General features: G+C 41.6%; 181 protein-coding genes, 1 riboswitch and 1 other annotated feature (1 of these 183 running past the window's edge). Of the genes, 57 read left to right on the top strand and 124 right to left on the bottom strand.

Translation table 11 applies throughout. From position 1 onward, the window contains the following. A partial coding sequence (locus L4C39_RS09365; protein ID WP_429745515.1) for a VCBS domain-containing protein occupies positions 1 to 1,403 on the bottom strand: 1,403 nt, incomplete at its 3' end. A gap of 315 nt (positions 1,404 to 1,718) precedes the next feature. Here L4C39_RS09365 and L4C39_RS09360 point away from each other — a divergent pair. Then, complete coding sequence (locus tag L4C39_RS09360; RefSeq protein ID WP_489686398.1) at positions 1,719 to 3,029, top strand: TolC family outer membrane protein; 1,311 nt, start codon at positions 1,719 to 1,721, stop codon at positions 3,027 to 3,029. A gap of 50 nt (positions 3,030 to 3,079) precedes the next feature. Further along, positions 3,080 to 3,640: an OmpA family protein gene (locus tag L4C39_RS09355; RefSeq protein WP_371711104.1), complete on the top strand. Its 561-nt coding sequence runs from the start codon at positions 3,080 to 3,082 to the stop codon at positions 3,638 to 3,640. An 89-nt stretch (positions 3,641 to 3,729) separates the two neighbouring features. Here the strand turns inward: L4C39_RS09355 and nhaA are convergent, their stop codons facing one another. From nhaA to L4C39_RS09330, 5 genes are all read right to left on the bottom strand, one after another. Next, entirely contained in the window at positions 3,730 to 4,875 is a 1,146-nt protein-coding gene (nhaA, locus tag L4C39_RS09350; protein ID WP_113796044.1) for a Na+/H+ antiporter NhaA, read from the bottom strand. A gap of 470 nt (positions 4,876 to 5,345) precedes the next feature. After that, complete coding sequence (locus tag L4C39_RS09345) at positions 5,346 to 6,425, bottom strand: lipocalin-like domain-containing protein (RefSeq protein WP_429745534.1); 1,080 nt, start codon at positions 6,423 to 6,425, stop codon at positions 5,346 to 5,348. A gap of 141 nt (positions 6,426 to 6,566) precedes the next feature. Then, a complete protein-coding gene (locus tag L4C39_RS09340) occupies positions 6,567 to 9,020 on the bottom strand; it encodes an ABC transporter permease (protein WP_017051781.1) in 2,454 nt (817 codons plus the stop codon). Continuing rightward, positions 9,001 to 9,672 (bottom strand): ABC transporter ATP-binding protein, encoded by a 672-nt coding sequence (locus L4C39_RS09335; RefSeq protein ID WP_017051782.1) that lies wholly within the window; start codon positions 9,670 to 9,672, stop codon positions 9,001 to 9,003. The genes L4C39_RS09340 and L4C39_RS09335 overlap by 20 nt, the downstream gene beginning before the upstream one ends. Before the next feature lie 122 nt (positions 9,673 to 9,794). Then, complete coding sequence (locus L4C39_RS09330; protein WP_429745532.1) at positions 9,795 to 11,177, bottom strand: MATE family efflux transporter; 1,383 nt, start codon at positions 11,175 to 11,177, stop codon at positions 9,795 to 9,797. Positions 11,178 to 11,302: 125 nt separating this feature from the next. Here L4C39_RS09330 and L4C39_RS09325 point away from each other — a divergent pair, with 125 nt between their 5' ends. Further along, on the top strand, positions 11,303 to 12,748 hold the full coding sequence (locus L4C39_RS09325; RefSeq protein ID WP_429745510.1) for a DUF2867 domain-containing protein: 1,446 nt from the start codon (positions 11,303 to 11,305) through the stop codon (positions 12,746 to 12,748). 214 nt (positions 12,749 to 12,962) lie between these two features. Here the strand turns inward: L4C39_RS09325 and L4C39_RS09320 are convergent, their stop codons facing one another. From L4C39_RS09320 to rsuA, 3 genes are all read right to left on the bottom strand, one after another. Continuing rightward, the gene (locus tag L4C39_RS09320) at positions 12,963 to 13,622 is read right to left on the bottom strand and encodes a DUF2913 family protein (protein ID WP_017051785.1); all 660 of its coding nucleotides are present in this window, start codon (positions 13,620 to 13,622) and stop codon (positions 12,963 to 12,965) included. After that, positions 13,622 to 14,866, bottom strand: coding sequence for a Bcr/CflA family multidrug efflux MFS transporter (locus tag L4C39_RS09315; RefSeq protein ID WP_429745508.1), 1,245 nt, complete (start codon positions 14,864 to 14,866; stop codon positions 13,622 to 13,624). Before L4C39_RS09315 ends, L4C39_RS09320 begins: the two co-directional genes overlap by 1 nt. A gap of 186 nt (positions 14,867 to 15,052) precedes the next feature. Further along, positions 15,053 to 15,748 carry a 16S rRNA pseudouridine(516) synthase RsuA gene (gene rsuA, locus L4C39_RS09310; protein ID WP_429745505.1) on the bottom strand — a complete coding sequence of 232 codons (696 nt, stop codon included), beginning with the start codon at positions 15,746 to 15,748 and terminating at the stop codon, positions 15,053 to 15,055. Between the two features lie 135 nt (positions 15,749 to 15,883). On the opposite strand from rsuA, the gene radD reads away from it, so the two are divergent. From radD to L4C39_RS09290, 4 genes are all read left to right on the top strand, one after another. Continuing rightward, entirely contained in the window at positions 15,884 to 17,626 is a 1,743-nt protein-coding gene (gene radD, locus L4C39_RS09305; RefSeq protein ID WP_371710979.1) for a DNA repair helicase RadD, read from the top strand. Positions 17,627 to 17,739: 113 nt separating this feature from the next. Then, complete coding sequence (locus tag L4C39_RS09300) at positions 17,740 to 18,135, top strand: PepSY domain-containing protein (RefSeq protein ID WP_017053732.1); 396 nt, start codon at positions 17,740 to 17,742, stop codon at positions 18,133 to 18,135. Positions 18,136 to 18,172: 37 nt separating this feature from the next. Next, entirely contained in the window at positions 18,173 to 18,832 is a 660-nt protein-coding gene (locus L4C39_RS09295; protein ID WP_017053731.1) for a response regulator transcription factor, read from the top strand. Positions 18,833 to 18,866: 34 nt separating this feature from the next. Beyond that, complete coding sequence (locus L4C39_RS09290) at positions 18,867 to 20,219, top strand: ATP-binding protein (RefSeq protein ID WP_429745502.1); 1,353 nt, start codon at positions 18,867 to 18,869, stop codon at positions 20,217 to 20,219. Positions 20,220 to 20,339: 120 nt separating this feature from the next. Here the strand turns inward: L4C39_RS09290 and L4C39_RS09285 are convergent, their stop codons facing one another. From L4C39_RS09285 to L4C39_RS09270, 4 genes are all read right to left on the bottom strand, one after another. After that, the gene (locus tag L4C39_RS09285) at positions 20,340 to 21,470 is read right to left on the bottom strand and encodes a hypothetical protein (RefSeq protein ID WP_429745500.1); all 1,131 of its coding nucleotides are present in this window, start codon (positions 21,468 to 21,470) and stop codon (positions 20,340 to 20,342) included. A gap of 46 nt (positions 21,471 to 21,516) precedes the next feature. After that, positions 21,517 to 23,079 carry a hypothetical protein gene (locus tag L4C39_RS09280; protein ID WP_429745498.1) on the bottom strand — a complete coding sequence of 521 codons (1,563 nt, stop codon included), beginning with the start codon at positions 23,077 to 23,079 and terminating at the stop codon, positions 21,517 to 21,519. Positions 23,080 to 23,179: 100 nt separating this feature from the next. After that, positions 23,180 to 23,788, bottom strand: a complete 609-nt coding sequence (lpoB, locus tag L4C39_RS09275) for a penicillin-binding protein activator LpoB (protein WP_429745496.1) — start codon at positions 23,786 to 23,788, stop codon at positions 23,180 to 23,182. Between the two features lie 19 nt (positions 23,789 to 23,807). Then, on the bottom strand, positions 23,808 to 25,217 hold the full coding sequence (locus L4C39_RS09270) for a COG3014 family protein (protein ID WP_171756034.1): 1,410 nt from the start codon (positions 25,215 to 25,217) through the stop codon (positions 23,808 to 23,810). A 244-nt stretch (positions 25,218 to 25,461) separates the two neighbouring features. Between L4C39_RS09270 and L4C39_RS09265 the strand changes: the two genes are divergently transcribed. After that, on the top strand, positions 25,462 to 25,734 hold the full coding sequence (locus L4C39_RS09265; protein ID WP_429745494.1) for a hypothetical protein: 273 nt from the start codon (positions 25,462 to 25,464) through the stop codon (positions 25,732 to 25,734). A gap of 271 nt (positions 25,735 to 26,005) precedes the next feature. On the opposite strand, the gene L4C39_RS09260 is transcribed toward L4C39_RS09265, so the two are convergent. Both L4C39_RS09260 and L4C39_RS09255 read right to left on the bottom strand, forming a co-directional pair. After that, positions 26,006 to 27,388 carry an LssY C-terminal domain-containing protein gene (locus L4C39_RS09260; RefSeq protein ID WP_429745492.1) on the bottom strand — a complete coding sequence of 461 codons (1,383 nt, stop codon included), beginning with the start codon at positions 27,386 to 27,388 and terminating at the stop codon, positions 26,006 to 26,008. A gap of 88 nt (positions 27,389 to 27,476) precedes the next feature. Next, positions 27,477 to 28,205: a glycosyltransferase family 2 protein gene (locus L4C39_RS09255; RefSeq protein ID WP_017053728.1), complete on the bottom strand. Its 729-nt coding sequence runs from the start codon at positions 28,203 to 28,205 to the stop codon at positions 27,477 to 27,479. A gap of 494 nt (positions 28,206 to 28,699) precedes the next feature. Here L4C39_RS09255 and rplY point away from each other — a divergent pair, with 494 nt between their 5' ends. Then, a complete protein-coding gene (rplY, locus tag L4C39_RS09250; protein ID WP_017053727.1) occupies positions 28,700 to 28,978 on the top strand; it encodes a 50S ribosomal protein L25 in 279 nt (92 codons plus the stop codon). A 199-nt stretch (positions 28,979 to 29,177) separates the two neighbouring features. Here the strand turns inward: rplY and L4C39_RS09245 are convergent, their stop codons facing one another. After that, a complete protein-coding gene (locus tag L4C39_RS09245) occupies positions 29,178 to 30,089 on the bottom strand; it encodes a LysR family transcriptional regulator (RefSeq protein WP_429745490.1) in 912 nt (303 codons plus the stop codon). Positions 30,090 to 30,251: 162 nt separating this feature from the next. Between L4C39_RS09245 and L4C39_RS09240 the strand changes: the two genes are divergently transcribed. The 3 genes from L4C39_RS09240 (at position 30,252) to L4C39_RS09230 (ending at position 33,505) form a co-directional block, all read left to right on the top strand. Continuing rightward, a complete protein-coding gene (locus L4C39_RS09240; RefSeq protein ID WP_136995857.1) occupies positions 30,252 to 31,439 on the top strand; it encodes an MFS transporter in 1,188 nt (395 codons plus the stop codon). 273 nt (positions 31,440 to 31,712) lie between these two features. Further along, complete coding sequence (locus tag L4C39_RS09235; RefSeq protein ID WP_261889170.1) at positions 31,713 to 32,381, top strand: SDR family oxidoreductase; 669 nt, start codon at positions 31,713 to 31,715, stop codon at positions 32,379 to 32,381. A gap of 20 nt (positions 32,382 to 32,401) precedes the next feature. Beyond that, a complete protein-coding gene (locus tag L4C39_RS09230) occupies positions 32,402 to 33,505 on the top strand; it encodes an alkene reductase (RefSeq protein WP_429745487.1) in 1,104 nt (367 codons plus the stop codon). A 70-nt stretch (positions 33,506 to 33,575) separates the two neighbouring features. Here the strand turns inward: L4C39_RS09230 and L4C39_RS09225 are convergent, their stop codons facing one another. The 3 genes from L4C39_RS09225 to L4C39_RS09215 all read right to left on the bottom strand — a co-directional run bounded on the left by L4C39_RS09225 (position 33,576) and on the right by L4C39_RS09215 (position 36,672). Further along, a complete protein-coding gene (locus tag L4C39_RS09225; RefSeq protein WP_171756038.1) occupies positions 33,576 to 34,421 on the bottom strand; it encodes a universal stress protein in 846 nt (281 codons plus the stop codon). A gap of 10 nt (positions 34,422 to 34,431) precedes the next feature. Further along, the gene (locus L4C39_RS09220) at positions 34,432 to 35,919 is read right to left on the bottom strand and encodes a SulP family inorganic anion transporter (protein ID WP_429745485.1); all 1,488 of its coding nucleotides are present in this window, start codon (positions 35,917 to 35,919) and stop codon (positions 34,432 to 34,434) included. 378 nt (positions 35,920 to 36,297) lie between these two features. Then, positions 36,298 to 36,672 (bottom strand): YybH family protein, encoded by a 375-nt coding sequence (locus tag L4C39_RS09215; protein ID WP_429745483.1) that lies wholly within the window; start codon positions 36,670 to 36,672, stop codon positions 36,298 to 36,300. Between the two features lie 113 nt (positions 36,673 to 36,785). Between L4C39_RS09215 and L4C39_RS09210 the strand changes: the two genes are divergently transcribed. Further along, a complete protein-coding gene (locus tag L4C39_RS09210) occupies positions 36,786 to 37,649 on the top strand; it encodes a LysR family transcriptional regulator (protein ID WP_113796018.1) in 864 nt (287 codons plus the stop codon). Positions 37,650 to 37,660: 11 nt separating this feature from the next. On the opposite strand, the gene L4C39_RS09205 is transcribed toward L4C39_RS09210, so the two are convergent. Continuing rightward, positions 37,661 to 38,383: a hypothetical protein gene (locus L4C39_RS09205; protein ID WP_113796016.1), complete on the bottom strand. Its 723-nt coding sequence runs from the start codon at positions 38,381 to 38,383 to the stop codon at positions 37,661 to 37,663. A gap of 387 nt (positions 38,384 to 38,770) precedes the next feature. Here L4C39_RS09205 and L4C39_RS09200 point away from each other — a divergent pair, with 387 nt between their 5' ends. The 7 genes from L4C39_RS09200 to amyS all read left to right on the top strand — a co-directional run bounded on the left by L4C39_RS09200 (position 38,771) and on the right by amyS (position 48,524). Continuing rightward, positions 38,771 to 40,351, top strand: a complete 1,581-nt coding sequence (locus L4C39_RS09200; RefSeq protein WP_017053718.1) for a BCCT family transporter — start codon at positions 38,771 to 38,773, stop codon at positions 40,349 to 40,351. A 108-nt stretch (positions 40,352 to 40,459) separates the two neighbouring features. After that, positions 40,460 to 40,735, top strand: a complete 276-nt coding sequence (locus tag L4C39_RS09195; RefSeq protein WP_017053717.1) for a nitrogenase-stabilizing/protective protein NifW — start codon at positions 40,460 to 40,462, stop codon at positions 40,733 to 40,735. Positions 40,736 to 41,177: 442 nt separating this feature from the next. After that, complete coding sequence (locus L4C39_RS09190; protein ID WP_429745480.1) at positions 41,178 to 42,866, top strand: SgrR family transcriptional regulator; 1,689 nt, start codon at positions 41,178 to 41,180, stop codon at positions 42,864 to 42,866. 250 nt (positions 42,867 to 43,116) lie between these two features. Next, a complete protein-coding gene (locus L4C39_RS09185; RefSeq protein ID WP_261889164.1) occupies positions 43,117 to 44,076 on the top strand; it encodes a LysR family transcriptional regulator in 960 nt (319 codons plus the stop codon). 186 nt (positions 44,077 to 44,262) lie between these two features. Continuing rightward, complete coding sequence (locus L4C39_RS09180; RefSeq protein WP_429745478.1) at positions 44,263 to 45,327, top strand: alanine/ornithine racemase family PLP-dependent enzyme; 1,065 nt, start codon at positions 44,263 to 44,265, stop codon at positions 45,325 to 45,327. A 47-nt stretch (positions 45,328 to 45,374) separates the two neighbouring features. After that, entirely contained in the window at positions 45,375 to 46,793 is a 1,419-nt protein-coding gene (locus L4C39_RS09175; RefSeq protein ID WP_017053714.1) for a YfcC family protein, read from the top strand. Positions 46,794 to 47,000: 207 nt separating this feature from the next. Then, positions 47,001 to 48,524 carry an alpha-amylase gene (gene amyS / locus L4C39_RS09170; protein ID WP_429745476.1) on the top strand — a complete coding sequence of 508 codons (1,524 nt, stop codon included), beginning with the start codon at positions 47,001 to 47,003 and terminating at the stop codon, positions 48,522 to 48,524. A gap of 191 nt (positions 48,525 to 48,715) precedes the next feature. Here amyS and L4C39_RS09165 read toward each other — a convergent pair whose 3' ends face one another. The 3 genes from L4C39_RS09165 to L4C39_RS09155 all read right to left on the bottom strand — a co-directional run bounded on the left by L4C39_RS09165 (position 48,716) and on the right by L4C39_RS09155 (position 51,270). Continuing rightward, positions 48,716 to 49,627 (bottom strand): sterol desaturase family protein, encoded by a 912-nt coding sequence (locus tag L4C39_RS09165; RefSeq protein WP_429745474.1) that lies wholly within the window; start codon positions 49,625 to 49,627, stop codon positions 48,716 to 48,718. A 15-nt stretch (positions 49,628 to 49,642) separates the two neighbouring features. Beyond that, positions 49,643 to 50,674, bottom strand: coding sequence for a DUF2804 domain-containing protein (locus L4C39_RS09160; RefSeq protein ID WP_017053711.1), 1,032 nt, complete (start codon positions 50,672 to 50,674; stop codon positions 49,643 to 49,645). Between the two features lie 233 nt (positions 50,675 to 50,907). Next, complete coding sequence (locus L4C39_RS09155) at positions 50,908 to 51,270, bottom strand: PilZ domain-containing protein (protein WP_113796004.1); 363 nt, start codon at positions 51,268 to 51,270, stop codon at positions 50,908 to 50,910. A gap of 323 nt (positions 51,271 to 51,593) precedes the next feature. On the opposite strand from L4C39_RS09155, the gene L4C39_RS09150 reads away from it, so the two are divergent. Beyond that, positions 51,594 to 52,133: a prepilin-type N-terminal cleavage/methylation domain-containing protein gene (locus L4C39_RS09150; protein ID WP_371710990.1), complete on the top strand. Its 540-nt coding sequence runs from the start codon at positions 51,594 to 51,596 to the stop codon at positions 52,131 to 52,133. 186 nt (positions 52,134 to 52,319) lie between these two features. Beyond that, entirely contained in the window at positions 52,320 to 53,969 is a 1,650-nt protein-coding gene (locus L4C39_RS09145; protein WP_371710991.1) for an RluA family pseudouridine synthase, read from the top strand. Between the two features lie 19 nt (positions 53,970 to 53,988). Here L4C39_RS09145 and L4C39_RS09140 read toward each other — a convergent pair whose 3' ends face one another. Then, a complete protein-coding gene (locus tag L4C39_RS09140) occupies positions 53,989 to 54,231 on the bottom strand; it encodes a DUF1289 domain-containing protein (protein WP_371710992.1) in 243 nt (80 codons plus the stop codon). Between the two features lie 228 nt (positions 54,232 to 54,459). On the opposite strand from L4C39_RS09140, the gene L4C39_RS09135 reads away from it, so the two are divergent. Both L4C39_RS09135 and L4C39_RS09130 read left to right on the top strand, forming a co-directional pair. Next, a complete protein-coding gene (locus L4C39_RS09135; protein WP_429745471.1) occupies positions 54,460 to 54,906 on the top strand; it encodes an META domain-containing protein in 447 nt (148 codons plus the stop codon). Positions 54,907 to 55,116: 210 nt separating this feature from the next. Next, positions 55,117 to 56,592 (top strand): diguanylate cyclase domain-containing protein, encoded by a 1,476-nt coding sequence (locus L4C39_RS09130; RefSeq protein WP_371710994.1) that lies wholly within the window; start codon positions 55,117 to 55,119, stop codon positions 56,590 to 56,592. A 36-nt stretch (positions 56,593 to 56,628) separates the two neighbouring features. Here the strand turns inward: L4C39_RS09130 and L4C39_RS09125 are convergent, their stop codons facing one another. The 18 genes from L4C39_RS09125 to L4C39_RS09040 form a co-directional block, all read right to left on the bottom strand. Continuing rightward, entirely contained in the window at positions 56,629 to 57,258 is a 630-nt protein-coding gene (locus tag L4C39_RS09125) for an OmpA family protein (protein ID WP_261889156.1), read from the bottom strand. Next, positions 57,251 to 57,649, bottom strand: coding sequence for a hypothetical protein (locus L4C39_RS09120; protein ID WP_371710995.1), 399 nt, complete (start codon positions 57,647 to 57,649; stop codon positions 57,251 to 57,253). Before L4C39_RS09120 ends, L4C39_RS09125 begins: the two co-directional genes overlap by 8 nt. Further along, positions 57,646 to 58,923, bottom strand: a complete 1,278-nt coding sequence (locus L4C39_RS09115) for a TadE/TadG family type IV pilus assembly protein (RefSeq protein WP_429745468.1) — start codon at positions 58,921 to 58,923, stop codon at positions 57,646 to 57,648. The genes L4C39_RS09120 and L4C39_RS09115 overlap by 4 nt, the downstream gene beginning before the upstream one ends. Further along, entirely contained in the window at positions 58,923 to 59,480 is a 558-nt protein-coding gene (gene tadF, locus L4C39_RS09110) for a tight adherence pilus pseudopilin TadF (protein WP_371710997.1), read from the bottom strand. The genes L4C39_RS09115 and tadF overlap by 1 nt, the downstream gene beginning before the upstream one ends. Then, positions 59,458 to 59,943, bottom strand: a complete 486-nt coding sequence (locus L4C39_RS09105) for a TadE/TadG family type IV pilus assembly protein (protein ID WP_113795988.1) — start codon at positions 59,941 to 59,943, stop codon at positions 59,458 to 59,460. Before L4C39_RS09105 ends, tadF begins: the two co-directional genes overlap by 23 nt. After that, positions 59,930 to 60,706: a tetratricopeptide repeat protein gene (locus tag L4C39_RS09100; protein ID WP_371710998.1), complete on the bottom strand. Its 777-nt coding sequence runs from the start codon at positions 60,704 to 60,706 to the stop codon at positions 59,930 to 59,932. Before L4C39_RS09100 ends, L4C39_RS09105 begins: the two co-directional genes overlap by 14 nt. Next, positions 60,699 to 61,589 carry a type II secretion system F family protein gene (locus tag L4C39_RS09095; protein WP_113795984.1) on the bottom strand — a complete coding sequence of 297 codons (891 nt, stop codon included), beginning with the start codon at positions 61,587 to 61,589 and terminating at the stop codon, positions 60,699 to 60,701. Before L4C39_RS09095 ends, L4C39_RS09100 begins: the two co-directional genes overlap by 8 nt. After that, positions 61,590 to 62,510 (bottom strand): type II secretion system F family protein, encoded by a 921-nt coding sequence (locus tag L4C39_RS09090; RefSeq protein ID WP_113795982.1) that lies wholly within the window; start codon positions 62,508 to 62,510, stop codon positions 61,590 to 61,592. Then, positions 62,507 to 63,790, bottom strand: a complete 1,284-nt coding sequence (locus L4C39_RS09085) for a TadA family conjugal transfer-associated ATPase (RefSeq protein WP_113795980.1) — start codon at positions 63,788 to 63,790, stop codon at positions 62,507 to 62,509. The genes L4C39_RS09090 and L4C39_RS09085 overlap by 4 nt, the downstream gene beginning before the upstream one ends. Before the next feature lie 2 nt (positions 63,791 to 63,792). Then, positions 63,793 to 65,022, bottom strand: coding sequence for a CpaE/TadZ family protein (locus L4C39_RS09080; protein WP_290271134.1), 1,230 nt, complete (start codon positions 65,020 to 65,022; stop codon positions 63,793 to 63,795). 7 nt (positions 65,023 to 65,029) lie between these two features. Then, entirely contained in the window at positions 65,030 to 65,551 is a 522-nt protein-coding gene (locus tag L4C39_RS09075) for a hypothetical protein (RefSeq protein ID WP_113795976.1), read from the bottom strand. Beyond that, on the bottom strand, positions 65,548 to 66,876 hold the full coding sequence (locus L4C39_RS09070) for a type II and III secretion system protein family protein (RefSeq protein ID WP_371710999.1): 1,329 nt from the start codon (positions 66,874 to 66,876) through the stop codon (positions 65,548 to 65,550). Before L4C39_RS09070 ends, L4C39_RS09075 begins: the two co-directional genes overlap by 4 nt. Before the next feature lie 9 nt (positions 66,877 to 66,885). Beyond that, positions 66,886 to 67,689: a Flp pilus assembly protein CpaB gene (gene cpaB / locus L4C39_RS09065; RefSeq protein ID WP_371711000.1), complete on the bottom strand. Its 804-nt coding sequence runs from the start codon at positions 67,687 to 67,689 to the stop codon at positions 66,886 to 66,888. A 10-nt stretch (positions 67,690 to 67,699) separates the two neighbouring features. Continuing rightward, positions 67,700 to 68,134, bottom strand: a complete 435-nt coding sequence (locus L4C39_RS09060; protein ID WP_371711107.1) for an A24 family peptidase — start codon at positions 68,132 to 68,134, stop codon at positions 67,700 to 67,702. A 4-nt stretch (positions 68,135 to 68,138) separates the two neighbouring features. Then, complete coding sequence (locus tag L4C39_RS09055; protein ID WP_371711001.1) at positions 68,139 to 68,342, bottom strand: Flp family type IVb pilin; 204 nt, start codon at positions 68,340 to 68,342, stop codon at positions 68,139 to 68,141. 420 nt (positions 68,343 to 68,762) lie between these two features. Further along, the gene (locus L4C39_RS09050) at positions 68,763 to 69,701 is read right to left on the bottom strand and encodes a class I SAM-dependent methyltransferase (RefSeq protein WP_371711002.1); all 939 of its coding nucleotides are present in this window, start codon (positions 69,699 to 69,701) and stop codon (positions 68,763 to 68,765) included. A 20-nt stretch (positions 69,702 to 69,721) separates the two neighbouring features. Then, positions 69,722 to 70,420 carry a TIGR01621 family pseudouridine synthase gene (locus L4C39_RS09045; RefSeq protein WP_429745463.1) on the bottom strand — a complete coding sequence of 233 codons (699 nt, stop codon included), beginning with the start codon at positions 70,418 to 70,420 and terminating at the stop codon, positions 69,722 to 69,724. A 114-nt stretch (positions 70,421 to 70,534) separates the two neighbouring features. After that, positions 70,535 to 71,869, bottom strand: coding sequence for a sodium-dependent transporter (locus tag L4C39_RS09040; RefSeq protein WP_113795968.1), 1,335 nt, complete (start codon positions 71,867 to 71,869; stop codon positions 70,535 to 70,537). Positions 71,870 to 72,220: 351 nt separating this feature from the next. Here L4C39_RS09040 and cls point away from each other — a divergent pair, with 351 nt between their 5' ends. Beyond that, positions 72,221 to 73,675 (top strand): cardiolipin synthase, encoded by a 1,455-nt coding sequence (gene cls / locus L4C39_RS09035; protein WP_371711004.1) that lies wholly within the window; start codon positions 72,221 to 72,223, stop codon positions 73,673 to 73,675. Positions 73,676 to 73,796: 121 nt separating this feature from the next. Beyond that, a complete protein-coding gene (locus L4C39_RS09030) occupies positions 73,797 to 74,984 on the top strand; it encodes a cystathionine beta-lyase (protein ID WP_429745460.1) in 1,188 nt (395 codons plus the stop codon). A 105-nt stretch (positions 74,985 to 75,089) separates the two neighbouring features. Here the strand turns inward: L4C39_RS09030 and L4C39_RS09025 are convergent, their stop codons facing one another. From L4C39_RS09025 to pspA, 7 genes are all read right to left on the bottom strand, one after another. Beyond that, entirely contained in the window at positions 75,090 to 75,668 is a 579-nt protein-coding gene (locus L4C39_RS09025) for a DNA-3-methyladenine glycosylase I (RefSeq protein WP_371711006.1), read from the bottom strand. Positions 75,669 to 75,788: 120 nt separating this feature from the next. Further along, positions 75,789 to 78,890 carry an efflux RND transporter permease subunit gene (locus L4C39_RS09020; protein ID WP_371711108.1) on the bottom strand — a complete coding sequence of 1,034 codons (3,102 nt, stop codon included), beginning with the start codon at positions 78,888 to 78,890 and terminating at the stop codon, positions 75,789 to 75,791. A gap of 20 nt (positions 78,891 to 78,910) precedes the next feature. Beyond that, a complete protein-coding gene (locus tag L4C39_RS09015; protein ID WP_371711007.1) occupies positions 78,911 to 79,987 on the bottom strand; it encodes an efflux RND transporter periplasmic adaptor subunit in 1,077 nt (358 codons plus the stop codon). A gap of 1 nt (position 79,988) precedes the next feature. Next, positions 79,989 to 81,023 (bottom strand): efflux RND transporter periplasmic adaptor subunit, encoded by a 1,035-nt coding sequence (locus L4C39_RS09010; RefSeq protein ID WP_017054738.1) that lies wholly within the window; start codon positions 81,021 to 81,023, stop codon positions 79,989 to 79,991. A 174-nt stretch (positions 81,024 to 81,197) separates the two neighbouring features. After that, a complete protein-coding gene (gene pspC / locus L4C39_RS09005; protein WP_371711008.1) occupies positions 81,198 to 81,587 on the bottom strand; it encodes an envelope stress response membrane protein PspC in 390 nt (129 codons plus the stop codon). Then, positions 81,580 to 81,813, bottom strand: coding sequence for an envelope stress response membrane protein PspB (gene pspB / locus L4C39_RS09000; protein ID WP_017054736.1), 234 nt, complete (start codon positions 81,811 to 81,813; stop codon positions 81,580 to 81,582). The genes pspC and pspB overlap by 8 nt, the downstream gene beginning before the upstream one ends. A gap of 81 nt (positions 81,814 to 81,894) precedes the next feature. Beyond that, entirely contained in the window at positions 81,895 to 82,566 is a 672-nt protein-coding gene (gene pspA / locus L4C39_RS08995; protein ID WP_017054735.1) for a phage shock protein PspA, read from the bottom strand. 192 nt (positions 82,567 to 82,758) lie between these two features. Between pspA and pspF the strand changes: the two genes are divergently transcribed. From pspF to L4C39_RS08965, 6 genes are all read left to right on the top strand, one after another. Continuing rightward, entirely contained in the window at positions 82,759 to 83,757 is a 999-nt protein-coding gene (pspF, locus tag L4C39_RS08990; RefSeq protein ID WP_371711009.1) for a phage shock protein operon transcriptional activator, read from the top strand. A 169-nt stretch (positions 83,758 to 83,926) separates the two neighbouring features. Then, positions 83,927 to 85,546, top strand: coding sequence for an ABC transporter substrate-binding protein SapA (gene sapA / locus L4C39_RS08985; protein ID WP_029203576.1), 1,620 nt, complete (start codon positions 83,927 to 83,929; stop codon positions 85,544 to 85,546). Further along, positions 85,547 to 86,509, top strand: coding sequence for an ABC transporter permease (locus L4C39_RS08980; RefSeq protein ID WP_371711010.1), 963 nt, complete (start codon positions 85,547 to 85,549; stop codon positions 86,507 to 86,509). After that, positions 86,496 to 87,383 (top strand): putrescine export ABC transporter permease SapC, encoded by an 888-nt coding sequence (sapC, locus tag L4C39_RS08975; RefSeq protein WP_017054731.1) that lies wholly within the window; start codon positions 86,496 to 86,498, stop codon positions 87,381 to 87,383. Before L4C39_RS08980 ends, sapC begins: the two co-directional genes overlap by 14 nt. Then, on the top strand, positions 87,383 to 88,378 hold the full coding sequence (locus L4C39_RS08970; protein WP_017054730.1) for a peptide ABC transporter ATP-binding protein: 996 nt from the start codon (positions 87,383 to 87,385) through the stop codon (positions 88,376 to 88,378). Before sapC ends, L4C39_RS08970 begins: the two co-directional genes overlap by 1 nt. Beyond that, a complete protein-coding gene (locus tag L4C39_RS08965) occupies positions 88,375 to 89,157 on the top strand; it encodes a peptide ABC transporter ATP-binding protein (RefSeq protein WP_017054729.1) in 783 nt (260 codons plus the stop codon). Before L4C39_RS08970 ends, L4C39_RS08965 begins: the two co-directional genes overlap by 4 nt. A 129-nt stretch (positions 89,158 to 89,286) precedes the next feature. Here the strand turns inward: L4C39_RS08965 and L4C39_RS08960 are convergent, their stop codons facing one another. From L4C39_RS08960 to L4C39_RS08950, 3 genes are all read right to left on the bottom strand, one after another. Continuing rightward, the gene (locus L4C39_RS08960; protein ID WP_371711011.1) at positions 89,287 to 91,239 is read right to left on the bottom strand and encodes a hypothetical protein; all 1,953 of its coding nucleotides are present in this window, start codon (positions 91,237 to 91,239) and stop codon (positions 89,287 to 89,289) included. Positions 91,240 to 91,518: 279 nt separating this feature from the next. Next, complete coding sequence (locus tag L4C39_RS08955; protein ID WP_371711012.1) at positions 91,519 to 91,908, bottom strand: DUF2750 domain-containing protein; 390 nt, start codon at positions 91,906 to 91,908, stop codon at positions 91,519 to 91,521. Between the two features lie 84 nt (positions 91,909 to 91,992). After that, positions 91,993 to 92,898 (bottom strand): manganese-dependent inorganic pyrophosphatase, encoded by a 906-nt coding sequence (locus L4C39_RS08950; protein WP_017054727.1) that lies wholly within the window; start codon positions 92,896 to 92,898, stop codon positions 91,993 to 91,995. 308 nt (positions 92,899 to 93,206) lie between these two features. On the opposite strand from L4C39_RS08950, the gene L4C39_RS08945 reads away from it, so the two are divergent. After that, a complete protein-coding gene (locus L4C39_RS08945) occupies positions 93,207 to 94,418 on the top strand; it encodes a putative manganese transporter (protein ID WP_371711013.1) in 1,212 nt (403 codons plus the stop codon). A gap of 180 nt (positions 94,419 to 94,598) precedes the next feature. Here L4C39_RS08945 and L4C39_RS08940 read toward each other — a convergent pair whose 3' ends face one another. The 5 genes from L4C39_RS08940 to torE all read right to left on the bottom strand — a co-directional run bounded on the left by L4C39_RS08940 (position 94,599) and on the right by torE (position 101,387). Then, positions 94,599 to 96,338 (bottom strand): glycoside hydrolase family 36 protein, encoded by a 1,740-nt coding sequence (locus tag L4C39_RS08940; RefSeq protein ID WP_429745451.1) that lies wholly within the window; start codon positions 96,336 to 96,338, stop codon positions 94,599 to 94,601. 335 nt (positions 96,339 to 96,673) lie between these two features. After that, positions 96,674 to 97,240: an elongation factor P-like protein EfpL gene (efpL, locus tag L4C39_RS08935; protein WP_017054724.1), complete on the bottom strand. Its 567-nt coding sequence runs from the start codon at positions 97,238 to 97,240 to the stop codon at positions 96,674 to 96,676. 258 nt (positions 97,241 to 97,498) lie between these two features. Then, positions 97,499 to 99,958, bottom strand: coding sequence for a trimethylamine-N-oxide reductase TorA (torA, locus tag L4C39_RS08930; protein ID WP_017054723.1), 2,460 nt, complete (start codon positions 99,956 to 99,958; stop codon positions 97,499 to 97,501). Positions 99,959 to 99,983: 25 nt separating this feature from the next. Continuing rightward, on the bottom strand, positions 99,984 to 101,165 hold the full coding sequence (gene torC / locus L4C39_RS08925; RefSeq protein ID WP_017054722.1) for a pentaheme c-type cytochrome TorC: 1,182 nt from the start codon (positions 101,163 to 101,165) through the stop codon (positions 99,984 to 99,986). A 45-nt stretch (positions 101,166 to 101,210) separates the two neighbouring features. Continuing rightward, entirely contained in the window at positions 101,211 to 101,387 is a 177-nt protein-coding gene (torE, locus tag L4C39_RS08920) for a trimethylamine N-oxide reductase system protein TorE (RefSeq protein ID WP_017054721.1), read from the bottom strand. A gap of 437 nt (positions 101,388 to 101,824) precedes the next feature. Here torE and L4C39_RS08915 point away from each other — a divergent pair, with 437 nt between their 5' ends. Further along, positions 101,825 to 102,628, top strand: a complete 804-nt coding sequence (locus tag L4C39_RS08915) for an ABC transporter permease (RefSeq protein WP_371711015.1) — start codon at positions 101,825 to 101,827, stop codon at positions 102,626 to 102,628. Between the two features lie 235 nt (positions 102,629 to 102,863). Here L4C39_RS08915 and focA read toward each other — a convergent pair whose 3' ends face one another. Both focA and L4C39_RS08905 read right to left on the bottom strand, forming a co-directional pair. Further along, a complete protein-coding gene (gene focA / locus L4C39_RS08910; RefSeq protein WP_017054719.1) occupies positions 102,864 to 103,700 on the bottom strand; it encodes a formate transporter FocA in 837 nt (278 codons plus the stop codon). A 204-nt stretch (positions 103,701 to 103,904) separates the two neighbouring features. Continuing rightward, positions 103,905 to 105,287 (bottom strand): hypothetical protein, encoded by a 1,383-nt coding sequence (locus L4C39_RS08905; RefSeq protein ID WP_371711016.1) that lies wholly within the window; start codon positions 105,285 to 105,287, stop codon positions 103,905 to 103,907. Between the two features lie 297 nt (positions 105,288 to 105,584). Here L4C39_RS08905 and L4C39_RS08900 point away from each other — a divergent pair, with 297 nt between their 5' ends. Next, entirely contained in the window at positions 105,585 to 105,821 is a 237-nt protein-coding gene (locus tag L4C39_RS08900) for a TIGR02647 family protein (RefSeq protein ID WP_017054717.1), read from the top strand. A 70-nt stretch (positions 105,822 to 105,891) separates the two neighbouring features. Here L4C39_RS08900 and L4C39_RS08895 read toward each other — a convergent pair whose 3' ends face one another. After that, positions 105,892 to 106,314 carry a PACE efflux transporter gene (locus L4C39_RS08895; protein WP_113795958.1) on the bottom strand — a complete coding sequence of 141 codons (423 nt, stop codon included), beginning with the start codon at positions 106,312 to 106,314 and terminating at the stop codon, positions 105,892 to 105,894. Positions 106,315 to 106,406: 92 nt separating this feature from the next. Here L4C39_RS08895 and L4C39_RS08890 point away from each other — a divergent pair, with 92 nt between their 5' ends. Together L4C39_RS08890 and L4C39_RS08885 are read left to right on the top strand one after the other, a co-directional pair. Further along, positions 106,407 to 107,297, top strand: a complete 891-nt coding sequence (locus L4C39_RS08890; RefSeq protein WP_371711017.1) for a LysR family transcriptional regulator — start codon at positions 106,407 to 106,409, stop codon at positions 107,295 to 107,297. Continuing rightward, positions 107,294 to 108,130 (top strand): NAD-dependent epimerase/dehydratase family protein, encoded by an 837-nt coding sequence (locus tag L4C39_RS08885; protein WP_371711018.1) that lies wholly within the window; start codon positions 107,294 to 107,296, stop codon positions 108,128 to 108,130. Before L4C39_RS08890 ends, L4C39_RS08885 begins: the two co-directional genes overlap by 4 nt. A 169-nt stretch (positions 108,131 to 108,299) precedes the next feature. Here L4C39_RS08885 and L4C39_RS08880 read toward each other — a convergent pair whose 3' ends face one another. Both L4C39_RS08880 and cysS read right to left on the bottom strand, forming a co-directional pair. Continuing rightward, a complete protein-coding gene (locus tag L4C39_RS08880; protein ID WP_017054713.1) occupies positions 108,300 to 108,878 on the bottom strand; it encodes a thymidine kinase in 579 nt (192 codons plus the stop codon). A 76-nt stretch (positions 108,879 to 108,954) separates the two neighbouring features. Next, the gene (gene cysS, locus L4C39_RS08875; protein WP_429745444.1) at positions 108,955 to 110,337 is read right to left on the bottom strand and encodes a cysteine--tRNA ligase; all 1,383 of its coding nucleotides are present in this window, start codon (positions 110,335 to 110,337) and stop codon (positions 108,955 to 108,957) included. 194 nt (positions 110,338 to 110,531) lie between these two features. Here cysS and L4C39_RS08870 point away from each other — a divergent pair, with 194 nt between their 5' ends. The 4 genes from L4C39_RS08870 (at position 110,532) to L4C39_RS08855 (ending at position 113,773) form a co-directional block, all read left to right on the top strand. Further along, entirely contained in the window at positions 110,532 to 111,026 is a 495-nt protein-coding gene (locus tag L4C39_RS08870) for a peptidylprolyl isomerase (protein ID WP_017054711.1), read from the top strand. A 69-nt stretch (positions 111,027 to 111,095) separates the two neighbouring features. Continuing rightward, positions 111,096 to 111,824 carry a UDP-2,3-diacylglucosamine diphosphatase gene (lpxH, locus tag L4C39_RS08865; protein ID WP_136995645.1) on the top strand — a complete coding sequence of 243 codons (729 nt, stop codon included), beginning with the start codon at positions 111,096 to 111,098 and terminating at the stop codon, positions 111,822 to 111,824. Between the two features lie 108 nt (positions 111,825 to 111,932). Next, a complete protein-coding gene (locus L4C39_RS08860; protein ID WP_017054709.1) occupies positions 111,933 to 113,156 on the top strand; it encodes an EAL and HDOD domain-containing protein in 1,224 nt (407 codons plus the stop codon). A 77-nt stretch (positions 113,157 to 113,233) separates the two neighbouring features. Beyond that, positions 113,234 to 113,773, top strand: coding sequence for a YchJ family protein (locus L4C39_RS08855; protein ID WP_429745529.1), 540 nt, complete (start codon positions 113,234 to 113,236; stop codon positions 113,771 to 113,773). 85 nt (positions 113,774 to 113,858) lie between these two features. Here L4C39_RS08855 and hisIE read toward each other — a convergent pair whose 3' ends face one another. The 9 genes from hisIE to L4C39_RS08810 all read right to left on the bottom strand — a co-directional run bounded on the left by hisIE (position 113,859) and on the right by L4C39_RS08810 (position 123,094). After that, positions 113,859 to 114,512 carry a bifunctional phosphoribosyl-AMP cyclohydrolase/phosphoribosyl-ATP diphosphatase HisIE gene (gene hisIE / locus L4C39_RS08850; RefSeq protein WP_429745441.1) on the bottom strand — a complete coding sequence of 218 codons (654 nt, stop codon included), beginning with the start codon at positions 114,510 to 114,512 and terminating at the stop codon, positions 113,859 to 113,861. Beyond that, complete coding sequence (gene hisF, locus L4C39_RS08845) at positions 114,509 to 115,282, bottom strand: imidazole glycerol phosphate synthase subunit HisF (protein WP_017054706.1); 774 nt, start codon at positions 115,280 to 115,282, stop codon at positions 114,509 to 114,511. The genes hisIE and hisF overlap by 4 nt, the downstream gene beginning before the upstream one ends. Beyond that, the gene (gene hisA, locus L4C39_RS08840; RefSeq protein WP_017054705.1) at positions 115,264 to 116,001 is read right to left on the bottom strand and encodes a 1-(5-phosphoribosyl)-5-[(5-phosphoribosylamino)methylideneamino]imidazole-4-carboxamide isomerase; all 738 of its coding nucleotides are present in this window, start codon (positions 115,999 to 116,001) and stop codon (positions 115,264 to 115,266) included. The genes hisF and hisA overlap by 19 nt, the downstream gene beginning before the upstream one ends. A gap of 43 nt (positions 116,002 to 116,044) precedes the next feature. Continuing rightward, positions 116,045 to 116,659, bottom strand: coding sequence for an imidazole glycerol phosphate synthase subunit HisH (hisH, locus tag L4C39_RS08835; RefSeq protein WP_429745438.1), 615 nt, complete (start codon positions 116,657 to 116,659; stop codon positions 116,045 to 116,047). Between the two features lie 14 nt (positions 116,660 to 116,673). Beyond that, the gene (gene hisB / locus L4C39_RS08830) at positions 116,674 to 117,747 is read right to left on the bottom strand and encodes a bifunctional histidinol-phosphatase/imidazoleglycerol-phosphate dehydratase HisB (protein WP_429745436.1); all 1,074 of its coding nucleotides are present in this window, start codon (positions 117,745 to 117,747) and stop codon (positions 116,674 to 116,676) included. A gap of 92 nt (positions 117,748 to 117,839) precedes the next feature. After that, positions 117,840 to 118,883: a histidinol-phosphate transaminase gene (gene hisC, locus L4C39_RS08825; RefSeq protein ID WP_429745434.1), complete on the bottom strand. Its 1,044-nt coding sequence runs from the start codon at positions 118,881 to 118,883 to the stop codon at positions 117,840 to 117,842. Positions 118,884 to 118,885: 2 nt separating this feature from the next. Next, complete coding sequence (gene hisD / locus L4C39_RS08820; protein ID WP_429745432.1) at positions 118,886 to 120,208, bottom strand: histidinol dehydrogenase; 1,323 nt, start codon at positions 120,206 to 120,208, stop codon at positions 118,886 to 118,888. Between the two features lie 5 nt (positions 120,209 to 120,213). Beyond that, complete coding sequence (gene hisG / locus L4C39_RS08815; RefSeq protein ID WP_371711023.1) at positions 120,214 to 121,110, bottom strand: ATP phosphoribosyltransferase; 897 nt, start codon at positions 121,108 to 121,110, stop codon at positions 120,214 to 120,216. Between the two features lie 67 nt (positions 121,111 to 121,177). Next, positions 121,178 to 121,310 (bottom strand) — a sequence feature (His leader region). A 188-nt stretch (positions 121,311 to 121,498) separates the two neighbouring features. Continuing rightward, positions 121,499 to 123,094, bottom strand: a complete 1,596-nt coding sequence (locus tag L4C39_RS08810; protein WP_429745429.1) for a Na+/H+ antiporter NhaC family protein — start codon at positions 123,092 to 123,094, stop codon at positions 121,499 to 121,501. A gap of 113 nt (positions 123,095 to 123,207) precedes the next feature. Then, a riboswitch (Lysine riboswitch) is annotated at positions 123,208 to 123,388 on the bottom strand. Positions 123,389 to 123,807: 419 nt separating this feature from the next. On the opposite strand from L4C39_RS08810, the gene L4C39_RS08805 reads away from it, so the two are divergent. Beyond that, positions 123,808 to 124,215 carry an H-NS family histone-like protein gene (locus tag L4C39_RS08805; protein WP_017052221.1) on the top strand — a complete coding sequence of 136 codons (408 nt, stop codon included), beginning with the start codon at positions 123,808 to 123,810 and terminating at the stop codon, positions 124,213 to 124,215. A gap of 68 nt (positions 124,216 to 124,283) precedes the next feature. Here L4C39_RS08805 and L4C39_RS08800 read toward each other — a convergent pair whose 3' ends face one another. Continuing rightward, entirely contained in the window at positions 124,284 to 125,588 is a 1,305-nt protein-coding gene (locus L4C39_RS08800) for an inosine/guanosine kinase (RefSeq protein ID WP_136993885.1), read from the bottom strand. A 105-nt stretch (positions 125,589 to 125,693) separates the two neighbouring features. Beyond that, positions 125,694 to 125,963: a hypothetical protein gene (locus L4C39_RS08795; RefSeq protein WP_171756071.1), complete on the bottom strand. Its 270-nt coding sequence runs from the start codon at positions 125,961 to 125,963 to the stop codon at positions 125,694 to 125,696. A gap of 200 nt (positions 125,964 to 126,163) precedes the next feature. On the opposite strand from L4C39_RS08795, the gene mnmA reads away from it, so the two are divergent. The 3 genes from mnmA to purB all read left to right on the top strand — a co-directional run bounded on the left by mnmA (position 126,164) and on the right by purB (position 129,376). Continuing rightward, complete coding sequence (gene mnmA / locus L4C39_RS08790) at positions 126,164 to 127,288, top strand: tRNA 2-thiouridine(34) synthase MnmA (RefSeq protein ID WP_429745426.1); 1,125 nt, start codon at positions 126,164 to 126,166, stop codon at positions 127,286 to 127,288. Positions 127,289 to 127,314: 26 nt separating this feature from the next. Continuing rightward, positions 127,315 to 127,932 carry a high frequency lysogenization protein HflD gene (hflD, locus tag L4C39_RS08785; protein ID WP_017052225.1) on the top strand — a complete coding sequence of 206 codons (618 nt, stop codon included), beginning with the start codon at positions 127,315 to 127,317 and terminating at the stop codon, positions 127,930 to 127,932. 73 nt (positions 127,933 to 128,005) lie between these two features. Beyond that, positions 128,006 to 129,376, top strand: a complete 1,371-nt coding sequence (purB, locus tag L4C39_RS08780) for an adenylosuccinate lyase (protein ID WP_171756073.1) — start codon at positions 128,006 to 128,008, stop codon at positions 129,374 to 129,376. A gap of 112 nt (positions 129,377 to 129,488) precedes the next feature. Here purB and L4C39_RS08775 read toward each other — a convergent pair whose 3' ends face one another. From L4C39_RS08775 to htpX, 9 genes are all read right to left on the bottom strand, one after another. Continuing rightward, entirely contained in the window at positions 129,489 to 130,028 is a 540-nt protein-coding gene (locus tag L4C39_RS08775) for a DUF3833 domain-containing protein (RefSeq protein WP_371711025.1), read from the bottom strand. Next, on the bottom strand, positions 130,025 to 130,762 hold the full coding sequence (locus L4C39_RS08770; RefSeq protein ID WP_429745423.1) for a chalcone isomerase family protein: 738 nt from the start codon (positions 130,760 to 130,762) through the stop codon (positions 130,025 to 130,027). The genes L4C39_RS08775 and L4C39_RS08770 overlap by 4 nt, the downstream gene beginning before the upstream one ends. Next, positions 130,731 to 131,234: a DUF2878 domain-containing protein gene (locus L4C39_RS08765; RefSeq protein WP_171756074.1), complete on the bottom strand. Its 504-nt coding sequence runs from the start codon at positions 131,232 to 131,234 to the stop codon at positions 130,731 to 130,733. The genes L4C39_RS08770 and L4C39_RS08765 overlap by 32 nt, the downstream gene beginning before the upstream one ends. Beyond that, positions 131,231 to 132,481, bottom strand: a complete 1,251-nt coding sequence (locus L4C39_RS08760) for a class I SAM-dependent methyltransferase (RefSeq protein WP_429745421.1) — start codon at positions 132,479 to 132,481, stop codon at positions 131,231 to 131,233. Before L4C39_RS08760 ends, L4C39_RS08765 begins: the two co-directional genes overlap by 4 nt. After that, a complete protein-coding gene (locus L4C39_RS08755) occupies positions 132,475 to 133,311 on the bottom strand; it encodes a DUF1365 domain-containing protein (RefSeq protein ID WP_429745419.1) in 837 nt (278 codons plus the stop codon). Before L4C39_RS08755 ends, L4C39_RS08760 begins: the two co-directional genes overlap by 7 nt. Position 133,312: 1 nt before the next feature. After that, complete coding sequence (locus tag L4C39_RS08750; protein ID WP_113795945.1) at positions 133,313 to 134,602, bottom strand: NAD(P)/FAD-dependent oxidoreductase; 1,290 nt, start codon at positions 134,600 to 134,602, stop codon at positions 133,313 to 133,315. Positions 134,603 to 134,613: 11 nt separating this feature from the next. Beyond that, entirely contained in the window at positions 134,614 to 135,351 is a 738-nt protein-coding gene (locus L4C39_RS08745; protein ID WP_429745417.1) for an SDR family NAD(P)-dependent oxidoreductase, read from the bottom strand. Next, positions 135,348 to 135,767 (bottom strand): nuclear transport factor 2 family protein, encoded by a 420-nt coding sequence (locus L4C39_RS08740; protein WP_429745415.1) that lies wholly within the window; start codon positions 135,765 to 135,767, stop codon positions 135,348 to 135,350. Before L4C39_RS08740 ends, L4C39_RS08745 begins: the two co-directional genes overlap by 4 nt. A gap of 171 nt (positions 135,768 to 135,938) precedes the next feature. After that, positions 135,939 to 136,805: a protease HtpX gene (gene htpX / locus L4C39_RS08735; RefSeq protein ID WP_017053878.1), complete on the bottom strand. Its 867-nt coding sequence runs from the start codon at positions 136,803 to 136,805 to the stop codon at positions 135,939 to 135,941. A gap of 256 nt (positions 136,806 to 137,061) precedes the next feature. Between htpX and L4C39_RS08730 the strand changes: the two genes are divergently transcribed. Continuing rightward, positions 137,062 to 137,229 carry a hypothetical protein gene (locus tag L4C39_RS08730; RefSeq protein WP_017053879.1) on the top strand — a complete coding sequence of 56 codons (168 nt, stop codon included), beginning with the start codon at positions 137,062 to 137,064 and terminating at the stop codon, positions 137,227 to 137,229. 97 nt (positions 137,230 to 137,326) lie between these two features. On the opposite strand, the gene bioD is transcribed toward L4C39_RS08730, so the two are convergent. Genes bioD through bioB form a run of 4 tightly spaced genes read right to left on the bottom strand, consistent with a single transcriptional unit; the run spans position 137,327 to position 141,021 of the window. Beyond that, positions 137,327 to 138,013 carry a dethiobiotin synthase gene (gene bioD, locus L4C39_RS08725; RefSeq protein WP_113795942.1) on the bottom strand — a complete coding sequence of 229 codons (687 nt, stop codon included), beginning with the start codon at positions 138,011 to 138,013 and terminating at the stop codon, positions 137,327 to 137,329. Then, positions 138,010 to 138,810, bottom strand: coding sequence for a malonyl-ACP O-methyltransferase BioC (gene bioC, locus L4C39_RS08720; RefSeq protein ID WP_371711030.1), 801 nt, complete (start codon positions 138,808 to 138,810; stop codon positions 138,010 to 138,012). The genes bioD and bioC overlap by 4 nt, the downstream gene beginning before the upstream one ends. Positions 138,811 to 138,824: 14 nt before the next feature. Then, positions 138,825 to 139,982 carry an 8-amino-7-oxononanoate synthase gene (bioF, locus tag L4C39_RS08715; RefSeq protein WP_371711111.1) on the bottom strand — a complete coding sequence of 386 codons (1,158 nt, stop codon included), beginning with the start codon at positions 139,980 to 139,982 and terminating at the stop codon, positions 138,825 to 138,827. Continuing rightward, positions 139,969 to 141,021, bottom strand: coding sequence for a biotin synthase BioB (bioB, locus tag L4C39_RS08710; RefSeq protein WP_017053883.1), 1,053 nt, complete (start codon positions 141,019 to 141,021; stop codon positions 139,969 to 139,971). Before bioB ends, bioF begins: the two co-directional genes overlap by 14 nt. A gap of 147 nt (positions 141,022 to 141,168) precedes the next feature. Between bioB and bioA the strand changes: the two genes are divergently transcribed. Beyond that, a complete protein-coding gene (gene bioA, locus L4C39_RS08705; RefSeq protein ID WP_371711031.1) occupies positions 141,169 to 142,452 on the top strand; it encodes an adenosylmethionine--8-amino-7-oxononanoate transaminase in 1,284 nt (427 codons plus the stop codon). A gap of 70 nt (positions 142,453 to 142,522) precedes the next feature. On the opposite strand, the gene L4C39_RS08700 is transcribed toward bioA, so the two are convergent. From L4C39_RS08700 to lrp, 8 genes are all read right to left on the bottom strand, one after another. Further along, on the bottom strand, positions 142,523 to 143,737 hold the full coding sequence (locus L4C39_RS08700) for an EAL domain-containing response regulator (RefSeq protein WP_113795939.1): 1,215 nt from the start codon (positions 143,735 to 143,737) through the stop codon (positions 142,523 to 142,525). A 50-nt stretch (positions 143,738 to 143,787) separates the two neighbouring features. Next, the gene (locus tag L4C39_RS08695) at positions 143,788 to 145,299 is read right to left on the bottom strand and encodes a response regulator (RefSeq protein ID WP_136993897.1); all 1,512 of its coding nucleotides are present in this window, start codon (positions 145,297 to 145,299) and stop codon (positions 143,788 to 143,790) included. A gap of 10 nt (positions 145,300 to 145,309) precedes the next feature. Continuing rightward, positions 145,310 to 149,908 (bottom strand): transporter substrate-binding domain-containing protein, encoded by a 4,599-nt coding sequence (locus L4C39_RS08690; protein WP_429745410.1) that lies wholly within the window; start codon positions 149,906 to 149,908, stop codon positions 145,310 to 145,312. Between the two features lie 325 nt (positions 149,909 to 150,233). Continuing rightward, positions 150,234 to 151,541 carry a serine--tRNA ligase gene (gene serS, locus L4C39_RS08685; protein WP_017053888.1) on the bottom strand — a complete coding sequence of 436 codons (1,308 nt, stop codon included), beginning with the start codon at positions 151,539 to 151,541 and terminating at the stop codon, positions 150,234 to 150,236. 92 nt (positions 151,542 to 151,633) lie between these two features. Then, the gene (locus L4C39_RS08680) at positions 151,634 to 152,983 is read right to left on the bottom strand and encodes a replication-associated recombination protein A (RefSeq protein ID WP_017053889.1); all 1,350 of its coding nucleotides are present in this window, start codon (positions 152,981 to 152,983) and stop codon (positions 151,634 to 151,636) included. A 38-nt stretch (positions 152,984 to 153,021) separates the two neighbouring features. Continuing rightward, on the bottom strand, positions 153,022 to 153,618 hold the full coding sequence (lolA, locus tag L4C39_RS08675; RefSeq protein WP_171756082.1) for an outer membrane lipoprotein periplasmic chaperone LolA: 597 nt from the start codon (positions 153,616 to 153,618) through the stop codon (positions 153,022 to 153,024). A 132-nt stretch (positions 153,619 to 153,750) separates the two neighbouring features. Then, positions 153,751 to 156,819: a DNA translocase FtsK 4TM domain-containing protein gene (locus L4C39_RS08670; RefSeq protein ID WP_429745408.1), complete on the bottom strand. Its 3,069-nt coding sequence runs from the start codon at positions 156,817 to 156,819 to the stop codon at positions 153,751 to 153,753. A gap of 159 nt (positions 156,820 to 156,978) precedes the next feature. Beyond that, positions 156,979 to 157,473: a leucine-responsive transcriptional regulator Lrp gene (lrp, locus tag L4C39_RS08665; RefSeq protein ID WP_017053892.1), complete on the bottom strand. Its 495-nt coding sequence runs from the start codon at positions 157,471 to 157,473 to the stop codon at positions 156,979 to 156,981. Positions 157,474 to 157,629: 156 nt separating this feature from the next. Between lrp and ald the strand changes: the two genes are divergently transcribed. Further along, positions 157,630 to 158,754, top strand: a complete 1,125-nt coding sequence (ald, locus tag L4C39_RS08660; protein WP_017053893.1) for an alanine dehydrogenase — start codon at positions 157,630 to 157,632, stop codon at positions 158,752 to 158,754. A gap of 118 nt (positions 158,755 to 158,872) precedes the next feature. Here ald and L4C39_RS08655 read toward each other — a convergent pair whose 3' ends face one another. Continuing rightward, the gene (locus L4C39_RS08655; RefSeq protein ID WP_429745405.1) at positions 158,873 to 160,066 is read right to left on the bottom strand and encodes a methyltransferase; all 1,194 of its coding nucleotides are present in this window, start codon (positions 160,064 to 160,066) and stop codon (positions 158,873 to 158,875) included. A gap of 65 nt (positions 160,067 to 160,131) precedes the next feature. Further along, a complete protein-coding gene (cysB, locus tag L4C39_RS08650; protein WP_017053895.1) occupies positions 160,132 to 161,106 on the bottom strand; it encodes an HTH-type transcriptional regulator CysB in 975 nt (324 codons plus the stop codon). Between the two features lie 277 nt (positions 161,107 to 161,383). On the opposite strand from cysB, the gene L4C39_RS08645 reads away from it, so the two are divergent. Together L4C39_RS08645 and miaE are read left to right on the top strand one after the other, a co-directional pair. Then, positions 161,384 to 162,148 carry a DNA repair protein gene (locus L4C39_RS08645; RefSeq protein WP_136993902.1) on the top strand — a complete coding sequence of 255 codons (765 nt, stop codon included), beginning with the start codon at positions 161,384 to 161,386 and terminating at the stop codon, positions 162,146 to 162,148. 100 nt (positions 162,149 to 162,248) lie between these two features. Continuing rightward, complete coding sequence (gene miaE, locus L4C39_RS08640) at positions 162,249 to 163,025, top strand: tRNA isopentenyl-2-thiomethyl-A-37 hydroxylase MiaE (protein WP_429745403.1); 777 nt, start codon at positions 162,249 to 162,251, stop codon at positions 163,023 to 163,025. Positions 163,026 to 163,051: 26 nt separating this feature from the next. On the opposite strand, the gene L4C39_RS08635 is transcribed toward miaE, so the two are convergent. The 9 genes from L4C39_RS08635 to sohB form a co-directional block, all read right to left on the bottom strand. Continuing rightward, positions 163,052 to 164,059: a GGDEF domain-containing protein gene (locus L4C39_RS08635; RefSeq protein WP_429745401.1), complete on the bottom strand. Its 1,008-nt coding sequence runs from the start codon at positions 164,057 to 164,059 to the stop codon at positions 163,052 to 163,054. Positions 164,060 to 164,135: 76 nt separating this feature from the next. Beyond that, positions 164,136 to 164,618 (bottom strand): putative pterin-binding protein, encoded by a 483-nt coding sequence (locus L4C39_RS08630; RefSeq protein WP_141707825.1) that lies wholly within the window; start codon positions 164,616 to 164,618, stop codon positions 164,136 to 164,138. A 151-nt stretch (positions 164,619 to 164,769) separates the two neighbouring features. Next, complete coding sequence (pyrF, locus tag L4C39_RS08625) at positions 164,770 to 165,465, bottom strand: orotidine-5'-phosphate decarboxylase (RefSeq protein ID WP_113795930.1); 696 nt, start codon at positions 165,463 to 165,465, stop codon at positions 164,770 to 164,772. Positions 165,466 to 165,545: 80 nt separating this feature from the next. Continuing rightward, positions 165,546 to 166,715, bottom strand: coding sequence for a lipopolysaccharide assembly protein LapB (gene lapB, locus L4C39_RS08620; protein WP_017053901.1), 1,170 nt, complete (start codon positions 166,713 to 166,715; stop codon positions 165,546 to 165,548). A 24-nt stretch (positions 166,716 to 166,739) separates the two neighbouring features. Then, the gene (locus L4C39_RS08615) at positions 166,740 to 167,015 is read right to left on the bottom strand and encodes a LapA family protein (protein ID WP_113795928.1); all 276 of its coding nucleotides are present in this window, start codon (positions 167,013 to 167,015) and stop codon (positions 166,740 to 166,742) included. Positions 167,016 to 167,155: 140 nt separating this feature from the next. Then, positions 167,156 to 167,440, bottom strand: a complete 285-nt coding sequence (ihfB, locus tag L4C39_RS08610) for an integration host factor subunit beta (RefSeq protein ID WP_017053903.1) — start codon at positions 167,438 to 167,440, stop codon at positions 167,156 to 167,158. A 118-nt stretch (positions 167,441 to 167,558) separates the two neighbouring features. Then, complete coding sequence (rpsA, locus tag L4C39_RS08605) at positions 167,559 to 169,229, bottom strand: 30S ribosomal protein S1 (RefSeq protein WP_017053904.1); 1,671 nt, start codon at positions 169,227 to 169,229, stop codon at positions 167,559 to 167,561. 108 nt (positions 169,230 to 169,337) lie between these two features. Continuing rightward, positions 169,338 to 170,018, bottom strand: coding sequence for a (d)CMP kinase (gene cmk / locus L4C39_RS08600; RefSeq protein ID WP_113795927.1), 681 nt, complete (start codon positions 170,016 to 170,018; stop codon positions 169,338 to 169,340). Between the two features lie 264 nt (positions 170,019 to 170,282). Next, positions 170,283 to 171,344, bottom strand: coding sequence for a protease SohB (gene sohB / locus L4C39_RS08595; RefSeq protein WP_429745527.1), 1,062 nt, complete (start codon positions 171,342 to 171,344; stop codon positions 170,283 to 170,285). Positions 171,345 to 171,484: 140 nt separating this feature from the next. Here sohB and L4C39_RS08590 point away from each other — a divergent pair, with 140 nt between their 5' ends. Then, a complete protein-coding gene (locus L4C39_RS08590) occupies positions 171,485 to 172,225 on the top strand; it encodes a YciK family oxidoreductase (RefSeq protein ID WP_171756088.1) in 741 nt (246 codons plus the stop codon). Positions 172,226 to 172,299: 74 nt separating this feature from the next. Here L4C39_RS08590 and L4C39_RS08585 read toward each other — a convergent pair whose 3' ends face one another. Both L4C39_RS08585 and mlc read right to left on the bottom strand, forming a co-directional pair. Further along, on the bottom strand, positions 172,300 to 173,241 hold the full coding sequence (locus L4C39_RS08585) for a chemotaxis protein CheV (protein ID WP_017053908.1): 942 nt from the start codon (positions 173,239 to 173,241) through the stop codon (positions 172,300 to 172,302). A gap of 140 nt (positions 173,242 to 173,381) precedes the next feature. Beyond that, on the bottom strand, positions 173,382 to 174,599 hold the full coding sequence (gene mlc / locus L4C39_RS08580; protein ID WP_017053909.1) for a sugar metabolism global transcriptional regulator Mlc: 1,218 nt from the start codon (positions 174,597 to 174,599) through the stop codon (positions 173,382 to 173,384). A 306-nt stretch (positions 174,600 to 174,905) separates the two neighbouring features. On the opposite strand from mlc, the gene pyk reads away from it, so the two are divergent. Next, positions 174,906 to 176,351 carry a pyruvate kinase gene (gene pyk / locus L4C39_RS08575; RefSeq protein ID WP_113795925.1) on the top strand — a complete coding sequence of 482 codons (1,446 nt, stop codon included), beginning with the start codon at positions 174,906 to 174,908 and terminating at the stop codon, positions 176,349 to 176,351. A 54-nt stretch (positions 176,352 to 176,405) separates the two neighbouring features. Here the strand turns inward: pyk and L4C39_RS08570 are convergent, their stop codons facing one another. Continuing rightward, positions 176,406 to 177,584, bottom strand: coding sequence for a patatin-like phospholipase family protein (locus tag L4C39_RS08570; protein ID WP_429745396.1), 1,179 nt, complete (start codon positions 177,582 to 177,584; stop codon positions 176,406 to 176,408). Between the two features lie 31 nt (positions 177,585 to 177,615). Then, positions 177,616 to 177,705: a cytochrome bd-I oxidase subunit CydH gene (gene cydH / locus L4C39_RS08565; RefSeq protein ID WP_017053912.1), complete on the bottom strand. Its 90-nt coding sequence runs from the start codon at positions 177,703 to 177,705 to the stop codon at positions 177,616 to 177,618. A gap of 126 nt (positions 177,706 to 177,831) precedes the next feature. Between cydH and L4C39_RS08560 the strand changes: the two genes are divergently transcribed. The 3 genes from L4C39_RS08560 to L4C39_RS08550 all read left to right on the top strand — a co-directional run bounded on the left by L4C39_RS08560 (position 177,832) and on the right by L4C39_RS08550 (position 180,482). Beyond that, on the top strand, positions 177,832 to 178,425 hold the full coding sequence (locus tag L4C39_RS08560) for an outer membrane protein (protein ID WP_216599535.1): 594 nt from the start codon (positions 177,832 to 177,834) through the stop codon (positions 178,423 to 178,425). Between the two features lie 501 nt (positions 178,426 to 178,926). Further along, entirely contained in the window at positions 178,927 to 180,384 is a 1,458-nt protein-coding gene (locus L4C39_RS08555; protein WP_113795922.1) for a sodium-dependent transporter, read from the top strand. A 2-nt stretch (positions 180,385 to 180,386) separates the two neighbouring features. Next, complete coding sequence (locus L4C39_RS08550) at positions 180,387 to 180,482, top strand: methionine/alanine import family NSS transporter small subunit (protein WP_017053915.1); 96 nt, start codon at positions 180,387 to 180,389, stop codon at positions 180,480 to 180,482. Positions 180,483 to 181,183: 701 nt separating this feature from the next. Here L4C39_RS08550 and ptsG read toward each other — a convergent pair. The 14 genes from ptsG to yceD all read right to left on the bottom strand — a co-directional run bounded on the left by ptsG (position 181,184) and on the right by yceD (position 193,587). Beyond that, positions 181,184 to 182,617, bottom strand: coding sequence for a PTS glucose transporter subunit IIBC (ptsG, locus tag L4C39_RS08545; protein WP_113795921.1), 1,434 nt, complete (start codon positions 182,615 to 182,617; stop codon positions 181,184 to 181,186). A gap of 446 nt (positions 182,618 to 183,063) precedes the next feature. After that, positions 183,064 to 183,831 carry a TatD family hydrolase gene (locus L4C39_RS08540; RefSeq protein ID WP_429745392.1) on the bottom strand — a complete coding sequence of 256 codons (768 nt, stop codon included), beginning with the start codon at positions 183,829 to 183,831 and terminating at the stop codon, positions 183,064 to 183,066. Further along, complete coding sequence (locus tag L4C39_RS08535) at positions 183,822 to 184,787, bottom strand: DNA polymerase III subunit delta' (RefSeq protein ID WP_429745390.1); 966 nt, start codon at positions 184,785 to 184,787, stop codon at positions 183,822 to 183,824. Before L4C39_RS08535 ends, L4C39_RS08540 begins: the two co-directional genes overlap by 10 nt. 8 nt (positions 184,788 to 184,795) lie before the next feature. Next, positions 184,796 to 185,428: a dTMP kinase gene (gene tmk / locus L4C39_RS08530; protein ID WP_429745388.1), complete on the bottom strand. Its 633-nt coding sequence runs from the start codon at positions 185,426 to 185,428 to the stop codon at positions 184,796 to 184,798. Next, positions 185,425 to 186,441 (bottom strand): endolytic transglycosylase MltG, encoded by a 1,017-nt coding sequence (gene mltG / locus L4C39_RS08525; protein WP_429745386.1) that lies wholly within the window; start codon positions 186,439 to 186,441, stop codon positions 185,425 to 185,427. The genes tmk and mltG overlap by 4 nt, the downstream gene beginning before the upstream one ends. Next, a complete protein-coding gene (pabC, locus tag L4C39_RS08520; RefSeq protein ID WP_429745384.1) occupies positions 186,438 to 187,256 on the bottom strand; it encodes an aminodeoxychorismate lyase in 819 nt (272 codons plus the stop codon). The genes mltG and pabC overlap by 4 nt, the downstream gene beginning before the upstream one ends. A gap of 87 nt (positions 187,257 to 187,343) precedes the next feature. After that, positions 187,344 to 188,585 (bottom strand): beta-ketoacyl-ACP synthase II, encoded by a 1,242-nt coding sequence (gene fabF / locus L4C39_RS08515; RefSeq protein WP_171756093.1) that lies wholly within the window; start codon positions 188,583 to 188,585, stop codon positions 187,344 to 187,346. Positions 188,586 to 188,683: 98 nt separating this feature from the next. Further along, positions 188,684 to 188,917: an acyl carrier protein gene (gene acpP / locus L4C39_RS08510; RefSeq protein ID WP_017051317.1), complete on the bottom strand. Its 234-nt coding sequence runs from the start codon at positions 188,915 to 188,917 to the stop codon at positions 188,684 to 188,686. A gap of 166 nt (positions 188,918 to 189,083) precedes the next feature. Then, positions 189,084 to 189,818, bottom strand: a complete 735-nt coding sequence (gene fabG / locus L4C39_RS08505; protein WP_029203229.1) for a 3-oxoacyl-ACP reductase FabG — start codon at positions 189,816 to 189,818, stop codon at positions 189,084 to 189,086. A gap of 25 nt (positions 189,819 to 189,843) precedes the next feature. Then, entirely contained in the window at positions 189,844 to 190,767 is a 924-nt protein-coding gene (gene fabD, locus L4C39_RS08500) for an ACP S-malonyltransferase (RefSeq protein WP_429745380.1), read from the bottom strand. Positions 190,768 to 190,851: 84 nt separating this feature from the next. Then, entirely contained in the window at positions 190,852 to 191,802 is a 951-nt protein-coding gene (locus L4C39_RS08495) for a beta-ketoacyl-ACP synthase III (protein ID WP_113795914.1), read from the bottom strand. 5 nt (positions 191,803 to 191,807) lie between these two features. Beyond that, positions 191,808 to 192,833 (bottom strand): phosphate acyltransferase PlsX, encoded by a 1,026-nt coding sequence (plsX, locus tag L4C39_RS08490; RefSeq protein WP_171756096.1) that lies wholly within the window; start codon positions 192,831 to 192,833, stop codon positions 191,808 to 191,810. 10 nt (positions 192,834 to 192,843) lie between these two features. Next, positions 192,844 to 193,014 (bottom strand): 50S ribosomal protein L32, encoded by a 171-nt coding sequence (rpmF, locus tag L4C39_RS08485; RefSeq protein WP_113795912.1) that lies wholly within the window; start codon positions 193,012 to 193,014, stop codon positions 192,844 to 192,846. Positions 193,015 to 193,062: 48 nt separating this feature from the next. Continuing rightward, entirely contained in the window at positions 193,063 to 193,587 is a 525-nt protein-coding gene (gene yceD, locus L4C39_RS08480; RefSeq protein WP_113795911.1) for a 23S rRNA accumulation protein YceD, read from the bottom strand. A gap of 149 nt (positions 193,588 to 193,736) precedes the next feature. Here yceD and L4C39_RS08475 point away from each other — a divergent pair, with 149 nt between their 5' ends. After that, positions 193,737 to 194,321: a Maf family protein gene (locus L4C39_RS08475; RefSeq protein ID WP_371711048.1), complete on the top strand. Its 585-nt coding sequence runs from the start codon at positions 193,737 to 193,739 to the stop codon at positions 194,319 to 194,321. Here the strand turns inward: L4C39_RS08475 and rluC are convergent. After that, positions 194,316 to 195,260: a 23S rRNA pseudouridine(955/2504/2580) synthase RluC gene (gene rluC / locus L4C39_RS08470; protein ID WP_171756098.1), complete on the bottom strand. Its 945-nt coding sequence runs from the start codon at positions 195,258 to 195,260 to the stop codon at positions 194,316 to 194,318. The genes L4C39_RS08475 and rluC overlap by 6 nt on opposite strands. 608 nt (positions 195,261 to 195,868) lie before the next feature. On the opposite strand from rluC, the gene rne reads away from it, so the two are divergent. Further along, on the top strand, positions 195,869 to 196,787 hold the 5' end (the start) of the coding sequence (rne, locus tag L4C39_RS08465) for a ribonuclease E (RefSeq protein WP_429745376.1). The gene runs 2,165 nt beyond the window's last position; the window shows 919 of its 3,084 coding nt (coding positions 1-919); it begins with the start codon at positions 195,869 to 195,871; its stop codon lies off the right edge, out of view.

Here is a 196,787-nt window from a genome sequence, read left to right as displayed (position 1 = left end):
CCGTTAATGGTGATGGTGACCACATGCTCGGTCCCATCGGTGGCACTGACGGTGTAAATTTCGGTGACGGTTTCACCTTCGTCCAGATATTGCACCGCGTTGTTGTCGACGGTGTAGGTCCAGTCGCCATCGGCGTCGATCACTAAGCTGCCGAGCGCCGCGGCATTGGTGGAGCCTGTCGGTGTGAACACCCCGTTCGGGTTGAACTCCGGATTGTCATTGGCGTCCACATCGCTGATGGTCAAGCTGCCTTCGCTGACCAAGGTGTCGGCCAGCGTCACGTCCACGTCTTCGGTGACGCTGCCTTCATCGCTGTCCCCTTCACCCACAGTGATGTCGGACGGATCTTCTGCGCCGTTAATGGTGATGGTGACGGTTGTTTCCGTTACTCCATCAGCATTTAGTACAGTAAAGACATCATCTATTGATTCGCCCTGATCTAACTCTTGAATCGCAACCTGGCTATTATTGGCGAAATACTCCCAGTTACCATCTTCATCAACAGAAAGACTGCCGTAGAGACCAACAATATCAGCAGCAACAAACTTATCTTCCCCGCCGTCTCCGCCAGTCCCAGGTTCCAAAATACCACTCGCTGACAAGGTACCCTCGACAACATCTACATCTTCAGTGACGCTGCCTGTATCTGCGACCAACTCTGGTACATCATCAGTACCATTGATTGTGACGGTAATCGTGGTCTCAGTGTCATCTGTCGTTGAGACGGTAATGGTATCAACGTAACTATCACCAACATTAAGTTCATCGAACGCTTCATTAGCAACAAATGTCCAATTCCCCTCTTCATCAATAGAAAATAAACCATAGTTATTATCACCTGGCTGATTTTCTATTGGTAAAAATGAAACTTCCTCAATATCTACATCCACAGCTCCCCCGGTCTCTATTGGGGCATCCGTTTCATCGACTTCAACATTTTCATCGCCTGAAATTATCGCAAATGCTTCAACCAGAAGTTCACCTAAAGCTAAGCTTTGTAATTCAGTTAAGCCTTGAGCCTCAAGACCAGACGTTTCAAAATTAGTGAACGCAAGGGTCTCAGCACCTGTTCGTTCTATATCGCCAGAACCAGTCGGACTTGACCCTATTTCGCCACCAGCCGCTGTCGCGAAATCTTCATTCTGAGTGGGGTCTTCTCCCTGTTCAATTTGAGCTAAAACTTGTGCTATTTCATCATCGATATTGATATTCTGAGGCAGCGCATTGTCTCCAATCAGCTGAGCTTCAATATTGACATCGTCAGGTTCTCCATTATCAATTGAAACAACTAGCTCGCCGGGTAGTGGTTTTTCTCCAGGTTCTAATTGCTTCAACTGACCTAGCCCATCTAATACAATCAGACCACTTGCCGCTGCTATATAATTAAGAGTCGTGGATTTCATGAGTTGATCCCTTCCGTCACTAAGAGTGTGCTCAAATATGTCTTATATCTGAATAAACATCGCACCTTTTGCATCTTATAAAACTAGTCGCCACACTAGTAACATTCAACTCAATAACAACCCTTAAAACCCATCAAACTCCAAGATGTCAATTTATAAGGGAATTTAATTTTAAAAAATTTGATAAATTTCTCGTTTTTCTCACTCTATAAACTAAGCTTGCTGATAATAAAGTCGCATTTTGATACTAGAGCGATCACACACTTTAGGTTGATCGACTGCATTTTTAGCGAGAAAAGAAAGAGGAGAATGACCTTGAAATGGACCAATCTCAATCTAATTAGTTGCTTGATTGTGTCGAGTTTTACCGCAAATAGCCAAACATTAGAGCAGGCAGTTGCGTATACTCTTGCAACCAATCCACAAATAAAAAGTGTGTTTAACGAATACATCAGTCTACGTAAAGACAACGATGCAACAAAAGGAGACTATAGGCCGAGTATCTATCTAGATGCTGGTATTGGCTATGAAAGGATTAACCCCGCTCAACAGAATGATCCAACCACCGATCTAACACGTAAAGAAGCGACGATTTCGCTTACACAACTTATTTGGGATGGTTCAGCTACGCTAAACAACATTGATCGAACCGCTGCCGATGCTGAATCGGTGCGATTGCAACTATTAGCGGACGCTGAAAATAAAGCACTCAATGTTACCCAAATATATTTAGATGCGGTGAAAGCGAGTGAAGTTCTCGCTCTTTCTGAAAGTAACCTCGCGACTCACAAAGAGATCTATAAAGATATTAAACGCCGTGCAGAATCAGGATTAGGATCGACAGCAGACCTGTCTCAGGTTGAAGCTCGAATAGCCAAGGCTCACGGAAACTTACTTGCTGCGCAGAACAACTTAATCGATACCCATACCCAATTTAAACGAGAAGTGGGCCAAGCACCTTTAGGACTTATCTATCCTAGAGCTGATATTTCCAAACTCCCTCTTGCTTTAACTGAAGCCATCGATTTTGCTTTCGAAAAACACCCTGTCATTAAAGTCGCTAATGCTGATATCGATTCTGCTCGCTTCCAATATGAGCAATCGAAAGGCAATAATTACCCTACCCTCTCTTTTGAAGCTTCGCAGACATGGCGTGATGATGCTGGCGGTGATGAAGGGCGAAGTGACGAAACTCTAGCGATGCTTAGACTCCGATATAATCTCTACAACGGAGGATCAGACAGCGACCGTAGTGAATCTGCCGCATACCAATTGAACAAAGCAAAAGATCTACGAGATACAGCATTCCGACAAGTAGAAGAAGGGCTTCGTCTATCTTGGAGTGCGCTTGATTTGACCTTGCAACAGAAAAACTTTTTGGCGGATCATGTAGATTCTGCCTCTCAGACCGTGATTGCTTACGAAAAACAGTATCGAATCGGTCAACGTACATTGCTTGATCTCCTCAATACTGAAAATGAACTATTTGAAGCGAGAAAAGATTACCTCGATGCGCACTATTCCGAGCAATATGCAAAGTATAGAGTGATGAATGCCACTGGGAGCCTACTGGATGCTTTACTGGTAGATATACCTGAAGAGTGGACGAAAGAGATGGAGTACTAACTATGAAATTTATCCTTGTAGTCCCGAGCTTAGTTCTGTCCATTTCAACCATGGTTTGGGCTGAGCAAGACTACCCCTACATAGATACACCAACAGCCGTTCAAGTTTCAGATTTACAAGATGACGACCGAGATGGTGTCGTGAACGCTCGTGATATTTGCCCTGGAACGCCAAGAGAATCACAAGTCGATAATGATGGCTGTGGAGAACTCATGCGCTCAGAGGAGGTAAGGCAACTCAAGATTCTCTTTGCTCATAACTCTTTTGAGATAAACCCAATTTTTTCAGAACAAATCCGTACGATGGCGGAGTTTTTAAAAACCTATAAAACGGCGTCAATTGAGATCCAAGGTTACGCCAGTAAAATCGGGTCACCAGAATACAACCTCGAACTTTCAAAGAAACGAGCGAACAATGTTCAAAAACGGCTTATCTCCTATGGCATAACCAGAGACCGCGCTCGTATCGTTGGGTATGGTGAATCCAAACTAGAGAGTCAAGGTGATGATCCAACATCCCATGCAATCAACCGAAAAGTTACTGCGACCGTTGTTGGCCTTAAAGAAGCGGTGATTGAAGAGTGGACGATTTTCACCACCATCAAGAAGTAACATTTTTCCGGACTCAGAAATACAACAAAGCCCTCTACATTTAGAGGGCTTGTTTTTTGTCTAGGTTTTTGTCTAGAAGAGCACAACCATTATGCTTTCTTAGGCAATGATAGGCTTAATAGTGCGTAACCCAACACTGCCGCAGTTGTAGATCCCATTAAAATGCCCAACCTTGCGTAAGTATCAAAATCAGCACTCACCGAACCAAATGCAAGTGATGAGATGAATATAGACATGGTAAAACCGATACCACATAGCACTGATACTGCAAATATATGGACAAAGTTAATGCCTTCAGGCAACTTCGCTACGCCAGCTTTTACCGCAATCCAGCTGAAAGTAAAGATACCCAAAGGTTTGCCAACTAACAGCCCCAACGCAATACCTAGTGGCAGCATCGATGTCAGACCGTCCATTGAAACACCTTCCAATGAGATACCTGCGTTAGCAAATGCGAACAGAGGAAGAATTGCAAACGCGACATATGGATGAAGTGCATGCTCAAGATGTTTAAGTGGAGATCGCTCACCTTCATTGCCTTTCAATGGAATAGCAAAGCCTAGAACCACACCAGCAAGCGTCGCGTGAACTCCCGATTTGAGTACACTCACCCATAAAATGAAGCCCACAACTAAATAGATACTTATCTTAGTCACATGTTTGGCATTAAGCATAAAGAGCACGCCAGTCATCGCAAAACCAATCGTTAATGCAATCGTTGACAAGTCACCGCTATAGAAAAGCGCAATGATCACAACAACACCAAGGTCATCGATAATAGCAAGGGCGAGTAGGAAAACTTTCAAACTAACAGGAACACGCTTTCCTAGCAGAGCCATGATACCTAGCGCGAATGCAATATCAGTCGCGGCCGGAATTGCCCAACCTTGCATTGCTTGTGGGTCACCAGAGTTAAACAGTACATAGATCAGTGCAGGTGCCAACATACCGCCCACAGCCGCAATTGCTGGGAATATTGCCGTCTCTTTTGACTTCAGTGCACCTTCAAGTAATTCACGCTTAACTTCAAGACCAATCAAAAAGAAGAAAATCGCCATTAGACCATCATTGATCCAATGCGAAATAGACATGCCGAACACGTAGGTATGAAGAAACTCTTGATAAACACCATTAAACGACGTGTTTGCAATCGTCATTGCAATCGCAGCAGCAATGACTAATAAAATTCCACCAGCTGACTCCATTTTGAAGAAGTCGCGAATGACATCACTCATGATATCGTCCTTATATTTATTATGTTAATAATCTGATAACAAAGAATAGATCTGAGTTTATAGATCACCGACAGTTTGGAATAATCGATTGTTTAGATGTTTAACTTCGGAATTTCCGATGTTTAATAAACAATACAGCGTATATTCCTTAAAGTTACATTTTTATTCATAAGTGGGAGTATAGATTAGAAATGCAACTGAGTGCACCCGATTAATATTTTATCAATCAGAAAGATACGAAAAGTGAAGGATGCGGATAATCATGAAAACACAGGCAGCCCATTCATAATAGGCCGACTGACTCATGAGAGTAGAAAAATAAGATAGAAAAACCACCCTTACCCCTAAAATACAACATACGTGGGCCAGATCTGACGTAATGAGATAAAGCGACGAAGGCTCAGATCATGTAAACAATAATTTCATCAGCGCATTTTGTTCATACGATCTTATTCAGTGAATGCTCGTCACTAGTATCCCGTCAATTGCATGAAGCCTTTTGCCTCATGGGAACCAGAAGCGGACACTGGGCCTTCCCAATATGGAATGACAAAAGGCAGCCACATATCCCTGCGAACCACTTTGGTCATCAATTTAATATTGCTTTCAGGCACCTCTATCGACCACTGTAATGGCAACCTGCGTCCATTCGGCAAAGTGCTGGTATTTAATGGCGAGATCGATATATCTGAATCAGACAAACTTATTACTTTCCCCGATCTATCCGCCAAAGTGCCATACGTATAAGGTAATTGTTGATCATATCGAGATTGAGTCACGCTTAATGTCCGACCATCATCAAGGTCAAACACAAACCAATCCCAACCTCTTCTTCCTTCAGCAAGTAAAGCGCTCCCCCACTCTTTATTCAGCCAAGCTTTGCCTTTAACTGCGAACGCTGGTTGCCCCTCTAAACGAAGTTGTCCTTGAACACTCAAAAATGGAGCACTGAAACTGTAAGAAGCGATAGGCAGTAAATCATGCTTAATTTGATAGCCTTTATCTCCATTTAAGACATAAGGTCCTATGGTCTTAGATGTCAATACCATGCCAAACTCATCTGACTGAACATCTAACAAACCAGGAAAGGGCGTAGAACTTAATGAGCGCCAACTCCAGTTATCTAACCAGATCCTAAAAGGACGATTGCGCATTCCTGCCTGGCCAATTCCACCGCGAGCCAAACGCTGCTCTTTCCACGTTTTTGTTCCAGAGCTAATAACAACATTGGCGATATATAGCTGTGGACTTTGCCAGCCAGACGTTTCCCTTTCATCTGTGGCAACCCTAAAGTAGCTCCACTGGATCCCATACTCTTGACCCTCAGCATCCACAACACTTGCAAAGTAGTGCCACCACTCATGCTGAAAGTCGGGATGAAGTTGAAAGTCTGCTGGTAGTTTAACTGCTTTATCTGGAAGCACTGGGTCGTAAACCTTTCGCTCTTCACTATGAAATAACGGGCTTACGTTACTTGCTTTAGTTTCATTTGAGGAGTCAAAAAATGAAAAATAGACACCACAAGCTAAAAGAATCATAACAAACAGCATCACAGAGGCCGTGATAATGCGACTAGAATGGTGGTGACGACCTAGATCTTGAACGCGTAACTCACCTGAGTCCGACTTCTGACCAGAATGTGTAGTCTGACTAGAGTGCTTCGTCGTATCCGAAACTTTTCTGTTTTTCATTTACAACGCATCTCTTAGTGAACTGATCGGTGTATTACGAACCATTCGAAGAACAGGTAGCGCACCTGCAACAATTAGCGATAACATCGCCCAAGCAAAAGTTTGCATATATTCCCAAGGAATCACCTGTAACTCCAAAGACCAACCAAAGGATTGCTTGATGATAATATCCACAATTAAGTTAGCTAGTGCGAGTCCTAGAGGCATCGCAATTATCGCCGAAATCAAACCGAATACCACCAGTTGCAAGCTCCCCATGGCGATCAACTCTTTCCCTGACATACCCAAACAGCGGAGTAAAGAAATATGACGCTGCCTTGAAACTTCTCCAGCTAAGGTCGAGAAGAAAATGCCGAATACCGCGATCACCAGTGTGATGTTGCCTAAAGTGTCAGCAATAGCAAAAGTGCGATCAAAAACTCTCATGGCCTGACTATGAATGCTGCCATTATCAAAAACACGTTCAGAACTCATCCTAAACACACTCTCTAAACGACGCTTAAGACCCAATGCATTCACATTATCCTCTAGCACGACGCCAAGAGCGACATTGCCGCTACCAGCAAAGGAGTTCAACCAATTGCGATGTGACATCATCACTTGGTGATACGGGTTGCCATAATCATAATACACTCCAACCACTTGCCATTTTTTGCCAAGCCTTTCGCCTAAATCGATGTAGTCACCCGGTCTGATGTCTAATTTCAATGACATGGACTCACTGATCATCACACCTTTCGACTGATGCAATTGGTACCAATAATTTGGGATCCCTAGTTTAACGGTTAAGGCATCAAGCTCACCTTCTGAAGAGCCGGAGCTCACGACCTGTATAGGGCCACCAGCCGTTGACACATCTTTTTCCCAACGCCACCAAACCGTATCAACTTCAGGCTGAGCAGTAAGCCAAGTACTCATTCGCGCCGCCGAATTATTGCTTGGGTAGATATAAACATCCGCCGCTAATCGCTGGCTTAACCACTTATCCGTCGTATCACGGAAACTGCCTACCATGGTTTCAACGCCAATATTTGCAGTTAAAGCAAGCATAAACGCCATCGTTGCTACCCCACGATAACTCATACTCGCAGCTGCATCAGCAAAGAACCAACGAGCTTTAACCCAGCGTAAAGAGTAAGACAGCGCGTTAAACAGTTTCCAAATGATGTATGGCGTGAATAAAGCGACACTCACAAGCATCAGACCAATTATCGCAAAACCTGTTTCTTGAGTTTTAGGCGCTTGGTACACCGCAATCGCAGCGACACAAAACGCACAGGCGATCAACGCTTGCCAACTAAATTCCGTACCAGCAAAGCGAACCAGTGATAAACGCGATGTTAGACGAATAGGCTGTGATTTAAGTAAGCGAATCAAAGGCCAGCTACAAGCAATGAACGCCCCAAATGATGCCATCGCTAGGCTATATAAACTTGTTCTCCAACCCCACGTTATCGATAAACCTACATTTGCATCGTAGAGATCACCCAAGCTAGCCGATACGGCAGGGATAAGCTGATTAGCAAGGAGTAAGCCGAGTACATTACCGCAAAGCCAGCTAATGAGGACCAACAAAACCAACTCAAAAGAGAGCGCTTTTGCCAATTGCCAACCTGACACGCCAATTTGGCGTAATGTTCCGACAAGAGGCTGACGCTGGATAAAAGAAAGCGACATGGCTTGATAGAATATGAACAATCCAACGACAAAAGAGAGCATCCCCATCGCTGATAAATTCATATGAAAAGCATTCGTTAATGACTCAAGTTCCGCTTTTGTACTACGCGAGATCGCCATGCCATTGGGTAATAGGGATCTTAACGCTTGCAACTTTTTCGCTGGCATTTCACCACAAGCAATAACAGACAGCCCAGAGCTTCGTTTTAGCATACGAAGTAATGACAGATCAGCGACGACTTTGGTGCCATGGAGTTGATTTTTTCTATCTATGGTGATGGGCCCAAGCTTTGAACCATCATTCAACTCTATGTATGAATTTTCTGACCAGCTCATATGTTTCGCAAATTGCTGACTCACAAGCAGCGGATAAGGCGGCTTCATCAAGCTTAACGTGGTCAAATCTTCTAAGTGAATATCATCTTTGAACTGCATCATCGCAATAGGATCGACCCCCATCAGCATCAAGCTGGTACCATTGCTGGTTGTTAAGCGATGATTATCAAAAGGCGCACATTGGTTAAAGCCTTTTCTGCGGAGTTGAATATAAAACCCTTGTGGGATCTTATTTGCGTTGTGCTTTGGGCGAATACGGTAAGGAAGAGGGTTTGAAAAAAGTTTCTCACCATTCGCGTAGCTCTGTTTTGCATGATCATTAATTGCCGTAACACCCACCAAAAGTGATACGCCAAGAGTAAGACCAAGCCAAACTAGAATGATTTGTAAAGGATACCGACGGTAGTGACCTAGTAGCGCCTTAACTACGGGCCATAACATGCAATTGCCCTCCTTGAAGGCGAACGCGCCCTTCCATGTGTTGAGCAACTTTTTCACTGTGAGTGACAAGTAGTAGCGTACAATTTAGCTGACGAGTAAGTGAGGTTAATAAACGCATTACCGCTTCCGCATTACGTTCATCAAGGCTACCCGTTGGTTCATCTGCCAGTAGTAACTGAGGCTCCATATATAAAGCCCTTGCAATCGCAGCTCTCTGTTGCTGACCACCAGAGACCTCTTCTGGGTAACGCCCTAAAAGTGCCATCAGATCCAATGCAGATAAAATCTGACGCCATAGAGCTTTGTCTTCAGGTAGGCCTTTTAATTGACGGCAAAAGCGGATGTTGTCGGCAATATTAAGCGTTGGGAGCAAGTTGAACTGTTGGAATATATTACCAATATTATTACGACGAAAAGCGGTACGGTTAAACTCAGAAGCACTGTGCATTTGCAAATGAGGGAACTCAATTTCACCAGAGTCTACCGTATCGAGACCAGCAATAAGGTTAAGTAAAGTGCTCTTTCCTGAACCACTTTCTCCCATTAAAGCAACTTGATCCCCTTGATTTAAGTGAAGCTCTGCCCCTTGCAGTACAGGGTGAAATTCCCCCCCATCTACATAGCCTTTGCACAGGTCCGACAGTCTTAACATTAAATCACCACATGAACTCTAAATTGGATTCAGAATCTACACTAATTCCTTGTTAGTAGGAAGTGTTTTGAAGTACAGATCACAATATACGCATCCCATTGCAGCATCAATAATTCACATGTCTAATTTTCAATCAAATTTTTCATCCACTTCTTGCTTTTCATCCTATAAAGTGAACCGCCCCATTTCACCACTTCTTCTGTGAGAAACAGCACATAAATCCACTCCGGAGACATCCCTAGCTTGATAGCCGCAAAAGCAGCCAGCGGAATACCGATCAACCATTGGGCGATGAGATCTTGATACAAGCAAAACTTCACATCACCACCCGCTCTCAGTACTCCAACGATCACCACCATAGGAACGGAGCGAAGGACAATACCGAAACTTAAGATAACAATGAATTTTTCGGCCATTTCCCTTGTTTCAGGGGTCAGCGCAGAGAAAGCGTTTAAAATCGGGATCTGAATAAAGAAGAGCAAGATAGCCACACAAACACCAACGATGATGTTTAAACAAGTTAAACCCAGCGCCTGGTAATACACGGCATCGTATTTTTTAGCACCTAGCTGGTTGCCGACTAACACTGACGCGGCATTCGATAGACCGATGAGCAAGCTTAGTGAGATCGACTCAACAGGCGTCATGACAGAGAGTGCAGCAAGGCCTTGAACACCACTTTGTCCCATAATGGCATGGTACGCGAATAAACCACCAGCCCACGCAAGAAAGTTGAACGTTGTCGGCATTGATAATTTTAAGAAGCGAACAATATTGTCCCAATAACACGCGGCTTTTATGTCATTCATACCAAAAGCGAGAAGATGCTTCTTGCTATATAAGTAACCATATAAACACACCACTTCTATTGCGCTGCTCAACACCGTCGCGATTGCTGCACCGGTGATCCCCATAGCTGGGAATCCAAACTTACCGAAAATAAGCACCCAGTTGAGGAAGACGTTCGACAGGATTCCGATTCCACTAAAAAAGGTACTAATCCCCGGCTTGTGCATCGCACGTAAACCTACCGCCATACTGCTCACACAAGCCACTGCTATCATGCTAAACGATGTGATAACAATATAGTCACGACCCAGTTGCTTAACTTCATTCGAATCGGTGGTCAGTGACATAATCTGAGTTGGAAATAAGACAAAAAAGACGATGGTCAATAGAGCAAAACCCACCGCAATCATCCAAGTCAGGGCGGTACTTTCCCTAACGCCTTTTTTATCTCCTGCGCCCCAGAACTGAGCCGTTAATAGTGCGCCTCCAGTGTTTACACCCACTAACATTATGGTTGTAACAAACATGGCTCGGCTCGCCACACCCACCGCGGCAATATCCGCTTCACCTAGCTGTCCCAGCATAAGTACATCCACCAAACCTCGGCTTGAGAACATAATACTCTGAAGGGCAATAGGTAATGCAATCGCAATTAAGCGGCGTAAAAAATCACCTTTGGTATGGAAAATTATTTGAGAGACAAGAGCCAAGAACATCACCTTTAATAAACAAAAACCGAGTAATCGTAACCAAATCACAACATATTGATAGAACTCGATAATAATCTGATACTATAGCCCTTAGTGCATATTTCGACCACTAAAAAGGCTGATGGATGAGCATGAAAAAAATTCTTATATTAGGTGCGTCAGGCTACATTGGATCACAACTAATCCCGAAGTTACTAGCAGAGGGCCATCTTGTCACGGCCGCAGCTCGTCATATCGATTATCTCAAACAGAGAACCGCTCCCCACCCTAGCCTTACGATGCATTATCTAGATTTAGCGGATAAGGATGAGACCGATAAGCTTGTTGATGATTTCGATCTTGTCTTCTTCCTCGTTCACGGGATGGCAGAGGGACACGACTTCATCGAATATGAACTACAACTTGCGGAGAACTTTTCTCAAGCTCTGCTTAATAGCCGAGTCAAACATGTTATTTACCTAAGCGCACTCCAGCCGCAAACGGGGAATTCTGAACATTTATTAGCAAGAAAGAAGACAGGTAAGATCATTCGACTTAGTGGTATACCCGTGACTGAGCTTCGCGCTGGCGTCATTATTGGGCCAGGTTCCGCTGCTTTTGAAATTATGCGCGACTTTGTTTACAACCTCCCTCTAATGATCGCGCCCAAATGGGTTGATTCAAAAGCAAACCCCATTGCCCTACCTAACCTCAATCATTACCTATTAGAATTAGCGAAAGCATCACCGAGAGAGTCTCAAACATTTGAAGTCGGTGGGCCCGATGTATTGAGCTACCGCGAGCAATTTAAAGTGATCTGCCAGGCGGTCAAAAAGCCACTCCGTTTATGGTCTACCGCTCTCCTTACTCCTAAAATGGCCTCATATTGGCTTAGCTTAGTCACTTCCGTCCCCTCTAATATTGGCAAAGCGCTGCTGGCCGGACTGGAACACGACTACATTGCCGACGCTCAGCCAATACGCAAACTATACCCGCAAGATCTTATTTCTTATGAAGACGCAGTAAGGGAGACAATTAAACAAGAAGGTACATTTGTCCGCAGTAATGTATGGGGATTTGAACCCGCAGCCTTACAACGCTGGCAGCCTGGTTACGGCTATTACCCTAAACAAGCTGGGGCAAGTGCACATACTCAGTTATCGAGCGAGCAACTATGGGAAGTTGCACAAAAAATAGGAAGCAAAGAAGAGGGGTACTTTTTTGCTAATGGGTTATGGCGTACACGGGAATGGCTCGACATCTTCTTTGGCGGTCAGAGGCCGATACGTCGTTCTCCTGAAGGGCCTGAATTAAAAGTGGGTGATTTTATTGACTCTTGGAAAGTGATTCGCTGTGAAAAAAATCAGTTTCTTTCTCTATTTTTTGGGATGAAAGGACCCGGTTTAGGACGTCTTGAGTGCACCATCACTGATCATGGTGACTATAGAGAGGTGAACTTAACCGCTTGGTGGCATCCGCAAGGATTTTTAGGATTACTCTACTGGTTTGCCATGATGCCTGCCCATCTATTTATTTTTAGAGGCATGGTAAAGGCTATCTGTAAAAAGGCCTCCGGTAAACAAACGGAGAAGAGCTAATTCACCATAGACATGCACGAACAGCTAGACATGCACGAGCAGCTAGACATACACAAACTATTAGGCATACACAAACAATGAGACATGCCGTGTAAACAGTCGATAGCTGAAAACAGAAAATAAAAATGCCCCTTTGAAGCCTTACCAATAAAGCTCAAAAGAGGCATTATAATTCAACGATTAAAACGAATCTGCTAACCGATGACCCAATCAATTAACCAATGACGCTAATCGGAATTTCAGCTAATTCAACGCCGTGATTTCCAGGGTAAACAATATACTCACCATGGTATTTGACCAATGATTTGTAGTCAGTACGTTTGTGCAGCATGAAACCAGCTTCTGCGGCCATCTCAATAAACTTCGCGTGATTGCCACGAACAAACCAATTCATTGGTCGTGCCATGATTTCACCGTCAAAAGAGTCATCACATTGATCAGCACACATCGCGAAAGAGTCTGCGCCATCCGTAAAGAACTGAATCTTCTCACCATTAGTTAGCACTTCTGTATTCGTTACACACCAACCCGCTTCATCCATTTTATCGATGAACGCTTCAACATCGCTGTCTTTTAATGGTTTAGTGTCGTCACCTTGTGGAAACATCTTTCCGTAGAAGGCCGAAATACGTTTGAACGTAAACAGAAGATCGGATTGGTTACCTTTAGAACGACCCGATTTTTGCCAGCGAATCATGTCGCTGCTAATACACTTATTAAACACTTTGGTTTTAATGTTTTTCGTTACCCAACGAACCAGAAAGTGGTTATTTGCAACAGGAGCATTGACCAACTTTCCGCTTTCGTGTTCCGCTGCCATCTCTTCTAATGCAGCGTTTACTAATGCTTGAATTTCAATATGGTATTTCGACATTATGCCTTTTTCCCTAATGTCCAATATAACAATGCTGACAGCACAGAGCAGGCTGTCATCACCAAAATCATTGGTACTGCGGTTGTGGATGGGAACATTGCCACCAAAGCACCTACAGCAGAACCAGTACCGAAACGAAGTGTTCCAGCTAACGAAGAAGCAGTACCCGCCATTTTCGGATAACCGCTAAGTAATAACCCCATAGAATTACTACCGATTGTTGAGAGTGTTCCGATGAATAGAACGACAAATGGAACAATTCCCCACAACCCAAGATCGAGCGCCCAGCCCGCAAATAGGCCAACACCCGCTAACAGCTGAATGGTTAAAGCAAAGCGCAGCATATTATGTGAGCCCACTTTTTTCACCATGCGACCATTAATGCTCGTCATCAAAATCATCGCAATGATATTCATTCCAAACAGATAACCAAAGTGATCAGGTCGTACGCCATAAATATCAATATAGACGAATGCGCCAGCGGTCAAGAAAGCAAACATCCCGGCAAAAGAGAATGCACCTGAAAATATCAGCCCCATTGCCACTGGATTCTTAAATAACCGAGCGTAATTACGAATGGTGGTTCTAAAGCGTAATGGTTGTCTCTTCTCTACTGGCAATGTTTCCGGAATTTTCCAGAACACCGCAGCAATCACCATTGCAGCAAAAATCGCGAGCACCCAGAAAATAGAACGCCAACCAAACCACAGAGCCAAATACCCCCCCACCATAGGCGCAACTAACGGCGCGATCGTCATCACTAAGGTAATGAACGACATGGTACGAGCGAAATCTTCACGATCAAACATATCGCGGACCAGAGCTTGTATCACCACAGCAGCCGCTGCTCCCGCAAAGCCTTGCGCGGTTCTAACATAAGTTAGCGCTTCAATACCCGTCGTTGTCGCACTCACTACTGCAGCAATGCCAAAAAAGAGCACACCAATGATAAGCACAGGCCGACGCCCAAAACTGTCGGCCAAAGGGCCATGCAGCAACTGACCAAACGCAAAACCAGCAGTATAAGCTGTTAACGTAATCTGAACCGCACCAGCAGACACGCCAAGATCTTTAGCGATCGTCGGCATTGCTGGCAAATACATATCGATAGCTAAAGGTGTCAGCGCACCAATCGCACCCAAAATTAAAAATAGCAACAACCCTAATTTAGGCGGCTCATTGGGGTTCACGCTTGTCGGCTGAGTATTTCCCTGTGAAATGCTTGGTTCAGTGGTTGTGGTCATAACTCTCCTATGCGGAAGTGGAGGTGATAAGTAGGCGTAAGACTAAGTATTACAAACGAAAACTATCATCAGATATTGCAATAAAAAATAAATCAGAACTTCGAAACTAAAGAAAAGCCACGACCAAATGGGCCATGACTTTAATACGCGAACATGAAAATAAACGTCAGGCTTTAACCTACGCCACTATTTCCAAATAGAATCCGCTTCTTCTTGAGTTAAATAACGGTACTCACCTAACTCTAACTCTTCATCTAATTCAATTTCACCAATTTTTTCACGGTGAAGTGCTTCTACTTTATTACCCAAAGCAGCAAACATACGTTTTACTTGATGGTATTTGCCTTCATGGATAGTCAGTAGCACCTCTTTTTCGGCACGAACTTCGAGATGTGCAGGCAGTGTTGGCTCTTTTTCACTGCGAAGCTCAATACCTTGCTTAAACTTCTCAACATAGTCATCTTCAACAGGTTCAACCAGCCATACGCGGTATGTTTTTTCACATTTACGCTTAGGCGATGTAATGCGGTGAGACCATTGGCCATCATCGGTGATCAGAACTAAACCTGTCGTATCAACATCTAAACGGCCAGCAAAATGAAGTTCGTCCATTTTGATTTCATCAAGCAATTCAAATGCGGTTGGATTAGAACCATCTTCATGTGAACAAACAAAGCCTTCCGGTTTGTATAGCATGATGTAACGAGGGCCTTTCACCGTTATTTCGCGCTCTTGCCACTCAACACAGCACTGCTCTGTTATTTTTACAGAACCGCTTTTTTTCTTCTCGCCATTTACGGTTACTTCGCCTTTTCTAAGAAGGATTGTCGCTTCTCTACGAGTAACACCTAATGAATCACACAAAAATTTATCTAAACGCATGAATACCTCGACTAAATTAAGTCAGGTATTATAGTCTTGTTTTACTCAATAGTTGAGCTATTTCACATTATTTGTGTAAACCGCCGCTGCTCTTATTCTATTTGCTTCATTTGAAAGGTTAATAAACGCATCCCTATGTACACACTTCGCCCTTATCAAGCTGATTCAGTTAAAGCGGTCATCCACTATTTTCGTAAGCACAGCACACCTGCGGTTCTCGTACTGCCCACTGGAGCAGGGAAAAGCTTAGTCATTGCAGAACTCGCTCGTCTCGCTAAAGGACGAGTTTTGGTGATGGCGCACGTAAAAGAATTAGTTGAGCAAAACCACGCGAAATATGAAGGTTATGACTTAAAAGGGGCCATATTCTCGGCGGGTTTAGGTCGTAAAGAGACCGATCAGCAGGTCGTCTTCGCCTCAGTACAATCCGTTGTTAGAAACTTAGACGCTTTTGCGAATCAGTTTTCACTCTTGGTCATTGATGAATGCCATCGCGTACCCGATGAAAAAACAAGCAGCTACCAAAAAGTCATTTCCCACTTAAGAGAGATAAACCCCGGCATTAAAGTGTTAGGCTTGACCGCCACGCCTTATCGCCTAGGCATGGGGTGGTTATACCAATACCATACTCGCGGCCAAGTTCGCTCTGAAGAACCGAGATTTTTCCGTGACTGCATTTTTGAACTGCCGATTCGTTACCTACTTGATGAAGGTTTTTTGACCCCCGCCAGAATGATTGATGCTCCTGTACTCAGTTATGATTTCTCTAAGCTTAAGCCAGCAAACACCGGGCGATATAAAGAAGCGGAACTGGACATGGTCATTGAGCAATCTAAACGCGCCACACCGCAGATTGTCGACCAAATCATTCAACTGGCACAAGACAAACAAGGCATAATGGTATTTGCGGCAACGGTTCGTCACGCGCAGGAGATTTTAGGCCTACTGCCTGCTGGAGAGTCCGCAATTGTCATCGGTGATACTCCTACATTAGAGCGCGATCAGATCATTAATGACTTCAAAAACCGCCATATCAAATTTCTCGTCAATGTTTCTGTGTTAACCACTGGTTTCGATGCGCCTCATGTGGATTTAATCGCTATTTTGCGACCAACAGAATCAATCAGTCTTTATCAGCAAATTGTAGGTCGAGGATTACGCCTATCTGAGGGAAAAACCGAATGTTTAGTACTCGATTATGCAGGCAATAGCTACGACCTTTATCAACCAGAAGTGGGCGATCCAAAACCAGATTCTGAGAGCGAAATCGTCACCATCCCTTGCCCGGCTTGCGGTTTCAATAATAACTTCTGGGGAAAGCTAGACAGTAATGGTTTCCTACTAGAGCATTTTGGACGTCGCTGCCAAGGTTATTTTACCGATGAAGAGACTCAAGAACGGGAGCATTGTGGATACCGGTTCAGAGCTAAATATTGTGGTAACTGCGGAGCAGACAATGACATTGCCGCGCGTATTTGTCATGAGTGCGATGCCACTTTAGTTGACCCTGATAAAAAACTAAAAGAGGCTCTCAACTTAAAAGATGCGTTAGTATTTGAGTGTCTTGAGATGGACTTAAATGTTCATAAAGACTCAACAGGAAAATCTCAGCTTAAAGTCACCTATCTAGGTGAAAACCAAGCTCAAGTTCATGAGTTTTGGCCATTAACCACGAAGAAGCAAAAACAACTGTTTAAAGATCAATTTGTTCGACCTCACCTTGCGGATAGACATCGACCATTTGAAGAGAGTTCACCCACTCGCGTCGTCGCTAACCAACACCGCTTTCGCCCTCCCCAATTTGTGGTAGCAAGAAAGGTCGGACGATTTTGGAAAATGCGCGACAAAATATTTGAAGATGAAATGCAAAGCCGTTAAGTCTACAGATTTAACTTACAAACCACTTATTCACTTTATGTTCATCTATGTTTAATTATACTGAGTATGGAAATATCAACGCTGCCCTATCAGGTTATTGCTTAGGAAATTGTATGAAAAACAAGGCACAACATACGCTTATATCTTGTCTGATTTTATCCATTTTTTCAGGTCCATTAGCATTCGCAAAAGATCATCAAAATGGGCATAACATCGTTCTAGATGAGCATAAAGCAGGGACTCGCGTGGAGATCGATGAAGATCAAGACGAAGTCTACGACGCAGTACAAGCAGGCTTAATTAAACCCTTTTCAGAGCTTTACGCGGCAGTTGAATCTCAATTAAACGGCCGTCTTATCAAAGTCGAATTAGAAGAAGACGACGATGAGTGGGTGTATGAATTGAAATTAGTACATAAAAACAGCGTCATCAAAGTTGAGTACAATGCTGCCACCTTAGAAATGATTGAAATAAAAGGCCGCAACCTTCACGATGTCATTAAGAAATAATCCAAACTGAAATCCAATCCTAAAGAGAAAAACAATAATGAAAATTTTAGTTGTCGAAGATGAACCACGTCTTGGTGAGCAAATAATTGAAACCCTCGAAAATACTGGCTGGGTACCTGAACTTTCACAAGATGGCATTGATGCTTTATACCGCGCCACATCAGAAGAGTGGGACGCGATTGTGCTCGACCTTGGATTGCCAAAACTCGATGGCTTAACGGTTTTAAAAAGTATTCGAGATGAAAATATTAATACTCCGGTAATTATTTTAAGTGCGCGTGACACGCTGACTCAACGTGTTGAAGGTTTGAATGCAGGCGCGGATGATTACTTAACCAAACCGTTTGAAATGATAGAACTGATTGCTCGAATTCGTTCGCAGCTTCGTCGCGCATCTGGCAATGCCTCTCCAATCATGCAAATAGGCGATCTTAGCCTTGATACTCGAAGCTCAAAAGTAATGTGGCAAGGTCAAGCCATGAGCCTTACTGCCCTAGAATATAAAGTGGTCGCTTACTTTATGCATAACCCAGAGAAAGTCATCTCTCGCACCGAATTAGTTGAACATATCTATAAACAAGATTTTGACCGAGATTCAAACACCATCGAAGTATTCATAGGTCGGATCCGTAAAAAAATCGCACCTAAGGTCATCAAAACAGTGCGTGGTTTAGGGTACAGACTCAATGCCAACTAAGCACCACAAAGCTTCTATGCATAACAGAACCTCTATGTATCACAGAACCTCTAAGCAGAGGCTAAAAAATATCAGCCTGAAAAGCCGCCTACTATTGGCGGCTGCCTTATGGCTGTCGGCTATGATTTTGGCCGCAGGACTTGGTATACCGAAACTGGTGAACGATTACTTATTAGAAGACGTTCACAACCAACTTAACCGAAGCATGGATGAGATCACCGCGAACATAGAAGCGGATGATAGTGGCAGTTTATCCATGAGCGCACGCTTATCTGATCCTCGTTTTATTCAACCTTATAGTGGCTTATATTGGACAGCTTCTGCTGAATCACACACTTTACGTTCTCGTTCTCTTTGGGATAAAAGCATACAAGTTGAAAAAACAGGACTGAAGACCATTGCGCGTGGCGCTCAAGATGAGAAGCTGATTTACATCGAACGAGAGATTTATCTCCCTGAGCTTTCGACACCCATTTCCATTTTGATCGGGCTAGATGAAGATCCACTTGAAGAGACCTTACACAGGCTTACTGGTCAGTTATGGGTTATTTTAGGTCTACTGTTTACCGGTGTTTTAATCTTAATTGGAGCACAGGTCAGTTGGTCACTCAGGCCATTGACGAAAATGCAGCAAGAACTTGCGATGTTACGTAGCGGCGATCAGCAAGCGCTGAGTAATAACTACCCTCAAGAAGTTTCTCCGCTGGTGTCTGATCTCAATGCTCTACTATTTCATTACCAAGAACTGCTTGAACGCGCTCGAAACCATGCAGGTAACTTGTCTCACGCACTGAAAACGCCTCTCTCTATTCTAAAAAATGAAATTGATACCTTAGAGTCAGAACCAAAGGCCAAGCTCACCCCTCCCATCAAGCAGATTCAAGATTATATTGATTACCATTTAAGCCGCGCTCGAATGGCGGGATCAATGAATATTCTCGCAGTTAGAACCTCACCCAGTGAGCGTGTCGATGCGATTTCAATGGCGTTCGATAAAGTGTTTGCAGAACGTAATGTCGTGCTCGTGAATGAACTAGATAGTGATCTTTTTGTTAACGTGGATAAAACTGATCTTGATGAAATGGTCGGTAATTTACTCGAGAACGGTTACAAATGGGCTCACTCTATTATCCGCGTTCATGCCGTTCAAACCAGTGACGACAACGCAACCATTATGATTGAAGATGACGGCCCTGGAATTCCAAATGATCAGATAGATCAGGTAATCAAGCGTGGTGTTCGATTAGATGAAACCACAGCGGGAACAGGGCTTGGCTTAAATATCGTCAGTGAAATGGCACACAGTTATCGCGGTTCACTTGAATTGGAAAGAAGTAATATGGGCGGTTTAAAAGCCACTCTCACACTGAAAGTGTCCCAAGACTGATAGAATCATACCTTCCACATGATTAAAGAAGTGACGAAGCCTTACTTCGTCACTTTTGCCAATTTGATGCCTGAAGAACAACGATAGAAAACTCTTAAAACAAAATAGTTAAATTTTGATTTAGAGTATAATCCCTCCATGTGAACTGTCGACAATTGACTCTTCTTTTACCTCTACAGGTTTAGGCTTTTTCGCTTTCTTGACGATTTTTTGCTTAGATTTAATGACTTCAACAATCATCGTGGGTTGAATACTCTCTACATTTGATGTCGTAACCGTTGCGTATAGAACTTTACGATCAATACGGGAAACTTTCGCTTCACCTACTTTTACAGTCTGATAGCCAATGACTTCCTTGGTATATGGGTCTCGGACTTTATTACCAACTGTAGTGATTTTCAGTTTCTGACCGAGAACAAATATCTTACCGTCAGTGGGAATTGCAATCTCATTGACTTCCGGGTATACCGCAGCAATTCGCATAGGGAAAACGGCATCGGTAATATCTTCATACACCTTATTCGCCGTCAACTTAGCCAGCAAACTTAAATTGTTCCGTGAGGAAGTTGATTTTTTCGAGCTAGCGTACTTCACTTGGCCAGTTGCTCCAGAAATCACTCGATAATTCACTTCATAACTTGATGAATACTTTGTTTTTATAGAACCTGTAACTTTATTAGTCAGAGGATCTGTTTTCCGATTATCAACTTTCCAAGAATTCGTGTTCGCCTTTTTAAGCGTCAATTCAATCAGATAATCCATTTGTTCATCAACAGCGTTTTCAATAACAGCAAACTTCCCGCCGCCTCTTGTAAACGACTGTTCTAATGCAGCATTAAAGTTATTACTCAACTTACCTTTAAATTTCTTAATTGAAATTTTTTTGCGATTGAGGTTCTCAATCACGGTCTCTTTTGACTCTTTAACTACTGCAACAACTTTAACGAAGCACTTACCGTCATCACATTCCGACTCAACGATTCTATATTCTTTGATCACACCATTTGCGGCTAAATCGAATGTTTTACCTGTCGCTTTGGATAGATCCGTTGTCCCATTCTCTTTAAGTAATGTTGACACTGACTTTTGATTCACATTTATTGTCGTGTTGTTTGTTTGCTTAACTGCAGCGACCAAAGCGTCATCAGTCGCGGCACTAATACTAACGCCATAACCAGTGGCTTCAACTCCAACTAATTTTGCTGACACAATTGCTGGCAAAATCAGTAACAGTAGAAATAATTTGTTCATTATTACATCCTAAAGTATTACCCCACGAGTTAACGCAGGGAGCCAATTAAAAGTCAGAATCATCCATCAAGTCTTGTGACATGATTAAAGATTGTTGCGTAGGCTGTGTCTCACTGTAAAATACGCCAGGGGTTGTGGCTTGTTCTTGACCCGCAATAGAACCTCCACCGTTATATCCACCAATACCTTTTGACGTGTCAGCCCCTTGTTGAGCACTATAACTTTGAGAAGCTGCTGCGTATTCCGGGCTCCATACGTAAACAACTCCAGTGATTTTCTTATTAGTTACAGGATGGTAATTGTCATAAGTACCAATTTCCTTCAATCCTTGCATACCTTTAGTCGACGAGTTCATTTCAGAAAATGACTTAACCTTTTTGACAAGATCAGTAATTTCTTTCGTCTTAATTTTTTCATTTTGCCCATCAAATGTAACTGTAAATTCTTTACGCGTTGTTTTTCCAATTGCACTTTTTTTATTTGATACACCTTGTAAATTGAATACTTCAGACAACCCACCTAAAGCGCGAGTCAATGCCTCATCAGCTGCAAAGTCTGTTTCATACATATCGTAATCAAACGTCCCTTGTACATATGGGTTAGAAGTTTGTCCAAAAGACAGTAAAACGGGATAGCCACGTTCATTCCACATCAGTTTGGTACCGACTTCTTTATAAAGGTTGTTGTATTCTTTGTTAAACCAAATATATGGATCTATGCCCTTGCCTACTTTTTCAGGAACCGGTTGATATGAAGAACCACCTTCATAGATCGAGCGAATTTGACGCTTTGATTTTTCAGAGCCACGAATCACGACACCAACCCAAGTGACACCTTCTCCACTAACTGCTTCAAATGAACGTACAACGTAGCTTCCCGAGATCTCAGCTGCAGCATCAACACTCTTTGTAGTCACGACCGTCGACTCATTGCCCTTAACTGTTTTAGTCATCGGCTGAAGTTCAATACTATCTGAAAGGTTAACTTCTTTTCCCGTTTCACTTTCTATCACTGCATCTGCAACACCTGCTGTTATATCTAAGTTCACTTCTCTATTTAAAAACGCTCTCTTTTCAGAGTCCGTAAAACTAACGTTTTTTTCGATACCGTTATCAAATGAGGTGCCCTTTAACGTTGACGAAGACAAATCTGCATTAATTTCAGTGATAAAGTTAACGCGTGCTACCTGAATCGCATCATCGAATGCTGCAATACGATGGTCTCCCCATTTCAAATCTGTTTTATCCACAGAGACTTTCGCAGTACCGCTATGAACAAACGATTTTTTATAGGCGGCACCAAGCTTTGCAGCTTTAGCTCGTTCTTTTTTCTTTACTTGAGCGACATAGAATTTGATTTGTGCATCAACACAACCTTTAGGGTTCAATGTATACCCCAAGCTATCGATTACACACTCTTTGGCTATACGATGTTGGATTCGTTGAATTGCTATATCTTCTGGGTCTTGAGATTGAGTTGCGTGTTTTTCTTTCTGAACGGATTGTGTATCGTTAGTTGCTACAGTGTCTACAACTGCAGTATTACTTAAATTCGCCAGTGCGTTCGTTGAACCCATCGCAATAGCAATTAATATTGAAATTTTTTTCATGTTACCTACTTCGCGCTATTCGTAGTAAACGCGTAAAAGACATTACCTGAGTGTTTATTCGTTAAAAAAGGTACCCACTGGATACCTTTAGTCATTTGTCTTACCAGCTAACCGTTGAGCCGTCAGCCACTTTGCCAATTACAGTTTCTGACTCAAAATACGCTAATCCGTTATCAAGGTTTGTTAGAGTTAACTGGAAATAGTATTCAATCTTTTGGTCACCGCTATCTAATGAATTAACACGCTGAAGAATAGTTCCAGACAAAGAAAAATCAGGCATGATTATGCTGTTTCCTTTAGCTGTGCTCTTATTCACAATCGAAGATTCCTGCATTTTTCTTGACTCTACAACAAGGGAGTCTTTGTTTGCCCCAATCGCATTTGTCGCTAAAAATTTACCAGAACGAAGTAGACCAACACGAATTTTTTTAGCTATTTGTTCGGTGGAAATACGCTGCATAGTGTCATTAGTAATATCGCTTACAGCTATAACGTAACGACCGCCAGATTGAGCCTTAGGATGAACAAGCAAAGGAGAAACAATCATTTCTTCAATTGCCTCTTGTGCTGCTTGTTCAAAATCAGCGTTCGATAGTCCAGCCGTAATATTTGTTGTTTGATCACTACTATCAATATATTGCGTTGTCGTTTGGCAACCTACCATGATTAATGCAGAAACAGCTAGAGTGATGAATTTTGATAATTTCATGTTATTTCCTAGATTTTAATTATTGGATATTAATGACTGATACAGTTGGCTTTACCACTGAGTTCATCGTGCGTACATAGACAATTGAGTATTTTGCATCTGGATCAGTAGTTACCGGGATATCGAAAACACCAGCCTTCATAACAAACGAGTTTTGTTTAGGTATGCGCACTGCGTTTACAGTGTTTGGTAGAAGAACATTCGTGCGAATATCAGCACTGGTCGAACCCAGGGTATAAAGCATGGTTCCAAGCTGTAATAATGCGCCAGCGCCTGTCTCATCTTTCTTTGCAGCTTCTGCAGCCGCAACTTGCATTACAACCTTAGAGATACTAGATGCAGCAGCGCGAGCTTTAATGGCAGGAAGCTCTTCTTTAAATTCAGATTTAATGATTTTGCTCACATCCGCTATTTCAGAAGTAACAAAATGACCTACTTTAAGTTCTTTAACCGCAGGTGTACCAGTTCCCATCTTTGGTATCGCATAAGAAGCGATTTGAGCCTTCCCCGTTAAAAGAAACACCGGTAAATCAATCCTAAATTCTGACTTCTTAGGTGCCAAACCATCTTCATGAATAATCCAAGTCGTCGGCTTCATTTCAGAATCAGCAACGCCTTTTGCCAGAGATTGCGCCATTTGCATATCAACCTTTACGGAAGCATTTTTGCTAATGCCATACACTCGCTTGAAACCATCAATCGCTTTGTTGTAATCAGACTGCGATTTGCCTTCAAGCATAAAGAACAATGATGAAGCATAAGTGACTGCCGGATTTACGTAACCTTCGTAAGGGGCCCACTCACCTCCGGTCATATCAATACCTGCGGACTGCATTTGGGTATCAATATCACCCATCATCTTACTGTAATTGATCTGTTTAACATCTTCTGTATTTGCAAGCTCACGCTGCTCTTTGATGATATCTGAGAAAGCCTCTGCAGCACGACGTTGGCGTTCATCAGCACGATTAAATTCAACACGTGCAATGGCTGGATCGCCATCATGCCAAAAAGACATTGCCTTATAGTGATTAGCATACACCATGTCAAATTGCGTTGGCTCATAGTCAAGGACTGCATCATTCACTAAGACTGCACCTGTCGCTTCACCAGTATTTTTCAGAACACCTTCAGAATTTTCGTCTCGAAATGATTTTTCGGCAGAGTCAAAGTACATAATAGTTCTTTGATCATTACCAGTAGCATGATTCAGGGTTCCCGCTTGCAGAGCCCATAAAAGATCGCCTGCTTGACCATCTTCAGGATTGATATCACCAGCAAGTTGCTCTGTATTAATTAGTGCTGTTGCGACATCTCCCTTTTCAAGAGGCTCATTTAATTTTTTATAATCGCTATTTTGTATAAGAGTAGAACAACCAGAAGAAACCATAACGGCGAAAGCAACAGAGCTAACTCTCAAATAATTCATTTAATTACCTTTCGATTTATAAAACACAGAGCCCCCATAACCAACAAAAAATTTCTGTTTATTAATTGGCATGAGCTAATAAAATTTTTCGGCATCATATGGTATAAAATACGAAAAGAAAACAAAAACAGTACGATATTTTATTTGATGAAATAATTAGTAGATTCTAACAATAAAATTACACTTTACATGATATGATATACCATATAAATTACACCCAAACATAAATATATCAGGTAAAAAAATGATCAAACTATTAACAGTGACAGCGACTTTAACTTTGTCTTTCAACGCAATGGCTTTTGGCCTACCTAAAGTTGAAGCGCCTAGTATAAGTACAGATACTCAGAACATTGTCGCTGCATTACGAGTTATTCAAGATGGTGGTATTAAGTGCTCAAAAATCACTGATTTTAAACTAGCATCAAATGTAAAAGGTTACCAAGTTGAATGTGATGACCAGAAGAAATACACTTTGTTAGACACTGATAATGGTTTAATATTACAAGTAAAATAATCTTGCTTGATATTAGTCTAAGGTAGTTACTAGCAGAGCGAGTACTATTTTTGTCTAGTTTGCTAGACAGCGACTCTAGAACAATATTGAAGATGTGTTCAAATTCTAAACTGAATTTGAACACATCGTTAAATTTATCAACTCATCATACTATCAACGGCATCAAGCTTGGATTCGAGTAGAAACTCGTTCCCACTTCAGACTTAATATTCAATATGAAAACCTCCAATTTGCATCACGCATCTTTCATATCAAACAAAATTGCAAAGCCTTACTTCGTCACTTTTGCCAATAACGTATTCTCTTTAATCACTAAGACTTGTCCGTCACTGTAATAATCATGCTGGCCATCTAGCACCGTGATTTGCCCTAAAGCTTGCATTTCAGTACTCCAATTAAGGTTAGTCAGTTCAACCTTCGCCGCGAATTGGTCACGTTCATGGTCGACATTTGGATCAATGCTGTGCAAAACAGTCACAATACCGCTATAGGGCGTCAGTATTAACCCATCATCATAACTGATTGCACCAACCCAACGTGGTTGTTGGCTAATAGGATCAATACCCGCTTTCCACCAGCGAACATGACTCCGTTTCATCAATGTTCCTGGAAGTTGAAACGCCATATGTTGAGGTTCTTCATTCCAAAATAGATCCGACACGGGCGGTGTTTTATCGCTTAAAAGCTGTAAGTAATCTTTCCACTCAATCTCATCGCGGGAAAAGGTTTTGTTCTCAATCCAGCCAAGCTGTGCCATTAATGTTCGAGGCGACTCTCCAATGAGCACCAGATTCAGGGCTTGGGCATCAAAAAAGGGAGACTTTCCCGGATACACTTTAAAGTCTGATGGCAACAACGGTGTCGACATTAAATCGTCGCTAAAAGTAACGGACGCGACTGGAAATGCTGTTTTTAGAGAAATAAGGGAAGGGTTTGCGTTTTCTTTATACTGAGAAACGACCTCCATAGTTTGAGTATTCCCAGGTGTTACCACTGCATCATCACTGAACCAAAAGAAATGGCTATAGTTGACACCTAACATTCCAATAAGCAAAAAGCCGATACTTTTAGTCACTGGGAATCGCCAATTTTTCTTGTATGCGATAAAAGCCACAACAGCGGTAGAAGCAAATAACATCAACAAGTATTGATGTTCCAACACAAATGTTTTGGCCGCGTCGACAAAAGGGACTTGTTCAATACCAGCACCTAACAGATAGCCCCAAAAGACAAACTGCCCAACGCCAAGCATTACACCAAAAGTGTCAAATAGACTGAATCTACGCCACTCGATGTTTTGTGTACCCGCCATAAACGGGACCACCCACGAAACAGGACCAAGTAAACGAGAGAAGGCGAGTACATAATTGCCTCTTTTCTGCATCAATATCCGACAGCGGGCAATAGGACGACGAATCTTAGGCTGAAAACGCATTAATTTTCGTTGCGCTGAATTCCCAACTTTTCGGCCAATCCAATAGCTGGCCTGATCACCAACCAGAGCTCCACATAGTACGGCAATAACACCAAGCCATACGCCTTGGTACAACTGGTAACCCGCCGCAATTAAAAACGGCTCTCCTGGGACAAATAAATTAGGGCCAATGAGTGCATCTAACAATGCACCCAGAAATAAACCCGCGCTTTCCCACATAACCACCTCATGACTCTGCTGTTTCTCTTCTTTCTAAACCACTCTACGATATTGGCCACACCGACACATTCAGTGCAGCCAATATTGATCAGCCCTCAGAGTAATGACCAAATTTGTATTCCATCTCGTTATTACGCATTTCACCGATGAAGAAACGGCGCACATTAGCCTTAAGGTATGTCAGCCCCATTTTGAACAACCCATCTTGATCTAAACGTCGTGGATCGAACTCGAAGCGAAGTGAGAGGAAACGAAATCGCCACGTTTTACTGGCCCTTTTGACGTAGTCACAGTCTTCACACAACGTGATATTTTCATCGAACCCGTCTAAGGCTTGGTGAACTCTTTTCGTTGAGAAAATACACGCGCCTACTGCGGTTGGGAAAAAGAACTGCGTAATAAATAAGCCGCCATTAAACATCGCATAACCCGCTTTATGTAAAAGAGGCAGATTTTTAGACCCCATGTAGACACCAGCAACTTCAAGTTTTCGTTCATTCAACTGAGCAATCGCCATGGCTAGAAAATCTGAACTCAAACGAACATCGGCATCTAGAAACAGTAAACGTTCGTGCTTGGCTAATGATGCTCCTGTATTTCGTCCTAAGCTGACTCCGCGTGTGCTCATTTTATGGATGGAAAGCTCAGGCAAGCTTGATTCATAGGCTGCGGCAACGTCACATGTTGAATCGTCACTATTCGAATCCACCACAATCACTTCAAAATCACGATGGCTCTGTTTACTTAAGTCATCCATTAAACGGCCAATTCGTTTTTCTTCATTTAGGGTAATCACAACAATGCTAATCGGGTTCATAATCTTCTCCATCGATTGAAATAATGTTTGGTTTTTATATTCTGATGAAGAGATTAACGTGCGGTGACTTAACCTATCGTGAGTAAGACATTCAGGTTCAGTTCATGCTTTTGAGTTTGATTATCAATACCGTACACCAACCTACCAGTATTCAAATTGAAGTTCGCATTGAGTATTGAGAATTGAGAATTGAGAATTGAGAATTGAGAAAGTAAAACAGCTTACGACAACGAGTAAAATCGAATCACAATGCCTAAATAATCATCCCTTTCGCTTTAACCACGAGTTCTCTACTGACATATTTTAAAAACTAAGCCATTAGTCGTTCAATTAGAGAAGGATTCAGGACAATACTCTTGCCCGAACCAATAGAGAATGGTAGTATCCGCGCTCGCAAGAATAGTAACTACCAATTTTCTATTCTTGCTATACCGCATCAACTAGGTCGCTATGTTGGTGATGAAGTTTAATTTTACTATTTGAGAGTAAAACCTATGAAATTTGAAGCAGTAGTACGTACTGAACTAGGTAAGGGTGCGAGCCGCCGCCTACGTCACGCGGGTAAATTCCCAGCAGTAGTTTACGGTGGCGAAGCAGCTGCAGTAGCTATCGCGCTTGAGCACCACGTTGTAATGAACCAAATGGACAAACCTGAATTCTACGAAGAAATCACTCTAGTGATCGACGGCGCAGAAGTTAAGGTTAAGCCACAAGACGTTCAACGTCACGCTTACAAGCCAAAAGTTGAGCACATGGATTTCATCCGCATCTAATTCCTTTTTGGAATTAAGTGGATAAAACCATTACCTGCTGCATAGAAAGATAATCGGCATTACCAACCGAGAAATCTAAAAATTAGAAACCCCGATGCTACCAACATCGGGGTTTCGCCGTTTTAGAGCCTAAAATTTTCATTAATAAATATTAAGTTAATCATGCTGCTGTATTTATCTTCGACTATGACTCATTTCATTACTTACGAAATGTATCAAAAAGAAAGTCTAGAAATAGCCGAATCCTCTTAGGCTGATATTTCTTACTCATATAGACAACATTCAGGTCAGCACTTGATACTGATGTCGATGTGTTAAAATTGGTCATATAACCATTCAGTACCGTAACCAAGCGTAAGTTATCGATATCGTCCTGCACGTCTAGTATTGATTTCAAAGCAATCCCCGCACCTTCTAATGCCCAATGCCGAACCACTTCGCCGTCATCTGAAAATCGTTTAGGCAATACTGTTATTACATTCTTTTTATCCGTATCTTGAAAATGCCACGTTTTAAGCTCTTCATTACTACGAACCATCGCAAGGCAGCGATGATTTACTAAATCTTGCGGGGTTAATGGCGTGCCATACTTCGCTAAGTATTTCGGTGATGCACACAGGACTCGATGGCTTGACGATAATCGTCGCGATATCAAACTGCTATCGGCAAGCTCACCATAACGTATAACAATATCGATACCCGATTCAGCGATGTTTGAGACATCGTCATTCAAATATAAGTAAGGCACCACATCTGGGAATTGTTCACAAAATTCAGACAAGATGGGAAGGATATGTTGTTTACCTATGTCTTTTGGTGCGCTGATTTTAAGTGACCCTTTGACTTCTTTCACCCCATTCAAAATGAGATTCTCTGTCTCTTTTACATTTTCAAGGATCTCAAGACACGCTTTATGGTAAAGATCACCTGAATCAGTGAGAGATATATGCCTTGTGCTTCGATTGAGCAACTTGACGCCATAGCGTTCTTCCAATCCTTGTAGCCTTGCCGTCATTGTTGCAGGAGAAAGCCCTAATTCACGCCCTGCCGCCGCTAACCCTTGATGCTTCACCACACTCACGAACATCGCCATATCAGAGAATTTATCCATCTCTTACCTCTTCATTTCTCGTGCCAGTATTACCGCTCAATCACCACTATTCAGTAAATCCGAATAATGATTTTACATTTTACCCAATTATCAATTTAAGTCGAACAGATAAAATAGTTGCCATAAGTTAATTACAACAAAGAATAAGCTAAAGGTAACATCATGAATAAAGAAAAAATGCCCTTTCAAGTCTGGATACTCACATTGGCTGCTTTCGCCATCGGTACTGCCGAATTTGTGATTGCTGGCATCTTACCGCAAATTGCAACATCCCTTTCGATCACTGAAGGTCAAGCTGGTTACTTAATCAGCGCCTATGCATTAGCCATTGTGATTGGCGGCCCTGTCTTAACCATTTATTTAGCCCGTTTTAATAAGAAGGTCGTTCTAACTGGTTTAATGGCACTATTTATTATTGGCAACGTATTATCGGCGCTAGCACCAACCTACCATTTATTACTGATTAGCCGTGTCATTGCTGGCCTTGTTCAGGGGCCGTTCTATGGCATTGGTGCCGTTGTCGCAACCAATTTAGTCACCGAAAAAATGGCAGGTCGTGCTGTTGGCCAAATGTTTGCGGGCTTAACGCTTGCCAATGTTCTTGGTGTTCCCGCGGGTACTTGGATCAGTTTGCAGTTCGGATGGCACACCACCTTCTTTACGGTTGCTGCATTTGGTGCCGTCGCTATGATTTCAATTTTAACTTCAATAAATTCAACAGGTCATAGCGAAGCAAAAGATATTAAAACTCAGCTTATGGCATTTAAAAACCCAATGTTGCTCATTAGCTTAGCAATCACCGCATTATCATGGTCTGGTTTTATGGCTCTGTATGGCTACCTCGCGCCAATTGCTATGCATATCACAGGATACGGTGAGTCTGCTGTGACATGGATTCTGGTTATTGTGGGAGTTGGTTTAATCATTGGCAATATTTTAGGTGGTCGATCTTCTGACAAAAACTTAGGAAAAGCATCGATGTTCTGGGCTGTCGCCATGATTATTTCATTAATTGCCGTTGGCTTGGTGGTTGATAACAAAATTCTCTTTGTCATCACCGCATTTATCTTTGGGATTGCGTCGTTTGCAAACGTGCCGGCCATGCAACTTCGAGTGATGAATCACGGCGGTGAAGGCCAAGAACTCGCAGCAACAGCAAACATATCGGCATTCAACTTAGCCAATGCATTCGGTGGTTTCCTAGGCGGCATGGTACTCGATAGCCAATTAGGAGCAAGCATGATTCCTTTTGCTGCCGTAGTAGTTCCCGTCATAGGTTTACTATTCATTGCGAAAGCCAATCAAAAAGAAAAAACATCAGCACTAGTTACACCAAGTCTCGCAAATTAATTCTTTTAGAAAGGCTCATAACCTGAGCCTCATTACAAAGGAGCCGTTCGATGGTTTTAAATCCAAAAATGACAAAAAATCCATTACATCAATTCGCTATTAACGACATTCCCTTTTGCTTCTCAAAGAAGAATATCGATATTTTTGATTATAAATTAGTTCAGAGAATAGAGAGTCTCGTTATTGTTTTCTTAGGTGTTCTATTTCTCCTTTTACTCTAATCAACAGCGGTTAACCGCATCATCCTATTACGATTTTTAGAAGGTACACATTATGAATCAAGAAAAAACCACATTTGTCATCATTGGAGGCACTTCTGGGATTGGCGAAGCGGTAGCTCAGTACTTCACTCATGAAAATAATACTGTTCATGTGGTAAGTCGCTCTACTGGCCTAGATATCAGTGATGAAAAATCAGTTCATCATTATTTTGAGTCGATTGGGCCAATTGATCATCTTGTTGTTACAGCAGGGTCATCGGCTCCCTCCGGGAGGGTAACTGATGTTGCTATCACAGAAGCAAAATCAGCTTTTGATACCAAATTTTGGGGCTCAATTCACGCGGCTAAACATGCAGCTCGTTATCTAAAACCCAATGGCTCAATCACCCTTACCACGGGCATGTTATCTCGAAAGGTGGTGGCCAACACTTATACAAAATCAGCAATAAATGCCGCCTTAGAAGCGGTGACCAAGGTGCTCGCTAAAGAATTGGCTCCAATTCGAGTGAATGCTGTAAGCCCAGGATTAACAGCAACAGCCGCTTATCAAAATATGGATACAAAATCTCGTGAATCTATGTATGACAACGCAAAACAGAGCTTGCCTGTTGGTCACATTGGCCAAGCCTCAGATATTGCGATGGCTTATGTGATGGCGATTACAAATCCATATATGACAGGTTCAATCATCGATATTGATGGCGGCGCATTAATTAACTAATACGAGCGAAAGGTAATAACATGAACACATTATTTGAGAAAACCAACTTAAAAAACATCGGCTTGCAAAATCGAGTCGTAATGGCTCCAATGACTCGGGCACGTACGAGCCAGCCGGGGAACATTCCAAATGAAATGATGGCGACTTATTACAAGCAACGAGCCACTGCAGGGTTAATTATTTCTGAAGCAACACAAATTTCAGACGACTCTCAAGGCTACTCATTCACTCCTGGTGTTTACACAGATGAACAAGTCAAAGGATGGCAACCAATCACATCGGCGGCTCATCAAGCTGGTGCTGCGATGTTCTGTCAATTATGGCATGTAGGAAGAGTATCTCACCCGACGTTCCAGAAAGGGGAGTTACCTATTGCCCCCTCTGCTCTTGCTCCTGTTGAAACCAAAGTATGGATTGCAGATGAACAAGGCAACGGCAATATGGTCGATTGCATTCAGCCGAGGGCAATGACGCACGATGACATCCATCGTGTCATCCAAGATTTTGCCTACTCTGCAAGACGTGCAATAGAAGCGGGGTTTGATGGTGTAGAAATACACGGTGGTAACGGATACCTGATTGATCAATTCCTTCGAACTAACTCCAACCATAGGATCGATGAATATGGCGAAACTCGTGAAAACCGTATTCGTTTTCTGCTTGAAGTGGTTGATGCGGTAAGCAAAGAGATTGGGCCTGACAAAATTGGGGTTCGCCTAGCTCCTTTCATCACGTTTAAAGACATGGATTGTCCAGATATTGTGCCAACTATTCTTGAAGCTTCAAGAAAATTGCAAGCGCGTGATATTGCTTATTTACATTTATCAGAAGCCGATTGGGACGATGCACCAATTATCCCTGAAAGCTTCCGTGTTGAGCTACGAAAAATATTTACCAATACGATTATCGTCGCAGGCAGTTACACACAAGAACGCGCTAATGAGATCCTCAACAAAGGCTATGCTGATCTTGTCGCTTTTGGTCGCCCGTTTGTCTCTAACCCAGATTTGGTATCACGCTTAGAGAATAACTATGACCTAGCAGCATTAGACGGCAATACGTTATTCGGCGGTAACGAACAAGGCTATATTGATTACCCAACTTACATTGAAAGCCTCGTATAAAAGCAAAACGCCTAAAGCAATCTACTTTAGGCGTTATTTTATTAGCTAATGTTCACTTATATGCCCATAACTAACGTATTAATAATAAAGGTAATTCACTTTTTATTAATACCTTGGTTGTATTGCTTCCTAAAAAAAACTGCCTTAGTGTTGAATGCCCATAAGCCCCCATTACCATCATGCCTATTTGATGATCTTTCTGGTATTTCAACAAAGCATCATCAACAGATCCTGACAGTATGTCTTCATGTACACTAAGCCCTGCATTTTTCAATCTAATCGCCGCTTTCTCAAAAGCCGCACTCTTTGCCGCAAAGTCATCCACCATTACTAAATGACAATCTAATCCAAAAAGCAGAGGCGTATTAATCGCTTTTTCAATCAGCTTTTCACTCGTTGGACTGCCATCAAAAGCAATGAGATAAGATGTTGGGATAGAAAATGGGGCATTAACTACTAACGTATGAGATTTAATAGAACGAATCACACTTTCAAGTTGAGAACCTATCGTTTTATTGCTGCCCTGCTCTTCACCTAATTTACCAATTACTAACACTCTGAGTTCATTTTCTAAATCAATCAGGCTTTCAAGTAAACTTCCATGTCGCTGTAGTTGCTCAACATTAGTAATGCCTTCTTTCATTACCCATTTAGCCGCTTCATCCAACAATTGTTTTCCATGCTTGAGTGCGACTTTACTACGAGCCTCATCCAACTCGGCAAGTTCATTTAGCAACTCTTCTTGGCTACCTAATCCAATTTGTCCAGAAAACTCACTGACCACTGGCCTGGCCGTTTTATCGAGAACATGCAGTAAGATAAGCGGCACATTAATCTTAGATGCTACCCATGCACTCGCTTCGCACGTTGCAGGCGTCATAGGGGAACCATCAATACAAGCTATGATATTTTTCATTCTTTAATCCTTAATGTCCGGCCAATAGTTTTTCAACTTCTTCTGGTTTGTCATGCACACCAAATTTATCGACAATAGTCTGAGTGGCTTGGTTCATTCCAATAAGTTCCACTTGAGTTCCCTCTCGTCGAAACTTAACCACGACTTTATCTAAAGCAGATACCGAAGTGACATCCCAAAAGTGCGCAGCCGATAAATCAATCGTCACACTCTCGATCACCTCTCTGAAATCAAAAGAAGTGATAAATTTATCCGATGACACAAAAAATACTTGCCCTATTACGGTATATTCACGCGAGCTATTTTCGTCTGAATTATTCTTTATCACCATCATGCGGCTGATTTTGTTGGCAAAGAATAGTGAAGCAAGCAACACTCCGACCAAAACACCAATAGCCAAATTATGCGTCATTACAACAATAACCACAGTGGATAGCATTACAATATTGGTTGATATTGGATGCTTTTTTAAATCCGAGATCGAACTCCATGAGAAAGTACCAATTGCAACCATGATCATCACTGCAACTAAAGCCGCCATTGGTATTTGTTTTAACCACGGGCCAAGAAACACCACCATAACTAATAAAAACACACCCGCTGAAAGTGTAGATAGCCGACCACGTCCGCCAGATTTTATATTAATCATTGATTGGCCAATCATCGCACAACCAGCCATTCCACCAAGAAAACCGGTAAAAACATTGGCAACACCTTGCCCTTTACACTCTCGGTTTTTGTCACTATTGGTATCAGTTAAATCATCAACAATCGTCGCTGTCATCATCGACTCTAATAGCCCGACCACTGCTAAACCAATGGAGTATGGCAATATAATCAATAAGGTATCTATGTTTAATGGTACATCAGGCCACAAGAAAATTGGCAATGTATCAGGCAAATGCCCCATATCTCCAACAGTACGAATATCAATATGAAACGACATAGAAATTGCGGTTAGTACGATAATACACACTAACGGTGAAGGGATTAATTTTCCGATTACTGGTAGATATGGGAAAAGATATATAATCCCTAAACCTGCAACAGTCATGGCGTATACGTGCCAAGTAACATTAGTAAGTTCAGGAATTTGCGCCATAAAAATAAGTATCGCTAGCGCATTAACAAAACCTGTGACTACTGAGCGTGAAACAAAACGCATCAAACTGCCCAATTTTAAATAACCCGCTAAGATCTGCAATATTCCAGTAAGTACAGTAACGGCAAGTAGGTACTCTAACCCGTGCTCTTTAACTAACGTGACCATCAATAATGCCATAGCACCTGTTGCAGCAGATACCATGCCTGAACGACCTCCAGTGAAGGCGATAACAACCGAAATACTGAATGAGGCATACAACCCAACTTTAGGGTCAACACCTGCAATAATAGAAAAAGCGATAGCTTCAGGAATTAAAGCTAGAGCAACAACGATACCCGCAAGCAAGTCGCGACGGATGTTAGACATCCAATCAATTTTGAAATTTTTAAACATTGAATTCTCAATTTACGTACTGAAATACGCACCAGAAATAGATCTGGGGTGTAAATAAGTGCTTCTTTGATAAATTTTAAACGCGGAAAAGTAACCGAAAATACGGCATAGAATTAACAAGCGCAGAGAGTTAAGCCAAATACTCAGGCGAATACAGGGCTTTAGTTAGCAATGAAGCTATGGGAGGGTGGAACGTTAAGGCGGCGTAATTAACACAGAGATTAATATCCTCTAAATCAGACAGGAGGCGAGTCTATATTTATAAAATATCAAAGGCAATTTTCATTACCAAAACTTAAGATTACACTAGTGTTTGTATAATAATTAATGCCTAAAGTTATTTTACCTAGGCATTATTCCTAATAGATGCATGATGCTCTAGCGCTCGCCTTGCACTTCAAAATCATCCGAAATCAGACGCGCTTTACCATCTTCTTGAATCGTCCAATGTTCACGATGAACAACGCCAAATGCTTTGTTCATCGTCCAGCTTGCACTTAACAGGTAGCCATCATCACCAATTTTCTCCCATGTCACATCCGTATAATCCACATCGGAAAATCCTTGGTCCATGATATTTTGCCAAAAAGCTTGGATCTCTTCACGACCAGTAAACGTTCCGAATGGACGTGCTTCCATTACGGTTCCTTCCGCATATTGGGCTGCGCAACCTGCTGCGTCTTGAGCGTTAAATGCTTGTTGCCATGCTGAAATCCCAGCTTTGCATGCTGATAAAATTTGTTCTTGAGTCATTATTCTTCTCCAAATGTTTGTATGTAGCCAACTATAAGCGCATCATTAAGCAAGAAAAACAGACCAATTAGAAAATACTGTTTAATAAAACAGAACAATGGAATTTAGCTAGCATGAATAAACTCAAACAAATGACTCTCTTCATGACTATCGTCGAGACAGGTTCAATCACTAAAGCGGCAGAAAAACTCGACCTTTCTAAATCGGTCATTAGCCAACATCTCAAACAATTAGAGCTCGATCTTGATGTCCCGCTGCTCAAACGAACAACGAGAAAACAGATACTCACCGCTTCAGGTGAACACTTTTATCGACAATGTTGTGAAATGCACCGGTTAGCCGAAAAAGCATGGAGCGATATTTTACATCAACAAGATAACCCTCAAGGAAAACTGACGGTTACAGCCTCTCACGCACTGATGAATAGTATTGTGATCCCTGCTCTAAGCTCTGCATTTAAGCAATATCAAGACGTAAAGCTCAATCTCATCGCCCATGATGGCCACCTAGACTTAATGCAAGAAGGGATTGATTTAGCGATTCGAGTTGGCGAATCAAAGCTAAGTAATTTGAAACAGAAGAAGATTGGTTCGGTGCAAGATGTGCTATGTGTTTCTCAAGATTATCCAACATTTGTCGACAGTGAGATAGAGAAGCAGCCTTACATTGCTAATCACTGGCAATCAAAACAAATCACTCATAAATTGAGTAATAAAAGGTCTGACAAGACTCATGTTTTGGCTTTCACCGTCTCTCATCAAGTGAATACGGTTCAAAATAGTTTAGCGCTAATTCAGAATGGATTAGGTATAGGTATATTGCCGCAATTAATCTATTTGAAACACCAAGATAGATTAAGAGAAGTACTGCCGAACTTTGAAATGGCACCATCCAATGTCTATTCGCTACACCCTTTCCACAGCCAAATCCCCATCAGTGTCAAGATGGCAATAGAAGCTATTGAGGCGGAGCTATAGACAATACGATGCTATTGGCTGATGTTTAGGTCTGATTCCGATTTAGGTGTTATCACAATATCGATCTCTCCACTCTCCAAATTGACTGTCGCATCATAGAAGCTAAACGGGTCACCATAATGTTTGAATGTGAAATAATAAGTTTCTGCGGGCGTCCATAAAACAGTCGAATCGGCAGGCTGAAGATCATATCCATCTTGCGCATACAATTCTGTCTCGGCAACTTTCATCTGAGCTAGTTTTTCGCTTGTTTCTCTGTCTATTTTAGGTTCTAGGGAAGGGTTACTCGGGTACGATTCACCGTTATAGCTCATCAATCGATAAGCTCCATTGCTCCACACGATAAAATCTTGCCATCCGTTACGATAGCTGTTGGCTAACGTGATTGGCGTTCGAGCTACAGTGATTCGATTAATCACTTTACCTACACTATCGAACATAACTGCGGTACACCCACCGCTACCACAGAAATAACGATCTTGTATTAATACAAGATGCTCAACGTCTCCATCACGATTTAGATCTACGCTCCCCGTTAGGTACTTAATCTGATTTTGTTCTATCGATAGACCTTCTGGAGCCAAGATGCTCTTATCTATCCAAGTTTCAATTTCTGCTTTATCGGGATCAGCTGCAACCGTAGAAGGAGAGGTGTTAGTCGGCGTAGTTTCAACGGTAGAACAGCCCATAAAAGAGAGTAGAAAAAGCATCCCACTTAACTTACGAATATTCATATAACAATACTCTATTACATTAGTCTGTGATTTAAGAGTATACGCTCTGCTGCAGCGATAATGAACCATGTGGATATCTCGATAGCCTAACAACTCTGAGCTCAATTTACCTCTAGCCAACCGCAGCCCACTGATCCAGGCCGAGCCCAATCGCACCCAAACCATAGACCACTAATAATTAGAACTCATAACATTTTATTTCATTAAATAGCATATAGAACAGTCAAAACGTGCGCTAAAACTGGTTTTTATTGAATAATAATGTGGTTATTGTTAATATCCCGGCTGATTTTTATTTAGTGGTCTAATTATTTTAACTTTTACAGACCATTTCGCTTTTTAATTTTGAACAAAAAGCATTACGGATTAAACGTTTGAGTATCATTTATGGATAGCAGTTTTAAGAAATACAGTATCGACACAACCGATTACCAAGTCGGGCAAGATAACGTTCAAAAATGGGGATTTGATATACACAACCCTGTCTTCGGCATTAGTGCTGGACTTATTTTCCTTTTCCTTTCAGCAATGCTTATTGTTGAACCTAGTACCGCAAAAGAGGTTCTTAACAACCTCAAAAATGGCATCATCGAAGATTTCGATGTGTTCTTTATGTGGGCAACCAACTTCTTTGTTTTCTTCACCCTTGCTTTGATTGTTTCACCTTTTGGTAAAATCCGTATTGGTGGTAAAGACACAACGCCTGAACACTCTAGAGTCTCTTGGATGGCGATGTTATTTGCTGCCGGAATGGGTATCGGTCTTCTATTCTGGGGAGTTGCAGAACCTGCTGCTTACTTCACGGATTGGTGGGGAACGCCATTTAATGTTGAACCGTTAACCGAAGAAGCTAAATCACTCGCTCTTGGTGCAACGATTTTCCATTGGGGAATTCACGGATGGGCAATTTACGCTATCGTCGCCCTCGCGCTTGCGTTTTTCTCTTTTAATAAAGGGTTGCCGCTGTCGATTCGCTCTGTGTTCTATCCTGTGTTTGGCGATAGAGCTTGGGGCTGGGTTGGTCATATCATTGATATTATGGCGGTTCTAGCCACCTTGTTTGGCTTAGCAACGTCTCTTGGTTTAGGCGCACAACAAGCCACAAGTGGTATTAACCACGTGTTTGGCACTGACGGTGGCATCGGGATGCAACTCATTGTGATTGCATTCGTTACTTCTGTCGCCATTATGTCGGTGGTTCGTGGTATTGATGGTGGTGTAAAACTGCTAAGTAACATCAATATGCTGTTTGCGTTTGCTTTGCTCATTTTCGTGACCGTTGTGAGCTTTGACGTTGCGATGATCTCATTACCTGAGACTCTAATGGCATATGCAGAAAACTTTTTCCCTCTAAGTAACCCACATGGCCGTGAAGACACCACTTGGATGCATGGTTGGACAGTATTCTATTGGGCATGGTGGATTTCATGGTCCCCATTTGTCGGCATGTTCATCGCTCGAATCTCTAAAGGCCGTACTGTTCGTGAGTTCTTAGCAGCAGTTATCTTTATCCCAACATTGGTAACATTGATTTGGATGGCTGTATTTGGTGGCCTTGCTCTTGATCAGATGATCAATAAAGTCGGTGAACTTGGAGCCAATGGTTTAACCGATATCTCACTTAGTCTATTCCATGTGTACGATGTATTACCATTTGGCAATGTGATCTCAATATTATCGGTTGTATTGATCCTGATCTTCTTTGTGACATCATCAGATTCCGGTTCACTGGTTATCGACAGCATTACCTCTGGCGGTAAAGTTGAAACACCAATCCCACAGCGAATTTTCTGGGCAAGTGTCGAAGGTTCTATCGCGGCTGTGATACTTTGGGTTGGTGGTAAAGAAGCACTTCAAGCACTGCAATCGGGTGTTGTTGCGACCGCTTTGCCTTTCACTTTTGTTCTGCTCATTATGTGTTATAGCCTAATCAAAGGTTTGAACTCTGAATACTCCATGTATCGATAATAGCAACGCTAAACACACTTAATATTAATCAGCCTCTGTCATTTGACTGAGGCTGATTTTTTCTTTAGCCTCATCAAAACCTCCTTCTATTTCATGTAGCCCATCAATATGAGCCAGATAAATATTCAACAAAAAATTGCTAGCTTTACCTCTATTGAGCAAGCGTTAGATTATTTCGATATAGGTTTTGATAGCCAATTCATTGATGAGTACCGCCTGCCGCTGATAAAACGATTCAATGGGAATTTGCTACTGGAAAAGCCAGATGATTGGTTTTCTGCTCGCCGAGCATTAAAGAATGCATATTGTAAAATTCAGCGAAGCCGTTTGGATCGCCATACTCGATCCGCTTGCCGAGGCTGTACGTCTTGTCAACGTCGATAGAGAGCCCTCATTTCTATAAGTATTGCATCTAGATCAACCATGGCTATTCACTGATAAATGGCAAGTTTTAGATAAAATTAACCTTAATTCAACGCTTCTTTAAGGCAAATATTCAGCTACGTTATAAACAAAATTAAGGCCTAGTCCGAGCCCTGATACCCGGTTGCTAATATAAGATGATTCAAATCACCCCCAAATTAATCCCCCCTCACCAAATAATATGTAGCTCTTGTAATAACACTCCAACAACTAGTCCACAAAAAAACACTGACACCTTAACTTTAGTTTTTTCTTCACGCTTGACAGCGGTAAACGTCTCGGGGTTAACTAAATACTGTCGGGCATTTAGCGTATAAAATACATAATCATTGGGATTCATAATACTGCTCCTGTTATTGCGTGCGGTTCTATTATTAATTAATAAACAGGAAGTAATAATGATATGTTAAAAAAACAAAGTTCACCTTTTATCAGCCAAGTTCATCTGCGAAGATTAGAACAGCTATGTAAGCATTACTCTTTATCTTTAGCGAATAAAACCGATATTCACACTCTCGCTGAGCAGCTTCATTGCTCAGAACGTAATGTTGCTAAACTAATGAAGACATTGGAAGCGATCGGCTGGATAAAATGGAAATCAGGTAGAGGACGCGGAAATAAGTCAGAACTGACGATCTTGAGTAGTTTTGAGAGTGTACTGCTCTCGATTTTGGAATCCCATTGCCGGAAAGGACTATTAAGTGAAGCCTCTCAGTACGCTGAGCATTTTGGATATACGGATACATTTCGTGCGCAATTGCCGAATTGGCTATCAGAAGCTCAAAATCATCTTAAAGCTAAAAATGTACTTATTACGTTAGTACCGTATACATTGCCAGAACTTCATCCGCTGTGGACTTCTCGTGCATCTTCAAGATTCTACATTGACGCTCTGTTTGATACTTTACTGCGATACGACCAAGAAACTGGCACCATTAAACCTCACCTTGCCCATCACTATGAATTTCGTGACAATCAATTATGGTTACATATCAGACCCGACGTCTACTTTCATAATGGGGAAAAAATGACCGCTGAGCATGTCGCAGCATGCCTTCGAGAACGAGTAAGGCAGTCTCATACCTATCAGGCGCTCTATCGACATATCAAAGAGGTTGAAACCAAGAATATGTGGGTAGTGATAACAATGAGTCACGCTCATCCAATTGTTCTCCGTATTTTGGCTGAAATGCATTCATCCATTTACTTAGAACATGAGAGCAGATCGATCCCTTACGGCACTGGCCCTTTTGTTTTGGAAGCAGCCGAATCGTGTCACTGGTCTCTCATTAAGAACAATCACTATTTTTCTCTTAATGGATTCATCGACAAAGCGGAGTTCTGGACCAGTGATACTGCCGCAGGACGAGTTCAAGGCCATATTGTGCATCACGGATATTCTGCTATTTCACGTACTGCTTCAGTTCAAAAACCGTTGACCACAGGTTGTGAAGTCATGGAGTTTCCTTTTCATAATCAGGGGTTATCCATAGATGAAAAAACCTGGATCATGCACCACTCTAGAGAGTTCTGTCATCGTTTCTCGACCGAACTTGCCTCTGTTGCAAACTCCATAACAAATCACCACCAAGACAAAGGAGTTTATCTTTACCATCCCACGATGCGTATACCAACTCGCACTCTACGAATTCGACTTTCAAATTGCTCCAAAGTTCGTAGTAAAAGCTTAGTCGATTATCTTCATGAAGCTGGCGCAGATATAGTCATAATTGGAGAAGAAGATACAGACAATGACCTATATGATATCGAGCTTGGAGGCTATGTATTCCAAGATGATCAAGTGTTCAGTTATTACAAATGGTTACTTTGTAGTAATGTCTTCAAAACTTGCTTGTCAGCCCAACAACAGACAACTTTTATTGGCATTATCGATCAGCTATTGATTGCAAGTGAAAGTAAACACGATTTTATGAACAAACTCTATCGGTGTGAGGACTGGTTAATCCAACAAGGTGTCTATATCCCTCTGTGGCGTGATTCACTCAGTTACGACATTGACGATTCAATTCAAGGGGCAGAAACGGACAGTACTGGCATTATGTCGCTTAAGAAGTTGTGGTTCTGTGAATAGTTACGTTAGTGAAGCCGATGTTTGAAACTTAATCGCCTGCCAACTCAGTTCAGCCTTAAGACTAAATGGTCACTCTATCAGGTCCATTAGTCTTAATGGTCTAACATTTAATTACATATGAATAATTCTCTCCATTCTGTTGTTTACTTCAGATTTCCATAATAGTTCCAGTGCGATATCTCTCAGAATTTCATTAATTAAACCATTACCATCACTCGGATACTTATAACGATAAAAGCAGAGATATTAAATGCGTAAAATACACGACATTGATTTAAAGCTTCTTCAGCTATTTTTAACCATTGCAGACTCAGGTGGTTTTTCAGCGGCACAATTTAAATTGAACATGCATCAATCCACAATTAGCACTCGCATGAATGATTTAGAAACACGACTCGGTATGACACTCTGTCACCGTGGAAGACGTGGGTTTCGCTTAACCAGCGATGGTGAAAAAGTATATCAACTCAGTAAGGGGATCTTTGAACATATCTCTGAGTTTGAAGAACAACTCGATTGCATTCGAAAAGTCTCTCACGGTCATATTAGACTGGCGCTCACCGATAATCTTGCCACCAATCCTAAATGCAAAATTCAACAAGCGATTCGTTTGTTTTGCAGTGAACACCCTAAAGTGACTCTCGATACCGATGCTCTAGACTCTTACAAAATTGAAATGATGTTACTCGAAGGTACGATAGAACTTGGGGTTACGTCCTCTGAAGTACAAAAAGATGGCTTAAATTATCAGTTTCTATTTAATGAAAGACAGTGTCTATATTGTGCCCCGGAACACCCAATTCTTGCCAATCGTGGAGAAATCACCACTGAAGACATTCTACAATTTCCGATTGTGGATCGTGGATTAACCCATAAAATAACGCCATTCAGTGACACTGAAAACTTACTCCATTTAGCCAGCAGCACCAACATGGAAGCAACGGCTCACCTGATTTTATCGGGAACTTTTGTCGGGTACCTGCCCGATCATTACGCCGCTATTTGGGAGCAACGAGGAGAAATGGTAAAAATCAATGCCCCCTCTTTGGAGTACTTAGCCGATTTTCATTTAACCACTTTGAACTCAAAAGAGTTATCGTTAGCAGCAAAAGAGTTAATGTCTGCAATTTACAATGTGCATTTAAATAACGATTCAAATACATCTAAAAACATAAATAAACCTGAAAACCAGCACGCAATAACGACTTAATTCAATTCAAGTACCACTTCTCCTTATGAATATTTTCGGGATAATTACGCTTATCCCGTGAATTTTATTCACTGCGATTTATTACATCGAATTTCAACAAAGTAAGTATCTAAAACTGATTATTTAACTTCAATCTTAAAAAGCGCTCAATGCATATAAATAATATCGTTACCAAAAGGTAATTACATGAGCGACTACCCATGCATTAATATCCACTTAGATACCATTACTCAAAACGCCAAAAACCTTGTATCCGCCAGCAAAAAATATGGTGTCTTCCCAACTGGAGTCACAAAGTTAGCCTGCGCATACCCTCAAGTTGGACAAGCGATCCTGAATGGCGGCATTCGTATTCTTGCTGATTCTCGAGTGCAAAACTTGAAAAAGTTACGCCATTTACAAGCAGAAACCATGCTATTGAGAATCCCGGCGATCAGCGACGTCAGTGATGTGGTTCGTTACGCCGACATCTCTCTCAATTCTGAATTGGAAACTCTTCAGGCCCTTTCAATTGAAGCCATTAAACAACAGAGAATCCACCAAGTGATTCTTATGCATGACATGGGCGATCTACGCGAAGGGGCTTTCTACCAAGAAGAGACCTTGGCTCTCGCACGACAAGTTATAACACTCGAAGGCTTAAAGCTTGTCGGACTTGGGACTAATCTCGCTTGTTATGGCGGAGTTGAACCGAGTGTCGATAATCAAAAACAACTGATCGCTTTAGCCCAACAGATTGAGCAAGAGCATCAGATCCATTTAATGTACCTCTCTGGTGCCAGCTCCGCAGGTTTACCTCTGATGCTAAGTGGAGCACTTCCTCAGGGTATTAATCAGCTAAGGCTTGGTGCTTCAATTTTGATGGGCATTGGACTAAATGACGATCCAATTCCAAACACTCGCCAAGATACGTTTGATCTCTCCGCAGAAGTGGTGGAAATCAAAGTTAAACCTTCTGTTCCAACTCTTTCTACGGCTCTGGATGCTTTCGGTCAACGACCTGAGTTTATCGACAGAGGCCTGCGCAAACGCGCGATTTGTGCCATTGGTAAACAAGATATTGATATCGACCAAATGACCCCAAAAGACAGCAATATTATTGTCATTGGCGGTAGTAGCGATCACTTGATTCTCGATATTACTGACTGTGATGACAACTATCACATCGGAAGTTTAATTGACTTCGAACTCTCCTATGGCGGTGTATTGCAGTGCATGACCTCTGAATATATCACCAAACACTTTATCTAATGTCCCTATGACTACTGCGAGCAGAAACGCCTCGTTAAGGATACAAAATGTTCAAAATTAAGAAGTTTCCAAACACCTTCACGATCTTATTTCTACTGATCGCGTTCTTTGCCTCACTGACCTACCTATTACCAGCAGGCAAATACACTCGTGAAATGAATGAGCAATTGGGGCGTGAAGTTCCACTACCAGGCTCTTATCATGTCATCGAATCCTCGCCTCAAGGTTTCTTCGATACTTTAATGGCACCCATCTCCGGCTTTTATGATCCGGTCAGCGGGGTTATTGGCGCTATTGATGTCAGCCTGTTTGTGCTGATGGTGGGTGGCTTTCTGGGAATAGTGACTAAAACAGGCGCTATTGATACTGGCATTGCGCGAGTAATGGTGCGACTAAAAGGCAGAGAGATCTACATGATCCCAATCCTCATGATTCTGTTCGCACTAGGCGGTACTTCTTATGGTATGGCTGAAGAATCTCTCGCCTTCTATGGTCTTCTTATCCCCATTTTTATGACGGCTCGATTTGATCCATTGGTGGCAGTCGCTGTTATTTTTGTGGGAACAGGCGTTGGCACATTAGGTTCTACAATCAACCCATTCGGTACAGTTATCGCCTCCAATGCGGCCAGCGTCGATTTTTTGAGTGGCGTTGAGTTGCGCTTTGCCATTCTTGCTATTGCTCTTGTGGTTGGGATTGGTTATGTGATGCGTTATGCGAAAAAGATTCAGAACAATCCTGAGCTTTCTCTACTTGCTCACCTGCGTAAAGATAATGAAGCGCATTTTTTGAGTGGTAAAGAGAACACAGATACCCTTCCTCTTCTGACTGGCTCACAAAAAGGTGTACTTTTCCTCTTCATTCTTACCTTTGGCATCATGATTTATGGCGTTTCCCTTCTCGGCTGGTGGATGGCCGAAATGGCTACCCTATTTATTTTTATGGGGATTTTATGTGGCATCATTGGCCGCCTGAGTGAAGATGACCTCATTAACTCTTTTGTAGCGGGCGCGGCAGATCTCATTGGCGTTGCATTAATTGTCGGCGTTGCTCGTGGGATCGTAGTGGTAATGGAAGCAGGAAACATCACTGATACCATTCTTCATTACGCTGAAGGTATTGTGGCAGGTAAGAGTTCAATTCTATTCATCAACACCGTCTACGCGATTGAAATGCTTCTCTCTTTCATCGTTCCATCCACTTCTGGCCTAGCGGTAATGAGTATGCCAATTCTTGCGCCATTGAGTGACTTTGCAAATACAGGAAGAGAGTTAGTGGTTACCGCGTTTATGAGTGGTATCGGTACCATTCTGTTCATCACACCAACCTACGGGGTGCTCATGGGTGGGTTGGCGATTGCACGTATCCCTTACATTATTTGGCTGAAATTTATTGCACCGCTAGTGGTATTTTTCATTGCTCTAAACTGCGTCATCTTGTCTATAGGAGCTGGACTGTACAGCTAGATGATCACACTTAGTCATTGAGATAAAGAAAACTAACCGCCCTCTCCCCGATCAATATCACTTTCGGGGGGAGTTATGTGTAAAGAAATCCACAAAATCAATCAACGCACCAACTGTTGACCAGCTCAAATATTAAACAATCGTATATTTAAAGAAAGGCATCAATCATTTATAAAATGCAAGAATAATTAAAATAAAGGAATGAACATGCCTAACTTTAAAGTGAAACAAGGTTTAACTTTATCCATTTCCCTGCTGCTATCTTTTAATCTTCAAGCCGCTGAAAATGGCACGATGATGCAATATTTCCATTGGTATAACAGTAGCGATGGAACGCTGTGGAATGACGTCCAAACGAACTCACCTGAACTCGCCCAGAATGGGATCACTGCGTTATGGCTACCTCCTGCATATAAAGGTGCAAGTGGTAGTTACGATGTAGGTTACGGTGTCTACGATATGTACGATCTCGGTGAATTTGATCAAAAAGGCTCCGTTCGTACAAAATATGGTACTAAAGATCAATATATTGCCGCGATTAACGAAGCGCACAAAAATAATATTCAAATTTATGGCGATGTTGTTTTTAACCATCGTGGTGGTGCCGATGGCAAAGTTTGGGTCGATACTAAAAAGGTCGATTGGGATGACCGAAACAAAGAAATTGGCGATAAATGGATCCAAGCTTGGGTCGACTTTACGTTCCCAGGCCGAAATGACAAATACTCAAATTTCCATTGGACTTGGTATCATTTCGACGGTGTCGATTGGGATGATGCAGGTAAAGAAAAAGCCATCTTTAAATTCAAAGGAGACGGTAAAGCATGGGACTGGGAAGTGAGTTCTGAAAAGGGTAACTATGATTATCTCATGTATGCCGACTTAGATATGGATCACCCCGATGTAAAAAAAGAACTCAAGGATTGGGGCGAGTGGTATATCAACACCACTGGGGTCGACGGTTTTAGATTAGATGCGGTAAAACATATCAAATACCAATATTTACAAGAGTGGATCCAATACTTACGTAACAAGACAGGAAAAGAGCTATTTACTGTTGGGGAATACTGGAATTATGACGTAAATAATTTGCACAACTTCATCACCAAGACTCAAGGTTCAATGTCATTATTCGACGCGCCTCTACACATGAATTTCTATCAAGCTTCAAAAGCTAGTGGCCATTATGATATGAGACGATTGATGGATGGAACCTTGATGAAGGATAACCCAACCAAAGCTGTCACCATAGTTGAAAACCATGATACACAACCTCTGCAAGCCTTAGAATCAACTGTCGATTGGTGGTTCAAACCACTTGCGTATGCCTTCATCTTACTAAGAGAGGAAGGCTATCCTAATGTCTTCTACGCCGATTATTACGGTGCTCAATATAGTGACAAAGGACACGACATCAATATGGTGCCGGTGAAGCATTTGAAAGAGCTCATTACTGCCCGTAAAAAATATGCATATGGCAAACAAAATAGTTATATGGACGATCCAAACATCATTGGTTGGACTCGTGAAGGCGACCAATCACACCCTAAATCAATGGCCGTCATAATGACTGACGCCGCTGGTGGCGGTAAATGGATGGCGACAGGTAAAGCAAGTACTGAATTTAAAGATCACCTATCAAATAGAACTGAGAGTGTCTGGACTAATAGCGATGGCTGGGCGTACTTCCCTGTTAATGGCGGCTCTGTTTCAGTGTGGGTAAGCCAATAACAACAAACTTTCCGCCATAGAAAATAATAGCTTACTAACGTAATACTAAATTAAGGTCATGTAATGGCACTTCCATAATATGGCCTCATTCTTACAGTACGATCACCACTTTTATTCACAATCACTATTGATCCATTACCACTATCTGTTCACTCCTGAACAACACTCTCTCCAATTCCTAGGCTCAAGTGTTATTTATTCAGCACCTTTGATGAAGAATCCCCTTCAGTCTTTTCATGTTGATCTGTTTTAGGATGATCCGATGGCGGTGAAAACAGTATTCCCAGCTTATGTTTCAGTTTACCCTGACTCGCGAACAACTCTTGGAACATCGCTTTCCACTCAGAAAACGTGACGACAATAGGATTAAAGCTATTAACGGGTTTTGAAATACCATAGCGAACCGTTTCAACTTCAGGCTCAAATGTATTGAACACTTTGTCCCAAATGATCAGCACGCCCGCGTAATTTTTATCGATATATTGAGCATTGCGTCCATGATGAACCCGATGGTGTGATGGCGTATTAAAAATATACTCCAATATCCCTAACGACCTGATCCATTGAGTATGCACGAAGAATTGCAGTCCAAGATTCAGTAATACTACGAAAACGACCCATTTAGGCTCGAAACCAATGACGACCAGCGGCAACCAAAACATCCACATTCCGGCTAATGGGTACATTAAGCTTTGACGAAAAGCCGTACTAAAATTCATTCGCTCAGAGCTGTGGTGTACAACATGCGCGGCCCACATCCAACGGACTCGGTGGCTTGCACGATGGAACCAATAATAGAAGAAATCTTGCAGAATCATCAGAACAATGAAACTTTGCCAGTTCATACTGATATCGAAAATACGCCAATCAAAAAGCCATAAATAGATACCAGCAACAGCAAGGCCAAGAAGAATATCTGTCGCTTGGTGCATTCCAGCTAACATAAAATTACATGCTACCTCTGCGAAATGATAGCGAGCATTTTCTGGCAAGCTTCCTCTTTTTTGACCCAAAAAATATTCAGCCAAAATGCACGTTACAAATAGAGGAGCAAGCAGCATTAGAAGCCACTCAGGATTATCTATCAAACGGTTAAGGTCCATTTTAACCTCCTTTTTTTACCAACGAGCGAAATGATCTTCAGTCAAGCCTATAGCATTATTCAAGCGATGAATCGTTCCTTGGTCATCTTGAATATATCCAGAAAAGTGTCCGATAAACTGGCGAAAATTACTTTTAAGCAACCACAGGTTGAGTTTCTCTGAGCGACAATTAATGGATTGAAATTCAAGGTCAACCTGCCCATCATCAGAATAGATTCGCCACCGTGTTGGTTCTTGAGCTTCTTTATCATTTGAACGAACAAAGTCAAAATGGACAGGCCCCAACAAATGACGCTCACCATTCACCCAAAATACATTTTCACAACTACCAGTTTCGTTCACGCCAGCCGCTAAATTTAAGCCTAATGTAGTGCCTTTTGCTTTGTGATTAATGCTTGCCCAGCGCCAACTCGTTTCACGTCGCATATACCCAGCAGAGAAGTCATAACTAGCCAATGATCGAGTCAAATCAACGTTATTATCTAAGACCGATAAGTTGCCTTCAATACGTAAAGCATTGTGTTTTTGAGTATAGGTCCAACCGTTATAGCCAGTTGGTGTACACATCGATAGTGGTAAGCTTTGATTTGGAAAAGGGAGTAAACGAAGATCTGCTTTCACATTCCTAGTGTTGAGGACCACCTGCCATTGTCCGTCAACGATGTTAAATTGAACGTCTTTTCCGCCAATGTGTGCGACCGATGAGTAGGGGGAAGGTGACGTTGCCGTATCTATGGAAAATGGTCGAAGCCAAGTCTCCTCGATAAGTGCGTTATTTTGAATGTCATACACATAACAAAAAGCAGAACCGAGGTAACGAATGTCTGCAAGTGCGACTCCGATAATGTAATTATCAGAAATCACACTAACAAATTGAAATTGCTTATAATCGAAATATTGTCTCCAACGACTTGCGGAGTTATCCATTTCATTCTTATAGCGAAAAAGCTCAACACCAAGATCTTGTGGTATGCCATCAAACTGACCAACCATCGGTTTTCCAGAGCTATCCATCAAGTTTTTAGGAGCGGTTTGGGTAATTCTCATGCTCACATCAAATTCCATTTACATTTTGATAACAGTATTTTGATGCTTAATTGTGCTTTTAGACAGATTTTTATTTGAAATATGCAGGGCTAGAGTCACAAATATTCACTCATGTACCTTGGCTAACAGGGAAACGCTCTCATAAGATGACCAAAAGCGACTCCCAATCACATTTATTTATGGCCTGAGGTGAACGGTAGGAGGTTGAAGAGACTTGAAACTACAATCATTACCTAATCTGTTTGCCTATTTTGATTAGTAAAATGAACCGGGTATTTTTGTCGAATATAACGCTGTTCTTCAAACATATCTTTAAAGGTTATACCTTCATCTAGTTTAATGATGACTTCATTACCATCAAAACGCAGTATTGGCCCTTGAACAGGAATCTGACGATCACCGTGCAAACGTAAAATTCCTGCCATGATTAGCCCTTTATATAAAGCTGAAAAATCATGTCTAACAATACGTAGACCTTTTTCAGAAACTTCACTCACAGGAATCAATTGATCTCCGATTCTTATCAAAGGTCGTGCTTTTTTCGGGTATTTCAACCGATAATATTGACGTTTTTGCTCAGCTACTTCTTTTTCCATGGGGGCTTAATATTCCTTCCAATCCCTTTTGATCAAACTGACTTCGTAGGTTCTACGCTGTAATTAGAATAGTTATGTATCTGCTTGGTTTAGCAAAACTTTAGCTTACATTTGTCGACATAGATACCATATCTAGCCAAAACTAAAACATTCATCATGGCAATGCTCTTCTGGTTATCGAAGCGAACCTCGCTCTTGTGAGTAATTGATAAAAACTAATACCTAAAATTATTTTTCATAAATACCAAAATAGGAACTTTATTGTATAATACGGCAATCAAACAGCACCATTACCCCTTACCAAAATTTTGCGAAACAATTTTATGAAAAAAAATAATGGTTTTACTCTTATAGAGCTCGTTGTCGTGATTGTCATTCTCGGCATTTTAGCGGTCACAGCTGCCCCTCGATTTTTGAATTTACAAACGGACGCGCGTAATGCTCGATTAGAAGGCATGAAAGGAGCTATCGAAGGAGCACTGGCCATTGGATATGGGAAAATGGCGATAGAAGGGTTAGAGCATTTAAGATACGTCTCAAATAAAAATGAAGATACGGGACTAACACCGCCAACACCCAAGCATGACCTCCCTTTTACCGATTGTAATATTGGTGGTTCTGAAAGTTGCACCTTCATATATGGCTACCCTGATGCTGATGACACCAGCCTTCGTCAGTTAGTACAAGACCTTGAAACAGATAATTCCGATTGGGTTGTTCTGCGTCATCCTGATGGAGATCCTCGTCGTGAGCTTTTTGTCACAGTAAGAGGAAAAACAGACATGACGGCCTGTGCTGTGCGCTACGCCCCACCGACGTCGGCAACAACTCAATATCAACTTGAAGTGTTACCTTGCCTTTAATTATTCGATACCCATAAATGAATCAAAGCCTATACTTGCTTATAGTGTAGGCTTGGTATTAATCATTGCATGAAATAAAAATGCTCGACTTAAAAACAGCTCGATAATGTAAATATTCATCATCTGATGACTCATTCACTTTCATTCCTCTTTCTATGAGGGCTGAACTCAGATACAGATATTGAAATGCTCCCATTTAACCCACGTTTTTCTCGGCTAGCGTTTGATCCCGCAACTCAACCATTACCGAAACGTTTTACTTTTCCATACTATTACGAACCACATCCTTTAGCGAATCAAGCTATCGAAGGGTTACAACAATACCTTACCGAGCAATCAAACACTCTAGAAGATGTTCTCCACACGGGTCGAATGTTTGGTGTTCTGGTCGCAAAAGACCAAGATGGTGTTGTAGGCTATTTATCTAGCGTCTCTGGTGAAAAACCTACTGCATTGGAAAAATTTGTTCCTAGCATTTTGGACTCAACCAATCCTGAACTGCAATACATTCAGAACAAGATTGATAACCTTCGTTGTAAGCTTGATAAATTAAATGATGATCCTGACTTACATCAGCTTAACTTAGAGCTAATGAGCATTAAATCAGAATCGAGTATCGCTCTCGACAGTCATCAACTACGGATCAAGGAAGCTAAGAAAGATCGAAAGTTACAGCGAAATCAAGCAGAAGCTGAGATGTCACCTGAGCAACTAGCATCATTCATTAAGTCCTTAGGTGAACAAAGTAGCCAAGAAAAACGACAGCTAAAAAAATTAAAACATGAATGGTTAGAGAAGATCGCGTTTGTAGAAGAGCAACTAAGAAATCAGAATGCCACTGTGAATGCTCAAAAAGATGCCTGTAGACTAGAACTGGGCAAGTTAACAAAACTAAACCTACAGCAACGTACATTCTTAAACCAACATGGCATAACACAAAGTCTCTACCATTTGTTGAAAAATAAAAATCCACTCGAACCTATTGTTAATTCAGAGCATGAGAATGCCCCGAAACTATTGCAGTATGCGTTCAAACATCAAATGAAACCACTCGCGCTTGCTGAGTTTTGGTGGGGCCCCGCGCCTGAAAAAGAGATCAGGCAGCATAAAAATTTATACCCGGTCTGCCAAAGTAAGTGCTATGAAATTCTCAATCATATGTTAGATGGTATTGAGACAGACCCCAGTCCATTGACAGTTAACCCTGCTGAAGGCAAAGAACTCGATATCATCTATGAAGATGACGTGATGGTTATCGTAAATAAGCCTGAAGAGTTTCTATCCGTTCCTGGAAAAACCATCTTAGATTCTGTCTATACACGTATAAAATCGCGTCACCCTAATGCGACTGGCCCTCTGATTGTCCATAGACTTGATATGTCTACATCAGGGTTAATTGTATTGGCGCTTACCTCTGAAGCAAATCGATTTATTCAGAAGCAGTTTATTGAACGAACAGTAGAAAAACACTATGTTGCTCTTTTGGAAGGTGAAGTAGAAGAAGAGTCCGGTGTCATTAAGCTACCACTAGCGGGAGATTTAAGCGATCGACCTCGGCAGTTAGTCTGCTTTGAGCAAGGAAGAAAAGCGGAAACGACTTGGCAAGTCCTTAACCGAATAGAAGGCAGAACAAGAGTCAGACTCTACCCGAAAACAGGCCGTACTCATCAACTCAGAGTCCACTGTGCGCATCGTTTAGGGCTTAATTGCTCAATTGTTGGCGATGATTTGTATGGCTATAAACAAGACCGCCTCCACTTACATGCTGAATATTTACGTCTGATTCACCCTGTAACTAAAAAAGTAATGGCGTTCACTGCTGATGCCAATTTTTAGTCATTATTTTAAACACTCATCAATCAAATAAGCGCTGCTGAGGACTGGTTTCCGTTTCAGTGCTTATCTTATTTTTAAGCTTTTGACGTTGATAGCGTTGACGGCATAACCGGATAACATTCAACTGCTGAGCAGGTGTCATGGACAGCCACTCAAACCGTTCACTACGCTTGCGCATGCATCCTTGGCAATAGCCTTTTGGATCAACGGTACAAACTCCAACACAAGGGTTAGGTACAGTAAAAAACTCCAATTGCTCCATATCTTCCCTCCCAAACTAAGTGCTCAATCTCATACACCATAAATATGACATTAAACGGATAAAGCTAATATTTACTTCTCAAAATACAATTTCCATTGCACTAAAATAATTTATAAAAAATAATGACGATATACTGACACCAAGATAACTTATTCCACTATATTGTTAATACATAAATAGCATAATAATCAATAGCATTTGCTAGCCATATTTACTGGAGTTCGTCCTATGAAGTTTAGCTCAAAAACATTATTCGCAGCAGTTTCTCTTCCAGTCATGCTATCAGCGTGCACTGGCAATGCGGATGATAACAGTATTGTTACAGAACAAGATTTGCAGCATCACCATTGGGAACTGACAAAAATTGATGGAAAACAAGTAAACTCTGATTCGAAAGTACCTGCCGCAAGTTTAGAAATAGGCGAAAGGATGACAGCAAACGGAAATGCCGGATGCAATAACTTCTTCGGCCAAAGCGAACTTGAGAATGGCAAGTTTCGTATTAAGCAGATGGGGATGACGATGAAGATGTGTCCTGAAGAATCGATGGCGGTAGAGAGTACCGTTTCTCAAACGTTATCAGATTGGTCACAACTGACTCTCACAAAAGAGTCACTCATACTCAAAAATGACTCACATACTCTGATATACACACTGCGAGACTGGATGAATTAAAGCCGAAACAGCATAAATAGATAATAGTTCAAAAATTGAACGGTCACTTTTGCAACATACCTTAGTTCATAATATACTATGGGCCCTCACACATATGAGTGCCCTTTTTTATGAATATGAATTAATGAAGTCGATAACTCAAATAACAAAATATATTTTTAGTAAATACACCCGCATACATCGTTCAATGGTGATTTTGAGCCCTTCATTATGAAAAAATTATTTAACTACCTCATTACGCAGTACATTATTTACACAATAGTACCTCTTCTTATACTCGGCGTATCAGCTCTGAGTTACACATTGATTGATAGTCATCATGATTATCAATCAGAGTACAATCAAACGATTAACTATCAAATAAAACAAGCGAGCCGAGCAATACAGGATCTTGATATTGTAGGGGCTGAAAATGTTGTTGGGAAGGTATCCGATCTCAGCTATATTTTATCTGTAAAATTAGAGTCCACAAAATATGATTTAGTGCTGTCGGAATTTATTAGCGACTCAATACCCGGTAAATCAGATAAAAAAAGCTATTTAATATACTCTCAATCTGGTGAGGCTATCGGGGCTTTAACCGTGATTAAAGATACATCACAGATTTGGAAAGATTTGCTCATTGAATCAGTGCCTAATATTATTTTGGCTATATTACTTCTACTTTTGATGTCGATGCTTCTTAGCCGTAAGGTGTTAAAAACACTAAAAGCTCCATTTCATGATGCTCAACGGTATGGTTTTTTAATCGCAAATGGCGATATTAATGCCGAACCTCCAATTCATCAATTTGAAGAATTCAACTCTCTTTTTTCATCACTAGACAATTTAAGAGATCGTTTGATCAACAGCGTCCATGAGCTTAAAAAAAGTGAAAATAGACACCAAGCAACCTATGACCTCACACAGGTATGCCTCTTTGTTGTTGACATAAAAGAGAAGCAAATCGTTCGATCTAATCGTGAATTTGAAACAACCTTTGGCTCTCTAAACAAAGTAAATAGTATTGAATTAAGATCAACTCTTCATGACTTTATAATCAAACTAGCAAATGGCAAAATTAACGACCAATATACTCTAGTAGGTGTCAATGGAGATAGACACTTTAAAGTCAACAGTGCATATCTTAATGAATACCAACTTGAATGCTCAGCTCTCGATATTACAGAATTAGTAGATGCACATAGTTACGTGCAAAAACAGCTTATTACTGATTCGCTAACTGGAATCAAAAACCGAGTCGGTTTCAACAAAAGAATAGAAGAGATTCAAGCAAACCGATTAATCTCAACTTCAATCATTATGCTTGATCTAAACGGGTTTAAGCCTATCAATGATCAATATGGGCACTTAGTTGGAGATTTCCTACTCGCAACTGTCGCAAAAAGGATCAATGTGACTTTAGACAAGATAGGAGAAGTCTATAGACTCGGTGGCGATGAGTTTATCATTTTAACGAATAAGATCTTATCCGATGATGAATTGACTCCTCTTGCAACATCATTAAATGAAAATGTTAGTAGGAATGTAAATTATGAAAACCACGAATTTTCAGTAACGATTAGTATCGGCAGTGCAAATTTCGTAGCGGGTAAATCAGAAATGTATGATGTGATACATCAAGCAGACTTGGCAATGTACCAAGCGAAGACATCAAAACAGACATATGTAATGGCTCAAAAGTAATAATGCCACAATAGAATGTGGCATTATCAGTACTACTTATTGTATTTCTACACGACGGTTTTGATCACGATCTTTAGCGGTATCATTTGAAACTAATGGTTCATTTTCACCTTTAGATGAAGTTGATAACGCGTTTTTGCTGATACCTTTCTTTACCAAGTACTCTTCAACCGCTTTAGAGCGTTTTAGCCCTAACGAAAAGTTGTAGGCTTTCGAACCAACAGAATCTGTATGCCCTTCCAGATTTAAGTTTTGATTATTATTTTTAATCATTCGCTGAATATTATCTAAAACATACTTAGATTTATCGGTAAGTGTTGATTTGTTGAAATCAAAATACACTCTAGCAATCACACCACCATCATTAATTGGTTTGAATTGCCCATTTGCAAGTAAAAATTCAGAACAATCAGAGCTAACACCCGAGCTAACCACTTGTTTATTAATAAAATCAAGAGTCGGATCGTACTCTCCCGTTTGTTCTATTTGATAGAAAGGCCCTTCATTTAAAATAACTCGAGTTCCTTTACCTACGGAAATGTTTTTTTCATATTCTACCTTATCACCACCGCAGTAGTAACTTAGTGCTTGATTATCAATATTATTTGCATGCGTCAGTGTACTTGTACTGAGTAATATACATACTGTGGCAAGTTTTCTAATCATTTTCATTCTCCAAAGACTCAGTAACAAGGTGGTTAATTAATTTTAATCCATAAAAATCAAGGCGATAATGCTGGACAACTTCGTCGTCAAACACTTCAATAACTTCTGGTATTTCCAGAGGCATAAATTCCGCTAAATAATATCCTGTTGTATCATGAACATAGGTTATTTCCCCTCGAAACTCTTTCTCTTCCTCTGCAATATCAATTATGAAAATTCTATCTTCTAGTGAATTAGACTTCCGAATAATACTATTTAACTGATTTATAGTATTCTGATGTTTCGGTATATCACTATTAATAAAAATATACGTTCTAGCCGCTCCTGCCGTCACATAGGATGAAAATAACAACAGTAACACAGCTGCTGTTTTACAAAATAATTTTATCACTTAAGGTGGCCTATCTCTTCTGTAATTAGCTCTAATATTTGGTTCAATATTTCATCTCGTTTTTCGGCTTTATAAACATTTTTAGCGCCAACGCAGTCTTGAAGTGCTTTGTTATTTTTAGGCTCATAATCAAACCCAATCACTGCCATACGAGCTCTAATTGGCTTTTTATCAGAAGACATGCCTGTTCCAAGCCCTTTCAGGATATTAATGCACATATCAGCGTCAACTAACTTCTTGTGATAATCTTTATATTTACCTGAATCATTACCATCAGAGATAACAATTAATAATCGCCGAGAGTTAACACCTTTACGTAGCATCTGCGCACTTCTAATAATAGATTGATAGGATGTTGTACCGCCACCAGGCTTGAATCGACTTACAGCATCATTAAAACTATCGAAATCAGACGTCAGGAACAAATCCTTAAACTGGTATTTATTATTAGAGCCTTTACAATGATTGTCACCTGGTTTATTGCCCTTTTCTTTCCACAAATTATCGACTGTTTTTTGTGCGTCAAAATAACCTATTGAGTAATAATCTTGTGACAAATCACACTTTTGATCCTTGTCATCACTACGATTGCTATAGGTATAATAATTAAATGGTGATATGGCAATCTTGTTATCATTACCATCTTCTAAATCGTTAAATCGTTTTAATTCAACTGTTACGTCTTTAATAATGTCGATAAGATCTATGTACTTCCGTTGACTGCTCCCACCCCATCCCCCATTCATGGACCCTGAAAAATCTGCGGCAAACACAACATCAACAGCTTCACTTTGATATTTCCTTGCTACCGCAGCACCAGCAACATCAAATGTTTCACCAAAACCTTGAATGGCATCATTACCAGGGAACCAAGAAGTATGTTTTGTTTTTGCTTGTACTTCATATTGGAAAAAGCGAGCTTCCCCCCTTGTTAAACCTTCCCTACATTCAGAGATTTCCTCACAATTATGCTTATATATTTTTAAGTCAGATACTTGAGTCATATCAACCATATATTGTTCAATATAATCAGTTGCAATTTTTCGGTTGGTGAGACTTCCGCTACCTGTACCTGTACTGTCTTTATTCTCAGCATTATGTGCAGCAATAGCGAGTGATGCCACTTCAGCCGCATCTTCAATTCTTGCTTTTGATTGAAGCGCTCTCGCACCGTCACTCGCTAGTGTGAAAATTCCGAACAAAGTAGGAATTAACATTGCGAATAGTAACGCTGCATGTCCAGACTGCTTACGTTTTAAATGCATAACCGTCATTACCTGCCTATCATCACTGAAGAAGAACTCACTCGCGTAAATTCCGTCCCGAGCAAATCACCAATCCAATTGTCGGTTTCATAACAAAAAGTAACGCGATAAAGACTCGCTTGCCTTTCCCACGACGTAATTACAGATAAGTGCTGTAGCTCAGATAACGGCTTACTGACATTACAAGTAATCCCGCCAAATCTATATTCTTTTTGAGGGTTAGGGGCACTTATCCCTCTAAATGTTAACTCTTCGACTAAAGCACCAAACTTAGTCGGATCATAGGTAGATAACGTTCTTGAAAGCGAATTCCCACCTATTGTCATCATCCCACGAGCTTCATTTGGCGTTATTTGATAGTCCTCTGAATACAACTGTGTACGCTCTTTTAATACGTTGACTAAAGAGTATGAAAGCCTATCTAACTTACCTTTAATCGATAGCTTAATGATGACATCACCACTAAAAACTATGAGCAGACTGAAAAACAAACCTACGATTGCAAACTCAACACTAAAATTACCCTTCTGTTTAGATCGTAAATTATTTAACTTCGAAAGAGTCACGCTCATACTCCTGTATCACAATAACTTCACGACTAAATATCGAGGTGCTGTCCATGAAATAAGTAAAAATTGAGTCAAAATCATAGTCAATTCGATAGACGGCGATCGAGGAATCTTTTGCTATACCGCACTCTTGGCTATTATCACCATCTGGTATAACACATGGATCAACCATGTTCTCAAGATCATTAACAGACCCTAAATACTGAATAGATAACCGAAAATTACTCCCATCGACCACTCCTGCCCACAGTGAATCACTCTTATTAATCGAATTTTGGAATGCTTGCATGTAATCACGGTCATGTGTTTTCGAGTCGCGAGCGGCTTCCGAAACGGCTAAATCGCCAATGGCAGAAACATAAGACATATAACTCATTTCCACCCAGGCCATACACATCAGCCAAAAGGCCATGAAACCCAGTACAAACTCTATAGAAGCGACACCTTTACTCTTTTTCATTCTCTTTACCTAAGCTGATAGGTTGTGTCTGAAGAATGACATCACTATCTTTTATGCGTTCAATGCCCTTTAATGCGGAAAAGTGCTCAAAAACTTCAACATCGTCATACTTTGAACCCAAAATAGATTTCACGTATTCAAAATTGCCCAGCTTTGCCATCGCTAAAGTTAAATTGGCCTTCAATTGATCATCCGCATCTTCGTTCAAATAGATCGGCAGTAATTTTTGTACTGCTTGTTTATACTGTCCTTCAATGATATCTAATACCGCTAGGTTATTTTTTATCTTGATATCATCATATAGATGGGTACGAGCAAGGTTAAAATACTCTCTTGCTTTGACGTAATCTTCTCTTCCGGCATATATCACACCAAGCAAATTCTCAATATCAGCATTATTTCTACTAATACTATGTGCTCTTTCTGCTGTAGTAAGTGCACGGTCATAACTTCCTAATTCATATTCGCTGTGCGCCTGTATCAATAACACATCAACGTCTGCATCAGTGGCCAAAGCTATAGGCGATATAATAAACAGAGCAGACTCTGCATCACCTGAATTCAAATATGCATCGGCTAATTTGACACGGGTTGCTTTGTTTTCCTTTATCTTTAGCTGTTCCTTATAGAGTAAAACCAACTGATCATAGTTATTAGTTTTTATCAGCATACTCTCTTTGGTTTTATGGTTATCCAAGCTCTTCGTTGAGGAACAACCAACTAATGTCACTAACAATACGCTTAAAATAATTGATCTATACACCAGACATCATCCTCATTACTCCAGGAGCCGCAATTAAAATTACAATCGGCAACATAATGAAGACAATCAAAGGTATAGACATTTTGGCTGCCAATTTACCAATCTTCTCTTCAATACCTAACATTTGAACTTCACGGATATCAGCCGATAATGTTGTTAATACTTGATAAACTGATGTTCCATATTGCAAACTTTGCTTAAGAGTCATTACGAAACTGCGCATCTCATTCGATGGAAGCTCAGCATATAATTCATCAAGAGCTTTATCCAAACCGACAATTCTAGAACGGTCATTGGTTTTATTTAAGAAATGACTAATATCTTTATCAAATCCTTTCATTTCTTTTGCCAAGTAACTCATGGCTGATTCAATCGTCATACCGGTCTGAACACACACCGCCATTAGATCTAACAAATAAGGTAATTGATTAGAGATTTTGTTTCTTAACGCCTTTGAGCGAGAATCTAAAATAGCATCAGGAACGATGATACATAAGACTAGCCATGTTGCACCGATAGCAACTAAAGTGGATAACTCAAGCTGTTGCTGGCGGCCATACCAATATATAAATCCTGCACCAAAAAGAAGTAATGAGTATTTAAATGGCATATAAAGACTCGCGAGCTTAAAGTTATAAAAACCAGCTGCATAAAACTTGCTAGAGACTTCTTCTTGGTTGGTAGAAATTAGAGACGATACTTGGTGTCCCAACTTTTCTAAAGTCGGCTTATTTTGACTCGATTCATGTACATTTTGATTTAAAGTGAATTTAGTTAAAAGGCTTTCACGCTTAGATGTTTTGTAAGCAAAAAATAGCAAACACAACACACCAAAACAGATTAGAACAAGAAATAAAAATATGTGTACTTGTGAAAATGGCACTTAACGAACCCCCTTCATTAATAACCATATAATAGAAATTCCAATGAATTCACTAATCAGTACGTAATAAAGAATCACCTTACCGGATGGGTTAAACATCACAAATTCATAGTTATCAGGACTCAGATATTGCAACATAAAAAGAAAGACAAACGGTATTGCCCCCACAATTTTAGCGGATGTACGAGCTTCAGACGTGAGAGCATATTTCTTTTTTTCTACCGCTCTAGCATTAAACATTAAACGGTTTAAACGACCTATAACCTCTTTTAATTGGCCGCCTCTTTGCATATTTGCACGCAAAGTAATAACAAAAAACTGAAAAGATGAGTATGGAAACCTTACGCATGATTTACGAAACACTTCATCTGGAGATTCACCAACTTGCAGGCGCTCCCCCATTTTTTTGAACTCTCTACCGACTTCTGAATCAAGAGACTTCCCAACAAAAATGATCGCATGCATAATACTTTCACCAGCACTTACCGCACTAGCAAGCATGTTAAGCGCATCAGGGAAAGATTCTTCAAACTGCTCTTTCTCACGCTTTTGTAGCCAAAGGTAACCAGCAATAAAACCTAAACACTCAACTATAATCACTACCAGTAGCCAGCTAACTCTGAAGTATTGGTTATTAAGATATGTACCTAAAGCAACAAGCAAACATGCAAATAGGAGTACTTTTGCTTCAGGCAATGCACCTAATTGTCTGCGCGTATTGACGCTAATTCTTATCACTCGCTGCTTTAAGGTTTCTGCAGATAAGCTATTCAAGTTAACGGCTTGCTTATCTTCATCCATAGAATCAATAAAAACTGTTCTATTGATCTCTTCTAAGTAGCTATTGCTTTTTTTTGATCGCGGCACAAAAACGATAAGTAGTAGCACCGCACCAATTATTAGAGCTAGCCAATAGATCATACCGCTTCACCCACTTTAAACGCTGAGTTTAACTGTTGCTCTAAGCCGAAGAATCGAGCTTTTTCCACTAAAACTGAACGCTGCATTAAGCCCGCTGTAACAAAGTTACCTTTAACTTTGCCATCATCGCCTTGCATAGGCAGCGGCTGAAATCTAAATATTTCTTCTAAAACAACATTGCTGCCTTCTAAACCAACAACTTCAGAGATACTCATGACTTTACGGCTACCATCATGCAAGCGACTGATTTGAATCACAATATCTACAGCACTGACAATCGTTCTGCGAATAGCTTCAAGTGGTAAATTATTAGTCGCCATCATCACCATCGCTTCAACACGAGCAAGCGCATCTCTTGGTGTATTAGCGTGCAATGTAGACATCGAACCATCATGCCCGGTGTTCATCGCTTGAAGCATTTCAAATGCTTCACCGCCACGACACTCACCTACGATAATCCTGTCTGGTCTCATCCGTAGTGAATTGATTACGAGATCTCGCTGGTCAATAGCACCCGTACCCTCAATTCCTGAAGTTCGTGTCTCAAGCCTCACAACATGTGGTTGCTGTAACTTCAATTCAGCAGCATCTTCTATCGTTACGATTCGCTCTTTTTCTGAAATATACTGCGATAATGCGTTTAGCATCGTCGTTTTACCCGAACCTGTGCCTCCTGAAATAAGAATATTTAAACGACAGCGCGCCGCTATCATAAGTAACCTTGTCATTTCAGGGCTCATTGCGCCAAATTCAGCGAGCTCAGTTAAGCCAATACTGTGCTTTTTGAATTTTCGAATGGATATGGACGTACCGTCTATTGCAATTGGGGGAATGACAATATTGACACGACTTCCATCTTGTAAACGGGCATCACAAGTTGGGCTTGAATCATCTACACGGCGTCCAACACGGCTTGCAATACGTTTTGCAATTTGCACAAGTTGATTTTCATCGATGAAATTAACCGATGCTTTTTCGACCAAACCATTACGTTCAATAAAAACATGATCACAACCGTTAATCATGATATCGCTAATTGATTCATCATCCATTAACGTTTGAAGAGGCCCCAAACCATGTAGCTCATCGACTAAGCTTTTTACAAAATCGTTGCGCACGACACTTGCAACAGATAGCCCTTGCCTCTCTATAAGCAGATCGACAGCACTTGAGAGTTGCTTGCTTAATTGATCTTTGGAAAGACTATTTACAGCTTCGGCTTCTAATGCTTCAAATATCTGTTGTCGAATCGTTACATAAACGGATTTTGACTGATCCATAGTTATCTTTTCCTAGCCAAGCGTTGAAAGATATTCTTCTTACTTTTAGGGGCGTTCTGTCCAAGCAATAGTGATGTCAAACGATTCAGACTCTGACTAATTGGGTAGTTTTGTTGATATAAGTGCTTGCCTTCTAAAACCATTGCACCAAGTTTAGGCTCAAATGGGCACACGATATCAATCGCTTGTCTCAAATACTTCTCAATTTCTTCTGTTGATACCGTTGCAGACTTTTCAGGCATGGTGTAGTTCAATACAACAATACAGCGCACGGTTGCCCTGTGTTTATCAAGGTCACTAATCACTCTAGCAGCATCTCTTAAACTCGATACTGTTGGCTCTAAAGTCAAAACCAAAACATCACAGGCTGTAGCCAAATATTTGAGGTCACCACGACTATTAGCTGAGCTCGAAAGGTCTTCAAGAATAAAATTGTTTTGAACGGCAAGCTCTTTAGAAAGGGTTCTTGAATACTCTTTTAGCTCTGCTTCAATAAGCTCATCGGAATCAATAGCAAGTACCGATAGCATGTTATTGACTTTTTTAGTCATGCTTGTCGCATAAGAGAGATCAAGACTGGATGACATTGAACCTGGGGTTACTGGACGCTTTTCAAACTGACTCAAACCAAGAAATATATCTAGATTTCCGCCAGAATAGTTATGATCGATCAGCAAACATGAGCTATTTTTTTTAGCGGAAAGTTCAAATGCAATTTCACAAGCTAAAAAAGTGGCACCCACACCGCCTTTCGCCCCCCAAATGGCAATTCTTTTTGCTGTGCGGTTCTGCCCCAATCCGCTATTACGCGTTCGGTTGTCGTTAACGTTTCTAACGAAGTCAATTAGCTCTTGCTTCGACACTGGCCAGAATAAATAATAGAAGCCCATCTCTTTCAAGTTTCGGATCGTGGAGATTGCATCTTCACTACCAATAACAATTACTGAAGCATGGTTAGGAAGTAAATGACTGATCCTCTTCATATCAGCAGTAACATCACTACTCATATTCAGCTCAACCAGTACGATTTCTATCGTCGATTCACGAACATGCTTACGAATCGTGTCATCACTATTTTGAAGAATCGCGGGTGTTACGATGCCTTCAAATCGAAATGCTTCTTCAACTAACTCTTTACACTCTTCACTTTGATGAAAAAGAACAGAGGTCAGTTTCTCTTCTTGCGCCGTGCTTTGTTCATTGTTTTTTAATAGATCAACTAAATCTAACATACAGAGATCACTTATTTACGTTTTCAGCATTAAGAGACTGGTTAAGCATATTTTCAGGGTTGACCATGGATTGCCAACGCGCGTTATCCGAATAGCAACCATCATTTGTTTCGCCATGATGACCAACTGCGGCATAATCACAGATAGACACGATGGCTTTGTGGACGCGTGTTTTAATCTCAAAATCGAAACGTTCACCAAAACCAGCATTCGCTTGTGTTACTGCGATCTGTTTTTCATCTACGCCATTCTTGATTAATAACGTTCTTGTTTTTTTCGCCCATTTTTGACCTAGTTTCGTTCGCCACATCAGAGTGACTTCTTGATCAACAATCAATTTCCAATTGTCAGTAATAAATTCATCCAACTCGGCTTGTGCCGCTTTATGCTGTTGAGGTTTAATTTTCAACGCTAGCGAATAAGTAACGGGAACCACATCAATTTGAGTACCCGTTCTTTCAGCTACATGCTCTGCGCAACCACTCAGTAAAAGTGTTGCTATAAGAATTACCATATATTGCTTAATCACTTTTTAAACCCTCCAGTAGCTAGCACTTCTTCAGCCCATTTATCACTGGCTTTTGTGTATTTTTTCTCGACAGCAAAAAAGCGTTGCAACGTCGTTGATTTTTTCATCGTTGGTAACTGGATTTGAGAAGGATGAATAGGCTGAACTAGATTAACCGTTGCGACTATAATCAGCTCAGTTTTTTTACGTTCTGTACCGGTATTGCGGAAAAGTGCGCCTAAAATTGGAACATCAGCGACATATGGAATTCTTTTTAACGTCTCTTTATCTTCTGTATTTAACAATCCACCAAGAACGAAACTCTGACCATCACCCAACTCTACCGTTGTTCGAGCTCTACGAGTTTTAAGTGCTGGCAAGTTATAGGTTTCATTAGCATATTGTGTATCTAATGAGCTCACTTCAGGCATCAGTGACAATTTGATTTTATCGTCATTCAACACTTTGGCCATTAACTCTAACCGTACACCAAATTCTTTGTATAGAACGTTTGTTCCGCCATCAAGGATAGTAACAACAGGTAATTCGCCACCAACGAGGAAGCTTGCACTCTCTCCTGAAATTACCGATAAGTTCGGTTCAGCTAAAATCTGACCAACAGTATCGTCCCCTATCGCAGTAATCACAGATATAATGTCGGATGCACTAAATTTCGTAAGCTGATCAACAAAAATCCCTGATGATTGCCCACTGCTGCCGTACTGAACGCCAACTTCTTCTAAAAATGTTTGTGACACCTCAGCAATCGAAAGCTTAACATTGACTTGTTTAGTCGACGCCACTTCAATGTTATTAACAATACCTTCAAAATGGCGTCTTTTCATAAACTCCATTTCATACTCATTTTCGCCAAGATCCCATTTAATTTGGTAATCTTCTGATTTCTTACCCATCAGTTCGCCAACAATGATATTGATTTCATCTTTCTCTTGTTCGGTTGCGACGACACCACTTAAAACGACCTGTTCACCTAAGTTATAGATGGTTACTTCAGCATTCGGATACTTCAACTGAATCTGTTGCTGGATATGAACCAAGCTCTGATTGATTACTAGCTTACGTGCCGCGAGAGTATCTCCCTCTTCATTGAAAATGAGTAAAGAAGTACTACCCAATTTTTTCCCGAAAACCACCACTTTTCTTTTATCGATAACTTGATAGTCAGCAATTTTAGGGTCAGAGATAAATACTGATGCTATGTCTTGATTTACTTTAATTGTATTTGCATCACCTTCCGCCAAGTTCAGGATTCTTTGAGCAAAACTGGAGGCCGAAAAAACCATAACCAACCCAGAGATAATAATTGTTCTTAGTATGCTTAACATTCCTTCGCCCTATTTAATTTGTGCTTCGCTTGCTCGAAATTCGGTAATCGATTTGAAATCAGCTAATACATCACCAGCATCTGCTTGTAGATCTGATGCCTTATATTTCCCAATCGATTTGTGTACTTCTAGCTCTGATATTCTCTTAGCCACGGTAAGTTTAGCGACTTGCTTACGAGTCAACTCCAGAATTAAATCCACTTCAGTTTGAGTAACAGCATTATGCGTAGCTTCCACTACTGTCTTTTTCACTTGCAGAACTTTGACTGCTATTAATATGGGGGTAATTGAAATCGTTCTTGTTCGAGCACTTTGTGCAGCGCCTACTTCAACAGAGGCAACAGAACCTGGAATAGAAAGTGCAAGAATATCAACCACGGTGCCATTTGTAATAACTCCGCCCACAACCGACTTTGGATCAACACTTATTGCGTATGGTACTCGTTGTGGTTGAATTATGAGCTCAACATAGCCATCATCATTCGGTTGAACAATCCAATTTTGCTCCGCAATACTATGTGCTTTACGCGTGGAGTTATATACAGAGCCAGCTTCAAAATTCAGCTCTATATCCTCAGAAATTCCGTAGGTATAGGCTTCGCTCTCTGGCATGAGCTCAATTGAAAAGTCGTTACGTTGTACTTTTTGCCCCAGTTCAACGTCATTCTTTAGACGCCAAATTTTAATTTTGATTTCTGGTACTACTTCAACCTGAACGGTGTCAGGTTCAGGTGTAGACAAACTGCCCGCTAACCCAAACAAACCGATTAAAATAGCTACCGCAGCAATGATAATAATAATTTTATTTTTCACTTCATTTCCTTTAAAGGGATGCCGCTATTCCAAACAAGCAACCAAGGCAAATAGGCACACCATAAGGCAGCCCATTTCCCATTATTTTTTTGTAATCCGAGCATTTCGCGTAGAGGTAGTAAGCCACACCTAATAGACTGCCTAATAAAGTGATAATAAAAAGTGTTAGAGGCAAGTATTGAGGAGCAATGGCTAAAGAAAACACCGACAACAGTTTTACATCGCCCGCGGCAATGATATTCAAGTTAAAGAGTATAAAACCAACGAATAAAATTCCGACAGCATAAAAAACAGATTCAAATACACCATGTTGACAGTATAAAATGCCACAAATTGACATAACAAAAAAAACGACACGGTTAGAAATCGTTCGTTTAGTTATGTCTTGGTAGCAGATAAACAAAGAAATGGCGGCTAATAGCAGCCACCATATATTTAATATCACTATTTTATTTGCCAGCTTTGCCAATATTTGTAGTGATTGTAGTCATCGCATCATTTAGAGCAGTTTTCAAGTTTGAATTGAACATTGCAAGAACAATTGCAGAAATCGCTACACCGATGATTGCATATTCGATTGCAGTTACACCACGTTGGTCTTTTTTAAATTCTTCAAGCGCAAGAGTTGATTTAACAAAAAGTTTGGTAAGCATTTGTGTAGCTCCATTTTATTTAAATTATACAGGACGTCATCCTGGTGTTTATCTAAAAAAATAATACCGCTGTTCTTTTTATGAAACAATACTTACAACATTAATTTGCACCACAAATAATGATAACAAAGTTTGACAATGCTCCAATAAATCCTTAAAAAAAAGGTTTTTTTTAAGTTTATGCTTGATTTTTTAATATCACACATCACATAAATAATAAAAAAACGCAAAAATCGTTCAAAAACCAGTCAATTTTCAATAATAAAAAGATTATGATTTTATATAAAGTTTTTACTCCATATTAATTTGAGCTTCATATTAATATCATCCGTTTAAAAAAGGCGCATCTTGATTTTCGACAAAAAATAACCATGCAATGAAAATAACACGCAAAACCCCTTATTTTAATTAAGATGGGGCTTAGCTTCGCATAAAAACCATAGCTTTTAAGCTGTTATCTGGGTTTATATCCAAAAACTCCGGTGGATTATTCAACCTAGTGCTGTACTTAATTAATGGGGCCTCTTCCTTCATAGAATTAATTAAAAAATCAGGGCTGACCGCTGGCGAGTTAACACAAGCTAAAACTTGACCATTTTCGGTCAATAATTCAGGTAAACGTCGTAATATTTTTTTATAATCTTTTGTTAATGCGAAGCTTCCTTTCTGAAAAGATGGTGGATCAATTACGATTAATTCGTATGGCCCTGCCTTTTTTATTTTTCCCCACGACTTAAAAATATCATGACCTAAGAAGCTAACCTTGCTTGTGTCATGTCCATTTACTCGGTGATTTTCACGGCCTTTATTCAGTGAGCCTTTTGCCATATCTACATTAACCACTTTATTTGCACCACCAGCAATAGCCGCGACTGAGAAGCCACAGGTATATGAAAATAAATTTAATACCTTCTTCTCTTCAGCATTATTTCTTACCCAGTCACGCCCAAAACGCATGTCTAGAAACAAACCAAAGTTCTGGTTTCTGCCTATATCTAGCTGGTATTTTAAACCGCTTTCAATAACCACTGGATTTGCGTTTAATTCACCAAAGATCACCTTAGATGGAGCACCGTCACTATAACGATGTTGAATTAGAATCGACTTACCTTCTCTTTTATTCCAAATTTCACTCTTTGTTAAAGCAAGTAAACCAGATTTCAACGCACTAAAAAATTCGTCTTCGACAGGTTTAAAGATATTCACCACCATCTGGCCTTGTAGCCAATCACATGTGAGTTGCTCTAATCCTTCCCAGTGCTGCCCTCGCCCATGGAAAATACGTCGAATTTCATCTGGGACGGTATGCAGTTGCTGCTCGATATGTTCAAAAAATACGGGTAGTGCGGTTGTTTGCATCTGAAAATCTCTATTACTTATTATTTAGTCGTTAACTTAGGCCAGTTCATCGCCCAAGGCGTCAGCCATTCATCTATATTGTTACTTGTCGGTTGATCATGCCACTTGGTTCCAAGGCTTCTCTGCTCTCTTGGATCGCAAAGGCATTCAAACTCTTCTTGCAGATATTTGAAGCGAATAGCAAAAGCGTGTAAATAGCCTCGATCCGATGGATCACCAGAATTATAAATAGGGTCACCAACAATCGCAGAACCTACAGATTTTAATGCCACTCTTATTTGATGGGTACGTCCTGTATACGGCTTACAAAGAAAAAGTCGCTCGCCTGGAAGGGCAGTTTGCGATAAGAATTGAGTAATCGCTGGGTTAGTTTGAGTATTCATAAGCTTCCATGAAGATCGTCTAGAGCGCTCCATATCCCCTTTTACCAGCCCCTGTTTTTTCTTCGGTTTTTTGGCTCCGATCGCTAAGTAGTATTTTTCCACTTCGCGATTGGCAAATGCTTGAGATAACGCACTTGCGGCCGCATGGCGTTTTGCTAATAGAAGAATACCAGAGGTCATTTTGTCTAGACGGTGGACAAGATAGAGTTTGTCGTCTCCAGTCACTTTAGCCACTTCTTGGAGCAGCATGGTATCACCGTCATCTTTGTGGACGCTGACGTTAGGGTGTTTGTTAATGATTACAAAGTCGGAATGACTAAAGAGTATGTCGAACATGACTGCGCTCCTATAATAGGCGCTTGATTATAGCGATTCCTTACAGAGATACCACACGAAAAAGCCCCGCAATGGCGAGGCTTTCATTAGAAGTGTTGAGATAAAATGGACGCTTTATGCAAAGAAGACCATCAGCATCAGTACCGGACATACAACGCGTACATATAGTGGCCATACTTTCCAGAATAAGCCGCTTTCGATTTCTGGGTAACCTTGCTTAAGCTCTTCTAATACACTGTTACGATGCCAAATCCAGCCCGCAATCAGCGTTATGAATAGGCCAATGATCGGTTGCGCGTACACAGTCGTTAACTGAATTACAAAGCCGAACAGATCGCCAAAGTTTAAAACAATCACTGACGATACCACTGTTATTACGGTACCAATCCACGCCACTGCGACTGTTCTGCTCTGTTTTAGCTCCTCAGTCGCACATGCAACTGGCACTTCAAGCATTGAAATAGATGATGTTAAAGCCGCAATAATCATTAGTAGGAAGAACACAAGACTAACAAAGATACCCATTGTGCCCATTGTATCGAACATCGCTGGTAGAACTGCAAACACAAGTGTATCTGAACTTAGTAATGCACCTGATTCTGAGAAAATTTCTACGCCATTATTTTTCGCCACAAACATTGCAGGAAGAATCAGCAGCCCAGCACCAAATGCAACGCCTGTATCAACCAATGCAACCTGTGCTGCGGTTTTAGGTAAGTTCGTATCTTTTTTCAGGTAAGAGCCGTACACCATCATGGTACAAACACCAAGTGATAATGAGAAGAAGGCTTGACCCATTGCACTAACGACAAGATCAGCACTGAAATGTGAGAAATCAGGAACAAGGTACATTTTCAGACCTTCGACAGCACCATCTTGCGTAAAGATGTAGATGATCATCAATCCGAACAGACCAAAAAGCACAGGCATTAAACGAGTTGACCAACGTTCGATACCATCAGCAACGCCACTACGTACTACATACATAGTTAGCAGCATAAATATAACCATCAAAATCAGGTTTCGAGCCGTACCAAAACCCGTTAGCCAATCCGCAGCGTCATTCATACCAAGCAGGTCAAGACCGCTTCCGGCAAAAGAACCAATTAACCAACCAGCAACGATGGCATAAAAGCTTAAAATTAAAGATACCGCTGTCATGCCAGCTAAGCCGACAGCAATCGCGCCTGCTTTACCTTTTGGCCATACTGCTTTTAATGATGCAATTGGGTTAGATTGACCGTAACGACCGATAGTCAGTTCAGCGACCAGCATCGGAAATGCAAGCAAGAACACCATCAATAGATAAACAATTAAAAATACCGCGCCACCATTACTCGCAGCTTGTGTGGGAAATCCCCAAATATTACCTAAACCAACAGCGGAACCCGCTGCGGCCATTATAAAACCAAACTTCGAAGAGAATTGGCCTCTAGAACTACTCGCCATAATAAATGTACCAATGTTGTGTGTGCGTATTAAGGCGCCTATAGGGTGGTGTAAATTTCAGTTTACACTCTAATAAAAATGGATTGGCGCTTGATGTCTAGCAAGTAAAACAGTTTGAGATTAAAATTGGAAGTCCGAACAGTATATTTTTCGGATTACACTCAAGTTTTCACTTTTAAATGTTGGTTTTTTAATCAATCTTTCCTTTTACCTCGCCATTTAACACTTTTCTAACAACAATCCACTGGTAAGAGGTTTCATATCTTCTTGCAATTTTGATCGCATAGAAAATTCCCATTCAAGTAGTTTCGCATTACTATCAGAACTATCTAAACCTACAGAACTTATCTCATGGAACAGCTTTATCATTATCTTACGATCATTGGCGTTGTCCTTTACTGGGTGCTTGTCGCAGGTGTGACCTTGCGTGTGGTTCTAAAACGGAGAGCAGTGAGTGTTTCGTTATCTTGGTTGATGATTATTTACATCATTCCTATTGTTGGTGTGTTCTGTTATTTCCTTTTTGGGGAGCTTAATTTAGGCAGAACACGAGCAGAGCGCGCTCATAAAATGTTCACCCCTTTTGGTAATTGGTTTAATCAGTTAAACGACTGCCAAGCTCACCTTCCTGAGCACATGAGCGTTCATATCACCAAAATTGATGAGCTATGTAATAACCGAATGGGGATCCCTGCTTTAAGTGGTAACTCACTTTCATTGCAAGACTCCCCCGACAAAATATTACGCTCGATAATTCAAGATATTGAAAACGCTCAATCAAGTATTCGGATGGTTTTCTACATTTGGCATCCCGGAGGGTTAGCAGACTCTGTCGCCTCTGCATTGATACAGGCATCTAAGCGAGGGGTGAATGTAAAGCTATTGCTGGATTCAGCCGGAAGCCCGCGATTTTTCCGAAGTCATTGGTTCGGCATGATGAAGTCTTCTGGTATTGAGGTAAAGCAAGCCCTTGCAGTAAGCCCTATGCGTATATTTTTGCGTCGCTTAGATTTACGTCAACACAGAAAAATTATTGTTATCGATGATAGCATTGCCTACACAGGCTCAATGAATCTGGTTGACCCTGAACATTTCAAACAAGATTCAGGCGTCGGTCAGTGGATTGACATTATGGTGAGGGTCACAGGCCCAACGGTCAATGTTCTTTCCGCGATTCATTGCTGGGATTGGGAAGTGGAGACTGGTGAACGAGTCTTTCCTCAATTACCTGAGTGTACAATTAATACCAATGAGAGCCTTCATCCTATCCAAGTCGTGCCTTCCGGGCCGGGGATGCCTGAAAACCTCATTTTACAAGTCCTCAGTATCGCCATGCATCAAGCCAATGAATCTATTCGAATCACTACACCCTATTTTGTTCCCAGTGCTGATCTATTAGAAACGCTAAAAATGACGGCTCAGCGGGGCGTGAACGTTGAGTTAATCATTCCGCACAAAAACGATTCACTGATGGTCAAGTGGGCATCTCGTGCTTTTTATAGCGAACTATTAGAAGCCGGAGTGAAGATATATGAATTTTATGGCGGTCTATTGCACACCAAATCTGTGGTGATTGATGAGAAGTTTTGCTTAGTCGGAACAGTAAACGTTGATATGCGCAGCTTGTGGCTCAATTTTGAAGTCACTCTCGCTGTGGATGATGAGGCGTTTACTAAAGAACTGTATTGGTTACAGCAGACTTATATTGATAGTTCGCACAGCATATTATTACCGGATTGGAACAAACGCTCTGTTTACAACCGCTTTTTTGAACGTGCATTTTATTTATTCAATCCATTGCTCTAATTTCAATTGGTAATAACGCATAACGAATCGTAGCTTGCATTATTCGACCTCAACGTGCTTTATATAAGCATTAACATCACTATGTAAGCTCTCACAGCATTGACTCTGACAAGGAATTCAAATGGCAGAAAAGAAAAAAACTCAATTGATTACCGCTGGCCGCGACAAAAAGTGGACCAATGGCGTGGTAAATCCTCCTATTCAGCGCGCATCTACGATTGTGTTTGATACCGTAGCCGAGAAAAACCACGCAACGATCAATCGAGCGAACAAGACTCTGTTTTATGGTCGCCGTGGCACCAATACTCACTTTGCTTTTCAAGATGCCATGGTTGATGTTGAAGGCGGAGCCGGTTGCGCCCTATTCCCTTGCGGCACCGCTGCTATTTCAAATGCCATTTTATCTTTTGTTGAAACCGGTGATCATATTTTGATGGTAGACACCTGTTACGAACCGACTCGAGATTTCTGTAATACAATAATGAAAAAAATGGGGGTCGAAACCACGTATTACGATCCTCAAATAGGCGAAGATATAAGAACATTGATCAGGCAGAATACCAAAGTTCTGTTCACCGAATCTCCAGGCTCCATCACCATGGAAGTTCAAGATATTCCGACCCTCGCTCGAATTGCTCATGAGCACGATATTGTCGTTATGCTGGACAATACCTGGGCCGCTGGTGTCAATTTCTCACCATTTGATCATGGTGTCGATATCTCAATTCAAGCCGCAACAAAGTACATTGTTGGTCACTCCGATGTCATGCTTGGTACTGCTGTCGCTAATGAGAAATGTTGGGACCAACTTCGAGAGCAGAGTTACCTCATGGGACAATGCGTATCCCCTGATGATGCATACCTCGGACTAAGAGGTATCCGAACTCTTGATGTGCGGATGCGCCAACATGCTAAAAATAGCCTTAAGGTCGCTCAATGGCTTGCAACACGCCCTGAAGTCGATCATGTCCGTCATCCCGCTCTGGAAACATGCCCAGGGCACGAATTCTATGAGCGCGATTTTACTGGTGGTAACGGACTGTTTTCTTTTGTATTGAAAACATCTTACCCACGAGCAACCACCGCGTTACTCGATGGCATGACTCATTTCAGTATGGGTTATTCATGGGGAGGATTCGAAAGTCTGATTTTGGCGAATGAACCTAAAAGTTTCGATAGCTTAAGAACCATTGCGAACCCAAATTTCTCAGGCACACTCATTCGTTTGCACATAGGTTTAGAAGATGTTGAGGACCTCATTGCCGATATAGAATCAGGACTTGAACGCTACAACGCTCTTATATCTTAACTCTCTTACATCTTAACTCATTGATATAATATATTTAATTGCGTAAGTGTTGCATTTGAAATCAACACTTACCTTTCCCTATTGTATTCTCTTCAGACTGTATTCCTAGCGAGCATCCAAATGATACTTGGGACATGTCACTAAATGATCATTGACCATTCCAGTCGCCTGCATAAATGCATAACAAATGGTCTCACCGACAAATTTAAACCCTTTCTTTTTAAGAAACTTACTCATCGCTTTTGATTGTTCTGTGAACGCTGGAACCTCATCTTGAGAACGCCACTGATTGACGATTGGCTTTCCATCGACAAATTGCCATAACGCTTTCTCAAGAGATCCATACTCTTGCTGCAAAGCCAACGCCGCTCTCGCATTACTATAAACGGATGCAATTTTTCCTTTATGGCGAACCACATCAAAATTTTCAATAATGTAGGGCACATGATCTTCATCGTATTGAGCCAATTTCTCAATGTTATAAGCTTCAAAGGCAGCACCATACCCTTCACGCTTTTTCAGAATCGTAATCCAACTCAACCCTGCTTGCGCCCCTTCTAAGGTAATAAATTCAAATAGCTTGATGTCATCATAAACAGGGACACCCCATTCAGCATCATGATACTCACGGTCTAATTCATGAGTCATCGCCCAAGGGCAAGTATGATCTTCTATATCACTCATATCGTCACCTAACATGATTTAAATTCTTGTTTTATTGTGCACATATACACATGGATAAATATCAAAAAAATGCCTTTAAATGGGTCATTTAAAGGCATAGTCATATAGTAGCGCACCTACTTAGCCAGTGATCTTAATTCGATGAAATAATCGATAGAAAACAGGTACCGCAATCAATGTTAATACCGTTGCAAATCCCAAACCGAACATGATCGTCACCGCCATTGGCTTAAAGAATGTATCCGGCAGCAGCGGAATCATCCCTAAAATAGTGGTTATCGCGGCCATACAAACAGGGCGAACACGGCTTAAAGCAGCATCAACTACCGCGAGATAAGGATCTTTCCCTGAGTGCATTTCAATCTCAATTTGATCGAGTAAAACAATACCGTTTTTCAGCAACATTCCGGATAAGCTTAAGAACCCAAGCAACGCCATAAAGCCAAATGGTGTATCGAGTAATAGTAGTCCCGTACTTACCCCAATCACTGCCAGAGGAACGGTCAGCCATACGATCAGTGGCTCTTTTACAGAATTGAATAAGAACACCGTAATCAAGAACATGAATAGGTAGCCCATTGGCATGGTTTGAAATAGCGAAGCTTGTGCGTCACTAGAGGACTCATACTCTCCTCCCCACTCCAATGAATAACCCGCGGGCATCTCAATGGCTTCGATTTGTGGTTGTAACCGCTTCTGTAACGTCGAAGCCGTTTCTTCTCCTAAAATATCGGGATCTGCCATCACCGTTAGCATACGCTTACGATTCTTACGCACAATCAGCGGATCTTCCCAGCGCATCTCATAACCTTGAGTGATCTGTTGCAGCGGTATGAATTCGCTTAATACTGGGCTCCAAATTTTCATCCCCTCAATATTTCTGATATCCACTCGTTCATCTTCAGGTAAACGCGCGATAATCGGCATCAACGTTGTGCCATCACGGTACACACCCACTGATTTACCTGAGAACGACATCATTAAAAATTCATCAACGTCAGATTTACTGATCCCATAACGACGAGCTTGGCTCTCATTAAACTGTGGCTCAATGACTTTTGTTCGTTCACGCCAGTCATGACGAATATTATGCGCACCGCTATCGGCATACATAACGTCCATTATCTGTTCTGCCAATTTACGTAATATTGTTGGATCAGAACCAACTAAACGCGCTTCAATCTTCGCGCCACCACCAGGCCCTAGCTCCACCTGCTTCAGCTTAAAGTTAATTTCAGGGAACTGAGATTGTATATGCTCTCTGAACCGAGCCATTAAGGGGGTCAATACCTCATAACTCTTCACTCTAGTCACAATTTCACCGTATGCGGCATAACTTTTTTCTGAAGCATAAGTCAGCATAAAACGTTGCAGACCTTTACCCGCCGTTGTGGTGACATGAGATACTTCGTCTTGCTCTGCTAACCAAGCTTCCAATACCTTCAGTTTTGTATTCGTCGCTCGAATATCAGTCCCTTCCGGCATCCAAATATCAACCATAAACATCGGGGTAGTTGATGAAGGGAAAAAGGATTGTTTAACCTGAGTAAAGCCATACAAACTCGCTGCTAAGCCAATGATTAACACTGCAACCGTGAGCCACGCTTTATGCATACAAAATTCAAGAAAGTTCTTATAAACAACAAACACCATGCCGTTATATGGGTCAGAATCCTCTCCCTGTTCTGGTGTTTTCTGACCTTTAAAAAAGATATCGGCAAAGAATGGCGTTAATGATATGGCAGTGAACCAACTTAACATCAATGAGATAAGCAAAACGGTAAACAGTGTTCCACAGTATTCACCCGTAGAATCCTGTGACAAACCAATCGGAGCAAACGCGGTCACGGCGATCACTGTCGCCCCCAATAATGGCCACTTGGTTTGAGTTACGATATCGGTTGCCGCTTGTAATCGAGTTCGTCCTTTCTGGGTACCGATGAGTATCCCTTCTACCACCACAATGGCATTGTCCACCAGCATCCCAAGGGCGATAACCAACGCACCTAACGAGATCCTTTGCAGATCGATTTTGAAGTACTGCATGAAGACAAACGTGCCCAGAACCGTAAGCAACAGTATCAAACCGATTAATAAGCCAGAACGAAGCCCCATAAAGAAGAGCAGAACAATAATAACGATTGCAACAGCTTGCCCAAGACTGACTACAAACCCACTGACGGATTTGTCGACCTCTTTTGGTTGGCTGTAAATTTCGCCAATCTCAATCCCTACTGGCTGTTGGAATTTCAGTTCCGCAAGACGACGGTCGAAAGCTTTGCCAATTTCAACTACGTTCACTCCAGCGGTAAACGAAACACCAACATTCAGTGCCAACTTTCCGTTGAAATTAATGATATTACTTGGCACTTCCACATAACCACGCTTAACTTCGGCAACATCGCGTAAGTAAATCAGTCCATCGCTGCCGCCATCCGTTAAAATTAAGTCGCCTAACTGGTCTACATCGTCAAACTCACCCGTGGGATGGATGCGAATGTACTCATCACCGATGCGGATAGCACCAGCATCGGACACGACATTTTGTGTCGAAAGCAGATTAAAAACAGTGTTTGGTGATAACCCAAGTGAGCTAATTTTCTTCATTGAGATTTCGATAAAGACTTGTTCTTGCTGTTGACCTGACACCGAAACTTTACTCACACCATCAACTAGCTCTAACTCACGTCGTAAATAATCGATGTAATCAAGCAGCTCTTTGTAACTGTAGCCTTCACCACTTACCGCCAATAAAATCCCATACACATCACCAAAATCATCAATGACACTTGGGTCATTCACGCCCGGCGGAAGTTGTGATTTGAGATCATTCACTTTACGACGTAATTCATCCCATATTTGCGGAAGATCATCCGGACCATAGCTATTTTTCATGCTTACCGTTATCTGTGATAAGCCGCGACTGGAGAGCGAATTGACTTCATCTACATACGACAACTGCTGGATGGCTTTTTCAAGCGGATAAGTCACCTCTTCTTCCACTTGCTGAGGAGTAGCGCCAGGGTAGGATGTCACGACCATTGCATCTTTAATGGTAAAGGCGGGATCTTCTAAACGTCCAAGTTCAAAAAATGCGGCGACACCACCAATGAGGAAAATCAAAGAGAGCATCCAGCTAATCACTTTATTACGAATAAAATAAGCCGCAACGCCAGTGACATCAGAATCATCTTGTAGTGAAGATGATTGAGGCTTAGGCATGTTTTTTTCTGTTAGATTGCTCATTGATTCACCTCTTGCTGTATCACTTTAACCGCCATTCCATCTCGCAATCGGCTGATACCAGCCACCACTATCTGATCTGAGCCTATTAATCCATCCGTGACTTGAATATGATCTTGGATTGCCTTACCTGTCACCACCTTCTGTTTTCTCACCGTAGAGTCTTCATTTAAAACCCAAACATACATATTTTCACGCTGTAATCCCCCAGCATTGAATATGGCTTCTATCGGAATATTCACCCCTGCGTTCAGGTCGATTTCAATCGACTCCCCTTTTGTTGTCACTTCTACAGCCATGCCATCTAAAATGAACTCTTCTTGAGGCATTGGGAGTGTCAAAGTAACGGTATATGACGCCGTTTTTGGATCAGGTTCCGTGGTGAACTCTTTGATTGAAGCCAAATATTCATTACCACTTGGAACTCGTACAGTGGCTCTCACCTTGGCCAATTTCTCAGGATCAGGTTGCTTCACATAGATTTGGTCTGGAAGTAGTATCATCACCTCCACATCCTTAACGCTATGAATATTAACCACCTGTTGACCTACTTGAATATTTTCAAATTGATCCACGTTCACTCGTGAAATCATGCCGTCAATAGGAGCGCGTAATTTTGTAAATGACAATCGGAGCTTTGCTAACTCAAATTCAGATAATGCGATTTGTCTTTGCGCCGCAAGCTCATCAAATTGTGACTTAGCTAAAAGCCCTTTTTTGACCAAAGGTTTTGAACGTTCAAACTGACTGTTTGCTACCGAGTATTTTGCGCTCGCATTATCGACATCTAACTGATAATCCGTCGGATCAATTTCAGCTAAAATATCGCCTTTTTTTACTCGGTCTCCTTCACGAACATTAAGCTTATTTATTTCTCCTGAAACTCGAAAACTTAAATGCGCTCGTTCGGCAGCATTTGCGACAGCAGGGAAGTACAGGTTATCTTGCATTTCATGGCTACCCGCATCGACCACCTTCACAAGCGGCGTACTAACGACGTCAACCGTTGTGGGTTCTCCACAACCATAAAGTAGTGGCAGCGTGCATAACGCGAATGTCTTGATCAAAATTTTCATATTATAGACCTCGCTCCTTGATCCATTCTCGAACTTTAATGCCCGCTTCAATCTGACTCACTCCAGACGTCACTATCTGATCACCGTCAGTTAAGCCAGAAAGTACTTGCCTCTTTTCATTCAACGTTACTTGTACTTTTTCAACAATCCCCTCATCGGAAACACGCCAAACACACGTTTCTCCTTGTTCTTCAAAAATGGCATCTTGTGGAATTCTTGTCGCATTACCTCTCGCAGCAATAGCGGTAACGGAGCCAGACATCCCCGGCAAGATCCCAATATCTTTAGGGCGGTCCATAACCATAGTCACTTTATAAGAGCCTGTTGTTGAATCAGCTTCTGTATCAACCTCTTGAAACGTTAATGGGAAAGACCGTTCTGGGAAAGCATCAAAAACCATAGTGACACTTACTTGGTTGCCGTTAGCAAAGCGATTTAATAATTTATCAGAAATCTGAAAAACGACTTTAAGCACTTCATTGGTTTGAATATTCATCACGCCCTGTTTCGCATCGATGAACTCATTCGTTTTCGCAGGTATGATAGAAATGGTGCCTTTATAGGGTGCGATAAGTCGCGTGTAGCGTAAATTGGCTTGAGCTTGCTCTAAAAGGGCTTTGGCAGAGTTATGGTTGGCTTTTGATTGGTCAAAATCCTGTTCAGACACCACCTTATCAACACGCAACTTTTTCATACGCTGATATTGGACATCCGCAAGTTTAAAGTTGGCTTTAGCTTGCTGCTCTAAAAGGGTGTATTCATCAGGATTAAGCGTGGCAAGAAGTCCGCCTTTTTCAACGGGTTGCCCAGCAAGAACATCAATGGTTTGGAGTTGGCCCGGAACACGAAATGCTAATACCGCTTTATCACCAGCGTCACTGGTGGCAGGAAAGCTTCGTTCAAATTGTGTATTTCCAACCGAGACACGAAACAACTTAGCAGGTCGAGAGTCAGGTTCTGGAACAGGAGGAAGATCTCTTCCACAGCCCGATAGCCCCAACAAAGCTCCAAACAGGAGCAATATCGCTTTGTGCATGATTTATCATCCTTGTTAATGTTCGTAGTATTAACTATTTTTTCTACTTATTAACATAGATGAATCGACGATTGGCTTCCAGTAAATAGCTTGAGAACTATATAAAAAAGAATAAGTTGAGGAGTAGCGCACTCTTCAACTTATTTCGAAGGTTCATTTAATTACAATTGGCCGCTACAACTTATTAAATTCGCGGTTAACTTTAAAAGTGTCAGAAGTCACATATGCTTCCATGTCTCGCACTTTAGTTTCGATTTGATTAAATTCTTGCTCCAACGTTTTCAGCAGAGCATCCGCCGTTTTTCCTTGCTGCCAAGGTTTGCTTTTCAAGGTATGTTCTTGCTGAGATTTTAAGCTTTCGACATATTGCACTGGTTGTTTTTCCAGCATCAACGTCATGGCGATATAAGCTAATAACACTAAGAAACTACCACCAAGCAGAGCGGCTGAAATGACTAAGATTCGTATCAACCATACTTCTGAACCGAAATAGTTCGCCAAACCCACACATACACCCGATATTTTCCCATTTTCAGTATCTCGGTAGAGCTCTCGCTTAGTCATAATTTCGTCTCCAATTAGGTGACTCCGCATCAAGGATACGCTCTAGCGTTTCGACTCTAGATTGCATCGACTCCGCTTTTTCAGACAAGGTTTGTAACCTTTGGTAATCTTCGCTCGATAAGCCATTTTCCGATTTTCGCTTACCTCTGTAATGTAAAAACAGCCATAGCGGAGCAACAAAAATCAGAAAAACAATTAATGGGCCTGCTATAAAAAATGATGACATAATCCACTCCTAACCTTTTATTATTCAAAGCTATCTAGCTGCTTTCTTGTTTAAAGCAGCCAAGTGATGAACCGCTTTAAATTATTTGTTTTGTTGCTCAACTTGTTGCTTCAGTTTCGCTAATTCTTTCTCTATTTCATCATTAGCTTGCAACTCAGCAAACTCTTGGTCAAGTGACTTCGCAGTACCCGATTTTGCATACACATCAGCCTCCGCCTCTAACTCATCTACTTTACGCGAGTATTGCTCAAACTTTGCCATCGCTTCATGACTTCGGCTTGAATGCAGATGTTTTTGTACATCACGTCGATTTGACGCCGCTTGATTACGAATAGCTAACGCTTGTTGCTTCGCTCGTGTTTCGGTAATTTTAGTCTCAAGCTTACCAATTTCATCGGTAAGTTTGGTGATGGTCTCTTCGACGAGTGTCTGCTCAGTGTGTAAACCCTTAATAATATCTTCGAGTTTCTGCTTTTCAATCAGCGCTGCACGAGCAAGATCTTCACGCTGTTTCGTTAATGCTAATGTGGCTTTTTGTTGCCAATCATTAATTTGATCGGCCATTGCTTCCACTCGACGCGCTAGCTCTTTTTTATCAGCAATGGCTTTTGCTGAGTTAGTTCTCACTTCTACTAAAGTGTCTTCCATCTCTTGGATAATAAGGCGAATCATTTTTTCAGGATCTTCAGCCTTATCCAGCAATGCGCCAATGTTTGAATTTACGATATCTGCAAAACGAGAAAAAATACCCATGGTGGTTCCCCTTATTAATGTTAAATCTTCAATACACCTGTTTATGTATATTGTTATATAACCAATAACCATGCCAATATTTTAGTTATTTAAAAACAACAAGTTACAAGAAAGTAAGGAATACACCCAATCCATGCTATGATGAATTTAACCTATAGTTAGTAAATTTAGCCACCCAGGAGCCAAACGCCAATGAAACAGAACTTAATCGGTGAATCACCTGCTTTTCTCGCGGTGTTGGACAAAGTATCGAAACTGGCTCCAATCCAAAGACCAATACTGATTATTGGTGAGCGAGGAACAGGCAAAGAACTCATTGCCCAGCGACTACACTATCTCTCTAAACGCTGGGATCAACCGTTAGTTTCGCTCAATTGTTCAACATTAAGCGAAGGGTTAATTGACTCGGAACTTTTTGGGCATGAGTCTGGAGCATTTACTGGGGCAAAAGGCCGTCATCAAGGCCGATTTGAACGGGCAGAAGGTGGTACTTTATTTTTAGATGAACTCGCTACTGCGCCACTTTCCGTACAAGAGAAACTTTTACGGGTAATTGAATATGGTCAGTATGAACGAGTCGGTGGCCAAAAAGTCCTGAGTGCAGATGTCAGATTGGTGTGTGCGACGAATGCCAACCTACCTCAACTCGCAAAGACTGGCGAATTTAGAGCCGATTTATTAGATAGGCTAGCCTTTGATGTTATCAATTTACCACCACTGCGAGAGCGTAAAGAGGATATATTACTTCTGGCTGAATACTACGCGATAAAAATGTGTAGAGAACTCCAACTGGAGCTATTTTCAGGGTTCACTGAAAGCGCTGTCAATGAGTTACTCGCTTACCCTTGGCCCGGTAATGTTCGAGAACTGAAAAATGTTATCGAACGAGCGGTATATCAAAATGGGACCTCACAATATGCCATTGATGAGTTGATATTTGACCCATTCATACCTCATTGGGATAGCCAAGAATCAGATGTTATTGATGACAGTTCGACAGATGAACAGGCTTTTTCTTTCCCATTAAACTACAAGTTATGGCAAGAACAGCAAGATAAAGCACTGCTGAATCAGGTCCTCAAGCAGAGTAAATTTAATCAACGTCAAGCCGCAGAGTTACTGGGATTAAGCTATCATCAGTTAAGAGGCATGATCCGAAAATATGGGCTCAATGGCTCTTCAGGTGAGTAATCTGGCTAAAATCCCATCAAAAATAGTCGAAGTAAAACAAAACCGAATAACTGCTTGCTATATATGATTATTGTGATTGGTGCAGCTTGCTTAAAAATGGTAAATTAGTGGGATCTTGAAGTATGAGATCGTATCTCCAATAACTTCGTTCATTAAAAAATTTCTTTCTATGAAAGCACTCTTAAAACTTACCTTTGGATTATTCACTTTAAGCCTACTTTCTGGCTGTGGTGAAGAGATTGACCACAACGAAATTCGTCAGAACGGATTCGTATTTTGTGGCCAAGGTAACCCTAGTACCTTTAATCCACAACTGATCGATAGTGGCATCACTGCCGATGCACTTAGCCCACAGATATTTGATACTCTGCTTCAGCTTGATCCTGAAACACTTCAACCTACGCCAAACATCGCAACCAGTTGGACAACCAATGACGATGGCACTGAGTATACGTTTACCTTACGTAATAATGTTTGGTTCCAAACAACAGATTGGTTTACTCCTACTCGTGCTATGAATGCCAATGATGTGGTATTCAGTTTTCGACGTATTATTGATCCTAACCACCCTTTTCACCTTGTTGGTCAGAGTGCGTATCCTTGGTTCACTAGTCTTGATTTCCAAAATCTTCTTGTTGATGTACAAGCGCTCGATGAACACACGGTTAAATTTACGCTAAGCCGTGCTGATAATTCATTTTTATCCAATATCTCGACCAGCCATTCCGTTATTCTTTCCGCCGAATATGGGCGTGAATTGGCTGCAAAAGATGAGAAAAACCAGATAGATTCGCACCCTATTGGAAGTGGGCCATTCTATTTAGATGAATACCAAGTCAATGATTTGATCCGTCTTAAAAAGCACGATAATTATTGGCGTGGTGAGGTAAAAATGGATCAAGTGGTGTTTGACATCTCCCATAGAGGCACAGGAACTCTCGCCAAATTACTGCGTAAAGAGTGCGATGTTTTAAGCTCGCCGATTTCAAGCCAGATCCCTATTATCCAAAAGCAAGCGGATTTAGAGTTGACCGCAAAGCCCGCAATGAATGTCTCTTTTATAGCGTTAAATACCACTCATGAAGCATTGAATGATCCTCGCGTAAGAAAAGCGTTAAATCTGGCTATCAACCGTCAAAATATTTTAGATTCAGTGTATTACGGAACAGGTAGCAAGGCATACACTCTACTACCACCGAACTCTTGGGCTTACCAAAAAGATACCGTCCAAATTCGCTACGATAAGAATTACGCACTGGCTTTACTGCGAGAAGCGGGGGTTGACTCTGGCCTTGAACTCTCTATGTGGGTTCCTCTAGAACCGAGAGCATACAACCCTAGCCCACGTAAGACGTCCGAGTTGATACAGGCTAATTTTGCCGATATTGGCATTAAGCTTAATCTGTTAACGGATGATCGTTTTAATCGAACAGAATTAACCAACATTTCGGATTTCGACTTGCTTTTAACTGGCTGGATTGGTGACACGGGTGATCCTGATAACTTTTTACGCCCTCTTCTTTCATGCGGCTCGGAACGTGCTGGGCTGAATGTTTCAATGTGGTGTAATTCTGATTTTGACTTTTTACTCGATCTAGCTTTAGAGGCAAATGAACAGCGTTATCGCTTTAATCTATATAAACAGGCTCAAAATATTTTGAATGAAGAATTCCCAGTCATTCCTCTCGCTCACGGTGTTCAATTCCAAGTGCATGATAAATCGTTATCTGGCTTTCGCGTCAATCCTTTTAACGTTCAACCATTTGATTTAGTCGAGAGGAGCGAATAAATGTTTTGGTATACGGTTCGTAGGCTTAATCTCTTTATCATTACTTTAGCAATATTAACCATCGTGGGTTATTCACTGCTTCGTCTAGATACAACGTCTCACTGGGCGCTACAAGAATTTTGGCTAGGTTGGTTCTCCTACATTCAAGAACTCATCCAACTCAACTTTGGCGTGAATAAAAGCGATGTTTTAATCAGCACGGAATTAGCGGTTGTTTTCCCTGCAACTCTGGAATTGTGCTTAGTCGCCTTTATTCTTTCACTGTTTGTGGGCATTCCACTTGGGACGTTAGCAGGAATGCGCCAAGGCAAGTGGATTGATACCGCAATCTCATTCACCTCCATGTCTGGGTACTCTGCGCCTATTTTTTGGGTTGCCCTACTCATGATCATGGTTTTTTCTCTTCACTTTGAGATGTTTCCTGTCGCTGGGCGTTACGATTTACTTTACGAAATTGACCATGTTACAGGTTTCGCCATCATCGATGCATTCATGGCAAAAGGTAATTACCGTGCTCATGCCTTGCAAAGTGTTTTAGAGCATATGATTTTGCCTTGCTTGGTTTTGGCATTAGCGCCGACAACGCAAGTTATTCGTCTTATGCGCGCATCGGTCGCGGAAGTGATGACTCAAAACTATATTCGAGCCGCACGTATCAAAGGTCTAACAAGCCACGAAATCGTTACTCAACATGTACTCAGAAACGCCATTCCACCAATCATTCCTAAATTTGGTGTGCAGCTATCAAGTATGCTGACGCTGGCGATTATTACTGAATCCATTTTTAATTGGCCCGGAATTGGTCGTTGGCTGCTTGATGCTTTATCCAATCAAGATTATGTCTCTATTCAGGCGGGCGTGATCGTCGTGGCAACTCTAGTTCTCACTGCAAATATTCTGTCAGATCTTGTGGGTGCGATGATCAACCCTCTAGTAAGGAAAGAGTGGTATGCTAACAAGTAGTGTTTATCAAGAAGAACAGATTCCAACGCAATTTGAGCGTTTTTGGCGCAGCTACAAAGCCAACAGTTTGGCGATGTTTGGTCTATGGTGCCTGCTATTTTTAATCTTAGTCACTCTTTTATCTCCTTGGCTAGCCCCTCATGATGCACAAGCTCAAACGGGGGAATTGCTCATTCCACCATCTTGGAACCCTGCTGGAACCGTTGAATATTTTCTAGGTACAGACGATCTGGGTCGGGATATTTTGTCGCGACTGATCATCGGTTCTCAGCTCACGTTTGGCGCAGCTATCATCATTACCACCATTGCCGGAGTCATTGGCTGCATTGTTGGTGTATTTGCCGGTATGACTAAAGGGTTACTTTCAAGTACGCTCAATCACCTACTTGATACCGTGATGTCGATACCGTCCCTGCTACTTGCGATTATTTTTGTGGCTTTCCTTGGTTTTGGTGAGTTCAACATTCTGCTTGCGATAGGTTTAGCTCTTGTTCCACGTTTTATTCGCTCAATCTATATTGCTGTACATAACGAAGTTGAAAAAGATTACATCATGGCAGCCCGACTCGACGGTGCAAACGACTTTTACCTATTGTGGAACTCCATTTTACCTAACGTATTAACTGTCATTGCCGCCGAAAGTACGTTGGCACTTTCCATCGCAATTTTAGACATTACCGCTCTAGGGTTCTTAGGTTTAGGCGCACAAGCCCCAAGCACAGAATGGGGGGCAATTTTAGGTGACTCTGTTGAACTCATCTACCTTGCACCTTGGACTGTCACGCTTCCAGGCCTTGCGATCATGTTTGCGGTTATTATCATTAACTTAGTTGGTGAAGGTGTCCGACAAGCTCTTAATGCAGGAATCGAATAATGCCATTACTAGATATTCGACATTTAACGATCGAAATTGAAACGCCTCAAGGAACCGTTAAGGCGGTTGATCGCATGAGTTTAACCTTGAATGAAGGTGAAATTCGTGGCCTTGTGGGAGAATCAGGTTCAGGAAAAAGCTTAGTCGCAAAGGCCATTGTTGGTGTATGTAAAGATAATTGGAAAGTGACGGCTGACCGCATGCGCATGGGCAGCATTGATCTATTGCAACTCACTCCAAGAGAGCGTCGAAGAGTCATTTCACGAGATATTGCGATGATATTCCAAGAGCCCTCAACATGCCTAGACCCTTCCGAAGAAGTTGGCAAGCAATTGATCGAATCGATCCCTTCAAAGTCATTTGATGGCAAATGGTGGGAGCGTTTCAAATGGCGTAAAAAGCAAGCCATTGCACTGCTGCATAAAGTGGGCATAAAAGAACATACTCGAATTATGGGCAGCTACCCATATGAATTGACGGATGGTGAGTGTCAGAAAATCATGATTGCGATGGCGATTGCAACCAAGCCAAAATTATTGATTGCTGATGAACCAACCAACGACTTAGATCCAATCACTCAATCTCAGATTTTGCGTTTGCTGAGCCGTATGAACCAAATTAATAACACAACGATTGTTCTTATTGGCCATGATTTAACGACCATCACCCAATGGGCTAATCGCATTACGGTTATGTATTGTGGGCAATCGGTTGAGTCTGCCGATACAAGAAAAATCCTTGATGTACCAAAACATCCTTATACGGTTGCTTTACTTAAGGCGATGCCCGATTTTGGAGAGTGGATCCCGCACAAAGAGAAACTTCAATCTCTTCCTGGTTCAATACCGCCCCTTCAGCACTTGCCTATTGGTTGCCGACTCGGGCCTCGTTGTCCATACGCACAAAGACAATGTGTTGAAATCCCTTATGCAAGACGAATCAAAAATCATAAGTTCAGTTGCCACTTCCCACTCAACATGGATAAAAAATCATGAGTGCATTACTTGAAGTTGACGGTCTTTCAAAAGATTTCGTAACGCGTTCAGGCCTATTTCGAAAGAAAATACATCAGGCTGTTAAACCCGTAAGCTTTAGCTTAGAAGCGGGTCAAACGATTGGTTTTATCGGTCAAAATGGCTCAGGTAAATCGACAATTGCAAGAATGCTTTCGGGAATGATTGAACCAACCTCAGGCGAAATTCGTGTCAATGGCGAAAAGTTAGAACACAAAGATTATTCAACGCGCTGCAAGCTTATACGAATGATCTTCCAAGATCCGAATACGTCGTTGAACCCAAGAATCCAAATCGGTCGAATTCTGGAGGGGCCTCTGAAGCGAAATACCAACATGCCTCCTGAAGCGAGAATGCGCCGCGTAAAAGACACGTTGCTAAGAGTTGGTCTACTGCCAGAGCATGCTTATTTTTATCCGCAAATGCTCGCAACAGGCCAGAAGCAGAGAGTATGCTTGGCAAGAGCGTTAATCCTTCAACCTTCCATTATTGTTGCAGATGAAGCTCTTAATGGTTTGGACATGGCGATGCGTTCGCAGATCATTAACCTATTTCTTGAACTTCAAGAAGAGATGGGCGTCTCTTTTATTTATGTCTCTCAACATATTGGGATCGTGAAACATATTACCGACCAAATTATGGTAATGGATAAAGGTGAAGTGGTTGAATCTGGTGACACTCACGAGGTATTGACCAACCCAAGCCACCAAATTACCCAACGTTTGGTTGAAAGCCATTTCTATAAAGCGCCAAATCATTAGCGCCAAAATCTCTGTATTAAGATCTAGGTTTAGGTTATCAACAGTAAAAACCCCTGTTAGCTTGCCAACAGGGGTTTATCAGTTAATGAATACTTTCTATAGGTATCGGAAAGTTACCGTTCAGTAAGCCTATTCAAATACCTCAATTTCATTCACTTCAATATTTTTGCTATCCGTTCGGAATTTAACGTAGTAGACGTTTGCCAATGGCGCAGCAAAGTTATAAACAAACACTTGTTCATCCCCTTCTTGCACTGCCATTGGTTCAGATTGCCAAATCAAATTATGGCTTTCATCGTACGCACTAACTACGGCACCATTCATTCTGTGCTTGTAGCGCTCTCTCTCTACACCATGTACGACAATTGATCTTACCGCTGTTTCTTTTGTCAGATCAATCGTTAGCTCTTGATTTTGATTCCTACTAGAGATAAATCGTGTCGATGTATCACCATCCACTGAATTCACTACAGGGCTATGACTACGGGCAGTCGTTGCACTTACTGGCTTATTTAGCGCCACATTGGTAAGTGTCCGCTCACCAAACTGAGTATATTCACCTTGGCGTTGGAAATCAGATAACTCCGTTTTTGGGGCTCCTTCTGGGTGATATTTAACATCTTGGTTAAATGGAAGTGTTTTCAAGTACTCCAAGCCTTTCCCTTCATTATGGGCTTCAACATACTTCCTAAATAATTCAATATAGTTCGAATCTATATCCATTGTTTTGTTTGGATATGGTAGCTCTATATTGTGATGCCCCCATATACCACCCCATTCTATTGGCTGCCATGAGTTATTAAATGGAGCGGCTGAATTCGGTCGTTTATCTTTTCTATTGGACTCCCAAAGCAAATTACGTTCAATGATATTGTCTTCATTGATTAACATTTTCCCATCTTTAATAAAGCCAGCTAAGAAAATTTTGGTTAGTGGGTTTATACCCCAATCACTGTATTCGTTGCAGAAGTTATCATAGTGACCACCACCGATTGTATGACCCGCTTCGTGTGAGTAGATCTCCATGCCGTGATTAAATATTGTTGTGTTTGTCCCATTTTGATCGGGTAAGCCATACCATTTTTTTGCGTCATAATGTTCAGCAGCTCGTTCATCATACAAGAAATGTCCATTAAAAAAGCCTCTTGCTGCACTGACACCTAGCGTGGCACCGCCTCCCCAGCCTCCGCCGCCAGTTTCTGTATAGTTATAATACCGTGAACGCAGCGTGTTCAAACGCCATTCTTTTGTATCATTTGAATAGAATTTGCCATAGTCATGATCATAACGAGAAAAAACCTCGTCATAGTATTCTCGCCCTTTCTCGCTTAACTCGGCATAATCAGTTTCAGTATTCCATTTATATGCAGGGTTAGCCGCTTTCACATTTAAGAATGGGGTATCCATCCATGCTTGCTCAAATTCTTCTGAACCTACAATTTTCGACCAATTAATAATAGCCCCAAGCATATATCTCATCGCATTGGGCGTTTCTGGACGCCATTTAACACTAGAAGTTAATTTGAAGTCCTCCTGATGAAATAATCGAGATCTAAATTTAAATGAGATAGTCGATAAGTTAGGACGAGCATTTTTCTGATCTTTATCTTGTGGAATGTAGTCATACGTAGCATCAATAAAATCATCTGCTGTTAGCGTGACCAACTCTTCAGTGCCTGTTATTTGGTACTCTAAGAATCCAGAATGAATAGGGTGTGTAAAACGGAGTTCTGAAATCGCAGGCAGTGAAGAGACATTTAAAAGATCAACGGTAGTACCATTGGCCAGTTTTGCAACATACACCATATTAGTGAACACAAGTGGCGCATCATTGAACAGACTTAGATAGTCATCTGTTGCTGTAATTCTTAGTACATTTGAAGGATAAAAGGTTTTGCTAGTAAAGTGGTTTAGTCTGTCATTATCACGCAACCATACGTCATGAATATAGTTTTCAGGCTGGTCAATCGTCATCACATCTTGTGCGTAAGTGGCATTCGCAATAAGGGTGCAACTGGTCAGCCCTATTGTCGTGATCAAGTTTTTTGACCATCTTTTAATTTGGCGGGGATTTTTCTTCATATTATTATTCCTGCTGTAAAAAGTAGCTTAAGATCAATACTGAGTTGAACTTCAATCTGATGCTTCACAGTGATATTAGCGGCAATAATAATAGGCGATGAAAATATGTTTACAGAATGGAATTAGGATCTAACTTATTGATTTTAATTTGTTTTATTAAATATCACTAATGATATAAAACTTAATTAACGCAATGTAATCCAATAAATAGAGACGCATCTCCACCTATTGGATCTAAACAATCGACAACAATAATATCTTGTTTTGACTCATGTTTAACTAGCGACGTGACGCTTGTTTTTTAAGTTCAAAATCAAATTCATCAGGGAATAAAATTACCCCTTCTTCTTTTTCATTTGGAAAAACAACAACAGCCAATTCGTCATCTTCTAATCCGACCGTCCAGCGACTGTGCCATTTGTTAAGTGAAATAGCTTCTGCTTTGCAAGGCTCCCATTCACCAGTGGCCCACGCTTGAGCGAATTCTTGATTTGGCCATACTGGCACACAATCTTCTTCTTCTGTATTTAGCATCACACAACCGTGCTCATCCGTTAGAATCCAAACTTCACGGTTTGCAACGATCTCTTTAACACAGTATTTAAAACGCTTTTCTTCGTCGTATTTATTAATGGCATCAATTTGTGAAGCATCTAAAGACTTTGACATAACGAGTTCTCGATTGAAGATTTAAAAAATAAAAGGGCTGACGATTACGCCAACCCCTTTCTAATCACTAATAGTAGTTTGTGATTAAACTAGCTCACCTTGAAGCCAAGGCCAGCCTTGTTTTTTACGGCTAAGAGTATTTTCCATCATTAGCATGCCGTTAACTTCGTGCTTCGCTAATTTTTCAGCCCACTCACCTTTGTAGATAAGTCGAGTTTGAGCCGTGGTGATATCAGTCAGCATCACAGCAGCAAAAGCCAATTTGTCTTCTTCGCAACGACGAACAAGGTCAGCTTCAAGCGCTTCAATCATACCGTCTACTTGCTCAAGTGTTGCAAGCTCAACTTGACCAACGACAACGTCACGACCGTTAAACGGGTAACCTTTTAAATCTTTCTCTACCAATTCAGCCGCTGAAAGGCCTTCGATGTTTGTTTTTGCAATCAATAGATCTTTGATAAACGCATCAACATCTTGAACGTCTGCAATTTCTGCAAGTTCAGCAACCGCATCTTTATCTTTTTGCGTGCATGTTGGAGACGCAAAGCCTACTGTGTCAGAAAGAATCGCAGACATCATTAATTTTGCAATTTGTTGAGAAATAGCATGTCCTTCAATTTTGAACATATTGAATAGAACGGTGTTAGTACAACCTACAGGCCAGATCCAAGCTTCCATTGGGTTTACCGTCATCACATCGCCTAAACGGTGGTGATCGACAATACCTAGGATTTCTGCGTCAGCCACATCATCCGGTGCTTGAGCAAGATCTGAATAATCGACTAACCAGATTTTTTCACCCGCCACTGAAGTACGAAGCTCAGGAGACGTCGCTCCAGCCACTTCAAGAATGTGCTGTGTTTCACGGTTGATTTCACCCTGACGGATTGGTTGCGCTTCAAGACCACGAGCTTTAAGCAGCTCAGTCGCTACTAGTGCACTACAAATACTATCGCTATCTGGGTTTTTATGACCAACAACTAGAATCATTTCTCTTCCTATCAATATCTATTTTTATAACCTACCTACAATGTAGATAAGCAAATTCTCACAATGGGCGATACTTTACCTGATTTTTTGGATCAGATCATGAGTTTGGGCGAATTAATCATGTAAAAAAATGTTCAAAAAACAAACAGAGAATCTCTTAAGATCCATCTTATTAATCGGTTGATTGCCGAAACATACTTATTCTCACTAATAAGTGTAGGGCTGTTTCTCCAAATTTGACAATTGCTATTGATAATCATTCTCATTCGTATATATTAATTACAGTCTCATTTGAATTGGTCAGTATTATGGAATTACTCAAGCATCTATCATCAACAAGACTGTTTTCTGTCTCTCAGTTTAAAATCTCTCATAAGCGATTGATTCTGCCCATTGCCCTGATCACTTTACTCTCAGTTGAGAATACACGAGATATTACTGTTGCAACATTATCTGATGCTTTCTGGGCGGTATCTTGCTATGTGGCATTGACTCTTGCTATTTATCACTACATTTCTCAATTTATCAGTAAAACCAATAAAATTACTAAACTATATCGAGGCTCTAGACACTATCAGGTTTTTTTCTCTGCGCTGCTAGGGGCGTTACCTGGGTGTGGTGGCGCTATTGTTGTCACCACTCAATTTGTCAGTGGTCGCGTAGGGTTTGGCGCTATTGTTGCGGTGTTAACCTCTACAATGGGAGATGCGGCATTTCTCCTGCTTGCGAGCCAACCTTCAACAGGGTTCGGCATTATTGTATTAGGGGTGATTGTCGGAACCATTTCAGGTTTAGTCGTAAACCATTTTCACGCCGATGATTTTTTACGTCCCGAACTCCAAAAGAAACTAAGCAGCACGCTGTCTACCTGCTCGAAAAAACTCAAGCCATCTCCACTGCAACAAAGGGCAATTAACCTGCAAGGAGCATTTTGGAAATGGGTATTGGTTCCCGCGAGCATAATTGCGGTTTTAGGCTCATTTCAAGTTGATATCAACGCTCTGCTTTCTCTACCTGACCTTTCCATCGAGTGGATTGGAGCCATGTTATCAGTTACAACAATGAGTCTTTGGGCTTTGACAGAAGAACTTCATGATTATGAGTCGACAGTATCGGAAGACAAAAAATGTATCACCTCCCACCCAATTCAAAAGGCTGCACAAGACACCAACTTTGTGAGTGCATGGGTGATTATCGCCTTCCTAGTTTTTGAATTAACGACGTACTTTACGCAAGTTGATCTCCATAGCGCATTTTCTGGTTGGGGAGCTTTTATGCCTCTAATCGGACTCGCGGTTGGAATGTTACCCGGATGTGGGCCTCAAATCTTAATCACTAGCATGTACATTTCAGGAGCAGTCCCCTTCTCCACCCAAATTGCTAATGCGATTTCAAATGATGGCGATGCGCTGTTTCCAGCGATAGCTCTCGCTCCAAAAGCAGCCATGGTCGCCACTCTATATTCCGCTATACCCGCTCTCATTGTTGGCTATGGATACTACTTTTTGTTCGAGATTTAAGGCCAACTCTGTTTTAGAAATTGGTTCCAAGTTCGAGATTCAATATCTAAAATTTCGTTCTTGCGATAAAAAAGCAGCCACTTTATATGGCTGCTTTTCGCTTTTTCAATATTAACTATTTCAACATTACTATTTCCGATTCACTAAAGAACCGATAAGTAATAGGTCTCTAGGTCATCGTTACTCTGCCGTGACAATTGCCTGGCTCGTCAATCCTGCGGGTAACGTAAATTGGAAAATCTGAGTCGGTTGCTCACTCAGTTTTTCACCTGTCCAATAGTGATACCAATGCACTGGATGATCAGAAGCCAATGTGAACTCTTTCTCATCACCATGATAGTTAAATAAGCAATGAAGATGATTATGCTCAGTTAAATTCAGTACGGCGTGATTTAATGATAATGAGGAGAACTCGGCCGCTTGCTGGCTATGTTTATGCCTTATTATCAGCTTACTCAACGAACGCTGAGCATAGGGAGTTAATTCTGGCAGTGGATCACCAGACAGCAGTAAACCACCACTTGCGAGGCAAACATCTCGATGAAAATTATAACTTTTGCGATCTGTCGTTTGGTTCGGTAAAGAGGTTAATGTGACGCAATCTGGATCTATCTGCCAGAGTTTGCGATGCTGCCAACTTCGATAAAAGGTCTCTTTCGCTATTTGTTCAAACCGATGAGGGTGTCGCTCTACATCATCAGAAACCCTCATTGCATCGACTAAACCTAACGATGGCCACATTGGTGCATTACAACCAAGCAACCAAGCATCACCAGCCCCTTTAGCAATCGCTTCCATCCCCATTCGGTAAGCTTGAACACCTGTCACGCCGGGTTGATAACGCTTACCTTTCAATGTTCCCCAATAGTTAGCATCAAGCTTGAATAATTCAACGCCCCACTCTTCACGCATCGTTTTTACGATATGAGTCAAATGTGCTTTCACTTCTGGATGAGAAGTATCCAAAATATACCAAGGTGTGCATCTCCAGCCACCATAAGTGACATCTTCAGCTTTTAGTAAGTTGCCTTGCTCATCTTTCACAAACCAGTTTGGATGATTACGGAAAACCTCAGATTCTGGCTGAGCAATAAAGGGCGCCATCCAGATCGCAGGTTTCTTTCCTTTTTCTTTAATACTTTGAATCAGCTCTTTTACACCATTAGTGAATTTGTCTGATGGCGTTAACCAATCCCCCATAAAGGCTTGGTAACCATCATCGAGCAACACCCATTCAAGATTGTCTAAATCACCCTTCATATGATCAACATTAAGCTGAATATTCTGTTCAGTGAACTCAGCATAATAGGCATACCAAGAACACCACCCGACCGGCGCTTTCTGATTGACACCTAAACGCGGCTTATGGTGCTGCGCAATCAGTTCACCATATTCAGTGTACAGATCGGCTAAGGATGACCCAGTTAGGATGGTGATGGATTCGAGATTGTTATTTTCCCATGTTTGCGGTTGGCTGCCTTCACCATCGATACTGGCTATTATTTCCAGCCCATTTTCTCCCTCGATGATTTCAAAAAAACCGGCGAAACGTTGGCAACTTGTAAAACCAAACAGGGTATAGCCATTCGACTCTTCAAGAACCAAATAATTGTAATACCGCTTGGCTGCATTTTGAGGGTAGATTCGGTAACTGGCATCGTTATCAGGGCAACGACCAATATCAATCGGTTGGTCAACGGTACCACCAGTTTGAGCCAACATCTGAAACCCATCGCCAATAACTGTCGCACTGCGTTCAAAATTGCAGCTGGTCTGGATCAGGGGAAAATAGGTAGGTAGTGGTGAGTTATGAATTCCTATGTATTTAAACCAAATTTGTTTGTCTTCATGTCGACAATTGACATCAGACTGAATCGGCTCAAGTTCACGTGAGCAAGGTAACGTAATAATTTCTCTCATAGGTACACCAAATAGCGTAAACGCCCAAAATACAACTGCATATGCATGAATTAAGATTCGATTAGAGCATGTAAGATTGATCTTTGTCTAATTGAACAAATGCACTAAATACTAACTTGATCACGCTTTGAGTTAAGATTTGCCAAACTTCTAATGAGTATAAATCTAATGAGGATACTTGCCGATAATTTAGTCAATATGATGTCAAATATGTAGGGTCTTTATGCCTTCGAACTGAATATTTGGTATAAAAAAGCCACTTTGAAAAAGATCCAAAATGGCTAAATGTGTCTGCTGTCCGTGATGCTAGTTCACGTAAATACTGTTGGCTGCGATTATGCGCGGCTCATGTATTTGTGATCGGCAGTGTTAACTTTGATTTTATCGCCGTTCGCAATGTACTCAGGAACTTGTACTGTTAGACCTGTTGTTAGAGTCGCAGGTTTTGTGCGTGCACTTGCAGACGCGCCCTTGATTGAAGGGTCTGTTTCAACAATTAAAAGTTCAACTGCAGAAGGTAGTTCGATAGCTACAGGGCTATCGTTAACCATAAGCACCTGAAGACCTTGAACTTCTTCAGTGATGAATAAAAGCTCTTCTTCAATTGAATCTTTGTTGAAGTTGTATGGTGTGTAGTCTTCATTGTCCATGAACACGTATTCATCACCATCAATGTAAGAGAACGATACTTGGCGACGGCTAAAGTCAGCAAGATTAATCATCTCATCGGCTTTAAAGCTCTCATCAGCTTTTGCACCTGTTGTTACATCATAAAGGCGCATTCTGTAAAGGCTTGCACCCGCACGGCCACTTGGCGTTAACTTGTTGATTTCTTTAACAAGAAAAACTTTACCATTATGTTCGATTGCGGCGAACTTTTTAATATCACTTGCCTTTGGCATATCAAATAATCCTAAAAATGAATGTGGGACAAAATTACCATGATCTCAATTATTGACAAGCTTTTGCTGCATAAACTCACGCATATTTCGCGGAAAAAATACGGTTTTCGTCAACTTGACTAAAAATAAAACAATCACAGGTTCACTGACCCTTTTACTTTTTGACACATAAACAAAAAGCCCGCCACGCTCTATTGATAGAGCTAGACGGACTTTCGCTTGTTACTTACTACTTATGACTTACTAATCGAGAACGGCTTATGCCACTTCGATTGGACCACCAAATGATGTTACTGGCGGTACTTTACCTTTGAATTTCTCAAAGTCTACGATACAAGTATTCGCAGATGTCGCTTGAGCAAGTTCAGATGAGCCTAAGTCTAGCGTCAGCGTATTTGGATCACCGTAAGTACAAATTGCACCTGGTTTCTCATTTAGAGGACCGTACCATGCACCCTCTTCAATACGAATCACACCACGAGGGAAAGACTCAGAAATTACCGCACCTGCCATCAACTGACCACGGTCGTTAAATACGCGAACTAAATCGCCATCTTTAATGCCTTTCGCTTTCGCATCAACTGGGTTGATGTAAACAGGCTCACGACCTTGTACAGAATACGTTGCACGGAAATCTTCTGATTCACACATTTGTGAGTGAAGACGTTTGTCTGGGTGACAAGATTGCAACCAGAATGGGTGCTTCTTAGAACCTGGACCACCGTGTGAACGTTCTGTTTTCTCGAACCACATTGGGTGGCCTTGACAGTGCTCATAACCCATACGATCGATAGTACGGCTTGAGATTTCGATGAAACCTGAAGGTGTACCTAGTGCATTAATCTCAGGATCTTGACGGAAATCAGCATGGCGAACCCAAGGTTTGCCTGTACCAAAGTCTAGTACGCCTTTTTCCCAGAACTCATCAAACTCAGGCATATCAAACTTACCTTTGTTTGCATCACGGCAATCAGAGTAAAGTGAACGTACCCACTCCATCTCATCCATTCCACGAGTGTACTCTTTATGACGACCAAAGCGGCGAGATAGCTCTGTGAAGATCTCGAAGTCTGTACGAGATTGGAACAGAGGATCGACAAGCTTATGCATAGCTAATAGGCCACGACCAGAGTAAGAACCGTAAACATCAATATCGTTACGCTCAAATTGAGTACATGCTGGCAATACGATGTCAGAGAAGCGACATGTTGCTGTCCATGCAAAATCAACCGTCACAACCGTTTGAAGTTTTTGGAATGCTTGCTTCATACGGTTACGATCTTGGTGGTGATGCCAAGGGTTGTTACCTGAAATTACCATCATTTTGTAATCTGGTAGTTTCACTTTAGAGCCGTTGTAGCGGATCTCTTTTCCAGGTTCGAGTAGACAGTCGATCCAACGAGCTACAGGGATTGTTTTGCTGTAGCCGTTAAAATCGTTGTTATCCCACTTAGGTTTTTGACCTTGGTCCACGTTACGTGGGAAACCACCAGGAGCCGCAAAACCAGTAGAAGGAACACCGATACCTGAATAGTGGTGACCGTAAGAGATACCGCCGCCAGGTAGGCCAATTTGACCAACCATAGCCGCTACTACCGCACCTGCCCAATAAGGTTGCTCACCGTGCTCTTGACGTTGAATACACCAACCAAATAGCAATTGAGTACGACCGTTAACCAGCATGCGTGCAAATTCGCGGATCTTATCAGCATCAACACCACAGATTTCAGCCGCCCATTCTGGCGTTTTTTCAATCTTATCTTTGGTTTCGCCTTTCACGTAGGCGATGAAATCATCAAAACCTAAACAGTAAGTTTCAATAAATTTCTTATCGTAAAGATCTTCATTATAAAGAACATGCGCCACTGCCATCATGAACGCCACATCAGTTTGTGGGTTAATGTACATATGGTCGTTGTTCAAGTAACGCTGTGTTTTGTTTTTCACAGGGTCAACAGAAAGAACATTAATTTCGCCTTTCGCGACTTTATCTTTCAATTGCTCTAAGTAAGGGAATGCTTCGTGAGTCGCACAGTTCCAACCTACTTGTAGGTTTTTCACTGGATCGGTAGCCCAAAGAACAATGTTGTCACTGTTTTCTAGGATTTCAGACCAAGATGTACCTTGTGCGTATACTTCTGTAGAACCTAATACGTACGGCAGAATCGTTTGACCTGCGCCCGTAGAGTAATCCCCTACTTTAGTAATGAAGTTACCGTGCATACCCACTGAGCGTTGCATGTGGCTGGTACAGCTGTGGAACTGACCAGTTTGACGCCAACCAGTTTGACCAGCGTGCAGAGCCCAAGGACCGTAGTCTTTTTGAACGCGCTCTAGCTCACGGTAGAACAAATCTAACGCTTCATCCCAAGTCACACGTACGAAACGGTTGTTACCGCGAGTTTCGCCGCTATATTTATGCTTCTTCAACCAATCTAGACGTACCATTGGGTAACGAACACGTGACGGGCTGTAAATGATGCCTTTGATACCATTCAACATTTCTGTCGGATGTGAATCAAGTTCTAGCGGTTTGATCTCTTGAACCTTACCAGCATAGATGTGAGCACGGAACGCGCCCCAGTGAGAACCTGAAACTTTCCAAGTTCCTGTTGTTTCTGCTGCGTGTGCTGTTGATGCCAATAAGCTTGGACCAATAACAGATGCGGCACTTGTCGTCGCTACACCTTTAAGAAAACTTCTGCGTGTAATAGCCATGTTTTAATACTCCATCCAACGCTTATTAGTGGCCTTCAGAAAAATCTGAAGAGTGCTTCTGAAGATACTTCAAGACAAGAGCTTCGCTGTCTCTGTCGAAGTTTACGAACGCTAGCATGCCGTCAAACATACCTGGCCAACCGTTAGCAGTGAAGTGAGCTTCATCTGGCTGTGTGTGACATACAGAACAGTTCGTTTTGTAAGCTTGCTCTGCTTTTTCCCAGATAGGAGTAATATCACCTAGCATCGCTTCTTTCTTCATCCAAACTTTCGCAGTAACACGTTGCCATGGAAGACCAGTCATATCGTCTTCTTTTCTTTCGAATGTTTCTACAATTTCATCGCTAAGTGCCGCATCTTTTAGAAGAGAAGCAACCGCAATGTTCAGACCGAAGTCTTCTTGAATTACACGACCAAAGCCTTTCGCTTTACGCCAACCAGCAATCTCAACTTGGATCATGTCGCCTTTATCAGCAATCACTTTCACGTTTGATGCTGGGTTTAGAAGACCAGCTTCTACTGTCATCTCTGCATCTTCGTAAACAGGTAGGTGACGAACACTCACAATGTCTTTGCCTGTTGAGTAATCCGTATTTGACGCTAATGCTTCAAGCTCATTGATCATACCGCCTGAACTATCCATATCCTTAGGAAGGTTGTGAGCAATACCTTTGTGACAATCAATACAGCTTTGGTCACGCTCTGCCGCATTCTTCATTTGAATACGAGCGGTAGGACGCATGTTTTCAAAATCCATAGAATCGTAGTTGTGACAGTTTTTACACTCTAGAGATTTGTTTGCAGAGAAACGATCCCATTCGTGTTTTGCTAATTCGATACGACGCTCTTCAAATTTTTCTGGCGTATCTAAATCGCCAAAAATCTGAGCAAATACTTCTTTAGAAGCTTGCATCTTACGAGCGATTTTAGAGGTCCATTCGTGAGGAACGTGACAGTCAGGACAAGTGGCACGAACACCAGATGTGTTTTTCCAGTGTACCGTCTCTTGTAGTTCTACATAAACGTTATCACGCATGGTGTGGCAACTTACACAGAACTCTTCTGTATTGGTTGCTTCAAGAGCAGTATTAAAACCACCCCAGAAGATCACGCCAGCAATGAAGCCGCCCATGGTCAGCACACCTAAGCTGATGTGCACAGCTGGACGAGTCATTGTCGTCCAAAGTTTAGAAATTAAGGATTTCATGATTTGCTCTCTTAAAAATTGGTTGCATTAAAAGGTCGGGCAGATTTAACCGTGAACACCAGGAGGACCCATCACGAACACTTGAAGTGCCCATACTAGGAAGCCGTAACCACCAACAAATGCAACACTCAATACTGGAAAGAGAACCACAGCAATGAAAAGGAAAGATTTCCATTCCAACGAAGGTTTTTCGCTACTTTCGATTTTATTAACATCACTCATACATTTTGCCTATTTTGTATTTAGTAATTTCGGAAGGCTCTATGGATGAGCCAAACTTTTTTCTATTTCTAGTGAAAATTTTAGACCATACAAATGGTAAGGTTCAATGAATTACCGCTGATAAACCTTGTTATTCCGTACTTTTTTGACGTCATACCGAGTTGTGTATTTTTGCTTTTTTATGTGTAAACATGTGAACAAATATATCAATTTAATATTGTTACGAAATCATTAAATATTTACACAAATGCCACACGTAAATATGCAACAAAGACCACCTAACACTTAAGGATTAGCAATAATCAACCTGTAAATAGAGTAGGCATTGACCGGGAAATGTTCAATTTTCATCCTTAAATGAATTTTAAATCAATGAATTCTCGCTGAAGAATTTAACAAGTATTGTATGATAGCTGCGGGAAAAATGGAGATGAATAATGGAAGGAATTGTGGCAATTTCATGGTGGGATTTAAGCTTATTTTGTACAACATTAAGCATTCCTTTGGCAATCAACCGTTACTTTCAACTCGGGCTTGGCAAAGAAGCCGGGATCAGCATCATCAGGATGGTAGTTCAGCTAGTTCTGATAGGATTTTATTTAGAATACCTATTCCATTTGAATAACTTTATTGTTAATACCACATGGCTCATATTGATGATTTTAATTGGTTCAAGTGCGATATTGAGTAAGTCCTCGCTACCTAAACGGCCACTGTTTCTGCCGGTATGCTTAGGTCTAACGGTTGGGTTAGGCCCCCTAATGATCTTATTATGCCTAGTCATTATCCAACCGACACCGCTCTATAGTGCACAGTTTGTCATTCCAATTGCGGGTATGCTTTTAGGAAACTCACTTAGTGGAAACATTGTCGCTTTACAGAATTTTTTCACCTCATTGAATGAACGTAAGAGTGAGTATGAAGCAGCGATCTCACTGGGTGCACATCCCTACTATGCGTCTAATGGTTTTATACGCTCAGCCATGCAAAAATCGCTAGCTCCCATTATGGCTTCTATGGCAACAACAGGGCTGGTCACACTTCCAGGAATGATGACAGGTCAGATTTTAGGAGGGGCAAGTCCAATGGTCGCCATTAAGTATCAACTGATGATTATGATTGCCATCTTTGTCATGATGTCGATCTCCATCACTCTCACTTTACAGCTTTGCTTACGCCAAACCTTTACGCAGCAAGGACGAATAAAGATCCAATTTATCCATCAACAAGATCAAAATTAGAGTTACTCACCTAATTTTAATGCTTTTATCCACAGCTTTTGTGGATAAGATTAGAAAAAACATCCAAAAATCATATTGCTACACTGTTCATATAATAAAAAACCCGCAGTTAATGCGGGTTGCTCATCGCGTGATTTCACGTAAATATCTATTTCGAGTTAATATCTATATCACGTTAATATCTATATCACGTTAATATCTATTTCCACTAGAGTCTGCTCATATCGTGTAAGGGTTAATCTCTTAAATAGATCAGCCAATAGCCCATTCCAACGAAAATCCCACCCCCAATAATATTACCAAGGGTAACAGGAATTAGGTTGTTGATAATGAAACCTATCATATTCAAATCTGCAAAATCAGCGGGGTTCATCCCTGTCATTTGCCAAAATTCTGGAGAAGCAAAATTCTTAATTCCAATCGCCATTGGAACCTGAAACATATTGGCGATACAGTGCTCAAAACCCGCAGAGACAAACATAGCGACAGGTAAAACCATAACGATGATTTTATCCGTTAAGGTGCGCCCACTGAATGTCATCCACACCGCCACGCAAACCAAGACATTACACATGATGCCTAGAGCCACTGCCTGCCAAAAGCCATGGTGAAGCTTATGTTGAGAGATCAGCATAGTATTGAGACCAACTTGACCATGGTCGAACATGTATTGTTTAGAAGTAAGCATAATGCCCACCAGCAAAAGAGCACCAATCAAGTTACCAGCGTAAACCACAACCCAGTTTTTAAATAAACTTGCCCATGAGATCTTGCCACTCGCTCTTGCGACTAATGTTAAAACGGAACTGGTGAATAGCTCGCCACCCGTGATTATCACCAAAACCAAACCTAAGCTGAACGCTACGCCACCCATGAAACGAGTTAACCCCCAAGGAAGATCGCCAGCACCAGTCGTGATCGTGGTATAAAACACAAAAGCAATACCAATATGCAAACCCGCGGTGATAGCCAGTAAAAAAGATTTAATGGGATCTTTCGTAGCTTTACCGACACCAACTTCTGCAGCTCGTTCTGCCATTTGTGGAGGTAATAAAGAGTCAAATTGATTCATTTCAAACACCGGTTACATATTGATACAAATATAGGGATTCGGATAATCCTCTTATTTTCGTCGAACATCAAGACGTAATTCGCATGTTTACTAAAAATGTTTATTTTCGGTCTTATATCTCATTTTAAATATTATAAAAATATCTCAATAGAAATAAAAACGGCACCATATAGGTGCCGTAATCAATTGATCAATAACAAGATGTTATATTGAAGGTGCCACTATCTCTTTAGCCACCTTTGATGTTTTAGGCAACAGATCAACACTAGGCGTCACAGCAACCTCTTCACTAAGAGGCGTTTCTACAATTTGTTGAGCTTCTGTTTCAAGTGGCGCATCTTCTTGAGCGTTCACTGCACTGTCTGCCGGTATCGCTTCCGGTTCAGGCTTTGTTTGTGCCGCTTGGCTCTTAAAATTCGCCACAAGCTCTTCTAAACTCTGTATATGAGCTTCACTGCGAGACACTTGTGATGTTAATAGATCTTTCTGTTTCACTTGCTCTGCTAAGAGAGTGACGTTACGTTCATTTTGTAACTTAGCTTCCGCTAACTCGCTCGTTAACACTTTAAGTTGTTTTTGTAATGATTCTGTCTGATCTTCATTATGCAAGCTTTCTATACTTGCAACAATCTTCTTAGCCTGAACACGTAAAACCTGATCTCTATAATCAGAACCATCCACAGCCTTAGATATTGCCAGTAAACGATTTTCTATTTCCAGAACGGCGGGTTCAAAATGTTCATCTTCAACACTCGCCAATAATTTAACTTGGTGAGCCACATTTTTTACATGCTCTAACTCAAAGTTTGCTGCCGCAACTGCGCCTTCAATGCTCTTTAAATCTCTTGGATTTGCCGTCACTGTGCTTTCAGCAAGCTTTATTTGAGCAGTCGCAGTAGCAAAGCTGGTGACAGCAATGTCGTTCAAGTCATTTTTTCTTAATTGAACTAAGCGCACTTTTAATGGTTGAATAAATTTTTTCTGTACCACTTTAATTTCAAGTGATTTAGCTTGATTCAGAAACTCAACTTGGGCCTCTTGAGCTTCTTCTAACTCATCAACTACAACGTATTCAAATAACGCCTTATATTTACGATAAAGTGAATTAAATTGACGGTTGTAGATTTTATCCGCTTCGATTGTTTCAAGGTAATCCATCTGCGCTATTGCATCAGCTAAAATGGTATCCGCCTTTGCTTTCAGTGCAGTCAACGCTTGATAGCTAGCTTCAACAATAGATAGCTGTTCAGTTAAAGCTTCAGCATAAGTTTCACTCGAAAACATTGAATAGCTTTTATTTATTTTACTTGGTTCAACTCGTAATTCTTGATAAATCTCGCTCGCTTCTTTCCATGCAGAATTAAGTTCAGAAAAATTTTCTGGTGCATAGATTTTTAAGCCTTCGATACCTTGAAGCTCTGTTTCCCACTTTTGGTATTGGGCTTGTGATACTTCAAATGCCGATGTAAACAGCTCGACACCTTCTTGGTTAGTTTCACTCTTACTTCCAACTGATTCTGATGTACTTTGGCATCCCGAAACACCCAGAATCATACAAAGAGCGACTGCTGTTTTTGTGATTTTCATTATTATTCCTAACTACTGCTACGTTTAGATACTATCCTTGTTCCGACTCCGTTGGGTAGATCTTATTTATTATTGGAGTGATTACTAAACCATAATAATATAAGCAGGCTCACGACCACAACCGTTCATAAGTTGCATGAATAATATTTAACCACATCATGGTCTATTTATACTCATCGACCGTTCAATTCTGCGCCAATTTAGCGTTATGTGGCATTTTTTCGATATTATGATTGCAGATATATATCGCTGCACTTATTGTGACGGAAGTAGAAAATCAATAATAAAGGTATTCAGATGAAATTCTCAGAACAGCACATCGCAGAACTAAACTTACTTCTTCAATTTGACCTAAGCAGCGCAGCAACTGGGATCAAAGTTCATGCCGAAGCATCTGACGAAGTAAAAGGCGCGGTAGCACGTCTTTACAGCAAAAACTTATGTACTTTGCCAGACGGTGGTTACCTAACTGACGAAGGCATTGAAGCTGCAGAGAGTGCAGATAAAGTTCTACGTATCTTAAGCGCATCGTAGAAAAAATAGTTAAACGCGAAACAGGGCAAACCTAACGGGCTGCCCTGTTTTTGTATCTGACCAATCTTCATTATTTAATGGCAAATGCCAATTTTTTAAAGGGTTGGTATTTATCGTATCCCCAATTGAACACCATAGTGTAAAAGAAAAAGAACACTAAGAATCCAGCTTCAAGCGCAAGTGCGTTCAATATGCTCATGTCTAAATACCATGCAATAGTTGGCACCGTGACAAAAATCAAACCACCTTCGAATGCAATGCTATGCCCGACTCTAATTCCTAAGCTCCTTTCTGTTCTGTTATTTCCAAACATTCGGTCAAACATTACATTAAAAATATAGTTCCACACGACGGTAAATAGGCTAAGAGCAACACCGACAATCGCTAAGTCACCAGCAGCATTTCCAGTGGCGAGTGCTGCTCCTGGGATAATCAGCGCCAATGCGATACATTCAAATGTAACGGCATGAAAAATTCTTTCTTTATTTGTCATTCTCTTATTCCATTGATTTCAGTGGTTTCAATGCCTGTATTATCATCTATAATTCGGATAGTAGATAATTAGATACCATCTGGAAAAGCGATATGTTTAGTATTGAGCAACTTGAAGCCTTCCAAGCAACTATTGATACAGGCTCGTTCTCTGCCGCAGCAAGAAAACTAGGAAAAGCACAATCTGCCGTCAGCCAACATGTCATTAATCTTGAGATTGATTGCGGTTGTGAGCTATTTGATCGATCTGGGCGCTACCCAATATTGACTGAAGAGGGTAAAAAGCTTGCTCCCTATGCCAGTGCCACTCTTATTCAGCATAAAAGGCTGATTGGGAAGATTGATACATTAACGGACCATTACTCATCTACTTTGGTAATCGCAGTAGATGAAGGGATCCCGTTGCAAAAAATCACAACGATTCTCAAAGATCTTCATCATGAATATCCTCAGCTTTCAGTTGAACTCTTAAGTGCGACCAGCATTGATATTATTGAAATGGTTCAATCAGGACAGGCGACAACAGGCATCATTTTTAGTGAATTATCAATGCCAAGTTGTATCGATTTTGAATCTGTCGGTTCGATTGCCTTTGATGTTTACGTCTCTAATACTCACCCTTTAGCTCAAGAAGTTGCACCTCATATAGATATGCTGCGGCTACATCGACAATTGCTGATTAGTTCAAGAGACTCTAAACAGAGCAGCTTCCACCAAGCACATAGCCCAGATATATGGTATACAGACAATTACTATATGCTTTTTGAAATGGCAAAAAGTGGTTTGGGTTGGTGTTTACTCCCTTCTCATCTCGCTGAGGATCCATCTCTTAAATCAAACCTGACCCGAGTGCCTGTTGAATTTGAAAACTTAACTTGGTTTGCCAATGTAGACGTGATCCAGCATCAAAACAAAAGTAATGAACCAATGCACAAACGTGCGCGGCAAATGCTTCGAACATTACTTAAAAAGGAAGAAAAATGAGCACTATTTCTGTACTCGGTGCAGGCTGGTTAGGCCAACCCCTTGCACTGCGCCTTAAACGACTAGGCCACCAAGTCTTCGCAAGTAAAACCCAGCAAACTGGAGTCGACACACTGGCCGAGAGTGATCTTCGTGGATTTGTTTGTTTGCTTCCTGAATCCAATTTATCTTCCGATTATAAACAACTGGTTCACCATCTACAGACGCAACAATGTGATATTTTGATCGGTAGTTTTCCACCGGGGTTTCGTTCTGGTAACGGCGAAGAGTACGCTCTACGCTGGAAGTATTTAACCCAAGCAGCGAAAGAGGCGAATGTACAAAAGATCATCATGATTAGCTCAACCACGGTTTACCCGGCAACTCATACCACGATGACAGAGGAGGATGCGTCGCTAAAACTGTCTCAAACCGCCCCACGCTTCTCCAATTCAGCGTTAATCATGCTGCAAGCTGAGCAGTATGTGATTGATTCTGGCATTGAATTCGACATTGTTCGATGCAGCGGTTTAATCGGACCGAATCGTCATCCTTCACGTTTTGCCAGCAAACTTAAACAGGTCAGCCAAGCCGCCCCAGCCAATATGCTTCACCTTGAGGATGCTATTGATAGCGTAATATTCACTTTGACTCATTTAAGTAATCAGATCGTTAATGCAACCTGCCCAGAAACCGTCAGCAAAGCTGAATTCTACCAAGCTGCACTCAATGCTGTTGGCTCAACCGAAAAGCTGCCGAACATTGTGAATACTGCCGATAAAAGAATTTCATCGAAGAAATTGATGGATTTGGGCTATCAATTCCATTTCAACCACACCCTTGATGCGTTGTGATCTGCACAGTGGTTGAGGTCGAGCGTTTATGTCGTAAGTGAGAGGAAACAGAAGCGGGAATGTTGAGGCAGAATCTGAAGCATAATTTTTCATCGCATTTTTTAGCTAGAGAGTAGGAATTAACTCTCTAGCTAAATAGAGATTGAAGCATGTCACCTAACGTTGTGTTCTAGCGGCCCAAAGCTTCTTTGTAGTGCTGGCGACAAACTGACACATACTTGTCATTCCCACCTATGGCTACTTGATCTCCTTCGGCTATCGCGACACCGTGTTCATCGGTACGAATAACCATGTTTGCTTTACGACCACAGTGACAAATTGTTTTCAATTCAACTAACTTATCAGCCCAAGATAGTAAATACTTACTTCCTTCAAAGAGTTCACCTAAAAAGTCAGTTCTTAACCCGTAACATAAAACGGGGATATGCAATTTATCCACGACCTCAGTGAGCTGATAAACTTGCTCTTTAGAAAGGAATTGACACTCATCGATCAGCACACAATGGCGCTTCTCTTCACTATTCAATAATTGAATGGCATCAAAGAGGTTGGTGTCCGCTTGAAATAGCTGAGCTTCTGATTGAAGTCCAATTCGTGAGCTGACTTTACCTACACCATAGCGATTATCGAGAGCAGCAGTAAAAATGACTGGATTCATTCCGCGTTCTTGATAATTAAATGAAGATTGTAGAAGTGTTGTTGATTTACCCGCGTTCATTGCCGAGTAGTAAAAATACATCTGAGCCACAGAGATATTCCTGTCTAATAATTAAAAAATTTATTTATAAAAAAGGGCTGAAAAACAGCCCTTTTTAAATTGTTTATTACTTACGTCGCCAAGTGGTGCCATCCGCACCATCTTCTAGCTCAATGCCCATCTCATTAAGCTTATCACGCGCCATATCAGCATTCGCCCAATCTTTTGAAGCGCGAGAATCATTACGTAGCTTAATTAATGCTTCAATTTCCGCTACTTCATCATCACTTCCAGCATCACCCTTTAAGAATGCTTCAGGCTCTTGATGAAGAATGCCGATGACATCCGCAAGTTCACGCATCAATGCGCCCAAACCACTTGCTTTCTCAACACTCTCCGCTTTGATACGGTTAATATCGCGAGCCATGTCGAATAGCACAGAATAAGCTTCAGGTGTATTAAAGTCATCATTCATAGCTGCAGAGAAACGAGTTACGTACTCTTCACCACCAGCAGGAGCCGCTGATAAATCTAAACCACGTAAAGCTGTGTATAGGCGTTCAAGTGAAGCACGTGCTTGGTTTAAGTTCTCTTCGCTGTAGTTCAACTGACTACGGTAATGACCAGACATTAAGAAGTAACGAACAGTCTCAGGATCATAGTGATTTAGCACGTCACGAATGGTAAAGAAATTGCCTAGTGATTTTGACATTTTTTCACGGTCAACCATCACCATGCCACTATGCATCCAAGTATTCACATATTGAGTGCCGTGGGCGCAGCATGACTGTGCAATCTCATTTTCATGATGTGGGAACTGCAAGTCAGAACCGCCACCGTGAATATCGAAGTGATTACCTAGAATCGATGAGTTCATTGCAGAACATTCAATGTGCCAACCTGGGCGACCTGGTCCCCATGGTGATTCCCATGTTGGTTCACCCGGTTTAGACATTTTCCATAAAACAAAGTCAAGTGGGCTGCGTTTCGCACTTTCGATATCAACACGAGCACCCGCTTGTAATTGATCAAGATCTTGCTTTGATAGCTTGCCGTATTCGTCGTATTTCTTAACTTCAAACATCACATCGCCGTTGCTAGCAACGTATGCGAATCCACGTTCGATAAGCTTTTCAACCAAATCAATTATTTCTTGAATAAAGTCCGTTGCTCGTGGTTCAACATCTGGACGCTTCATGTTCAATGAATCGAAATCTTGGTGCATCTCACCAATCAATCTTTCAGTTAAAGAGTCACAAGACTCTCCGTTTTCAGCGGCACGCTTAATGATCTTGTCATCAATGTCCGTGATATTACGAACGAACGTTAGGTCATAACCTAAATAACGAAGGTAGCGAGAAACAACATCAAATGAAACAAATGTACGACCATGGCCAATGTGACAGAGATCGTAGATGGTTACCCCACAGACATACATGCCGATTTTGCCAGCTGTAATTGGTTTGAATTCCTCTTTTTGTCTTGTGAGTGTGTTATATATTTTTAGCATGATCTCTATCTATAATTAGTATGTGAAACAGTACATGGAACATAATAAGCTCGCAGTATATCAACTCCGTCCTTATTAGGTAACACCAATTTCCGCGATCCTAAGCACTTAACGTGACATTTCACCATTTGAATGTGGCTCGACTTAGGCTAGAATCCCGACCTCATATTAAAAAACACAGTAAGGTAACAATCATGATCATCCTTCACACAAATTTTGGTGACATCAAAGTTCAACTAAACGAAGAAAAAGCACCAGAAACTAGCGCAAACTTTCTACAGTACTGCCGTGATGGTTTTTACGACAACACGCTTTTCCACCGTGTTATCGATGGTTTCATGATCCAAGGCGGCGGCATGACTTCTGGCCTTAAAGAAAAAACAACTCGTGCGACTATCAAGAACGAAGCAAATAACGGCCTTGCAAACAAAGTTGGTACGTTAGCAATGGCTCGTACGATGGAACCACATTCTGCAAGCTCTCAGTTCTTCATCAACGTAAACGACAACGCTTTCCTAAACTTCCGCTCAGAGAGCCGTGATGGTTGGGGCTACTGTGTATTCGCTGAAGTTGTTGAAGGCATGGATATTGTTAACAAGATCAAAGGTGTTAGCACTGGTACTATGGGTATGCACCAAGATGTACCACTAGAAGAAGTGATCATCACTGGTACAACAATCGAAGCGTAATTCGATTTAATACATTCGATACAAAACAATAGGAACTGGGGCGTATTTATTACTCCCCTTTTTTATACTATGAATACTCTATTTATCTCCGATCTTCACCTTACTCCCCAGCGTCCAGATATCACTGAATGTTTCTATACCTTTATGCGTGAGGAAGCGATCCATGCCGATGCCCTCTATGTCTTAGGTGATCTATTCGAGTTTTGGGTGGGTGACGATGATACTTCGACATTCGCATCGGATATTCGCGCAGCGTTTCGACAGCTAGTTGACTCTGGCGTACCTTGCTACTTCACTCAAGGAAATCGAGATTTTTTAGTCGGTAAGCGATTTGCTAAACAGACGGGTGTCACACTATTAGATGAAGTCTCCGTCATTGATCTTTATGGAAATAAGGCTGTGGTACTGCATGGTGATACCCTTTGTACTGAAGATGTGAAATATCTCGCTTTTCGGGAAAAAGTACATCAACCGTGGTTACAGTTTGTTTTCAATAGAATCCCATTTTTTATTAAGAAAAAAATCGTTGCGAAGGTGCAGTCCGATATCAAAGGAGATAAGCAGACTAAGTCTTTGGATATCATGGATGTGACGCAAAGCGAAGTTGAAAAAGTGCTCGATCATAATAATGTTGATTTGATGATTCATGGGCATACCCACAGACCAAATATTCATTCCTTGCAAACATCACAAGGTACAAAAACTCGTATTGTTCTTGGTGATTGGTATACCCAGGGCTCAGTTCTTGTACTAAACGCGCAGGGTTTTGAACTACAAGAAAGACCCTTTTCAGGTTAATTAGTTAAGATTGCGCTTTTTATTTTATTTTCCTCGACTGAAACATAGAATTTTTACTAAAAAACGCTATCATAAATCATTATAATCTTAACCGAACGCGATTCGACATTGAAGTATACCTACGTAGCACGCCAGCCTATCTTAGACATAGATAAGAAAACGATCGGTTATGAACTGCTGTTTAGAGACGGTCCTAAAAATACCTTTCCTGAAATCGACCCTAACCTCGCAACCAGCAGGTTATTGTCTGATCATTTTTTAACGACTCACTACAGCATGTTGGGCACGAAACTTGGATTCGTAAATTTTCCATATCAAAGTTTAGTGAACCTGGTTCCTTCTCTTTTTCCAAATCACAACTTAATTGTTGAGATCCTTGAAGACTGTGAGCCTGATGATGAACTATTTGAAGCCATTAAGAAGCTGGCTTCAATGGGGTACAAGCTCGCACTTGATGATTTTATTCCAAGTAAAGCTTGGGTTCGATTTTTACCTTACATCTCTATTATCAAATTCGATATTCGCCAAGTTTCAATTGAGAAGTCAGCGGTTTTCATCCAGCGACTTGCCAATACTAAAATCAAATTTTTAGCTGAAAAAGTGGAAACTTACGAAGAGTATGAAGAGGCTAAAAAAGCTGGATTCCATTACTTTCAAGGTTATTTCTTCAGTAAGCCGGAGATGATTCAGCGTAAAGCGATGAATCCAAATTTCATTACGATTGTTCAGTTATGTAAAGAGATCGCGGTTGAGCCCATTAACTTTGCTGAAGTAGAAAGATTACTGTCGTGTGATGTGACGTTATCGTTTAAATTGCTCACTTACGTAAACTCAAATCATATGATTACTACGAGTATCAAGTCTTTTAGACAAGCACTCGTCTATTTGGGTGAACAGAAACTGAGACAGTTTGTCTCTTTCGTTGCCATTGCGTCAACTCAAGAGCGTAAACCCGATTCTCTTTATGGACTCGCGATTCAACGCGCCAGATTGTGTGAGTTGTTATCACTAAAACTAGACACACAAAATGACGATCTTCGTGGGCAAGCGTTTCTAACAGGTATGTTTTCGTTGCTTGATTCTCTGCTCGATCACCCGCTAGATCAATTAATAGATTCTATCCCAATTGACGATGAGATAAGACTCGCCCTCACGAAGCAAGAAGGTTTACTGGGTAACCTCTTATCCTTGATCACTGCGTATGAAAAAGCACAGTGGGATAAGACACTGCTCTTGCGAGAACAGCTCGGTATCAGCGAAGAGCAACTTGCCCAATGCTGTGATGAAGCGGTCGCATGGTCACAAGATTTAATGTCCCCTATGCAGCATTAACCAACGCACTCAGTACAACTACACCACTCACATATTTTAGATGACCTCTGTTGAGGTCATTTTATTATCAGGAATAAATCATGTCTTCATGCCCATGTGGAACGAATAAACCTTATTCAAGCTGCTGTGAAATTGCTCATAAGCATCACGCTGATGTCACAACGCCAGAACAGTTAATGCGTTCACGTTACTCAGCTCATGTGTTGGGTCTCATCGATTACGTCGTAGATACTTATCACCCAAGTTGCAACGCTCAAGAGCAACGCGAAGGCATTGCAGATTCAATTGATAGTGACTGGTGCAAACTTGAAGTAATTTCAGCGTCAATGGGTAAGGATGAAAATGAGGGCTTTGTAGAATTTAAAGCATACCTAAACGAAGATGGTGAACAGTTCTGTTTATCAGAAAAGTCTCGCTTTTTAAAAAAGAACGACCTTTGGTATTACATTGATGGGGAATTTCCAGAAGTTCAAGATCCGCCCCATGAGCCTAATAACACAGAGCCCCAGCAGCCTAGCGATCCGCGTTTAAATCAGACGGTTGAAAATTTCAAGATCGGACGAAATGATCCATGCATCTGTGGCAGTGGTAAAAAGTTTAAGAAGTGTTGCGGTTAGCCCTCCTCAACAAACAAAAAATTCGCTCCGAATAGAAAAACGGAGCGAATCAGTACGAATAAAAATGAGATTCAAACCTGAAGAATTATTTGTGTCGCTCTTTTAATTTATTAATCACATCATTCATCGATAAACCTTGATCTTGAAGTAAAACAAGCAAGTGATAAATCAAATCAGCCGATTCACACACTAACTCCGCCTTATCACCCGACGTCGCCGCAAGCGCGACTTCAACACCTTCTTCCCCCACTTTCTGCGAAATACGCTTGGTGCCACGGGCATAAAGGCTGGCAGTATAAGAAGAGTCAGGATCTGCGTCCTTGCGGGCAACCAATAACTGCTCAAGTTGATGAAGCCAAACCATTTGGGATTCTTCTTGTTTGTCTGAATCCCAACAGGTTGTCGTGCCTGTATGGCAAGTAGGGCCAATTGGTGAAACTTTCACAAGTAGAGTATCGTTGTCGCAATCTAATGAGATATTCTTCAATTGCAGTACGTTGCCAGACGTTTCACCTTTGGTCCATAAACGCTCTTTCGTTCGAGAAAAGAAGGTGACCTGACCCGTTTGCCCAGTTTTAGCCAATGCTTCAGTGTTCATGTAACCCATCATAAGCACTTGGCTTGAGGTAAAGTCCTGCACAATCGCGGGAACCAACCCTCCAACTTTTTCCCAATCGATACGATCCGAAAGCAATGCTACGTCCTGTTGCTGCCACTGTTGCTGAAATTGATCGCTCATAAACGTATCTCCACGCCTTGTTGTTTCAAATACTGTTTCAATTCGCCAATGTTGATGACTTGCTTATGAAAGACTGAGGCTGCAAGTGCCCCATCCACATTGGCCTTTTTGTACGCTTGTGCAAAGTGTTCCATCGCTCCAGCTCCGCCAGAAGCAATAAGCGGCACGCCACAAACTTCACGAACCATATTGAGTTGCTCGATATCATAACCGTTACGAACACCATCTTGGTTCATCATATTCAATACGATTTCACCTGCTCCACGCTTTTGAACTTCTTGTACCCAATCACGGGTTTCCCAGTTAGTAGCCTTAGTTCGAGCTTCATCTCCGGTAAATTGATATACCTGATATTTTCCCGTCTCTTTGTCAAAATAGGAGTCGATACCAACCACGATACACTGAACGCCAAACTTATCGGCAAGCTTGGTAATCAGCTCTGGGTTCGCTAACGCAGGCGAGTTGATAGAGACTTTGTCTGCACCAAACTCTAAAATGCGAGATGCGTCTTCAGCCGATTTAATGCCACCCGCGACACAGAATGGAATATCAATCACTTCCGCGACACGTGCCACCCAGCTTTTATCAACCACTCGGCCGTCACTCGATGCGGTAATATCGTAGAAGACCAACTCATCCGCCCCCTCTTCAGCGTATCGCTGCGCCAAAGGAACAATATCACCAATAATTTCATGATTTCGGAACTGAACACCCTTTACCACTTGTCCATCTCGGACATCGAGACACGGTACTATTCGCTTTGCCAACATGAGAACGCCTCCTCTGCGGTAAACTTACCATCTAAAAGCGCACGGCCAACAATCACGCCAGCGACACCACTTCCTTTTAAGGCTTCAATGTCCGCTAAGCATCCAATGCCGCCTGATGATTGAAATTGCACTTGTGGATATTGCTTACAAAGATCAACATACAGTTCGACATTCGAGCCTTCTAAAGTCCCGTCTCTTGAAATATCCGTGCACAGCACATGCTTCAAACCAACCGTTAAATAATCATCGATCAACGCTTCGATCGTCACGCCTGAATCTTCTTGCCAGCCTGAAATTGCAACTTTACGTACGCCTTGCTGATCAATATTGATATCGAGAGCGAGTACGATCTTCTCGGCTCCATATTTTGTCATCCAACCTTTAACTAATTCAGGCTGTTTAACGGCCGTTGAACCCACCACGACTCGTTGTGCGCCTGCTTCAAGTAAATCCACCACATCTTGCTCGTTGCGAACGCCACCACCAATTTGAATACTCGCTGGGGTACTGGCTAACAAGGTGGCGATCAAATCAAGTTGGCGGGCAGTGGTATCTTTTGCGCCAGTAAGATCGACAAGATGAAGCCAGTTCGCTCCTGCTTGGTGATACAGATTAAACTGCTCAGCTGGGTCTACTTTGTATTCTGTTACTTGACCGTAGTCCCCTTGGAATAAGCGAACTACTTGGCCTTCAATTAAATCTAATGCGGGAATAATCATTTACATTCCTTATATGGCAACGTTAGCCGCTGCCTAATCCTTATTACAATTCCAAGAAGTTCTGAATCAGCTTAGAACCAGCCTTCGATGAGCGTTCTGGGTGGAACTGAACACCGTAATAGTTACCACTTTGCACCGCTGCGGTAAACGGATTGCCGTAATCACACTGTGCGATGGTGTAGTCACCCACTGGCATTGCGAAGCTGTGAACAAAGTAAAAGTACTCGCCTTCTTCAATGTCTTTAAATAGAGGGTGATTCGGCGTTGCAGTTACTGTGTTCCACCCCATATGAGGCAGCGGTAAGTCTCCGGTTTCCATCAAACGAACTTCACCAGAACACAAACCTAAACACTCAACTTGAGCATCCGCTTTCTGGCCTTTCTCTTGAGAGAGACGCCCTAACAGCTGCATTCCTAAACAGATCCCAAGCAGCGGTTTTTCGACTTGTTTGACTAAACTAATTAGATCTCGCTGCTCAAGGTTTTTCATTGCTTCGCTTGCGGTACCGACTCCTGGCAAAAACAACTTATCTGCGGCTAAGACCACTTCAGGATCTTTCGAAGTCGCCACGTCATACCCTAAACGTTGTATCGCAAATTTCACTGAGGATACGTTGGCACAACCAGTATCGATAATGACAATTTTCTGATTAAGCATGATTCATTCCCTCGTTAAAGCACGCCTTTGCTGCTCGGTAATTCATTACCTTCGACCTTAATCGCCTGGCGAAGTGTACGGCCAAATACTTTAAATAAGCTCTCAATGATGTGGTGATCGTTATCACCCGTCGATGATAGGTGCAGAGTGCAAGCTAAGGTATCAGTTAACGAACGGAAAAAGTGCACCACCATTTCGGTAGAAAGATCGCCAACTTGCTCACGGCTAAATTTTGCGTCAAATTTAAGATAAGGGCGTCCAGACAAATCTAATGCGCACTGAGCCAAGCACTCATCCATAGGTAAACTAAAACCAAATCGACCAATACCACGCTTGTTCCCCAGCGCCTCTTTTAATGCTTCGCCAAGAGCCAATGCTGTATCTTCAATTGTGTGGTGATCATCAATGTGTAAATCGCCTTTCACATTCAGCTTTAACTGGAAACCGCCGTGAGTCGCGATTTGATCAAGCATATGATCAAAAAAGCCCATTCCAGTTTCGATCTGATTACCACCCGATTCATCTAAATTGACCGCAACACGGATATCCGTCTCTTTAGTGGTTCGAACGACTTCGGCGGTTCTCGCATTCACTGTGAGGTCTTTTAAGATATCTTTCCAGTTCATCGACTCTGGATGGTATTGGATCCCTCGGATCGCCATATTTTCTGCTAGGGCTAAATCCGTGGCGCGATCTCCAATCACGACTGAATGTTTAAAGTCGACTTTGCCACCTTGAAGGTACTCTTTGACCATGCCCAATTTCGGCTTACGGCAAGAGCAGTTATCTTCTTCAAAGTGCGGACAGATTAAAACATCGTCAAACTTGACGCCTTGAGACTCAAATATTTCCATCATCATATCTTGAGGGGCATCAAAATCCGCTTTAGGGTAACTGTCTGTCCCTAACCCATCTTGATTGGTCACCATCACTAAACGATAACCCGCATCCTGCAATGAAAGCAGGCTAGGAATCACGAAGGGTTCAAGTTTTAATTTATCTAAACGGTCAACTTGAAAATCGATCGGAGGCTCAACAATTAAGGTGCCATCTCGATCAATAAATAGAATTTTTTGTTGATTGCTCACTGGAACTTCCTTTTAAATATAAAGCTAAAGGTTAAAAATCTAACCTCAATAATCATGAAAAGAGCGATATCGCCACTTTCTTAAATCATCATCTAGACAGCGTAATAGTTACGAATAAATCCAACCGTTTTCTCACACTCTTCTCGATTGCCAATACTAATGCGAACACAGTCTTTAATTGGGGAGTTTCTTAAAATGATCCCTTTTTCCCATGCTGCTTTAAATAACGCATCACCATCACTAAATTTCACTAATAAGTAATTGCCCCACCCTTCGAAAATTTCGATACCCGCGATGGTCATCAGCCCTGCTTGTAAATAAGCTCGGTTTGCATTCAAATCCAATACTTGAAATTTTGCACGGGCCAACCCTGATTCAGATAAAGCTTGAATGGCTATCTCAGCAACCGGAACTGGAACTGGGTATGGCGCAATGACTTTCAATAAAACATCGATGATCTCTTTGTTCGCGAGGGTGAACCCACAACGTAACCCCGCTAAAGCAAAAGCTTTGGAAAGCGTACGCAAAATCGCTAAATTCGGGTATTGCTCAAGTAAGTCAACCGTTGAGACTTCAGGACAAAAATCGATATACGCTTCATCCATGACCACGATAGCTTTATCTTTTGTCATCTCAAGGAGACGAACGATATCAGCGCGCTTGATCACGTTTCCAGTTGGATTATTAGGGCTACAAACAAACACTAATTTAACTGACTCTAAATTAGATTCGATACCGTTAATATCCAGTTGCCAATCTTGCGTAAGCGGTACTGTTTTTTGTTCAACACCAAATGTTTCCGCACTGATCGCGTACATTCCATACGTTGGTGGGCAGAACAGAATCGCATCCTCACCCGGCTCACAAAAAGCACGAATCAAAAGCTCAATGCCTTCATCGGCCCCACGTGAGGTCAGTGTTTGCTCAGGTTTAATACCAGCATAAGCCGCATATGCTTCGATAAGAGCCTTAGGCTGACATTCACTATAACGATTCAAGCGTGAAAAGTCGGTTTTGTATTCGTTATCAAACGGGGATTCATTTGCGTTTAACCACACATCCCCACTGCCGCCAATTCGACGCGCAGATAAGTAAGGAGTCAATGACTGCACTTGTTTACGTGCAAGCTTTTCCATAGCTAAACTCCCTTCTCTGCTTGGTCACTTATCTCTATCTTTGCAAGCTTTTCAACACGAATGGTCACCGCGCGTTTGTGTGCATCTAGCCCTTCGGCGTCTGCCATGATTTCAACGGTTGGTGCTAAGTTTTTCAACCCATCAGCCGTCAATTCTTGCACAGTCATTCGTTTAGAAAAATCCGCTAGTCCAAGGCTAGAGTATGTTTTCGTATAACCATATGTCGGCAACACGTGGTTGGTACCCGATGCGTAATCACCAGCCGACTCAGGAGACCAATCACCTAAGAAAATTGAACCCGCATTGTCTAACAAAGGAAGCAATTCACGAGGGTTTTTAGTTTGAACAATTAAGTGCTCAGGACCATAGTAATTTGAAATCGAAATACTTTGGGTTAATGATTCAGCAATAATAACCAAACTTGATGACAGTGCTTTTTGAGCAATATCTGCACGAGAGAGTTGCTGTAGTTGCGCTTGCACTGCATCCGTCACCTGGTCGGCAATCATGGGTGAAGGCGTAACTAATACAACTTGTGAATCTGGCCCGTGCTCTGCTTGGCTCAATAGATCAGCCGCTATAAAGTCTGGGTCAGCGTTTTCATCGGCAATGACCAACACTTCAGAAGGACCCGCAGGCATATCTATCCCCGCGCCTCGGAAGTCATTGCTCACCTGACGCTTGGCTTCTGTGACATAAGCGTTCCCCGGACCAAATATTTTATCTACTTTAGCCACGGATTCAGTTCCATAAGCCATTGCCGCAACGGCCTGACCACCACCGACGTTATACACTTCATCTATGTTACATAACTTCGCGACGTATAATATTTCATCTGCAATAGGAGGTGGAGAACAGAGTACGACTTTTCGACAACCTGCAATTTGCGATGGAACGCCAAGCATCAATACGGTTGAAGGGAGCGGCGCACTTCCTCCTGGGATATATAGACCAACGGTATTGATCGGGCGAGTGACTTGCTCACACACGACGCCGGGTTGAGTCTCCACACGTAAAGGTTGAGGCTTTTGGGCTTTATGAAACTTTGCAATATTGTCGTACGCTTGATTCAATGCTTCTTTCATCGAATCACTCAGTCGCGCAGAGGCCTCTTCTATCTCTTGGTTTGAGACGCGGATTGACTCAGGGACAACACGATCAAATTTTTCAGTTAACTCGATTAATGCTTTATCGCCGCCTGAACGAACTTGACGAATAACATCAGCGACAGCGGAGGTAATATTCGCGCCTTCAGTAATAGCTGGGCGTTCTAGAATCGCATCTTGCTGCGATTCACTTAATGATTGCCAAACAACCGTTCTCATCTCAATCACCCCATCATTTTTTCAATAGGAAGCACTAGAATTGAACTCGCACCGAGCTCTTTAAGCTGCTCCATCGTTTCCCAGAATAAATTCTCTGTACTCACTAGGTGTACAGCCACTTTATCCGTATCAGATGATAGAGGGAGTACGGTAGGATCTTCAGCGCCCGGTAACAGTGATTTGATCTGCTCAAGCTTATCGGTAGGGGCGTGCAGCATGATGTATTTTGACTCTTTTGCTTGCTGTACACCTTGCATGCGAGTCAGCAGTTTTTCGATCAGCGCCACTTTGTCAGCATCAAACTCACCGGTTCTTTGAATAAGGGTCGCTTTAGATTGGAAAATGACTTCCGCCTCTTTTAAGCCGTTCGCTTCCAAGGTTGCACCTGTCGAAACTAAATCTGCAATCGCATCCGCTAACCCAGCACGAGGAGCGACTTCAACGGAACCTGTTAGCATACATGTGCTGAAATCAACGCCCTGTTCATCCATGTAACTCTTTAGCAATTGAGGGTATGTTGTCGCAATTCGTTTGCCGGCTAAATCTTGCGGACCGTTATATTCTTCATCTTTATTAATCGCGATAGACAGTCGACAACCGCCAAAGTCTAATCGGCGTAATGCGATAAATTCACTTGGTTCATTCAGTGCTTTACGGTCTAGGCGAACCTCTTCTAATTCATTCTCACCGATGAAACCAAGATCTACCACACCGTCCATGATAAGACCTGGAATATCGTCATCGCGAACGAGTAATAGATCAATTGGCATATTTTCGGAGTGAACAACTAAACGTTCACCCATTATGCTGAATTTAACACCGCACTTTTTAAGTAGGTCTTGGCACTCTTTACTTAAGCGGCCTTTTTTTTGAATTGCGATTCTTAGTCGTTGTGATTGCATTGCTTTATCCCTGTGCAAATTATTGAATATTTATTAAGTCGTTATAAAAATAATGAATTCTGTAAGCATAAAAAAACCCTCGGAAGTTTCTCTCCCGAGGGTTTAAATCTAAATACTTTGACTTAACCTCCGGGAGTTTTCCTGCCTCCCGGGTATGCGCGTATCTCCCGAAAGACTAAACTGGGTGATGATGGTGATGAATGTTCATTACGAATTTGCGCATAGTTATTTACTCTTGTTGGCTTACTGTCTTGTCATTCACACTAACTAAGCTAGTGATGATTTTCAACAACTAATTTAAAAAAATTTAACTGGCTAACCATTTATTTGTTACGCGCACAAAAAAAGGAAGACGAATCTTCCTTTTTTATCACAGATAATCAATGAATTAAGCTTTCTGAGCATTCGCCATTTTTGATTTTGATAACGCGGCTAATAAACAACAAACGGCCACAAAAGCCACCGATGCTGCAACAAAAGAAAGCGCAACAGATGATGTAAAACCTAGCACGATGAAGCCAACACAAGAGACTAGCGCAACAGAAACTGCATAAGGCAATTGAGTCGCAACGTGATCGATATGATTACAACGAGCACCAGTAGATGACAATATCGTTGTATCGGAAATTGGAGAGCAGTGGTCACCAAATACTGAACCAGCCAGTACAGCACCGAGCATTGGTAGCATTAATGCAATATCCGTTGCGGCGGCCATATCACCTGCAATCGGTAACATGATGCCGAATGTTCCCCACGATGTACCTGTTGAGAATGCCATTACACCCGCAAGCAAGAACAGAATTACAGGTAGCCAATGCGTACCGATATTGCCTTGTGCAAGCGATGATAAGTAAGTACCCGTTTTCATATCACCGATGACAGAACCGATTGTCCATGCAAAAACAAGAATCAGAATGGCTCCGAACATTGAACGAGCGCCAATCCACATAGTGCGCACGATTTCAATCGCTGGCAGTTTTTGACGCACAACCGTCACTATAGCCAACACTAGACCAACACTGCCGCCATAGATAAGTGCTTTACCTACATCGGTATTTTCAAAAGCACCTAAGACGTTAAATGCAATTCCGTCCGCAGCCAGTGCTTGGCTACCGGTATAAAGCATTGCCGCCACAGTGGCTGCAATAAGAGCCAGAATAGGTAGCACTAGATCCAATACAGAACCGTTGCTGCTCTCTTTTATATCCAACTCTTCATTAAGATCATGCGCATCTTGGCTATCATTATCTTCATCAAAACCGCGACCTTGAGAAGCGTTAATCTCATGCTCTCGCATTTTGCCCACATCAAGTCCAAACCAAGCAACAGCGAATACCATCAACAGAGCAAATACCGCATAAAAGTTCATTGGAATAAGACGGACATATGCGCCCAATGCAGAATACTCAGTCACACCATGAGTCACTAGGATGCCACCAATGATTGTCATGATATATGCGCCCCAGCTAGAAGCAGGCATAATCACACACATCGGTGCTGCTGTAGAGTCAAGGATGTACGCCAGTTTTGCGCGAGAAACGTAAAAACGATCCGTCACTGGGCGAGAAATCGCACCTACAGCTAAACTGTTAAAGTAGTCATCGACAAAAATAAACACGCCAAGAAATGCAGCAAGCAGTTTTGAACCACGTTTACTTTTAACTCTTGATTGTGCCCATTCAGCGAACGCACGAGTACCACCAGAAAGCGTAAGCAGAGCTGTCATCATGCCTAATAGTAGTAAGAAACCAACAATACTCATGTTCCAAGAGTTGATGCCACCATCTTCAATAAATACACCAGACACTTTCGTTCCGACGTAACTGACTACGCTACCTACTGAATAATCAGCAAGCAAAATAGCGCCCATGGCGATACCGACACCTAAAGAGACTAAAACTCGACGAGTAATAATAGCAAGACTCAATGCCACGATTGCGGGCAAGAGAGAGAGAGGAGATGTTGCAAAATCGATTAAATTCATGATCTTCAAAAACCAGTTATTTTGGTTAGAGATCTACTGCAGATAAGTGACGATTCACTATTAAATCGGACTTATATGTAACTTAACGGAAGGACAGCAATTGCCTAACCCAACCCTACAGTAGCGCTCCATAGTTTAAAAAATAAGACTATGGCAGTGTTGTCCCTATTTGATGACAACCCCAGCAAGCCGTTTTAATTTACAGACTTACTTCGGCAACTACACCTTTCACTGTTATTCATTGGCATCACCCCAATAACAGATACTGATTGTAATTGCACCTCTACGGCAAGAATACAATTTGACTATTGCGTGAATAAAAAAGCAACAAAAAAACTGCATACCTGCATCAGGTAAAACTCATTGTACTTATCTATAGCACCATTGCAACACATCATTCCATGGTTAAAAACATATGTGACATACCATATTCAATACAAATAAGTATGCAGTTGCACAGCACTATGTGTCAAAAGTCACATCTTTTTGACCTATGCTGCCAAATGTATTTTCTTTATTGCATTTATAAATCAAATATCAATTACTTTATTTAACGTCAATATGAAATTAGTCTATTGTTCAAACTATCTATTTTTCTAATAATTCCTAAATTTTAATCATATAAACAATTTAAATAATAATTAATATTGTCTTATTAGCTGATGATGTTTATTATTGTTTAAACCCCCTTATTTAATCGAACAGGAAAAGTCATGTTGGAACTAACTAAAACACTACTTAATATTCGTAGTCTTCGTGCATTTTCACGTGAACTAACACTTGAGCAATTAGAAGAAGCACTAGAAAAACTTACAATTGTGGTTCAAGAGCGTCAAGAGTCTGAAGCGGAAGAGCGTGAAGCACGCGAAGAGCGTGAAGCTAAATTAGCTGAATATGCACAGATGATTGCAAAAGACGGTATTGATGTTGAAGATTTAATTGCCGCTCTTTCTGGTGAAACTAAATCTACAACTAAGAAAAAACGTGCACCACGCCCTGCTAAATATAAATATGTAGATGGTAACGGTGACGAAAAAACTTGGACTGGTCAAGGTCGCACACCTTCAGCAATCCAAGATCAATTAGATGCTGGTAAATCTTTAGAAGATTTCGCTATTTAATTGAATTAATATATTCAAAAAAAAGGCTTCCAATTGGAAGCCTTTTTATTTATCTACGATAATAGAAATTAACGTTCCCAGTACGCTTCTTCTAAACTATCTTCTCTTTCAGGCAAGCCACGAGAAAGTCTTGGTGAATGCTGAACCAATACTTCATAGCTCGCACGGTTTGAATATTTACATACTTGAGAGAAAGATGAATATGTCAAAAATGAATGCTGGTGCTTACTTGAATTTGGCACATTCTCTTTGTGATATTTATTTGCCGCCATATCATGCAACAACGCAGATAACGCAGCATCACCCGCACCATTCGTATTTTTAATTTTTTCAGGCCCACCCATATATGGTGCAATATGTGAGTACACTTTAAGTGGATTTTCACACAAACCTTTAAATGCAGGACGACTAAATTCAAAACGGTTAAATTCAGGCACAGAACCAGGCAATAGTGGCAGCGAGGTTTCACGTTTTGCTTCTTCTTCTGTATAACCCGCCATAAATAAGCCGACAGGACCAGAAGTGCATAAAACTAAGTCAACCCAATCTAATGCTTTATCAGAGGCTGCTAATGGATCGCTTTCACCTGTTAATGCTTCTGCTTCATCTTCATTCATTGCAACAACAGTAACGTGCTGTTGTAAGAAATCTTGCCAAAATTCTGGATCATCCTGAATAACGAATTTAGTACCTAGTGTTAATACCACTGGCACATCATATTGCTTCGCATACTCAATGGCTCGCATTGTCGCATCTGGCATAGGATCACCCGCTTTACAACGAACTAAATAAGCGGTTAATACCAACGCTGATGCATTTTCAAAAATACGCTCAGGAATATTATCTGGATGAAGTTGATTCATCTGACCTTCACTAATAGCAAAAGTACGTTCACCATCTTCTGTAATTAGTGCGAAACAACGACCAATTGCCCCATCGACGCCCTGTAGGTGATTCAAATCCATACGGCTAGAGGTATTACATAAATAGCGGTAACCGTAGCTTCCGATTTTAATGTCCTGACTCATCACACCTAATAAAGTAGAACGGTCATCCGCAAGTACAGAATAATTGTGTAACGTATTGCCAATCGTGCCACCAGCATATTCATTAGTAATAAGTTGGTTTTCCTTCAACTCTTGATATAACGCTTCTGCAGAAGTGTCATCAATAACTAATGAATGTCCCTTACTCAAACCATATTTTTCGATAAGTTCTGAGTTTACTTTCGCCTCAATATCAACCAATGTTTGATCAATACCAATAATATGGGTACGTGACATTTTTTTACTTTCATGCGCTTGACTCACTAGTGGATCGCGAGCGTGGACTGGAAAGTAATGCTTTGATTTTCGTTGGCCAGGAAATTTCATACAATTCGTCTAAGTAAAGGAGAGGGTTGAGATCCGGAATTCTACCGCGACCAAATAGGCGCGGCAATAATGGAGATTATAGCAAACGATTGCTAAAGGTAATTATTATTCACCTTCCATAAAGCTAAGATCTGGTAGCATATCCAAGTGCTCTGAATAACGCTTTAAATTAAACTCAGCATCATTTTTCATGACATCAAAAATCTCTATAGCCAAAGCGCACGCCATCGCCTGAATGGCATCTTCACGCGCCGAACCTGTCATCATAAGACGCATTAGAGTTTCAGTTACTTTCTTTGGGTTACCTTCTTCTAATTGATTTTCAATGGTTTCGATCAGTGTTGCTTCATCGATAAATTCACTTTGTTCTGTCATTTTTTCAGCTCTCATCATCATTAATAGGCGGACTATGCCACATCCTCATCATGACTGGGAATAAAATCTGATTTTCAGCTTCAATTTGGTTGAATTGCGTAACGCTTAATCGAATAAATTGTGATTAACGTCTCGGATCTGTCCCCCACAAATTCTTTCTGTTAGAATCTGCACCCAAGTCAATTTAGTGGTTTTATATAATGTCAGATAACAGCCAAAAGAAAGTCATTGTCGGAATGTCCGGCGGCGTTGATTCATCGGTTTCTGCCTACCTGCTTCAGCAACAAGGTTACCAAGTTGAAGGCCTGTTCATGAAGAACTGGGAAGAAGACGACAACGAAGAATATTGCACCGCAGCGGAAGATTTAGCCGATGCACAAGCAGTATGTGACAAACTGGGCATCCATCTGCACACTATTAACTTTGCTGCAGAGTACTGGGACAACGTATTTGAGTACTTCCTTGAAGAGTACAAAGCGGGTCGCACTCCAAACCCAGACATTCTTTGTAACAAAGAAATTAAATTTAAGGCTTTCTTAGAATTTGCAGACGAAGTTCTCGATGCAGATTTTATCGCAATGGGTCATTACGTTCGCCGAACTTTCCCAACCGCAGAAGAGATCGAGAATGGTGCTAAGCCAGAAATGCTTCGTGGTTTGGACTCAAACAAAGACCAAAGCTACTTCCTCTATACCTTAAGTTCAGATCAAGTTTCTCGCAGCTTATTCCCTGTTGGCGAACTCGAAAAACCAGAAGTACGCCGAATTGCTGAAGAGCAAGATCTCATCACGGCGAAGAAAAAAGACTCAACAGGTATCTGTTTCATCGGTGAGCGTAAATTCACTGAGTTTTTAGGTAAATACTTGCCTGCGCAACCTGGCAATATCGAAAGCCCAGATGGTAAAGTCATCGGTCAACACCAAGGTTTGATGTATCATACTTTGGGTCAGCGTAAAGGTCTTCATATTGGCGGCACGAAAGGTGGCGGTGGTAACGAAGAACCTTGGTTTGTGGGTGAGAAAGATCTTAAACGTAATGTACTTATTGCGGTACAAGGCAAAGATCATCCACTACTTAAATCTGAAGGTTTGTTAGCGTCACAATTACATTGGGTCGATCGCACTCCAATCCGTGAAATCATGAAATGTACTGTGAAAACACGTTACCGCCAGACAGATATTGCTTGTACAATAATCCCTGTCGATGATGAGAACATCAAAGTGATATTTGATGAGCCTCAAATTGCCGTCACTCCGGGCCAATCCGCAGTGTTCTATAAAGACGAAATTTGTCTTGGTGGCGGAATCATCGAGAAACGCATTTAATTCATTCTAAGTTTAGGAGTCGCAACGTGGCTAACACCATTTATGACCGTACTATTGCTTTTGCTGGTATCTGCCAAGCTGTTGCTCTAGTTCAACAAGTAGCAAAGAACGGTTCTTGTGATAATGATGCTTTTGAAGCGTCTATGAATGCGATTGTAAGTACGAATCCAATCAATACCATCGGTGTTTTTGGCCGCGAGTCAGACTTGAAGCTGGGCCTAGAGTGCTTAGTTCAAGGTATTGATAGCACTCCAACAGGGAGTGAAATTACACGCTACATTATCAGTTTGATGGCTCTTGAACGTAAATTAAGTGCTCGTAATGACACCATGTCACAACTTGGCGATCGTATCCAAATGGTGGAACGTCAACTAGAGCACTATGATCTGCTTGATGAACAGATGATCAGCAATATTGCGAGCATTTACTTAGACGTTGTGAGTCCTATCGGGCCTCGAATTCAAGTAAATGGCACACCATCAGTATTACAGCAAACGTCCAATCAACATAAAGTCCGTGCACTGCTTTTATCCGGTATTCGCAGCGCTGTTCTTTGGCGTCAAGTGGGTGGTCGTCGCCTCCATTTGGTTTTTTCTCGTAAGAAAATGGTAGAACAAGCACAAATTTTATTAGCTCGAATGTAAGCAAAGCTCGCCTGGATTGGCGAGCTACTTTTTTATACACCCCAACTTTTATTTACATATCTAGGAGATTCACATGGAATTGTCAGCATTAACTGCTGTTTCACCTGTAGACGGTCGCTACGGAAGTAAAACAATTTCTTTACGCAGCATCTTTAGTGAGTACGGCTTGCTGAAGTACCGTACTGTTGTTGAAGTTCGTTGGTTACAAAAATTAGCCGCGACGCAATCGATTGCGGAAGTGGCTACATTAAGTGCTGAAGCGAATCAATTCTTAGATAACATCGCAGCAAACTTCAGTGAAGAAGACGCTATGCGTATCAAAGAGATTGAACGCACAACGAACCATGATGTTAAAGCCGTTGAATATTTCCTAAAAGAAAAAGTAGCAGACGTTCCAGAACTGCACGCTATCAATGAATTCATCCACTTTGCTTGTACTTCTGAAGACATCAACAACACGTCACACGCCCTAATGCTAAAAGAAGCGCGTGATACGGTTATTCTTCCTGAGATCCGTAACGTTATCGATGCGATTAAAGCTTTAGCTAACGAATACCGCGATGTTCCTCTTCTTTCACGTACGCACGGACAGCCTGCTTCTCCATCAACTATGGGTAAAGAGATGGCTAACGTGGCGTATCGTATGGAGCGTCAATTCAAACAGATCGAAAACGTTGAGATCCTAGCGAAAATTAACGGCGCAGTGGGTAACTACAACGCTCACCTTTCTGCTTACCCAGATGTAGACTGGCATGCATTTAGCGAAGAATTCATCACTGAATCTCTAGGCGTTAATTGGAATCCATACACAACGCAAATTGAACCTCACGATTACATTGCTGAACTATTTGACGCGATTGCACGATTCAACACAATCCTTCTTGATTTTGATCGTGATGTTTGGGGCTACATTGCTCTTGGTCACTTCAAACAAAAAACGATTGCTGGCGAAATCGGCTCTTCAACAATGCCGCATAAAGTTAACCCAATCGATTTTGAAAACTCAGAAGGTAACTTAGGCCTTGCGAACGCAATCTTCAGCCACCTAGCTCAAAAGCTTCCTGTCTCTCGCTGGCAGCGTGACCTTACTGACTCTACAGTTCTTCGTAACTTAGGTGTTGGTTGTGGTTATGCAATCATCGCATACACCTCGACTCTAAAAGGCATCAGCAAGCTTGAAATCAACCAAGCAGCGCTTGAAGCTGAACTAGACAAAAACTGGGAAGTTCTTGCAGAACCAGTACAAACAGTCATGCGTCGTTACGGTATCGAGAAACCATACGAAAAACTAAAAGAACTGACTCGTGGTAAACGTGTAGACGGCGAAGGTATGCGTACATTCATCGATGGTTTAGAAATCCCTGAAGATGAAAAAGTTCGTCTAAAAGAAATGACTCCAGCGAACTACATCGGCCAAGCGATTGAGTTAACTGATAAGCTGTAATGAATATGAGGCATAAGTTCGATTGGGCATAGGTTCCTTTAGGCCTGGCTTAATTGAATGTACTCAATGTATAAAAAAGGTTCCTTAAGTGGAGCCTTTTCTATGTTTGGTATTAGATTTTTTCAAAAAAGAGAGTGACCTTCCCTACTTCAATGCCAAACTTCTTAATGCTAGTGACATTAAATACTCGTTTTTCGTCCTGTCGATACAACCAATCATCAAAGAAGACGGTCACCGTTGAGTCCTCCATTTTTAGTTCGAAGTCATACTGCCACCAAAGTGCGTTACCACTCTCCTGACCAATCGCATAGCCGATAATATCATCCGCTTCTCCTTGATATGTTCCATCATCCAAACGCGTGATTACCCATATTCGTTGTGAAACTTCTCCATCATCAAATACAAAGTCTTCAGTCAATGTCAGTGTTCTGTCTTCTACTTCTCCGAATAAGGAAACCGTAAATCGACGAGTCTGAACGCCTTTATAGTCTTGAACCATCCCCCAAGCCTGAGTGTTCCCAGAAAAGTATTCAAACAACTCAAATTTTGGGGTACTTGCTTGGTAATCACTTATTTCGGATGAACAACCACCGAGGCCTGAAACACAGAAAATAAGCAGTGAAAGCTTTAAAACCTTCCATTTAATCATCATTGGCTTGCTCCTATAAGCTGTGAACGTAAATCTGGATATGAACTTTTTGGGGATAACCAAATGGCAAGAAAAGCATCATTGAGCTCTTCATCTGCTATTTCACCAATGACCTTTTTGTCGCCAATAATTTTTTTGTCACCAATAGCATTTTTCTTACTAATAGCCTCTGTTTCACGATCAACCTCTTTTTGACGAGTAACATCGGATTCAGACATCGCTTCGATAAAGTACATTTTTCCTAATTCGCCATCGGTGACGTACACCAACCGATCGCCCTCTTTAAGATTCGGAAATATTGTCCCTAATATCTCTAGCCACTCTATTTGTTTGTCTTGAGGGTATTTCAGCTCATTCCATTGCTCCTCCGTTGCATCTAATAACTGCTTCTTGGATATAGTTCTTTGGTATTTGATATCTAACGCGATGGGATGAGGAGTGATATCCCTCGCTTGAATGTATCGTCCTGTTGGACTGTATAAGGTCGATTTATAGACATCGAAAAATAGCCAAGAGAGCTGAGCCTCTCCTATTTTTTTCCACGACTCCCAGTTTGTTAAGGTAGTGTGAGTTACAGGCTTTTCGACTATCGATATACTTGACGTTCCGCTGCTTGATAATGTTTTTTCACAAAAAAGCAAGGCACTAAAAAACAGGAATAGCGATAACCCTTTTCTTGTTGGATTATTCGAAGCCACATGCTCGCTACAGTTGATATTTAATTTTTTGATTACCATGATCATAAACCTTCAACGTCACCCATATAACAATGGCCCATTCAATCATCAATACTAATACACTGCTGAATGGATCAAACCCAAACATCACCGCCCCGAGTTGTTCTCCTGCGTAATAACTTAAGCCACCCGCGATAGCTCCAACAAAAATAATGCCACCTCGCAAATAGTCTCGAATTAATGGATAGAGCTGGAAGGCATACCATGCGTATCCAGCCCAGAGCAAAACTAGCCACACAGGGATATATTGATCATCAAACACCAATACACCAATGAGTGAATTAACGCTGTCGAAAATAACGCCAAGTATCGCAATACTGAAACAAGACCAAATAGGCAAGCCTTGATATCTACACGATAATACAAAAGTGATGACCACGCTGACCACTAACCAACTGATCCAATCTCCTTGCCCCAGAACAGCCATAAACCAGAGCACTTGAAACCAGGTCGAAATTAAAAAAATTCTCATACTTGTGGTCTTTGAAGTGTGAGATGAATAGTACTGATACTTCTCGCTAAAAACCCACCTTCGCAATAGCATAAATAATATCGCCACATCCGAATAAATGGTTCATCGTAGCCAAGCTCTCGTAATCTAGGCTCTGCAAGATTAAATCGAATCTGCCAATCTTTTAATGTTTTGGCGTAGTCCAATCCAATATCAAATAAATCTCTAATGATTAAATCACTGTACTTAGTCGTCGCACTGGACAGGCAAGTGATGGATGGTAGAAATCCGCCCGGAAATATATATTTCTGAATAAAATCAACGCTATTGCTATAAGACTGGTACCTTTGGTCGGCAATGGTAATCGCTTGGATCGCCATCAATCCATTTGGCTTTAGAAGTGACTGACATTTTTTTATGTATGATGGTAAATACGATTTCCCTACGGCTTCAATCATTTCAATTGAGACTAACTTATCAAACTCACCTTCAAGCACCCGATAATCCTGCTTTAAAAGCGTAATCTGATCTTCTAAGCCTGCACTTCGTATTTTATCTTGAGCATAGTGAAACTGCTCTTCAGATATCGTTGTGGTTGTCACTCTGCACCCATATTTTTCTGCCATATAAATGGCCATCGCCCCCCATCCTGTGCCAATTTCTATAACATGATCACTTGCTTGTAATTGCAGCTGCTGGCATAGCCTTTCCATTTTATTAATTTGAGCCGCTTCTAAAGTATTGTTTGAGCCGCTATATAATGCAGAGGAGTAGAGCATTTTTTCATCGAGGAATGTTTCATAAAGTGCATTCCCTAAATCATAATGCGCGTGAATATTTTTTTGTGATTGTGCAACGCTGTTACGGTTAAACCAATGACTCAGCTTATGCACTACAGAGCTCACCCAACTACTTTTTGATTCAATACTGTCGAGAGCGCTCATATTAAGTGCCATCAACTGCATTAAATCCGTTAAATTTGGACTCTCCCACCAACCATCGATGTACGCTTCACCTGCGGCAATACTGCCTCCTTTCATTAGACGAACATAAAAGTCTGGATGATTGATTTCAATCGTCGCGTTTGGTTCGCCTTTTCTTGGTAAGCCAAAAGTATGACTTACTGATTCACGACTACTTGTATAAGATTCGATAAGGGTTAAGCTGCCCACTTCAAGATGTTGCAGGCATTTAAGTAAACCATCCCTTGTCACTCTTTGCAGGTAAGATTGAGTTTTGTGAATATTCAGTGATGAAGCATCTAACATGATGATTTCTCCTTATCTTTACTTTTTCCTTTACTTACTAATGTGTTATCTAGCGCGTCTATGTTGTTTTCTTGCGTTGTTGCCTTCTTGCGTATAACTGAGTGTCCATAAAACGGCGCGCCCTTTAGCCACAATTTGAGCGCATGCCAATAGATACCGAGTACCACTTTTATCGCCATCACTGGGGTGCGGATTAATAGACGTATAAGGTTGGAGGAGCTAAAAGACTGCGGTTTCATAGCGAGTGTCGCCTCGAACTCTTTTCTCTCGCGATGACACTCCAGGTGGATCATCAAACGCTTGTCTACAGGCTTTAACTTCCAAACGTATTTTTGATCCATCGGATTAAACGGAGACACATGAAATGATTTTTGATGTTGCCAGTGCAGTTCATTGTCACCGGGTTCGGCAGGAATGGCGTAGTAATGCCGCTCATTCCATGGCGTGTTACTCACCTCCGCCAGCATGTACTGCCAATGGTTATCTTCATCAAATAAATAGTAAAAATTCACAGGACTGAAATAGATCCCTAAATATCTCAAATGACAGATTGCTAGCACTTTTCCCGATAATGTCACTCCGGTTAACTCAGACACTTTCATTTGGACCGCTTTTTTTAAACAACCCGATCCAAGATAATCACTCCGACGAAATTGCGCCCAGTGCCACCAACGCGATCCGAATCCCCAGATGTTTTTTTCCAATACTGGCAACTCATCAATATCAATGCATGGCATAAAAAGCGGGTAACGAAGAGAATGCAATACCGGTGAAAATCGACGGTGTTGAACATGCCCTACCATCAACTGGCTTGAATATTGACCACTCATGTTAAGCCACTCCCTGCTGATGAGAGCTACTGTCCTGACTACATTGATCAAATAGTTCGTTTACCACATCAACAGCACTCCTCACTCCATCTTCATGAAAACCGTTATGCCAATATGCACCACAAAACCAAGTATGATATTGCCCATTGATTTCATGTCGGCGGCGTTGCGCTTCAATCGTGTTAGTGGTGAACACGGGGTGGTGATAGGTAAAACGTCGTAGAATTCGTTCTTCTTTAATATTGTCACTGCTGTTTAATGACACACAAAATGTTTCAGGGGCAGATATGTGTTGAAGGATATTCATGTTATACGTCAGCGAAGGTAATCGACACTGCTCTTGATCGGATTCATCAAGTACGTAATTCCAAGATGCCCAGGCTGCTTTTCTTTTGGGAAGCAGGTTAATATCGGTATGCAAGGTCACCTCGTTCGCTTGATATTCCATCTTCCCTAAAATGTCCAACTCTAGCGGTGTCGGATCGGCAATCATTTTCATTGCTTGATCGCTGTGACAAGCAAAGATCACCTGATCATAAAATTCATGCTTACCGTTCACTTCCAAGGTGACTCCAACGGCATCTCGACGAACCGAAGTGACAGGGCTATTAAGTCGAATATTGGCTGAGAACCCTCTGGTTAAAGGCTCGATATATGCTCTAGAGCCTCCTTCTATCACATACCACTGTGGTCGGTTTACCACATCAAGTAACCCGTGATTAAGAAAGAACTGCAAGAAAAAACGAAGTGGGAATGAGCGCATGTCAGCTAAGGTCGATGACCAGATTGCCGCTCCCATTGGAAGGATGTAGTTAGTGCAGAAATAGTCACTAAAACCATTTTTTTTCAAAAACATGTCTAACGTTTGACTATCACAAGATAAATCATCAACGCTGAGTTTCGCTAGCTTATTAAATCTGAGTATCTCACCAATAAAACCGTAAAATTTCGGATTAAACCAATTTCGTTTTTGAGCAAATAACGATGTTAAAGTGTGCCCGTTATACTCCAAACCATTCGCGTCATTTCGAACGCTAAAGCTCATTTGAGTCGGGCTTCCTTTCACCCCAATGTCATCCATCATCTTAATAAAATGCGGATAGGTTCGATCGTTGTAGACAATAAACCCCGTATCGATCGCGTATGACTTTCCCCCAACCGTCACATCCACGGTTGCAGTGTGTCCACCAATGTAATCATTCGCTTCAAACAAGGTTATATCGTGATGCTTGTGAAGATGGTAGCCACAGGTTAACCCTGAGATCCCACACCCTATAATGGCAATTTTCATCATTAACTCCTTTAATCTTTTATTAATTTAGAAACTAAAATGGTTTGCCAGTGGTAAGGCAGAAGTGAAATCATTCGTAGAAAATAAGTAAATCGCTTAGGGAAATAGATCGTTTTACATCCTCTTTCTACCCCATTGCGAATCGCTTTCGAGGCTTGTTCGACAGAGATTAACATTGGCATAGGAAAATCATTTTTAGCCGTCAAAGGTGTTTGAACAAAGCCGGGATACACCGTCAAAACGTCAACACCTTTTGGACTCAAACTAAGTGATAAGCTTCGAGCAAAATAGCTCACTGCGGCTTTTGATGCGCCATAGACTTCCGCCCTAGGTAGAGCGACTTCACTGGCTATTGACCCCACAATCACCAATCGATCATTAGGCTTAAAATACCCTTGGATTGATTCGATGCAGTTCGCCAGTCCGATAACATTCACGCTCATCACTCTTGCCATAAGTTGAGCATCTATAATGCCTTTATCTATATATTCGCAATCACCTGCATTCATTATCCAAAGAGAGGTTGTTATATCTAACGTCCCTAGCCTCTGTTTGGTCTGATCTAAATCGGTAATATCAAAACACAATGGCGTAATGTTGTGCCCTGATGTGACAAGGCTATTGAGCTTTTCTTGATTACGCCCACATGCATAAACGTGCCATCCTTGCGAGGCATAATCTAAAGCGAGTTGCTCACCAATCCCAGAGGTTGCCCCTGTAATAAAAACGCTAAGGTTATGACTTTTCATTGGCCCAACCTCTGTTTGATTGAACGAATAACGCTTCCCAGCAGAGGAATGTTTTCGTAGATCATCTCTCCGAGGTCAAAATAATCGCGGTGATAAATCACTTTATCATTCTGAAATTTTAAGTGACTGGCTCCATTGACGGTAACGGTTTGGCCACCTTGTAGCTTAGGGTGTTGCAACGACATTGACCAAGTTAGAAACCCAGAATCTCCCACTTGCTGCTGAGTATGGATATCAAAGTCGCATCGATGGACATTTTGATAGAGCGATTCAAAGTAACCTAACAATTCATTCCAACCTTCCAGCCGATGTGCTGCATCTTCAAAAATGACATCTTCATGGTAAATACCATCCAGCAGATGTAAGTTGTCTCGGCTTAACTTCTGATAAATATCACTCACGACTTCAATATTCATCGCCACACCACTCTTATACAAAAAATCATTATGTATAAGTTAGTACAAGAATTTAGATTGTACAAAAAAATAATTGTACAAGTATTTTCCTTATTCACATCTAATAGGCACAAAAAAGGCTTGGTCAGTAACCAAGCCTTTGTATTTAATTTATTTAGATCACGTTATGTTTTACATATTACGTAATGATTCAATTCGCTTATCAAGTGGAGGGTGACTCATCAGCAACTCCGTCATTGAACGCTTACCATTGATACCAAATGCCATCATTGACCCTTCAAGTTGTGGCTCATGGCTTACCTTCAATCGTTCTAATGCGGCGATCATTTTCTGCTTGCCCACTAATTGCGCAGCACCTGCATCGGCATGAAACTCACGATGACGGCTGTACCACATTGTAATGAAGCTTGCTAAGAAGCCGAAGACCAATTCTAGTACCATTGAAACACCAAAATATACCATCATGTTGCTTCCGCCTTCGCCCTCTTCGCTATCATTAGATGCGACAATGTTGGCAATAAAGCGGGATAAGAAGATAACAAAGGTATTAACCACACCTTGCATCAGTGTCATCGTCACCATATCCCCATTAGCAATATGGCTCACTTCATGCGCTAATACCGCTTCTGCCTCATCACGAGTCATGCTATGCAGCAAACCTGTTGAAACCGCGACTAATGAATCATCACGCTTCGCACCTGTTGCAAAGGCATTAATGTCTGGAGAGTCATAAATCGCCACGGTTGGCATCCCAATACCCACTTGCTGCGCTTGACGGCTCACGGTTTCCATCAGCCAATGTTCCGTTTCATTGCGAGGACTTTCAATAACAGAACCGCCCACTGAACGCAGTGCCATTTTCTTTGACATCAGCAAAGAGATAAAAGAACCACCAAAGCCAAACACTGCCGCCATTAGTAGCAGACCAGAAAGACTACCTGGTTGCATCCCAGTGACAGCATAAACAATATTCAGAACAACACTCAGCACCATCACAACCGCTAGGTTGGTTGCTAAGAACAACATTACTCGTTTCATTACTTTTCTCCGAAGGAAACTTCTTATTTTTATGTTATACGTGGAGTATAGCTCTCACACACGATGAATATATACATATAGTCTTAGATTTGGAAAACAAGGTTAAGTAGTAAATTGAAACATTTAATTACTGACGTTTCTCTGTTCACTAAACTCCTTAGACTTTGGTCTTATTGAGATGTGGTAACAATAGGGTTAGATTCAGTCTATTAGTGATATACGAAACATACCCCAAGCGCAAGGAAAGGATAAGATCATGGTTGAAGGCACTAATTTTGAGATGGCAATTGACCTACTCTGCTGCCACTTAGGTATATCCGAAGATGAAGCAAAACAGCAACTTGGCATAAAAACTGATACGCACACCCAGCAACAGATCAGTGAAATGCAACAAGCTCTTATGGGGCTAACTAACGACAAGTAACCGTTATCATCGATTTAAGACGGAATTTAACGACAAAAAAAGGGCTACGAATCACGTAGCCCTTTTTATTTGTCTAAGATTTATGCCAAAGCGAGACTTACGCTAAAGCTAGAATGGGATCGACATTAATGTATTTGCCAATATCTCTCGACTTAACATTTGGTACATAAGGAATTTCACCAAGTTTAGGTGCATCAATCTTATCTTCCAACATGCCGATAATATCTGCGTAATGCTCAGTACCTGGATTAATACGGTTAGCCACCCAACCCACAAGATTTAAACCATCAGCAATGATAGTTTCAGCCGTTAGCATGGCATGGCTCAAGCAGCCTAGCTTGATACCCACAACAAGAACAACTGGCAATTTCTCTTGTTTTACCCAAGTCGACAAGCATTCAGTATCCGAAATAGGAACTCTCCAGCCACCAGCACCTTCAACCAGTACAATGTCTGAAATCTCTTTATGTTGAGCAAGTTTCTCACTTAACAAAGGATATTCAATGGTCACATCTTCATGCTTAGCAGCAATATGTGGAGAGCACGGCAGCAATAAAGCGTATGGATTTACATCTTCATATGCTACGTCATTGGTCGCCGCTTGCTGTAAATGCAGCGCGTCTGAGTTACGCAGCCCTTGTTCAGTTTTTTTACTTCCGGCAGCAACTGGCTTGTAGCCAACCGTCGATAAACCTTTGGCAGCTAGTGCCTGTAAAATAGCCTTTGAACCGACTGTTTTACCTACTTCGGTATCCGTACCTGCAATAAAAAATGCATCAATCATAGATTAATAACCCCTAAACAAACTTGATATGTTGCTGGTAAAAGACCTTGTTGGTTTTGAAACTCTCGGTATTCATGTTCAACTTGCTGTAATACTTTGCGACTGGTCAAACCATGTGAGCGTCCGCTTACGTGGTTCGCACCAATCCCCTTAAGATCACGCATTAATTCAAAAGCGGTATCGTACCAAACTGTGATGGAGGGCAAGTCTAATTGATGCTTCAAGCAGTAAGATTGCGCTAACGCAATTTTTACCTGATTGATACAAATAAACTCATTCACGTGTTGATATGTATCAATTTTTGACCACGCTTGGCTTAGTTCAAATAACGATCCCTTAATTAGTGTTGAAAATACGCAGTGACCACTAGATTTAGTGACACGCTTAATTTCGCGCAGTGGTACTGATAAGTCATCACACCACTGAAGCGCTAAGCTGGAAAAGACGACATCGAAAGAGTCGTCATCAAACGGTAGACATTCAGCATCCGCATGTCGATAGTCGGAAACCATCGATCCACACCTTATTTCTGCTTGTTGGAGCATCGCCTGTGACAAGTCAGCACACGTCACCTTTGCGCCTCGTTTGGCTAATTCATAAGAGAAATATCCCGTTCCACAACCTAAGTCTAAAACTGCCAGACCAGTTAGGTCCTGTGGCAATTTATCAAGTAATCGCTGACCGACATCTCGTTGAAATTCTGCATGCTTATCATAAGATTCAGCGGCTTTACCAAAAGCTTGAGCGATCGCCGTTTTATCTTGTATTGGTTTTTTATTGATCACTGGTGAATCCATTAACACTTCACATTTCATTGATTATGGATCTCTACGGCTGCGGTGATCGCTTCGGCTAAAGCCAAAATATCACTGTTGGTATGCTTAGCGGTTAAGGTAATTCTTAGTCTCGCTAGCCCGTTAGGAACCGTTGGAGGGCGAATAGCCGTTACCCATAACCCTTTGTCTTTTAAACCGTTCGCAATCCCTACGGCTTGATCCGATGATCCACAGATAAATGGTTTAATAGGCGTTATCGTCTCGGTAAAGCCTGCCAGTCCAGCCAATCTCTCTGAATACAACTCTTGCAAGTCACTTAACTTATCTCTTCGCCATTGTTGAGACTGAATCATGGAAATCGCATGACTGATTGCATGAGCCTGAGCGGGAGGAAGTGCTGTTGAATAAACGTGATGTCTTGCAAACTGAGTCAAGTAATCACCAACTTCTGCACTGCATAGTATCGCTGCCCCTGAAAGCCCGACCGCTTTTCCAAAGGTCACCACTAATAAATCAGGTTTAACATCTACTTGTGAGCAGCTCCCTGCGCCATTCTCGCCATGTATACCGATACCATGGGCATCGTCGACCGCTAACCATGCGTTATTTTGTTCACACAACGTTTTAATTGGTTTAAGAGGAGCGGTATCGCCATCCATACTAAACACGCCTTCTGTCACCACAAGCGCACTATCTGATGCCGCCAGTATTGATGAAAGGTGTTTTGTATCGTTATGTCTAAATCTCTTTAAGCTTGCAGCCGATAACATCCCGGCTTCCATCAACGATGCGTGATTTAATTTGTCCTGAATCAGGATATCTTGCTTATCAAGTAAGGAGAATATCAACGCTTGATTAGCACTAAACCCTGAATTGAAAAGAATGGCCCTTTCAAAACCTAGCCATTCACAAAGCTTGGATTCAAGGTTCTGATGAGCGGAACTAAACCCCGTGACTAGCGGTGATGCGCCACTCCCGGCTCCAAATTGATCAAGCCCTTCCTTCCAAGCTCGAATCAATTCAGGATCGCCAGCGAGCCCTAAATAGTCGTTATTAGAGAAATTAATAAATGGCTTGCCATCATGCACAAAGCGCGTTTGATTACCCGATGACATTGGCTGCAACACGCGAGTGAGCCCTTGATTACGTCTCTGCTCAAGGGCGAATTTAATGCGTGAACTAAACGCTGGCATCATAAAAAATGTCGTCTTTCGAAGGACGTGAAGCGACACGTTCAACGACTTGATCAAGTAAGTCGTTCTCTTGAATTTCATCCGGTTTTTGGCTTACTTGCTCACTATTAATACCCAGCTTTTTAAATAGCTGCATATCACTATCTTCATCTGGATTTGGTGTCGTAAGTAGCTTACATCCGTAAAATATTGAGTTAGCACCGGCCATGAAGCACAGAGTTTGCATCTGCTCATTCATGTTTTCTCGGCCAGCAGACAAACGTACTGCTGATTTCGGCATCATGATTCGAGCAATTGCGATCAACTTAATGAAATCAAATGGTTCAACGTCATCAACGTTTTCCATTGGCGTGCCTTTGACTTTGACCAGCATATTGATTGGCACACTCTCAGGCTGCACTGGCAAGTTAGCAAGCTCAACCAGTAGTCCTGCGCGATCATTAGTGCTTTCACCCATACCAATAATACCGCCAGAACAAATTTTCATTCCCGCATCACGAACGTGGGAAAGTGTATCTAAGCGATCTTGGTAAGTACGCGTGGTAATGATGCTGCCATAAAATTCAGGTGACGTATCAAGGTTGTGATTGTAGTAATCCAAACCAGCTGTTGCCAACTCTTCAGCTTGGTCTGGGGTCAGCATCCCTAGCGTCATACAGGTCTCTAAACCCATCCCTTTCACACCTTTGATCATTTCCATCAAGTGTGGCATATCACGCTCTTTTGGATTTTTCCATGCCGCGCCCATGCAGAAGCGTGTTGAACCTGCTTTCTTCGCTTTTTCAGCGGCATCTAACACGCGTTCAACTTCCATTAATCTTTCACGATCGACATCGGTACGATAGTGAGCACTTTGTGGGCAGTACTTACAATCTTCAGGACAAGCGCCCGTTTTAATAGATAATAGAGTGCTCACTTGAACGTGATTATGCTGTTGATGTTGACGGTGGATAACTTGCGCTTCAAACAACAAATCCATAAAAGGCTTATCCAAAAGCTTTCGAACTTCTTCTACTGTCCAGTCATGACGAACTTCCACGTGCCGATCCTTATTCCACTATTGATATTTTAATAATATGTGCATTGCTACTTGGCTAGTCTACCGACAAACAGTAGACTGTCAACGATCAACAAAAACACAAGTTTACAAGTGATTAATATTTACACAATGCATTATGGAATGGCTATGGATCTCGAATTTGACCGTCAACACATCTGGCACCCTTATACATCAACACTGAACCCGCTCACTTGCTATCCTGTCACAAATGCTGATGGCGTATTCATTGAACTTGAGAACGGTAAACGACTTATTGATGGTATGTCTTCTTGGTGGTCTGCCATTCACGGTTACAACCATCCTCACCTTAACCAAGCCGCCCACCAGCAGATCGATAAAATATCTCATGTCATGTTTGGTGGTATCACTCATCAACCTGCAATCGATACCTGCAAAAAACTGCTTAAACTTGCCCCTGATAATCTTGAACATGTTTTCCTTGCCGATTCCGGTTCGGTCGCTGTAGAAGTGAGTTTAAAAATGGCCCTACAGTACTGGCATGCTAAAGGGGAGCAGCGACCAAAGTTCCTGACATTAAGAGACGGCTATCACGGGGATACTTTCGCGGCGATGTCAGTGACTGATCCTAACAACTCAATGCATAGCCTCTATAAAGGTTTTTTACCTGAACATATTTTTGCAAACTCGCCAAAAACGGAATATTGGCAGCCGTGGGATGAGACTGATATTGACGATTTTAAGCAGAAAATCACCGACCACCACTCGCAAATAGCCGCTGTTATTTTAGAGCCCATTGTTCAAGGTGCGGGGGGGATGCATATTTATCATCCTGAGTTTCTCAAACAAGTACGCTTATTGTGTGATGAGTACAATGTACTGCTGATTTTAGATGAAATCGCGACTGGGTTCGGACGTACAGGTAAACTGTTTGCTAGTGAACACTCTGGAATTCAACCGGATATAATGTGTGTAGGTAAGGCATTGACTGGTGGCTATATGACACTATCAGCCACTTTAGCGAGCAAACAAGTCGCAGACACGGTATGCGGAGGCGAAGCAGGTTGTTTTATGCACGGCCCTACTTTTATGGGAAATCCGCTGGCTTGCTCAGTGGCTTCTGCAAGTCTGGATCTGATTGAGCAAGGTAACTGGCAAAAACAGACAAAGATGATTGAAGAGCAATTTTCAAAACAGCTACCGCCACTAACAAAACATGAGTTAGTGAAAGATGTTCGTTGGCTTGGAGCTATCGGAGTCGTTGAAACTCATCGCCCAGTTAACATGGAAAATATTCAAGCTCTATTTGTGGAACATGGTGTTTGGATCCGCCCATTTGGTAAACTCATCTACATGATGCCACCTTATATAAGCCAACCAGAGCATATCGAGGCATTAATTCATGCCATTGATTCTGCCTTAAATGATGACCAATGTTTCGCCTCAAAATAAGAGCGGTATAAACAAAAAGAGCCGCGAATCATTCACGGCTCTTTTCATATTCGTTTAAAGTATTACTGCACTAACATTTACCCATTTTACAAGCAAACGGACCAGACAATAGATCTTCATCTTTAACACGAACCTGCCAATCTTGATGCCATTGCTCAAGTTCATGAAGAGGTAAAGGTCGACTCATAAAGTAGCCCTGCCCCATGCCATCAGTAATCGAACGTAAATGCATCCATACTTCTCGGGTTTCGATGCCTTCTGATACGGTTTCCATACCCAGTTTTTTTGCCAAAAATAGGCTAGCGGCAACAATAGATTCAGCACTGCGACTCACCAACATCTTCTGTACGAAACTTAAATCAATCTTTAATTCAGTAAAAGGCATGTCATCTAAAAGCTGCATTGAAGAGTAACCCGTTCCAAAATCATCAATTGCGAGCTCAAATCCCTTCATGCATAAACGGATAGCAGAAGAAAGCGTATAACCAAGATGCTCAATCATATCAGTTTCGGTCAATTCAAACCTTAATCGCTGAGGCAACGATGGGTGCTCTACCTGTAACGCCAATACAGTATCAACAAAACTCGCATCCATAAGGTCTTGCGCGGTGATATTGATCGCCACACGACGGTTTCCTAGGGTTGGCAAGTCACGCAATGCGCACTTTAATAACAGCAGGGTCAGTTTTGTTGAAAGCCCATATTTAATGATCTTTTCAACAAAAAATATCGGAGATAACAAACCGTGCTCAGGATGGTCCCAACGAACCAAAGCCTCAGACTCTAGCCACTCACCCGTTTCGAATTTAATGAGAGGCTGATAGAAAGGGATGAACTGCTCTTTATCTAATGCTTCAAGTATGTCTTCACGGCTAAAGTCAGGCAACGGTTTTGAGAAGTAGTGCTTAGGCTTTAAATTTTGATTTAATATGGCATCAAGCTTTACTTTATTGATCGGCTTGCTGATCGCCCCTAATAGGTTCATGTTGTAAGCCGTACACATTCGACCCGCTGCTTTTAAAACGACTTCCGTTACCGCACTCGATATGATGACTTCACCACCATAATCCGCTTCAGCAAGTAACCTTAATAGCGTGATACCATCAATACCTGGCATATTTAAATCGCAGATCACCATATCTGGAGTCTGTATTTCGATTAAATCTAACGCTTCCTGCGCACTTCCGACACCTTCAGCTTCGACATGATCAAACTGTTTCAATAAGGCGAGAAGCGCCATTCTTTGAAAGTTATGATCTTCAATGACAAGAATACGTTTAGACATTTATGGTTATCCATATATACGAGCAAAAATATAGAAAGTAATAAATTAATTTACTCTTCTATTAATTTTTTGTTCTGCTCAATTGTTAAATTAACTTCTTTAAATAGCGATTTATTACCTGCAATTCCTTCTTGCTGTTTATAGTCATCATGACTAACAATCTGTTCTGCAACTTTTATATTGAACCGGTAGTCACCCCATAGCTTGAATAAATACTCAATTGGTAAACCATCGAATGATTTAGGGAATGTGACTAATGTACTTTTCTGACTGCGCCAATCTGCAATCAACTTTTTAGCCATTTTGTTTTGGATATCTCGCAAAAGCGATTGAGGCTCTTGATCTGATACCGCAACTAACTTTTGCAAAGTACTCTGCATTTCTTGCCACATACCTAGAACATGCAGCGTATGATATGCCACAAAGAGAGTCTCGAAACACTCTTCAACTTCTTCGCAGGATTGCAGTAACTCATATGCAGCAGAATATTGGCCGCTGTTTGCTAAAGACCATACCCCTAAACGACTTTGCAGGGAGTTATCCGGCTTAGTAAACTTTTTGTTCCGAGTTAACATACCCCAGATTTCACTGGTAGAACGGTTACTAAACTCAGCTTCTTGTAAAAGGATCCAACTAAGCAAAAAGTACAGGTTTGGTTCTTCCCAAATTGAATGGCTAGATTTAAAGGCAAGCTCCTGAATTAACTTCGAGATATTTTCGTTAGCAAGAAATCCAACATGCTGCAAAATCAGAGCATACAAACGAGGAAGCCTTTGCGGCGACATTTTATGTAAATGCAGCATACTCTCCGCAGCTTGTTCATACATGCCCTTTTCAAACTGAAAACGACACTCTAATTCAAGCACAGGAACAGAGAAGCGATTAGCTTTACGTAGGGGCAGCAATACTTTCTCCGCCTCTTCGATATTGCCCGCCTTCAGCATTAAGTCAACGTACATAATATGCGCGCGAACATAACTATTGGCTTTTATGTAATTCACCAATAATCGTGATGCGATATCATCTTCACCTACCGATATAATTTCACTACACAATTTGGTTAACGCTAAATTGTATATTTTCTTACTCTTCGCTTCTTTTAACGTCGGTAGAGCCTCTGATAAACCCGCTTGATGATAACTATCAACTACTCGTGTGATGAATGCTTTTTCATCCATGCAGGCTTTCAATGATTCTGTGAGTACATCTACTCTCAGTGGTTTAACGATAAAACCACTTGGTTCAAACTCAGAAAAGCTACGAATTACAGTTGCTGAATTGTCAGCAGTGACAATCAAAATGATCGGATCGTGTGCAAGCAGTTTCTCGTGATAAAGCCTTTCTAATAACTGGAGGCCCGTGCTTCCTTCACCTAAATTATAGTCAACAATTAGAATGTCGAAGGCCGTGACTCGGCACTCTAGCACGGCTCTATTCGCCTGACCTACCAAACGAATTTTGTCTCGATTAAAGCCAATTTTAGTCAATAGGATACGGCTAGATTTACAGATAATATCGCTATCATCAACAACCAATAGATCCATGTTTTTCAATAACTTCATAGATATCCTATTAAACAATTTGTTCAGCTTCAGCGTTCAATTGTGCCAGCTTTAAAGTGAGTTCGGCTTCAAGTTCATCGTACACAAGATCGTTCCCATGTGTAGCCTCAGATTCCAATCGCTCTAGAGGAATTGAAAAAGAGTGACATGCAAGCATTCTAGCTGCACCTTTCATTCTATGTGATATCTCTTGTATATCAGAGTGATTTTTCTCATCAAATGCGGTCAACAGTAGATTCATATCTTCGTTCTGACTTTTTACAAAATCGAAAGCAATATTTTTGGCCACTTCTTCATCACCAAAAATGTCAATGATAGCGGGAATATCGAGTAAAGCTTCTTCTGGCTTATCCACTTCACTACTCTTGAGGTGCTCTTCACCCCAGAAGGTCTCTTCTGAATCATCATCGCCTGCAAAATCAAACTCAAAACCATCGATGGCGGATAAGTCATCTGAACCGCTACCTTGCACTGGCTCAGCAACTTCAAACTCGTTCTCAAATGCAGCCAGTGCTAATTCGTCCGCACTTTTTTGATCTATTGCGCTATGTTCTTGAGCTATTAGATCATTTTCGCCAGCAACGTCTACATTATCTTCAATGAAAACATTATCCACCTGTGCTGGCAAAATTTGTGGTAACCAATGATCTAGCGTTTCAGTCAACTTCACCTTACTCACAGGTTTCGATAAAAATGCAGACATACCAAGCTCAATACACTTCTCATCTTCCCCCTGAATTGCATTCGCAGTAAGGGCGATAATTGGCATAGCTTCGCGACTTTCAGCACCCTCTTTGGCTCGAACCGCTTTTGTTAACTCATATCCATCCATTTCAGGCATATGACAGTCTGTAAGAAGCAATCCATATTCATCACTTTGCAATGCTTCAAACGCTTGAGCACCATCATTAACAACATCAGCGGTATAACCCAACTGAGACAGCATGGTCATGATCACTTGGCGGTTGATCGGATGATCTTCAGCAACGAGGATAAGTCGTCCATTTTCAATCGCTTCTTTACGACTTTGAACAACCACCTTGTTTTGATTTTCAGCCACATTCATCGAAGCACCGACAGCAACAGGTGTTTTTAGGCAGTGATAAAGCTGATCTGGAATGATTGGGTTAACAGACATTGCCCAGAAACCATCGTAAGGTTCAGGCGAAAGCATCCCTTTTCTTCTCTCAAGAACAATACATTTCACTCCCGGAAGCTGATTTTTAATCCAGCTGTGTTTCAAATCTAAACGCTCGTATTCAAAACGAGTAATGAATAATGAACTGATGCGATTTCGAGATGCTAGAAAAGCAAGTTGATTCTTATCATCAAATGCTTCGTGGTCCATTTTGACATCACAGTGAGACATATACTCAATGAGATCATCAAGTTGATTAAACTCGCCAACTACAAGGCTCTTCTCACCTTTAAAGTTCAACGACTCTTGTTGCTCAATCGCTTTAACAGGAATAACCACGCTAAAGCATGAGCCTTCACCTAGTTGGCTAACGACGGTAATTTCGCCGCCCATCTGCGCAACAAGCTCATTAGTAATAGATAGACCTAAGCCTGTACCACCAAACTTCCTTTGAGTACTTTCGTCCGCTTGAACAAATGGCATAAACAAGCTGTTTTGAGCATCCTCATTAATTCCCACACCAGTATCTGATACAGAAAAACGCAATGTTTGATATGAGCCTTCATGTGCCAGCAGATCAACCGCCAAGCGAATGTGCCCTTTTTCAGTAAATTTAATCGCATTATTGATGAAATTATTTAGAATCTGCCCCAAGCGAACATCATCGACATGAACAATGCTTGCTACTTTTGGAGACAACCAGTACTCAAATTTTAACCCTTTAGCATGGGCATGACTGGCTTGTGTCTGAGTAATTCGAGATAACATCGAATGGATATCAGCATCGATTGGAGACAGCGTTAACTTGCCCGCTTCAATTTTCGAGAAGTCTAAAATATCATTAACGATATGCAGCAAGTTATCAGCCGATTTTGTTAAACTGCTGTGGACTTTCAGAGCATCATCACGCATTGGATATTGGCTAAATATTTCCAGTAAACCAATAATTCCGCTGATTGGAGTTCGAATTTCATGGCTCATATTCGCCAAGAATCGAGACTTAGCTTCTGTCCCTGCAATGGCTTTTGCTTTTGCGGCCTCTAGCTCGGCTTGTTGGTTTTTAAGCTCAGTGATATCGGTCAGTACGGTATTCCACGTAAAGTGATCACTATTTGAAGTAATTCGACTCTGAAGGTGTAACCATTTATCTCGATCTTCTGACGTAATATGCAGTTCATACGACATAGAACCTATATCTGCACATACTCTAGTATGAGCAATAAAGTCATCGCGTTGCTGTTCATCTAATACATTTAAGAATTTACGATGATCCTTGACGAGTTCTTCAGAGCTCACTCCGACTAACTCTTGAATACCCGCACTCACAAATGTGAAGTTGAGATCATCTAAATCTTCTTTACTTTGAACGTGTTGAATAACCGCTCCGCTAACGTTATCAGCTAGATACTGAACCCGCTGTTCAGCTTCACGAGCTCTTAGCTCTGCATTTCTTAACTCTGTAACATCATTAAGAATGGTAACAACACCGTCGGCACTGCTACTCTCCGAGAGTTGATATGGGCATTTCCAGTATGAGAACTGTCTTTCTTTGCCACCAATAACGACATTTTTTTCCATTCGAGGGAGCATTTCGCCCGCGAGAACTCTCTGGTCTTCACTACTATGGTTAACGATCTCATCAAGTTCTTTACTTTCAAGAGAACCACCAGCAACAAACTGAGCAAGATCGTCATCACTGGCACTCAACATCGAAATAGCAGGGTTAGTCGTAACGATATTGCCATCAACATCTTTTACCACAATCGGGAATGGGATGGCATTGAGCAACGATCGTTCAAATTGAACTCGTCGTTTTAATTCTGTTTCCGCTTCGACCCTCTGCTGAACCTCACCTTGTAGCTTACGGTTCCAATAAAAAACCACACCTATAATTAACAGTGATGCCACTGAAATAATCGAGATCCATAAAACAACTTTCTGAGTTTGTACTCCAGTTTGGTATGAAGTACTCATCCATTTTTTTTCAATTTCAACCATTTTACTTGGCGGTATCACGCTAAGCGCTTTATTTATGATATTAAGTAAAATCTGGTTTTCTTTATTCACAGCAAAAGTAACAGGAATAAAGGAACGTTCATTAATGTTATTAATGACTTTTAATTGGCCGGCATACTGGCCTTGTAGATATGGGGAAGCAAGCAATAAGGAGCTAATTGCGACATCAACTTTACTTTCATTTAGGGCCGTAACAAGATCATAAACACTATCGTATTCAAGCACGGTACAGCTTACACAAAACTCTTTAGCCATTGACTGACCGTACGTTGCCGCAATGACCCCAATGACATCACTTTTCTCTAAGTTATCGAATGACAACTCTTTCTCATAATCGTCTGAGCGTCCAATAAGTACCCAAGGTTCTCGCATGAACGCTTGGCTTAATAACATCTTTTCACGTCGTTTAGCGGTAGGAGACAGTGACGACATCATCTCAAACTCACCGTCTAGGAATGCCCAGTAGCTTTCCCTATGAGTTGAGTAGTATTTCGGATCGAATTTGATCCCTGTTAATCGGCTTACTTCTTCAAGAACATCCGCTGCGATCCCTTTGTAAACACCATTTTCAACGACTTCAATCGGAGCCCAATCACTTTCAACACCAATGCCAATGACAGGGTGATTATCGATCCACTGCTGCTCTTCTTTTGATAACGTTAGTGATGAGGCTTTACGAATATATTCTTGCTGTCTTTCATCTAACCAGCGATTAAGAATACGTTCATGTTCAGGTAAAGCATTCACTTCACGTATGCCTTGGTTCAATCGCTCCAGCATTTCACTATCAGATTTTGGCACACCTACATACAGTGTATCGACTGGAAGATCATCCAGCATGTACATATCCACATCTTCCAGGTACGGACTGTTTTTGTAATGCTCATATAACATTACGCCATCGCCAATTTGAGCATCTGCCAAGCCTAAAGCAACGGTTCGAATCGCTTCTAAGTTACTCGGGACAGATAACGAACTCGCGCTAGGTAAAACGTTTCTTAAAAAGCTTTCATCAGCAAAACCTTTAATTGTTGCGACCGTTTTGTTTTCAAGCTCTTTGTATGTCGTCACTGGGGTTGCGCTGATAGCAGCACGACGCACCGCAAACATAGGTTCAGTAAACGTCATGATGGATTCACGTTCTAATGTCGCTGTCACCCCAATCATTACATCCAGTTCACCTTTGATGTATGCATTCATAACATCGCTGAAAGTAGCGTAAGGCAGTATTTCGACTTTGTAGCCTGCTTGTTCTGCATAACGGCGAAAAAGGGATGGAAGCAAACCGACAATTTCGCCATCTTCATCAGCCATCGCTAATGGTTCAATATATCGAGAAGGGAAACCAATGGTTAAGGTTTGTAACTTGCTGTTATCAATATTATTTTTAGTTTCAGCTAGACTAAATTGAGATGTAAGAATTAAGAGAAGACACAAAAAAATGTTTTTGATCATCTTGACCTTCATGTGCATAACGATTTTCTAAATAAAATTCCGTATTTATTGTAAAAATCTTTGCGATGGCTTAATGAATTGATCACCTAATCATCAATTCACGTGATATTGGTGCATATACTATCACTTACTGTACCGTAAATAAAACCCACCTCCCCTTATTTATAAAATACACCTCACTGTTTAGAGAAGAGGACACGTCTCGCCTGGTTTTACTATCTAATGAGAGGCCTATATTCGTCAAACTTAAACTCCAGATATAAAAAAACCAGCACGTGGCTGGTTTTTTGTTTATTCATTCAACGGTATATTTTTAACCGATGCATTAACCGATGTGCGTTGCGCCGCCCATGTATGGTTGTAATACAGTTGGAACCGCGATACGGCCATCTGCTTCTTGGTTGTTTTCAAGAATCGCAACCATAGTACGTCCTACCGCCAAACCAGAACCATTCAATGTATGAACCAGTTCAGGCTTCTTCTCGCCTTTACGACGGAAACGAGCTTGCATACGACGAGCTTGGAAGTCACCCATGTTTGAACATGAAGAGATTTCACGGTACGTCTCTTGCGCTGGTACCCATACTTCTAAATCGTAAGTTTTGCTAGAGCCGAAACCCATATCACCAGTACAAAGAACCACTTTACGGTAAGGAAGTTCTAACATCTGTAGAACTTTCTCAGCATGGCCAGTCAGTTCTTCTAATGCTTCCATTGAATCTTCAGGCTTAGTAATTTGAACTAATTCGACTTTGTCGAATTGGTGCATACGGATAAGACCACGAGTATCACGGCCGTACGAACCTGCTTCTGAACGGAAACATGGCGTATGAGCTGTCATTTTAAGTGGAAGCTCAGCTTCATCAGTGATGGTATCGCGCACCATGTTTGTTACTGGAACTTCCGCAGTTGGAATCAGCGATAGTTTCTTAAGAGGTACGTCACTCACTTGCTCAGTTAGCGGGCTAGTGTGGAATAGATCTTCACCAAATTTTGGTAATTGACCTGTACCAAACAAGCTGTCTGAGTTCACTAGGTATGGTACGTACATTTCTGTATAACCATGAGTATCGGTATGCAGATCTAACATGAACTGTGCAATAGCACGGTGTAGGCGTGCAAATTTACCTTTCATTACGATAAAGCGAGAACCTGAGATTTTTACTGCGCTAGCAAAATCCAAACCGCCAGACATTTCACCAAGATCAACGTGATCTTTCACTTCGAAGTCGTAAGTTTTTGGCTCACCCCAACGTGAAATTTCCACGTTCTCATCTTCATCTTTACCGTTTGGTACAGAGTCATGCGGAAGGTTAGGGATCGCGTTTGTGATCTCTTCTAGGCTAACTTGAAGTTCAGCAAGCTCTTTTTTTGCTTCATCAAGATCTGTACCTAAGCTACCGACTTCTGCAAGGATACGCTCAGCTTCTTCGTGCTCGCCCTTCGCTTTTGCTTGGCCGATGGACTTCGATCGAGAATTACGTAACGCTTGCAGCTCTTCAGTTTTCATTTGAAGGGACTTGCGCTTTTCTTCAAGTTCACGAATTTTCTCTACATCAAGAATAAATCCTCGACGCGCCAATTTTGCCGCTGTTTCATCCAGCTCAGCTCGAAGTAATTTAGAATCCAGCATTGCTAATCCTATGCTTTAGTTATATTTGAGGATACGGTAGAAACTCTACCGTTAAAGAATTTTTTATACTTGGTAACGATATCCAAAAAGCTCTACTTTTCATAGCGCTTTTGTGGGCTTTTTGCGTCTAAATCCGCCAGATAATCTAACTTATCACCAATTTTCCCCTCTAAACCTCGATTTGTTGGGAAATAGTAACGAGTATCGGCTATTTCAGGAGGGAAATATTTTTCTCCTGCCGCATAAGCACCAGGCTCGTCATGAGCATAACGATATTCCGCGCCATAGCCCATGTCTTTCATCAAACTTGTTGGAGCATTACGTAGATGATGAGGAACTTCATACTCAGGCTGATTATGGGCGTCTAGCATGGCATTTTTCCACGCGACATAAACGGCGTTGCTCTTTGGTGCACACGCTAAGTAAACAACAGCTTGTGCGATCGCCCTTTCACCTTCAGAAGGACCAATTCGAGTAAAGCAATCCCAAGCAGACATCGCCACTTGCATCGCTCTTGGATCGGCATTACCAATATCTTCAGAAGCGATAGCAAGTAAGCGACGCACGATATAGAGAGGGTCACAACCTGCGGCAATCATCCTAGCTGACCAATAGAGCGCGGCGTCAGGGTTCGAACCTCGGATGGATTTATGAACCGCAGAAATCAAGTCGTACCAAATATCCCCTTTGTTATCAAAACGAGCGACTTTTTCACCCGCCACTTCTGCAAGCAAAGGTAATGTGATGCTCTTCTGCCCTTCACTATTATCTTCTGCCATATCATACAGAAGCTCGAGATAATTAAGTGACATTCGGGCATCGCCATTTACTAATTCTGATAGGCGATCCAGTACATCATCGATAAAATCTGCCGAGATCTGACCTAAGCCTCTCTCTTTATCTTCAACCGCTTGATCGATCACTTGACGAATATCTTGCTCACTGAGAGAAGTGAGTTTGTAGACTCTTGCTCGTGATAACAGAGCGTTATTGAGTTCAAACGATGGGTTTTCGGTCGTCGCCCCAATGAAGGTGATCGTTCCATCTTCAATGTGAGGCAGAAAAGCATCTTGCTGGCTTTTGTTAAAGCGATGGACTTCATCTACAAATAAAATTGTACGTCTTCCTGCCATTTTATTTTCACGTGCTTTATCAATGGCCGCTCGAATATCTTTCACACCAGAAGTCACGGCGGATACCCGTTCAACTTCCGCATTGGCATAATTTGCCGCCACTTCCGCTAGCGTTGTTTTTCCTGTACCAGGAGGCCCCCACAAAATCATTGAATGAATGTGGCCAGCTTCTAATGCTCGACGTAATGGTTTTCCAACACCCAATATATGCTGTTGACCGATATACTGTTCAACCGTTTCTGGTCTCATGCGAGCAGCAAGAGGACGAAAATCTTCATCCCCGGAAAAATCTAGACTGTAATTACTCACGATAATGGCTCATTCGTTGAATATCTGACTCGGATGAATCAGTTGCGTTGATCGTCAACATCAACCCCATCAGGGATCTCAAAAGTAAACGTCGCTTTATTCGGTGTCGTCAAATTTACGTTTTTAAACTCAAAACGTCCTTGCTGGCCATCTTGCTCAATGACATTAAACCCTTGAACAACGCCTTTGCTGTTAATATCAATTTGGAATTGACCTTGATTCGAATCGACAGCCGTTGGAGTGAGAACAAATTGATCGCCATTTTGGTTAACTTGATAGTTATCCCAATCACTCTCTTTACTGCGAGTCAGTAGCACAAAAGGAGTTTGCTCTGTCGCCTGAGCTTGCCAATAAATGCTAACTTGCTCAATAAATGGACTGTAATACCATAGGCTCTTTCCATCTGACACTAGAACATTTTCATCGGGTAATGTTGTTGTCCAGCGGAACAGACCTGGTCGCGCGATCTCGACTGTCCCTTCTCCCTCCATGACAAGATCACCCTCAGGGCTAATCACTTGCTGGGAAAAATCAGCACTAAACCCTGAGTTCAGAGCCAAACGGCTACTCAATTCATCTTTAGGGGCCGCAAACACTGAGCAGCTCAAAAACAATAATAACGATAATTTTTTCATTCAGATTCTCTTATAGGCATACATTGAGTAGACCATCAGACATTTTCAAAGTTCAGTGAACTAATTAAGCCGCAACAACACAACCACTTGGCTGTGTTGTTGCTGTTCACTATTACTCAATATTTTAGACGATTACATATCTTTAATTGGAGGGGGTGCAATCACTTCACGATTACCATTATGGCCCGGAGCACTCACGATACCTTGAGCTTCAAGTTGCTCCACAATTCGTGCGGCACGGTTGTAACCGATCTTAAACTTGCGCTGTACGCCTGAAACCGAACCTCGGCGAGACTCCGTTACATGTTCAACCACTTGATCAAACAGTGGATCGGTATCTTCATCTTTTTCCAACTGTTCACCTGGAAGTAGTGAATCTGCCGTTTGTTCGCCATTAACGATCTCATCAATGTAGACAGGTTTACCCCGCGCCTTCCAGTTATTCACCACGGCATGCACATCATCATCGGACGCGAATGCGCCATGTACACGAATGGTATGGTTTGAACCTGGAGGTAAGTAGAGCATATCACCCATACCAAGTAATGATTCTGCGCCACCCTGATCGAGAATGGTTCGTGAATCAATTTTGGTTGATACGGTAAAACCAATACGTGTAGGAATGTTCGCTTTGATGATGCCCGTAATCACATCAACTGATGGTCTTTGGGTCGCCAGGATCAAGTGAATGCCTGCTGCACGAGCTTTTTGAGCAAGTCGAGCAATTAACTCTTCCACTTTCTTACCCACAACCATGATCAAGTCGGCAAACTCATCGACAACCACCACGATATACGGCAAGTTTTCAAGCAATGGCGCTTCTGTATCCATACTGTCTCCCTCTTTCCAGAAAGGATCGTGAATAGGATGTCCAGCTTCTGCTGCCATTTTTAGCTTTTCGTTATAGCCTTTCAGATTACGAACACCGACAGCTGACATTAACTTGTAACGTCGCTCCATCTCTCCAACGCACCAGCGTAATGCGTTCGAGGCATCTTTCATGTCGGTGACCACTTCTGATAATAGATGCGGAATACCTTCATATATTGATAACTCAAGCATTTTCGGGTCAATCATGATAAAGCGAACTTCATCTGGCGATGCTTTGTAGAGCATGCTCAAAATCATGACGTTTACCCCCACCGACTTACCCGAACCGGTTGTACCCGCAACAAGAACGTGTGGCATTTTGGATAAATCCGCCACAACCGCTTCACCTGCAATATCTTGGCCTAGTACAACAGTGGTTGGCGAAGTTGATTGCTCAAATTGAGGACTATTAATAACGTCTGATAAATAGACGGTTTGTCTGCTGACATTTGGTAATTCAAGACCAACATAAGGCTTACCAGGTATAACCTCAACAACACGAACCGCGATGGCAGAAAGTGAACGAGCCAAATCCATAGACAAGCTTGAAATCCGGCTGACTTTCACGCCTGGCGCTAAATCTAACTCAAAGCGAGTGATCACTGGCCCTGGGAAAATATCCACAACCGTCGCTTTAATCTTGTAGTCGGCAAGCTTAGATTCAACCAAACGAGCAATCTCTTCTAACGCATCTCTATCAATGAAGTTCTCGCGTTTTTCAGGATGATAAAGAAGTTGAAGTGTCGGCAGTGGCTCTGCGGGTTTAGGCAAGTTGATCTCTTGCTGAACCAAGAACGGGTTTTGTGCCCCAGCCATATTTTCTTGTGCAGCAGAGATGATCTCTTGGAAAGCTTGTACATCTTTATCAGGATGCTCAAGTTCACCTTCCACGACTTCAATGTCAGATTCAGTTGCATTGACTTCAGCAGGAAGATCAACATCAGAAAATACGGCAACCTCTTCCGACTCATGATGAGTAACGCTGTCGCTATCTTCTTCAACAATATCTAAATCGGAAATAACTGGTTCAATGTAATTTGGCGTGTCTACGTCGGTAATTTGTTCAAGCCCAAACTCTGAAATTCTAGGCTGATTAACCTCATCTTCCACGACAAAATCTGCGATTGGTTCCAAAAAGTCAGTGTTAACTTCATTCTGATATTCAGGCTCTGGCTGAAATTCTGTTTGAGGAGAGTACAAAGGCTCTTGTTCAGCATTGACCTCAACATTCTCTGATGCAAATGAAGCGACACGGCTGCTCTCGTCTTCAAGATTTTCTTGGGCAAAGTCATCTTCACTTTGAGCGGCGTATTCTAACTCTTCAATCGTTGCAGTGAGTTGCTTAGAACGATCGACTGATAACTCAGGCTCTTCATCATAATGCTCAGGCTGATGCGATGAAGCTGGAATACTGGCTGCAATAGAAGGGCCTCTTCCAGAAGTAGACTCGGCAGGCATATGAATATTGTAACGAGGCTTCACATCGCGTTCAGCTTCATCAATATCAATGGTATCCGTATAATTATTGGCTTGAGATTCATCTTCAAGTGAGCTTGCACTCTCTTGCGAGACTAAGTGTTCAGCCGATTCAGAGCGAGATTCTACATCAGGTAAGTGAGCTTTCTCTGTCGTAAATTCTTGGTGATCAATATCATCAAGAACAGGTTCAAGAACTTCTCTGTCAGTACCGCGAAGCTTATTTAGCCCCCAAGTACATGCCCCAATCGCACCGTTACCTAGCCCTTCAACAATACTTAACCACGAAATACCCGTCAGAAGGGTAAAACCCGCCCCCCATAAGAAGAGAAGAACTAGGGTCGTTCCGAGAATATTCAAAACAGGCAATGATAAGTTTGTGAGTACATCACCCACAACGCCACCTGATGAGAAATACCATATATCATCAAAGTTGGTATCAGCTAAACCGCAACTGGTTAATATCAATATAGACAAACCGAGTAATCGAGTGCCCCATAGCACAAAATCTAAGTCGTCTTGTTCGCCTCGCTTACGGCAAAGAACCCAAGCAGCAATGATAACAATAAGAGGGATTAAGTAGGCAAGTGAACCGAAAATGAAAAATAGTGTATCTGCTATCCACGCTCCGACGATACCACCAGCATTTTGAATGTCACCGCCCCATGCCGTTTGCGACCAAGAGGGGTCTGCTGGGTTAAATGTGAATAATGCAATAGAAAGTAAAATGGAAGCGAGCACGCCTAAAATTAAGCCACACTCTTTAAGGCGTTGTACGCCATCTAAACGTGAAGACTGAGGCTCTTCACTAGTCTTAACTATGGTTTCGACTTTATCTGTGTTCTCTCTGAACATAACCTACTTGATTCTTTGATGAGTAAAAACAGTCCGAGCGGCAAAAGCCGCTCGGTTTGTTTAGCAATTTAACCATATCAAGGTCAAAAACCCAATCAATGATAGCCATAAAACCGAAGCAGTATCAGCTTTAGGGCTAACTTAGGTTTTTAACTTGAATCAGCGGGTTTTAATAACAAGCTGATTAGTTTGTTTCACTTCTTCCATAACTACGTACGTACGAGTGTCGTTTACTCCAGGTAGACGCAATAATGTGTCGCCCAAAAGTTTACGATATGCACTCATATCGGATACGCGCGTCTTAAGAAGATAATCAAAATCACCCGAAACTAAATGACACTCTTGGATGTCATCTAATTTTTGTACCGCAGTATTGAACTGTTCAAATACGTCCGGAGCACCACGATTAAGCGTGATTTCAACAAATACCAATAAAGAGGCATCTAGGTACTGCGGATTTAACAGCGCTGTATATCCCGTAATATAATCTTGACGCTCCAAACGACGAACACGCTCTAAACATGGTGTTGGTGAAAGACCAACACGTTTAGAAAGTTCAACATTTGATATTCGACCATCTTTCTGCAATTCATTAAGAATATTGCGATCGATACGGTCTAGTTCCTTAGACGGCTTCTTATAGTTGTCTGCCATTTTTTATTCCACCTTATTACTTCCTTGCAAAAAAATATACTACAACTTTTTAATATTTAGTATCAAATCCTAACAAAACATCACTATACTAGACATTAATTCGACAGAATTACCCTACACACAGATAAAACAACCAAAATAAAATAAGGAGTCAGGATGATCATTGGCGTACCAAAGGAAATCAAAAACCACGAATACCGTGTTGGTATGATTCCAGCTAGTGTGAGAGAGCTAATCTCACATGGCCACCAAGTTTTTGTAGAAACCAATGCCGGTAACGGTATCGGTTTTTCAGACGATGATTACATCGCTGTAGGCGCATCCATTCTTCCTACTGCTGCCGACGTTTTTGCGCAAGCAGAGATGATTGTAAAGGTTAAAGAACCTCAAGCTGTAGAGCGAGCTATGCTTCGCGAAGGGCAAATATTATTTACTTATTTACACCTTGCACCAGATTTTCCACAAACGGAAGAGCTGATCAAGAGCAAAGCTGTCTGTATAGCGTATGAGACTGTAACAGATAATATGGGTCGCTTGCCACTATTAGCTCCAATGTCTGAGGTTGCAGGTCGAATGTCTATTCAAGCTGGCGCGCAAACTTTAGAAAAATCTCATGGTGGTCGTGGTCTTCTACTCGGTGGTGTACCGGGTGTTGAACCAGCAAAAGTTGTCGTTGTAGGCGGTGGTGTTGTGGGTGCTAACGCAGCTCGCATGGCCGTTGGCCTTCGTGCTGACGTAACCATTTTAGATCGCAATGTTGATACGCTACGTCGCTTAGATGAAGAGTTCCAAGGTCGCGCAAAAGTGGTTTATTCTACAGAAGACGCAATTGAGAAGCATGTTCTAGAAGCAGACCTTGTTATTGGTGCTGTGCTTATCCCTGGCGCTGCGGCTCCAAAATTGGTAACAAAAGAGCACATTGCTAAAATGAAACCTGGCGCGGCCGTTGTTGATGTGGCGATTGACCAAGGTGGCTGTTTTGAGACTTCTCACGCAACGACACACGCCGATCCAACGTACATCGTTGATGAGGTTGTTCACTACTGTGTTGCAAACATGCCAGGCGCGGTTGCTCGTACTTCAACTTTTGCGCTAAATAACGCAACTCTGCCTTACATTGTTAAGCTCGCAAACAAAGGTTATCAGCAAGCACTTACCGATGATCACGGTTTCCTTGAAGGCTTAAACGTTATTCACGGAAAAGTAACATGTAAAGAAGTAGCAGAAAGCTTTGACTTAGAATACGTTGAGCCTGCTGCTGCGATTGCAATGTTTAACTAATGAAAAAATGAGTGACATGCTAGCTATCTGAATAGGTAAGGTAACGAAAAGAAAGCAGCTTAGAAAAGTCACTACCAAAATAGCCCGTTGCTCACACGGGCTATTTTTTTATCCATCATTATCGCTTTTGAGCATGTACAAGGATATTTCTTGGTGAGACCTGTTTATTACAAAAAGTTTTAATCGACACGTCATAACCCTTTTCTTCAAGGTAAAGCGCCTTATCGTAAGCAAGCCACAACTCTAGCGGACGTCTGAATATTTGCTGAACCAGACTTAATTTCTCCATTTTCCAAAACAACGCCTCACCCACATCCATATAGTGGTCAAAATCCACCTTCGGTATATCAAAGTTCTTAGCGTCGATTGCCCACTTGCAAAACGCTTCAAACCCCTCTGATAACTGGGATTTTTTAATGCTCGGAATCGGACAGTACTCTTCTTGATGCAGTTCATTCACCAGCATGTGGTTCAAACCTAGGCGGTAAGTCATTTCAAGTTGGCGATGACGCTTGACTCTCTCCCCACCCGTCACGGTTTCTTGCAGCGGGATCCTCAGTTCACTTTGCGTCAGTTTTAAGGGGGACTGCTTGGCTAATATCGACATGGCTTGATATTCATCACTGCGAATTAAATGATAACAACAAGGTGAAAATGTGATTGCAGGAAGCTGATTTTGAGTCGCCAACTCTAATAAACGGACATGCAAATCGCCACAAGCATGGAGCGCAACCGCATGTTGCTTACAATTAAACACTTGGCTTGCATCTGTAGAAAAAGCGTCCCCTTGAATAAATTGCATATTCAAAGCTTGCTGATTTGCGGCAGCCGTTCCGCTGTCACACAAACTCTGCTGCCATTCAAAACTCGTGACCTTCTCTTTCGATTGTTGTGACAAGATCCGCCCAAGAAAGCCTTTACCCGCACACCACTCTAACCACTCCTCTCCCTCATGCTCGCTTAACGCAGCGGCACTCATGCTTTTTATTTGATCAAGTTTTCTTCCTGGAACTCCAACTTCAAGGTTGCGATCTAAAATCAACAAGCTTTGTGTCGCACCGCTTAATTGTGTTAATTGAGACGCGATGCATGTTTCCGGAATGAAATGAGCGACTGCCTCAAGCAAGGCTTTATCATCACTTTTGAACATTTCTATATCAGATCGTGATAATCCATCAAGCCATAGAGACAAATCAGGATACTCATCAAGCCAAAGAGAAGCGTCATTTGAACAGGCGTGAAAGGGCTCAAATCGCCATAATGACTGATATGACAATAAAAAATGATCGAGCAATTGAAATGATTGGTGCATGCGTTCCCCCTAGCCGTGCATTGTAGGGGGAAGCCAAAGACTTGAACAGCCTTGTGATGCGATGTTTAACGAATTGGTAAATCTATATCTTTAAACATCTCTTCAATTTCAGCATTCGATTTAAGAGAGATCGCTTGCTCGACCACAGGCTTAGTCAAGTGTGGTGCAAAACGTTCCATGAAATCGTACATATAAGAGCGCAAGAAGGTTCCTCTTCTAAAGCCAATACTCGTGGTACTTGCACCGAAAATATGGCTCGCATCAATAGCAACTAGGTCGGTATCTTGTTCTTTATCAATTGCCATACTGGCAATAACACCAACACCAATCCCCATGCGTACATAGGTTTTAATCACATCGGCATCTGTTGCGGTAAAGACCACTCTAGGAGTAAGTCCGACTCTATTAAATGCGGTATCGAGCTCAGAACGACCAGTAAAACCAAAGACATAAGTCACGAGCGAGTATGCAGCAAGATCCTCTATACTAATTCTTCTTTTATTCGCTAATGGGTGATCTTTAGTCACAACAATCGACCGATTCCAATGGTAACAAGGGAGCATAATCGCATCTTGATATAAATGGAGCGCTTCTGTCGCGATTGCGAAATTTGCTGTACCTTTCGCGACCGCTTCCGACATTTGGCTTGGCGTGCCCTGATGCATATGCAGTGAAACTTTAGGATAACGGGCAGTAAAGCCTTTGATAACGTCAGGTAGAGCGTATCGAGCTTGAGTATGAGTGGTTGAGATGTTCAACGTCCCCATCTCTGGATGAGTATGCTCGCCAGCCACCGCTTTGATACTTTCTACTCTAGCCAATATCTCTTGTGAGATTCGAATAATGTCTTCGCCAGCAGGGGTTACTTGCGTCAAATGCTTACCGCTTCGCTCAAAAACTTGTATGCCGAGTTCGTCTTCGAGCAAACGCACTTGCTTACTAATTCCTGGTTGAGAAGTGTAAAGGCTCTCGGCCGTCGCTGATACGTTAAGATTATGGTTTACTACCTCAACAATATATCTTAATTGCTGTAATTTCATTTTGACCCTCGTAATCCTTTACCAATGGCTAATATTGCACGCCGACAGATAAGATACGCCTTAAGCTATGTAATATAATTAATAGTTATAACGTGTAATGCAGATAATTGGTAGTCAAAATAGAGAGTTGTCGGCATCCGAAGCATAATTGCATAATACACTTATCCGTATTTTGCTATTAAAAGCACATTATTATTAAATTTGTAGGTGCAGTTGTACAATGGAATCGTGTATCCTTAAATACTAGCCATTGAATTATAAAGCAGATATCAAACATATGAATATTGGTTTAATCATAGCTCTTGTAGCCGTCTTATTGGTGTTAGTCCTTGGCTATAACATCATGCTTCAATATAAAATGAAGGTCGAGACGTCGAAAAAACAAGAATCATCTCGTTACTTGACTCTTATTGATGCAACAGAAGATCTCATTGGGAATGCTCACCACGTCCCTTTCAGTAAAGATCTGCTCGTTTGTCTGAATACGCGAATTTTAGATGCACTTGAAAATATGTATCAACTCGATCCTAGAAATAAACAGCTTGCGCAGCGTATTGTTCACACAAAGCAGCAAATCACTCAACTAAAAGAAAATTATCCCGATGGTGACACCACTTCTTTTAAAGTGCCGAGCAGTGACAAACAAGCGATAGTGATGCTTAAGCTGGTAAAACGTCTTCGTGATACCGTTCGTAATGAGCACAATAAAGGTCGATTTGAAACACAGGCTTACGTCGCAGAAAATGCTCGTCTTGAAACGATTCAGATTCGTATCAACATCGAGAATGTCGTAAAACGTGCCAAAGATTCTATCGCACGAGGTCAAACTGGTACTGCTGTACAACTTTTGCGTAAAGGCATTGATGCTCTCAGCACAAAAAATGATGCTTATTCAAATCAAGCACGTGAAAAACTGCAGTTAATGCTGAACGAGCTTGATAAAAAACGCCAAGTTAAAAATGCTGAAGATCTTCAACAGATTGAAGAGAAAGAGCGTGATGATGACATGGACGCACTTTTTGGTGAGAAGAAAAAATGGTAAGCCTTCGATAGGTTTCCTATTCACTCATTATCAAATTTAGCCACAAGGTCGCCATTCGCGACCTTTTTTCTACAGTGACACTTTTTCAACAGTGAAAGTAATGATCAATAATACTGCTATTCAAGAGCTACTCGCTCCCATTAAACAATTCTTACATTGCGAAACACCCGATGCTTGGATCAATGAGGCGAAGAAACCTGAAAATCTTAAGATCATCCTACTCGACCATTTGCTTTGCGAACTTAAAGCAGGCCAATCGGCTATGTATTTAATCCGTAAGTACGCGGTGGATAAAGAGAGTGCAAATACACTGTTAGAGTGGTTTAAACCTTATGAGGCTTTTGCTTACCGCAAAGAAGGTTCTCTTGAGAGCCTTAAAGGAAAAAGTAATATTTCAAAGGCAATTATGGCTAAAACTAACTCACCTTATAGCCAAGATCTTATTGATAAAATGGTTCTCCTTATTAAAGAAGAGCTACACCACTTCTATCAAGTTCTTGAAATAATGGATGAGAGAAATATTCCTTATGAAAACATTTCGGCTGGAAGATACGCCAAAGGGCTGTTGTCTAAAGTGACGACTCATGAACCAAATACGCTCGTCGACAAACTGATCATTGGTTCACTCATTGAAGCGCGATCTTGTGAACGATTTGCTAAACTTGCTCCACATTTAGATGAGGATATGGCAAAGTTTTATATTTCTCTTTTACGCTCTGAAGCACGCCATTACCAAGATTACTTAACGTTGGCACAACAAATCTCACCTGTCGATATCTCGAAACGAGTGCAAGAGCTAGCTCAAGCAGAGACGGAATTAATTTCGACACCTGATGATGATTTCAAGTTTCACAGTGGTGTGCCTATCTTAGAGTAAGCAAATTGAAACAGCTCAATTATCCGTTATTGCGAGTTGAGCTGTTTCATCTTATACATATTATCATCGGCATTCTTGATCAGTTGATTCACGCAAGACGTATTTTTCGGATAAAGGCTCACACCAACACTTACTGAAATTTTTGCGGCCGTTTCATCTGATATTTCAATTTCCTGCTCCATACAGCCAATGATATCTAATTTTAACTGTTCAATGACTTCTGGGTCTACAGAGTCCAGAATAATAGCAAACTCATCACCTCCCATACGAAACAGATCGGCATCAAATGGCTGAATAGTATTAGCGAACCTTTTAGATACCGTTCTTAATAAAATATCCCCGGCTTGATGACCATAAGTATCATTAATCAACTTAAATCCATTCAGATCCATTACAAACAGTGAAAAGTGCGATGTATTCTGAACTCGCTGTTTAAGGCGCTTGAAAAGTGACAACCGATTGTTTACCCCCGTTAATGAATCCGTCAGAGCGAGATTACGGTGGATAATGCTCTCTTTCTTGAATAAGACAATAACGATAGCGATACAAAAACACAAAATGATAACTAATAGGACTTGTACATTCGCGAGTTGGTTTCCTTTATCAATTTGCACCAAAAAGTCCGCGTTCTTTAATTGATAATTTTTGTTCAAGAATGTCACCAACTTCATGTATAAACTATTCAACCGAACATTATATTCATCCGCAGTGTTTTCATCATTTATATTGGATAGGTAACCATCAAGCTCCTTATAGTCATTGTATAGCTGATCAAAAAACTGTTTATTTTTTGGTATGTTATAAAAATCTTGCGAATCAGAGCTAGTAACGATCAACTCAAGACGTGTCCAAGTGATGTCATACTGAACTTTGACTTCGTTAAGCACTTGTTTTGATGTCAAAGTGAAAGGAGATAAAACAGCCAGTTGAGAGAATTCTTTTTGAAGCTGTAGTAGATGCCAGGTTGCTTGATCTTTTCGAGAGTAATAATCACTGACCAAACCTTTAGTTGAGAATATAACCGTAATATTCATCAATAATAGCGCTAGTGATAGCCAAATTAAGACACGCTTTGTTCTCTGGACGTTCGTACTCTGTATAAATGGATTATTATTCACACTCTTCAATCGATACCTCATTAATTTGCCAAATCATCTTATTATGGTATTCAGGTACGTTTAGATGCGGAAATTTATCCAAATCATAGAGCAACATAAACGGCCCTCGCTTACGAATAGAGATAGCATCACCATTAATTGAATAGGCGATGATTGGCTGATATTCAACTAAGTCATTAACTTCAATCGAAGCTCTAAACTCATTCAACGCTGAAAAATAGAGAATCTTTGGTTTCTGTGGTGCAAATAAAGCCGTTAGATCACTTACTTTAACACCGCTAAATTTAGCGGGTTCAGCATCCCAAGGCAGGTGAGTGGTGAATGAAGTAACAGGAAACTGATTCATTAACTCTTGTCGCGAAATAGTTGTCGAATGCTCACATGACAATGCCAAATTCAAACGATTGGCCAAAGCGCTATTGACGTTCGCAAAGGTACAGAACAATAACCACACTACACTGGTTCGTAGTTTCATTAGCATCCATTCTCAATTATTGGTTTGTAATTATATTTTTTTTTGATGAGTAATTGTCAACTTTTGCAGCATTTCAAAATACAGGTCAAAAAATTAAATCATTTCCAATGAAAAAGGTAAGTAGATATTACTTACCTTAATTCAAGGTGGGCTAAATTAAGCTAGCATTAATTTTCTGAAGAACTTCCGCAGGCTGTGCCGCCTGGGTGATTGGGCGTCCTATCACTAAATAATCCGATCCAGCTTGGATTGCATCATAAGGAGTCATGATTCTTTTCTGATCCCCAACATCAGCGCCTGCCGGGCGGATCCCGGGAGTCACCAATTTGAAGTTTGAGCCTAAATCACTCTTTAAGAGCGAAGCTTCTTGTGCTGAACAAACGACACCATCCAAACCTGAACGTTGAGTTAGACGAGCCAAGCGCATTACTTGCTCTTGAGGTGCAACATTTAAACCAATTCCAGCTAAGTCGCTCTGTTCCATACTGGTAAGTACGGTTACACCAATCAATAACGGGCGATCCTTCCCATATGGCTCAAGAATTTCGCGTGAAGCTGTCATCATCCGCTCACCACCACTCGCATGGACATTCACCATCCATACCCCTAATTCTGCCGCAGCACGAACAGCTTTTGAGCAAGTGTTTGGAATATCATGAAATTTTAAATCCAAGAATACCGAAAAACCACGTTTATGTAGCTCACGGACAAAATCAGGCCCAAAAAGAGTAAACATTTCTTTGCCAACTTTTAATCGACATGTCGTTGGATCAATTTTATCAATAAAATTCAGAGCATCAGTCTGTTTATCATAATCCAGTGCTACGATAACTTTTTGGTCGTTCATTTAATCTCCTAATAATTCTTGTCACTACTTTCTTAAACGTACAAAAATGCAGCCCGTAAGCTGCATTAAAAATAATATGTCTATTCACCATCCAAGCCACGAATTGGCTTGATCGTCCCCCAACCTTTGCAAGAAGGACAGTGCCAATACATTGAATGAGTAGAGAAACCACATTTACGGCATCGGTAATGTGGCTTTATTTTAAGTTGTTCCCCAACCATAGATTGCAAGGTTGTCAGGCTGTCTTTCGCCCTTCCCTCTTCAGCTTCAGCAATATGATAATCTATAAGGCGGTAAAAGCCCTTCATCGTTGGGTTTTTCACTAGCTGTCGAGTTAGTAGCTCTTGTGCTGTTCCAATACTTTCATGATTCGCGACCAATTGTGCTAACATTAATTCCGCTGAAACGCCCGCCTTCTTATCAATACAAGCCCTTAGGAACTCAACCAATCCCTCTTCTTGTCCTAAGTGGTGATAACAATCTGCCAGAGTAGGAAGCACTTCACTGATAAAATCAATGTCTTGGTTCAGCACCATTTCCATATACTTAATGGTTTGCTGATAGTCCTCTGATTCCAAATATAATTTTCCAAGTGAAATACTTGCTCGTGCACATTTAGGATCCTCGACCAACGCTTTTTTAAAATGCTGAATAGCTTTGTTCGTTTGCCCCTCACCCTGTTCCTGCATGGCAAGTTCACATAAGAAGTGTGCGATCTGAGATTTGACTCTTTTTCTACCCATTTTGACCAAAGCTGTCGCATAATGAATGGCTTTGCTCCACTCTTTGGTTTGTTGATAGATAGTAACAAGCTGCTGTAATGCGCTCTCTTTATGCTCAGGCTCTTCCACCAATTGCTCAAAGATTTTCTCAGCCCGATCTAAAAAGCCAGAAACCATATAATCTTTTGCTAGTTGTTGAAGTGCTAAATTTTTTTGTTCTAACGTTAGGCCTGTACGAGAAATAAGGTTTTGGTGGATACGAATAGCGCGATCGACCTCACCACGCGAGCGAAATAGATTCCCTAGCGCTAGGTGCGTATCGATTGTATCGTCATCGACTTGAAGTAATTCGATAAAGTGATCTACTGCTTTATCTGATTGATCAGAAAGCAGCAAATTTAATCCCGTGACATATTGACGAGAGATTTGATGAGATTGGGTTTGCTTATCTTGCTGAGCACTACGGTTTCCCATATACCACCCGTAGGCAGCTGCAATCGGCAATAATAAGAAAAGTAACTCAAGCATTAATGGTCGCCTTTACGCAATAACTCAAGCTTTCGTTTCAACGACTGGGCTTGATGTTTTGAGTTTATTAAGTTGCTTCCTTAGACGACGAATTTGAAGTTGAGATTTTAAATGAAGGCTACCGAAAACCAACCAACCTAACCCAAAACCACTGACAAATATAACACCAAGCAGTGTTGATAAGTTAAAGCTGCCTTGCGCGACTAAGTAGTTGAAAGTAACGACTTCTTGGTTTTGTGCTCCGAGGGCAAGTGCAATTAGGAAAAGGGCTATAACTGCAATTATTTTTATAATTTTCATACGTCTCCATCCTAAGGAAATTTGGCTGATACGATTATGCAGGAAAACAGGTCTGCAAACCATGGATATTAGCAATATTCTAGTTATAAAAAAGCGGTATACACTTAAGTATACCGCTTTTTTATAATTAGAATGGAGGCTTAAAGACCTAGATTTACACGTTCACGTAACTCTTTGCCTGGTTTGAAGTGTGGAACATATTTGCCTTCCAGCTCAACCTTTTCTCCAGTTTTAGGATTACGTCCTAGACGGGGTTCTCGATAGTGCAGTGAGAAACTACCAAAACCACGGATCTCGATTCGATCACCACTTTCCAGAGTTGATGCCATATGTTCAAGAATATCTTTTACAGCATCTTCAATCTCTTTTGCAGATAAGTGTGTTTGCTCTGCGCAGAGTCTCTCAATCAATTCAGACTTAGTCATAGTTTCCCTCATTTCTTTTATTACTTTGATTGCTATATAAATATAAGACATATAAGCAATAAATGCAGGCACATATCGAAAAAAAAGGAGCCTTACGGCTCCTTCTTAAGCGATTGGATTATTCGCCTTTAGCAGCTTTGAATGCATCAGCCATAGCATTACCGAAACCACCATCTTCTGGTTTGTTCAGTGTAGCCATTGCTTCTTGCTCTTCAGCTTCGTCTTTCGCTTTGATAGATAGGTTGATTACGCGGTTCTTACGGTCTACACCAGTGAACTTAGTTTCAACGCTGTCACCAACGCTTAAGATTAGAGACGCATCTTCGATACGGTCACGAGATACTTCAGAAGCACGGATGTAACCTTCAACGCCTTCTAGAAGCTCAATTGTAGCTCCTTTAGCGTCTACTGCAGTTACAGTACCAGTTACTAGAGTACCTTTCTTCGTGTCTGCAACGTATGCATTGAACGGGTCATTTTCCATTTGCTTAACGCCAAGAGAAATACGCTCACGTTCTGCATCAACTGCAAGTACAACAGCAGAGATTTCATCGCCTTTCTTGTAGTCGCGTACTGCATCTTCACCAGCAACATTCCAAGAAATGTCAGATAGGTGAACAAGACCGTCGATGCCGCCGTCAAGACCGATGAAGATACCAAAGTCAGTGATAGACTTGATCTTACCAGTAACTTGGTCGCCTTTAGCTTGAGCTTCAGCGAATGATTGCCATGGGTTAGCTTTACACTGTTTCAGACCTAGAGAGATACGACGACGTTCTTCGTCGATATCAAGAACCATAACCTCAACTTCGTCGCCAACATTAACAACTTTAGAAGGGTGGATGTTCTTGTTAGTCCAATCCATTTCAGAAACGTGTACTAGACCTTCAACGCCTTCTTCGATTTCAACGAAGCAACCGTAGTCAGTCAGGTTAGTAACACGGCCAGAAAGTTTGTGACCTTCTGGGTAACGCTTAGCGATTGCTACCCATGGATCTTCGCCTAGTTGCTTAAGACCTAGTGAAACACGAGTGCGCTCACGATCGAACTTAAGAACTTTAACTAGGATTTCGTCACCAACGTTTACGATCTCAGATGGGTGCTTAACACGCTTCCACGCCATATCAGTGATATGTAGAAGACCGTCAACACCGCCAAGGTCAACGAATGCACCGTAGTCAGTAAGGTTCTTAACGATACCTTTAACTTCAGTACCTTCTTGTAGAGTTTCAAGAAGTTCGTCACGCTCAACACTGTTTTCAGATTCGATAACAGCACGACGAGAAACAACAACGTTGTTACGCTTCTGGTCTAGCTTGATTACTTTGAACTCTAGTTCTTTGTTTTCTAGGTGAGCAGTGTCACGAATAGGACGTACGTCAACAAGAGAGCCAGGAAGGAAAGCACGGATACCGTTTAGTTCAACAGTGAAACCGCCTTTAACTTTACCGTTGATGATACCAACAACAGTTTCAGCTTCTTCGTAAGCCTTCTCAAGAACGATCCAAGCTTCGTGGCGCTTAGCTTTCTCACGAGAAAGTTGAGTTTCACCGAAACCATCTTCAACAGCGTCAAGCGCTACGTCTACTTCAGCACCAACTTCAACTTCAAGTTCGCCAGCAGCGTTCTTGAATTGTTCAGCAGGGATTGCAGATTCAGACTTAAGGCCAGCATCAACAAGAACGTAACCGTTCTCGATAGCTACTACAGTACCTTTAACGATACTACCTTGTTGGAATTCAGTTTCATTTAGAAACTCTTCAAAGAGTTGAGCAAAAGATTCAGTCATTATTTGATCTTCAATAATTAAACGTCCATGGGTATCCTACCGCATGGGGTTGATAAATTCGCCGGTCATCATCCTTGCGACCAACGTTCTTTACTCACCCAGTATAGATTACTGTGTGAGTTTAGATTCAATATATTTCAATGCTTTTTCTACAACTTCGTCAATAGACATAGATGTTGAATCTAGCACGAGTGCGTCTTCAGCAGGGCGCAATGGGGCAACCGCACGGTTACGATCTCGATCATCACGCTCTTGTATTTCGCACAAAAGGTCGTCAAAGTTAACATCTAAGCCCTTAAGTTGCAACTGTTTAAGGCGTCTTTGAGCTCGTTCTTCCGCACTTGCATCCAAGAAAATTTTCGCTTCAGCACCCGTAAATACTACCGTGCCCATATCACGACCATCAGCAACTAAACCTGGAGAGGTGCTAAATGCACGCTGACGACGCAGTAATGCTTCTCTAACTCTTGGTAATGCAGCAACTTTAGATGCAGCCATACCTGTTTCTTCTTTACGAAGCTCACCAGAAACGTCTTCACCTTCAAGGATAACTTTAACTAAATCACCTTCAGCAATAAATTGCACGTCAAGGTGGGTCGCAAGAGGAACTAATGCATCCTCAGACTCTGTATCAACGCCATGGTGAATTGCAGCAAGAGCAAGGACTCGGTATATCGCGCCCGAATCAAGTAAATGAAAGCCTAGTTTATCTGCTAGCAACATACAAAGTGTGCCTTTACCTGCACCACTTGGTCCATCAACGGTAATAACCGGTGTATTTGAGGACATGTTTTACTCCACGTCTATTGTAGAAATTTTAATTGTTAGCCTCGATATTCATCATGGCTTTTATAGGCGACGTATTATAGTTTGAATCTAAACAATGAGCGAGACTCAAACAGAAAAATTTCGATCTTATTTAATACTTCACGCCACCAGCCCTAAGAATCTTTATGGATTGAATACCATCGCGCCTACTCTCGTTCTCCGGCACATAAAAAACGCCCACTCCAAGAATCAGAGTGAGCGTTGTCTAGATAAACTCAAATTCGTCTATACGATTGGACGTTGTCCACGGCTGATCCATTTCATCAAAACATGGTCAGCAGCTTCACCAGCAACACCGGCTAGTTTGGCTGATAGTTTTTTCTTTTGCACATAATGGATAGCAAGTACTGTTTTATCTTTACATGCGCTAACCACTAGATCATCAGACGTACTAATTTCATCCACTAAACCTAGAGCTTTTGCTTGTGTACCAAACCAGTGTTCGCCAGTCGCCACTTTTTCTAGATCAAGATCAGGGCGGTGGTCACGTATGAAATCTTTAAATAAGCCGTGAGTCTCTTCTAACTCTTCTTTGAATTTGTCACGTGCTTTATCACTGTTTTCACCAAACATAGTCAATGTGCGTTTGTATTCACCAGCAGTAAGCTGTTCAAATTCAATATCGTGCTTTTTAAGCAATTTATTGAAATTAGGTAGCTGTGCAATAACGCCAATCGAACCAACAATCGCAAAAGGGGCAGAAACAATCTTATCAGCGATACACGCCATCATGTACCCACCACTTGCCGCCACTTTATCAACAGAAATCGTCAATGGTAATTTTGCCGCTTTTAAACGATCGAGTTGTGAAGAAGCTAAGCCGTATCCATGCACCATTCCACCACCAGACTCTAGTCTCAGTAGTACTTCATCACCATCCCGAGCCACAGCGAGAATTGCAGTCACTTCTTCACGCAAAGAGGTCACTTCTTTTGCATCTATACTGCCATTGAAGTCCAGCACAAACAGGTGAGGTTCGCGCTTAGTATCAAGTTGCCCATCTTTCACGGCTTTTTTAATATCTTTATCACGAGACTTTGCTTTCTCTTTTTTTACTTTCTTCTCTGCTTTGTCTCTAGCTTTGATAAATGCCTCATCATGTAAATGATGTTCTAGCTGCTCAACAGTATCTTTATGTTGATCAGTAAGATTAGTGATTTCTAGTTCACCTTTAGCGGTTCCTGATTTTCCACTCACTGATTTCGCAATGACTAGAATAGCAATTATCGCTATTACTACGGTCGCAATCTTGGCCAAAAACAGGCCATAGTCCAACAAAAATTCCAATGTCATATCCCCTAATGTGTGAATTAGTGTATTGTAACCATCTTGTCACGATTACCAAGAACTTATACCAAATCAATTGATATTCTGTTCGTTTATACGTCAGCAACTATTTGGTGCATTTACTAAAAAGGATGAGCATAGTGGAATATTCAGTCTCACAAGATGCCTTAAAAGATAAAGTCATACTCGTTACAGGTGCGGGGGCTGGAATTGGCCGTCAAGCCGCTTTAAGTTTTGCTGAACATGGTGCAACCGTAATTTTATTGGGTCGAAATGTTAAAAACCTTGAATTTATCTACGATGAGATAGAAAAGGCAGGCTACGCTCAACCAGCCATCATTCCGTTAGATTTGAAAGGCGCGACTAAACAAAATTATCTCGATATGGCCGACACCATTGAAAGCCAATTTGGACGTTTAGATGGGTTATTGCATAACGCAGGCGTACTAGGGACATTAAGTCCATTTGATCAAATTGAAGAAGATACTTTTGATGATGTTATGCAGATCAATGTCAAAGCTGAGTTTTTAATGACTCAAGCTCTACTTCCTGTATTGAAAAAAGCGGAAGCAGCACGCGTTCTTTTCACCTCTTCAACGGTTGGACACTCAGGGCGTACTTTTTGGGGTAGCTATGCGATTTCAAAATTTGCAACAGAGGGGATGATGCAGATCCTTGCTGATGAACTAAGTGCGACGCCTATTCGTGTCAATGCGATTAACCCAGGAGCAACGCAAACTCGTATGCGTGCGAAAGCTTACCCTGGCGAAGATGCTAATCAGCTAAAAACACCACTGGACATTATGCCTCATTACTTGCGACTAATGGATCCGGCAGAGACATCGATTAACGGCCAGTGCATCGACGCTCAGCCTAAATAGTCCGTAGTCCGTCATTTTTATCTATCAAATATAATAAAGGGAGCAATTAATGCTCCCTTTATTATAGATAAAATTTACACACTCATCCGCAATCGTTCTTGCGCAACCTCTACTAACAAATCTGGTTGGAACTTAGAAATAAAGCGGTTACAGCCGACCTTTTCGACCATCGCATCATTGAAGCTACCACTTAATGATGTATTCAGCGCGATGTACAGGTCTTTCATGCGAGGATCGGTTCGTACCTCATGAGTTAACTTATAACCATCCATCTCAGGCATTTCGGCATCGGTAAACATCATTAACAACTCTTTAGTGACGTCTTTCCCTTCATCACACCATCGCTTCAGCAGTGTTAACGCTTCAAGGCCATCGCAGCATTCGATAATATTAAAACCAAGAGGAGCAAGTGTCCCCTTGATTTGGTTACGAGCGGTCGATGAATCATCCACGATAAGAACGTTTTGCCCAACCATTAATGGTGCTAATTCATCATCTAACACCCCATCAGATATCGAGACATCGTAATCAATGATTTCAGCTAATACCTTCTCAACATCAATAATTTCAACAATTTTCGTCTGTTCTTCTTCTGATATATGGGTAATCGCGGTGAGGTAATTAGAGCGGCCTGTTGTTTTCGGTGGAGGCTGAATTTCTGTCCAAGCCGTGTTGACAATATTGCGAACTTCACCGACTAAGAACCCCTGAACCGATCGATTGTATTCCGTAATGATCAAATTCTGCTCATGCGGTTTTCCGTGGATCGGTGGGAAACCAATCGCCCCCCTCAAATCGATAACAGGTACAGATTCACCTCGCAGTGATGCAACCCCGGTAATATTGTGGTGAGCGCCAGGCAGTTTGGTCAACGGAGGCACTTTTAGAACCTCTTTAACTTTAAATACATTGATAGCAAATAACTGCCTACTATTAAGACAAAATAGTAAAAGTTCTAAGCGATTCTCACCAACCAAATTTGTTCTTTGGTCAACTGAATTCAAAACTCCGGACATATAACTTCCCAGTAATTACTTATGTTACATCGTGTTTAGTTACCATAGCTTATTTAAGAATGCTTAGGCAAAGCCACGTAGCCAAAGTGCTACGTAGCTGACAAGTTCAACATTAACTTGATAACAATGTAAGCGAAGGGTTATCCCTCTACGACTTTCATTAATAATAAACCATCGTAAAGAGCCTGCTTAATTAATGCAGCACCTGGCATGGTTGCTTGCTTGTAAAAACGAGATTCGACTAACTCTAAATCTTGGTGGTAAACAGGCAAACTTTGTTCTTCAATACAGGTCTGTATTGCTGGGTATAGTACACTCTTTGCCTGATTTATCACTCCCCCTATCAATATTTTTTCGGGGTTGAACAAATTGATAACTATCGCAATGGCAGAACCAAGGTATTTTCCAAGTTTCTCAATAACATCAACCGCTAACGGGTCGCCATCCGCCGCTGCAGAACAGATGCATTCAATCGTCATTTGCTCACGCTGAGATAATATGGACTCTTCCCCATTCGCGATTCGGAATGCGACTTCTTCACGTATTGCTTTAGAACTCGCCACCGTTTCTAAACAGCCGCGATTTCCGCAATGGCAACGCTTACCATTAGGATCAATTTGAATATGCCCCAACTCACCAATGTTGCCATGTCTACCTTCAAGTACACGACCGTCTAAAATGATCCCTGCACCTAAACCGTGGTGAATGGAAATCAAAACTGAATTATCGTTTTCTTGAGAGTGACCAAACAGCTTTTCAGCCAGCGCCCAAGCCCTTGTATCGTTAGCTACAAAAACAGGTAACCCTGTGGCTTTGTATATCTCAGGCCCTAACGCAAGGTTCTCCACATTATAGTGTGGCATCTGCAACACGATCCCTTGCTCAGCGTTTACCAAACCAGGCAGAGTGATTGCGATACTCGTAACACGATCCAGTTGTTCTGAATAGGTTTGGAAGAATTCATCAATTTCATGCAACAGTCTTGCAAGTACGTCGTCTTGGTCAATCTCATGAATATCGATTTTGGTATCAATGAGGACATCACCACCTAACTCATGCAGTGCAATCGTCAGATAACCTCGTCCTAGACGCATCGATAAAAACTGCCAGCCTTCATTATTTGTTTGTAAGCCAACGGCAGGACGGCCTCTTGAAATCGCTTCTTGAACCGTTGTTTCATGGATCAGGTGAGCTTCAATCAACTCACGAGTGATCTTAGTTATACTCGCAGGTGCCAATGCGCTTTGCTTTGACAAATCGATACGAGAAATGGGACCTTTAAGGTCTATTAATTTATATACACGACCAGCATTGACCTGTTTGATATGATCAATATGGCCCGGTTGAGCCATGTACATTTTGTGCTCCAAAAATAACAACCTGCCAATTTTTTTACTTTGCGAAGTAATTGTGAAGTCATTTGGTATATTGTCGTGACAGCCATCACGGATATACATGAATCTTTGGGTTTTCAATCAAATATTGAACGGTTATTTACCCTACAAAACATGAACACCTCACTTTTTTTTCACTAAGAAAAAACCCAGTTCACACTTCTAAAGTCGTACTAAATGTAATCAATTATTTTTTAAATCATAATTATTTAAATTGCTTATACTTAACGATGTTGCTCAAACTCGTCGCGTTACCATTAGGAGAAAATAATGACTTCTAAACCAAGAAGAACAAAAATAGTCACCACTCTTGGCCCTTCTACCGATAAAGACAATAACCTCGAAGAAATCATCAAAGCAGGTGCCAACATGGTGAGAATGAACTTCTCTCACGGCACAGCTCAAGATCACATTGACCGAGCAAATAAAGTTCGTGCCATTGCTGCAAAACTCGGAACTCACATTGCTATTCTCGGCGATTTACAAGGTCCAAAAATTCGTGTTTCTACGTTTAAAGATGGAAAAATCGCCCTAGAGATCGGGGACAAATTCACACTAGATAGCGATTTAGGACTAGGCGAAGGCAACCAAAATGCCGTTGGTCTAGACTACAAAGAACTGCCCAATGATGTCGACACTGGCGATATACTGCTGTTGGATGATGGCCGAGTTCAACTAAAAGTAACAGCAGTTGAAGGCAATAAAGTGCATACCGTGGTTACGATTGGTGGACCTCTATCAAACAACAAAGGGATTAATAAAAAAGGAGGAGGCCTGTCAGCAGAAGCGTTAACGGAAAAAGATAAGCGAGATATCATTACCGCAGCTGAAATCAAAGTCGATTACCTCGCTATCTCATTTCCACGTAATGGCGAAGATATGAATTATGCACGTCGATTGGCACGGGATGCTGGTTTAGAAGCTCACCTAGTCGCAAAAGTAGAACGTGCCGAAACCGTCGCAAGCCAAGAGAGCATTGATGACATCATTATGGCTTCAGATGTTGTTATGGTCGCAAGGGGAGATTTAGGGGTTGAAATTGGCGATCCGGAACTCGTTGGGGTACAAAAGCAACTCATACAACGAGCAAGAAGCTTAAATCGCACGGTAATTACGGCCACCCAAATGATGGAATCGATGATCAGCGCTCCTATGCCGACCCGTGCAGAAGTTATGGATGTGGCTAATGCGGTTTTAGATGGTACAGATGCCGTTATGCTTTCTGGTGAAACCGCGGCAGGGCTATATCCGGTAGAAACCGTGAAGTCTATGGCTGAAGTGTGCGTCGGTGCAGAAAAAATGGCCGTGGTTAAACGCTCAAATTACCGTATTGATAAAACCTTTGTGACCGCTGAAGAGACCATTTCAATGGCAACCATCTATGCCGCCAACCATATGGAAGGCATTAAAGCGATGGTCACGATGACTGAATCAGGGCGAACTGCGCTTATGATGTCACGACTCAGTTCCGGATTACCTCTTTTTGCACTTTCACGAAATGAGGGCACCTTAAACCGTTGTGCTTTATATCGTGGTGTAACTCCGCTCTACTTTGATACCAATGTTGAGGCTGGATTTGATGTTGCGATGGCGGCATTACAATCACTCAAAGAGCAAAAGTTACTGAAATTTGGTGACTTAGTGATTATTACTCAAGGTGACATTATGGATGTCGCAGGTTCGACGAATTGCATGAGAATTTTACCTGTAATGTAAACTGAACTTCCCATCCATATTAAAGAGCCCAGAATAGACACTCAACATCTGGGCTCATTTCTGAATAGATTCATTGAGATAAGTACCTTGCTGAATTGCAGTGTATTGTTCTACAAATCGATAACCCGCATCGACGCCCATTTGGTAGTCAAACAACAAATCTTCTGACTTACTCATTAAAGAACTTGAGCGAAGTGATTCCGCTGGAGCAATTTGAATAACAAAAGCATCATCAGGAGGCGCATTTAAAAAATCTTGTGTTAAAGAATAAGTTTGATAATGAACCATTAGCATATCAGCCAAACCAGAATCAAATTTATCGCCGACCAAGTGACTTAAGCGATATATATCATCAGCGCCAAATAGCCACCGACCACCATTCAATAAATCCAAATGGCGATGATCTCTCTTTTGTGCCTTAGAGCGCGATATCTGCTGTTGGAAAAAACTTCCCCAATCAGACCGCCATTGATCCATTCTTGACTGCCACTGCCCTTGGATGGTGTCAAAAGAGTCGCGAAACCACTCTATTTCAGTCGAAGAGACACTCTTACTCTGCTCTACATCATCGATAGCCTTACGGGCGGCATCGACAGCCTCAGTCCGTATAACCACCAGATTACGAGCCTCTTTTCTCCACGCCTCTTGAACAGGAATTGAAGCTGATACCCCACCGTCGATATAGTGTTTGCTATCAATAATGATCTCTTTGGTGTAAAGCCTAGGGATTGCGCATGTGGCGATCATCACTTGATACCAATTGTCCGTCAGTAGGGGTAAGTAAGCATCTGACAAATTTTTTTCGTCGGTCACAGCAGCGTAAGCTTTTCTCTGAGCGAGCACTCTTCGCCCCATATCGACATCCAATTTATATGGATACGCAGAGATGCGATCAAGCGCCCATTCCATATCCATTGGCTGCTTGCTTCGTATATAACTAAAGAGATTAAAGAAATTGGGGTCGGTGGTTAAATCCATAATGAAGGATTTTCCGAGGCCGTGTTGACGACACAGATAAGCACAAAGATTGAGAGCACCAGCCGATGTGCCATAAAATTCATCAAATTCATCGAAATTAGAGAGAAGCAGCGCATCAATAACGCCAGAGGTGAAAATGCCTCGTTGCCCACCACCTTGGGCAACGAGCGTTGTTTTACCCGATATGTATTTCGAGAGTTGAACAGCGTCAATTCGCGAATCTACATTAGTTATGATTCCACTATTTTTTTTCATTCGTACCTTTCTATTTCACCCATCAACGGCCTCAACTCAATATTGCAACCATTCCAAAGGCGATTAAAATTGAATAGATAGCAGCCGTAATAAATAGAGCACTTTTTAGATCTTGTTCCATAACCTTCTCCTTATGTTATAAGAAAGTAATAACAGCTGTGTGAAGTATGTTCAAGAAATCAACAAATTATGCGTAAACTTATGCCATTGCTATCACAATAAAGCCTCATCGAATAAGGATTGTATTATGACGAGATTTCACATCACCTCTTTGCTTTATTTACTCATGGTCGCACCTTTTACTTCATCTGCCGCAGAGTTTTTCATTACTCCTATGGTTGGCTATACCCTTGGTGGTGGTGTTGAAGATGAGTCAGACAATAATTATGATCTTTCGGGGGCGGTAAACTACAGTATTGCCCTAGAGACACCGCTGGATCAGGGGCGAATTGGGCTCTTTTACTCAAATCAATCATCCGAACTTGATGACATAAAGTTGACATCTTCTGTCCAGTACCTCCACTTTCAAAGCAGTATTTATTACCCTGCAACCAACAATATTTCAGGCTATCTCGGCCTCGGCATTGGCGGATCTTATGTTGATGTCGATTGGGTCAAAGATAAATATGGTTTTTCCGCAAGCCTATTTGGAGGCGTCGAATATCAACTCAGCAGCAATGTAGCTCTGACCAGTCAAGTCCGCTGGCTAGGGACCGTTGTGGATAATGAAACTTCAGGACAATGCACTCTTCCGACCACTGGGAACTCTTGTACTATTCGCTTTAAAACCGATTGGATGAATCAATTCCAGACTAATGTGGGGCTCAGAATCTCTTTTTAGCTTAAAAATGATCAGTTCAAGAATTTGGTATTTATAGGGTCGTAATCGGTGGTATTAACTGAGAGGTGTACAAATTTCAGTCATACGCTCTATTTAATTTTTAAGTCTTTTATCCTACTCTCTCAATAAATACCCGAACAATCACACTGAACCAAGACATTCACCACTGCTCATTCACTAAAAAACAAGTGAATTAACAATATATCAACCAACAGACCCTCATTAAATAACATCTACATTCTATTGCCTTAACCAAATTTAATCGGTAGTCTCAATGACATGCGTAGCTGATAGTTTCAGTTTTCGCAAACACACATCGTATAATTAAGAACAATATTCTGAGTTCTCTCTAAGTAAACAACATATATAACTACATTTTTGCTAAATCATGGAAGATAGAGCAATCATTCAATAGATTTCCTCTATTGGACTTTCTTCCACTATCTAGCACCAAGCTAAGAGAGAAGCTTCATACCTCAGGGAGTTGAAAAGGAGTAATTTATGAAGCGAGAACAGTGGGGATCCCGTGCAGGATTTATCCTAGCAGCAGTCGGATCTGCGATCGGTCTTGGAAACATTTGGCGTTTTCCTTACATGGCCTATGAGAATGGTGGTGGTGCCTTTTTTATCCCTTACCTTTTTGCCATGCTCACCGCAGGTATCCCTTTCATGATCCTAGAGTTTAGTATGGGTCAGAAGTACCGTGGTTCAGCACCAACCACCTTAGCAAAAATCAATTCAAAGTTTGAATGGCTTGGTTGGTTCCAAGTTGGCGTAGCTGCCGTTATTGCGGTTTATTATGTGGCGGTTATTGGTTGGGCTATCTCTTACTTTGGTATGTCGTTTACTCAAAGTTGGGGAGCAGACACGAACGCTTTCTTCTTCAGTGAATACCTTGCTCTTGGTGATAACACTCCAACAAGCTTAGGTAGCATTCAATGGGGTATCGCGGCTTCGATGCTTATAGCCTGGGCAATCACTTACGCTGCCATTGTTGGTGGTGTAAAAGCTGGTATTGAACGCGCTGCAAAAATTATGATGCCAATTTTGTTCATCATGGTTGTTTTGTTAATTGCACGCATGATCTTCCTACCTGGTGCTCTAAACGGTGTTAACTACCTGTTTGAACCCGATTTCAGCAAAATTTGGGATGTTAAAGTTTGGGCTGCTGCTTATGGTCAAATCTTCTTCACCCTAAGTATTGGCTTTGCCATTATGCTTGCTTACTCTAGCTACCTGCCAGAGAAATCAGACATCACAAACAACGCGTTCATGACGGTGTTGATTAACTGTGGCTTCTCTATCCTTGCTGGTATCATGATTTTCTCTGTACTAGGCTATATGGCTCAAGAACAGGGCAAACCGCTAACAGAAGTAGTAAGCGCGGGCGTAGGGCTTGCATTTGTAACGCTTCCGGCTGCAATTAACTTGTTGCCTGCTCCTTACATTCTGGGGCCGCTATTCTTCTTTGCTTTGGTTGTGGCTGGTCTTAGTTCACATATCTCAATCATGGAAGCAGTAACCTCTGCGGTAATCGATAAGCTGAACTGGAGCCGTAAGAAAGCGGCCAATATTGTCATTGGTTCTGGATTTGTTATTTCAATGGCATTTGCAACCAACGGTGGCCTACTGCTTCTTGATTTAGTAGACCATTTTGCAAACAACGTTGGCATCGTAGTGAGTTGCCTAGTTGAAATCGTACTCATGACTTGGTTATTGAAAATTGCAGATGTACGCGAATACGTAAATAAAATCTCTGACTTCACGATCGGTACTTGGTTTGATGTGTGTCTACGCTTCATCACTCCTGTTATTTTAGCCATTATCGTTGCTACTAAACTGCAAGCATTACTGACAGATGGCTACGCAGGCTACGACTTAACACTTGGTTGGGTAATGATTGGTCTATTGCTCGCTGTCGGCGTGGTAATTAACGTAACTAGCCGCAAGGAGGCTTAATTATGACTACTAGTGCAATTATTATGATGGTTCTTGGTCTTGGCATTACTTGGGGTGGCGCTGCTATCTGCATCAAGAAAGCGATGGACAAGAAGTAACTTAACATTCATCTCTGAATGACAAAATGCCGATAGTTTTCTATCGGCATTTTTACATCTGAACATTAATCGTGATAAGTCTTTCAATAGAGCAAGTCCAACACGACTAGACCTACCTCTCTATACTCAGCCTACCCCACAGAACTCACAATTATGACCAATAATGATTGGATGACATCTTAAGACCCCAACTCCACCATAAATTACACTCCAACCGATACCAATACTATGACGTGCCTTTAACAATAACATCATCATCAGTCCTTCTAATGCATCGAATGCAACGACTAGAACCGTGCACGAATAACTAAGGTCCATTGACCTTTCGAGCTGGTTTATGCAGTTTGTTGGGGCTCTATATAAGGCTGAGGCTTTGAAATGTCGTTACCTTACCTGATAAGCTACAAACACTTCCCGAAAGGTTCGGTGAAAGGTCAACAGACCCTAATATATGGACTCATGGCTGAAGAGAAGCGCATCGAACCAGTAAAGTAAACAAGTGCATTACGAAGTTCATTAATATCGCGGGAAGAAAGTCACGCGAATACACAGCGGTGGTGTAGCCAAAGTCGGTAACGATGCACAAAGAAGTGAAAACTCTTTGATTAAGAGTAAAGTTTAAAAACGAGCGTAAAGTCCTACACTTGCAAGATCAAAAAAAGGAGACCGTAGTCTCCTTTTTAGTTAATTCAGATTAATGATTACGCGTTGTTGCGAATCCACTCATCCATTTCTGTTTTCAGGTTGTCAGATTTAGTACCGAAGATAGCTTGAACACCACCAGATACAACAACAACACCAGCAGCACCAAGCTGTTTCAGTTTGTCTTGGTTAACTGCATCTGTTTCAGCAACAGAAACACGTAGACGAGTGATACAAGCATCTAGGTTAGTGATGTTTGCTTTACCGCCAAATGCTGCAACTAATTCACCCGCTAGTTCAGAACCAGTAGCTGCAGAAGCAGTGTCTTCGCTTTCGTCTTCACGGCCAGGAGTTTTAAGGTCCATAGCTTTGATTACTGCACGGAATACTACGTAGTAGATTACAGCGTATACAAGACCAAGACCAACTAGAAGTAACATGTTCTCAGCACGAGGAGATTGAACAATAAAGTCAATGAAACCGTTAGAGAATGTGTGACCGTGTACAACACCTAAAGAGTTAGTTAGTACGTAAGCTAGACCAGAAAGTACCGCGTGAATTCCGTATAGTACTGGAGCAATGAATAGGAAAGAGAATTCAATTGGTTCAGTAATACCTGTTAGGAAAGAAGTTAGAGCGGCAGAAGCCATGATGCCCATTACTTTTGCACGGTTTTCAGGTTTAGCTGAATGCGCGATAGCGATAGCAGCAGCAGGAAGACCGAACATTTTGAATAGGTAACCACCAGCTAGTTGACCGAAACCGTTACCAGCAGCGCGAGATGCGTCATCAGCAGTAAGGAAACAAGTCATGATACCGTTTACAGTTTCGCCAGCGTTATTTGTACATTGACCTGCTTCATAGAAGAAAGGTACGTTCCAAATGTGGTGAAGACCGAATGGGATCAGAGAACGCTCAACAATACCGTAGATACCAAATGCAGTAACTGGGTTTTGGTTAGCTGCCCAATCAGAGAATGCTGCGATTGCAGAACCCACTGGTGGCCAAATAACAGAAAGGATTAGACCAAGAGCAATAGAGATGAAACCAGTTACGATTGGCACTGCACGCTTACCAGCGAAGAAGCCAAGATATTCTGGAAGCTGAATCTTGAAGAAGCGGTTAAATGCCCAACCTGCTACACCACCAGCTAAGATACCACCTAGAACACCAGTATCGATTTTATCTACACCAAATACAGTAGCCATTACTGCTAGTGTCGCTGTCATGATACCGTAACCAACGATAGCAGAAAGGCCTGCAACACCGTCGTTATTTGTAAAACCTAGTGCAACACCTACTGCGAATAGTAGTGGCATTTGGCCGAATACTGAACCACCAGCTTGTTCCATTAAGTGAGAAACCACTTCTGGAAGGAAACTAAAGTTTGCAGCACCAACACCAAGTAAAATACCTGCAACCGGAAGAACTGATACTGGTAGCATCAGAGCCTTACCGACTTTTTGCAGGTTGGCAAAAAGATTCTTAAACATTTTTATGCTCCTGATAAAATTTATAAGTTTTTTATGGGTCCTAACGGCACACCCCCGCAGCCTAAATGTTAGCACCCAATGAAAATGTAACCATGTGTTCCGTTATATTTTTCGCCTCTAAATATATATTGTTGCCCCCCTAAATATCTAGCTACTTACGAAATTTAGTTTCAAAACCCATTATAGATCACAGTGCAAAACCCACTCTGCAATGCTTTACAGGTAACTTAAATCATTGTTATTAATCAACTTTACAATCAACAAGGTTTATTTTACTGCGTAAATAAAATATTGACAGTTGTTATTTCATGTAACAAATTTACATTTTGACTTATTTGACATCTCGGCTTCAACAAAATCCGTAAACATTAGCAAACACAGCATAGAATAAGATAAAAACAATAAAAAAGGAGCTTTCGCTCCTTTTTACAGTCCAATTTGATTTTTCATCGCAAAAAAAGATCGTGGTAGTTTTTGGTGGTTTTTTCAGCAACTGAGGATAACGACGCCCCTTTTAACTGTGCAATATAGGATGCAACTTCCACAGCATACGCTGGTTGATTCTCTTTTCCACGATGCGGAACTGGAGCTAAGTAGGGAGAATCCGTTTCAATAAGCAGCCTTTCTAACGGCAATGCCGCCACCACTTCTTTCAACTCTTTGGCTTGTCTGAACGTCACTATTCCCGAAATTGATATATAGAAGCCAAGCTCCATAGCAGATTCAGCAAACTTTAAATCTTCAGTAAAGCAGTGGATCACACCACCACATTTATCTGCGCCGCCATTTTTCAAAATCGATAAAGTATCTTCACGCGCATTGCGAGTATGAATAATAAGTGGCTTGTTCACCTCAACTGCTAATTCAACCTGCTGCTCAAATCGCAATTTCTGCAACTCCGCAGTCTCTGGTTGATAATGATAATCTAGACCCGTTTCACCAATCGCAACCACTTTGGGATGTTTGGCGTATTCATATAACTTGTCGAGTGAGAAGTCACTTTCGACATCGAGTGGATGAACACCACAAGAGGCATGAACTTGCTCATATGGGGCAATCATCTCAAGCATTTTAGGAAAAGAGTCTAAAGTTACCCCTACCGATAGCAGTGACTCCACTTTAGCTTGCTTAGCTTTGTTAATTACGTCTTCAATTCCATTGTGTAAATCAGTGTAATCAAGCTTATCTAGGTGGCAGTGTGAATCTACGAACATGATGCCTCTTGCAATTTCAGTAACCAATTAATAACCATCAACTCTGTGTTTAAACCCGTATGGTTTGAAAGCTGATCCATCAAATCTTTTAATAAGTGTGACAACTGGTAGCTTGCTTCATAAGTTAATAATTTGGCTAATGCATCGCTCCCAGGAAGCAAATCACGACTATTTATACCAAAGTGAGCTTTTTGAGTATCACTGAGCAAATACCAGATCCAGCTCAACTTCGTCAACGTGTCACTTTCCAGTGCTGACCACAACTCATAAACATCCGTAGATTTTCCGTCAATAAAAGTAATAAACGCGGACTCAACACCACGATAGCTTTCAACGCCATTCTCATTGACAAATTCTAGAGTTTTAAGAGGAGCATGATGATTCAAACTTGCTACATAGTTTGGAATTTCATTGCTAGTTTGTTGGCCAACCCAATCCGTCAGGTCTGCAGATGAAGGTAAAACAATTTGCATTTGCTGGCAGCGACTAATGATGGTGGGTAAAAGCTTATGAGAGTTCTCTGTCACCAACAAAAAAACGCAATTATCTGCGGGCTCTTCTAGTGTTTTAAGTAGAGCATTAGACGCCGATTCGTTCATAGCTTCAGCTGGCGTCACGATGATCAATCGAGTTCCGTTTAACTGTGATGACTGCTGAGCAATATGATTACATTGTCGGATCTGATCAACCGTGATTGATTTACCTTCCTTCTCTGGTTTTATCCAGTGTAGATCCGGATGGCTACCCGACTTTATCAGTTCGCAGCTATGACAAAATCCGCACGCCTCACTAGTGTAATTAGAACACATCAGCGCTGCGCTAAAGTGCTCCAATAACTGTAAGATCCCCACACCATTACTCGCTGAAATCAGCATTGAGCCAGATAAGCGCTGGTTGTCTAACTTATCTTTTAACTGTTCCCATGTTGGTTGCAACCATGGATAGAGTGTACTCATAAGTGAACCTACTGAGCCTTAAGCCATGTAATTAAAGTCGCTTTAATATCTTTAGCAACATTAGCAATCTCTTGCTCAGCATTAATGACAAACACAGAATCATCAGATGCCGCTATTTCTAAATAACGCTCTCTTGTACGGTCAAAAAAACTAATATCCATTTTCTCTATACGATCGAGCTCTCCGCGGCCTCTTGCACGTTCAAGACCAACGCGAGGATCAAGGTCAAGATATAGAGTCAAATCAGGTTTAAATCCTTTTAGGGTTGTCTCTCTAAGGTTTTCCATCGTCGATCTTGCGATTTGACGACCACCACCTTGATAAGCTTGAGATGACATATCGTGGCGATCACCTACCACCCAATTTCCGGCATTTAGAGCAGGCTTGATGACATTTTCCACTAGTTGAACTCGAGCAGCGTACATAAGCAATAATTCAGTCATGTCTTGAAGCACTTCGCCGTCATGTTCCTCTTTCACTAATGAGCGCATTTTTTCGGCTAAAACCGTACCGCCAGGCTCTCGCGTATTAACAATTTGATCGACTCCAAACTGATTGAGCGTATCTAAAATTGCATTAATTGCGGTGCTTTTCCCCGCCCCTTCTAGCCCTTCGACTACAATAAATTTTGTTTGATTCATTTGTTCTTTCTTAATTGTTTTAAGTACGCTCTAACCGCACGATTATGTTCAGCTAGGGTTTTAGAGAATACATGGCCGCCAGTTCCACTAGCAACAAAGTAGAGATATTTTCCTTTTTCAGGGTTCAATGCTGCCTGAATTGATGCCTCACCGGCCATTGCTATTGGTGTTGGTGGCAAACCGTTAATTACATAAGTGTTATAAGCGGTCCGAGCTCGTAAGTCCTTTTTACGAATATTGCCTTTGTAGTTGTCACCCATCCCATAAATAACCGTAGGATCCGTCTGCAAACGCATGCGTTTATTCAATCGATTGATGAACACAGAAGCGACTCTTTCACGCTCAGAAGCAACCGCGGTCTCTTTTTCAATGATTGAAGCGAGGATTAAAGCCTCATAATCACTTTTCAAAGGTAGCTTATCCTGACGTGATGACCAGTGTAGGTCCAATACTTGCTTTAAGTTTGCATGTGCTCGCTTCAATATATCGAAATCCGACGTTCCTAAAGTGTAGTAATAGGTTTCAGCTAAAAATAGGCCTTCTAACTTATCTCTATCTATCCCTAACTTTTGGGCAATTTCGGTTTCAGATAAACCCGCTAGACTGTGATCCAAATACTTCGCTTGTTTAAATTGCTCTAACCATTCACTGAATCGGCTACCTTCCACAAAAGTAATCGAAAATTGGTGCTCTTTTCCTTCAACGAGAAACGCTAACACTTCTCGCAGTGATTGTTCAGGCTCAATCAAAAAAGTACCCGCTTTAATGTGAGTCAGCTCAGGATGTAATCGGCGTACTAATTTTGATGTTGGGTTACTTACAATCCAGCTATCCGTAACAAATTGATTCAGGACACGATTAAAGCTCATGCCTGGTTTTATGGTTACAATTTCCTCATCTTGGATCTGAACAGGTTGATCGAGAAATTGTTGAATTTGCGATGTGGTATAAAAAAACGCGCCTGCCGCCAATACCGCTAGTACTGTAAGCAAGAGTAGTAACTTCTTAATCACGAGTTAATCGTCTCCTGAAATATTGTTGTCATTGTTCCTATCGAATAAGCCCTGTGCTGATCCGAAGAAAAATTTATTTGAGTAACAGGGACGACACCTAAAATAGAGTTGGTAATAAAAATTTCATCGGCGTCGTAAAGCCTAGTAAGCTCAAAGTGTCCTATTTTTGTCTCAATCTCATTTCGTTTTGCGAATTCAAGTATTTGTTCACGAATCACACCCGCGACACCACAGTTAACAAGACTCGGGGAATATAACACATTGTCTTTCGCCCAAAATAGATTCGCCATTGTTGTCTCGATAACATAGCCATTGATGTCCATCGCAACGCCATCCACAAATCCACGTTGCTCGGCTTCAGACTTCATTAAGATCTGCTCAAGTCGATTATTATGCTTGTGGCCGGCTAAATACGGATTTAAGCCTAAGCGGTGTTCACAAATGGTTAGGGCTATTCCGCTCTGTGAAAATAACTCATATGACTCAGGAAAGCTGAAATCACTGATCGTTACCGTAATTGGTGAAATATTGTTAGGGCTATACCCTCTCCCACCTTGACCACGACTGATGTGCAACTTAAGCCCCGCTTTGGACACTTTTTGGCTTGCCTGCTCTAACCAGGTAAAAATGAGATCCCAATCGGGCCTAGGAATCTGCAAAGCATCAAGGCTCCGGTTCATCCGCTGAATATGCTTTGGCCAATATTGAATCTCACCGTTTAGTGTGAGCATCGTGGTAAAGCACCCATCTCCGTATTGAAAAGATCGATCACTTAAAGAGATTGTGTCACTTGGTTGTCCATTCACCCAGTACATTTTTGCTATCCCACAAACAAAGAAACGGCTCAATGCTAAGCATCAAGCCGTTCGAAAACAAGTCTAAATGTGACCTATTGGGTTAACTTAAATCTTTTTGAAGATTAAGCAACCATTTGTACCACCAAATCCAAACGAATTACACGCAGCATAAGTAAGATCTGCTTTACGCGCCGTATGTGGAACAAGATCAATACCTAAATCATCTTCAGGATTATCTAGATTGATTGTTGGCGGAACAATTTGATCAACAAGAGTTAACGCTGTAATAATCGCTTCTACAGAGCCTGCTGCACCTAATAGGTGACCAGTCATCGATTTAGTAGAAGAGACTAGTACTTGCTTAGTTCCTGCTTCACCAAGTGCTCGTTTGATGCCTTTAACTTCTGCAACATCACCCGCTGGTGTTGATGTACCATGAGCATTGACGTAGCCAATCTGCTCACCCGTAACATCGGCATCACGCATGGCAGCTTCCATCGCAAGTGCACCACCAGAGCCGTCTTCACTTGGAGACGTCATGTGATAAGCATCACCAGACATACCAAAGCCAACGATTTCACAGTAGATTTTAGCACCACGAGCTTTTGCGTGTTCGTACTCTTCAACAACCATCACGCCAGCACCATCACCGAGAACAAAACCATCACGATCTTTATCCCATGGGCGAGACGCTTTTTGCGGTTCGTCATTACGAGTAGAGAGCGCTTTTGCTGCTGCAAAGCCGCCCATACCAAGAGGCGTTGATGCTTTTTCAGCACCACCAGCTAGCATGGCATCCGCATCACCATAAGCGATCATACGTGCTGCATGGCCGATATTGTGTAAGCCTGTTGTACAAGCTGTTGAGATTGCAATGTTCGGACCACGTAAACCTTTCATGATAGACAGGTGACCTGCAATCATATTTACGATGGTTGAAGGCACGAAGAAAGGACTGATTTTACGAGGACCTTTTTCCGAAAGCACTTTATGGCCTGCTTCAATTAAACCTAAACCACCAATACCTGAACCGATAGCTACACCAACTCTTGGTGCATTCTCTTCAGTAATGGTTAGGCCTGAATCACTAAAGGCTTGGATTCCTGCTGCGATGCCGTATTGGATAAACAAATCCATTTTACGTGCATCTTTTTTAGACATGTACTCTTCGCAGTTAAAGTCTTTGACTAGACCTGCAAAACGAGTTGAGAAATTGGTGGCATCAAAATGATCGATATTATCGATTCCACTTTGACCAGCTAGCAGGGCTTTCCAAGATGATTCTACAGTGTTGCCTACCGGTGACAACATACCCATGCCAGTGACAACTACACGACGCTTGGACACGATTTTACTCTCCGGGAATTGATGAAAGGGTTCTATATGAGGGATAGAAGGCTTTAGAAAAAACACAGGCGGTCTAGATGACCGCCTGGGAGAGAATCTTACTGAGCGCTGGTCACGTAGTCGATAGCAGCTTGAACAGTAGTGATTTTCTCAGCTTCTTCGTCTGGAATCTCAGTGTCAAATTCTTCTTCTAGAGCCATTACTAGCTCAACTGTGTCTAGAGAATCAGCACCTAGATCGTCAACAAATGAAGCTTCGTTTTTAACTTCTGCTTCGTCAACACCTAGCTGTTCGATGATAATTTTTTTTACGCGTTCTTCGAGGTTGCTCATTTTTCTTTTCCTTTACAGAGTTCGCTTTATGCGATGTTTTCCGTAGTTTATTCAAAACTTTAAAAGTTGCAAGGAAGACCTTGCTGGTCAAACCACAATTTACGCGATTTTAACCGAAAATACATACATTTTTGACCTAAATCATGCATAAATTTTATGCAACGACTTAAACCATGTACATTCCACCATTAACGTGAAGTGTTTCTCCAGTGATGTATGCTGCCGCTGGAGATGCTAAGAATACTACAGCTTCCGCAATTTCACGAGGATCACCTAAACGACCTGCTGGTACATTTGCTAGTGTAGCAGCACGTTGCTCATCATTCAGCGCTTTTGTCATATCTGTTTCAATAAAACCGGGTGCAACGGTATTTACTGTTACACCGCGTGAAGCAACTTCACGAGCCATAGACTTAGTAAAACCAATTACACCAGCTTTTGCAGCGGCATAGTTTGTTTGACCAGCGTTACCCATGGTACCAACAACAGAACCGACGTTAACGATACGACCTTGACGCTTTTTCATCATGCCACGCAATACCGCTTTAGACATGCGGAAAATAGGCGTTAGGTTAGTATCGATGATGTCATTCCATTCATCGTCTTTCATACGCATTAGCAAGTTATCACGAGTGATACCTGCATTGTTAACAAGAATGTCAATCGCACCGAATTCATCGTTGATGGTTTTCAGTGTAGCAGCAATTGAGTCAACGTCAGTGACATTAAGAGCAAGACCTTTACCGTTCTCACCAAGGTACGCACTGATTGCATCTGCGCCGCCTTCAGACGTAGCAGTACCGATAACTTTAGCACCACGCTCAACTAAAAGTTCAGCGATTGCACGACCGATACCACGGCTTGCGCCTGTAACCAGTGCAACTTTGCCTTCTAAATTCATCATAACTTCTCTATTAAGTGGTTATTTACTTAGCAGCTTCTAGTGATGCAGTATCATTAACTGCTGCAGCTGTCATAGTTTTTACGATTCGTTTTGTTAGACCAGTAAGAACTTTACCAGGGCCTAACTCAAGAAGTTTTTCAACACCTTGTTCGTTCATCGCTTGTACGCCTTCAGTCCAACGAACTGGGCTGTAAAGTTGACGAACTAATGCTTCTTTAATTTTTGCAGGATCTGTTTCAGCCGCTACATCAACATTGTTGATAACTGGCAGCGCTGGCGTGTTGAACTCTAGTGCTTCAAGCGCAATAGCTAGTTTGTCTGCTGCTGGTTTCATTAGAGCACAGTGAGAAGGAACAGAAACAGGTAAAGGAAGTGCACGCTTTGCGCCTGCTTCTTTACATAGCACACCTGCACGCTCTACTGCTGCTTTGTTACCTGCGATAACAACTTGGCCTGGAGAGTTAAAATTAACAGGAGACACAACTTCATCTTGCGCTGCTTCTTCACACGCTTTAGCAATCGCCTCATCACCTAGACCGATGATAGCGTACATTGCACCAACGCCAGCGGGTACAGCTTCTTGCATAAGCTGGCCGCGCAGTTCAACTAACTTGATCGCTTGTTTAAAATCAATAACGCCAGCACACACTAATGCAGAGTATTCACCTAGGCTATGGCCCGCAAGGTTTACAGGTTGCTCTAAACCCAGTTCTTGCCATACACGCCAAATCGACACAGAAGCGGCAAGTAATGCAGGTTGAGTTCTGAATGTCTCGTTAAGATTTTCAACAGGGCCATCTTGAATAAGAGCCCACAAATCATAACCAAGCACATCTGACGCTTCTGAAAAAGTCTGCTTAACAACATCATACTTTTCGCCAAGATCAGCCAACATGCCAAGAGCTTGTGAACCTTGACCTGGAAATACGATAGCAAATTTGCTCATTTCATTTACCTTCAGAAATTCAATATATAAATGCAATAAAGGTGAAAGTGACTTACTTTTACCTATTAATTTTTTTAATGCTAACTAGAATTTAACTAGAGCTGAGCCCCAAGTAAAACCGCCACCAAATGCTTCTAATAGCAACGTCTGTCCACGCTTAATACGACCATCTCTGACCGCTTCATCTAACGCAGTCGGTACCGTAGCAGCGGAAGTATTACCGTGACGATCAAGGGTCATCACTACTTGGTCTAAAGACATCGTCAGTTTCTTCGCGGTTGCGGAAATAATACGATAGTTCGCTTGATGTGGTACAAGCCAATCCAATTCAGATTTATCCATATTATTAGCCGCTAGCGTATCTTTAACTAAACGCGAAAGTTGAGTTACTGCCACTTTAAATACTTCGTTACCCGCCATATGAAGCCATTTATCGACATCACCACCACGCTCAGGTACTTCAAGGCTCAGTAATTCACCAAAGCGACCATCAGAGTAGATATGGGTAGAAAGAATTCCAGGCTCTTCACTCGCACCAACGACGACAGCGCCTGCCGCATCACCAAATAGAATGATGGTAGAACGGTCTGTTGGATCACACGTTTTTGAAAGCGCGTCAGCACCGACAACCAAGACATTTTTACACATGCCCGATTTGATATGTTGATCTGCCACTGATAATGCATAAACGAACCCAGAACATGCCGCAGCCAGATCAAATGCCGGACAACCGACAATGCCTAGCTTACCTTGAACTTGACAAGCTGAAGATGGGAACGTGTGGCTGCTACTGGTTGTTGCAACAATAATCAGATCAATAGCGTCTTTATCAATGCCCGCCATTTCTATTGCTTTCTCAGACGCATAAAAAGCCATATCCGCAACAGTTTCATCATCAGCTGAAATGCGGCGCTCTTTAATACCAGTACGAGTTACAATCCACTCATCTGTTGTGTCTACCATTTTTTCTAAATCTGCGTTAGTACGCACTTTAGATGGCAGATAGCTGCCAGTACCTAAAATTTTGCTATACATGAAAACTAATAATGCCTCTCGAGTAAAACCGCTTCCAAACGATCGCTAATACGGCTTGGTACTTGTCGTTTGACCTCGTGCAAAGCTTCGCCTATCGCGTTGACAACCGCGCTTACATCGGCACTTCCATGACTTTTAATGACAATGCCGCGCAATCCTAGCAAACTTGCGCCGTTATACTGGTCGGGGTTCAATGTTTTTAATTCAGAAAATAACTCAGAAAACAATTTTCTAGCTATCCAGCCTTTAATTGTAGACGCCATCATGTGCGTTTTTAATTTATCAATGAAGAGTTGTGCAGTGCCTTCACAAGTTTTTAGGCAAACATTACCCACAAACCCGTCACATACTACGACATCAGCACTATCTTGTAATAGCTGATTACCTTCAATGTAGCCAGTAAAATTGACAGATTGTGTTTGCGATAACATTTCGGCACAACGTTTGACTAAATCATTGCCTTTGATCTCTTCAGCACCAATATTAAGAATCGCGACTCTCGCAGATGTCCCTAAATGCTGTTCAGCAAGTGCACTGCCCATTACGGCAAATTGGAATAGAGAATCAGCATCACTAGAAACATTCGCGCCTAGATCGAGCATCCACGTTCTTTTTCCTGATGCGGTAGGAAGAGCAGAAACAAGGGCTGGGCGATCGATGCCGGGAAGAAGCTTAAGACGAAAACGAGAAAGAGCCATCAAGGCGCCAGTATTCCCGCCACTCACACATGCGTCGGCTTCGTCATCAGCAACCAGATCAATGGCGACTCGCATGGAACTACCCGCACTGTTTCGAAGTGCAAGAGAGGGCTTTTCTGAGTTTGAAATCACTCGATCGCAATGCTTAATACTCAAACGAGAATGAGGCTGACAATCAAGTAAAGATAATTGAGATGTGATCGTATTTTGATCACCAATAAGGACCACTTTTAGCTCTGGGAAATGCGACAGTGCCTGCACGGCGGCAGGCACTGTTACGCGAGGACCGAAATCCCCGCCCATTGCATCAAGTGCAACGGTTATATTTTGCAAAGGATCAACCTTACTTGTTGATAACCTTTTTGCCACGGTAGAAACCGTCAGCAGTCACGTTGTGACGTAGGTGAGTTTCACCTGAAGTTGCGTCTACAGATAGTGCAGCTGTAGTTAGTGCATCATGTGAACGACGCATGCCACGCATTGAACGTGATTTCTTGCTCTTTTGTACGGCCATTGACCCTACTCCTATGTAAATTCTTAAAAACACTTACCTATAAATAAGTTAGCTTTTTAAGTTTTTTAAAACATCAAATGGATTCGGTTTCTCTTCCACAATTTCTTCTGGAATATCACCAAACACCATATTATTTGAGTTAACGCTACAATTCGCTTCGTCATGCATTGCTATTTGTGGCAATCCAAGAATGAACTCGTCTTCAACTAGTTGTATGAGATCTACTTCACCGTACTCGTTCAGATCTACCAAATCGTACTCTTCCGGTGCTTCCTCTTCACTTTCCTCACTATAATAGGGAGTACAAGTGAATTGTACTTCGCACTCATGTGCGAAAATCTCATTACAACGCTGACACTCTAAATCGACTTCGACGTTAGCTTTACCAGAGATAACGACTAATCGCTGTTCATCAAGCCCAAATGACAATGAGACTTGCGCGTCGCGTTTTACGCTTTCAACAGATTCAGATAAACGTTTAAAAAGACTAGGTTGAATAACTCCAACTAAATCCAATCTCTTTTGTGCCGTTTTACCCGGGTCTACCGAGCGCGGTATTTTTACCTTTTGCATAGGGCGCGAATCTTATCTTCCAAAATGTATTTAGTCAAAGGAAAAGAAGAAAAAAGTGTACTTTTCTCCCCTTCCCGCAAAGAGAGTTATGAAGACGGACATAAGTTCGTATATCCTTCAGCAAGAACTCGAAATAATTGTAAATTAAAATGAAAAATTACCAACTAGTTTTGGCATCTACTTCACCATTTAGGCAGCAGTTACTCTCAAAGTTAGCTATGCCTTTCATTACTGCTCAGCCAGATTGCGATGAAACACCATTAGCACAGGAGTCTCCTCAGGACTTAGTGATGCGCTTGTCAGAGGAAAAAGCTAAATCATGTTCCGTTACTGAACCAAGCTTAATCATAGGCTCAGATCAAGTCTGTGTTATCAATAATACAATTGTTGGTAAACCGCACAACAGAGAAAATGCCATTTCCCAGCTAGAAGCTCAGAGCGGCAAAAGTATTACATTTTATACCGGCATCTCACTCTGGAATACCGAGACAGGTCATTGCACTACTGAGCTCGATACATTTATCGTTCATTTTCGTCAACTCAGCCGTTCCATGATTGAAGCATATGTTGACGCAGAGCAACCTTACTATTGTGCTGGAAGCTTCAAGAGCGAAGGTCTAGGCATTGCCCTCTTTAAACAACTCGAAGGCAAAGATCCAAATGCTCTGATCGGTTTACCCCTTATCACTCTCATCGATATGCTAGAGGAGCAAGGCGTCACCGTTTTATCATAAACGTCGCAACCCCGTTAAAGCTTCTTCGAGACGTTTTTCCATCGGTGCCGAGATGTCCATCTTTTCATCCGATCCCGGGTGAACAAATTTAATATTCGCGGCATGCAAAAACAGACGGCCGAGACCAACCTTACCGGTGTAGGCATCAAATCGACGATCGCCATATCGGTCATCCCATGCAATTGGGTGGCCGGCATATTGGCAATGTACACGAATTTGGTGCGTACGCCCGGTAATAGGGCTCGCTTGCACAAGTGTCGCATCTGCAAATTTTTCCAACACTTTGAAACGAGTCTCAGACGCTTTTCCGTTTGGGTTAACTCGAACAATACTGTTTACTTCGTTTTTAAGCAGTGGCGCATTCACAACTTTACAGCTCGATTTCCAAGCGCCCATCACTAAAGCAAAATAATATTTCTGTACGGTTTTTTCACGAAACTGTGCTTGCAGGTGGCGTAACGCAGAACGCTTCTTCGCCACTAACAAAATACCAGACGTGTCTCTATCTATACGGTGGACTAACTCCAGAAAGCGAGCGTCAGGTCTTAAAGCTCTTAATGCTTCGATTGCACCAAACTTTAAACCACTTCCGCCATGTACCGCAGTACCAGATGGTTTATTCAGAATTAACATATGATCATCTTCGAAGATGATCGCATGCTCTAATTCAGAGACCTTATTCAATTTGGTATTTGGAACGTTGTCTTCTGTTTTTTCTTCAATCGTTACTGGCGGAATTCTAACTATATCTCCAGCTTTTAACTTATATTCAGCTTTAATTCGCTTCTTATTTACACGGACTTCTCCCTTACGCACGATTCGATAAATCATGCTTTTAGGGATGCTTTTTAGTTGGTTTCGTAAGAAATTATCAATACGTTGACCAGCCATATCGTCGTCAATATCGACAAATTGGACTTTAGTTCTAATTTCACTCATGCCGTTATTGTATCACTCAAATGTCTATCACATCACATTTTCTTACTTCTCTTTTACTGTCACCAATTTGCCAAATATTGCTGATTTTTGCATCAAAATTTATGAGAACTAAAAAGCTGTGTATAAAAATAGCCCTTATTTAGCACAAATGTGCGTTTATTGTCTTTAAACCCTATATAAACATAGGCTTACTCAGCTCAAAAAAGAACCTAAAAATATTTATTTTGCCTGTTTATAACAAAGCAGATTGCTGTGAATTCCCTCCACTGTTATAGTTCTCAGCTGCTATTGATTAATTGATTGTTTTTTGTACTCGTCAGTTATCGACAAGCAATAATAATTGAGTAGAAAACTTAGTATCCAGTGCAGCAACCGGCGTAAGACACGAAGAGCTAAGTCACCTTATCGCTCTACTCATCGTAAACTCATGTTGAGTATTCACCGCCACATCGCGGATCATAGGCAACATACCTATGATGACTGAAGTGCCCTAGAGCATCCCTTCCAGCCGGGAGGTTGCAACGTTAAAGCCGTGGGATCAGGCACCATGAGAAACGAAATAAAGCGATAAGATCAAAATAAAAGAAAAGACAACGAGAATTTCTAAAATGAAAAGAATGTTAATTAACGCAACTCAAAAAGAAGAGTTGCGTGTCGCTTTGGTTGATGGTCAGCGACTATTCGATCTTGATATCGAAAGCCCAGGCCACGAATCAAAAAAAGCGAATATCTACAAAGGACGTATTACCCGTATTGAACCAAGCCTAGAAGCGGCATTCGTCGACTATGGTGCAGAAAGACACGGTTTCCTACCTCTTAAAGAAATTGCCCGCGAATACTTCCCTGATGGTTATACCTACCAAGGCCGTCCAAGCATTAAAGAAGTGCTAAAAGAAGGCCAAGAAGTAATTGTACAAGTAGAAAAAGAAGAACGTGGCAGCAAAGGCGCTGCTTTAACAACTTTTGTTTCTCTTGCGGGTAGTTACTTAGTTCTTATGCCAAATAACCCTCGTGCTGGCGGTATTTCTCGCCGTATCGAAGGTGATGAACGCACGCAACTTAAAGCAGCATTAAGCACTCTTGAGCTACCTCAAGGTATGGGGCTTATTGTCCGTACAGCTGGTGTTGGTAAAAGTGCAGAAGAGCTTGAGTGGGACTTAAATGTACTGCTTAATCACTGGGGTGCAATTAAACAAGCCTCTGAGACTAACCAAGCTCCGTTTTTGATTCACCAAGAAAGTAATGTAATCGTTCGTGCAATTCGTGACTACCTACGTCGCGACATTGGCGAAATCTTAATTGATAGCAATACTATTTTTGAACGTGCTCAAGCTCATATTCAGTTGATTCGTCCTGATTTCATGAATCGTGTTAAGAAATACGATGGTGAGGTGCCACTGTTTAGCCACTACCAGATTGAAAGCCAGATCGAATCTGCCTTCCAACGTGAAGTTCGCCTTCCATCTGGTGGCTCTATCGTAATCGACCCAACTGAAGCACTGACTTCTATCGATATCAACTCCGCAC

It is taken from the genome of Vibrio clamense, from assembly GCF_050337905.1.
GTDB lineage: Bacteria > Pseudomonadota > Gammaproteobacteria > Enterobacterales > Vibrionaceae > Vibrio > Vibrio cortegadensis.
This window is presented reverse-complemented; position numbering and strand designations above follow the sequence as displayed.

What these genes read in the sequence shown, in the direction of transcription:
- lolA (WP_171756082.1), bottom strand. Translation starts at nt 153,618, where the DNA reads ATGAAAAAATTATCGTTATTATTGTTTTTGAGCTGCTCAGTGTTTGCG.
- L4C39_RS09155 (WP_113796004.1), bottom strand. Translation starts at nt 51,270, where the DNA reads ATGGAAAAAGAAGTAGCTGAGCAAAAACGTCAATATTATCGGTTGAAA.
- L4C39_RS08750 (WP_113795945.1), bottom strand. Translation starts at nt 134,602, where the DNA reads ATGAAAATTGCCATTATAGGGTGTGGGATCTCAGGGTTAACCTGTGGC.
- hisG (WP_371711023.1), bottom strand. Translation starts at nt 121,110, where the DNA reads ATGCAATCACAACGACTAAGAATCGCAATTCAAAAAAAAGGCCGCTTA.
- bioA (WP_371711031.1), top strand. Translation starts at nt 141,169, where the DNA reads ATGGATCTCGAATTTGACCGTCAACACATCTGGCACCCTTATACATCA.
- L4C39_RS09220 (WP_429745485.1), bottom strand. Translation starts at nt 35,919, where the DNA reads ATGTTTAAAAATTTCAAAATTGATTGGATGTCTAACATCCGTCGCGAC.
- L4C39_RS09240 (WP_136995857.1), top strand. Translation starts at nt 30,252, where the DNA reads ATGAATAAAGAAAAAATGCCCTTTCAAGTCTGGATACTCACATTGGCT.
- L4C39_RS09185 (WP_261889164.1), top strand. Translation starts at nt 43,117, where the DNA reads ATGCGTAAAATACACGACATTGATTTAAAGCTTCTTCAGCTATTTTTA.
- L4C39_RS08745 (WP_429745417.1), bottom strand. Translation starts at nt 135,351, where the DNA reads ATGAAAAGTCATAACCTTAGCGTTTTTATTACAGGGGCAACCTCTGGG.
- L4C39_RS09335 (WP_017051782.1), bottom strand. Translation starts at nt 9,672, where the DNA reads ATGTTAAGACTGTCGGACCTGTGCAAAGGCTATGTAGATGGGGGGGAA.
- torA (WP_017054723.1), bottom strand. Translation starts at nt 99,958, where the DNA reads ATGGCTATTACACGCAGAAGTTTTCTTAAAGGTGTAGCGACGACAAGT.
- ptsG (WP_113795921.1), bottom strand. Translation starts at nt 182,617, where the DNA reads ATGTTTAAGAATCTTTTTGCCAACCTGCAAAAAGTCGGTAAGGCTCTG.
- bioC (WP_371711030.1), bottom strand. Translation starts at nt 138,810, where the DNA reads ATGGATTCACCAGTGATCAATAAAAAACCAATACAAGATAAAACGGCG.
- L4C39_RS09200 (WP_017053718.1), top strand. Translation starts at nt 38,771, where the DNA reads ATGGATAGCAGTTTTAAGAAATACAGTATCGACACAACCGATTACCAA.
- L4C39_RS09010 (WP_017054738.1), bottom strand. Translation starts at nt 81,023, where the DNA reads ATGCACAAAGCGATATTGCTCCTGTTTGGAGCTTTGTTGGGGCTATCG.
- L4C39_RS09325 (WP_429745510.1), top strand. Translation starts at nt 11,303, where the DNA reads ATGAAAAAAATTCTTATATTAGGTGCGTCAGGCTACATTGGATCACAA.
- L4C39_RS09115 (WP_429745468.1), bottom strand. Translation starts at nt 58,923, where the DNA reads ATGACGGTTATGCATTTAAAACGTAAGCAGTCTGGACATGCAGCGTTA.
- L4C39_RS09195 (WP_017053717.1), top strand. Translation starts at nt 40,460, where the DNA reads ATGAGCCAGATAAATATTCAACAAAAAATTGCTAGCTTTACCTCTATT.
- pspA (WP_017054735.1), bottom strand. Translation starts at nt 82,566, where the DNA reads ATGGGTATTTTTTCTCGTTTTGCAGATATCGTAAATTCAAACATTGGC.
- L4C39_RS09290 (WP_429745502.1), top strand. Translation starts at nt 18,867, where the DNA reads ATGTATCACAGAACCTCTAAGCAGAGGCTAAAAAATATCAGCCTGAAA.
- L4C39_RS08770 (WP_429745423.1), bottom strand. Translation starts at nt 130,762, where the DNA reads ATGGTAATCAAAAAATTAAATATCAACTGTAGCGAGCATGTGGCTTCG.
- L4C39_RS08965 (WP_017054729.1), top strand. Translation starts at nt 88,375, where the DNA reads ATGAGTGCATTACTTGAAGTTGACGGTCTTTCAAAAGATTTCGTAACG.
- L4C39_RS09165 (WP_429745474.1), bottom strand. Translation starts at nt 49,627, where the DNA reads ATGGACCTTAACCGTTTGATAGATAATCCTGAGTGGCTTCTAATGCTG.
- L4C39_RS09125 (WP_261889156.1), bottom strand. Translation starts at nt 57,258, where the DNA reads ATGATTAGAAAACTTGCCACAGTATGTATATTACTCAGTACAAGTACA.
- hisD (WP_429745432.1), bottom strand. Translation starts at nt 120,208, where the DNA reads ATGAGAACGGTTGTTTGGCAATCATTAAGTGAATCGCAGCAAGATGCG.
- L4C39_RS08695 (WP_136993897.1), bottom strand. Translation starts at nt 145,299, where the DNA reads ATGAAGTTATTGAAAAACATGGATCTATTGGTTGTTGATGATAGCGAT.
- pyrF (WP_113795930.1), bottom strand. Translation starts at nt 165,465, where the DNA reads ATGAACGACCAAAAAGTTATCGTAGCACTGGATTATGATAAACAGACT.
- nhaA (WP_113796044.1), bottom strand. Translation starts at nt 4,875, where the DNA reads ATGAGTGATGTCATTCGCGACTTCTTCAAAATGGAGTCAGCTGGTGGA.
- hisA (WP_017054705.1), bottom strand. Translation starts at nt 116,001, where the DNA reads ATGATTATTCCCGCATTAGATTTAATTGAAGGCCAAGTAGTTCGCTTA.
- mnmA (WP_429745426.1), top strand. Translation starts at nt 126,164, where the DNA reads ATGTCAGATAACAGCCAAAAGAAAGTCATTGTCGGAATGTCCGGCGGC.
- L4C39_RS09135 (WP_429745471.1), top strand. Translation starts at nt 54,460, where the DNA reads ATGAAGTTTAGCTCAAAAACATTATTCGCAGCAGTTTCTCTTCCAGTC.
- L4C39_RS08900 (WP_017054717.1), top strand. Translation starts at nt 105,585, where the DNA reads ATGAAATTCTCAGAACAGCACATCGCAGAACTAAACTTACTTCTTCAA.
- L4C39_RS08915 (WP_371711015.1), top strand. Translation starts at nt 101,825, where the DNA reads ATGGAAGGAATTGTGGCAATTTCATGGTGGGATTTAAGCTTATTTTGT.
- lpoB (WP_429745496.1), bottom strand. Translation starts at nt 23,788, where the DNA reads ATGAAATTATCAAAATTCATCACTCTAGCTGTTTCTGCATTAATCATG.
- L4C39_RS09015 (WP_371711007.1), bottom strand. Translation starts at nt 79,987, where the DNA reads ATGAAAATTTTGATCAAGACATTCGCGTTATGCACGCTGCCACTACTT.
- L4C39_RS09270 (WP_171756034.1), bottom strand. Translation starts at nt 25,217, where the DNA reads ATGAATTATTTGAGAGTTAGCTCTGTTGCTTTCGCCGTTATGGTTTCT.
- L4C39_RS08810 (WP_429745429.1), bottom strand. Translation starts at nt 123,094, where the DNA reads ATGAATTTAATCGATTTTGCAACATCTCCTCTCTCTCTCTTGCCCGCA.
- L4C39_RS09230 (WP_429745487.1), top strand. Translation starts at nt 32,402, where the DNA reads ATGAACACATTATTTGAGAAAACCAACTTAAAAAACATCGGCTTGCAA.
- bioD (WP_113795942.1), bottom strand. Translation starts at nt 138,013, where the DNA reads ATGATTGATGCATTTTTTATTGCAGGTACGGATACCGAAGTAGGTAAA.
- L4C39_RS09245 (WP_429745490.1), bottom strand. Translation starts at nt 30,089, where the DNA reads ATGGATAAATTCTCTGATATGGCGATGTTCGTGAGTGTGGTGAAGCAT.
- L4C39_RS09045 (WP_429745463.1), bottom strand. Translation starts at nt 70,420, where the DNA reads ATGTTCGACATACTCTTTAGTCATTCCGACTTTGTAATCATTAACAAA.
- L4C39_RS08540 (WP_429745392.1), bottom strand. Translation starts at nt 183,831, where the DNA reads ATGTTCGTAGATTCACACTGCCACCTAGATAAGCTTGATTACACTGAT.
- L4C39_RS09145 (WP_371710991.1), top strand. Translation starts at nt 52,320, where the DNA reads ATGCTCCCATTTAACCCACGTTTTTCTCGGCTAGCGTTTGATCCCGCA.
- L4C39_RS09150 (WP_371710990.1), top strand. Translation starts at nt 51,594, where the DNA reads ATGAAAAAAAATAATGGTTTTACTCTTATAGAGCTCGTTGTCGTGATT.
- L4C39_RS09260 (WP_429745492.1), bottom strand. Translation starts at nt 27,388, where the DNA reads ATGTGGGAAAGCGCGGGTTTATTTCTGGGTGCATTGTTAGATGCACTC.
- L4C39_RS09180 (WP_429745478.1), top strand. Translation starts at nt 44,263, where the DNA reads ATGAGCGACTACCCATGCATTAATATCCACTTAGATACCATTACTCAA.
- L4C39_RS08800 (WP_136993885.1), bottom strand. Translation starts at nt 125,588, where the DNA reads ATGAAATTTCCTGGCCAACGAAAATCAAAGCATTACTTTCCAGTCCAC.
- L4C39_RS09295 (WP_017053731.1), top strand. Translation starts at nt 18,173, where the DNA reads ATGAAAATTTTAGTTGTCGAAGATGAACCACGTCTTGGTGAGCAAATA.
- L4C39_RS09215 (WP_429745483.1), bottom strand. Translation starts at nt 36,672, where the DNA reads ATGACTCAAGAACAAATTTTATCAGCATGCAAAGCTGGGATTTCAGCA.
- L4C39_RS09280 (WP_429745498.1), bottom strand. Translation starts at nt 23,079, where the DNA reads ATGAAAAAAATTTCAATATTAATTGCTATTGCGATGGGTTCAACGAAC.
- L4C39_RS09355 (WP_371711104.1), top strand. Translation starts at nt 3,080, where the DNA reads ATGGTTTGGGCTGAGCAAGACTACCCCTACATAGATACACCAACAGCC.
- L4C39_RS09055 (WP_371711001.1), bottom strand. Translation starts at nt 68,342, where the DNA reads ATGCTTACCAAACTTTTTGTTAAATCAACTCTTGCGCTTGAAGAATTT.
- L4C39_RS09345 (WP_429745534.1), bottom strand. Translation starts at nt 6,425, where the DNA reads ATGCTGTTTGTTATGATTCTTTTAGCTTGTGGTGTCTATTTTTCATTT.
- L4C39_RS09080 (WP_290271134.1), bottom strand. Translation starts at nt 65,022, where the DNA reads ATGTTAGATTTAGTTGATCTATTAAAAAACAATGAACAAAGCACGGCG.
- L4C39_RS08755 (WP_429745419.1), bottom strand. Translation starts at nt 133,311, where the DNA reads ATGAGTGGTCAATATTCAAGCCAGTTGATGGTAGGGCATGTTCAACAC.
- serS (WP_017053888.1), bottom strand. Translation starts at nt 151,541, where the DNA reads ATGCTGGATTCTAAATTACTTCGAGCTGAGCTGGATGAAACAGCGGCA.
- L4C39_RS08555 (WP_113795922.1), top strand. Translation starts at nt 178,927, where the DNA reads ATGAAGCGAGAACAGTGGGGATCCCGTGCAGGATTTATCCTAGCAGCA.
- sapC (WP_017054731.1), top strand. Translation starts at nt 86,496, where the DNA reads ATGCTAACAAGTAGTGTTTATCAAGAAGAACAGATTCCAACGCAATTT.
- L4C39_RS08645 (WP_136993902.1), top strand. Translation starts at nt 161,384, where the DNA reads ATGAATATTGGTTTAATCATAGCTCTTGTAGCCGTCTTATTGGTGTTA.
- torE (WP_017054721.1), bottom strand. Translation starts at nt 101,387, where the DNA reads ATGAGTGATGTTAATAAAATCGAAAGTAGCGAAAAACCTTCGTTGGAA.
- ihfB (WP_017053903.1), bottom strand. Translation starts at nt 167,440, where the DNA reads ATGACTAAGTCTGAATTGATTGAGAGACTCTGCGCAGAGCAAACACAC.
- L4C39_RS09025 (WP_371711006.1), bottom strand. Translation starts at nt 75,668, where the DNA reads ATGAGTGATATAGAAGATCATACTTGCCCTTGGGCGATGACTCATGAA.
- purB (WP_171756073.1), top strand. Translation starts at nt 128,006, where the DNA reads ATGGAATTGTCAGCATTAACTGCTGTTTCACCTGTAGACGGTCGCTAC.
- L4C39_RS08765 (WP_171756074.1), bottom strand. Translation starts at nt 131,234, where the DNA reads ATGAGAATTTTTTTAATTTCGACCTGGTTTCAAGTGCTCTGGTTTATG.
- hisIE (WP_429745441.1), bottom strand. Translation starts at nt 114,512, where the DNA reads ATGAGCGATCAATTTCAGCAACAGTGGCAGCAACAGGACGTAGCATTG.
- L4C39_RS08585 (WP_017053908.1), bottom strand. Translation starts at nt 173,241, where the DNA reads ATGTCCGGAGTTTTGAATTCAGTTGACCAAAGAACAAATTTGGTTGGT.
- L4C39_RS09175 (WP_017053714.1), top strand. Translation starts at nt 45,375, where the DNA reads ATGTTCAAAATTAAGAAGTTTCCAAACACCTTCACGATCTTATTTCTA.
- miaE (WP_429745403.1), top strand. Translation starts at nt 162,249, where the DNA reads ATGATCAATAATACTGCTATTCAAGAGCTACTCGCTCCCATTAAACAA.
- rplY (WP_017053727.1), top strand. Translation starts at nt 28,700, where the DNA reads ATGAAATTTGAAGCAGTAGTACGTACTGAACTAGGTAAGGGTGCGAGC.
- cls (WP_371711004.1), top strand. Translation starts at nt 72,221, where the DNA reads ATGGAACAGCTTTATCATTATCTTACGATCATTGGCGTTGTCCTTTAC.
- L4C39_RS08955 (WP_371711012.1), bottom strand. Translation starts at nt 91,908, where the DNA reads ATGTCAAAGTCTTTAGATGCTTCACAAATTGATGCCATTAATAAATAC.
- L4C39_RS09300 (WP_017053732.1), top strand. Translation starts at nt 17,740, where the DNA reads ATGAAAAACAAGGCACAACATACGCTTATATCTTGTCTGATTTTATCC.
- L4C39_RS08700 (WP_113795939.1), bottom strand. Translation starts at nt 143,737, where the DNA reads ATGTCTAAACGTATTCTTGTCATTGAAGATCATAACTTTCAAAGAATG.
- hisF (WP_017054706.1), bottom strand. Translation starts at nt 115,282, where the DNA reads ATGTTGGCAAAGCGAATAGTACCGTGTCTCGATGTCCGAGATGGACAA.
- L4C39_RS08960 (WP_371711011.1), bottom strand. Translation starts at nt 91,239, where the DNA reads ATGAAGAAAAATCCCCGCCAAATTAAAAGATGGTCAAAAAACTTGATC.
- L4C39_RS08655 (WP_429745405.1), bottom strand. Translation starts at nt 160,066, where the DNA reads ATGCACCAATCATTTCAATTGCTCGATCATTTTTTATTGTCATATCAG.
- L4C39_RS09160 (WP_017053711.1), bottom strand. Translation starts at nt 50,674, where the DNA reads ATGAGAATTACCCAAACCGCTCCTAAAAACTTGATGGATAGCTCTGGA.
- L4C39_RS09205 (WP_113796016.1), bottom strand. Translation starts at nt 38,383, where the DNA reads ATGAATATTCGTAAGTTAAGTGGGATGCTTTTTCTACTCTCTTTTATG.
- bioF (WP_371711111.1), bottom strand. Translation starts at nt 139,982, where the DNA reads ATGCCAGCGTTTAGTTCACGCATTAAATTCGCCCTTGAGCAGAGACGT.
- rpsA (WP_017053904.1), bottom strand. Translation starts at nt 169,229, where the DNA reads ATGACTGAATCTTTTGCTCAACTCTTTGAAGAGTTTCTAAATGAAACT.
- L4C39_RS08970 (WP_017054730.1), top strand. Translation starts at nt 87,383, where the DNA reads ATGCCATTACTAGATATTCGACATTTAACGATCGAAATTGAAACGCCT.
- amyS (WP_429745476.1), top strand. Translation starts at nt 47,001, where the DNA reads ATGCCTAACTTTAAAGTGAAACAAGGTTTAACTTTATCCATTTCCCTG.
- L4C39_RS09320 (WP_017051785.1), bottom strand. Translation starts at nt 13,622, where the DNA reads ATGTCGAAATACCATATTGAAATTCAAGCATTAGTAAACGCTGCATTA.
- L4C39_RS09105 (WP_113795988.1), bottom strand. Translation starts at nt 59,943, where the DNA reads ATGAAAAAGAGTAAAGGTGTCGCTTCTATAGAGTTTGTACTGGGTTTC.
- lapB (WP_017053901.1), bottom strand. Translation starts at nt 166,715, where the DNA reads ATGCTTGAGTTACTTTTCTTATTATTGCCGATTGCAGCTGCCTACGGG.
- pyk (WP_113795925.1), top strand. Translation starts at nt 174,906, where the DNA reads ATGACTTCTAAACCAAGAAGAACAAAAATAGTCACCACTCTTGGCCCT.
- pspF (WP_371711009.1), top strand. Translation starts at nt 82,759, where the DNA reads ATGAAACAGAACTTAATCGGTGAATCACCTGCTTTTCTCGCGGTGTTG.
- tmk (WP_429745388.1), bottom strand. Translation starts at nt 185,428, where the DNA reads ATGAATCAAACAAAATTTATTGTAGTCGAAGGGCTAGAAGGGGCGGGG.
- L4C39_RS08615 (WP_113795928.1), bottom strand. Translation starts at nt 167,015, where the DNA reads ATGAAAATTATAAAAATAATTGCAGTTATAGCCCTTTTCCTAATTGCA.
- L4C39_RS09020 (WP_371711108.1), bottom strand. Translation starts at nt 78,890, where the DNA reads ATGCCTAAGCCTCAATCATCTTCACTACAAGATGATTCTGATGTCACT.
- torC (WP_017054722.1), bottom strand. Translation starts at nt 101,165, where the DNA reads ATGAAATCCTTAATTTCTAAACTTTGGACGACAATGACTCGTCCAGCT.
- sapA (WP_029203576.1), top strand. Translation starts at nt 83,927, where the DNA reads ATGAAAGCACTCTTAAAACTTACCTTTGGATTATTCACTTTAAGCCTA.
- L4C39_RS09085 (WP_113795980.1), bottom strand. Translation starts at nt 63,790, where the DNA reads ATGGATCAGTCAAAATCCGTTTATGTAACGATTCGACAACAGATATTT.
- pspB (WP_017054736.1), bottom strand. Translation starts at nt 81,813, where the DNA reads ATGTCATCATTTTTTATAGCAGGCCCATTAATTGTTTTTCTGATTTTT.
- efpL (WP_017054724.1), bottom strand. Translation starts at nt 97,240, where the DNA reads ATGCCAAAGGCAAGTGATATTAAAAAGTTCGCCGCAATCGAACATAAT.
- L4C39_RS09285 (WP_429745500.1), bottom strand. Translation starts at nt 21,470, where the DNA reads ATGAACAAATTATTTCTACTGTTACTGATTTTGCCAGCAATTGTGTCA.
- L4C39_RS09070 (WP_371710999.1), bottom strand. Translation starts at nt 66,876, where the DNA reads ATGTTAAGCATACTAAGAACAATTATTATCTCTGGGTTGGTTATGGTT.
- L4C39_RS08570 (WP_429745396.1), bottom strand. Translation starts at nt 177,584, where the DNA reads ATGAAAAAAAATAGTGGAATCATAACTAATGTAGATTCGCGAATTGAC.
- L4C39_RS08885 (WP_371711018.1), top strand. Translation starts at nt 107,294, where the DNA reads ATGAGCACTATTTCTGTACTCGGTGCAGGCTGGTTAGGCCAACCCCTT.
- cysB (WP_017053895.1), bottom strand. Translation starts at nt 161,106, where the DNA reads ATGAAATTACAGCAATTAAGATATATTGTTGAGGTAGTAAACCATAAT.
- fabD (WP_429745380.1), bottom strand. Translation starts at nt 190,767, where the DNA reads ATGAGCAAATTTGCTATCGTATTTCCAGGTCAAGGTTCACAAGCTCTT.
- L4C39_RS09315 (WP_429745508.1), bottom strand. Translation starts at nt 14,866, where the DNA reads ATGACCACAACCACTGAACCAAGCATTTCACAGGGAAATACTCAGCCG.
- acpP (WP_017051317.1), bottom strand. Translation starts at nt 188,917, where the DNA reads ATGAGCAACCTCGAAGAACGCGTAAAAAAAATTATCATCGAACAGCTA.
- pabC (WP_429745384.1), bottom strand. Translation starts at nt 187,256, where the DNA reads ATGTACTGGGTGAATGGACAACCAAGTGACACAATCTCTTTAAGTGAT.
- L4C39_RS09190 (WP_429745480.1), top strand. Translation starts at nt 41,178, where the DNA reads ATGTTAAAAAAACAAAGTTCACCTTTTATCAGCCAAGTTCATCTGCGA.
- rluC (WP_171756098.1), bottom strand. Translation starts at nt 195,260, where the DNA reads ATGAGTGAAATTAGAACTAAAGTCCAATTTGTCGATATTGACGACGAT.
- yceD (WP_113795911.1), bottom strand. Translation starts at nt 193,587, where the DNA reads ATGCAAAAGGTAAAAATACCGCGCTCGGTAGACCCGGGTAAAACGGCA.
- L4C39_RS08740 (WP_429745415.1), bottom strand. Translation starts at nt 135,767, where the DNA reads ATGAATATTGAAGTCGTGAGTGATATTTATCAGAAGTTAAGCCGAGAC.
- ald (WP_017053893.1), top strand. Translation starts at nt 157,630, where the DNA reads ATGATCATTGGCGTACCAAAGGAAATCAAAAACCACGAATACCGTGTT.
- L4C39_RS08950 (WP_017054727.1), bottom strand. Translation starts at nt 92,898, where the DNA reads ATGATTCTAGTTGTTGGTCATAAAAACCCAGATAGCGATAGTATTTGT.
- L4C39_RS08775 (WP_371711025.1), bottom strand. Translation starts at nt 130,028, where the DNA reads ATGATGATTAAATGGAAGGTTTTAAAGCTTTCACTGCTTATTTTCTGT.
- L4C39_RS08635 (WP_429745401.1), bottom strand. Translation starts at nt 164,059, where the DNA reads ATGAATATTACGGTTATATTCTCAACTAAAGGTTTGGTCAGTGATTAT.
- L4C39_RS08670 (WP_429745408.1), bottom strand. Translation starts at nt 156,819, where the DNA reads ATGTTCAGAGAGAACACAGATAAAGTCGAAACCATAGTTAAGACTAGT.
- L4C39_RS08630 (WP_141707825.1), bottom strand. Translation starts at nt 164,618, where the DNA reads ATGAAACTACGAACCAGTGTAGTGTGGTTATTGTTCTGTACCTTTGCG.
- htpX (WP_017053878.1), bottom strand. Translation starts at nt 136,805, where the DNA reads ATGAAACGAGTAATGTTGTTCTTAGCAACCAACCTAGCGGTTGTGATG.
- L4C39_RS08690 (WP_429745410.1), bottom strand. Translation starts at nt 149,908, where the DNA reads ATGATCAAAAACATTTTTTTGTGTCTTCTCTTAATTCTTACATCTCAA.
- L4C39_RS09235 (WP_261889170.1), top strand. Translation starts at nt 31,713, where the DNA reads ATGAATCAAGAAAAAACCACATTTGTCATCATTGGAGGCACTTCTGGG.
- L4C39_RS08795 (WP_171756071.1), bottom strand. Translation starts at nt 125,963, where the DNA reads ATGACAGAACAAAGTGAATTTATCGATGAAGCAACACTGATCGAAACC.
- lpxH (WP_136995645.1), top strand. Translation starts at nt 111,096, where the DNA reads ATGAATACTCTATTTATCTCCGATCTTCACCTTACTCCCCAGCGTCCA.
- L4C39_RS08940 (WP_429745451.1), bottom strand. Translation starts at nt 96,338, where the DNA reads ATGAGAGAAATTATTACGTTACCTTGCTCACGTGAACTTGAGCCGATT.
- L4C39_RS08475 (WP_371711048.1), top strand. Translation starts at nt 193,737, where the DNA reads ATGAAAAATTACCAACTAGTTTTGGCATCTACTTCACCATTTAGGCAG.
- L4C39_RS09330 (WP_429745532.1), bottom strand. Translation starts at nt 11,177, where the DNA reads ATGTTCTTGGCTCTTGTCTCTCAAATAATTTTCCATACCAAAGGTGAT.
- L4C39_RS09030 (WP_429745460.1), top strand. Translation starts at nt 73,797, where the DNA reads ATGGCAGAAAAGAAAAAAACTCAATTGATTACCGCTGGCCGCGACAAA.
- L4C39_RS09040 (WP_113795968.1), bottom strand. Translation starts at nt 71,869, where the DNA reads ATGGCGAGTAGTTCTAGAGGCCAATTCTCTTCGAAGTTTGGTTTTATA.
- L4C39_RS08495 (WP_113795914.1), bottom strand. Translation starts at nt 191,802, where the DNA reads ATGTATAGCAAAATTTTAGGTACTGGCAGCTATCTGCCATCTAAAGTG.
- L4C39_RS09225 (WP_171756038.1), bottom strand. Translation starts at nt 34,421, where the DNA reads ATGAAAAATATCATAGCTTGTATTGATGGTTCCCCTATGACGCCTGCA.
- hisC (WP_429745434.1), bottom strand. Translation starts at nt 118,883, where the DNA reads ATGGAAAAGCTTGCACGTAAACAAGTGCAGTCATTGACTCCTTACTTA.
- fabG (WP_029203229.1), bottom strand. Translation starts at nt 189,818, where the DNA reads ATGAATTTAGAAGGCAAAGTTGCACTGGTTACAGGCGCAAGCCGTGGT.
- L4C39_RS08560 (WP_216599535.1), top strand. Translation starts at nt 177,832, where the DNA reads ATGACGAGATTTCACATCACCTCTTTGCTTTATTTACTCATGGTCGCA.
- L4C39_RS08895 (WP_113795958.1), bottom strand. Translation starts at nt 106,314, where the DNA reads ATGACAAATAAAGAAAGAATTTTTCATGCCGTTACATTTGAATGTATC.
- hisH (WP_429745438.1), bottom strand. Translation starts at nt 116,659, where the DNA reads ATGCTTAATCAGAAAATTGTCATTATCGATACTGGTTGTGCCAACGTA.
- L4C39_RS09140 (WP_371710992.1), bottom strand. Translation starts at nt 54,231, where the DNA reads ATGGAGCAATTGGAGTTTTTTACTGTACCTAACCCTTGTGTTGGAGTT.
- lrp (WP_017053892.1), bottom strand. Translation starts at nt 157,473, where the DNA reads ATGGCAGACAACTATAAGAAGCCGTCTAAGGAACTAGACCGTATCGAT.
- rpmF (WP_113795912.1), bottom strand. Translation starts at nt 193,014, where the DNA reads ATGGCCGTACAAAAGAGCAAGAAATCACGTTCAATGCGTGGCATGCGT.
- L4C39_RS09265 (WP_429745494.1), top strand. Translation starts at nt 25,462, where the DNA reads ATGATCAAACTATTAACAGTGACAGCGACTTTAACTTTGTCTTTCAAC.
- L4C39_RS09090 (WP_113795982.1), bottom strand. Translation starts at nt 62,510, where the DNA reads ATGATCTATTGGCTAGCTCTAATAATTGGTGCGGTGCTACTACTTATC.
- L4C39_RS09050 (WP_371711002.1), bottom strand. Translation starts at nt 69,701, where the DNA reads ATGCAAACAACCGCACTACCCGTATTTTTTGAACATATCGAGCAGCAA.
- L4C39_RS08730 (WP_017053879.1), top strand. Translation starts at nt 137,062, where the DNA reads ATGGTTGAAGGCACTAATTTTGAGATGGCAATTGACCTACTCTGCTGC.
- L4C39_RS08945 (WP_371711013.1), top strand. Translation starts at nt 93,207, where the DNA reads ATGGAATTACTCAAGCATCTATCATCAACAAGACTGTTTTCTGTCTCT.
- focA (WP_017054719.1), bottom strand. Translation starts at nt 103,700, where the DNA reads ATGAATCAATTTGACTCTTTATTACCTCCACAAATGGCAGAACGAGCT.
- L4C39_RS08870 (WP_017054711.1), top strand. Translation starts at nt 110,532, where the DNA reads ATGATCATCCTTCACACAAATTTTGGTGACATCAAAGTTCAACTAAAC.
- cmk (WP_113795927.1), bottom strand. Translation starts at nt 170,018, where the DNA reads ATGTCCTCAAATACACCGGTTATTACCGTTGATGGACCAAGTGGTGCA.
- L4C39_RS08890 (WP_371711017.1), top strand. Translation starts at nt 106,407, where the DNA reads ATGTTTAGTATTGAGCAACTTGAAGCCTTCCAAGCAACTATTGATACA.
- L4C39_RS08535 (WP_429745390.1), bottom strand. Translation starts at nt 184,787, where the DNA reads ATGAGTACACTCTATCCATGGTTGCAACCAACATGGGAACAGTTAAAA.
- rsuA (WP_429745505.1), bottom strand. Translation starts at nt 15,748, where the DNA reads ATGCGTTTAGATAAATTTTTGTGTGATTCATTAGGTGTTACTCGTAGA.
- pspC (WP_371711008.1), bottom strand. Translation starts at nt 81,587, where the DNA reads ATGACTAAGCGAGAGCTCTACCGAGATACTGAAAATGGGAAAATATCG.
- L4C39_RS08760 (WP_429745421.1), bottom strand. Translation starts at nt 132,481, where the DNA reads ATGTTAGATGCTTCATCACTGAATATTCACAAAACTCAATCTTACCTG.
- L4C39_RS08980 (WP_371711010.1), top strand. Translation starts at nt 85,547, where the DNA reads ATGTTTTGGTATACGGTTCGTAGGCTTAATCTCTTTATCATTACTTTA.
- cydH (WP_017053912.1), bottom strand. Translation starts at nt 177,705, where the DNA reads ATGGAACAAGATCTAAAAAGTGCTCTATTTATTACGGCTGCTATCTAT.
- L4C39_RS08805 (WP_017052221.1), top strand. Translation starts at nt 123,808, where the DNA reads ATGTTGGAACTAACTAAAACACTACTTAATATTCGTAGTCTTCGTGCA.
- L4C39_RS09340 (WP_017051781.1), bottom strand. Translation starts at nt 9,020, where the DNA reads ATGTTATGGCCCGTAGTTAAGGCGCTACTAGGTCACTACCGTCGGTAT.
- L4C39_RS08905 (WP_371711016.1), bottom strand. Translation starts at nt 105,287, where the DNA reads ATGAAAATCACAAAAACAGCAGTCGCTCTTTGTATGATTCTGGGTGTT.
- cysS (WP_429745444.1), bottom strand. Translation starts at nt 110,337, where the DNA reads ATGCTAAAAATATATAACACACTCACAAGACAAAAAGAGGAATTCAAA.
- L4C39_RS09255 (WP_017053728.1), bottom strand. Translation starts at nt 28,205, where the DNA reads ATGAACCCGATTAGCATTGTTGTGATTACCCTAAATGAAGAAAAACGA.
- L4C39_RS09210 (WP_113796018.1), top strand. Translation starts at nt 36,786, where the DNA reads ATGAATAAACTCAAACAAATGACTCTCTTCATGACTATCGTCGAGACA.
- L4C39_RS09130 (WP_371710994.1), top strand. Translation starts at nt 55,117, where the DNA reads ATGAAAAAATTATTTAACTACCTCATTACGCAGTACATTATTTACACA.
- L4C39_RS08550 (WP_017053915.1), top strand. Translation starts at nt 180,387, where the DNA reads ATGACTACTAGTGCAATTATTATGATGGTTCTTGGTCTTGGCATTACT.
- radD (WP_371710979.1), top strand. Translation starts at nt 15,884, where the DNA reads ATGTACACACTTCGCCCTTATCAAGCTGATTCAGTTAAAGCGGTCATC.
- mlc (WP_017053909.1), bottom strand. Translation starts at nt 174,599, where the DNA reads ATGTACATGGCTCAACCGGGCCATATTGATCATATCAAACAGGTCAAT.